The organism is Staphylococcus taiwanensis (assembly GCA_020544305.1).
Taxonomy (GTDB): domain Bacteria; phylum Bacillota; class Bacilli; order Staphylococcales; family Staphylococcaceae; genus Staphylococcus; species Staphylococcus taiwanensis.
This window is the reverse complement of sequence record CP058667.1, coordinates 634383-865068: the sequence shown is the minus strand read 5'-3', so window position 1 is coordinate 865068 and position 230686 is coordinate 634383. Positions and strand designations below refer to the sequence as shown.

Sequence of the window (230686 nt, the reverse complement as noted above, 5' to 3'; positions counted from 1 at the left end):
TACATTACCACAAGCAGTTACTAGAACTAATGAAAATAATAACGCAAAAATTCCTGCAATCTTAAAGCCCTTCATGACTTCCACTCCTTATTATGTATAGGTTTACAATGTCTAGTTTATTGATAACGATTATCAATGTCAATATCATTTGGTATATTTTTTAATTTTTTTATATTAATCCAAGATGTTTTAAATCGAATATGAGATAAAATGTAATTAGAACTAAATAAAAAGCTATTAATCAGAAATCAATTCTAAATTAATAGCTTTAAAATGTATTTAAAAATTATATATGCGTAGTATCCACATTAGTACGTTTGGTGTGGTACTAAATTACATGTCCCTAGTTGTTGTGTCAAAGACTGGATGTGATCATCTTTGATATATTCCTTAATCATACGTTTTTGATACATTACATGCGATAACGCCTCATATTCCATACTAAATTGAATTTTATCTCCAACTTGATAAAAATCTTGGTTGCCTAAATCAATCATTAAGTGATCACTTGTCGCCCCTAAAATAGTAACATGATGATTTAACGGTGTAATTTTATCTATTACTGTATCAAGATAGCCAATATCTAAAATCGCTTGAAGATAGCATTGGTGATTTTCCTTAGCTAGTCGTGGTTTTATTTCAATAATTTCCGCTTCTAATGTAATCGCATCTTGAAATAGTCTGGGAATCGCTTGATAACTTGTTGTATCTACACCTCTAAATAACGCTTCACCAATTCTTAGTTCATTGATACGTCCTAAATCGTTATACATTAATTGAGGAAGCATACTTGAGTTTCCGCCTGAGATTATCTTTAATCGAAATCCTAATTCATGTTCAATTGCACTTACAAATTGATTCATAGCATAAATATCATCTTCTGTAGGTGCTAAAGATTTAAAGCACATAAAGTTAAATGAAATACCAACTAATTGAATGTGGGTCATCGTTATAATTTCTCTAATATATTTAAGAATGTCATAAGTTAATACGCCCTCACGACCGTCTTTCCAATCTATCATCAACATGATTTGATGTTTATGGTTAAGCGACTTGGCAACCTCGTTCAATATTCTTATGGTCTGAATTTCTGTCTGAATACTCATTTTTACTGTTTTAATAAGTTGTTCATATTGTGCTTTTGCAGTAGGTCTTAATAAAAGATAGCTACACTTATCATTAAATTCTACATTAATATTATCTAATCTTGATTCAGCAAAATGATTGAATCCTGCATCTATCAATGTTTGTATGATTTGCGTGTCTCCCGCGATACACTTAATGACAGGCGTGAAATGGATATCATGCTCGTCTAACAAATTTCCTAGTGCTTCTGCGTTATAAGCAATTTTTGATAAATTAATATTAACATGCGCCACTTATTTCACCTCTTTGTATATCGGATTATCAAGTTCTACATTTAAATATTTTTTCACTTTATTCTCCATTCGCATTCGCAATAATGCTTTAACCGTAATCTTAGGACCAAATAGTACGCGCTTTAGTGCATTAGCATGCGGTTTGGTATCATCAATTGCTCGTTCTATTTCTCCTTGTACAATTTCAAATAATTCCAGTTCACTTATATTTTCTTTTTTTGAAAAGTGATAAATTAATTCAGCAAATTGATTTTGTACAACAGCATGCTGAAATTTAGCAATCACTTCTTCAATAGAATCTGCTAATAAACTCTGGTTTGTGATTTCAATATGCTTTAATTGCTTAGATAATGTGTCTAGATGTATACGGGATCCACCCAAATCTCTAACCACAAAATTCATTTGAAATTCAGGTCCTAGGTTAACGATTGTATTTTGCATATGTGCTTCAAGTGCTATGCCATATTGTTGAATAAGCGCGATTAATGGTGTTACTAGTTGTTTACTATAAATATGCATAAATCGTTTAATACTCGCTCTATCTACCTGGCCATTAACCCATTCTATGTAACTATCTACAGTTATCTCGTCATCAATTGGATTAGGATTAACTAATGCCCCCGTTACAATTGTAGAACCATTATTAGCTATATAAGGTTTATCTCTAATAATGCAAGCGAGTTGGCGTGCATTGTCTTCACCTGTATTAGCATAAATACCGTACGGTTCTATCGCAACTTTTAATTGAGCGTATTGATTTAGAACAGTGTGTAAGGACATACTTAATTTTGGTCCATCTACAGTAGTTACGCTTGATACTGTCCTAATTGCGCTTGTTGCCTGTACTTCTACAGGTAATTTCACGTGATACGGTCGATCAATTAAAGCCATGGTTCTAAATGATAGCGTAGCTTTTGAATCAATTTCATAAGGCGTTGTGACTAATATTTTATTATCAATCCATTCTTTAAACTTTTGATATATCGTATGTTGATATTGCCAAGGATGAACAATTATAATCACATAATCATCAAATGCGATATCTAAAGACTGCGCATACATACGTAATCGTGAAGCATATTCTGGTATCAATTCATGCAAAATAAAATCATTATCATCATCGATGCTGGTTACTACAGCATAATCCTTATGTAAAAGCATTATGTTCAATGGTATCATTTTCTCAAACTCTGGAGCGTATGCTTTAACTTCCTCCATGGTAAGCGGTAATTTGGTTTTAGTAAGCGGATGTGTTGGATGACCTTCAATCACAAGACTCTCAGAATATAATAAATCATCAATATCAGTGCTATCATTTAAATGTTGTAACCACGCAAAAAAGTTCAATGTCGTTGGCATACCTGAAAATTGCATACTCGCTTGAATGTGATGCTTCCGATTATTAAATTGTTTATATACCTCTATAAAACTATCTCGACTATGAATCACTTCAGCTCTCAAATGCGGACTTATTGTAATATTAAAATGTTGTACTAGTATATCCAACAACTCTTCTAAAGATGTGATTTCAACATGTTCACTTCCGCAATCAAATGTGATAGGACCCTCAAATTCATAACGAGCCATTAAACTCATTCGTTTAAAGTGGATAGTAAGGATACATCCATGAAGTTGTACTTCAAGTTGATCATCAAATGACGTTATAATCGTGTTTTCAGTCCATATTGACTCTTTAATCAAAGCGTTCAATATACGATATTGAATATTTCTATCTGCTTTTTGCCATTCATTTTGTATCATAGTTACTCCTCCACTTTTTTGGTTGTTGTAATAAATATACGATTAATGCCACTGTCAATGTAAATAATCCCATGACAATAAAAGTATTCATTACACCAACTAATTCTGATAATGATGTCATTAGCAAGCTTCCTAATGGAATCATACCTCTATCCATCATGACAACACTGAGTATTTTCCCGCGATCTTCAGGGTTAATATTTTCTTGAAAATAAATTCGATTAGATGTACGTGCAAGTTGGCTAAATAAACCTACAAGTGCCATGCTCATAAACATGGCTACTACATTATGTATGACAACGCCCAATAAAGTGATACCAAATAAGCATGAACTCAAATAATACATATGGACAGTGGTTATTTTTTTCAAAATAATTGGAAGTAATAGTGTCGCTATCATTCCGCCAATGGCACAAAATGTCATCGCAATACCGAATATTTGTGATTTACCTGGAAATACATCATGTACTAATACTGGAACTAATGTCGTATATGAAAAACCAGTAGCCATGATGATTAATGATGTGATAAATATTTTAGAAGCTTGCATATTATTCTTAAAGTATTCCCAAACAAACTTTACCGAAAACGCATTATGCTCTGATTTTTCATCATCATACTTCTTGAAATGCAATGGTAAGCAAAACAACGTTGCGATTAAGTAGCATAAAGCTTGAGTAAGAAATGTAACAGGTGCATGGTAAGCAGCTAGTAACACACCCGCAATCGCAGGGCCTATTGAACGACAAATATTGATTATAAATGAGTGATACGAAACTGCTTGACTTGTATTTAAACGCTCAGATAAGTCAGGCAGTAACGCTTGTCTCACCGGTGTTTCAACAGCATTTAATATACCTCTAAGCGTTGCATAAATTAATATAATAACTATCGAAATATCTTTAATTGATATTGTACACATCCATAGTAATGTCGTGACAATAAAAGAACTCGAGATGGTTATCCTAAGTAGTATACCCCTATCATACTTATCCGCAATCGAACCCGCCCATACACTTAGTACTAAAATCGGGACGAGTCGGCAAAAATTAACTAAGCCTAAGTACACTGCGTTATGATAGTTAGTAAGTACGTACCAGTTTAAACCAATTTGTCCTATCCAATTACCTAGAAATAATAAAAAGGAACTGGAGAAGAAAAATTTCGCCAAAGCGTTTCACCTACAAATTTATAATTGATAATGAATATCATTATCGATATTATGGATTATACAAATCTTTTATATTTTTGTAAAATAATTTTGAGGTGTCGTATGGATAAATTAATTAATATACATAATTCAAATATTAACCTAACCGAAGAGGAAGTATACGCATATCATTATCTAACTCAAAATATGCCACATTTAATTAGCTATTTTGAAGATAATTTAATGTGTGCTAGAGATAAAATTTCTCAACGATTAATTACTTCTTTACATAGAGAAAACTTGGTGAATGCTAAAAATCATAGTGATATCCTATTTCAAAACGAAATAAATCACTCGCCTTTTAAAAATAATAAAAACATTTTACGCATTCATTTTCCTGAATCTAAAACTTATTTATATGCCCAAATTGAAGGTACACATACATTTGGACGTATTGATGTGATCGGCCCATTTTATATTTCTGAAGACTGTATTACATTTAAGCGCCTAATACATCCAAACGAAGTATTAAATTATATTCTCTCAGAGAAACCAGAATTAGATAATTCAGCGAGTAAACAATTTAAAGATGATATGGATAACAGTGTCGCTAATATGGCATTAGCCTTAACATATCAAGCTTTTGACATGCGTGATGCAACTCAACCCTTGTGGGAATTAATTCGTACTGCGAAAGATAGTTATTTACGTTCTGAGCAAGCAGTGATTGAAGGGCATCCGCTTCATCCCGGGGCTAAGCTACGTAAAGGACTTAATCCAAAGGAAACCATTCAATATAGTTCTGAATATGGTAATGACATTCATTTAAAATGTGTACTGATACATCACAGTATCGCAAATACACAATCTTTAATGGCTAACTACAATAGCGAAATCCAAAAACATTTCCCTGAATTATACTCTGAAATTTCTCAAGAAATATCAGACATAGATAATTTGGAGGATTATCATGTTATGGTGATTCATCCTTGGCAATTTGACCATATTTTATTACAAGACTATGCGGATGAATTAGAATCACACTTAATCATTCCATTACCAATTGTAATTCCATATTATGCAGGCTTATCATTTAGAACGCTGATGCCTAAGTTTCCAAACACTTTGCCACATATTAAATTATCTACCAACGTACACATTACTGGTGAAATAAGAACGTTATCTGAACAAACAACACATAATGGTCCACTCGTTACAAAGATATTAAATGATATTTTATCTAACGATAGCGATTTTGAACCTTATCGAATAGATACGCTTGATGAATTATGTGGTATTCATTTTTACAACTCTAACGATAATACCCATATTCAAACCGACCGCAGTGAACAACTGGGTACACTTTTCAGAGAAAACATTTATAATCTTATCGATCAAAATACAATTCCTATCATTCCATCAAGTTTGGTCGCAACTTATAAATACAATGACGAACCACCTATCATTAGTTTAATTAAACTTTATAAACAGACACATCTTCACGAAAGTTACGAAGCAGCTGCGAAATCATGGCTAATAGATTATGCGACTCAATTATTAGGTATTGTTATTCCACTATATGCGAAATATGGTATTGCTTTAGAAGCACATTTGCAAAATTCAATTGCGACTTTTGCTGCAAATGGTACTTTGCAAAAAATCTATATACGTGATTTTGAAGGCCTACGTATTGACGAAGCGTTGCTTAATGCGCGTGGTTATGCGACAGAGGATTTTCATGAAAAATCAAGAATTCTTACAGATTCTAAGACAACTGTATTTAATAAAGTGTTTTATTCTACTGTTCAAAACCATATTGGAGAATTAATACTAACTATAGCTAAAACAGTGAATGAGAAGCAATTTGAAAATGATATTTGGCGAGATATTAGTCAAGTACTTCAAAAAATATTAAATGGTATAACAAATATAAGTACAACTCGTATTAATGAAATTGCTGATATTATGTTTGATGATCAAATAGATTATAAGTGCGTAACTACGATGCGATTAGAAGATGAAGCACATCACTATACCTATATTAAAGTTGATAATCCATTACATTAATATTTTAAATAATGAGCCACATGAACAAGTCTTTTAAGACATGAATTCATGTGGCTTATTTGATTTTATGATCATTTTTGAAATAAAAAAACCTTAAGATGATGACACACCTTAAGGTTAAAGTATTACCTTTAATACTATTGTAAACCTGATCTTTCAGAGTTGTTGTTATTATTGTTATTGTTGTTGTTTTTTTCGTTTTTTTGTTGCCATTCTTTTTTAGTCATAACATCGTCAACTTGCATGTTAACTTCAACAACTTGTAAACCAGTAATATATTTAACTTGTTCTTTAACTAATTCAGTCACTTTACGGAAGATTTTTGGAGCTGATTCACCGTATTCTAAAATAACTTTTAAGTCTACTGCTGCTTGTTTTTCTCCTACTTCAACAGAAACACCTTGTGTTACGTTGTTGCCACTAGAGAAAGCGTTAGTGAAGTTATCAGCGAATCCGCCTTTCATATCTAAGATACCTTTAACTTCGCGCGCTGCAATACCAGCGATTTTTTCAACAACTTCATCTGAGAAAGTTAATTTGTTTTCAAAGTGTTGTTGTTCATTTTGTTGTCTGTTTTGTTCAGCTTGTTTTTGTTGTTCTTCTCTTTCTTTTTCATTAACTCCAGTTTGGTTATTATATGCGTTTTTAGCTTGATTATCTGCCATAGTACATTCTCCTTTATAATTCTATTTTTATTTTTTATTACTTAATTTTTTAGTTATATGAATTTTTAAATAGTAGGTCTAACTCCATCTATTTAAAAAATTCATGAAATCCTGTGTACGGTCTTTAATATACCCAACACCAATTCCGATTAAACATAATACAATGATTAAAACTGTTTTCCAGAATCCTAAAGTTAGGAATAAGATTGCTATAATTAAAAATGCAAAGAAACCAATGATACGCCATTTATAAGACTTAATGAAATCAATAATTTGTTGACCTGCATCTTGTCCATTTTGATTGTTATTATCAGCCATGTTATCCCTCCCTTATAGAACACGTTGTCCTGCAGTTTTTTGATCTCTGACATTTACTTCAAGTTTTCTTACTGGAATCTCAGTAAAATGTTCAACATTTTGTTTAATGTCAGCTCTAATGCTTTCTGTTAATGATTTAACTTGCACATCATTTGGTACTAAGAAATCAGCTTTAATATCAATAAATGATTTATTTTTCTTATTATAAAGCTTAGATACTACGTTTGGTTGTCTAACTTGATCATACTTAGTTAATGTATCGTAAGCTGATTTTTCAACTGCTTTTCGAGATACATAGATATGACCATCATCGTAATCTTTGTATAATCCTGGTTTTCTATATGTTGGTTTAAAGATGCTGAATACCAATATTAGACCTATTAATATAAGTAGAGCAGCTAAACCAATTAATAGCGGTTGGAACCAATTGAAATGTAAGAAGTAGTCTTGATATTTTGTTATGCGACTATCTTTTATGTACATAAACAATAGGAATCCAACAATTGCAACTATTAATAGGCCGAGGATAAAGTTTTTTAATCTTTTCACCTCGTATGCACCTCCTCAGTAATTGTTGAATTTTTATTATTATAGAAAATAGTTACCCTTTAAATATTTTTTAAAACATAAATCCATATTTATTAATTCATTTATTTAAAAATTTATTAAAGTTTACTTTCTGGTTAAATATTCCCAAATTTTGCTCAATGAAAACATGAAAGTTATAAATATTTTTGAACATTTTTATGTTTTAAACATTTATATTGTGAAACGCTATTATGCAATAAATGATTACTAATCGTCTATATTGCTAAAAAAGATGTCTATTCTAACTCTTAATTTGAGAGAAAGAATAAACATCTTTTTGTACTACTGTATAGGATTGATTTATAATCCGACGTTTTTATTCAGTTACATTAATGACCAATTTACCTATCATCGTATTAGATTCTAATATTTGATGTGCTTTATATAAATGTTCGGCTGTTAATCCATCAATCGTTCTTGTAGCTGTCGTTTGATACACACCTTGTTCTACCTTTTCGGCAATATCTTGTAAATAATTGTGATGTTTAATCATGTCTTGAGTATAATTTAAAGGTCTCGCAAACATAAATTCATGTGTAAATTTAAGACTCTTAGGTTTTAAGGCATTTAAATCTTGTTTCTCCTGAAAAGCAACAATTGTAGCTATATGCCCTAGTGGTTTAACAATGTCAATCATCGTATCATAGTACATATCAGTATTAAATGTACAGAATACATAATCAACTGCTTCAATATCATACTTATCAAGCTGTTCTTTTAAATCTTCTTTATGATTTAATACGACATCGGCACCCATATTTTTCGTCCATTCTACTGTTTCATCACGTGAAGCAGTAGTGATAACTTGCAGTCCATATGCCTTAGCAATTTGAGTAGCTATACTTCCAACGCCGCCTGCACCGTTAATGATAAGTAATGTTTGACCATTATTATCTTCAGGATTTTGAGAAATTCCAAATACGTCAAATAATGTTTCTGAAGCTGTGATGCCAGTTAATGGCAGACTGGCTGCATCTTCAGCAGTTACATTTTGTGGTGCCTTCGCAACTAGACGTTCATCAATAATTTGATATTCAGCATTTGAGCCATGTTGATCAGGTGACCCAGCATAAAATACGATGTCTCCTTGTTTGAACATACTCACATCTGAACCAATCGATTCAACACGACCAACGGCATCAAAACCAAGTACTCTAGGTACAGACGCAACCTCAGTCATACGTTGTTTGGTATCAACAGGATTGACACTAATCGTTTGCACTTTCACTAACAGTTCATGCTGTTTCAGTTTAGGTATTTCTAAATCATATTCTTTAAATAAATTACCCTCTTCTAATTTAAACGGCTTTTCGAAACCAATTGTTTTCATAGTGCATTCGCCACCTTGTATGTATTATTATTCAGTATAATATCCTAAACACTTTCATCGCAATAAACGTGCTTTACATTTATAATATCAATGATTCTAAATTTAAGGCATTGATGGAAGGAGTACATATAATGAAATTAAGTATATTAGATTATGTACCCATATTTGAAGGACGTAGCGCTCATGATGCGTTTAATCATAGTATTACTTTAGCACAAACAGCTGAACGTCTTGGCTATACGCGTTATTGGGTCGCAGAACATCATCACGTACCATCAGTAGCGTCAAGTGCACCTGAAATGGTTATGATGATGTTATTAGAACAAACATCAACTATTAGAATTGGTAGTGGCGGCGTGATGTTACCACATTATAGTGCATATAAGGTTGCTGAGCAGTTTAAAATTATGGAAGCACGTCACCCTCATCGACTTGATATAGGTTTAGGTCGCTCACCTAGTTTCAAAAATGTAAACGAAGCACTGAATGAATTTAAAACTAAAAAACCGGAATTAGATCAACAAATCGACGACTTAAATAAATACTTTCACGATGATACTGAAACGCCTCATCGTTTTATGTCATTGACTGCTTCACCATTTATTAATAGCTACCCACAAATGTTTATATTAGGTATGAGCGAGCGAAGTGCAGATTTAGCCGCTAAAAAAGGATTACCATTGGTTGTTGCACGTATGGGGCAACCTCAAAGCAAACTTGAATCTATCATAAACTATTATCGTCAACAATTTACGCATTATCATAATAAATCCAGTTCTAATAAACCGTATGTTATTTTAGCAACGTTTGTAGTAACTGCAGATAGTATTTCTAAAATCAATGATTTATTGGATGCATTACATTTATGGTTATTACGTATTAATTACTTAAACCAACCTGCAACTTATCCCTCAATTACAACTGCACAAGAACGTCAATACAGTGCAAGAGAGCTTGAGAAAATAGCACAAGATAAAAGACGTATTGTTAGTGGTTTACCAAGTGAAGTTGCACAACAATTAGTAACACTACAACAAAACTATGATGTTGATGAAATGATGATTTTACCTCATGTTTATGGAGAATCTAGTCGTATTAATTTGATTGAACAATTAGCCCAAAATTATTTTTAAGATGCTTAAAGAAAAGCTTGGGATACATTAAAAATAAGGTACTTTCGTATAATTTAATAATCATTACTAAACTAAATTAACGAGGTGCCTTATATACATATCTTGCCTCAACTAATGGAAATTTCATTACCTATCCCCACTAATTATATTTCGCGATATATTCTTTAATTAAATTATTTATTCCATAAAAATTGGATGATTTCATTTGCAACTGCTTTATTTTCATGTAGTGCACTGTGTTGTGCGGATTTCCCAGTATATTTAGATTCTTTATAAGTTTTTGGACTATCGCCTAAAAGATATTTTAAAGATTTTGAAGAACTGTTTGAAACTCTACCATCCGAATGTGTGCCATCTTGTAAATCACCATAAATATTTAAAACTTCTATTTTTTTGCCTTTATAAATATCTTTTAATCCCAATAATTCTTTATAATTTTCATTCATTTTACTAGGTTTACCATTTTTATCTACACTAATCTCATTTACTTTTTCATTTAAATTTAAAATACCGTTATATGTTCCAGCAATATTAACTTCTTTTTGTAATTTAGGTAGTCTTTTATCATCACCATAGTTTTTCATAAAATAGGCAAATGACATGTTTCCCATAGAATGTGCAACAAAATTATATTTATTAATACCATATTTTGATTTCATTTCCGACAATACATTTTTAATATTATTGGCATTTTGCGTAGTGTCTCCATTTTTATTATCTTCAAATATGATTTTAATAATAGGATGTTTGGCTTTTTCAGAGATATTACCTTTAAAATTCACTGTACCATCTGATGCTACATTGGCGACGACAACATCATTCGTAACGCCTTTCTTTACTGCTTGATTGACCATATATTTTTCAGAATTATTTGTACCGCCGTAACCATGCATAAATAAGGTAGCGACACGATCAGTTTTACCTACGTGTGAAGCTGGCTTTTCATTTGATGATTGTTGACAACCAGCTAAGCAAATAAGTGTCAGACATAATATAACCCATAAATTTCTACTCTTTTTTATATTCATAATGATATACTCCAATTTTTTAATCTATACCTAAGTATATACGACTGTCTAAAAATTACCATTATTTAAAAATACATAAAAGCGGTTTAGCCCATTTTTAAAGTCTAAACCGCTTCACTAAACATCATGAATTATTTAATTTCTTTAGATTTTGCTAATTCTTTATACCAATACGCGCTTTTCTTAGGATAGCGTTCTTGTGTCTCAAAGTCGACATAGAATAGACCATAACGTTTTTCATAGCCGTTTGACCAAGAGAATACATCCATTAATGACCATATGAAGTAGCCTTTCACATTTGCACCATCACGAATTGCATCCGCAATCACTTCAAGGTGTTTCTTCACATAATCAATACGTGCATCATCATCTACAGTTTTACGTTCTTTATCAAATACATCTTTGTAACCTAAACCATTTTCAGTAACATAGATTTTATGATAATTAGGATACTCTTTTACCACTCGCATAATTTGATCATATAAACCTTGAGGATAAATCATCCAATCCCAATCTGTACGCGGTACATCAACATCAAATTCACGTTGCCCTACACCTTTAAGTTGGTATTTAGAGCCACCTTTATCGCCAGTAGCGTTATGCGTAATTTCAGACTCACCTTCATAACCTCTCATCCAATCACTCATATAGTAATTGATACCTAAGAAATCATTTAAATCTTTAGCTGCATCTAAAATTTTATAATCTTCATCTGGTATTTCTAATTTTCCACCGTTAACAGATAAGATGTGTTGAACACCTTCCATTGTCTCGCGAGAATATTTACCAAGATAAGTTGCATCTAAGATAAACTTATTGTGAATAATATCTTCTAACTCTGCTGCTCTTACATCTTCAGGATTAGTTGGATCATACGGATATTTTGTTGGCAATGCATGTACTACACCGACCTCACCACTATAGCCATTTTCTTTAAACAACTTAACCGCTCTAGCATGAGCTACCATCATATTATGATGTGATTGGAAAACTTTAGCAAAGTCATATTTAATTCCTGGTGGGAATTTACCTACTAAATATTGACCATCACCAATTGGCCCGATTTCATTAAATGTCGTCCAATAATTAACTTCTGAAAATTCCTCAAAACAGAATTTAGCATAATCAACAAAGTAATCAATTGTTTTACGATTTAAGAAATCACCATCACTATGCAATGTTTCTGGTGTATCAAAATGATGTAATGTTACAAATGGTTCGACATGGCGTTTATGGCACTCTTTAAATAAATTATGATAATATTCTACGCCTTTAGGATTTACCTCACCATACCCATTTGGAAAAATTCGTGACCAAGCAATAGAGATACGAATACCATTCACACCAAATTGTTCACTAAGTTTTAAATCAACTGGATATTTGTTATAAAAATCACTCGCTGGTTCAGCTGTATACCAATAATTTTCTTCAAGATAGGTGTCCCATGCTACACGACCTTTTCCATCTGTATTCGTCGCACCTTCTGCTTGATAAGCTGCTGTTGCACCACCAAAAATAAAATCCTCTGGTAATTTTTTCATTATACATTCATCTCCTAATTATTTTTCAAATTGTTGTTGAACGAAGTCTAATGCTGCTTTGCCATCTCGTGTTAAATTAATGTATTCTACTCCTTGTGTTTTAGCTAATTTGATTCCTAATCGATCAGTATCCTGTTTAATATCTTCATAATTTGAAGCTACTTGTGGTGCTAAAATGATTAAATGATAGTCTTTCATAATATCCATATGCGCACCATAACCACCGGCTGCTGCTTTTACAGGCACATCATATTCTTCTGCTGCTTTATTTAAAGCATTGGCTAATAAACCACTTGTTCCGCCACCGGCACATAATACAAGGACATTGGTTTGTTCAGTAATTCCACTGTTATCACTTTGTGATTTAGTTTGATTATCTTCTTCTGTATGCGCTTCTTGAGATGTTTTATTAGGTTCAGTTGCTTCATTTGCACCTGCTGTGGCTAAAATCGCGTCTGCTTTTTTCGTATCGAAGTTTGCAGAAACTTTATCTTGTAATTCAGTATTTGCTTCTTTATTTCCTAATTCTTCTTCAAGAATTTGTTCATCGTATACTTTGACAAACGGATAATAAATAATCACATCTACTACAATCAAGACGATAGCTAATACGAATGACCAAAATGCAAAACCAGTACCCATCACGATACCTAATGGACCAGGTGTAGTCCAAGGTAAGAAGATACTAAAACTGTTCATTCCAAGTACGTCTACAAAGAACTTAAAGATCCATACGTTTGCGATTGGCGCAAAAATAAATGGAATAAAGAATACAGGGTTTAATACTAAAGGTGCACCAAATAAAATGGGTTCGTTTACACCAAAGAATGTTGGAACCACGGATGCTCTACCAATCGCTTTATTACGTTTCGATTTCGTTAGCCACATGAACATAAATGGAACGACTAAAGTTGCACCCGTACCACCCATAGTTACAACAAACATTTGCGTACCTGGTGTAATAACATTGTTTGCATGTTCACCAGCTTGAATTAAATGTAAGTTTGCTTCTAAGTTAGCGTATGTGATAGCTGCAATCGCTGGTTCTACAATTGATGGACCATGAATACCAACAAACCAGAAGAATGCAAAGGCACCAAAGATAATTGTTACACCAACCCAACCATCAGCAGCTGTAAATAATGGTTCAAATAATTTTAAAATACCATTTGCAACGTTAGTATGTGCTGTAGCTCTCACAATTAAATCTAACGCGTACAAAATAATGATAACTGCTGACAATGGGAAGATATCTTTAAATACCTGTGAAATATTTGGTGGTACCTCTTTGGGCATTTTGATTGTAATATCACGTTTAATAAAGAAGTTATAAACAATGACTGTAACAAATGCTGATAAAAAGGCTGTTAATAAACCTTTTGTACCCATGAATGCACTTAAGAATCCACCATCTTTTACAGGATCAGCTGCAAGGAATAAAAATCCACACATTGCTGCCATCATCGTAGAAATAAAGTTAATTTGATTTGTTTTGTCTAATTTACGGTTAAATGAATCAGTTAACGATTTGGCAGTGGTCCCGGCGACAATGAAACCAACAATTCCCATTGTATAGTTATAAGGTTTCATTAAAATACCTTCCATTGTCTTACTCCAAGTGAATCCAAACACGTTAGGTACGTATGTGATTAAAATGAATATACTTGAAAATAAGATAATTGGAATTGCTGCAATAAATCCATCACGAATTGCTCTTAGATAAATATTACGAGATATTTTTTCGAAGAACGGTTTTCCTTTTTCTATCCATGCTATTAACTTATTCATAAGGGTCAGCTCCCTCTTCTATATAGTTCTATCAGATGTTTCATTAAATCTTTCAACAATAATGTTGTCATTAAATGGTCTTGACCATGCATCATTGTGACACTATAAGCAATATCATCACCTTGTGCTTCTTTAGCTAATAAACTTGTTTGAGCTTTATGTGCATTAGCGATACATTCATTGGCTTCTTCGGTTAATTGTTCAGCTTTATCCAATTCACCATTTTTTGCAGCTGTCAATGCTTCTAATAATTTTGAGCGCGCATCTCCTGCATATGCTACGATTTCAAAGCCAAGTAATTGTACTTCTTCTCTGTTCATCCTATTAACCTCCCCAATTATCTAGATTTCCATGAAGTTGCTGTAGTTTCTAATACTTTATTTAAATCATCAATATTTTTAAATCCAGTTGTACGTAACCATTCACGTGCTGCTTCTTCGCCTTGTTCGATATAAACTTTTACTGCTCCTGACCAAGTTGCACGTCCACAAAGTACACCGTTGAATTTAGCACCAGCTTCGTGAGCAAATTTTAAAGTTTCTTGGAATAACTCTGCTGACACACCTGCACTTAAGTAGATATATGGTAAGTTTGTTGATGCATCTTGATCACGGAAATATTGTGCTGCTTCTTCATTGGTATATACGACTTCTCCTTCAGCGAATCCTTCAACATAATTCATATTGACTGGCACTTCAACTTTCAGTACATCTACGTTGAATCTTTCTTCTGAGAATAATTTCATCGCTTCATTAACTTTACGAGGTTTTACTTTTGCAAATTCTGCACTTTTATTATCCGGAATATTATCATCATATGTGAGTACTTCTAAGAAGAAAGGAATATCTTCAGCTACACATTCTGAACCAATTCTCTCGATATATGCTTGTTTCTGTACGTTTATTTCTTCAGCATCATCAACGTCGTAATATAATAAGAATTTAACAGCATTGGCTCCTTGCGCTTTCAAACGTTTTGCTGACCATTCAACTAAGCAGTCTGGTAAACGCCCCTTCGCATTGACGTCGTATCCAGTTTTTTCATAAGCAAGTAAGAGTCCACATGCTTTATTACGTGCATCAGAAGCTGGTAGTCCATACTCAGGATCCAATAGAATAGAAGAGGCATATTGCGTTAATTCTTCAGAAACTAATACTTTTAAATGTTCAATTTGTTCAACAGTTGGTTCTTCAGTTTGATGTTCAGCCATCATTCTTTTCAAGGCACCGCGTTGGTCAAAGGCTAATGCTGAAATGACACCTTTATTGTTACTTAATGCGCTAATTGATGCTTCTTTTTGTTGTGATTTTGTCATGAATTACACCTCTATAACTTCAATTTGTTTGAAAATTTCGTCAAATTTATTTAAATTTATATGTCCAGTTTTACTTTCCATTGCATTTAATACGCCAAAGGCATTGGCTTTTTTAAGTAAGTCTATATCAGTATCGTGATGAACTAATCCAGATGTAATGCCTGCAACCGTTGAATCACCAGAACCTACAGGGTTTACTACTTTCACATTAGGAATATTGACTTTATAATATGTTTGATGATGCTTAGCGAATGCACCATCACTACCTAAAGAAACAACAATCCATTCAATACCATCAAAGATGGGTTGATTGACCGCTTCCTTTAAGCTATCAATATCGCTGGTTATGTTCGCATTTAACAATTGCGTCAATTCGTCAATATTGGGTTTGATTACTGTCGGTTTACTGTGACTAAGTAATGCATCTAATAATGATTGACCTGAACTATCCAATACTGTAGGAATACCTTTGTCATTTGCTAATTTAATTAATTCAGCATAATATTCAGAACTTAATCCTTTAGGCAAACTACCTGATATCGCTAAAGCCTTAGTGTCTTTAAACAAATGATTAAGATGTTGTTCGAAACCTCTAGCTTCACTTTGAGTAATCGTTGGACCCTGTTCTAATATTTCAGTTTGTTGTCCCTCATGTAGAACTGCAATACAGTTACGTGTGTCACCTTCAATTTTAAAAAATGAATGTTTTATGCCCGACTCATCGAGTTGGTGTTCAATAAATTCACCTAGTTTACCACCTAAAAAGCCACTTGCTAATACATCTTCACCAAATTCAGATAATACGCGAGTAACATTGAGGCCTTTACCACCAGCAGTTTTACTGGTCTCCGCTACTCGATTAACCGTATCTAGATTCAAAGATTTTAAGGGATATGATATATCTACAGAAGGATTTAAAGTTAATGTTAATATCATCATGCGTCACCCTTAGTCGTGGTATTCACCGTTGTTCCATTTTTCTAAGAATTCATCAAAGAAATGTGAATCAGCTTGTTTATCGTTATGTGCTTCTAAATGTTCAATTTTAGCGATTAATTTTTTATTTTCTTCGGTTGGTTTATATTCTGCTTTAATAAATGCATCTACAATATCAAAGATAAATAGTTCACCAACAATTTTGCCTCCAAAGCTAACAACATTTGCATTCAACTCTTCTTTTGAATAAAGTGCAGTTGTCATATCACGAACTAATGCAGTTCTAACGCCAGGTACTTTATTAGCTGCATTACTAATTCCAACACCTGTGCCACAAATACATACGCCTAATTCTGCTTCGCCACTCGTTACAGCTTCTCCAACTTTTTTACCAAATATTGGATAGTGTGTTCTCGTAAAATCATATGTTCCTACGTCGATGACTTCATGTCCTTGTTCTTTTAAATGTTTAGAAACTGCCATTTTTGTATCTGTTACGATATGATCGCAACCAATTGCTATTTTCATTTTTACATCCTCCTAATTAGCACATTTTATTTAACATATCTACGCGGATTTGGTGACGTCCACCATCGTAATGTCCATTAACAAATTCTTTAGCTACATGTTTCGCTAACGTATCACCAACAATTTCTGATCCCATTGTTATCATTCGAGCATTATTATGACCACGTGTCATATAAGCAGAACGTTCATCAGATACTTCTGCTGCAATCATGCCTTTGACTTTCGTCGCAACCATGAAGCTACCCGCACCATACGCGTCTATCGCAATTCCTAAATTGTTATCATTTTTTTGTACTTCTTGTGCAACTGCTAAAGTTGCATCAACAAAGTCTAAGTCTTTACCATCTGTTACATCCAACACATCATGATTATTTTCTTTTAAAAATGTTTTAACGACATCTTTAAGACGTTTACCGTCAACGTCTGAACCAATAATAACTGTCATACCGATTCTCCTTTTTAATAAAAATTAGTAGATTCACATATATGTGTATTTATTACTTTTGAAAAAGCGCTTTCAAATCTTTATGTTTAAATTATAAACATAAACAAACAAATAATCAACACTTATTGTTTGAATATTGTTTGATAATTAGTTGTTTTAAACAAATTAAACTATATTTATGTTTAATCAAACTTTTATATACTAAAAAAATCTCAAGATTGTTTAAAATAAACAATCTTGAGATTTATGGCATCTATTATTAAATTATTTCTGTATGCAATTTTAATTTTTCAACATTATCTTCATCATCATTATCAATAACTATGGCAGTTAAATCTTCTAATTTACATAATTGTGTAAAGTCTTCTTTACCTATTTTTGAAGAATCTATAAGTAAATAGGTTTCAACAGAACGTTCTAAAGCAAGTTGCTGCGTGTACGCTTCATCTACCGTCGAAGTTAGTACATCTGCCTCTTTTATACCATTACAACTAAAGAACATCTTACTAAATCGTTTCGTCTTTAGTAATGCGTTGGCCATTTCTCCAACAAACGATTCTGTTAATTCTCGCATTTCCCCACCCAGTAAATAAACTTTAAAATCAATAGATCTCTTCTCAAATAATATTTTAAATACTGGAAAGCAATTTGTAATTACGGTGAGTGATTTCAAATCCATAATTTCTGCTAAGCACTCTATTATAGTACCTGGTCCGAGGAAAATAGTATCATCTTCTTCGATAAGTTGAGCTGCTTTACGAGCAACTTTACGTTTTTCTTCTATATTTTGCGTGTGTTTTTCTTGATGTGATTTCTCTTTAAATTGAAAGATAGAATTACTTCTAGCCCCGCCGTGTATCTTAGTAAGTAAGCCTTTCTCTTCTAGTTCAGCTAAATCACGTCGCACCGTCATATCTGAGACATTAAGTTCTTCAACTATCTCATTAGTTCTGACGGTTCCTTTTTGGTTTACGAGTTTAGTAATCTCATCTAAACGATCGTATTTATTCATTCAATTCCTCACTTCCCACATCATTTTGTAAAGTATCGACAAATCAGACACTTAAACGTTATAAAGATTTTCAGCGCATTTTAATTTTATACTATTCCCTGTGTGAACTCTAACATTTTTTAATTAACTTACTTTCAATCTAAATTGTTTAAAGAATATTTTTCTAGAAAATAACTTTGAAAATATGTTGTAATAGGTATGTAAGTATTATTAAACTTAATTCTATCAAAATTTAGAAACTAAATGTGTATTCGGAGTGTTATATATGAGTAATAAAATAGAAAAGTTGAAAGATATTGTAGATAAATCAAACAAGATCGTCTTCTTTACTGGTGCAGGCGTTTCTGTTGCAAGTGGCATACCTGACTTTCGATCAATGGGTGGTTTATTTGATGAAATTTCAAAAGATGGCTATTCCCCAGAATATTTATTGAGTGTCGATCATTTAAATGATAATAAAGAAAGCTTTATTGATTTTTATCACAAACGTTTACTAGTAGCAGATAAAAAGCCAAATATTGTGCATGAATGGATTGCAGAACTTGAAAAAGAAGGCAAATCTCTAGGTGTTATCACACAAAATATCGATGGCTTGCATGAAGATGCAGGAAGCCAACATATCGATGAGATTCATGGTACATTAAATCGATTTTACTGCATTAGTTGTGGGAAACCATATACGAAGTCGTATGTCATGGAACATGAATTAAGATATTGTGAAGAATGTGGTGAAGTCATTCGACCTGATATCGTCCTGTATGGTGAAATGTTAGATCAACCAACAGTCTTTCGTGCTTTAGATAAAATACAAAAAGCAGATACAGTTATTGTGTTAGGTTCATCATTAGTCGTACAACCGGCTGCTGGTTTTATTTCAAACTTTACTGGCGAGAATTTAGTCATCATTAATCGAGATAAAACCCCCTATGATAGAAAGGCAGATTTAGTCATTCATAATGATATGACAGAAGTAGTTGAAGAAGTATTTAAAAAGTAAATATATTATTCGAAAAGCGCGAGACTTAATTGATATTCTTGCTCTTTAAATACAAAAAAGCACTTCTCGTAATTGAGAAGTGCTTTAATCGTTCTAATGGAACACAAATTGCTGACGCAATTTGCGTACTGGACTTGTAAGCAAACAAGTTTGCAACAATTCCAGCATTAACGTTTTGAGAATTGTGGAGAACGACGTGCTTTTTTTAGACCTGGTTTTTTACGTTCTTTCATACGTGGGTCACGAGTTAATAGACCTGCGCGTTTTAATGAACCTCTGTATTCAGGATCTGCTTCTAATAATGCACGAGCGATTCCGTGACGGATAGCTTGAGCTTGTCCAGTGAATCCACCACCGTGTACGTTAACTAATACATCGTAGTTACCTTTAGTTTCTGTAACATCAAATGGTTGATTTAAGTCTAAGATTAATGATTCGAATGGTAAGTACTCACGTACGTCACGTTCGTTCACTGTGATATTACCTTCACCTGGTACTAAACGTACACGTGCTACTGAGTTTTTACGACGGCCTGTGCCTCTATATTCAACTTGTGCCAATGTAATTTCCTCCTTCTAATTAACCACGTAACTCGTAGTTTTCTGGTTGTTGTGCAGCGTGTGGATGTTCAGCGCCACCATATACAAATAATTTTTTACCTTGTTTTTCACCTAAACGTGAACTTGGTAACATACCTTTGATAGAAGTTTCAAGTAAACGTTCTGGGTTATTAAGTTTTAATTCACCAGCAGTTACTGATTTTAAACCGCCTGGGTGATTTGAGTGACGATAGTAAATTTTATCTGATTCTTTTTTACCAGTTAATTCGATTTTTGAAGCGTTGATGATGATTACATAATCACCGCTGTCAACGTGTGGTGTATAAGTTACTTTATTTTTACCGCGTAAGATAGCTGCTACTTCTGATGATAAACGACCTAATGTTTGGCCTTCTGCATCGATAACATACCATTTGCGCTCAATGTTTGATTCATTTGCCATAAATGTTTGACGCATAATAATTGTCCTCCTAAAAATAAATGCTTCGTCTTAGATTGCAGGTACTCATCGCAGTCGAACCTACTGCGAACGAGGCCCACAATCTAGTAATTCTGTTACGAGTTCAAAGCGTAAATGTTCATTTATTTTATTCCTGTATAATCTGCTTATATATCTTGTAACACAATAAGTTTCCGGGGCTTATCGTGGGGTGGATATAAAACAATACCGTTAACTATGTTATATTTTATAGTACGTTTTGTCAATGCAAATTAATCATTTTCTAATGATTTTTTACGATGAATTTTAATATTGTCGCCAAAGTCCGCTGTTAAGGCTTCTGGCGCTAAATATATCTTCTCTAAATAAAGACCTTCCGCTGGAGCTGTAAACGGTACATTATCACGATCCTTTGCTTCAAGTAAGTGTGGTACATCGTCTGGTTGACGTTTACCTTTTCCTACTTCAATTAAGAATGCTACTAAAACACGTACCATGTTATATAAAAAGCCTGAGCCAGTTACGATGTAGTCAAAACCTTCTGTAGTTCGTATAATCTCACTTTGATATAACGTTCGCTCTTTACTTTCAACTTCAGTTTTTTGCGAACAAAAACCAGTAAAGTCATGCGTTCCGATAAAGTATCGCGCAGCTTCATTCATCTTATCAATATCTAAATCGTCTTTAATAAATGTTTTTAATCCACTTTCAAAAGGATTACGATGGTCAGCTTGATAGACTTTATAGCGGTAACGTTTACCTACACAGTCATAGCGACAATGAAAGTTCTCATCTACTAGCTGAACATCTTTAACATAAATATCATCAGGTAACGCACTATTCATCGCATATTTCCATTGATGTGGGTCAATATTCAAGTCTGTATCAAAATGAAAATATTGCTCATATGCGTGCACACCACGATCTGTCCGACTTGATGGATGTATACGAACGTGTCGTCGATGCATACGCTTTAGTATTTTTTCAAATTGTTGTTGTACTGTTCGTCCTTGCTGTTGTATTTGAAAGCCCAAGAACTGACTTCCTTGATATGAAATATTAACGAGTAGTCGCATTTAGTTACACTCCAATATATTTTAAAGCAAATAATACAATAGCAATTGGGATAATACTTAATAAACTCATAGTATCACTAACATGCCATTGTAACTTCCTAAAACTCGTCCGTTTGATATTAGCGTCATAGCCACGTACTTCCATCGCTATTGCTAACTCTTCAGCTCTCTGAAAAGCTGAAATGAATAAAGGTATCATAAGTGGCACAAATGCTTTAATACGTGTCATAAGACCACCTGAACTAATTTCAGAACCTCGTGATTTTTGAGCTAAAATAATTTTATCTAATTCATCCATTAAAGTTGGAATAAATCGTAATGCTATTGACATAATCATACTTAGTTGATGTACGGGTATTTTATTTGGTAGGTATCTACCTATAATGAGTTTATTCTTCATGAGACTGCCACTCCTGATACATCTCTACAAATTCTTCTTCTGATAATGCTATATCATTCAATTTGGTATGATGTTTTGCTTCAAAATCATGTTGTAATTGTACTATGTCTGGTAATACAATATGCCAGTCTTTTAATTTATCAATTTGTTTAAATAATTGTCGAGGTGCAATTTGCTCTACTATCGTTCCCTCTTTCATAACAATGATGTCTTCAGCATATTTGGCTATGTCATTCATATCATGAGATACAAGTATAATGGTTTTATGTTGCTCTTCCTGAATCTTTTTAAATAAAGTCATAATTTGCTGTCGGCTTTTAGGGTCTAAGCCAGCTGTTGGCTCATCTAAAATGATAATATCTGGATCCATTGCTAATATAGATACAATTGCTATTTTGCGCATTTGACCGCCAGACATTTGAAATGGTGATAAAGACATAATATCTCTTGGAAACCCAAGTTCAATCAGTAAATCAAATGCTTTTTCTTTAACTTCTTCGATATCCATGCCAAAGTTTTTAGGGCCGAATTCAATTTCTCGCTCAACATTATCTTCAAACAATTGCGATTCTGGAAATTGAAATACAAGACCGACTTTTTTTCGAATATTCCTAATATATTTATCTTTCGTTTTGGCTGTGATCATTAAGTTATCAAATGCTATATGACCTTTTGTTGGTTTTAATAATCCATTAAGGTGTTGAATTAGCGTAGACTTTCCACTACCAGTTTGCCCAACTATGGCATAATACTTCCCTTGTTCTAAAGTAAGATTAATATGTTTTAAAGCTTGATATTCATAAGGTGTACCTCGTTGATACGTATAAGAAACATCTTTAAACGTAATTGTCATAGCTTACTTACCAACCTTTCATAGGTTGTATATGTTTCACCAAATCCTAAAAGTTGATTCATTTTCATTGAGAAAGGTATGTCCAAGCCAATTTCTTTCAAGCTTGTTATATCATTAAATATAGATTGTGGTGATCCTTCTTTATATACTTGCCCTTGATTCATTACGATAATGTGATCAGACTCCATAGCCTCTGATAAGTCATGTGTGATTGAAATAATAGTTACATTTTTGTCCTGTTTAACATTTCTAATTAATTGAATTAATGATTGTTTTGCTTGAGGATCGAGCATCGAAGTAGCTTCATCTAGAATAATAACTGATGGACTTAGCGCTAATACGCCAGCAATAGCTACACGCTGTTTCTGTCCACCAGATAATGATTGCGGTTCATAATCTGCATAGTCTGACATACCCACATCTTGCAGCGATTGTGATACAATATCATGCATTTCTTCAGTAGGCACCGAGTGATTCTCAAGTCCAAATGCCACATCATACTTTACTATAGATCCAACGAATTGGTTTTCAGGATTTTGAAATACGATACCAATATGATTTCTCACATCTTTCAAATTTTCTGAGTTAATACGTTGATTTTTGAAATAAATATCACCACTAGTTGCGTTTTCAATACCAACAATGAGTTTGGCAATGGTAGACTTTCCTGAACCATTATGGCCAACTATCGATGTCCATTGATTTTGAGGGATAATGAATGAAACATCTTTCAGTGTGAAGGCAGCGTCACCTTGATATTGAAAGTCGATATGTTTTAATTCTAAAATATTTGAGTTATTTGCCTTCACATGATTACCCCCTAAATGAATTTACTAATATATTTTACATGATAATTAACATTCTGTATATCTATGTATAGATATTAACGTGTATATAAAAAGAGACATCGACTTGTAAGTCATGTCTCTTCCAATGCAGATGATATCCAAACGGATCTTATCTAGATTATTATAAAATAAAAAAGCGCGCACCCCATCATATTTTAGTTGAGTTCACGCTTTGTATAATATTTAATTGATGGGGCACTCTGAGCTAGACAATATTTGTATGTGGCAAACATTATCGTTGCACTCATTTGCTTTAGATATAAGTAGTTAGTGTATTTATATTATGAATTAATCTACTAATTCGATGATAACTGATTCAGCACCGTCACCACGACGAGGACCTACTTTAAGAATACGAGTGTAACCACCTTGACGTTCTGTATAACGTTCAGCAATTTCACCGAATAATTTTTGAAGTGCAGTTTGTGTAGTTTCATCTTCGTTTAAGATTTCAACATTACGTAATGTTTTTGCAGCATTACGACGAGAAGCTAAATCTCCTTTTTTACCTAAAGTGATTAATTTCTCAACAACACTGCGAACTTCTTTCGCACGAGCTTCTGTAGTTTCAATACGTTCACTAACGATTAGTGATGTAGCTAAGTCACGTAACATAGCTTTACGTTGATCAGAAGTACGACCTAATTTTCTGTAACCCATGAGTTGACCTCCTTTAACTTATTAATCTTCTTTTCTTAAACCTAATCCTAAATCTTCTAATTTATATTTAACTTCTTCAAGAGATTTACGACCTAAATTACGTACTTTCATCATATCAGCTTCAGATTTATCAGCTAATTCTTGAACAGAATTGATGCCTGCACGTTTTAAACAGTTATATGAACGTACTGATAAGTCTAATTCTTCAATAGACATTTCAAGCACTTTTTCTTTTTGGTCTTCTTCTTTTTCAATCATGATTTCAGCATTTTGAGCCTCATCAGTAAGACCAACGAAAATGTTTAAATGTTCAGTCATAATTTTAGCAGCTAATGATACTGACTCTTGTGGCGTAATTGAACCATTAGTCCAAACATCTAAAGTTAATTTATCAAAATCACTACTTTGACCTACACGTGTATTTTCAACTGTATAGTTAACACGTTCAACAGGTGAGTATAGTGAATCAACAGGAATTACACCAATTGGTAAATCACTAGTATTATTTTGTTCTGCTAATGCGTAACCTCTACCCTTGTTAGCAACAAGACGAACTTTTAAATGTCCACCATTAGACACTGTTGCGATTTTAAGTTCTGGATTTAGAACTTCAACATCACTATCATGAGTAATGTCACTTGCAGTTACTTCGCCTTCATCTCGAACATCGATTTCTAATGTTTTATCTTCTTCAGAATAGATTTTTAACGCTAATTTTTTAATGTTCATAATGATTGTAGAAACATCTTCAACAACGTTATCTATAGCTGAAAATTCGTGTAAAACGCCTTCAATCTCAATGTACTTAACGGCTGCACCTGGTAATGAAGATAGTAGGATACGACGTAAGGAGTTTCCTAGTGTAGTACCGTAGCCACGTTCTAGTGGTTCAACAACGAACTTACCGAATTTAGCATCTTCACTAATTTCAATTGTCTCAATTCTAGGTTTTTCAATTTCTATCATTTACAAAAATCCTCCTTATTTACGTCGACTTAATTTTTAAGTGTTTCGCTCAGTGACCTGTAACAATAACAACTATTTAAAAATTAGACACGACGACGTTTTGGTGGACGACAACCGTTATGTGGAACTGGAGTAACGTCTCTAATTGCAGTTACTTCTAAACCAGCAGATTGTAATGCACGAATAGCAGATTCACGACCAGGTCCAGGTCCTTTTACTGTTACTTCAACAGTTTTTAAACCATGTTCCATAGCTGATTTTGAAGCTGTTTCAGAAGCCATTTGTGCTGCGAATGGTGTTGATTTTTTTGATCCTTTGAAACCTAATGCACCAGCTGATGACCAAGATAAAGCATTACCAAATTCATCAGTGATAGTTACGATTGTATTATTGAATGTTGAACGGATGTGAGCTACACCATTTTCAATATTCTTTTTAACTCTACGTTTACGAGATACTTGTTTACGAGCCATTTATATTTTGCCTCCTTTACCTATTATTTTTTCTTGTTAGCTACAGTTTTAACTGGGCCTTTACGAGTACGAGCGTTGTTTTTAGTTTTTTGACCACGAACTGGTAAGCCACGACGGTGACGGATACCACGGTATGAAGAAATTTCCATTAAACGTTTAATGTTTAAGTTTTGTTCACGACGTAAGTCACCTTCAACTTTATAACTGTCAACAACTTCACGAATACGACCTAATTCGTCATCTGTTAAATCTTTTACACGTGTGTCAGCTGATACGTTAGCTTCTTCAACGATTTTTTGAGCTGTTGAAGTACCAATACCGTATACGTATGTTAATGAAATAACAATGCGTTTTTCACGTGGGATATCTACTCCTGCAATACGTGCCATATATATTTACACCTCTCTTTTATTAACCTTGTCTTTGTTTGTGCTTAGGATTGTCACAAATTACCATTACTTTACCTTTACGTTTAATGACTTTACATTTTTCGCAAATTGGTTTAACTGATGGTCTTACTTTCATTTTTATACCTCCCTATATTATGGAGTGACGATTATTTATAACGATAAGTAATTCTACCGCGTGATAAATCATACGGAGACATTTCTACAGTTACTTTGTCGCCAGGTAGAATTCGAATATAATTCATTCTAATTTTACCACTTACGTGTGCTAAAATTTCATGACCATTTTCTAATTCTACTTTAAACATAGCATTTGGTAAAGTATCTAATACTGTACCTTCTAATTCAATTACATCTTGTTTCGCCATTGATTAACTTCCCCCTTTTTACAATAGTAAGGTAATCGTCAATAGACAACTTCAACGATACGAATCTAATATAGTGACTAGTTATAATAAGTTTAACAAAATGCGGGAATTATTATCGTCATTCGACACTCAGAAAATTAATTCTTGCCAGAGAAACCTAATCAAATTCACATAAATCTAGACCGTACTAAGTTGATCTATTTCAATTGATCTAAGATATCAATGACATCTTTGGTTACATCGTCAATATCTTTCGCACCATCAATGTTTTTCAATACACCTTTTTCATTATAATACTCTAAAATTGGTTTAGATTGTTTAACATTAACGCTTAAACGATTAGATACTGTTTCAGGATTATCATCTTCACGTTGATAAAGCTTTCCACCATCGATATCACAAATACCATCAACCTTTGGAGGATTAAATACAAGATGATAAGTCGTACCACATTTCTCACAGATACGACGACCTGTAAGACGATTCATTAATTCTTCCTCAGGAACTTCGATGTTGATTACAGCATCAATATTTCTTCCAAGCTCAGACAAAATTTGATTTAATGCCTCAGCTTGTTCGATTGTTCTTGGGAAGCCATCTAATAAGAATCCTTTTTTTGCATCGTCTTCAGATATTCTTTCTTTAACGATACCTACAGTAACTTCATCAGGGACTAATTCTCCACGATCCATGTAAGATTTAGCTTCTTTACCTAAATCTGTTTCATCTTTAATCGCTTTTCTGAACATGTCACCAGTAGATATATGTGGTATTGGGAATTTCTTAACAATTTCACTCGCTTGAGTTCCTTTACCTGCGCCAGGTAAACCCATTAAAATGATATTCATAAATTGCCCTCCTACAAATTATCTACCACCAAAGCCTTTATATTCTTTTTGACTCACTTGAGCTTCAAGTGATTTCATAGTTTCAATTGCTACACCAATAACGATTAATAAACTAGTACCACCAATTTGTATTGATTGAGGTAAATTCATAAATTTAGTCGCTAATATTGGCAATATAGCAATAACTGCTAAGAAAATAGAGCCTACAAAAGTTAAGCGATAAAGTACTTTAGTAATATATTTTTTTGTTTGATCACCAGGTCGAATACCTGGTACATAACTACCTTGTTTCTTCAAGTTATCAGCCATTTTTTCAGGATTAACTTGAACAAAGGCATAGAAATATGCGAATGCAATAATTAATATCACATAAACAATCATGCCGTAAGTGTTTGAAGGGTTAGCATATTCAGAAATTGATTGCGCCCAATCCGCTTTAGGGAAGAACAATGTTAATGTTCTTGGCAATAAGAAGAACGCCATCGCAAAGATTACTGGAATGACCCCTGCTGAGTTTACTTTTAAAGGTAGATAAGTTGCTTGTGATCCTAATCTTTGGCCAGTTTGTTTTTTAGCATATTGAATAGGAATCTTACGTTTCGCTTCAAGTACATAAATAGCACCTATAGTTAATAAGATTAAACCTACAATTAAGCCAATAACTTTTAACCATGCCAATGTTGTATCATCATTACCAACAAATGCTTGTTGCACAAATTGAATAATAGATGATGGTAAAGTTGACAAGATACCTGCAAAGATAATGATAGAAATACCATTACCAACACCAAATTGAGTGATTTGATCACCAAGCCAAATTAGAAATGCTGTTCCTGCTGTTAATACAACGGCAATCAATAAATAACTCATGACAGATTGATTAATAATCAATTTCCCGCCTAAATAGTTATTAAATTGGAATGCCATACCAATTGACTGTATGAAAGCCAAAATAATAGCGAAATAACGTGTTACATTACTAAGTTTTCTTTTACCTACTTCACCTTGTTTAACCCATTCCGAGAACTTAGGAACAATATCCATCTGTAATAATTGCATTACGATAGATGCAGTGATGTAAGGCATAATACCCATAGCAAATATTGAAAAGTTCTTTAAGGCTCCGCCACCAAACGTATTAAGAAGAGCAGCGACACCTTGATCAGAACCTTGTTGTTCAAATGGCGCAGGATTTACGCCAGGAGCCGGAATATAAGTTCCTATTTTGAATATAATTAACATTGCTAAGGTAAAGAAAATCTTGTTTCGAACTTCTTTCGTTTTGAAGAAGCTCACAAACGTCTGGAACATTAGATCACCTCGTGTGCTCCACCTTTTGCATCAATTGCTTCTACTGCTGAAGCTGAGAATTTATGAGCTTTCACTGTCAATTTTTTATCAAGTGAGCCGTTACCTAGTACTTTGATACCAGATTTTTCATTCTTAACTACACCAGTTTCAACTAATAAAGCTGGAGTTACTTCAGTACCATCTTCAAATTTATTAAGTTGGTCTAAGTTAACAATAGCATATTCTTTACGATTAATGTTAGTGAAACCACGTTTTGGTAAACGACGGAATAAAGGTAATTGTCCACCTTCAAATCCAGGTCTTACGCCACCACCTGAACGTGCTTTTTGACCTTTTTGACCGCGACCACTAGTTTTACCATTACCAGAACCAGCACCACGACCAACACGGTTACGTACACGACGTGAACTTTCAGCTGCTTTTAACTCATGTAATTTCATTTTATAGGCACCTCCTTAATTATTTTTCTTCAACTGTTAATAAGTGTTTAACTTTGTTGATTTGCCCACGAATTGCAGGGTTATCTTCAACAACTACTGAACTATTAGTCTTTTTAAGACCTAAAGCTTCAACAGTTTTACGTTGTGTTTCAGGACGACCAATAACACTACGAGTGAGGGTAATTTGTAATTTAGCCATTATCTATTTTCCCTCCTTAATTATATAATTCTTCTACTGATTTGCCACGTAATTTCGCAACATCTTCAGCGTTTTTAAGGTTTTGTAAACCATTGATTGTAGCACGAACCATATTGATTGGTGTGTTTGATCCTAATGATTTACTTAAGATATCAGTGATACCTGCTAATTCTAATACGGCACGTACTGGACCACCAGCGATAACTCCTGTACCAGGTGCAGCTGGTTTCATGAATACGCTACCTGAACCGTAACGACCAGTAATAATGTGTGGAGTAGTTCCATCTACACGTGGAACGACTACTAAATCTTTTTTAGCTGCTTCGACAGCTTTTTTGATAGCTTCAGGTACTTCTTGAGCTTTACCTGTACCGAAACCTACACGACCATTTTTGTCTCCAACTACTACTAATGCAGTGAAACGGAAACGACGACCACCTTTAACAACTTTAGCAACACGATTAATTGTAACAACGCGTTCTTCAAATTCTTTCGTTTCTTCTTCTCTACGAGCCATGTATTTGTCCCTCCTTTAAATTAAAATTCTAATCCGCTTTCTCTAGCTGCATCTGCTAATGCTTTTACGCGACCATGGTATAAGTAACCACCACGATCAAATACGATAGCTTTGATACCTTTATCAGAAGCTTTTTTAGCGATTGCTTCGCCAACTTTTGTTGATAAATCAACTTTAGAAGCTGAATCACTTGCGATATCTTTATCTTTTGATGAAGCTTGAACTAAAGTTTCGCCTTTAACATCATCGATAATTTGTGCATAAATGTGTTTGTTTGAACGATATACATTTAAACGTGGTTTTTCAGCTGTACCTGATAATTTAGTACGCACACGAGCATGTCTTTTCAAACGCACTTTGTTTTTATCAATTTTACTGATCATTGTATTACTCCTTTCTTGATAGAGTTATCTATTATTTACCAGTTTTACCTTCTTTACGGCGAACATATTCACCTTGGTAACGGATACCTTTTCCTTTGTAAGGTTCTGGAGGTCTTACTGAACGGATATTTGAAGCGATTGCTCCAACTTGTTCTTTAGATACACCAGATACTCTAACTGTTGTGTTTTTCTCTACTGCGAAAGTAATGCCATTTTCAGCTTTAATTTCTACAGGGTGAGAATAACCAACGTTTAATACTAAGTCACTACCTTGCATTTGTGCACGGTAACCTACACCAACAAGCTCAAGTGTTTTTTCAAATCCTTGAGAAACACCTTGTACCATATTATTTAATAAAGCACGAGTTGTACCATGAACTGTTCTGTCATCTTTAGAATCAGTAGGTCTTACAACTTCAAGTGTGTTTTCTTCTTGTTTGAAAGTCATTCTTTCGTTAAATGTTCTAGTTAATTCACCTTTAGGACCTTTTACAGTAGCTGTATGACCATCAAAAGTTACTGTAACGTCGCTAGGGATGTCAATAATTTTCTTACCAACACGACTCATGTTATGGCACCTCCTTATTTATTATTACCAAACGTATGCGATAATTTCTCCACCAACGTTACGTTTTCTTGCTTCTTTATCAGTGATTACACCTTCAGAAGTTGATACTAATGCAATACCTAAACCATTTAATACTTTAGGTACTTCGTTTGCTTTAGCATATACACGTAAACCAGGTTTAGAGATACGTTTTAATCCTGTGATAACACGTTCATTGTTTTGACCATATTTTAAGAATAAACGAATAACACCTTGTTTATCATCTTCAACGTATTCTACGTTTTTAATGAAACCTTCATTTTTTAAGATTTCAGCAATTTGTTTTTTTATGTTAGACGCAGGTAATTCTAACTTCTCGTGACGCACCATGTTTGCGTTTCTTACACGAGTAAGCATATCTGCGATTGGATCTGTCATTGTCATTGATTGTTGCCTCCTTTCAGACTCTTATATATTACCAGCTAGCTTTACGTACGCCAGGAATTTGGCCTTTGTAAGCTAATTCACGGAAACAAATACGGCATAATTTGAATTTACGATATACAGAATGTGGACGACCACAACGTTCACAACGAGTATATTCACGTACTGCATATTTTTGTTTTTTCTGTTGCTTAGCAACCATAGAAGTTTTAGCCACTTAATTAGCCTCCTTTTTAGAGATTATTTACGAAATGGCATACCGAAGTTTGTTAACAATTCACGAGCTTCCTCGTCAGTGTTAGCAGTTGTTACGATAACAATATCCATTCCTCTTACTTTACTTACTTTATCATAATCGATTTCTGGGAAAATTAATTGTTCTTTAATTCCTAAAGTGTAGTTACCGCGACCATCGAATGCTTTTTTAGAAACACCTTGGAAGTCACGTACACGAGGTAATGAAACTGCGATTAATTTATCTAAGAATTCATACATTCTTTCTCCGCGAAGCGTAACTTTCGCACCGATAGGCATACCTTCACGTAAACGGAATGTTGCAACTGATTTTTTAGCTTTTGTTACTAATGGTTTTTGACCAGTGATTAATTCTAATTCTTCAACAGCATTATCTAATACTTTAGAATTTTGAACTGCATCACCTACACCCATATTTACAACAATTTTTTCGATTTTTGGTACTTCCATTACAGAACTATAGTTGAATTTTTTCACTAAGTTTTCAGTAACTTCAGTATTGTATCTTTCTTTTAAACGGTTCAAAGTGGATCCTCCTTTCAACTAGTTATTAATTATTAGATTTGATTTCTTCGCCTGATTTTTTAGCGATACGAACTTTTTTGCCGTCTACAACTTTGTATCCAACACGTGTAGGTTCGTTTGTTTTAGGGTCTAATAATTGTACGTTAGAAACATGGATTGCTGCCTCTGTTTCTAAGATTCCACCTTCAGGATTTAATTGAGTTGGTTTTTGGTGTTTTTTGATAACGTTAACACCTTCCACAACGACACGGTCTTTTTTAGGTTCAGTAGCAACTACTTTACCTTCTTTACCTTTGTCTTTACCTGCGATAACTTTTACGTTGTCACCTTTTTTGATATGCATGTGGGCACCTCCTTAAATGATATGGTTTTTATAAATTAAAGTACTTCTGGTGCTAATGATACGATTTTCATGAAGTTGCCTTCACGTAATTCACGAGCAACAGGACCAAAGATACGAGTACCACGTGGGCCTTTGTCATCACGAATAATGACACATGCATTTTCATCAAACTTGATATAAGAACCGTCATTACGGCGAACGCCTGATTTAGTTCTAACGACAACAGCTTTGACTACGTCACCTTTTTTAACAACGCCACCTGGTGTTGCATTTTTAACAGTACATACGATAACATCGCCGATGTTAGCTGTTTTGCGACCAGATCCACCTAATACTTTAATTGTAAGAACTTCACGAGCACCAGAGTTGTCTGCTACTTTTAAACGAGTTTCTTGTTGGATCATTAGTTAAACCTCCCTTATCTCTAATCTTGTATTAAATAATTACTGACTCTTCAACAATTTCTACTAAACGAAAACGTTTTGATGCTGATAAAGGACGAGTTTCTTGAATTTTAACAATGTCTCCTAATTTAGCTGAATTGTTTTCATCATGAGTTTTGTATTTTTTAGAGTATTTTACACGTTTACCGTATAATTTGTGTGTTTTGTAAGTTTCAACTAATACAGTGATAGTTTTGTCCATTTTATCTGAAACAACTTTACCTACATAAACTTTACGATCGTTTCTTTCACTCACTTTTGTAACCTCCTCTTTCATATAGATTATTGATTAGCTTTACTTTGTTCGATTTCTCTTTCACGAGCAACAGTTTTTAGACGTGCAATCGTTTTTCTAACTGTACGAATACGTGCAGTTTCCTCTAATTGACCTGTAGCTAACTGAAAGCGTAGGTTAAAAAGCTCTTCTTTTGAAGATTTGATTTGTTCTTCGATTTCTGAAGTGGTTAAGTCTCTAATTTCCTTAGCTTTCATTTGTTTCACCACCCAATTCTTCACGTTTTACAAACTTAGTTTTTACTGGAAGTTTGTGACTTGCTAAACGTAATGCTTCACGAGCAACTTCTTCAGATACACCAGCAACCTCGAATAAGATTCTACCTGGTTTTACAACAGCGATCCAGCCTTCTACGGCACCTTTACCAGAACCCATACGTACTTCTAAAGGTTTTTTAGTATATGGTGTATGAGGGAAGATTTTAATCCAAACTTTCCCGCCACGTTTCATGTAACGTGTCATAGCAATACGAGCAGATTCGATTTGACGAGATGTGATCCAAGATGTTGTAGTAGCTTGCAATCCATACTCACCAAATGTTACATAGTTACCGCCTTTAGAACGACCAGTTGTTTTTGGACGATGTTGACGACGATATTTAACACGTTTTGGTAGTAACATTATTATTTTCCTCCTTCACTAGTATTCTTAGTAGGAAGAACTTCACCACGATAGATCCATACTTTAACACCTAATTTACCATAAGTAGTGTCTGCTTCAGCATGTGCGTAATCGATGTCAGCACGTAAAGTATGAAGTGGAACAGTTCCTTCTGAATATTGTTCAGCACGAGCGATGTCTGCTCCGCCTAAACGACCTGATACTTGAGTTTTGATACCTTTAGCACCAAGTTTCATAGCTCTTGTAATAGCTTGTTTTTGTACACGACGGAATGAAGCACGGTTTTCTAATTGACGAGCAATATTTTCAGCAACTAAACGTGCATCGATATCAACTTTTTTAACTTCAATAACGTTGATGTGTACTTTTTTATCAGTTAAGTTATTTAATTTATTACGAAGTTTTTCAATTTCAGAACCGCCTTTACCAATTACCATACCTGGTTTACCAGTGTGGATAGCAATGTTAATACGGTTTGCAGCACGTTCAATTTCAACGTGAGAAACTGATGCTTCTTTTAATTCGTTATCAATGAATTTACGGATTCTTAAATCTTCGTGTAAAAGTGAAGCGAAGTCTTTTTCAGCATACCATTTAGCTTCCCAATCACGGATGATTCCGACACGAAGTCCGATAGGATTAATTTTTTGACCCACAGTATTCCCTCCTTAAATAGTTATTAAGCTTCTTTAGCTTCTTCTTTTCCGTCACTTACGACGATTGTAATGTGGCTTGTACGTTTGTTAATAGCACTTGCACGACCTTGTGCACGTGGACGGAAACGTTTTAAAGTTGGTCCTTCATTTGCATATGCTTCTTTGATAACTAATTCATCAGTGTTCATATCATAGTTATGTTCTGCATTTGCTAAAGCGGACATTAATACTTTTTCAATTACTGGTGATGAAGCTTTATTAGTTAATTTTAAAATAGCAATAGCTTCTCCAGCATTTTTACCTCTAATTAAGTCAAGAACTAATCTTACTTTACGAGGTGCGATTCTGATTGTTCTAGCAACCGCTTTTGCTTCCATTAGGATTTCCTCCTCTACTTCTATTTATTATCTTCTTGTTTTTTTATCGTCTGCAGCATGACCTTTAAATGTACGAGTTGGAGCAAATTCACCTAATTTGTGACCTACCATATCCTCAGTTACATAAACAGGTACATGTTTACGTCCATCGTATACTGCGAAAGTATGACCGATGAAATTGGGGAAAATTGTAGAACGACGTGACCATGTTTTGATTACTGTTTTCTTTTCACTTCCGTCTTGAGCTTCTACTTTTTTCATTAAGTGATCATCGACGAAAGGTCCTTTTTTAATACTACGAGCCATTTGGGCGCCTCCCTTCTTATTATGTGCGTGCAGCAATTACGCCGCACACCCAAATAAGTTGTTATTATTTTTTCTTACGTCCACGAACGATAAGTTTGTCTGATGATTTTTTACCACGACGTGTTTTCTTACCAAGCGTTGGTTTACCCCATGGTGACATTGGAGATGGTCTACCGATAGGAGCACGACCTTCACCACCACCGTGTGGGTGATCGTTAGGGTTCATTACAGAACCACGAACTGTTGGACGGATACCTTTCCATCTAGAACGACCCGCTTTACCAACGTTAACTAATTCATGTTGTAAGTTACCAACTTGACCGATTGTTGCACGACATGTTGATAAAATCATACGAACTTCACCAGAACGTAATCTGATTAATACGTATTTACCTTCTTTACCAAGTACTTGTGAACTTGCACCTGCTGAACGAGCAAGTTGTCCACCTTTACCAGGTTTTAATTCGATGTTGTGGATTACAGTACCAACTGGAATGTTTTGTAATGGTAATGCATTACCAACTTTGATATCTGCATCTGCACCACTTTCAACTACTTGGCCTACTTGTAATCCTTTTGGTGCGATAATGTAGCGTTTTTCACCGTCTGCATATACTAATAATGCGATGTTAGCTGAACGGTTTGGATCATATTGAATTGAATCAACTTTTGCAGTGATTCCATCTTTATTACGTTTGAAATCGATAACACGGTATTGACGTTTATGTCCTCCACCATGGTGACGAACTGTCAATTTACCTTGGTTGTTACGACCCGCTTTTTTCGGTAGCGGTTGTAATAATGACTTTTCTGGAGTTGATTTCGTGATTTCTGCGAAATCTAAACTAGTCATATTACGACGACCATTTGTTATTGGCTTATATTTTTTAAGAGCCATTGTCGCTTACCTCCTTAATGGTAACTTTTATTTTATTTTGTTTTAGTTGAATAAGTCGATTGAACCTTCTTTAAGTTTAACAATCGCTTTTCTTCTTTTATTTGTATAGCCTTGGTAACGGCCCATACGTTTTTTCTTAGGTTTATAGTTGATGATATTTACATTTTCAACTTTTACATCGAAGATTTCTTCAACTGCAATTTTAACTTGTGTTTTATTAGCACGAGTATCTACGTCGAAAGTATATTTATCTTCAGCCATAGCTTCAGAAGATTTTTCAGTGATTACGGGGCGCTTAAGAACATCTCTTGCTTCCATTATCCGAGCACCTCCTCAACTTTTTTAGCTGCTGTTTCAGTAATGATAACACTATCTGCGCTAGAGATATCTAATACGTTTAAGCCTTGTGCAGTACTCACTTGAACACCAGGAATGTTACGTGCTGATAATTCAACATTTACATCTTCGTTTTCAGTAACTACTAACACTTTTTTAGGTTGTTCAAGTGTAGTTAATACGTTTTTGAATTCTTTTGTTTTTGGAGCATCAAAACCAAAATTATCAATAACTGTAAAGTTGTTTTCTTGAACTTTGAAAGATAATGCAGAACGTAATGCTAAACGACGCATTTTCTTAGGCATTTTATATGCATAACTTCTTGGTGTTGGTCCGAATACGATACCACCACCACGCCATTGTGGAGCACGGATTGTACCTTGACGTGCACGTCCTGTACCTTTTTGTCTCCATGGTTTACGTCCGCCACCACGTACAGCTGAACGATTTTTAACTGCATGAGTTCCTTGGCGTAATGAAGCACGTTGTAAGTTGATTGCTTCAAAAAGAACACTGTTGTTTGGTTCAATAGCGAATACTGAATCGCTTAATTCAACAGAACCTGATTTAGATCCGTCTACTTTTAATACATCATAATTAGCCATTATGCTTTTTCCTCCTTTCGCTACTTATTATTTATTACCTTTTTTAATTGAAGTTTGGATTTCTACGAAACCTTTTTTAGGTCCAGGTACATTACCTTTTACTAAAATAACATTGTTTTCTGCGTCAACTTGAACTACTTCTAAGTTTTGAACAGTAACTGTGTTACCACCCATACGTCCAGGCATTTTTTGACCTTTAAATACTCTTGAAGCATCTGAAGCCATACCTACTGAACCTGGTGCTCTATGGAAATGAGAACCGTGAGCCATTGGTCCGCGTGCTTGGCCATGACGTTTAATTGCACCTTGGAAACCTTTACCTTTCGAAGTACCTGTTACATCAATAATATCTCCAGCTTCAAAAGTATCAACTGAGACTTCTTGACCTACTTCGTATTCATCAACATTAACGTTTCTGAATTCACGAATGAAGCGCTTAGGTGTTACGCCAGCTTTTTTAGCGTGACCTTCAGTTGGTTTATTAGCATATTTGTTTGATTTTGCATCTTTTTTATATGCTTTTTTATCATCAAAACCTACTTGGATAGCATTGTAACCATCTACTTCTTCAGTTTTCTTTTGTAATACTACGTTTTGACTTGCTTCTACTACTGTAACTGGGATTAATTCACCGTTTTCTCCGAATACTTGAGTCATCCCAATTTTTCTTCCTAAGATTCCTTTGGTCATCGAAAGTCCACCTCCTAAAATTTATCTTATAATTTAATTTCGATGTCTACACCAGATGGTAAGTTTAAGCCCATTAAAGCATCAACTGTTTTTGGTGTTGGGTTAACAATATCGATTAAACGTTTATGTGTACGTTGTTCGAATTGTTCACGAGAATCTTTATACTTATGCACCGCACGGATAATTGTGTAAACTGATTTCTCAGTTGGCAATGGAATTGGTCCAGAAACATCTGCACCAGAACGTTTTGCAGTTTCAACAATTTTCTCTGCTGATTGATCAATCACACGGTGATCGTAAGCTTTTAATCTGATTCTGATTTTTTGTTTTGCCATAATTTTCCCTCCTTATTCGTCTACATTTGAGTGATAGACTTCTCCACGAAAACTATCTTACACAGCGCCATGGCAAAGCGGCCGGGTGTGTCAGTAACCTTTCGCTTCATCGCTTTCATCAAGTCCAACATTAGATATGTTACATGAAAAACATTGATAAATCAAGGCTTTTCTATAACTTTTGTACTCTTGTCTAACACATACTTTAGTATTGTACTTGAAATAATCATGTACTTCAACCTTTTTAAGTAAATTTTTTCCCTTTTTTAAAATTTCAATTATAATATTAATGTAGAACGTATTAGTTATGTAAAATCTACTATAGTATATATCGTTTATTTTAAATACAATCAAACTATTTCACGGAGGTGAATAAACTTGAAAAGAAATATTAAGGCTACACTATCTATTATTAGCATCATATTACTTGCATTTGAATTCTTCTATGGGATTCCTTTTTTAGGTGGGAGTGTAATAGTTAGTTTTGGTTGGCAGCCTCTTTTATTTAATGCACTGTTATATCTAATATTGTTTATCATTCTAATAGTTGATCGACAAAATGCAATTAAACCGATGGCAATTATTCCACTTATTGGAGTGATTGGATCATTTATCGCCTTTATCCCTATTATTGGGATGTTTACTCATTGGGTACTTTTCTTTTTAATGGTATTCTTTGTGTTTATCGTTTTAAGTGCGCCAACTTATTTTCCTAATAAAGATGCAAGAGTAATATATACTCAATATAAAGATGAACATTATAAAAATAAATAGATGACATAGATAAAGGGCAGTTTTCTCTATTTTAGAGAAAACCGCCCTTTTAATTTTATTTTTTATTAGCCGTGTACAAAGATAAAGTACAATATGAACAATACCATTAAGAAATACATAATTGGGTGCACTTCTTTATGTTTTTTAGTAATTAACATTGTAATAGGATAAAATACAAATCCGCATGCAATACCTGTCGCAATTGAATATGATAAAGGCATCATAATAATTGTAATAAATGCAGGAACTGCAACTTCAAATTTCTTCCAATTAATTTCAGCAAAGTTTGAAGCCATTAAGATACCTACAACTACTAATGCAGGTGTAGTTACTGCACTTGTAACCACTTCAATTAATGGACTAAAGAAAAGTGCTAATAAGAAACAGAAACCTGTTACGATACTTGCAAACCCAGTTCTAGCTCCAACAGCTACACCAGATGTTGATTCAATATAAGATGTAGTCGTTGTAGTACCAAAAACTGCACCAACAATCGTTGCTAATGAATCAGCAAATAATGCTCGTCCTGCTCTAGGTAATTTATTATCTTTCATAATCCCCGCTTGTGATGCCACTGCTACTAATGTACCTGCAGTATCAAAGAAATCAATGAAGAAGAAAGTTAAGATTACAATTAAAAATTGAATTGTGAATAATTGACTTGGATCTTTAAATGCTTCAAAAGCTGCACCAAATGTTGGTTTAATACTAGGAATTTCTCCAATAACACCAGATGGCGTATGTATCAATCCAGTTATCATCCCTACAATTGCAGTGATAATCATTCCGATGAAGATTGAACCTGGAACTTTTCTTGCATATAAAATAATTGTGATGATAATACCAAAGATGGCTAATAATACCGGTCCTTTAGTTAAATGACCTAGCGTAACTAAAGTGGAATCATTTTTAACAATTATACCAGCGCTTTGAAGTCCTACAAACGTGATAAACAAACCAATCCCTGCGGACACTGCCATTTTCATCTGATATGGAATGGCATTGATGATTGTCTCCCTTAGCCCTGTCATCGTTAATATGGCAAAGAATAAACCAGAGAATAATACGCCTGTTAAGCCAATCTGCCAAGGTATACCCATAGTTAAAACAACTGTAAATGCAAAGAACGCGTTTAATCCCATACCAGGTGCTAGAGCAATTGGATACCTAGCGATAAGTCCCATAAATAGTGAACCAACAAATGCTGCTAAAGCTGTAGCAACAAATATAGCACCTTGATCCATTTTCATGTCGGCTGAAACGCCTTTAACGCCTGCTAAACTTAAAACTTGCGGATTAACTGCTAAAATATATGCCATTGATAAGAAAGTTGTGATACCACCAATTATCTCTTTCTTATAGTTAGTACCGTATTTGTCGAACTGAAAGTATTTTTTCACGGCTTTAAACTCCTTTTATTGAAATACTTTAATATTTTAATATTACTTTTTGAAAAACACAATACTAAAAACGAACTTTTATCAAAAAGATATCATTTAAGTTCGATTTTGAACTATAATCTCAAGTTTTTTAATGCATCTTTAAACGGATTATTTTCAAGTGAATCCTCTTTATTCATATATTTTTTCATTTCTTTTTTCGAAACTTTGCTATTGGACTTATTCTTAAAGCGTTTATCCATTTGTTCTTGTGTTTCTGTGTGGCCACATACACATCGATAAACTGCATCCTTACCTCTACCGAATAAAGTCATTTTCTTTTTACAATTTGGGCAACGTGCATTTGTTTTTCGTTGTACATTTTTTTTAGTTTTACATGAAGGATCTTGACATACTAACATCTGTCCATTTTTAGTTTTAACCTTTATCATAAATTTCCCACAAGTTGGACATTCAGTAGTTGTTAAATTATCATGCTTATATTTTTGTTCACTTGTTTTAATCGTATTAACAATTGATTGAGTGAATGCTTTCATTTCATCGATAAAACGTCGCGAATTATATTTTCCTTTTTCTATTAATAATAATTTTTCTTCCCATTCAGCCGTTAATAATGGTGAAGTTAGCTCTTGAGGCGCAAGGTCTAGTATTTGTTTTCCTTTTGTAGTTACCTTAATTTTCCCGTCTCTAGATTCAATCGCATTGATATTAAATAGTTTTTCTATGATATCAGCTCTAGTTGCGACTGTCCCAATACCACCTGTTTGCTTGAGTGTGTTCGCATGTTTCTTATCATTAAGCTGAATATAATTTTGCGGATTCTCCATCGCCTTCAATAATGAACCTTCATTAAAGTATTCTGGAGGCGTTGTTTCATGTTCGTTCACTTTAATATTTTGCAAACGATGTTTTTCACCTTTTTTAAAATGACTTTCCTTTACAACATCATTACTATCTTTCGTAAGTGCCTTGAAGCCTAATTGGCGAGTAATCTTTTCATTTAATACTAAAACATGATTCCCAACATTAGCATCAACTTTGACTGCTTCAAATTCATGAGGCGCCATTAAAGACGCTATAAATCTTTCAGCTACCATCATATAAACTTTGCTTTCTCTATTACTTAAACTTTGCATATCAGGTCGCACTTCTGTTGGAATTATTGCATGGTGATCAGAGACTTTACTGTTATTAAATATACGCATTTTACTAGAATAGGATTGCCCTATTAATGGTCTTATTTGCGCTTTATAATCAGTAGCCAATAAAGCTTGTAATCTTTCTTTAATCGTATCTACCATATCATCTGTTAAATAATTTGAATCTGTACGAGGATATGTGAGCACTTTATGACGTTCATATAAATTTTGAATCGTATTGAGTGTTTCTTTAGGCCCCATCTTGAATCGTTGGTAAGCCTCTTGTTGTAAATCCGTCAAATTGTAAAGTGACTTAGGATAACTTTTTTTCTTTTTCGAATCAACATTATTTATGATGACTTCACTACCTCTAATTTCATCAGCAATTTGACTTATGACTTCTTTAGACATATATTGATTATTCGTTTTTAATTGAAACGTAAGTCCATCGATATCAGCTGTTAATGTATAATACTTTTTCGGTTTAAAGTGATTTATTGCTTGCTGTCTGGCGTTGACTAGTTGTATCGTTGGTGTCTGAACACGTCCTAATGATAATTGTGCATCATATTTCGTAGTTAGTGCACGCGTAGCATTAATTCCTACAATCCAATCCGCTTCACTTCTTGCTAAAGCCGCTTCATATAAATTTTGATACGCTTTACCATCTTTAAGATGTTTGAACCCTTGTTGAATAGCTTTTTTAGTTACTGAACTAATCCATAATCGTTTAATAGTCTTACTGGTACGAACTTTATCTAAAATAAGTCGTGCAACTAGTTCCCCTTCTCTTCCCGCATCCGTAGCGATAATAATTTCTTTAACTTCTTTATTTAAGATCAGAGACTTTACCGTTTTAAATTGTTTACTTGTTTTACCAATAACAATTGTTTGCATCTGTTTAGGGATAATTGGTAAATCTTCAAGTTTCCACTCTTTATATGCTTTATCATAATGTTCAGGTTGCGCATTCGTAACTAAGTGACCTAGTGCCCAGGTAACTATATAACGTTCATTTTCTATATAGCCATTACGTTTACCTTTAATATTTAACGCTTCAGCAATATCTCTTGCTACTGAAGGTTTTTCTGCTAAGATTAATGATTTCATAAAACTTTCCTTTCAAAATACCTTTATTTCCCTTTGATTTTCAATACGATTATAATTGTAACACGATAGACAATAGTCCAACCTTTCATTTACTTCCAAATAACAATATAATTAATTTATCAAAGTGATAATGAAATGGAGGTACGCTATGCAAATTGTTAAAGTAAGTGACCTGAACCAAATCATATCTTTTATTAATTCGTCATCTGATGAATATGCGTCTTATATATATAAAATAGCTAAAGTACAAGATGATGTTAAACAGTTACTTCAAGAATCCATAAATACTTGTGGTGTATACTGTATGATAGAAGATGAAACTATTGTCGCATTAATCACGGGGATTAATTATGAAACTGATAAATTTAAAGTACTTGGACCTTATGTAAATGATACGTTTCATTTTGACACTGAACACTTTATTGAATTATTTTCATCTTTTAAAATTGCCCAATCTCCAAACGCTATATTTAACTTTTCGTATGATGAGTGCACACATAATTCTAAAACAATTATGAAATCGATAGGCGCGAATTATAATTTTACAGACTACTATCTTAATGTTTATAAACCTATTGATAAAACCGAACCTGACGTAAATATTATTGACTATCAACCTGGGTTCCAAAGAGCCTTTAGTAAATTACATGAACAAACATTTAAACATAACGCACTAACACCTAAAGAAATCATAGAATCTTTAGATGAAAATAATCGATTATTTCTATTTGTTAGTGAGGGATTGCTAAAAGGTTACCTTTATTTACAGATTGATTCACAACAATCTATTGCTGAGATACGTTATTTTAGTTCCCATTCTGACTATCGTCTCAAAGGAATTGCATTTGATTTACTATCTTATTCCATTAATTATGCTTTCAATCATTTTAATTTAAGTAAGGTTTATTTTAAAATTCGTAGTAAAAATGCAACGCTTGTCGAACGGTTTAATGAATTGGGTTTTGAAATAGACACTGAATACAAAAAATACAAATTATAAATACAACAAAATTTCTAATAATCATAATAGACCTATGAGTTCAAAACCATTTGAATTTATAGGTCTTTGTTATTATTACACTTTTTTATTATGAGCAATTATTTGTTAACTTATCAAATTTTCATATAAAATGTTCCACGAGTGTTAATAAGAAAGGAAAACACTTTAGATAGATATAGGAGAGTGATTCGGAATGCAATTTGTTGATATTTTAATCGCATTATTACCCGCTCTATTTTGGGGAAGCGTAGTCTTAATTAATGTGTTTGTAGGGGGCGGACCTTATAACCAAATCAGAGGTACAACGTTAGGTGCTCTTATTGTTGGTATTGTTCTATTATTAATGGGACGTGCTCAATTCGATAATTTAACGGTAATAATCGTCGGTTTAATTTCAGGTGCATTATGGGCATTTGGTCAAGGAAATCAATTACGTTCTGTTAATTTAATTGGTGTATCTAAAACGATGCCTATTTCTACAGGGATGCAATTAGTTGGTACAACATTATTTAGTGCTATATTCCTAGGTGAATGGAGTACTGGCGTTCAAGTAACGATGGGTATCATTGCAATGATTTTATTAGTAACAGGTATTGCACTTACATCTTTACGTGGCAAAAATGCTGGTAAGTCAGATGACCCTGAGTTTAAAAAAGCACTACTCATTTTAATTATCTCAACTATCGGCTATGTTGGTTATGTTGTAATTGGAGATATTTTTGGTGTTAGTGGTACTGATGCTTTATTCTTCCAATCAATAGGTATGGCTATTGGTGGTTTTTTACTATCAATGAGACACGAAACAAATATCAAATCTACGACATTAAACCTTATTCCTGGTATAGTTTGGGCTATTGGTAATTTATTTATGTTCTATTCTCAACCTAAAGTTGGTGTAGCAACGAGTTTCTCATTATCACAATTACTAGTTATCGTATCAACACTTGGCGGTATTTTCCTTTTAGGTGAGAAAAAAGATAAACGCCAAATGATTGGTATATGGTCTGGTATTATACTCATTATTATTGCTGCGTTTATTTTAGGAAATCTGAAATAGTTCGTTTTAACTAAGGAGGAGTCAAAATGTTTCAAGATTTAGAAAATAAAGTTGTAGTTATCACGGGGTCAGGAAGTGGCATAGGGAAATCACTTGCTGAAAACTTTGGTAAAGCCAAAGCAAAAGTTGTATTAAATTATCGTTCTGATCGCCATTTAGATGAAATTGAAACTTTAAAACAAACAATTACAAATGCTGGTGGACAAGCAATTGCTGTTCAAGGTGATGTTGCAGTTGAAAAAGATGTTAAAAACTTAGTCCAATCAGCGGTAAATGAATATGGTACATTAGATATCATGATTAATAATGCTGGTTTCGAGAAGCCTATCCCCTCTCATGAAATGTCAGTAGAAGAATGGCAAAAAGCGATTGATATTAACCTTACAGGTGCTTTTATTGGATCACGTGAAGCTATAAACCATTTCTTAAAAGAAGATAAAAAAGGTATCATTATTAATACATCAAGTGTTCACGATACTATCCCTTGGCCAAATTACGTTAATTATGCTGCAAGTAAAGGTGGCTTAAAACTAATGATGGAAACAATGTCTATGGAATACGCACAATATGGCATTCGTATTAATAATATTTCTCCAGGGGCAATTGTTACTGAGCATACTCGAGAGAAATTTTCTGATCCTAAAACGCGTGCTGAAACGCTTGAGATGATTCCAGCCAAAGAAATTGGCGAAGCACAAGATATTGCAAATGTTGCTTTATTCCTAGCTTCAGATTTAGCAAATTATATTCATGGCACTACAATTTATGTTGACGGTGGAATGACAAACTATCCTGCCTTTATGGGTGGCAAAGGCTAGTTTCAATATAACTACATGAACATGAAAAGAGCCTGGGACATAATTCCTAGCAAAATAGCCAGTAAATGAATTTATAAAAACTCATTTACTGGCTTCTTTATTTACAATACTTCGTATTGTTGGCTCGCTTTCTTAGGGGACAGCTTCAGCCTATAGTCTTCAGCTTGTCCTGTTCCCTCAAGAGTCTCACCAAAATACTTTGTATTTATATGTAACTTTACATTGAAATACTTTAAAAAATAAGGCACTTTCATATAATTTAATAAACTTCACTAAACTAAATTAACGAGATGCCTTATATATAAAGATTATAACATGACTCAACTTACTCTACCAATGGAAACTTCAGTTCTTATCACGACAAATGATATTTCACGATATGTTTATTCATATATTTATTGTTTTAAACAAACAATGCCTGATATATATACAAAATGATAATACTAATAACGATTGAGATGTTAGTTACCATACCAACCAACGGCAATGTTTTATACTTAAATTGAATAGAATAAGGAATGATAGCGACGCCTACTGGTAATAACCATGCAATTAATAACGTTGTTTTAATCATACTATCTGACACTGGTAAAAAGTAATGGACTAATATACCAGCTATTAACCCTAAGCCATAATGTACGCATAAATATTTAATTGCAACCGGTAAAAAATGTCTCTCAATCTTAAAGCTTAACATAACGCCAAGAAGTATCATTGATAATGGCATATTAGCTTTTGAGATAATAGTGAAGAAGTCAATGGATACTTTAGGCAAGTGAATGTTAGACATATTAAGTATAAACATCACAATATAAGTTACTAATGGTACTGAGGTAAGTAATTTTTTTCCTAAGTATTTAAAGTTAAATTGGTCCCCACCTTGGCTAAAATAACTACCGACAAAGTATGTAACACCAAACATTATAATGGCGCCACCTATATCTGCCATACCAAAATAGACCATGCCATTTTTCGGCCATATCGTGTCTACAAGCGGATAAGCAAATAAACCAATATTAAGAGAGGCAGTCATCATACCTACTGAACCCTTTATATGGTTATCATATCTTCTAAACAACCATACAACTATCATCTTAGCAAGCACACCATAGACAATCATCATGATAGGTAAAATAGAAAAAGAAAAATCTAGTTCAGCACTATTCAAATTGACGATGACTAAAGAGGGTAATGTGACATTTAAAACTAGTGTTGAAAGTACTTGACTATCTGCTGCTTTTAAAAAGTTAATTCGCTTTAAAAGATATCCCAATGCGATTAAAAGAATAATCATTACAAACTGCTCTGTCACAAAAATTCCTTCTTTCTGATTTAGCCTTATTATACAGTTAACTACTGTAACACAATTTATATGAATTTTAGAAGTTTATTGTTTCATGCTATAATTTTAAGTGTTTAACATAATTAATAGATAAAGGAGTTTAAAGTACGATGGATTTAGAATCTCAATTAGCAGAACTTAAATATGATTATGTTCGTTTACAAAATGATCTTGATAAACGTGAGTCTTTAAACCAAAATATAGATCCCTTAGTTAAGCAACTAGAAGCAATTGAACAAGAAATTTCAGAAATTCGTTCAAAAATGCGTCAGAAATAGTCTTTATATTCGTCTAGTCAGCATGAACACATACATGCTATGATATGAGTTGTATTAGAAAGGATGACATCAGGTGAAGCTTTACCTAATATTATTACCGATTTTATATCTTATTGTAAGTTACATAAGTATTTTTAAAATGCATTCCATTTTCACGCGTATTTTACGCATTATCATGGGTGTATTATTGTTATTTGTAGTAGCTATTACAACGTTACAATTTCCTGCTGAGAATTGGTGGGTCTTTGTCGTATTATTACTACTTGTCGGAAATGTAGAAGTTACAGCTTTTAAATCATTAAAAAATGATCATAAAGCTGTTTCAATTCTAAACATTTTATCAGTTATTTTATTTGTGATTTATATCATTTTAACTTTTGTAATGTACTAAAACATTGTATATAGCATAGATCATGGCGCTATCTCTTAACTGAGACAACGCCATGTTTTTTATTTGCGTGTTATTTTATTTTTTAAAGTGAACAGAATTTCATAAATTACAGGAACGACTATCAGTGTAAGCAATGTTGAAGATATTAAACCACCAATCACTGTTGCAGCCATACCTTTAGAAATCAGGATTGAACTATCTTGTCCAAACAATAATGGCATAAGCGCCCCAATAGTTGCGATAGCTGTCATTAAAATTGGTCTAATACGCGTACCACCCGCTTCTATTAATGCTTCTTTCATCGCTAAGCCATCTTTTTCATTCGTTATAACCCTATCTATCAAGACAATAGCATTGGTTACGACAATACCAATTAACATGAGCAGACCTATTAAACTTGGTACCGAAATGGTTTCTCCAGTAATTAATAATGCTAGCACCACACCAATAACTGTAAATGGTAATGAGAATAAAATTGTAAATGGTGCTAAGCCACCTTTAAATGTGATGACTAATACGAGATAAACGATAACAATCGCAACTAACATTGCGAATGCTAATTGGCTCATTGATTGATTAATATCATCAGTCGCACCGCCTACATTAATCTTCACGTTATTTGGTTTATCAATTTTATTTACTTTACTCATCACTTTATTAGAAGTACCACCTACATCTGAAGCAGTGACTTTACCAGAAACGGTAGTTGCATAATCCCCGTCTTCTTGAACTAGTTTACTTGGTGTAGAAGTGTGTTCTAATTTAGCAATATCTTTTAACTTAACCTTTTCTCCAGTTGGCGATTTTAATTCAATGTTATTTAATTTATCTTGTGACCAATCCGTTTTTTTATTTTGTTTAACTTTAACATCAACCTTATGACCATTTTCTTTTACAGTAGTAATGGTCTTCTCAGGTAAGTTCTCATTAAGGTTTAGCGCCAATTGACCGGCAGAAATGCCTTTGTCTGTTGCTTTATTTTGATTTACTTTAATTTCGTATTGATCGTATGTTTGAGATAAATCTGATTTAATATTAGCAATTCCATTAACAGATTTCATTTCACGTTCAACTTTAGCTACCGTATTTTTAATCGCATCGGTTGAAGGTCCTTTAACTGTCACCTCAATGGAATCATTTCCAGCACCAGTGCCCATATCTTGGTTTTTCCATTCACCAGGGTCTTTCATTTTAGATAAATGCGAAATAACCTTATCTGGCTCTTCTTCAAAGTTAGGCGTATTTTTATCATATTCGATCATGATTGCCATACTATTTGTACTACCAGTTGGGTCGGCTGGTGAAGGCCCACCCACTGAATATTGAACTGTTTTAACTTTATCCTTACTTTGTAAGTATTTTTGAGCCTTTTCAGCATGATCTAATACTGCTTTTTCAGTTTCCCCTGGTTTAGGTGTGTAGGTTACTGCCATAAATTTATCCTCACCAGTAGACAAGTAACTTGTTCCTAATTTCGTTCCACCTAGTGCTACACTTCCAACTAGAATAACAACGCCAATTATTAATACAATCCATTTATGATTTAAAGACCAAGCAAGTATCTTACGATAGCCTTTGCTAATTACGCCTAATCCTCCATTGTCTTTGTTAGTATCACGTGGTTTGATTTTAATTCCTTTTTTGAAAAATGTAGAAGCTAATGCAGGCACAACCGTGATTGAAACTAATAATGATGCCAATAAACTAAATGCAATTGCTAAAGCGAATGGTCTAAACATTTCACCGACAGACCCTGATACAAAGGCAAGTGGTAAAAAGACGATGATTGTTACTATAGTAGAAGATAAAATCGGTTTAAATACTTCTCTAGTAGCACTTATGACTAAACTATCACCTTTTAATCTTTCTTCAGTATCTGATAATCTTCGATAAATATTTTCTACAACTACAATCGAGTCATCTATCACACGTCCTATTGCAATCGTTAACGCACCTAGCGTCAAAATATTAAGCGATACATTACTTAATTTTAGTGCGATAAGTGCAATTAAAATAGAAAGTGGAATCGATACGATTGAAATGGCTGTCGTTCTAATATTTCTTAAGAATAAAAGAATAACAATGATGGCTACAATCGTTCCTAATGCTGCTTTTTCAACCATTGTATAAAGTGAGTCTTCAATAGGTTTAGCAGTATCCATTGTTTTTGTAGCTTTGATATCACTATTATTTTTTACAAATTCATCAATTTTCTTTTGAGCTTCTTTTGCGACTTGTACAGTATTAGCATCTTGTGCTTTCATAATTTGTACGTTAACTGCATCTTTGCCATTTGTTTTAGAAATTGATTCACGTTCATCGCCAACAGTAACCTTAGCTAACTTACTTAATGGAACGCTAGGCACGTTACCATTTGTGGACTGAACCTTAGTAGCATTACTTGATTGACCACTTCCAGCTGATGAGGCACTGTCACCAGTACTACTCATGCTACTTTTAGAGTCGTCATCACTATTTGATTGACCTTGGCCACTTTGAGATAGTGGTATTTTCAATCCTTTAAGTGCATCGACCGACTTAAATTGACCATCAATGACAAGTGATTTTTCATTATTTCCAAATTGGAATAACCCTAATGGGGTTTCACGTGTCGCTGTCTTTATGTAATTTTCAACATCATCAGCTGATAAACCTGTTTCATCTAATTTATCTTGCTTAAATTTCAAGGTTACTTGACGTGTTGTTTGCCCATTAAGTTGAGCATTTTGAACACCATCGACTGTTTGTAATTTAGGAATTAATTGGTCATTAATTTCTTTCGTTGTAGTTTTTAAGTCATTTTTAGAATTTGTAAAAGAATATGCAACGATTGGAAAGTCATCCATTGAGTTACGTGTTAACTCTGGCTCGCTAACACCATCTTTAAAATCTAACTTATCAATTTCCTTTTTTAATACTTCTTCAGCTTTATCCATATCGGTACCATTATCGTATTTAACGGTTACGATGGATGCATTTTGTATCGATTGTGTTTCTACGCTCTTAACATACGCCAAAGATCTTACCTGTTTATCTATTTTAGAACTAATTTCATCTTGCGTAGTCTGAGGTGTGGCACCTGGCATTGTAGTTTGTACAGATATTACCGGATTCTCAACGTCAGGTAATAATTCTAGTTTTAATTTAGCACTAGAATAAACGCCACCTAGTATTACTAATACTACCATTAAGAAAATGGCGAACTTATTACCAAGTGAAAATTTCAGCATATTTATAATCATTAAGTCACTTCCCCCAACAGTCTTTTTATCTTCACAATGAGTAAGACTATATTAATCACTCCTATTATCCTAAAAAAATCTGAACGTCACAATAGTTGTTTGTGGAATCGTTCAGATTTAAATACATAGATAGTTATAACGCTATTTACCTTTTAGTTTACGTGAAATTTTAATTTTAGCTTTTGTTAAACGTGGTTTAACTTGTTCGATTAATTGATAAAGCGGTTGATTTAACACATAATCGAATTCTCCTACTTTTTCACTTAGATATGTGCCCCAAATACGTTTAAAAGCCCATAAGCCGTAGTGTTCTGAATCTTTATCTGGATTATTATCTGTACCACCAAAATCATATGTTGTCGCACCCTGTTCACGTGCATAACGCATCATTTCAAATTGCATATGATAATTTGGTAGGAAATCACGATAATCATTTGAAGAAGCACCATATAGATAATATGATTTTCTTCCCGCAAACATTAGTAATGCACCTGATAAATAAACACCTTTTGGATGTTTATTTAATAAATCAGTCATGCTTTCTTTACGCTCTAATGTTTTTTTTATTTTACTTTCAACATCATTTAATTTGTTGGCAGTTTTTTTATCTTCTTTTCTTTCATACTTAGCTTGAAGTTGTGCTTTTTCTGCTTCTTGTTCTTGAAGTTCTTTATTAATGTCTTCAAGCACAGGTTTAGGTTCTAATTTAACTAAGAATAATTCCGCATCTCCATCTTCATGAAGTGCATCGTAAATGTTCTCAAAATAGCTAATATCACGCGTTAAGAAACCATCACGTTCGCCAGTAATCTTCATTAATTCAGCAAATGTTTTTAGTCCTTCACGATTTGACCGCTCAACCTTAGTACCTCGTTTAAGTGATAATCTTACTTTAGAACGGTTACGTCGTTCGTAACTTTGGAAGATTTCTTCATCTGTTTTATCTATTGGTGTAATCATCGTCATACGAGGTTGAATATAATCTTTAGATAAACCTTCTTTGAAGCCTTTATGCTTGAAACCAAGTGCACTTAGATTTTTTAGTGCATCAATACCTTTATCTACTTCGACATCTGGATCAATTTTAATAGCATATGCTTTTTCTGCTTTAGCTATTCGTTTTGTTTCTTCTAATAACTTTTCTAATGCAGCTTTATCACTATAATCAGTTACGAATCCACGTGAGACATAACATAGTGTAAATGGTAATCTAGGTACTTTTTTAAATAATAATTGTCCTACACCTTTAATTTCACCATTTTCTCCAACTGCGACGCGTTTTGAATACCATCCTGTTAAGCGTTTTGTTTCTGCCCATTTCGTTAATTGAAGCAAATCACCATTTGGATGAGTTTTTACAAATTCGTCATGTTCTTGATTAGTGATATTCATCTTTTCCATGCTATAAAAAACTCCTTTTCTCTACATTAACTTTAATTATACAGTGTCGAATTATGAGTGTCGACAAACTCGCTATGGAAGTTAGTGATTATTTCTTTATTCATATTTTTGTTATACTAGAGAGACTTAATTTTAACAATAAGTACAATATTATTAATATATAAATGAGGTCATATTTTGAGAAATATCATATTAATACTTTTTATGATTATTAACTTAATCGTTATTATAGTTACGCTTAATCAGCCACTTACAATTTCTTACTTTAGTTTGAGAGTGATGCTTGTCGCTTTAACATTCGTTCTAACTGTCTTTTTCTTACTATTAAAAACGACACGTTCTTCCACTATTTTAAGTGTTTGTAACTTAATTATTGTGGTATTTCATATCGCTCTTATTGCACATAGCACTTATGTTTATTTATTCTAACTTTCCGGTTCAAAGCGATATTTAGCACCTTTAATAATAATGGAATATGGTGCTGTCGCTTCTTTATCATTAAAAACGATTGTATTATAACCAGACGTTTTACCATCTTGTATACGGTAAATGATGTTATCGTTTGTTAACTGTAAATCTGTATAATTTTCTCCTTCCTCAATAATATTCATTTTGAACCATTTCTGCCATTTTGATAATGTTTTCTCACGTTTCTCACTATCTATAATGATTCTATTTATCCTAAATTGTTTTTGATATAAGTTGTCTAATTTTTGATTACGTTGTTCTTCATTATCTTCCCATTGGATAAAGAAAGGTGGTTTTACCATATAATCAGGATCTGCTATATATAATAATTTCCATCTTAATTTATCGCCTTTTTTATTTTCTCTATGCATTTCAACAGGACCAATCGTGTCTACTTTATGATCTTCTAAAGTTCGTTTTAATGCATCAATATCTGAAGTTCTTAACGCCATCGTTTTAAAACCTTGCTTAAAATTATCTTGTATAATTTTAGTAGCAAACGCGACACGTCCCTCTTCAGTTTTGGCCTCTTTTCTTAATTTTTCAGGGTCTTCAACATCTAGTAATTCAATATAATTCTCATTAATGTATGATAATCGATTAAATGTACCAAATTTATGATGCTTTCCACCTGGACTTATTTTCAAAATATCTCCTGGATATTTAAAATTTTTGAGATTATCTACATAATGAATCATATGATCAAATCGTAATTCCATATCCCCCATTCCCTTCCATTTATAATTATCTATATCTATCTTAACAAACTTCATTCTATTTTATTGTTATTTAAAAGCTAACAATATTTATATTCTTCAAAGTTTTTAAATTTAAAACTGAATTCGACAAATGATGATTAACCATGTCATAAATTTAATTTTAAAAGCACTATTGCATATTTCACAAATTAGTCATATAATAAATTTTGTTATTCGAAATTAGTTAGCTAAGCTAACTTAATTGATAAGGAGATTTTTCATGCTTACGAATGAATTTTTTAATAGTTTTATAGGTATTTATCGTCCCTATATGAAGCGCACTCAACCTATACTAGATACGTTTGATTTACATCCCGGACAATGGTTGGTATTGCGTGATATCGCTAATACAGAGCCTACCACTTTAGTACATATTTCAAAACGTCGGTTTATTGAAAAACCAACTGCCCGTAAGATAATTAAAGTTCTATCTGAAAAAGAGTTATTAACTATCAAACCGGGTGTTGATAAACGTGAAAAGCTTTTAAGTTTGTCACACAAAGGGAGAGCGCTATTTAAAGATGTAAATCACCAAATTACGCCACTTCAAAATGACCTTATTGGAAAATCAGGTCTAAGTAATGAAGATTTAGAAAATGTCATTTTTACAATGAGCAAGCTACATCAAACTTTATCTGAGGAGGAAAATGAATGAATCAGACTCAAAACTTAAAGCAACCTATTTTTACAAAGAGTTTCACCGTGAACTTTACAATTAATTTCTTTGTTTACCTATGTATGTATTTATTACTTGTTATTATTGCTGATTACAGTAAAACATCATTCCATGCTTCTGATAGTATGGCTGGTTTAGTGGTTGGATTATTTATACTTGGGTCATTAATTGGTCGTTTTGGTACTGGTAAATATGTTAATAAATTTGGACCTAAAAAGATTCTTATTACTGGTTTAATCTTGTTAATCATCACTCAAGTACTTTACTTTATTCCAGGATCTATTACTTTTTTAATGTTTGTCCGTTTAATTAATGGGATTGCTACTGCTATAGCTACTACGGCAACAGGTACAATTGCCGCACATGTAACACCTGTTGAACGTAAAAGTGAAGGTATTAGCTTATTCTCATTGAGTTTAGTTTTAGGTACTGCTATCGGACCTTTCTTTGGAATACTATTGATGAAATCATTTTCAATTAATTTATTATTTATTATCTGTGTTATTTTAGGTGTAATCAGTTTAATTATTTCATTATTTATAAACATAGACTTTGATTCAGTACATAATAAAACTGATCAAAAAATTGCTAAAGCTTCTGGAATTAGTATCCATAACTTTATTGCAAAAGAAGCCGTTCCAGTAGCTGTAGTAATGATGATAATTGGCTTGAATTATGCCTCTATCTTAACTTTCTTAAAGTTTTTTGCAGAACAACGACATTTAATTGAAGCATCAAGTTACTTCTTTATTTGTTATGCTGTCGCTTCTCTAATTACGCGTCCAATCGCTGGTCGTTTAATTGATGCTCGTAGTGAAAATGTAGTTGTTTATCCTGCATTTATAGCGTTAATTATCACTTTCATTTTATTAGTATTCAGTTATAGTAGCTGGATGTTACTACTTGCCGGTGTATTCTTAGGTATAGGATATGGTAATTTATCTTCTTCAATGCAAGCAATTGCGATTAAAGTATCACCTTCTAGTAAATATGGTATTGCTACCTCTACCTATTTTATTGGTCTTGATGTTGGTATAGGTTTTGGCCCATCATTACTTGGATTATTTACAGATTCTATTACTTACACACAAGTGTATATCATTATGGCTATTGTTGCTGCTTTATGTAGTATACTTTATTTAATTGTTCATGGCCGTAAAGTCAAACCTAATACGTATTAATTTAAAGCGTCTGGAATATTAAGTTCTTGGACAAGTGAAAGAGACAATTTCTATTGAAATAATATAGAAATTGTCTTTTTTTATAGTTATGTTGAATACATTCAACAAATAAAATTTATGAGGATAATTAATGAAATTTTGATTGATAGCGTAATTTGAGTCGAGTTAACGTATTTATAAATAAGGTACATCGTTAATTTAGTTTAGTGAAGTTTATTAATTTATACGAAAGTGCCTTATTTTTTAAAATATTTCAATGTAAAATTACATATAAATACAAGGTATTTTGGCGAGACTCTTGAGGGAACCAGTACTATTAATGAACTTAAGTGCTAAAGCACTTAAGTAAGAAATTCTAGAGATGAATGACGAATATTTTTGCGCGACTCCTATGTTGATTATTAATGAACATAAGTGCTAACGCACTTATGTAAGAAATTCTAAAGATGAACTACGAATGGCGTTGTGTGACGCCTGAGGGAATAGGATGAGTGTCGAGACCGCGGCTCGACCCAGCCCCCTAGGCAAGCATCACAACAGAATGAGTAAATGTTCATCTAAGAATTTCTTTAGAGGACTACAGGCACGAGCCTTTCCCGCAAGAAAGCGTCGCAACAAATTGAGTAAATATTCATCTAAGAATTTCTTTACAACCCAGCCCCCCTAGGCAAGCGTCTCAACTTAAGTGAAATGAAAATTCATTTAAGAACTACTTTAGAGACGGCACCCCAGGAACGCGAAGCAACTTATGTGAGTGTTTATCTATCTAAGAACTATTTTACAAGACCGCGGCTCGACCCAGCCCCCTAGGCAAGCATCTCAACTTAAGTGAAATGAGAAGTGATTTAAGAACTACTTTAGAAGTTGTCCCCTAAGAAGGGCCTCAACACAGAGAAACTGAGTTAATCAGTTTCTACAAACAAGGCAAGTTGGGCAAGCGAGCCAACAATACGAAGTATTGTAAATAAAGAAGCCAGTAAATGAAGTTATAAAAACTCATTTACTGGCTATTTTACTGTGAATTATACCACAGCTCTATGATTAATTAGCAATACTAATAGCTTCAATTTCTTTTTTCATTTTATCTAATAGCTTTTGTTGTGAAGCATTAAAGAAATAAAATACTTGTCGTTCATCTGTTTCAGAGCGTAATTTAGAAATCAGTTCTTTTTTATAGATTTTACGAATGATCACATCAATCTTACTTGTATCCCAAAGCATTTCAAAATGTAATGTATCTCGTAATTCTTTACCACTAATTTTTTTACCTTCATAAACTTTAAATAGAACTACAAATTCTTCAATTGAAATTTTATACGATGATTTTAACCAATGTTTTAATTGGCTCAGTTCTCTTTCAGCTGCAATAAAACGTTGTACTTTTTCTGTTGTCATAATAAAAGCCTCCAATGTTGATTCTAAGTTGTAGCAATTGCTTTATAAATCAAATTTCCTTAATAAAATTATATAACAAACACACTATTTAATCTATTACAAATTTTATATAATATCTGATTATTGTTTAATACAATTTCTGTTAATCATGTAGTCATTGCTATTATTAGATTCATATTCTTTAATCATAGGTATTACTTGAAATAACTATTTAACTAAAACTCTGACTATAAAGTGAATATATTTTTCAAATAAAAATATAGGAACTATCACCTGAAAAATTATTATAATTTTAATACTAACCGCCGATATAATTCATATTAATTTTCTTACGTTGACGATTTTTAACGGTTTGTTCTGTACGTTCATCTGAATAACGATCATCACGAATATTCCAAAGACTGATAAGTTGTTCTCTTAATTGATCATCTGTCACACCTGAACGAATAAAGGATTTAATATTAAACCCTTCAACTGTACTAAACAAGCATCCATAAAACTTACCATCAGATGACAAGCGTGCTCTTGTACACGTAGAACAAAATGAAGCTGAAACACTTGTAATCAAACCAAATTGTGCCCCATTATCTTTATGCTTATAGTACTTAGCAACTTCTCCAAAATATTTTGGTGGAACAGGTTCAATATCAAATTGTGACTCAATCATATCCAACATTTCATTTTTAGTGACAACTTTGCTAAAGTCCCAACCATTATCGTTACCGACATCCATAAATTCGATAAATCTAATTTCAATATTTTTATTCTTAAAATATTCCACCATCGGAATGATTTGATTATCATTCACACCTTTTTGTATAACAACATTAACTTTTACATGAAATCCAATCGATACCGCATAATCAATTTGTTCTAGAATAGTAGAGGCTTTAATATTACGATTATTAATTGCTTGAAATACGTCGTCATCAATCGCATCTAAGCTAACATTAATACGTCTCAATCCAGCATCATATAGTTTTTGACCATGCTTTTTCAACAGCAAACCATTCGTAGTCATTCCAATGTCTTCAATACCTTCAATCTTGTTCAATTCGGCAATTAATTGGTATAAATTACGACGTAATAATGGCTCGCCACCAGTGATACGTAATTTTTTCACACCAAGGTCAGCGTATACTTTGGCAATTCTAACCATCTCATCAAATGTTAACAGTTCATCTTTAGGTAGAAACACAAAGTCATCGCCGAATATTTCTTTAGGCATGCAATAATCACAACGGAAATTGCAACGATCAGTTACAGAAATACGTAAATCACGAATCGGTCGACCTAATTTGTCTTTAATTTGTGCTACCATTTATAAGGACCTCCTTAATTATTCATTTCTTGTTTTAAAGTGTCTAAGTCCTCTTGATAGTTAATATTTTTATACCAATATTTGGTTGATTGAGTATCTTTCACATCCAAGCATTCCGTCGTAAGTTGTTTATATACATGTCGTAAACTATAATCCTCTGAATCTAGTGCTTTCTTCATAGTTTCTATGCAGTTTGGACTATAAAAAGCAATTGTTGGAATGATTCTATCATTTTCTGAAAAAGCAGCAATATCGATTTGATCTTCAATTAATCTTGAAACCATAAACTGATATAATGCACTAATAGCTTTACCAGTAATCATGGGAGTATCTACAGATACAACGAAAAAGAGTTCCTCATCACTATAATGTTTCATAACAGTATATATACCTGCGAGTGGACCCTTATCTTTGTGATTTGAATCATCTATTATAATATGACTGTGTTCAAATTGGTTAGCAAGTTGATCATTTGTACTAATGATAATATCATTAAACATATTTGTTTCTTCTAATGTATGAATAATGCGTTTATAAAACATTTGACCATCTACTTCGGCAAACGCTTTAGCTTTACCAAAGCGTTCTGAATGACCACCTGCTAAAATAATTGCTTTCATTTCCCGTTAACCTCCACTTACTGGTGGAATCAATGCAACAACATCTGTTGGCTGTATGATATCCTCATTTTGTACAAACTCTTCATTGACTGCGACTTGAAACTTTTTATCACGAATAGAAGGATGTTGGTTAAATAATAATTGTTTGAATGACTCAACACTAATATCCTCTTTAGTATCCAATTGTTCCATGTCAGTCTGTAATATTTCTTTTATTTCCGCGAAGTATAACACCTTCACTTTAGACATCTCCTTTAGTTGCTTGTTGATGGTTACCTCTTTGATGCCCTTGCCACTCAGAACCATCTTCCCAGATTTCTTTTTTCCAAATTGGGACAATTTCTTTGATGCGTTCAATAGCGTATTCATTAGCTCGATATGCATCTTTACGATGAGGTGAAGATACAGCGATTAAAACAGCAATATCAGAAATTTGTAATGGTCCAATGCGATGAACAATCGTTGTAATCGTCCCAGGCCAACGTTCTGTAATCTCATCACCAATTTGAGCCAATTTCTTCTCAGCCATAGGAATATATGCTTCATACTCCAAATATTCCGTTTTGACCCCTTTTGTCCATTCACGCACATGTCCCGTAAATACGACAACTGCACCTTGATATTCGTTTATAGTAAAGTCTCGATACTGTTCAGTTTGTATAGGTTCAGTAACGATTTCGAATTGCTTCATCATTTGTCAGTCCTTTTGTTCAATCCAATCTAGTAACCATTGCTCATATTGTGCTAATGCATTCTCTTCTTGAAAATGATAACAATAACGCACATGAGACAATTGTCGTAATTGCTCGCGTTCTTCATTAGTCCGATAGACTATCACTTTGTCAAAGTCTTCATCTTTAAAGCCTTCTACTAAAATGATATTACAGTTTATTGTAACAGATTCGTCAATAATTTGAGTAAGGTTTTGTTTATGTGTTCGCGTTACCGTTTGTTGTAATGACTCACCTTGAACAATACTTTGGTCAGCACCCGCTTCAAAGTGTTTCATATGATCAACGTCATTATCTTGTAAGGTGATATCTTCACCCAAGTGTCCATGATGTTTAATTGTTGCCACCGTATAATTATGTGCTTTTAGCATCTTAACAGTTTGGGTCATTAATGTGGTTTTGCCAGCATTCTTAAACCCAACGATTTGCAAAATCATATTGTCATTTCCTCTTCAAAGACATTTGATTCTGTTAAAATAACGTCTACTGTGTGACCAGCCTTAAATCCTCGTGTCCCACCTGGCAGCATAATCATGGCATTACTATGAGCAATAGCTACCACAGCACCAGATTTGTTAAATCCAGAAGGTACCACGGTTGCACCAGTATGTGAAAATGTTGCGTCTGCTCTTATAAAACGTGAAAATGGGTTAGCTTTCGTAAAATCTTCCATTAAAGTTGCTTTAACAACTTGAGGATAAAATGCATTGGCTCGCATCATATGTTGAACTGCTGGTTTCACAAATAACTCAAATCCTGTAAAACATGCAGATGGATTGCCTGATAAGCCAAATAGGTATTGTCCATTTGCAACTGCAACTGTTGTCACACTACCCGGACGCATCGCAACTTTATTGAATAAGACTTCTGCGTCTACAGCTTTATATATTTCTGGTAAATAATCAAAGTCTCCTACTGACACGCCACCTGTAGTAATAACAATCTTATGTTTAGCCATTGCATCTTTAACAACCTCAATGCTACTTTGCAAATCATCTTGTTGAATTTTATACGCTTCAACTTCTAAGCCAAATTTTTCAGCTAACGCTTTAATCATTGGCCCATTTGAATTGCGAATCTTACCAGGTTCTAATTCATCATGTACATCTAATAATTCACTACCAGTAGCGATAATAGCGACACTCGGTTTTTGAATAACAGGTACTTCTGTATAACCATAAGTTGCTAATACAGCAATTGCACCAGGGTTAATCTGTTGTCCTTTTTTCAAGACAATATCACCGGTTGTTGTTTCTTCGCCTTTAAGTGACACATTCTCATGTTCCTCAAAAGGTTTACGAATCGTAAATGTATCTCCATCTTCAACAGTTTGTTCGAACATAACAACTGCATCTGCTCCCTCAGGAATTTGAGCACCAGTCATAATACGTACTGCTTCATTTTTTCCTAATGTTTTCTTAGAAACAGAACCTGCACCGATATGATCAATCACTTTGAATTGTTTACGATTCTCAGAATAGGCACCTGCAGAGTCTGAACTGCGAATCGCAAAACCATCATACGGTGATTTATTAAATCGTGGAATATCATACGTTGCTACAATATCTTCTGCCAAAATATGGCCTAAACTATCGTCTAAATTCACTTTTGTTGTTTCCATGTATATTTCTTGTTTAACAACTCGATGAATCGCTTCTTTTACTGGGATTGGATTTCGTTTTTCCACTGCCATTATTATCAACTCCATTTATTTTTTTAAATCGTGATATACTATCCCTATTAGGAGGGTTATGATGTCAGAATTCACGCATATTAATGAACAAGGTAATGCTAAAATGGTTGACGTTTCTAATAAAGATATTACAAAGCGTGTTGCACAAGCACACTCAAGCATTATTGTTAATAGTACAATTTATCGTCAAATAATAGATAATACAAATAAAAAAGGTAATGTCTTAAATACTGCACAAATTGCTGGTATTATGGCTGCTAAAAACACTTCAACCATTATACCTATGTGTCATCCATTACCTTTAACAGGTATTGATGTTCAGTTTAATTGGCATGCAAATGAAGATAATACGCACACATTAAATATCACTGCTATCGTTTCAACTACCGGTAAAACAGGTGTTGAAATGGAAGCGTTAACTGCTGCTTCCGCCACTGCATTAACTGTTTATGATATGACTAAAGCAGTTGATAAAGGGATGATTATAGGAGAAACCTATTTAGAATCTAAATCTGGGGGCAAATCTGGAGATTATCAACGCTAAAGTCAATCAAATACGTAAATTATTACCAACTACTTTAAATAGTATAGTCATGGATTAAAAACTTCAATTAGGGAAACCTATCATTTAAGTTAAAATCCATGACTATTTTTTATTTATTCAATTCATATACCATATGATTTAATTCTGGTTTAATTAACTTTTCAATCGCTAATTGTACAGCTCCTGTTGAACCAGGTAATGTAAATATTAATTTGTTCATTACTGTACCAGCTACTGCTCTAGATAATAGTGATTTAGTCCCAACATCTTCTGTGTAGCTTAGGTATCTAAACAACTCACCAAATCCTTCAATTTCTTTATCTAATAATGGTCTAATAGCTTCAATCGTAATATCCTTAGGCGAAATACCTGTTCCACCAGTCGTAATAATCGCATCAATATCAGAAGCTAACCAACTGTCAATTTGTGATTGTATTTGTTCTTTATTATCTTTAACGATTGTATAATGTGCTTCATTTACTTCAACATTCATTTTTTGTAATAAAGTTTTTACAAGTTGTCCACCTTTATCAGTTTCTTTATTACGTGTATCTGAAATCGTTAATACTGCACAACGAATATTTCTCTCTAATTTTTCATGTTCATGTTGGTGCATTGAATCCACTCCCTTTATCCAAATAATTGGTTTAATACATTAATCGCGTCTGTTGTATTTGTAGTACCGTGAACAAGTATTCTCCCACCATCAAAACTTACGATACGATAACCTTTATATTCGAACATAATCATATACTTATTCTCTCTATAATTGAGACTATGTTGATTAAGAAAGCGACGTATCATTTCCTGGGTTATATTATCATTGTCATACTGTACTGTATCTCTACCACATAATGTTGCATATGATGTATGTTTTTGTTGTAAGTAAGGAAAAGTTGGATGCTTACCACACGTCGGACAGTCATTTCTTTGCATTCTATTAAATCCAAATGTGTAATGATTTCCTTCCCAAACATCTCCATATGTCAATTTAGTTGGCACTGCTTGTTCCGTTAGAATTTTAAGTGCATCTCGGAGTTGAAAACTGGTTGTCATTGTAACAGCTGGTTGTATTACACCTACCGTATCACAAGTTAGATTAATTGCTGGAAGCTGGGGTATTAAACAATTAAAGCAAGGCGTTTGACCAGGGATGAACGCTGTTTCAATATAAGTACTTTGAACAACACCACCGTATATCCATGGGATACTTGTCTTATAAGCAAAGTCATTAATTAATTGACGCGTTTCGAAATTATCTGTTGCATCAATAATTAAATCTACATGCTTCGTATGTTGGTCTAAAAAGTAATAGTCAACATGCTCTACAAACTCATTTATAAGTATGTCATTTCTAATTTCAATTAAGTGACGTTTGGCTGCAATAACTTTAGGCAACATTTTATTAGCATCATCTTCAGTGTATAGTGTTTGGCGTTGTAAATTACTAAATTCAATATAATCTCTATCAACAATAGTCAGTGTCTTGATACCTGCTCGTACTAAGCCTTCTGCAACATGTGAACCTAACGCACCCATACCAACTATCAATACATGTTTATTTGAAATTTTTTGTTGTCCATCAGTACCAATGGCTTTAAATAAAGTTTGTCTTGAATAACGTCCGTCCATCATTTTCATTGCCCTCTCCAGTAAAAATTCAATTTCTTTTTATTATAACTAATTGGGAGTGGAACAGAATTCAATTTGAATTCTGTTCCACTCCCAGCTTGCTTTGCTTGTAGAATTTCTTGATGAAATTCTCTTTGCTGGGGCCCCGACTCCCAACTTGCTTTGCTTGTAAAATTTCTTAGTGAAATTCTCTTTGTTGGGGCCCCCGCCCGCAAGGATGACTAGAGTTGAGAAAAGATTAATATAAGCGCCTTCTCAATTCAGTCAGCTACTGCAAATTTGCGATGTAACATTATCATATTATTTTTAATCACACACTAAATTTTAGCCTATTTTGATAATTTTATCAGCTAGTATTTCTGCTTCAAAATTCGAATGGGTTACAAAAATGATAGGTATCTTCCATTCTTTAAATATACGTTTGATGAGTTTGATACCTTCGTCTCTAGTCGCATCATCCAGACTTGAGAAGGGTTCATCTAGTAAAATTAAATCTGGTTTTGTACTCAAAGTGCGAGCTAATGCGACACGTTGAGATTCACCACCGGAGAGCGTAATTGGATATTGATTCATTAGATGACCAATATTCAATTGATCAGTTAAATCATCAATATGAATAGATGGCTTAGCCATAAAAGTGATATTCTTCTTCACAGTCATATTTGGAAATAATTGATAATCTTGAAATAAATAGCCTATTCTCCGATTTTGAATCTTCACATTCACTTTATTATCAGTATCGATTAATAAATGGTCATTAATCTTGATATATGCTTTATCAGGTTGTCGTAACCCCGCAATCATATTAAGTACAGTTGTTTTTCCAATTCCTGAAGGTCCACGAATAGCATAAATTTTAGGAGCAGTATCATTCACATCGATGTCGATAAACGTTTTATTTAACTGATATTGTAATTTAAGTTGTAGCATCTACTCTGCCTCCCTTGATTTATCATTATTCGCGAAACTCAACACGCCTATAACAGTTATTGAAAAGGCTACTAACACGAGTACCCAAAGCCAGGCTTGATTTTCTCTACCTTGTTCAACTAAGAAATAAATTTCAAGTGGTAATGTGTTTGTTTTATTAGGTATGTATCCTGCTAACATTAATGTAGCACCAAACTCGCCAATTGCTCTCGCAAAGCTCATCATAATACCTGCTATAATAGAACGTTTAGATAGTGGTAATATAAGGCGATAAAATATTTTATTTTCACTTGCGCCCATTGTTCGCGCAGTGTTTAACATTTTAGGGTTAATACTTCTAAATCCTTGAATCGTGTGTTGATACATTAATGGAAAACTAACAATGACAGATGCAATAATTGCACCTGTCATTGTAAATACTACTGGAAGATGTAGTATGTTTTCAAAGAATTGTCCTACCACACTTCTAGGAGAAAATATTATTAATAAAATAAACCCTAGTACCGTTGGCGGTAAAACAATGGGTAAAAGTATAAAACTTTCAAGGAGTTTAGTAAGATGCCCTTTGCCTTTATAAAGTAACCGAGAGATAAAAATACCTAGTATTGAAACAATAATGGTACTCACTACGGCGACTTGAATAGATATCCAGAAAGGTGTTAAATCAGGCATGTCTTATATCCTCCTATACTTCGAAATGATATTCTTTTAAGATATCTTTAGCTTTATCTGATTTTAAGAAGTCCATCCACTCTTTAGCAACTTTCTTGTCAGAAGTAGCTCCTGCTTCATATGTGATTGGTTTTTTAAGTTTTACTTCTTTAATTTCATTTACTTTGTCTGTTTTTTTGTTGTTAGTGTATAAATCTGTTTTGTAAACAAAGCCCATTGCAGCATTGCCTTTTTCAACATAATTTAATACTTGTTTAACGTCTTTTGCATAAACTAATTTATCTTTCACACCGTTATATAAACCTTGATCTTCAAGATATTGTTTAGCGTATTTACCAGCTGGTACAGTTTTCACTTCACCAATTGCTAATTTTTGATTATCTTTTAAATCTTTAACTGAAGAACTGTCGCTATTTTTATCTCCAACTAAGACAAGTTTGTTGTGCGCATATTTGTATGTATCATGTGCTTTGTCTTTCTTTTTCATCATATCTACGTCTTTAGTATTTGCAGACATAAATACGTCATTTGGTGCACCTTTTTCGATTTGTTGTCTTAAGGCTCCAGAACCACCATAATTAAATGTAACTTTAACGTTTTTATGGTCTTTTTTAAATTCTTTTTCTAATGCTTTACTTACGTCACCTAAACTTGCTGCTGCTGAAATTTGTAGTTCTTGTTTTTTGTCCCCATCTTTACTACTTGAATCAGATGATTTTTTTCCGCTGTCACTATTACCTGAATTAGAACATCCAGCAAGAATAATAACTAATGCAGCAATAACTGCCAAGAAATGTTTAATATTCATTTATCTAACTCCTCCTTTTATAGTTTACATTATACTCTTTTCATTTTTTTGAAAAGTACATTTTTACTATTAATACCCTTTTGTATTTTCAAAATATTAAAGTAATCATAGTGTTATAAAAACCTAATATTTTCAAAATTAGTAAGAAAGTTTTATTATAGTAATACATGTGCCTAAAGGAGAAAATAATTATGGATAAAGATGTGTTACAAGGACAAACTATCCTTCGATATGAAGACGGAGAATTATTTGAAACAAAAGATAGTTATGTGACTGAATTTCCTTTAACAATCATGGTTAATGGTACTGAGTTCGCAACTGTCATTTGTAGTCCTACTCATATGGAAGAATTAGTTATTGGCTTTTTAGCATCCGAAGGGGCTATTTATAAAAAAGAAGAGATACAGTCTTTACAAATAGATGATAGTAAAGGGTTTGCTCATGTAGAATTAACAAAAGATTTAGGTGATCGTTTCACATACTCATCTAAACGTATGATTGCGTCTTGTTGTGGTAAGAGTCGAGAGTTTTACTTTCATAATGATGCGGCAATTGCTAAAACATCTATGTCTAAAATCACATTATCACCCAAACAAGTACTTAATATGATGACAGGACTTCAGAGTGCTAGCACTTTATTTAAAAAGACAGGTGGATTACATAATGCTGCTATTAGCGATGGTGATGCTTTTTTTGAACATCGTCAAGATATCGGTCGCCATAATGCCCTTGATAAACTCTATGGATTTTGCCTTGAGCGACGTATTCCTGTAAGAAACAAAGTGTTAATTTTCAGCGGTCGCATTTCTTCAGAAATTTTACTTAAAGCAGCTAAAATTGGCGTAGGCGTCATACTATCAAAATCAGCACCGACTACATTAGCCATCACATTAGCGAATGATTTAAATATTACAGCTATAGGTTTCATCAGAGATGGTAACTTCAATGTATATAGTCATCCAGAACGTATTAAAGCCACTGATTCATAAGATAATTCATCATATGAATCGGTGGCTTGTTCATTATCTAATATTCTCTTTTACAATATGATAAATAAAGCTTTGATACGTATATCCTTGCTTTACATACATTTCTCTAGCAGTATCTTCTCCATCTGCGACAAGTATAACTGGACGTTCTCCCGCTAATTGACCTATATAGGCCTGTAATGTTGAGCCAATACCTTGTCGTTGGTGACTTTCCAAAACGCCAAAACTATCAATTTCAACTGTTTCTTCAGTCTCAATAATGTTAACAGATCCCACTGGCTGTTCATTTAAATATGCGATTAATCTCAATGTGCTATCTTCATTATTTTGTATTTGTCTTCTCAAATGATTAACACTATCTAAAGCAAATGGTTTGCCATAAGGTAAAGCGAATGAATAAAAAATATTCAAATAATCTTCCTTGTTACTATTATCAACGATTTGAATGACTATATCATCTCTACTAGCCAACTGAGCAAGTTGCTTTCCTTCTATTATATAGAATTCTAAGATGCCAAGCTCAAATCCCTCTTTTTTTATACATTCTAACCATGTCGCATCTAGTTGTTCATTTTCAGGGAAAGAAAATGCTAAATGATTAGATTGCTGTTGTTGATGTAGTTCAAATTGTGAATCCATATCTTTATACCACTCTTTAATGGTTGGAACTTCTTTATAGACCCATTTGTTAGTATCGTATTTTAATGGTTCTGAGGGTGTCAGATAAATAATCTTTTGACGATCTTCTAAATATTTGTCTCCATCTTGTGCAATATGATCAATTGAGATACGCACCAATATCATCCCCACCTATTCTATAAACTAGATAGGTTTATTGTATCAGATTTTTAAAGCGAGAATGGTTCAATATTGTAGCACCAATGAGACTAGCTACAATTGCTTTAATAATATCTCCTGGCATAAATGTGAATGATAACAGAATCGCTTTGGTTACATGTATATGTATAATGAAGCCCATAATAATCGTTCCAACAATATCTAAGAGTAAAACGCCAAATACTAATGTCGCTACAAATAATATAGCGAAATTAATTTTACCAAAGTAACGATCCCTAATCATTCCAATTAAAAATGCAACAACTGGATATAAGAATAAGAACCCTGCTGATGGACCTGCAAATACACCGATTCCTCCACGTCCTCCAGATAAAACTGGTAAGCCTGTTGCTGCTAATAATAAGAAAACAATGACACTTAATGCGCCATATTTTTTACCAAGAATGATTCCTGCTAAAAAGATACCAATATTTTGTAATACGATAGGTACTGGCATAATTGGTAATGGAATTCCTGGCACTAAACCTAAAACACAAATAATTGCTGTCATTAACGCTGTGTATACTAAATTTCTTGTATTCATGTTGTATCCTCCTTCTACGAGAAAGATTATACCATTAATGTAAACTTTATAAAACAAAAAGTTTACATTAAGTAGATTTAATTTACTTTTTTTGCCAAATCAGTAATGTATTTGAAAAATGCATCATGCTTTACGTTATTAACTACTTTGATTGGTCTACCATTTTCTTTAATAAACGTACGACCTTGACTTGGTCCCTTGCTTTCGACATCAACATTTAATTGAATTGATTGCACTAAATCGTTTCTTCCTACGTACGCTGTTGTTAATACATCCCATAAAAAATACGTTGAGTTCGTTACAAAATGTGTTAATGGTGGAACTGCCGCGTAACTTACACCTAAGAAATCCACACCGATATACTGGCGTTCATCTGCCCACATTTGACGTATGTCTGTAGTCAGTGGAACTTGATTTGTACTTTCTAAAGCTACCATTTCAATGTCAATGTCGCTATCAAATACTGTTTTTACTGCTTCTGGATCCCAGAACGCGTTCCACTCAGCGGTACCATCATGCTCTGGTTCTTCTACATTACCTTTTTCTAAAAAAGTACCACCCATCCACACTAGTTTATCTATTTTATTAGTAATTGTTGATTCTTCTTTTAGTGCTTTAGCTAAATCTGTAAGTGGTCCTGTAAATAATAATGTCACTTTGTCATCTGATTTTTTTAGCACATTCATAATATCTTGAAATGCTTCTACATCACTTGCTGATGATGATTGATTCATTGTACTTTCATTTAAAATTGGTAGTGCATCCATGAAAAAAGCATGCATTCTCCATTCTTTTGGAAATGGATTTGCGCCACGTTCATATGAAGGTGCGACTTGAATCGCTTCGTTAGAAAATCGATTAATTATTTTACACGATGCGCTAAGTGAGGGTTCAAGATAACAATCTGCGCCAATTGTACTTACTCCTACTAATTCAATATCTTCCATTTGTAATAACAAAAATAATGAAATTAAATCGTCCACGCCACCATCATGATTAAAATATACTTTAGTCATTCCTTTTTCCTCCTTATATGTAAATAGAGCTATGACTACATTATACGTAATCATAGCTCTGAATTTCATTTAAAAAATTGATAGTCGTGTGTATGTTTATAGTTTATTTGCTAGCTTTAATTAATTTATCTTTTAAATCTTTTCTCATGAAGTCAAGTGTATATGGATCATTGTACCAATATGTTTCAGCTTTAACTTCAATTACGTGATGATTTTTAACTGCTGGTAAGTTTTTCCAAATGTTAGTTGTTTCATAACTTGGTTTCGATTTGCCCTCACCAGTTGAAACAATATAATCTCCAGCTACATCTTCAACTTTTTCTTGGCTAACTTCAGACCAACCTGCTTTTTTAACTAATTTTTCTTGCCCTTTAGACATTTTCAGACCAAATGCTTGATATAATACTTCGCCACCACGGCCCCAGTTATCGCCATAAGTGTAAACTTTTTTATCAAATTCATCTAAAATTGAAACAGTTGAATCTTTACCGATAGCTTTTTTGATTTCTTTACCATCTTTTTCAGTTTGCTTTTTCCATTTGTTTTCCCATTTTTTAACTTCGTCTTCTTTACCCATAATTTTACCTAACATTTCTTGTTGTTCTAGGTATTTATGTTTACCATAGTCAACTACAATTGTTGGTGCAATCTTTTGGTATTTTTTGATATTTTTATCAGTTGAGTAAACGATAATTAAATCTGGTTTTTTCTTAGCAACTTTTTCTACATCAGCTTCACCAATTTTAGTCGTATCTTTAAATTTATCTTTTAAAATCGGACTTTGGTCAACTTGGTTATTAACAGCAACGATATTAGCGCCTAATTTATGTAATCCACCTGCAAACGTAGGTGCAACAACTGCAATACGTTTAGGGTCTTTCGGTATTTTAATAGTTTTACCACTATCTAATTTATATGATTTTGTTTCTTCTTTAGAATCTGATTTACCTGAACCACCATTATTACCACATGCAGCTAAAACGATGATTAAAGCAAGTAAAGGTAAGATTAACTTTTTCATAATTTCCTCCCAATGATAACGATTATCAATTTCATTAAAATTATAACTTGCTTAGTGGATAATTACAATAGATTTTTTAATTATTTATTAAATTAAAAATTAGCCTTCTCAATACTAATTGAGTAAGGCTAATAAAGTAATTTCGCTATATTTAATTATTAAATTTACAATTACATATAATAAAATGAGTGGTTAATTAATGACTATTATAAAAATGTTATATTGCTATATTCCACTTAAAAATCTAATACAACTTTAAAATAAACCTAAAACTGATTTCGCAATATTTGTATAGGCTGCATCTTCCATTGGTGGATTATGCAATCCAGCACGCATATCGCGGTAGTATCGCTGCAATGGACGTTCCATTTCCAAACTTTTAGCACCAACGATTCTCATTGCGAGATCAATTACTTCCAAGCCTTGATTCATCACTAATACTTTACTTGCTGACGTTTCATTCCATACATTCGGATTTTTATCTAATGTTTGATATCCTTTCGCAGTACTCCATAAGAAATGACGTGCTGATAATAACAATGATTCCATTTTCCCTACATTTTGCTGAACAGTAGGTAAATTAGCTATCGTACCATCAATACTGTTTGGTGCGTGATTTTTCGCAAATTCAATTGCGTAATCTCTTGCAGCTTGTGCTATTCCTAAATAAGTACTTGGAATGTGTAATATCCATCCATTAGGTTGGGGTTTTCTTCTTCCTTCTACAAAATATTCAAATGGTACAACGACATCATTTAAGACTAGGTCATGACTTTCTGTTGCTCGCATACCTACCATATTCCAATTGTCAGCAATTTCCACACCTTTATACTCTCTAGGTACAAGGAAGAATCCAACTGATTCAATTTCATCAACATAAGCAGCAACGATATAATGCGTTAGTGCTTTACTCATAGATGTAAACGTTTTGACACCATTTAGAACATAACCATTGTCTATTTTGGTAGCATGTGTCGCTGGTCTTCCTCCGCGTGTTGGGCTTCCGGTATCCGCTTCACTTACAGCTCTATTCACTAATGCCCCGTTTTTTATTTCTTTCGCAAAATCGTCAAGTAAAGCTTGATCCCACATATTTTGCTCGTACAACTGTCCAACTACACTTAAGTGCCAGCCTATAGACAAAGCAGTAGCTCCGTCAATGGCACCTAAATAACTTTGTAGCACAACCATATCTTCTATCGTGCCACCTTCTCCACCATATTCAACTGGTAGCGTTAATAAACTGTACCCTTCTTCAACGAGCCATTCTATATTTTTAAAAGGAAAACTTGAATGCAAGTCATTATATTCCGCTCTACTTTTAAATGTTTCTTCAATTGTTTTAAATTTAGCAATCCATTTTCTTTGAATATCAGTATTTATTAAAAATGATTCCATTCCTTATATCACCTATTCATCGTCTTAGTTATTCATTCTTAGTTTACCACTCGACATTATCAAGTTAAAGTTTGCACTTTAACATACCTATAAGAAAAGACCCAAGATATTGAGACATTCATCTCACATCTTGAGTCTTTTCCTTCAATTAATAAAGATTGATTATTAAATATATTGTTCTAATTCGTCAATCAACATATTAATTTTTTCACGTTGTTCATCTGTTACATAAACAATAACTATTCTTTCATCTTGTATGCTACGCTTTTTAGATAATAATTGTAAATCTTTTAACTTCTGTAATGCTTTAGTTAAGTAATAAGGTTTGAACTCTGAATACGTTGCAATTTCTTTTGAAGTTATTTCATTTGTTTTACTTCTAGCAATATAATTCAAAATATAAATTTCTTCATAATTTAAATTATATTTCTTTTTAGTGTCTTTAAAGAACTTCTTAACTTGAAATGTTGCGTTAACTAAATCATTAATGTCTTTAATTTGTCCCATATTCTAAACCACTCCTCTGATGTACGTCTTGTTGCTACAAGGTTCATGTCGACTTTTTATTACTTACTAAACATTTCTTATGCTATGAAATTTATTTTATAACATTTAAGTATAATATTTCAATATTTTTATGAAATTAAAATGATATTATATCTCAAATACACATCACTACAATTAAATTATATATAATCAATTAAAAGTATAGCCGAATTGAAATGATATATATTACCCATTCACTTCATAAAGGTATCGCATATTTGGAAAGTAATGATACGATTTCCTTCTATATTAATAACACATGGTTACTAAACATTATAAGAGGTTGGAACATGTATTGATATTCCAACCTCTTAACATTTTATTATTGTCATTTTTAAAATATCTACGATGACATCTATCTTAATCATCTAGATTTATTTTTGATGCCACAAAATCTACAAATGGCTGTACTTCTTTTGTTTGAATTTGTTTCATTGGTACTTTTCCGATATTAAAGGTAAATATAATATCGCTACCATCATATTCAATGTTCTCTACTTCATTATAAGGAATATTTCTATAATAAAATTGTCCATTCATGTCTACATTCATAATTAATCGTTCTGAAGTAGCTATAAAAGCACCTTCAAACTCGCTTTGGCCTTGTACATTATATTCAATCATTCCCAAGACTGATGGTCCCTTTTTCTCTGTTGGGAATAAATCATCTGGATTTACATTATCAAGAAACATACATTCATTCTCCTTGTCCTTTAATGTTATTGATTACGTTTCATTTCCGCTTCAAGCTTATTGTAACATTGAACGAATATACTTTTAGTTTCAAGTGCTCGAGATTCAATTAATTTTATATTTACTAACCGTTCATCATTGGGATTACGATATTTGTGAATATATCCTTTTTGATGTAAATCGTTGATAACCGAATTAATACATATTAAATAATGCTGTGATATTGCGTGCATTGACTTCAATGAAACTACTTTTGTTTGAGTGAAAATCTTTCCTAAAATAATCAACTCATCAAGATTTAAATCAAATTGTTTTGCCACACGTTTCACATGGTTTAGTGCATTATATAGCACGATTACATAAGATAATTCCATCAAGTGATTAAAATTCATGTCATATCTTAAATACTCTAATTTTAGTACTTCTTCAATTTCTTGAAATAAGATATCTAATTTTTCATGATATAACTTTGATGGTGAATGCAACACTTTACGTTGATCTTTATCATCTCTTAATTTCTCAATCCATCCCATGTGATATAAATGTTCAAGATGGTGACGCATTCGTCTTTTAGAAATCGGACATAATGAAATTAAATCTTCTATATAAATACCACAATTTTGCTTTTGTACATATTTAATAATTTCATTTAATACTTTTAATTGTTCAAGATTGATATTATAAGTACATTTTAGTGTTTCGCTAACTGCTTTCATAAATATTAAATAGAACAATAACGATTCAAATTTTTTCTTATCCATGATATCTGTCACCTCATGTCTTCATCTTCATACCTATATTTATAGGAGATTTAAAAGATAGACATTTACATTAAATACTGACAAGTCACTATGATTTTCACATATCATTTCATAAGTAAAGAGTAACTAATTTGAAGCTTTATATGTAATAAATTATTAACGTATGCACTAGCAAAATATAAAATTAATGTTTTGAATGATAGATCAACTAATAATATTTACTTTTAGCTTCAGCAATCAATAATTGTGCCGCTTCATCAAATGGCAATTCAAACGTATTATATTGCATCGGTTGTTTCTTATTTCTTATTTGACCAGGGGTGGTGCCATATTTCCTACTAAATAATGCAATAAAATGCGGTAAATGATTAAAACCGTGCTTAAAAGCAATATCTTGAATTAAGTCATTACTCATTACTATATCTATTAAAGCCAACTTTAATCTGACATCATTTATGTATTGGGTTATATTATGATATGGTGTATGGTATTTAATGATTTCACTCAACTCTTTAGCAGACATATTTAAAGCGTTAGCTAAATGTTGTCGGCTTATTTTCTGATGATGATGTTCAATAATATACTCATGCACATTATCAACTAAAGCATTTTCTAATTTATAGTGTGTTCGATGCTTTCTTTGAACATATCCCAATTCTACACATAGATGTTTTGCTAATTTATCTTTAATTTGTGGTATAAATGGTTTTCGACTTTCAAATTCAAGTAATTTGATAATAAACGGTTCTAATTGTTTCCGCTCAATTGATGCAAATTTATAACCATTAGATTTTATATAATCATCTGCATATTTTAAGTAGTCTTTAAATGCTATTTCAATACTCACGACAACCGCTTCTTCTTCGCTTTCAATTGAATATATGTCATTTAGCATAACGAATAATAAATCTCTATCTTTCATTTTAAATCTTTCTAAATTCAAATTAACTTGACCTGAACCTTTTAACCAATAGATTAATTTTATATTCGATTCCTTTTGCCTACTTATCTTTATATTTTTTAAAAGTTTTACCGAAAAGTTATCAATCATACGTACGTCCTCTCACTTTATAATATATAAAGACATGACATAATCAGAAATAAAATTAACTTCCCCAATAATTTTATTTACTATTGTCTTTTAGTTAACGCATGAGCATTTACTAAATCACTTTAATCGAATGTCTATCTTCATATATAATTGTATGTTTTATTTCGGTATTACCAGTAGCAAACTTTTAACTAATTATATCATTTTATTATCTTATCTAAATATTTTAAAATGCATTATCCCTTTGCTTCCCTTGTTCTTAGCCATGATTGATTGTAAAATTTCAATTTATGTATGATTCATAGTCACTTTTTTTAAAAAGTAATGTAAAAATTTATTACTGCAATTACATATTCTATTCATTTTATATCAAATTAAACTTTTCCATAATTTTACAGTAATGTTACAAAGAAATGAGTGATATTTTCATAAAATCTTTTAAAGACTGTCATATCAATATCATTCAATATTACAAAAAATTACTTATTATATTTATATCAACACTATATATTAGCAAAAAATTACAAAATGATAACAACGCACACAAATTGATTTTTTTCTGATAAAGTATGTCTTGTCGTTAAGAAACATATTAATCACAGGACCCAAAGGTCATCAAATGACTATTAAATATAAAATATTAATTTAATTCTCAGGAGGAAATTTTACAATGAAAAAAATCGCTACAGCTACAATCGCTACTGCAGGAGTTGCAACAATCGCTATCGCTGGACATGGTCATGAGGCACATGCAGCAGAACAAGGATATAATCCAAATGACCCAACTTCATACAGCTACTCTTACACTATCGACCAACAAGGTAACTATCACTACACTTGGAAAGGTAACTGGAGCCCAAATCAAGTAAATCACTCTAGTCAATCAAATTATTCAAATAACAACTACAATAACTATAGCTATAATAATTACAACAATAATTCCAACTACAGCTATAATAACTATAATAATTACAACAATAACTATAATACTCAATCATATAATTCATACAACCAAAATGGTGGCGGTTTAGGCGCTAGCTACTCTACTTCAGAACGTAATATTAAAGTAACAACTACAACTGCTCCATCATCAAGTTCAAACGGTGTATCTATCTCTAACTCAACAAGTTCTGGTGGTAACTTATACACTAGCGGTCAATGTACATATTATGTATATGATAAAGTGGGCGGTAGAATCGGCTCAACTTGGGGTAATGCTAATAACTGGGCAAGCGCTGCTGCTGCTTCTGGTTACACAGTAAACAATACACCATCTGCTGGTGCAATTTTACAAACTTCTCAAGGTGCTTACGGTCACGTAGCATATGTTGAAAGTGTTGGAAGTAATGGTTCAGTAACAGTATCAGAAATGAACTACGGTCACGGTGCTGGTGTTGTAACTTCACGTACTATCTCAGCTAGCCAAGCTGCTTCTTATAACTACATTCACTAATTTGAATAAATTATCAATTTAAAAGGGATGTCCAACCAGGGCATCCCTTTTTTATAAACCTATGAGTGCATCAAAAAGGATGAACGGTACTAAAACGTACTGTTCATCCTTATTTATATAGAACAAATTCATTGTTTCTTGATTTGTTAAATCTAACTTTTGTGTGATGCTAATAAATTCGTATAATCATCGCGCATGGATTCAATTCTCGCTACAAAAATATCTATGTAATGTTTTAACATATAATACTATAACCATCTCACAAAATATTAAACATTTATTTTACGAATTATTTACATTAACCTGGTTGCCCTTTTTACGAATACCTATTCCAGTAAATCCATATATTATAGCTAATATTGCACATAAATAACATGGCACTGTCCAAATAAAGAATTGATCCACCGATACGCCTAGTTGTTGCGTATAGTAAATTCCTGAAGTTCCCCAAGGTATTAAAGGTAAAACCATTGTGCTTGAATCTTCTAAAGTTCGAGATAAATTACTTCTATCTATATTCATATCATCAAACATTTCTTTCATTAATACGCCAACCATAATAATTACTATCGATGCAACACCTGCCGCAAAGACTAATATTAAACAACAAAATACAGTAATTAATATAAGTGTTCCCACTGACTTTACACCTTTTGACACAGTTTCTAACATAACATTTAAACAACCAGATTTCTCTACAATGCCAGCAAATGCATAACCACAAAAGATTGTAACTAAAATTTCGGTCATGCTCATCATTCCACCTTGTTCAATCAATGCTTTAACATTATCAGAAAGATGCTGATTCCCCGTCATCGCAGGAGTAAACCCATTAAATGTCGATTTAAAACCATCAATTATATCAAAGTGATTATTTAATGAACCAATTATAATCGCACTTAAACTCGAAAGTAACATCGATGGTACAGTAGATATATTGCATAATAAGCAAATAATAATAACTATTAGTGGTACCCAGACCCAGAAATTCAAATGATATATGTTAGATAACTCATTAAGTAGTTTATTAATTTGTTTTGTATTAACACTATCCTTAGAATTGAATCCCGCAAAAAACCATACAATTAATCCAACCATGGAAGCTGGTATTGTTGTCCACATCATAGATCTTATATGAGAAAATATATTTACCTTAGTAACTAAAGCAGCTAAATTCGTAGTATCAGATAGTGGAGACATTTTATCACCAAATACAGCACCTGCGATAATAGCACCTGCTGCCATTCCTAAATCAACGTTTAATTGATGTGCAATAGATATGAGTGCAATACCCGCTGTTGAGGCTGAACCCCAAGCTGTACCTGTTGCTAAACTACAAATTGCTGAAATAATAAATGCTGAAACTAGAAAATAATGTGGGTTTAAAAATTTCAAACCATAGTAAATTAAAGCTGGTACCGTTCCAGCATACATCCAACTTCCTACAATAATACCTACAGCTAAAATAATGAATATGGCAGGCATAGCAGTGGTTAATCGATGTGTTATACCTTTCTCTAAATCTTTCCATTTCAACCCTACACGAATTGCAATCCATGCTGCATATGCTGAAGATACAATTAATAAAACTTGGATTGGAATTTTAAATATAATAAACCCAATTGTTACGACAATAACCATTACAAGAATTGTTGATATAGCTTCCAAAAAGGTTGGATTTCTTTTCATACGCATTCCCCTTTGCTTTAGTTAATTAAAGGACCTCTTTTCTTCATTAAATATTTATCTTGTTACTAACCTTACCTTCACATTGATTAAACTTCGATTGAGAACAACTCAAAATTCATTTTAATAGTTAAAACAAACTACTTGTCTAAACCTAACTTTTCTAAACCTAATTCTTCAACATTTAATCCTTCTTCAAAGAAGTCGCGTTCAAGTATCGTTGACGCAATCATAATAACTGCATCAATATTTGGCGTTTCTACATCAATGGCACGACCTAAACTGGACCATAATACAAGGCCATAGGCGATATCTTCAGTCAAATAGCGGTTTTGGACACTATTAGGTCCAGGAATCTGTGAAAATACCGGACTCGTATTGAATAATCGATTTAACGGTTCATCTTCATCTTTACGTTCTAAATAGCCACGTTGAATTCTAGCTTCTTTAGCTGTTAGTAATTCAAACCCTAGTTTACGTCCTAGTGTTAATCGTTCTAGTTCTATAGCGTGCAATAAGCGTACTGTGTGCTTGGTGATACCTTCTTTATATAATGCAAATGATTCTGCATAATCAATACGTCCTACATTTAATAATGTTGGTCCAGGATGTACTTCTGGGTTACCATTTTCTAAATTGGTCTTCCATAAATTTTCCTCTTTAACTAAGTAAGGATAAATTTCGCTTACTTTTTCAAAGCTATCGCTAAGTTCTTTTTTATTAAAAGTAGAAAAGAATACTTTGCGTACATTTAATGATAAATCAACACGTGCTTCTTCAAAGTCTACACGCGTACCATACGTTAGCGTATTAGCTTCAGCAAATTTTGGTTGTACATTAATATGACGATCTTCAAGAACATTCATAAACCGTATAGATGCCATTGCCGCTGCAATGTTAAAGAATATAAGTTGGTCATCCGTAATATGTTCTGCCATAATTTCCGCATAATATTCTATGTATGATGATGGAATAATGACTTGTATAATTTCAGCATCCTTTAATACATACTCAATATCATCACTTACCTGAGTAAATGGAATGAATTTTTCAGTGCCCTCATTATTAAAGTCGAATCCTCCTTTTTCTAGTGCTTTATCAAACTTTTTAATAGAAGAGTTTCGACAATATAATTTGACATCATGTCCTTGATCTACCATATCTATCGCTGCTGTTACTGCCCCATTACCTGATCCTACAACTGCAATTTTCATCATTACATCTCCTTTACTCATTTTTCTTTAAAATATTTATGTACTTCATAATCATCGTATGACTTCTTTTCAATCCATGGCATATATGCTAAAAAAGTAAATTAGAGCCTTTGACATAGTTGGTCTCAGGCTCTATAACATAGCTTTCTACTATATATCCTTTTTCTATAAAAATTAAACAAGCTTTAGTGTATATAAAAACTCAAATAAGGCTAACGAATTGACGTATAGTTTGTTATATTAATAGTGAATGCATATATACAAAGAGAGGTGTTACGTTATGTCTGAGAATTATCAAGATACACAGTATAATCAAGTAAGAAGAGATAATGAAGAAGATGCGCGCTTAATGTCAATGTTAATTTTTTTATTAGGTTTTTTCACATCGATTATTGGCCCAATCATTATTTGGGCAATTAAACGCAACGATGCTCGCCTTATTGATAAAGCAGGAAAAAATTATTTTAACATGATCATTTCTTACTTCATTTGGAATTTTGTTTTAGGATTATGTTTTATCCCTATATGTTTAGGATTTGCTTTTAATAATGATCTTATTTACTTTGTTTGTGGCATACTTATTTTCATAGTTGGACTCGCTTTAACTATACTTTCAATACTATATATCGTTTTCCACATCGTTGCTTGTGTTAAATACTTTGGCGGAAAAGAATATGTGGTACCACTATCAATTCGTTTCTTTAAATAACAAGTAGTCCATCTTTTGTTACAAACAACTGTAACATTAACGTGGGTTAAAAAAGAAAAAATCTTAAATTAATATAGAATACATGCATTATTCACGTTTTATTACAACGTGTAACCTTGAACATCGATTATTACGGTGATGTTCAAGGTTTTTGTATTTCATTTACGAAACCGTAACATCTCACACAATCCCAAATTATTCTGTTAGAGTATATCTTGTCGTTGGGAGCGACAGTTTACAAAACAAATTAAAAATTAAAGTCTATTCAACATATCGCTAATTAAAACCTATTGTTGAATACAAATTTTGGGAGGACTTTTTACTATGAAAAAAATTATTACTATATCAACTTTAACAGCAGGCATCGGTGTATCGGCATTAGGATTAAATGCTAACCATGCAGACGCTGCCGAATATAATCATAATCCAGCACCACAACAACAATTTCAACACCAAGGTCAATTTGGACAACAAGGTCAACCACATGGTCAATTTATGCCTCAAGGTTACCACAATTATAATCAAAATAATGGTCAATGGCATCCACAAAATGGCGGTTATCAACAACCTCAATTTAAACAACAATCATTTAATCATACACAAAATACGTCTAACGCAACATCAAGTAGCAGTAACGGATCATCAAGCAGTTCAAGTGATTCTTCAAGTACAACGTCAACTTCTACTCAAACGACTTCATCAACTTCAGGTAATTTATATACTGCTGGTCAATGTACTTGGTATGTTTATGATAGAGTTGGTGGTAAAATCGGATCAACTTGGGGCAATGCTAATAACTGGGCAAGTGCAGCACAAGCAGCTGGCTATACTGTAGACCATAATCCTGAAAAAGGCTCAATTTTACAAACTTCTGAAGGTTCATACGGTCACGTAGCTTATGTTGAAAGTGTTGGTAGTGATGGTTCAGTTACTGTTTCAGAAATGAACTATTCTGGTGGACCATATGTTAAAGATACACGTACAATTTCAGCTAGCCAAGCAAGTTCTTACAACTACATTCACTTATCATAAATGATGAAATAATTAACTATAAACTTATTATTAGATCAACTTCAATTTACTACTAGAAAATGTGTAAAACAAAATTAATACTTTGAAGCTACCTAGCAAATTCGCAGTAGCTGACTGAACTGAGAAGGCACTTATATTAGCTATTCTCAACTCTAGTCACCCGTGCGGGGGTGGAACAATGAATTCAAATTGAATCCTGTTCCACTCCCGTTTTAGCATTGATTTCAAATTTATCCTTTGAGAGAATGAGCATATTACACTTTCTATATTGGAGGATACATAATGCAATGGCTTAAGGTTATCTTCGCTGGACTAATTGAAGTTGTTTGGGTTGTTGGATTAAATAACGCACATGATATAAAAACTTGGCTATTTACATTGATTTTTATCGCTTTAAGTTTTTATTTGGTGATTTCCGCGTCCAAATATTTACCAGTTGGAACAGTTTATGCCGTATTTGTAGGGATTGGTGCTGCTGGTACGATAATCATTGATATGCTTTTATTTGGCCAGCCTTTTTCACTTATTAAAATCATCTTATTACTATTATTAATTATAGGAATAATTGGACTGAAACGCTCTACAACTGAAAGTGATAAAGGAGGTCATTAAAAATGGCGTGGTTCTTTTTAATACTAGCTGGATTATTAGAAGTGCTTGGTGTTATCTGGCTGAATGAGCTTTCGCGCACTAAAAAGAAGTATTATATAGTATTGATGGCAATCACATTTATTTTTAGCTTTAGTACACTCAAACTTGCAATGCTTCATCTTCCGATGGGTACATCATATGCAATATGGACTGGTATCGGTACTGCTGGTGGTGCGATTATTGGTATGCTATTTTATCATGAATCTAAACATTTAAGTCGTATCTTTTTCATTTTCCTTATTCTTGCCTCTGTTATAGGTTTAAGACTTATACAATAAACGACCGAGCAATGATTTAATTTGTATACGTTTTCTCCTTTTATTATACTTAAAGAGAAATAGTCATTAAGGAGTGAGTTTAATGGAAAAAGTTTATATCGCTGGTGCAATTCCAGAAGTAGGATTAAATTTACTTAAAGAACATTTTGAAGTTGAAATGTATGAAGGTGAAGGTATTATAGATAAAGAAACGCTCAAAGAAGGCGTAAAAGATGCTTCTGCTTTAATTAGTATTTTATCTACGAACGTTGATCAAGATGTGATTGATAGCGGTAAAAATCTCAAAATTATTGCTAACTATGGTGCAGGATTTAATAATGTTGATGTCAAATATGCCCGTGAAAAAGATATCGATGTTACCAATACACCGAAAGCTTCTACCGCTTCAACTGCTGAACTTACATTTGGCTTAGTACTTGCTGTTGCACGTCGCATTGTTGAAGGTGATAAATTATCACGCACAAAAGGCTTTGATGGTTGGGCTCCATTATTCTTTAGAGGTCGTGAAGTTTCAGGTAAAACAATCGGTATTATTGGCTTAGGTGAAATTGGTAGTGCCGTTGCGAAGCGTGCCAAAGCCTTTGATATGGATGTATTATACACTGGTCCACATCAAAAGAAAGAAAAAGAACGTGAAATTGGTGCTAAATATGTAGATTTAGACACGCTTCTTGAAAACTCTGATTTCATTACGATTAACGCAGCCTATAATCCAGATTTACATCATATGATTGATACAGAGCAATTCAAGCAAATGAAATCAACAGCTTATTTAGTCAATGCTGGACGTGGTCCAATCGTCAATGAAGAAGCTTTAGTTCAAGCATTAACTGATAAGGAAATCGAAGGTGCTGCGCTAGATGTTTACGAATTCGAACCTGAAATTACAGAAGGTTTAAAATCATTAGATAATGTCGTTATTACACCACACATTGGTAACGCAACATTCGAAGCGAGAGACATGATGTCTAAAATCGTAGCTAATGATACAATTAAAAAACTAAACGGCGAGGAACCACAATTTATCGTAAATAAATAATGATTGATATAATTAATGGTTAGTGATCCCAAATCACTAACCATTTTTTATGAACTATTTACTTTTTGATTTATATAAAAATTTAGTTTGCCCACTTACAAATCGCTTAGGTGTCCGTTTCATTACAGTATTACGTAACGATACAATTAACTTATTATCTTTTTGTGCAATGTTTCCTATTTTCCTAGAACGTTTGATAACTTTAGCAGTATGTTTAACTCTAATTTTATCATAGCGTTTCAATGCTTTTTCTAAATCATATTCCGCTAAACAATTCACTAACACGATAGCATCCTCCATCGCTTGACCAGCACCTTGACCCATATTAGGAGTTGTTGCATGAGCCGCGTCTCCTAATAGTAAAACACGCCCATAAACAAAGGTTTTCAATGGTTTCATATCATACAAATCGTTTTTAATAATGCCTGTTTCACTTTGTTTATCTAAAATATTACGTACAGCATTAGGATAATTATTAAAGTATGCTTGTAGGTGAGGTTTTTCAAATGTTAAATACTTAGGATCCTTTTCAGAAGCATTAATTGTAATAAACCAATAAGCTTGATGATTAATTAATGGCACTATGCCAACACGTCCGCGAGATCCCCAATATTCGTCAGCACTTTCAATATGATTTAAATCTGCATCTTCAACTAAACCACGGAAACATGTGTATCCTTGGTATAATACTTTGGCACTCGGATTCACAGATTGTCTCACGGCAGAGTGAATGCCGTCTGCCCCTATACATAAATCAAAGCTTTGACTTGCATGTTTAGCAAAATGAATCATCACTTGTTGTTCTGTTGAATCAACTTTAGTTACCTCATAATCCAAAACAATACGATTAGGTTGCACATAAGATTGAAGTAATTCAATTAAAGTTTGTCGAGGTAAAGTGACATTTAATGTGCCTTCTTTAAGTTTCGCAGACGTTAACATCTTCCCTTTATCATCATAGACATTCATAGCTGATAAATTTTGTCCGGCATTCTTAATACCTTTTGCTAAGTCATGCTTACCTAATTTTTTTAGAACATTATCCCCAATACCAATACCGGCACCTACTTCTGTGACGTGTGCTTTTTTCTCAAATATTGTGACATCATGTCCTTGCTCTTGTAATAGTGCACCAGCAGTTAAACCACCTATGCCAGCACCAATTATTGCAATTTTCATTTATATACACCTCGGCATTTATATTCTTATATATTTTATCATAATCCTAACCTTGTATTATAGGGGGTTGGCTTTCTGACATTGATTGTAAAGGTATAGTAAGTACTTAGTTGAAACTTGTTAAATAGTGTATGTTTAATAAATAAATCTATTCTTTTCCGCACTACTCTGACTTTCTATTTGCTTGATCGTTATAAAAGATTAAAAGGTACTGGACAGAATTCTTTTAGAATTCGTCGGCTTTCTCCCAACTTGCTTTGCTTGTAGAATTTCTTAGTGAAATTCTCTTTGTTGGGGCCCCGCCCGCAAGAATGACTAGACCTGAGAAATGCTTGTTTTAAACGACTTCTTGGCTCAGTCAATGACTGTAAATTCCATAGTAATCTTATAATAACTTTGCCTTAACCTCTAGTCAGATTTTAATTATAGACATAAATAATGACTTGTAAAATTTATTAGCTATAATACTATTCAATATAATAATCTTTTCTTATTTTATCTTTTTTAATTCCGAAATCTTTGTAATATTTCTTCATAAATTTCGCAATATTATCCGCCCACAAGACATCACTTGCATATTGATGTTGCCCTGGATTTTGTGGATTCCAACGCATTTGATAAAGCGTGATTTGATTATGATCAAAGTAGTGCGTACGCACAAATTTTGCGCCTCCTATAATTGCTTTTCGAGGCGATGTCCATGACGCTTCTTTAGCATAACTTTTCCCAGTATGAATCGTATTTTCATCAAATGCACCTATACCAAAGAAATTGTAATACCGCTTGTTACCGTCTTTGATGCCTTTTGCAAGCTCAGAATGACCATTACCTGTTTCAACACGTGCATGACTAATTAAATAAATGATATTCACATTATATTTATCTTGTGCGTCAATAAAGGCTTCAGCTTGATTTTCTAGAATGCCATATCCTTTTAGCATCTGTTTAACTTCATGCTTAGACATAGGCACTGTTTGTGACACGTCCATATATTTTAGTTTGTTGTCATCTCTCGATATCGTCATGGCCTTCTTAACTTCAGTATTGCTTGCATTTACAAATGCCCCATTTCTCTCAATTGTATTTAATACACCTTCTTGAGTTTGTTTTTGGACGGCTTCTTGAAAATGATATTGTCGATCATTTCGCATCATATTAGTCTGATTAATCATTAATAAGACAACAAGTATGATGATAAATATAATCAACAATAAAATAGGTAAACGTAAGTTACGTATGTACTTCATGAATGTGACAATCCCTTATTTAACTTATTAAGATAAAACGAAGTATGCAATTATAATGACAATCACGACAATTCCAAAGGATAGGTTTATGATGATTTTCATTCCTGTACGATCACGGAATAAAACATTAAAAATCACTAAACTGATTGCCAAGGAAACAGCAAACATTGAAATAGCTAACACGAGTTGCATCATTACTAAAAAGATGATCCCTAGCACGATAAATACATTTGAAATAATTGTCATTATTTTAATTATATTTGGATGAATTGTTCTCACCCCTTATCTAAATTTTATATATTACACCTTACCATAATTTAATAAAAAAGTACTGAGTAATTTGATCCAAATCAAAAATCCTTATCAAGAAGTACATGATTACCATGTGACTTCTTAATAAGGATTAATAATGCCTTAGTCTTCGCCTCTAGACATACCTTTCATCAAGTTAAGCATATATGTCAAACTACGGTTCATATCATCATCTTTAAGCACACCCATTAAGCTACGAATGTTTGTTTTCGCATTTGGACTCGCTTGATTAGCGACATGTAAACCTTTGTTTAATTTATTTAAGAATTGGCTTAATTCTTGCACATTAAGTTCGCCTAACATAAAGACCATTGGTGCTAAGTTAGTAATTAAGCTTGCATATAAATCTTTATTAAGCTCTGTCATAAATTTGTTAACAATTACTTGACGTCCTCTAATACCGCCATTCATTAAATCAAGAATTTTAGCATCATCTAACGCTCTAACTATACGAATTGCTTTCAAAATACTGTCTTTATTTTCAGCGATTGCATCTGTAACTTCGTTAAGGCTTTCAAGTTTAATTTGTTCTTCCGACTTTTCTAAACGTTTAATCTTAGTAATTCTTTCAGCCATTATTTATCCACCACATTTCCTGGGAAAACATAATCTGGACGTTCCCATTTTTTCTGTACTTGGACACTATATTGCGGATGACGATGTTTATCAACACGGAAGTTCGTAGGGTTCAATGGTGATTTACCTTTTCTAGTTAGTACTTCCATACGACAGCTTGTGCGTTTATAAGAAGGTGTATCCGTATATTTATCTACATCACTGTTTGTTAATTTATTGATGGCACCTAAATCGCCATTAGACATTGCATCATTATTTAAAGGAATATAGATTTCTTTACCTTTAACACGATCAGTAACAGTTGCGATTAATGTTGCTTCCCCAGTTTCTGAAATCAGTCTTATTTCAGCACCTTCATGAATATCACGTTCTTTTGCAAGTTCTGGTGAAACCTCAACGAATGCATTTGGCATTTTGTATTTAATCATTTCAGTTTGATATGTCATGTTACCTTCGTGGAAATGTTCAAGTAAACGACCGTTGTTAACATGTAAATCATAAACTTCATCTTCTTTGAAGAAGTTATCAAATGTTAATGGGAATAATTTAGCACGACCATTTTCAAAGTTAAAACCATTCATATATAACGTTGGTTCATCTGTACCATCTGGTGCAACAGGCCATTGTAAACTATTAAAGCCTCGTAATCGTTCATAACTTACACCAGCGTATAGCGGTGTGAGTCGTGCAATTTCATCCATGATTTCTGATGGATGTTTATAACCCCAATCATAGCCCATTCTTTGAGCGATTAATTGGAAGATTTGCCAATCTGGTTTAGAATCTCCTAATGGTTTTAATGCTTGGTTGATTCGTTGAATACGACGTTCTGTATTCGTGAATGTACCATCTTTTTCAAGTGATGGACTTGCTGGTAAAACAACATCTGCATATGTTGCTGTAAATGTTAAGAACTCATCTTGAACAACTAAGAATTCTACTTTTTCTAATGCAGATTGTACGAAATTGATGTTAGAGTCAACGATTCCTGTATCTTCACCATATAAGTATAATGATTGGATTTCTCCATTATGGATGCCTTCCATCATTTGGTGATTATCGCGACCAGGTTTTGGATTTAATTTGACACCATATTCTTTCTCAAACTTCGCTCTCACTTCGTCATTGTCAACTTTTTGATATCCAGTAAATTGATCCGGCATACTACCCATATCACTCGCACCTTGTACGTTATTATGACCACGTAGTGGATAAGCACCTGAACCTGGTTTTCTGTAGTTACCAGTTACAAGTAGTAAGTTAGAAATTGCTGTACTTGTATCACTACCGATATCTTGTTGTGTAACACCCATAGCCCAACAAATTGACATTGATTCTGCTTTAGCCGCTTCTTCTGCAAAGCTAATAATTTGTTCTTTAGGAATACCAGTTGCTTCTTCTGCAAAATCCATTGTAAATAATTCTAATGATTTATAATAATCTTCGTAATTATCTACCCATTCATTTAAGAAGTCTTTATCATGCAAATCATTGTCAATGATATATTTTGTAGCTGCGCCTAACCAAACTAAATCAGTACCAGGTTTAGGTTGATAAAAAGCATCAGCACGTTCAGCCATTTCATGTTTTCTGATATCAAATACATGCATTTTTGAACCAAATAGTTTTTGTCCACGTTTCATTCTAGAAGCAATGACTGGGTGTGCTTCAGCTGTATTTGTACCAATTAATACAGTCATTGCAGCTCTCTCAAGGTCTTCAATTGAACCTGAGTCACCGCCGTGACCTACTGTTCTAAATAAACCTTTAGTCGCTGGCGCTTGGCAATATCTTGAACAGTTATCAACGTTGTTAGACCCAAAGACTTGTCTAGATAGTTTTTGCATTAAATAAGATTCTTCATTTGTACCTTTAGATGATGCGATAAATGCAAGATGATCGCCACCATATTCTTCCTTAATGCGTTTGAAATTTGTTTCAATCACATCAAGTGCTTCATCCCATTCTACTTCATGGAATTCTCCATCTTTTCTAACTAACGGTTTCGTTAAACGTTGGTCTGAATTAATATGACCCCAAGAGAATTTACCTTTAACACATGTAGCAATTTTATTTGCTGGAGAATCATGTGATGGTTGCACTTTAAGTACTTCTCTATCTTTTGTCCATACATCGAATGAGCAACCTACGCCACAATATGTACAAACCGTTTTTGTTTTCTTAATACGTTCTTTACGCATTTCAGCTTCTGAATCTGATACTGCGAATAATAAACCGTCACCTGGTTCAGCTTTTTTAGTAAGGTCAATCATTGCTGCTAATGAACCTGGTTCAGTATCTGTCATGTAACCAGCATTGCCTTCCATATTCACTTCCATCATGGCGTTACATGGACAAACTGTTGCACATTGACCACAAGATACACATGATGATTCATTAATAGGTACATCATTATCCCAGATAACACGAGGATGTTCACGATCCCAGTCGATTGAAATTGTTTCATTTACTTCAATATCTTGACATGCTTCGACACAACGTCCACAAAGAATACATTGGTCAGGATCATAACGATAAAATGGACCATAATCTTTTTCATATGGTTTCGTTTTATATTCATATGATTGTTCTTGTAAGCCCCATGCATCCATTGCATTATGAATTTCACAGTCACCGTTGTTATAATCACAAACTGTACAATACAACATATGTTTTTCTAAAATTCTATCTAAAGCTTCTTTTTGACTCGCTTTTACATCACCATTTTGAGTATTAACTGTCATAGGTCTATCTACAACAGTGCTACACGCACGTTCAATTTTGCCGTCAATCTCAACCATACATGTATCACATGTTTGAATTGGTCCCATTGATTCGTTATAACAAATTGAAGGTACGAAAGTATCACGCGATTTGATAAACTCTAACAAACTCGTTCCAGGTTCTACAAGATAATCTGTTCCGTCAAGCGTCACAATTAAATGTTCTTGCATACTTCCACCCCATCTATATAAAATTTCCGTAAAATTAGTAAGACTACGTTAACATTCCACATCAATATCCCACATATATTAGACATAGAATTACATCTATTGTATTACTAATTGCTATAATTGTTAAGACTTTCATGTATTATTTCAATTTTCTAAGTATTGAATTAATGTAGATTTTTAAGTAAAAAATTAATTATTCAATTTATGATTTAAATTAATTTAGCAATAATCTTCTTAATATACACTATAAAAAAGTAGAGAGAATGGGACGACAAATTCGTAATGAATTCTGTCTCACTCTCTCTACATTATAATAACTAAACTTAATTATCTAAATTATTGTTTAATACATTTGTTGCCTGTTCTTTAGAAGAATCACTTGGGATAAAGTACCATAAGCCGTCACTTTGAATTCCGCCTTGCCCTTCTAATTGATGACGATTTACAGTTTTATTTGCATCTTTATAATTACTTCGAATCGCATTCATATCACTTAAGGTTAAATCTGTTGTTACATTCTTTTGAATTTGACCGATTAACGCAGGGAAGTGTGTTAAGGCTGATGCACTTGTCATTTTATTAGCCATTGCCTGTAAAACAAGTTGTTGGCGTTCTTGTCTACCAAAGTCGCCACCAGCGCCTTCTTCTTTACGGCTTCTGATAAACGCCATTGCAGTGTCACCATCAACATGTGTTGATTGCCCTTTAACAAAATTTGTTCCTTTTACTGTAAACGTATCATTGCTAACTACATTGACGCCGCCTAGCGCATCAATCATATCATGTAATCCATCCATATCAACTGTCGCATAGTGGTCAATTGGTACATTCATTAATTTTTCTAATGATTTAACAGCCATAGTTGGACCACCATAGGCATATGCATGATTAATCTTCTCGGTTGTCCCTCTGCCAACAATTTGTGCTTGTGTATCTCGGGGTACACTTACAATTTCCGTTGTCTGTTTTTTAGGATTAACAGATAGAATCATGATTGTATCGCTTCGTTCTCCATCATTTTGGCTTTTACGTTGTGTATCAGAATCTACGCCAAATAAAGCAATTGTAAACGGGTCTCCATTTTTGAGATTAACATTTTTGGAACGTAATGCTGAATGTTGGCGATTTAACGGGTTATGAATTTTACCACCAGTAATATAAACGCTTGCTACAACAAAGATTGTTGCCACTAAAGCTAAAATGATTAATATTCCTAAAAACCACATTAATATTTTTACGGGCAGGCTCATTCTTTTATGAGATTTACGCATCCCACCACTCCTATTCTATTTTATGAATTATCGATTTAATTATATAGTAAATTAATTCTTTTACTATACGTCTTAAGAAGTAACTTTCATAAAATATGAATCATTATTTATTGTTTATGATAGCCACCATGACTTTTTATAATATTTAGTATTTCTTGATAACATCCTTTATTACTGATTATGAATGGTCCACTAGTTGCGTAATCTAAAGGTTGTCCATCTAATTGAGTCATTTCCAAATCTAATTCTTGTGCAGCAATGTCCCATGGCTTAGGGTTTGTATTAATATGTGCACCAAATTGACCTTTAATTACTCTTATAGAATCCAGTCCACACGAACCAATATGTCGTACACTAAACGATGAATCGTACAGCGCTTTACTTGTATCTTCGTTAATATACTGACTGCCAAATGAAATAATCGCATCATTTAATTGTAGTGATGGTGGCGCAGTTAATGGGTGATGGTTTATGTATGTCCCTTCTCCAGCTATTGCTTTATATAATTTGTCATGTGGATAATCATATATATATGAAAGTTTAGGTTCTCCATTTTCAAAATAAGCAAGTATAACACAGTAATCTTCCTGTTGCTTAACTAAGTTGGCTGTACCATCGATTGGATCCATAATCCATAAGTGACCTTCGTAAGGATGGATATCATCATTATCTTTTTCTTCCCCTAATAATTGATGACTTGGAAAATGCTCAGAGAGAAACGCTTCGAATTTATTTTGTAACTGTTTATCCACGTTAGTAACTAAATCAAAGCGATTCATTTTAGTTTCAGTTGTCATGTCCTGTATTAATTGGGGGATAACATCATCTAAATGTTCAAGCCAATTCATGATATGTATGTCTATATTGTGAAGTTGGTTTTGTTCCATGTTCTCACCTCAATTTAATATTTCACTTCATTTTATCTTAATGCTTTTATTTATCATAGTTATTTTTAATTTTAAGCATAAAAAAATCGGCTAGTCATCTGCTAGCCGACAAATAGAAAGGAAAGTAAGTAATAAATATTGAAGATGTTTCGATGTAACCCGAACGATTCACAATAAGCTATCTGTTATATAGCTTCTACCCCTTTGTTTGAATTCGTTCTCCCCTGTTACAAATAATATATTAGCATAAAACATAAAATTTTGTAAGCGTTTTCTAAATAAAATATGTTTATTTTTACACCTTAAATCTACTAATATTCCCAAAATGTCTTACTTGTCAGTGTTATGTTATAATTTATGTAATATGTAATGGTCATAGGTGGTGTGTATATTGAAGAAATCAGAAAGACAAAATAAAATTATTTCAGCTATCCAACAAGGTCATAAAGTTAATTCAGTAGAATTGGCTAAACAATTCAATGTATCTGTTCGTACGATAAGTCGTGATATTGCTGATTTAGAATCGCAAGGCGTTCAAATTTATGCGCATAAAGGTAAACTCGGTGGATATCAAATTCAACAAACCGACGATAAAATTCAACTTAACCTGGATGAACAACAACTCACTGCCTTATTCTTAACATTAAAAGAGAGTCAGTCGTATTCAACGTTACCTTATGCCAAAGAAATTCAATCCATTATTAACCAAAGTGCCAATATACCTAACACGCGACTTCGCAAGCAATTAAATCATATGTCTGATTTAATTAAATTTGAAGATACTGAACAAATTACATTGCCTCATCTATTTACAGATATATTAATTTATAGTTCTGAAAGAAACGTCATGCTTATTGATTTTAAAAATGATAAAGAAATGATTGCTGAGAACGTTATTTTTATTGGATTACTTTGTCGTAATGGCATTTGGCTAGCAATCATATACGAGATTGGCCTGGGACGAACACGTGAATTACCTGTCTTAGACATATATGATATTTCTTACTCTTTTGAAAAAACCATTAAAACCTATGATATTTCTATACAAAATTACACTCAATTCTTAAATCCGATCGAGGATATGGAATAACCTAACTCGATTGGACCCTTCTTTCAATATATCTCACTTTCTCCTTATCCCTCTCATTTTAAAAAAAGGAGCTTTTCACAAATGACGCACTATCTTATTAATTATCAACAAAATCTTATCATTCTTATGACAGCAATTGAAAAAATCAAATATTATTACTTTATGGATTTTGATCGTATTACTAGCGCATTAGATGAATATAATCAACTTATTCAAGATTATGAAGCTACTATTCAATTAGATGACGAAGTAACTATCATCAATGCTTATCCTCTTTCTCCTGCCTCACCGAATGATTTATATTATCAATTACTTACTGCCTTATCCTCGCATCCGCTTCACATCTTTCAACAAGGTGCATTAATTGCTGATTTAAATCAACTCCAACATCAAATCTATCGTACCTTGTTAAAAATAAAAGACCTCCAAAATGATTTATAAACTCATTTTTATAAATTCAATTATATATACATGCAATTGTCATAAAATAACGTAATGGGTATAATGTAAGTGATTACAGTAACTTAGGAGGTATCTTATGTTAGGGTTCTCAGTATATTTAGGCCAACCACTTAATAAACCATACATTTTAAATATGGTTGAGCTTGGTTATGACTACATTTTTACTTCATTACAAATACCTGAGGAAAATGATGATAATAAATTGATATATTTGGGAGAATTATGTCAATTATTGCAAGATGCATCTGTAACTTACATCATCGATATCAACCCTTCATTACTGAATCAACGTTTTTACAGTTTTTTCAAGCAATTTCCAAATGAAAATTTTATCATTCGCATTGACAATCATTTAAACATGTCATTACTTAATGACCTTTATCAACAACAATTAAAATGTTGCTTAAATGCGAGCACAATTACTTCAGAAACCCTCGATTTACTATACAAACAAGACAACTTGCCAGAGATTTATTATTGTCATAATTATTATCCAAGGCCAGACACTGGTTTGTCACTTAGCTTTGTCGAGCAAAAGAATCAATTGATTCTAAGCTATGATGATAAAGCAATCATTATGGGATTTGTTCCTGGCACTACATTAAGAGGACCTATGTATAAAGGACTACCTACTATTGAGAAACATAGACATATGTCATTACTTGAAGCAGTACATTCACTATTAAATGCGTCATTCCATCACATAATCATCAGTGATGTAGCTATTTCTGAATCTGAGGCAATCGCTTTAAATCAGATGGTCTACCATCGCCATTTTACGCTTAAACTTTCTTATTACGATAAACAGTATGAATCAGAAATTTTCACAACTTATGTATCTCGCTTAGATGCACCTGAACATATCATTCGTTCAAGAGACTCCAGGACTTCAAATCATTATGTTCATTATCAACAGAATCAACGTCCAATTCGTTATAGAGGAGATGTCACGATTGATAATGAAATGAATCTCCGTTATGAAGGCGAACTTCAAATCATTAAGACCCATTTATCTCATCATCCTGCCATCAATCATGTTGCAACGATCAGTGAACAGGATCATTACCTTATTGATTTAATTCAACCAGGCGACTCATTTGAATTTATTTCTGAAAAGGAGGACAACAACGACTATGAATCATTTAACAACTGAAAGTAGAAACCAACTCACCATGCATATAGATGAAATGTCTACCTTAGAGGCTTTAAAAACCATGAATCATGAAGATCAAACGGTAGCTAAAGCTATCGAAAAAATCATCCCCGATTTAAATACGGTCATTGAACAAATAGTTGAACGTTTCCGTCAAGGCGGTCGTTTAATTTATATAGGTGCTGGTACAAGTGGACGTTTAGGCGTATTAGATGCTGCTGAATGCGTACCTACATTTAATACACACCCTGATGAAGTCATTGGTATTATTGCAGGTGGTCAAAAAGCAATGACAGAAGCGGTTGAAGGCGCTGAAGATGACTTAGAAATGGGTGCTAAAGATTTGGAACAGCTTAACTTATCTCATAAAGATGTTGTCATTGGCATTTCAGCAAGTGGTCGCACACCTTATGTTAAAGGTGCATTATCATATGCAAATGATATCAAAGCACTCACTATCGCATTATCTTGTAATGAACATACTGATATTAGTGCTTTAGCTACATATGGTTTAGAAGTGAATGTAGGTCCTGAAATATTGACAGGTTCAACTCGCCTTAAAGCAGGAACTGCACAGAAACTTATTTTAAATATGATTTCAACATTAACTATGATTGGTGTAGGTAAAGTCTACGACAACTTGATGGTTGACTTAAAAGCAACTAACTATAAATTAGAGCAACGTTCTATTCATATTATTGAAGAAGTTTGTGGGCTACCTTTTCAAGAAGCTCAAACTTTATATGAACAAGCTGACAATAACGTTAAAATCGCAATCGTTATGAACTTATGTAATACCTCTAAAGACGATGCTAAATTAAGATTATTAAACAATAATGGTGTGATTAAGCAAGCTATCAAATCTTAAGGGGGCGTAAATATGAATAAAGAACAACAACTCGCTCATGACATATTAGATGCTGTGGGTGGCATTAATAATGTTGATAATATTATTCATTGTATGACTCGCGTTCGATTAAAAATAAATAATGATGATTTAGTTGACTATAATCAACTCAAAAACATTAAAGGTGTACTTGGTGTTGTCAAAGATGAAAGATTGCAAGTAGTTGTTGGTCCTGGTACGGTAAATAAAGTCGCCGATGAAATGGTTAGTCTCAGTGGCGTTCCATTAGGCGAAGCTATTTCTCACCACAATGATCATCAACATAACATTAAGACGACAGCACAACAAAATAAATCTGCTTATCAAAATAAACAAAAGCACAATAAAATGAATAAACTTTTGAAAAAAATAGCTAATATTTTTATTCCTCTTATTCCAGCATTCATAGGCGCCGGTTTAATCGGAGGTATAGCGGCACTACTTAATAATTTTATTTCAGCCGGGGCAATTTCAGCTGACTGGGTGAAGCAACTTGTAGCAGTTTTAAACGTGATTAAAGATGGTATGTTAGCCTATTTGGCAATTTTCACTGGCTTTAATGCTGCTAAAACGTTTGGTGCAACGCCAGGTTTAGGTGGTGTTATAGGGGGTACGACATTATTAACAGGTATTTCAGAAGATAATCCTATTAAAAATATTTTTACAGGTGAACCGTTACTTGCAGGTCAAGGTGGTATTATTGGTGTCATTTTTGCAGTTTGGCTTCTAAGTTTAATTGAGAAGCGATTACATAAAGTGGTACCTAATTCAATCGACATTATTGTAACACCAACAATTTCTTTATTAATTATTGGTTTACTTACTATTTTCTTAATTATGCCTATCGCTGGCTTTATATCAGATGGGTTAGTCGGTGTTGTTAATTGGGTGATTGGCGTTGGCGGCGTATTTAGTGGTTTTATTATTGGTGCCTTCTTCCTACCACTGGTGATGCTAGGTTTACACCATATTTTCACACCCATTCATATTGAGTTAATTAACCAATCAGGTGCAACCTATCTATTACCAATTGCTGCAATGGCAGGTGCTGGCCAAGTAGGTGCTGCATTAGCATTGTGGGTAAGATGTAAAAAGAACACCACGTTACGTAATGCCATCAAAGGTGCATTGCCAGTAGGATTTTTAGGAATTGGTGAACCACTTATTTATGGTGTGACATTACCATTAGGTCGACCATTTATCACTGCATGTATTGGCGGCGGTATTGGTGGTGCTGTCATCGGTGGTATTGGACATATCGGTGCAACAGCTATTGGTCCAAGTGGCATCTCACTGTTACCTTTAATTGCTCATCAAAAATATTTAGGTTACATTATTGGTTTACTTTCTGCATATATTGGCGGATTTATTTTCACATACTTTTTTGGAACGACAAAAGAAATGAGAAACTTAGATAAACTAGGTGATTAAATGACAAACATTTTATATATTATTGATGAAAATTATTCTTCATTTTCAAAAAATGAACAGAAGCTATCACGCTTTATATTAAATTCACCACAAAAAGTAATACGTATGTCAAATCACGAGATTGCTCAAGAACTCGATATTAGTATTTCAACGATGAATCGGTTTAGTCGTAAGTTAATCAATACTAGCTTTCAAGAAATTAAAACCGAATTAGAAACAATCGTGCCAAAACAAGTATCACCCTATAATATAGAATTAATTAGTAATGAATCGGTGGATACATTAAAAAAGAAGTTGTATACACGTGCTGAAGAGGCATTGCAAAAGAGTTCCACATTTACAGACAATACAACGATAGATCGTATTTGCAAAACGTTTAAGCGTGCAAATACTATATTTATCTTTGGATATGGTGCTTCTTATGTATGTGCAACTGATTTATATCAAAAACTGTCTCGTATTGGATTGAATATCCAATTAGTTCAAGAAACACATCTATTTACAACGATGTTATCGACACATGACAAAGATGATTGTGTTGTCTTTATAACAAATAATGGCGAACAAAGCGAATTGCGTGCCATGGTCAAAGTCGTATCAGATTATCATATTCCTATTATTACGATTACAAGTTCTGAGAATAATCATATTGCTAAACATTCTGATATCGTACTTACTTATGGTCATTCCGATGAGAATGAATTACGAATGGGTGCTACAACATCTTTATTTGCTCAAATGTTTACAATTGATATATTGTTTTATCGATACATCGCCTTAAATTATGAAGCATCATTAGACTTCATAACTCAATCAAAAATGGCATTAGATAATTATCGTAAATATTTATCTAACATTGATTTTAAACATTAAAAAGGTTGCGACTTCGTTGTCGCAACCTTTTAATAAATTATACGAGTGTCTTGTTTTTCAAATTATTCCACTAGAAAGTGACATATTAATACAACATATTATAGTGAAACTCTTGAGGAATAGTAATGTTAATGAAAATAAGTACATTTGCACTTAAGTAAGTAGTTCTAAAATAGATAATAAATGGCGTTGCACAGGGGCCCCAGCAAAGAGATTTTCAACATGAAAATCTACAAGCCAAGCAAGAGCTGAGGAAAAGAAAGTGAGCCAAAAATACGAGATATTGTAAATAAAGAAGCCAGTAAATGAATTCTTAAAACTCATTTACTGGCTATTTTCTGGAATTGATGTTCCAGTTCCTTTAAATAATGTGTTATTTACTTTTAAGACAATTTAGCATCTTATTTTACTTTACGGTAACCATCATTTTTATGATGACCACGTACAAAATAGTATACTGTTACGCCAGCTAAGAAAATAATACCAATAACTACTGATACTACAGTTTCTTTATTGAATAACATACCAACTAATACTACTAATAAGAATACAATAGTTATTGCACTAGCAATTGTACCGCCAGGCATTTTGAAAGGATGACCTTCCACTTTTTCAGGATGTAACTTTCTGAAACGGATATGACTAATTAAAATCATAAACCAAGGAATCATACCTGGTAAGATTGATGCACTGTATACATATACGAAAATGCTGTCAGCACCTTTAATGAATAAAGGTAAAATAACATTTAATAAAGCACCTACTAAAATACCAATCGCAATAGTTAATACCGGGTAGAATGGTACACCATTTTTCATTACTCGCGTAAAGATTTTAGGCATTTGACCTTTTTGTGCTAATGTAAAAATCATACGGCTAGCACTGAAAATACCAGAGTTACAACCTGATAATGCAGCTGTTAATACTACAAAGTTAATTAATCCTGCTGCGAAAGTAATACCAATCTTAGCAAATGTTGCTACGAAAGGACTACCAATGTTTCCTAATTGGTTCCAAGGATAGATAGAAACAATTACGAAAATCGCTCCAATGTAGAAAATTAAAATACGCCAGATAACACCGTTAACTGCACTTTTAATGTTCTTTTGTGGGTCTTTAGTTTCCCCTGCTGTAATACCAATTAATTCAACTCCTTGGTATGAACCAATAACAATTGATAATGCAAAGAAGAAACCTACTAAGCCATTTGGCATGAATCCACCGTGAGACCATAAATTAGAAATACCAATCGGATGGCCTCCGTTACCAATACCAAAGAAGATAAGCCCTAAACCTGCAACAATCATCAATAAGATTGTTACGACTTTAATCATTGCAAACCAAAACTCAAATTCACCAAATGCTTTAACTGATGCTAAGTTCGCTGCTAATAATAGTAACACCGCAACCACACCTGGAATCCACTGTGGTAAATGCGGGAACCAATAGTTCATATACTCCCCAACTGCTATAACTTCACTCATACCTACAACAATCCATTGGAATATGTTACTCCATGCTGTCATATAACCTGCTGCTGGATGTATGTAATCACTTGCAAATGTTGCGAATGAACCAGTTGTCGGATTTAAATAAATCATTTCCCCCATTGCTCTCATGATTAAGAATAAAAAGATACCTGCGATTAAATACGCAAATATAACTGAAGGGCCAGTCCATTTAATTGTACTTGTTGCTCCCATAAATAGACCAACACCGATAGTCCCACCAAGCGCTATCATTCTAATTTGACGAGCACTTAGCCCCCTAAGTAATTCATTGTTATCCATTAAAATAACCCCATCTCTATTAAATCTAAGGATCGAATACTTTTATTTCTTACAGAAAAACCCTCTTTTTGCTTTCCTTCTTTTCCCTCTAAAAGTGCCCTCACCTTATTGAGGATATTATACTATAATTTGACAAAATTAAAACATAAATTTTACAAATTTTTGAAATCGCTTTCAATACTATTGCAATAGGTCTTTGTAAATTTTTAAAAACCTTGATTTTATAGTCTTTTAGCGAATTAAAGCGAGTAACTTTTTACAATATTTTTTATTGCAAAATTTCACTTTTTTCAAAAAGCAATGTTTGGATATTTAATTTATTTCAATTGATTGTATTATTTTTAGTAATTTGAGTTAATCAATTTAGTATTTAGATTATGATATACTTTTGATAGATTATAAAAGGAGAATTTATGAATGCAAGCGTTGATTAAAAAAAGTGCTAAAATTTCAGTCATATTTGGTGTTGTATTTTTTCTGTTAAATTTTTTTAGTGCTAAACATGATTCAGTTAATCCATTAATTATTAGAACATTAATTGCAACGGTAGTATTTTTCATTTTGTACATCGCTGTTTTTTCTATATTTGATTCTGATGAACGTAAACTTAAATTTGGTATAACATTACCTATTGCTTTAATCATTTTTGTTATTATAGGCGCTATATTCTTCACCTTAGAGATAGGCGTGATTGTAGGTCTCGTAGTAGGTCTTATTGCAGGATTTACTTGGGAACTCATTGAAAAGCAGAATGGAGGATCTAAATAATGTCTGTCACTATTGGTATTATATTAATTATTGTTTTATTGATACTAAGTTTAGTTCCAAACTACAATGCAATGAAACAAGCTAAAGGCCAAGGTCAAAAGGCTACACGGTTTACAGTAATGGTAGGTATCGATTTAATTCTTATCGTATTATTGATTGTTACCATCATTTTGAAGTTAATCATGTAATGAAAGTATTAAACTAAAAATTGAGAAATTCATTTTTAGTTTTGAATATAAAATAGGTTGAGACGTTAACCTTTCGTCTCAACCTATTTTTTTAATTATTTAAATCTAAATCTTACCTTGTAATAATAAAAAATAACCAATTGTAGCTAAAATGAGATAAATCACCGTACCTATTATAAAAGAACGTAATTGAACTTTAAACGGAATATGTTTACTAAATATAGGCCCCAATACTAAATTACCAATACCTATAATCACCGGACCCGCGATAAAAAATACAATAATTTGCCAAGACATAAATTACTCCTTATCCTGTTCAAAAAAGCGTTCAACAATTTCATCAAAAGTTAAGTCTCTTCCAACATAAGGGATTGATGAAAAATCTTGTGCTTCAGTCATCTCATTAGTATTAATTATTACATCTAAACCTGCATTAATAGCTCCGGTAGCTCCATTAGCCGAATCTTCAATTGCTAAGCAATGTGCCGGTGAATAGTTGAGTCTTTGAACTGCCGTTAAATATAATTCAGGATCAGGTTTAACAGCCTCAACATCTTCCCTACCTACAATTTCATCAATATAATCATCTAACCCTAATGCTTCTACTGTAGGTAATATTTCTTTTCTGTAACTACTTGTAGCAATGGCCATTGGAATATGACGTTGTTTTAAATATTTCATCAATGAATAAACCGTATCGATGATATCGAGTTCATGGCTTGTTTCATTGTGTTCATCATATATGTTTTGTTTCTTTTCAAGACCGATTTGTTCTTCAATATAATCGTGTAACCCTTGAGCATGTCCACCAATATGACTACGATAAAAAGCTAAAGTTATCGGTTTAACCCCATGATATTCCAAATGTTTATTTATAATTTCAAATAGATGTTTTTCAGTATCAATAATTGTGCCATCGAAATCAAATACAACTGCTTTATACATATGTTTACTCCTTTGTCCTGTGCAATTCTTGTTCATTTTAACATATGCTCTGATTACTTTTCATGCGCCTCTATTTAACTATAACTATCACAACATATAACGTTATAAAAATAATTGTCTAATCAACAATAAATTTGATTAATACAATTCCCTTATTCATTTTTTAATGCAGTTAAGATTATATTACAAAATAATTAAATCGAAGTTAGTTCCAAAGTCTTAGTGATAATATTATAAAAGAGTGATACAATCAGTTTGTATAAACGAACGAAATATTTTTTTGGGATTAATATAGCTCAATGCTATTTACATACGTTAAATATATATAGGAGGTCATTGCATGTTGTTAGATAAATTTGAAACTTACATCATCAATATTGTAGGTTTAAAATCAAGATCCACTCGTAAACAATTAATCAAAGTCTGCAAAGACGTTAAATTTTGCGATTCATTTCAATATTCAATCATAAATCAAAATAATATTCCAGCTTTAGAAATTAGCTTACCAAAACAACAGCTACCATATTTCATTAGCTTTTTAAGTTTTTATCAATTCTCTATTTATCAAATTCTTTCTCCTAAGCGATTAAACACATTATTAGATACTGAACAAACATATCAATCATCTAAGCGTTTTGACTTAGCAATCGATGGCCTCCAAGATGCATTCATTAAAGACAAAGTAATTGATATTATGACATACTTCTCTAATCATTATGATATTAAATACACATTGAACAATAATTGTGCTAGCGTTTGTTGCGCACCTGAAATTTTCACTAAATTACTACAAACCATTGCATGTAGAAATATAGATATTCTTTCAGCATCATATAAAGCACGTGTTATGCATAAAGCAAATATTTCATAACAACTAAAAAGAGGGCGTGGGACAAAAATAATATAATAATGTTATTTTGCAAATTCGCAGTAGCTGACTGAACTGAAAATGCGCTTAAATCAAGCTTTTTTCAGTTCTAGTTATCCTTGCGGGCGGGGCCCCAACAAAGAGAATTTCACTAAGAAATTCTACAAGCAAAGCAAGTTGGGAGAGGGACGACGAATTTAAAAAGAATTCTGTACCACTCCCCTTCCTACGATTAGTCAAGTATTTAATTAATTATAAACAAGAATTCAATGGGAGTAGAACGACATTCATTTCGAATGACACGTCCTACTCCCTATATTAATTATTTTTTATCATTGTCATCATATACTAAATGTTCAAACGCCTCGCGAACTTGTGGTACGGTCATACCCACTACGACTTGAACATTTTTTCCACTTTTAACTAAGCCATGAGCCATTTGATTATGTGTAAAGTAACCACTATCTTCTACTTTAGACTCATCATTTACAGTTAAACGTAGACGCGTTGTACAATTGGTTACATCTTTAATATTTTCTTTACCGCCTAAACCTTCTAAATAATAATGTGCTTTTGCATCGTATTCATTACTAGGTTTAAACCCTGATTCATCCTTACTGCCTTCGCCTTTTTTCTCTTTGTAGTCTTTTTTAGAGAATAATTTAACTTCTTCTTCAGCACGACGTCCTGGCAATGGAATATCAAATTTTAAGATTAAGAATCTAAATACGAAGAAGTAAATAGCAGAGAATATTAAACCTATAATAACTTGTGCAACATATGTCATCCAGTGATTTTGACCTAATGGAATCCAGTTTGTAGCAATAAAGTCTAGCAAACCACCACCCATATTACCAACTACGCCGAATCCATACATGATTGTATCCATAGTAGCTGCTAATAAAGCATGAATGACAAATAAATATGGTGCGATAAATAAGAATGTGAACTCTAATGGTTCTGTAATACCTACAACAACTGCAGTCAGCGTAGCAGGAACTAATAAAGCTGCAACTTTTTTACGATTTTCTTTAGGTGTTGTAGAGTACATTGCTAAAGCAATACCGATAGCACCGAATACTTTACCATTACCTTGTAACATGAATCCATAATGGAATTGATCTTTTAATGGTTTACTACTTTCAGCAAATTGGTTTAAATGTCTGAACCATTCAGCTTTCAAGCCATCTTTGGCTACAACTGGACCTACTTCAATTGGTGCATAGATAAAGTGATGTAATCCTGTTGGAATTAACACTCTTTCTAAGAAATGATACAACCAAACACCAACATAACCAGAGCCAATAATGAAGTGTTGCATAGATTCAATACCATGTTGAATCGTAGGCCATACTACACAAGTAATTGCAGCAATCGGTAACATTACAAAGAATGAGATTGTTACAACGAATGTTAAGCCTTGGAATACACCTAACATCTCAGGTAATTTTTTACTATAGTATCTATTATGTATCCACGTTACAATTGCTGAAATAACGATACCACCCAAAATATTAGTATCTAATGTTTCAATACCAGCAATTGCTTTTAATCCTGTTACATTTTCAACACCTTTTTCTAAATTAGCCCCAAATGTATGTGGCCATTGTGTTAAAATCGCGTTAATAAAAGTGTTAAACATTAAATATCCCATTAATGCCGCAAGTGCAGCATGTCCAGGTGCTTTTTTAGCAAGCGATAATGGTAATCCGACTACAAACACGATTTCCATATGATTAAAGATGACCCAACCGCCTGATTCAATGACTGACCAGAATTTGAACCAGAATGTGTGTGAATTTGCTAATCCGCCCATGATTGTTGGGTTTTTAAATAATGTTGCAAATCCTAATACAATCCCAAAAAATGCAAACATTAATACGGGAACAATCATTGCACTCCCAAAACGTTTTATTGCGTTCATATTTATACCCCCATATCTTTCTATGATGTACGTTAATCTCTCTTATTGTTAAAGCGTTTCCTTAATATCTTTAATATCATTATAGTAAACGCTTACATATATACAACGCCGTTGACTGATTTTGAAATAATTTTGTATAATCAGTTTATCTTTTCTATGTATGAAAATATTTTCAAGAAAGAATAAGAGGTGCTTTTGTGCTACTAGATGAAAGAGTAAATGCAAACTTTGACAAATTAAATGACAACGATCTCCAAATTGCACATTTCGTAAATAATAACATCAATAAATGTAAAACTTTGAAAATACATGAGTTATCGCATTATACACATGCGTCTAATGCAACAATCCATCGTTTCACTCGTAAACTCGGTTTCGACGGATATAGTGACTTTAAGTCTTATCTTAAATTTGAAAGTGAACATTTAAATCAGTTACCTACCGATTCTATGGATGCCTTTCGACAAGAAATTGAAACGACATTTACATATTTGGACCGCATTGATTATAATCTCATCACTGATAAAATCAACAATACATCAACTGTGTATTTATATGGAACGGGCCGAGCTCAAAAAAATGTTGCCGAAGAAGCACAACGTATTTTATTAACAATGCACAAAAATATCATAGTATTGCACGATGTACACGAATTAAAAATGGTACTTAATCGCTCCGTAGACGAAGATTTATTCTTTATCATTTCCCTATCAGGAGAAAATGTCCAATTACCGGAAGTAACGAATTTACTTCAATTGCGTCAAAAATATTTTATTTCTGTCACTACTATGAAAGACAATACACTTGCCCAAAAAGCCAATTACAATGTTTATGTTTCGAGTAATACGTTTTATTTATATGATGGTACCGATTACTCCAGTTTTATTAGTTATCATATTTTCTTTGAGACGTTGCTTAGAAAGTACAATGAACGTAAAGAAATCGGTGAACTTAAATAATTTTATATTTAAACCAATAAAAAAGAACGGGATAACAATCTCTTTTACACAATTGATTGTTGTCTCGTTCTCATTTATCTATACATGTTTACTTGAACAAATCATTTTCTTCAACATATTGTTCTAAAACTTGATGCATCTTATCAAACATCAACTCTAAACCATGTACGGTTGAATCATGATATTCTTTTTTCTTTTGCTTATATTCTAACGTCGTTAAACGTCGTTCACGCTCTACCAATGATTGATAGAAGAAGAACATTTGCGTACCACCAGATTCTCGTTCTTCAAATTCTACCTCAATTACATCTTCATGATCACTTAATTCAGGCATTCCAATCGTCATTTTAATATATTCATTCTCTACTAACTCTTGATAAGTACCTTGAATGACGTTTTGCTTACCGTTACGCGCATCAACAATTCGATATGAACCACCTTCAGTCATATCTATATCAATAGATTTATTCGTACGTTGAGATGTCATAAACCACTGTTTTAATAAATCTGCGTCTGTCCATGCTTTATAAACTAATTCTGGTGCGTATTTTAATAAACGTTCAATATGAATTTCAACATATTCATTCTCAACATTATATTTAGCCACTTATTTCACCTACTTTCAACGCTTAATTTTATTTTAACGCATTTATACACAGTTCCAAACTTTGAACTATCAAATATATTAAATTAATTTATATTTTAAAATTAAAATCGTCTGTTATTTAACATTTTCTGTTTTGGGCTTTACACGTGGAAAGCGTAATACAATTGATAAAATACCACATACACCTAATAAAATTGAATAAATACAGTATGGCATAACCTCAAAAGGCGAAATACTTGCTACACCCGCTGCAGCTATCACTTGAGGACTATATGGTAAAAATCCTTGGAAACAGCCAGCAAAGATATCCAACAAGCTAGCAGACTTACGTGGATCAACATCATACTCATCAGCAATATTTTTAGCTAATGGACCAGCCATAATAATTGAAATTGTATTATTAGCAGTAGAAATATCTGCTGCACTGACTAGACTCGCAATACCAAATTCTGCACCACGTTTTGATTTAACTCTTGATCTAACAAAATTTAGCAACCAATCTATACCACCATTATGCTGAATAATACCGACTAAACCACCAATTAAAACAGCAATAATCGCAATATCTTCCATACCAATGATACCTTTTGAAACAGCATTTAATAAACCTTTCCAATCAAAAGAACCATCTAATAATCCAATAATACCTGATAGGAAAGTACCACCAATTAATACAATGATGACATTTACACCAACAAGTGCTAATACTAATACCAAAACATATGGAATAACTTTAACTAAATTATAATCATAACTTTTAGAATGGTCGATAGTAACACCATTCGTTAAGAAAAACAGTACAACTATTGTTAAAATGGCACCTGGCAATACTATCCAAAAGTTCACTTTAAACTTGTCACTCATCTTAGTTTTTTGAGTACGCACAGCAGCAATCGTAGTATCTGAAATCATAGACAGATTATCACCAAACATCGCGCCGCCTACAACAGTACCCATTGATAGTGCTGCTGGAATATCTGTTGCTTGCGCGAAACCAAATCCTACGGGTGCAAGTGCTGCTACAGTACCAACTGATGTACCCATTGATATTGAAACGAACATACAAATCACAAATAATCCTACTATGATTAAATTTTGAGGAATCAGTGATAAACCTAAATTTACTGTTGATTCAACGCCACCCATTTTTTCAGTTGTTGTTGAAAATGCGCCAGCTAAAATAAAAATAAAGACCATTAAAATGATATTGCTATGGCCTGCACCTTTAGTAAATATTTCCACTTTTTCAGAGAATTTTTCTTTTCTATTCATTAATAAGGCAACAATAACTGTAACCGTAATGGCAACGTTAAGTGGCATATTTGTAAAATCACCAGTTATAGCACCTACGCCTAAAAATAACCCAATAAATAATACTAAGGGAAGTAACGCCCAAGCATTGCCTTTCCTTTTTTCCTCCATACTTTACCTACTTTCCTCTAGAAACACTAATTTATTACTATAAGTTACAAGATTGCCGATAACACGTCAACTAACATATATGGAATATATATGTAGTGTGATCAATACGTAATAAATGTTTATTACGATTCAGGTCTTTGAATTATAAATCGTCTCCTAATTTAGCGTAGTCATTTCCAGCTAAACGTGCAACAGCTTCAATGCATCTGGATTAATCTTACTATCCTCAAAATACGTATCTTCTTCAATATGATACATCACGACTTCACCAATAATTAAGTCTGCACATCCGCGTCATACCTAATTTTACAATTTGATCAAGTTTACATTCAAAACGAATTTTAGCTTCCTTAATAGCCGGTATATTTACCGCTTCAGAGTCAATTAATGTAAGTGAGGTTCGTTCTAGTTCATTTTCATTCGCATTTAATGGCGCCGCGGTCTTATTTATCTCTGCAACATTATCTTCATCTGTGATGTGCACCACAAATTCTTTCATTTGTTCAACATAACCGCTGTATCTTTACGTTTGCCATTGGCACGTTGTGCAGCAATAGCAATCATTGGTGGAGTATTGTTGACTACATTAAAAAACTAAACGGTGCGGCATTTAAACATCCGTCATTATCTTTGGTTGTTACAAAGCAATAGGTCTAGGAATAACAGCGCCACTTAACAATTTATAATTTTGAATATCCGACAATTCACTAGGATAAGACGCTTCATAATTAACATCCTTTCTAAAATTAAAGGGAGTGGGACAGAATTCTTTTTAAATTCGTCGTCCACTCCCAACTTGCTTTGCTTGTTGAATTTCTTATGAAATTCTCTTTGTTGAGGCCCCGACTCCCAACTTGCTTTGCTTGTTGAATTTCTTAGTGAAATTCTTCAATCTTACATTAAATACTAATCGATTTGGATTCCACCAGTAACACCAAACACTTGCCCTGTGGTATAGCTAGATTCTTCAGAAGCCAATAAGACATATGTGCCTGCTAATTCAACAGGTTGGCCCGCTCTACCTAAAGGTGTTTCTTGCCCAAATTTTGGAATAGCAGATTGTGGTTGTCCACCTGTAATTTGTAATGGTGACCAGAATGGTCCTGGTGCGACACAATTCACTCGTATTCCTTGTTCTCCTAATTGTTCAGAAAAGCTTTTAGTTAAAGAAATAATGGCAGCTTTAGATGCCGCATAATCGTGAATGATTGGGCTTGGATTATATCCTTGGACAGATGATGTTGTCGTAATAGAGGCACCTGGTTGTAAATAATCCAATGCTTTTTGTACTGTCCAGAATACCGGATAGACATTGGTTTCAAATGTTTCTTTTATTGAGTCAGTATCAAATTCTTTTAAGGTATCATGATATTGTTGATGGCCAGCAACCAATGTAACATTGTCTAAGCCACCTAATTCTGTGTACGCTTGTTCTACTAATTTATAGTTAAATTGTTCATCACGTACATCGCCAGGAATCAATACTACTTTTCGTCCGGCTTTTTCAATTACTGCTTTCACTTCTTCGGCATCTTGTGCTTCACTTGGCAGATAATTAATTGCAACATCTGCGCCTTCTTTCGCATATGCAATGGCTGCCGCACGTCCGATCGCAGAATCTCCACCTGTAACGAACATTTTATAATCTTTTAAGCGATCATGACCAACGTAAGATTCTTCACCACAATCCGGTTCAGGTGTTAATTCAGATTGTAAACCTGGTAATGCTTGTTCTTGTTGTTCATAATCTGTCGTTTTAAATTTTGTTCTTGGATCTTTTGCACCCATTATCAATCATCTCCTATTTCTAGATGATTTATGTTTACCCATTTACTTGACCCCTTTAATCATTTTTTGAAAATGATGATTCAAATCGCTCGCATGAAGATATTTCAAATCATTTATATCATTTTCTCATGATGATCTTCGGCAAGTAATTTTTTGATTAATGTCATAAAGTACTCCGGAACTTTTTCCAAGATACGTTCGTCAGGATCATATTTCGGATGATGTAAATCATAAACACTGTTAGAACCAATAAATGCAAATACACCAGGGTGATTACTTAATAATCCTGAGAAATCTTCACCAATCGTTAATGGATTATCTAGCTCAATGACATTATAGCCGACTTCTTCCGCTGACGTTCTTGCGAGTTGCGTTAAATGTTCATCATTTACCACTGCGCCCGGTAGACGAGTATAGATGACTTCGATGTTCACATTAAACAACTGTTCTAGACCTTTAGCAATTTCATGTAAGCGTTGTTCAATATAATCTTGAATTTCTGGTTTAAAAGACCTAACTGTCCCTTGAACATAGGCACTATCTGCAATCACGTTCCACGTATTTCCTGAAGACACTTCACCAATCGTTACCACTGCACTGTCAAATGCTGACAGATTGCGACTCACAATCGTTTGTAAGCTTGTAATTAATTGCCCTAGGACCATTACTGGATCATTACCTTGTTCTGGTTTCGCTGCATGCGCACCTTTACCATGAATTTTAAACTCGAAGCGATCCACTGCTGAGGTAATTGGTCCGGATTTAATTGCAAAGTCATTGATATCAAGTGTGGGATAATTATGGAATCCAACAATTGCTTTCACATCATCTAAGATATGGGTCTCAGCCATTGCTTTAGCACCATAGCCTGTTTCTTCAGCTGGTTGAAATAAAAATTTTACACGTCCAGTAAGCATATCTTCACGTGCTTTAAGCTGTGTAGCTATAGCAAGAATGCTTGCCATATGAATATCATGGCCACATGCATGCATCACTCCTTCATTTGTAGAAGTAAATTCATGTTCAACTTGCTCCGTTATCGGTAAAGCGTCAATATCTGTTCTTACAGCAATACATGTTTCTCCTTTTCCTATTTCAGCTACAAGTCCAGTTTCTAACGGTATATCAAGCGTTTTGATATCATATGCTTCCAATATACGTTTTAAGCGCTTAGTCGTTTCAAATTCCTTCTTTGAGACTTCTGGATATTGATGAAAGGTTCTTCTCCAATTGACATAATCTGAATAATTTGTCATACCGTTCCTCGTCCTTTCTTTTCAAAAATAAATTGAATTAAATAATAAATAAGTGTGCCTACCACAACACCAATCGCTAAATTATGCGTCGTCAGAATTAAGATAATCGTAATAAGCATTATCATTGCTCGTTTAATTGGTTTCTCTTTTAGATGTCTAAATGTACGTCGGTCAAATGTATTAAGCGAAATTGTTATTAAAACAGAAGCAAGTACAGCCATCGGAATATAGCCTATAACTGGACCTAGAATAATAACGCATGACAATAAAAATAAACCTGTTATAAGTGTAGCCAAACGTGTCGTTGCGCCCATTCTGAAATTAAATTTAGATTGTCCAACTAGCGCACTCGCGCCATAACCTCCTAAAAAACCAACTAAGAGATTACTCATTCCTTGTCTAACCACTTCTTTATCTTTATTCGATTCACTTTGGGTTACTGCGTCCATCATATTATTTGTTAAATTGGTTTGAACTACTGAAATAATCGACATCGTCAAAGCATAAATAAAGACAATGCCTAAAGCACGTACATTAAATAATTCAGGATAGATTGATATTTTAGGTAAGGTGAGATGTATATCAGCTAAATCATGTACTAACTGCACGTTAGGTTTTATAAAATAACTTAGAATCGTTACTATAATAATTGCGATAAGTGGTGCTGGTATGAATCGGATTAATTTGGAAGAGGTAAAGATAATCACAAACGTTGTGATTGCTATGATATAGGTTGCAGGTGTAATACCAAAGATATATTTAATTTGCGTTGTTAATAATAAAATCCCTAACGCGTTCATAAAGCCTATAACAACTGTGTCGGGTATGAGCTGTAATACTTTATCAATATGACATAGACCAAAGATAATGAGGATTATGCCCATCATCATTGTCGCCATAATCAAATAGTGCACATTGTATTGTTCTACAAGTGACGCACCGACAATTGAAATACCACTACTTGGGCCAGATACCATACTTATTCGTTCTCCCAAGAAACTCATAAAGAACATCATTAATCCACAACTCATTAATCCAATAGTTGGACTAATATGGACAATAAAAGAAAATGCTATGGCGACTGGTAAGAGTGCTAACCCCATTAATATACCTGCTAAAATATTTTGAGCAAACTCACCTTTCCATTGTTGTGCATAATTTAAGCGTTTCATACCCTTATTGACCTCCCCCTATGTCTCTCTATCGTATCATAATTGTCAAACTTTTCTTGCAATTAAAACGATTATATTCACTCATTCTGTTTTATTATTTTAAAATATTAAACTACTAAAAAGTAAAAAATAATAGTCCATAAAAGAAGCGGTTAACTTCATTTATGAACTATTATGACGAATTAATATGTTGTACTGTTCATTGCACTTAAACTAGAAAATGATGAATTAAATTGGCAGCTAGTCTAGATGTACGATTATCCACGTCGTACTCTGGATTTGTTTCTGCAATACTAATTGAAGACACTTTATTACTTAAAATAACTCTTTTACTAATTTCAAAAACTGAATGTGGATTTAGCCCTAACACGCTTGGGGAACTAACGCCAGGTGCAAAAGCGCTATCGATGACATCCATGCAAATTGTAAACATAATCGTATCATGTTCATGAATAAATAATTCTATTTTGTCTTTAATCGTTGGTGACACCTGATTTAACAATTCATCTGCATACACATAGATGATGCCTTTGTCATGTGCATAATCGTATAATGCACGTGTATTGCCTCCTTGTGCTAATCCTAGAACTAAGTAATCTGTATTGTCATCATTATCCAAAATTTGTCTAAACATAGTACCTGAAGTTGGTGGCTGATCTGGACGTGTATCAAAGTGTGCATCAATATTAATAATGCCTATTGAAGCATCTGGATATACATCACGCGTAGCTAAATATTGTGCATAAGCTACATCATGTCCCCCACCAATTAAAAAAGTTTGGTTATGTTGTTTGATGACATTTGCAGTTAATCGTGCCATTTCTTGGTGGGTATCATTAAGATGTTCGCTTGAATGTTCAACATTACCATAATCAACTAAAGCTTCACATTCACTTAAGTCCGGTAACTTTGCGAACTCTTGTTTAACTATGTCTGGTCCTTTTTTAGCACCTACTCTACCTTTATTCAATTCAACACCTTTATCTACTGCATAACCTAAGAAGCCAACGCCAGATTTTTCATTATTAACTTCCATATTTTCTAGATTGGCAAATTCTACAGTTTGAAAATGTCTAAATTGTTTTTTATCCGTTTTACTGTCTAGTCGACCTGTCCATAACTTTGGATTGCCTTGTGTATACATTTTGCTGCCCCCTATTCATATGTCTACACTTTAATCATACAACATATTGAAATATATAGTTAAAATAGATGTAATACTTATCGTTACCCTTTTCAAAAAATTTTAAGACATTAAAAATTGTTTTCAATAAGATAAAAATAATGCAAGACTATTACATTTTAATGATATTTGAAATGGACAATTTATTTATATCCAAGTAATATGTATAATATTAAGGAAAGAGTTTTTACGGTTACCCTAATGGAGGTTACATAAATGAAGACGAATCGTATTTCAGGATTTCAATGGGCATTAACAATATTTGTATTTTTCGTAGTCACAATGGCTTGCTCATTAATCCTAAGAGATTTCCAAGCATCAGTAGGTATAAAACGTTTTGTATTTGATCTTACTGACTTATCTCCGTTTATCGCTGCAGTGGTTTGCATTTTAGCTTTTAAAGATAAACGTACTCAAGTTGCTGGTTTAAAATTCTCAGTAGATATTAGAGTTATTAAACGTATTTTACTTGCATTAATTTTACCATTACTTATTTTTATAATTGGTATGTTTAGTTTTAATGCATTTGCCGACAGTTTCATTTTGTTACAAGCAAGTGACTTATCGGTTTCGGTTCCAACAATTATTATTGGCCATATTTTAATGGCATTCTTTTCTGAATTTGGTTTCCGTTCTTATTTACAAAATATTGTTGAAAGTAAGGTTAATACTTTCTTCGCGTCAATTATCGTTGGTTTGTTGTATTCTGTTTGGACTTCAAACACAACATTTGGTATGGAATATGCAGGCTATCATTTCCTTTATACTTTCATGTTCTCAATGATAGTTGGTGAACTTATCCGTGCTACAAAAGGTCGTACGATTTATATTGCAGTGATTTTCCATGCTGCAATGTCATTTGCACAAGTCTTCTTATTTAGCGAAGAACTTGGTGATTTATTCTCAATGAAAGTGATTGCGCTAAGTACTACGATTGTTGGCATCGTATTTATTCTTTTAAGTTTAATTATTCGTTTCATCATTTACAGAACAACGAATCGTTCACTTGATGAAGTTGAACCTAACAATTATCTAGACCATGTTAATGATGATAATTCAAACGATGAGAAAGTAGATCGTTCTAAAACGGATGATAATGATTTAAAACATCAATCAAAAGACAATAAAGACGTAGTTCAAGAGGACAATCATTCACATAAAACAAATGATGAATCAACATCTTCATCTACCACTCCGTCTAACGAAGATCTTAAAGATAGTGCTTCATATACGGAAGATAGACATTCATCAGTTGTCGATAATGCAAAACAAGAAATTAATGACCTCAATGATAAATAGTGATTCATATTTCAACGTATGATATGTAAACAATTTTTAAAACTTCGTACTAATAACAAAGCACCTACAAAGAAAGCGATTAACGCTTTCTTTGTAGGTGCTTTTTTTGGTCATTATCATTTGCTTATTTATTTTTATCCATAATTTTAATGCCCTCTTGTGTACCAACGATAACTTGATCAGTAACATCTAAAAAATAACCAGTTTCTAAAACACCAGTAAGGTGTATTAAAAACTCATGGAAAGCATATGGGTCTATCGGTTTATTCATTTGACAGTCTAAAATGTAATTACCATTATCTGTAATAAATGGTACGTCATCACTCATACGTCTTTCAATGTTAATAGCACTGTATGCTTCTATTTTTTTGGCAATATGTAGCCAATTAAATTTATCAACTTCAACTGGTAGTTTAAATTGTTCTCCTAAATAATTCACAATCTTACTTTCATCAGCCAATACTATAAAACGATTAGCCATTTCATCTATTACTTTTTCTCTAAATAGTGCACCGCCGCCACCTTTAATTAAATTAAGATTGTTATCAACCTCATCAGCACCATCAATTGCGAGATCTACACGACTGACATCATTAATATCAACAATATTGATATTTAACTGTTTCGCAATATATGCACTTTTATTAGATGTACAAACGCCTATAATACTTAGATTCTCATTATGAATTCGTTCAGCAATTTTAGGAATGAGAAGTTCAATCGTACTCCCAGTTCCTATACCTAGCACCATATTATCTTCAATTTGTGCAACAGCATCTCCAACTGTCATAAGCTTAAGTTCTGTCGAATTTTTCATTTTAGTGCGACCCCTTTACAAATATACTCATCCATTATTTTACATGACGTTTGAAAAAATACCTAGTTTCTTTACAAAAATAATACGACGATATCTCTTATCTTTATTTAATAATTATAGTACAATTTTGCTTAACATTAATTTGGGGAGGATAACAATGATTACTGTGTGTGCTATTTCTACGGGTAAAATTGAAGATTTAGATTATGGTCAGAAACGACAAATGCTATCTGCTCTAAATAAGACACCATTTTCAGGAAAAATGTGGTTGTCAAAGCTAGGGTTTATAGGCGATGAACAAGCTTATAAAGATCATGGCGGGCCACATAAAGCGATTTGCAGTTTCAGTAAGGCGAACTATCAAATGTATAAAGACGACTTAGTTAAATTACCTGATTATGCTATGTTTGGTGAAAATTTAACAATTGAAGATTTAGATGAAGCACAAGTATACTTCGGCGACAAATATCGTTTAGGAGAGGCAATTATTGAAGTTTCAGAAATAAGAGAACCTTGCTGGAAAATTCAAACTAAATATGGGATTCCTGACTTGGTTAAAAGAATGACACAATCGGGTAAGACTGGTTTTTACTTCAGAGTTTTACAAGAGGGATATGTTGAAGATTCTGCTAATTTAGAACTCATTCAATCTTCAGAAAACGAAACGCGATTATCTGTACAAGAGCTTAATGATATTTATTATAACGATCGTAAAAATGTTGAACGCTTAGAATATGCATTAAAAAATCCTTATTTATCTGATAAACGCAAAGATAAATTAAATAAAATGAGAAATAACGCATTAAAGTGATAAGTAATGCATTTTATAAGTAAAGGAGTAAAACGCTAAAATGATTAGCTTCATTTCAGTGTTCTACTCCTTTTTGTCATTACTAATTACATTTCATTTTTTTCAGCTATATGATATGACGTTTTAGAATAAAACGCCTCATTAGCTTTTAAAATAGAATCTGCTTTTTGATTAAAAATGTTAATATCATTTGGCAAAAATTGCGTTTCTAATGTCACACCTGAATGTGCTTTATAAATATTAAAGTCGCTTTGCCATTCCGTCGTATCATTAAAAGTATAAATTACAATATTTGGCATCATTGTATTAACATCTAATATAAATTCATCATTTTCTATAGATAATTGATGATTCCCTATTTCAAATGGATGATCTAATCCATTAAAAGGCTTAATTTGTTGTTTAAGCTGCGCATGATTTGTAGTAAAGATGTCTTGAAATGACACATCTTCCTTATCTATTGCTGACAGGACATCTATTGGTTGATTATCACCAATTAAGTGCGATTCATCAATGGGATACATTTTAAGTTGTTCACTTTTAATAATGTGATTATCAATCACATTATTATCACGATTCAAATTAAAATATACATGATTAGTTGGATTAAATAATGTATCGGCAGAAGAGTGCGCTTCATATTCAATTGTCCATCGATGCTCCACATCATATGTGTGAATGACCTTTATAGTCATATCTCCTGGATAACCATCTTCATTTGTTTTCATTTGAGTTGTAAATGTAATTTTGATGCTTGTAATATTATCTTGAATTTCATAATCAAATAATTTCTTATCTAAACCATTGCGACCACCATGGAGTTGGTGCGGACCATCATTCGCTTCAAGTAGATACGATTGTTCATTTAGCTTAAAACGAGCTTCCCCAATTCGTCCCGCATATCGTCCTATCGTAGCTCCAAAATGAAAAGGATTAGTAGGATAAAATTCATCCGCTTCTACTTTATTACCTAATACAATATTATTATCGTGATATTTCCACGATACAATTCGAGCACCATAATTTGTGAATACAATATTTGTTTCGTCGTTGTCGATTTTAATTAAGTCAATACCATGTCTTTGATTCTCTACTTCAACTATCATTACTTACGTCTCCCTCTTAAACACGCTTAATCAGGTTCTGCTCGGTAAAATCATAACTAATACGCCAATAATACATATTATTGCACCAAGTACATCATATTTATCAGGCGCTTGTTTATCAAAGATATAAGCCCATACAATACTCATAACTATAAAAACGCCACCATAAGCAGCATAGACTCGACCGAAAGTTGGAAATGACTGAAATGTTGCTATAACGCCATACATAATCAATATAACGCCACCAACTAATCCTAACCAACTTGATTGCCCTTCCCTTAACCACAACCAAATCAGATAGCCACCACCAATCTCACAGAGACCTGCTAATAAAAAGATAAAGATTGAATAAACCATCAAGATTTCCTCCACCTTTGATTTAAGTTAGCATTATTGTATCAATCAATAAGGATCTTTATCTATTTAAATTTTAAGCACTGACTTTTTCACATACATATTGTTACACTTTTTTTATTAATATTCCATAGATTTTAAATAAAATAAAAAATGAAAACGCTATCTATTTAAAAATTGATAGATAGCGTGTCATGTCACTTAATTACAATGATTTTTTCTTATTTTTATATAACGTAACTGATAGACGACTAAAGTTAAAACGATTAATAATAATGTAATAATGGCTGTGATAGGATACTGATGCATGAAAAATTCAACAATTAAATCAATGATTGTAACACCACTTAAACCATATATAATCCATGTAAAGTTTGATGCATGCGTCTTTAAAATAACTAATTTTTGTTGTTCATCAGCATATCTATAATTGGGGATTAAATTTAATATACCTTTAGGTAATGCACCACGGTTCCCTAAGCTTGGCGTGTTCATATCTGTATATTTAATACGTTTATCGTCAAACATGCATAAGGCGACCACTACACCGACATCAATAATTAGCCAACTCGGTTTAAACACGCACTCATAATGACTCGTATGATTAAGGTTCGGAGTTACAATATTAGCGATGACAATTAAATAAATCATCCATAAGACGAGATAGATAATTCTTTTTAATTTGGAATAATGATTCAGTTTTGATTTGTCACTAAAATCATGTACATAAATATGAATGTCATCTACGGTTTCTGAATGAATCGTTAACTTACAGGCGATAACAATTAAAAGAAATACACTACCAATAAAAAATGGTGAAAGATACTCACGTTGCAAATCATTAAACATTGAGAAGGCGATAATGGCACATAAGAAATTTAAACTTAAGATGCCAAGTTTTGCTTTCAATGCTATGTTTTGTTCTTGTAAGGCTTCATTATCTTTAATCATTCTCATCCTCCCAGAATAAGTCATTTAAAGTTACACCTAATGTTTTCGCTATATTAATACATAATTTTAATGAGGGATTATATTTTCCGTTTTCAATCATATTAATTGTTTGGCGTGATACCCCCACAGCACGTGCCAAATCAAGTTGAGATATCTTTTTAGCCCCTCGATAAATTTTAACCTTGTTCAATTCCCTCACTTCTTCCAAAAAGTACTTTTATATACAATAACGTTTTACATATCTTCACGTCAAATATATATGACATAAATTGCAGTTATTTTCTTTCTAATGTAGCTTCAATTATACTTGTCATAATACCTATTTTAACGCCTTAGATTAAAAATTTTCTAAGGAAAAAAGATTTAATGTCATGTTGGAGGAAAGAAAATCAATGGATTTCGTATCAAAACCTACTATTGAAACGGCTAGAGCATTACTAGGCGTCAAAATAATTTATCAAGATGAATTTCAAACCTATAGTGGCTATATTGTAGAGACAGAAGCTTATTTAGGTTTCGATGATCGTGCTGCTCATGGCTTTGGTGGTAAAGAAACCCCTAAAGTGACTTCTTTATATAAACGTGGCGGAACTATCTATGGTCATGTGATGCATACACATCTATTAATTAATTTAGTAACACGTACCGAGGGCGTACCAGAAGGCGTATTAATTAGAGCGATTGAACCAGAAGAAGGCATTGAAGCGATGCAACGTAATCGTAATAAGACAGGATTTGAAATCACTAATGGTCCTGGAAAATGGACGAAAGCATTTAACATACCGAGAGCAATTGATGGTTCAACAATTAATATGTGTCGTCTTTCAATTGATACTAAAAGACGTAAATATCCTAGAGAAATTGTTGAAAGTGCAAGAATAGGTATACCGAATAAAGGAGAATGGACGAATAAACCTTTACGCTATACAGTTAAAGGCAATCCATATGTGTCACGCATACGTAAATCAGATTGTGTTACACCACAAGATACGTGGAAATAAACTAAATCCCATTTTAAATCGAGAAATAGGATTGATAGTAAATAAATGATGGCGCACGGTTCTTACTTTAATACTCGCCTTTTTATTCAAAATAAAATGAGTTGTTAGCTAAATTTATGAATTAAATACAAATCCTATATATATGCATTCTCCAAATAATTCTTATATCATTTATGCACAATAATATATTTAGCTTTATAGAAATATATATTTTTTATATGTATAATGATAACTATGGAGTTTTATAGCGCTTTCACGAGTTTATCGTTTAGGCCTTTGATATCCATATAAATAAAGGGGGATTTACTTTGGAGTTAGATGCAGTTACTACGCTATGTCTCGCCTGTCTTCTTTATTTGTTAGGCGAATTTATCGTTAATCATGTTTCATTTTTACAAAGAATTTGTATCCCACCTCCAGTCATTGGTGGTTTACTATTTGCTATATTAGTTGCAGTCTTAGATACGTTAAATATTATTCAAATTAAATTAGATGCAGGTTTCATTCAAGATTTCTTTATGATGGTATTCTTCACAACAATTGGCTTAGGTGCTTCCTTTAAATTATTCAAAATTGGAGGCAAAATCCTAATATTATACTTTGTATGTTGTGCCGTATTAGCAATTTGCCAAAACTTTATTGGCATTTCTTTAGCTAAATTGCTACATATTAAACCTTTGTTAGGATTAACAGCTGGTTCTATGTCAATGGAAGGTGGGCACGGAAACGCTGCGGCCTATGGTAAGACACTAGAAGAAAGCTTTAATATTGATTCGGCAATCACTGCTGCCCTTGCTGCTGCAACACTTGGACTAGTATTTGGTGGTTTAGTTGGTGGCCCATTAGTTAAAGCACTTATAAAACGCTATAATTTAAAACCTGAAAATAGCGATGACTCATTTAGAGACTATAGTGAAGTTGAGCCCAACCAAGCTTTACACGAAAAATATAAGCCAACACAAGTATTCTTTATACAACTAACAATCATCGCATTATGTATGTCGGTTGGTACATTTATTGGCGATCAATTTTCTAATTTAACTGGCCAAAGTTTACCAATGTATGTAGGTTCTATGTTTGTTGCCGTAGCAATTCGCAATATTTCAGAATATGGTAATTTACAACTTATTGATTTAAAACTGAATGATCAAATCGGCGACATTGCGTTAGGCCTATTCTTATCACTTGCGTTAATGAGTATTCAACTTACACAAGTGTACTCACTCGCACTGCCACTGATTATCATTGTTTTAGTCCAAGTTGTATTTATCTCTTTATTTGCATTCTTTATACTGTTCAGAGTGCTTGGTAAAGATTACGATGCCGCTGTAATGGCCGGTGGATTTATTGGTCATGGTTTAGGTGCTACACCAAATGCTATGGCGAATTTAGATGTTATAACAAAAAAATATGGTAGCTCACCCAAGTCATACTTAGTTGTCCCTATCGTTGGTGCTTTCTTAATCGATTTAGCTGGCGTACCAATTGTTATGGGCTTTATGAATATATTTGGTAGTTAATACATGATATTAAAAAGCGTAGTACACAGAGGTTAAAACTCCCTCTTGTACTACGCTAAATTTTTTATCCTCTATGAATATCTAGATTACGTTGTTCAATCCAAGACATTAATTTTTGGTCAAAAACGAGCTTTGTACGTTTTAATTCATTAATATCTTTGGCATCTAACATCGTCATAATCGCTTTCATATGTTCAATAAATGTTTCAACATATTCAATTGTTTGAGTGATGCCACCCTTTTCAACTTGATTTAAAAATGGACGTGACATACCAACTGCTTTAGCACCAAGTGCCATACTCTTAACGACATCTAAAGGTGTACGTACGCCACCACTAGCAAACACATTAAGTGAATCCTGGTATGCAGCACTTTCAAGTAATGATTCAACTGTTGATTGACCCCAATTGGCTAAATAATCCATATCTTTATCTGAACGACGTTCATTCTCAATAGTAACGAAATTCGTACCGCCTCTACCACTAACATCAACATAGTTAACACCAACGTCAATTAAGTCTTTATAGAGTTCTTTGCTCATACCAAAGCCAACTTCTTTAATGATGACTGGAACATCAACACGTTGGACGATAGCGGCTACATTATCTAACCAAGTTGAGAATTCACGGTTACCCTCAGGCATAACAAGCTCTTGAGGCGCGTTTACATGAATTTGTAACGCTTGTGCTTCCAATAAATCAACCGCTTCAACCGCTTTATCTACAGGAACATCAGCGCCTACATTACTAAAGATAATACCTTCTGGATTCGTTTGACGCGCGATGCTAAATGACTCTGCCATTTTAGGATTTCTCAATGCAGCATGTGTTGAGCCTACTGCCATTGCTAGACCAGTCTCACGTGCGACAACAGCGAGTTTCTCATTGATTTGCTTCGTCCACTCGCTCCCCCCTGTCATAGCATTGATATATAAAGGAAACTTCATATTAAAGTGTGATGTATGACTCGTCAAATCTACTTGTTCAACATCAATATTAGGAATTGAATGATGGACAAATCTTACACGGTCAAAGTCTGATTGAGGCGCATCATGTTGGGCCATCGCAATTTCAACATGTTCATTTTTCCTCTGTTCTCTTTGAAAATCACTCATGATCGTACCTACCTTTGCTTAAATTAAATTTTCATTTATAAATATTAGAACCATTTTTTTCTTTTGAAAAAGATAATTAACCAAATTGTTATTATTAACATAATAAGCATACATACCGGGTAACTATAATGCCATTTCAACTCAGGCATATATTCAAAGTTCATACCATAGACACCAGCGATGAATGTTAAAGGAGAAAAGATAACGGATACAAGTGTAAGTACTTGCATTATACTGTTCATTCTAAAAGAAGAATAAGATTCAAAGTTCTCCCTAATTTCATTAGCCATTTCTTGACATGTTCGAATAATGTTATTCTGTTTAATCAAATGGTCATCAATATGTTGGATATACATAGAGTGTTTACTGTCTACAATTAAATTACCTTCTGTTTTGATTGTATTCACCAGTTCTTGCATAGGGAATAATACCCGTTTAATTTTGATTAAATCAGATTTAATTTGGAAGACATTGTCCATAATTTTCTTGCTCTGTGTATCATCCACATGTGCATCTTCAAAATTGTATGTTTTATCTTCTATTGTATAGACAAAATCAAAGTATTTATCAACCATCATATCTAAAATATGTATCACAATATCTGCGCAATCAAGTTCCGGATCGAGCTGTTTTGAATTCATTTTGACGACTTCATTTAAAGATTCAAAATGTCTATGATGATAAGTAACAAGCACTTTATCATTAAGAAAAACATTAAATGCCATGGGTGAAAAGTCATCTTTGAACAAACTATGAAATACTAAATATTGATAAGATTTATATGACTTATATTTTACTCGAGGAACGCCAGTAATAGCATCTTCTAATTCTAAATAGTTGAAATCAAAATTACTGATTAAATAATCATTTTCTTCTTGTGACGCATTCTCAAAATCAAACCATACAACTGTTGCATCTTCTGGAATATGCTTAACGTTGTCTACTTGAGTCAATGATTGATTGGCAGTTTGATATCGAATTGTCATTGTCATCGTTAAGTTTACCTCCTACATAACCGTACGTCTTTCATTCTACCATGAATTAAATACTGTGTATGCGTTATTTTAATTTAGTAAAATGATTTTATAAACAAAAAGAGGGGGATATCATATGACATATCCATTTAAAGTAAATAAAGTTGTTTCGTCTTCTCAAATTGATCACAACTATCACATGCATGATGCAGATTATAATTCGGTATTTAGCGAAGCCGTGAATGAATTTAACTATTGCCACGGTCTTTCCTTAGAAGAACGTAAAACGCTTAATTACACAATGTTTACACTAGAAGAACATACCACTTATTTATCTGAATTAACATTAAATACAAAGTATCACATAGACGTACACATATATGATTATGATTACAAAAGAGTGCACTTCTTTTTATTGCTTTACAATGAGGAAATGACGTTAGTTGCTACAAATGAAGTCATGATGATGGGCATTGATGCTCGTAATCGTCGTTCAGCACCTTTTCCTGATCAATATATGACAAATATCGTTAATTATTACAAACAACAAGGTCACGTGGATTGGCCGAAACAATTAGGACATCAAATTGGTATTCCTAAAAAGAAGGAGAAATAAGTCATGACATTGATACTGAGAGATAAGTTATTAGAACGATTATATGATTTAAATGATGCGTTAAAAGTTCATTTAATCGATATAAACGCATCAAAACAATTATTTATGAATGGCCCTAGCCAAGAACTTTTGAAAAGAGCTTTTAATATTAGTTATTATCAAGGTCAAAAACAAGCCATTGAAGCTTGTCAAAAATTAATAACAGATTATCAAGATGATGAAAAATTAATTCATGAATTACAAAATTACCAAAGACAATTAACGGAGAATCAAACTAACCTAACTACGTCTTTGCATCATAACGATGAATCACAATATAAACTTGCGGAAGAGTTGGACAATCATTATCATAATCTAGGCGAATCTTATATTGTGTCACAAGTTATTTCTATTATTAAAGAAGCGGAATCAGATTAATTCTGACTCCGCTTCTTTGATATTTCTCATAACCTAATACATTAGTTTTATTCATCAATTGTATTTGTAATTTGTTTCACTACTTTATGTGACTCACGAATGGGGAATAAAGGAAAATCATGGAACATTTTAGGATATTCATGGAATTGAATGGGTTGATTTTCTTTTTCCAAATTAAATGCAAAACGTTGCATATCTGGATAATAAATTTCTCTACCTCCACCAAACATGATAACTGGTGGTAATCCTTGAACTTCTCCATAAAGCGGTGAAATGCTTGGGTTTGCTAATGCATCGCCATTACTCCATTGACTATAAATGCGTTGTAATCCATCAATATTGACAAAGCGGTCTTTATTGATTAAATCTTCCGTTATCTCAGGATTAGTCATTGTGGCATCTAGCATAGGCGAAATTAAATAGAGTTTACTTGGTAATGTTTGGTCTTGTGCTTTCAACTGTTGCACATAACTTAATGCTAATGCACCGCCAGTTCCATCTCCCATAATTACGATATGTTGAGCATCTACTTCCTCTAATAAAGAATGATAAACAGCATCTATCGCTTTAAAGGTGTCTTCAATATGGTATTCAGGAGTCTTAGGATAAATGGGTAATACAACCTCATAAAGGGTGCTAAGCGCTAATTTATCCATAAATCTCCAATGGAATGGTGATGGTTGTAATGTATTATATCCCCCATGGATGTATAAGATTTTCTTTTTCGTTTCGTGGCGGAAATTAAATCGAAACACTTGCATATCATCCAATGATAACTTATCCAGATTTGATTTAACATTTAAACTTGAAGGTTGTTTATGTTTTGCTCGGTTGATATCTTTACGTTTTTCCATAAATTTATCAAAGTCAGCGTCTGTATCAAATAAAATTGAGCGATTATGTAGTAAGTATCGATTAATAATTCGATTTACCATATGTGATCTCATAAAATGCTAACCCACCTTATATATTATTAATAAATTTCTTAAACATTATTACATAACTTATAAAAAGCGATATAATGGAGACAATGTTTTTTAATTCAATGTTTCACAACTATTTAATATTAATAGCTTTATATTAAATTCAGTATAAATTAGACAAACATAGAAAACAAATGAATAACAGCAAAGGAGTTAGAAAAATGACAGAAATTGAGAAAACTCAATATACGCATAACCGTCCTAATAATGACAATCAATTTGTTCGTTCACAACGTAAAGGTAAAAAACGTAGATCTTGGATAAGTTTAGTCATTCAATTTATTATACTTATATTAGTAGGTATCACTGGATATAGTATGTATAAACAACCTATTTTCAATTTGGTTTTTGCAAATCAACCTATTAATTATGAACAAATTAAAAATTTTCAAAACATGGTTACACAAATTGGTGCTCTAAATATAAATTTAAGCCAACTAGCGAATTTAGAAGATATTTCAAATCGATTAGTGTTCGTGTTTAATACTTTCTTTACGCTTATAATCATTAGTTTAATCATCACAGTCATTACAATTATATTTAATCGTACATTGTTAAAAATTCTAAATTTTATTGTACTAACAATTATGCTGATTATGTCTTTATATTTTGGATATGCAATTCAAACGATAGGTCAACGTATATCTAACAAATTACAAAGTTATTCTCTTCATATTTCACCAAACCAAATTATTAGTGAAGCCGATGCCATTCATAATGCCTTAATTTTATTAGTATGTAGTCTTGCATTATTAATTATCAGTTTCTTTTTCCGCAATCGTCGTGCAAATCGTCTTCAAAAATAACTACTAAAAAGATGGGACAGAATACTTCTGAATTCGTCGCATCCCCAGCTTGTTTTGCTTGTAGAATTTCATAGTGAAATTCTCTTTGCTGGGGCACCGAACCCCAACCTGCTTAGCTTGTAAAATTTCTTTATGAAATTCTCTTTGTTGGGGCCCCGCCCGCAAGGATGACTAGAACTGAGAAAAGCTTAATTTAAAGCGCCTTCTCAGCTCAGTCAGCTATTGCGAAATTGCAATGTAGCCTTTTACATAAATAGTAATATTCACCGTTTATTATTCTTTAATATCAAATTATTAAACTACTTTTACCTTTTAAATATCCAACAAATGAGGATACGCCTAATTTAGGCGGAATACTAACTAACATATGAATATGATCTTTACATGTTTCTGCTTCTATTATTTCTACGCCTTTTCTTTCACATAGTTGACGTACAATAACTTCGATATCTCTTTTTATCTTTCCGTATATCACTTGTCTTCTATATTTTGGTGCAAAGACTATGGGATACTTACAATTCCATTTTGTATGTGCTAAACTGTTTGTGTCGGATGACATTAAATAGCATCTCCTCGTGTTGAATATTTGGTTGGCTGACCAATATATATTCTAGCACGTAGAGATGCATTTTTTTAGATAACGGTAAAACCTTTTCTGAACCACACGCATAGCGTATGGTTTTTCTTTTTACAACAATAAAAAAAGTATCGATAACACGCTTAATGCGTGTACCGATACTTTAAAAATTACGTCCCCACAACATAATTTTATTTAAATTTATTACCTTCAGCATGCATCATTCTATCATGCTCAGCATCAGCGCCTTTTTTACCTTTTAAGAATAGACTTAAAATAAACGCTAATACAGCTAAACCTGTTGCAATCCAGAATGCATCATTAATACCTTCAATATACGCAAGTTTATTAACGTATTTTAAGATAGCTTGTAATGCTTCAGATTGACCACCATATTGTGCAGCCATTTGGCGAACATGGTCTTGAATCACAGGGTTTGTTTTATCTAATTCATTAGCAAACGCACCAACATGATTAGTAGTTTGTGTCGTCATAACAGTAACAAGAATTGCAGTACCAATTGAACCAGCCAATTGTCTCATTGTATTTAAGAACGCGTTACCATGAGAAATTAAGCGTGGTGGTAAAGCATTGATTGCTGCTGTCATAAGAGGCATCATTACGAATGCCATACCGAATGAACGTATTACATAGATACCCATAATATGAAGATATGGTGTATCCATATTTAATTTTGTAAGTTCCCAAGTTCCGTAAGCCATTACTGCGATACCGAATAATGCTAATGGTTTTAAACCAATAGTATCTAATAATTTACCCGTAATAGGACCAAGAATACCCATTACTAGAGAACCAGGTAATAGTAATAGACCTGAATCTAATGCTGAGAAACCACGTAAGTTTTGTAAGTAAATTGGAAGTAAAATCATACCACCGAATAAACTCATCATAACAACCATGTTAATGATTGTTGTTAATGTAAATGTTGAAGATTTTAATACTTCAAGATTTAACATAGGTGCTCTCATAGTTAATTCGCGAATAACGAATAATAAAATGAATACTACACCGATAATAAACATTGTAACGATTTCTGCTGAGCCCCAACCTTTGTTACCAGCTTCACTGAAACCATATAATAATGCACCGAAACCGATGGTACTGTATACGATACCTTGATAATCGGCTTTAGGATTTGTTGTTTTTTGATAAAGTCTGAACCAGAAATTACCAAATATAATTGCAACTAGACCTAAGAAGAACATGCCATAGAACATTACGTTCCAATGGTAGTTTTGTACAATATAACCTGATAATGTAGGACCAATAGCTGGAGCAAGGATCATGGCAATACCCATGGTACCCATTGCTACCCCACGTTTTTCAGGTGGGAAAATTGTAACAATTACGTTAGATCCTAATGGCATTAACACACCAGCACCAATCGCTTGTAGTACACGTCCACCCATCATCATTGGGAAATTATTAGACAGTGCACAGATTAATGAACCAAATGTGAATAGAACAAGTGCAATAATAAATAATCTACGATAGGAATATTTATTAAACAAGAATGCACTGATTGGAATTAAGATACCATTTACTAACATAAATCCTGTCATCAACCATTGACCAGTTGATGCTGAGATATTAAATTCTGTATTAATTTTAGGTAAAGCAACGTTAAGTAATGTTTGGTTTAAGATGGCTATAAACATACCAAACAGCATTGCTGCTAAAATTTTGTTTCTTGTAATCCCTTTTCCGAACACGAAATCTTGTTTTTGTTTCTTGATTTGTTCATTTACGCGTCCTTCTTGAGAGTCAGGATTAATCGGCTCGTAAATTGAGTCTTTAGGAAGATGTTGGTTGTTAACATCTTCATTATTATTTTCTTTATTAGCATCATCTGCATAGTGTAAGGAATGTGATGCTTGATGTTGTTCAGGATGAATTTTTTCAGAAGTTGAATCTTGTCTGTCTTGTTCACTTTCAAAGTGATTTTTACGTTTGTCATTTTCAAAGTGATGACGATTATCTTCGTTCTCATAGTGACGACGTAATTCTTCATCGTTACGTGAAGAAGTTGATTCGTTTGAATCTTTATCATTTTCTAAGTCACTTATTTTAAATTTAGATGGATTACTTTGACTTTTAGATTCTTCATTTACGTGTTGTCCCTTAGATTGATTTGAAGATGTTTTTTTCTTGCTTGATTTTCTAAGAAGAACATTAATCAAACCAATTAAAATGATCGCTACAACTATATATCCAATAATGAAGGTCGCTGTCATTCTATGACCTCCTTAGTCTTTATGAATTTTTACTTCAGCGTTCATTCCAGGAACAACATCTTTTGATGGTACAGAATCTAAAGAAATTTTAACTGGTACTACTTGTGAAACTTTAGTGTAGTTACCGTCAGTGTTAGATGATGGCATTAATGAGAAACTAGCTGCTGTAGCTTCGCCCACTTGTTGTACTTTACCATCGATGTCAGAATCTTGACCGTCAATTGAAACATCAACTTTGTCGCCTTTTTCGATTTTGCTAACATCTTTTTCGTCAATATTTGCTGTAATGTATAAATCATCTAAATTGTAAGCATAAGCAATTGGTGATCCTGCTTGAGCAACTGAACCTTCCATGCCACTTGTTTTAACGATTGTACCGTTTTGAGGCATTTTAATGTCCATAGATTTAGTTTCACCACTTTGGCTTTGTGCCATTACTTCAGCGACTTTGTCGCCTTTACTCATTTTTTCCCCTTGTTTTGCATCAAAAGATTTAATTTGGCCAGAAGCTGGACTAGAGATTTGAATTTGATCTCCATCAACTTTAGCATTATCAGTTGTTACATAACTTGTTGCATTGTGGAATAACATATACGCTACGATACCAACAATAACAATAACAACGATAGTGATGATATTAATTAACACCATTTTTTTCATTGAACTTTTCCTCCTATTTGCTTTTCAAATTCACTTTTAATATTATAAAGACATGTACATTAAAAAAACACCAACAATTATCAAGAAATTGTCGGCTAGTTGAAGTTTCGAATAAAATAGGTGACGTTATGAAACAAAAAGCAAAATATAAAATTATAAAAGGCTTGATTGACTTATTAGAGGAATATCCATTTGAAAGTATCTCTATTAAAATGATTTGTGCAACTAGCAATGTAAATCGTTCGACATTCTATGATAACTTCCAAGACAAATATGATTTATTAACTAAAATTCAAAATTATCATTTAAGCAAATACGAGAACCTACTTGTTGCCTTTTCTTATAATTTTGATAGTATCAAAAAAAATCCTGAAAAAGTCCATAAATTTTTTAACATCATATTAAAATATATCTACCGTAAAAAAGCGTTCTACCATGCTATCTTTATTTCTCATCCAAATAAAGATCTAGTTAAAGAATATATCGATATCACTAAAAATTATTATGCAAAAATATTAGGTGAAAACGATACTACTATTCAAAATAAATCCTTTTTCATTACATACACCATGAGTGGTCAGATAGGTGTTATCATTAATTGGTTAAGATTAGGATGTATAGAAAGTCCCGAAGAAGTAGCGAGTGCCTTATTAGCCAATACACTTAAGTTGCAACGATAAATTTAATTAAAGTCGATATCAAAAGGAAATTAATATTTTAAGTTAAACATGTAAATTAGTAATAAATGACTAGAACTAAGAAACGCTCGATATGAGTGTTTTCTTAATTCTAGTCATTTTTCGTTGGAATCATTTTAACCCATTAATTTCTATCCATTCTATAAATCAATGGATTTCGTATGTCATTATGTTCTAATTAATCAGGCACTTTAACATGTCAATTCAATACCATTCCTTTATTAAACCGAATATTTAATAGGCATGTTAATTTGTTTTTTTATGCTTGAACACTTTCATATTAAGTAATTGCAATATAACTAATATGATAGCTGTAATACTAATAATCATGATATATGGCGTACTATTATATTCCCCTTTTAAATTAACAAGCGGCGTCACAATGCCACCTAATAACGATTGTAATAAACCTAATAAACTTGATGCACTACCGCTTCCAGTAGTACGTTCATCCATAGCAATAGAAAAACCTAAAGTTGCTACCCCAGTTACTGGTGCAACTAATACTATGAAGCCAATCACTAAGAGAGCAAAGTGCCAATGATTAATCAATGTTAAAGCTACTATAATAACACCAACAATTTGGACGATCGTCATGACGCGTAATAATACTTGTGGATGATAATAATCTACTAACTTCCCAGCAATTTGGCTAGATACTATTAAAGTTATACCGATTCCGGCAAACATCCAGCTAAAATGTAAAGCTGACACGCCATAAATTTTTTGAACTAGAAATGGTGATGCAGAGATATAGCTAAATAACATAATAAATGTTACACCTTGTATCAACATTGGTAATACAAAGCGCGGTGTTGATAATAAACTTTTAAAATTGCTAAATATAATGCCAATACCACTTTTATCTCTGTATTCACTGGATAATGATTCAGGAACTTTAAATAATGACCCTATAACCATCAATACACCAAATATTGTTAATATTACAAATACCATACGCCAGACTGCAAAACTAAGAATAACGCCTCCTAATGCAGGGGCAATAACCGGTGCTACACCATTAACTAACATTAATAAGGCTAAGAATTTTGTTAATTCGTTACCATTATACATATCACTAGCTATCGCTCTAGAGATGACCGCGCCAGCACCACCGGTAAATCCTTGAACAAATCTTAATAAGACCATTATCCAAATATTATCAACAAAGACAATGCCCAAACTTGCTAAAGCAAAAATAATCATTGCAATGATTAAAGGTTTTTTCCGTCCTATACTATCTGAAATTGGTCCTACGAATAAATTACCTAATCCTAGTCCAATCATAAAAAGTGATAATGTTAATTGCGCATTAGCTGTTGTTGTATCAAAGTCATTTTTCAATTCTGGTAAGCCAGGTAAGAACATATCTATTGATAATGCACCTATAGCTGTTAAAGCACCCAGAATTATAATAAATAATGGTGAATTTTTCTTTTGCGTTTGTTTCATCTCCATTCAAGTCCCGTCCTTTTAATATATTTTTTCATGATTATATAGGTAAGGAGTAGGTGAAGATTCACAAATGAATCTCTCATCCCACTCCTTATTTCGAATTAATTAATTGATAACTATCATTATCACTATCTTCAGTTAATTCATAATTCGTCGTTTCATACTGTCCTAAATGATTCAAATTCAATACTTTAGCTTTAATTGTATCTCCATCTTGAGAAGCACTAACAATTTGAGGACTTGTCATTTCCATTGAATCATTCAAGTTATTTTTTAAAGTCTTATATATACTTGAATTATTTTTTAGAAATGTGCTAACTAAATTAAAATTCTCTTGAGAAATAGCAGTATTTAAAGATAAAGAGTAATTACTAAAGAAATTACTTAATTTTGTTTTCAAACTATTTTCTTCTTTTTCTTTTTGTTCAATATAATCACTAATATCTTCTTTATCGAAATCCAAAGTTGCACTATTTATATTACCTAAATCACGTGCTTTAATCGTTTTAGTTTCTGATTTAAAGGTTTTACCTTTAGCCTTACCAGAAGCCGAAACGATAATGTCTTTGGTTTGTGGATATGGTCCATATTCTCTTGATGTATCGTACTTCATTTCTTTGTCATTAATTTTAACTTTAAGTGAATCTTTATCTAGGTCACTTTTGCCTTTTAATTTAACAGTTAAAAGGGCTTCATTGAAGTTTTCATTGACTTCGACAGTATTGCTCTTGCCATATCTGAAATCAAACTTCAATTGACCACTAAAGTTGCCATATTCCGTTTCCTTTTTAGCATCAATAGAATAAATACCTGGTATAAATTTACCAAGAGACGTTTGTTTATTTGCATCAGCTACGACTGTTTTATTTTTGCCACCGTCTCTAAATTCATATGTTGTTTTCAATTTTGGCTTAACAACAGCTTCTTTTGTAGGAGCTGAAAAACTCATATTATCAAAAATTAAAAAGCGCGTACCATTCTTACTAACGCGTAAATAATTATTACCAGCTCGCGTTTTTAAATATGTAGCTTCTTTCGAATCATTTTTATTGAGTTTTGTAACCGTAGATCGAATATCTCTCGAGAATTTCTTTATTCCTACTTCACTTTTAATATAGCTTATATAGACACTTGCATCATCGGAATCGATGTGTGTATCTTTCGTGCTTAATAACGTTGCAACCTTTTGTGAATCATTATTGTCTATCGCATTAACTAGAATTTTGGTCTGTGCTTCTGGAGAATTATAGTTTCTTACCAACATAAAAACAATAATTAATAGCACAATAATAAAAGCAACAATAATCCATGGAATGAATCTTCTAAGTTTGATATTAGATGCATTAGATTGAGGGGATTTATTTTGTTTGTCTTTTAATTTTTTCCCACAATTTGGACATTTACTTAAGTATTCATCATCAATTTTCTGTCCACAGTTCGGACATGCTTTCATTTAGTCACCAACTTTCCCCTCGCATATCTTCAATATTTATAATTAAATTAATTTCATCATATTTAGGGTATATCTTCTATTATATAATATTCAATACTCACGTTCACACTAATTACTACTATGAAATAACAATTTTATTATGTATTCGCTTCTTGAAAATGGATTTTCCATTAACTTTATTTTATATTTTTCAAACTTTAGCATTAAAGTTTTTGACTCTTTCGTCAATGACATAGAGAACACTAAGCGCTTTTTCAATATCTTTACTTGATAAATCTTCAACCATATCGCTTACAATGCGACTTACGATTTCATTATTCTCTTCAGTATATTGGCGTCCTTTAGCCGTTAAAATCACATATTTCAGTCTTTGATCGATTTTGTCATTGGACTTTTGTAATTCTACAAAACCACTATCCATCAATTTTTTTATGCGTCGGCTTACTGCAGCTTTATTGACCCCCTGTTTCTCAGTAATTTCGGAAATAGACAAAGCATGATAATGACTTAGCAGTCTCAGCACATTAGATTGTTCCATTGAAATACCGTATTTACTTTGTTGATCTTTCAATAATTTAGCAGTTAACGTGTTTGTATCATCTATAAAGCGCTTCATAAATTCGATGTGATTTTTAGAAATTCTGCTCATTCAATTGCTCCTTATTTATTTGCATTTATTTTCTACATACACTTTTAAATAATATCAATAAACATTACCCTTGAAAACCACTATATGAAGATAATAGTTGCTAAAATATGACGTTTTCAATTACATTTAAATATATAAAGAAACTCGAGGTTACTATCATGCTAACAACAATACTGTCACTAATTGTTCTCATAATACTGTTAGGTGTCCTTTTTAACTTTAATAAATTCCTTAACTTAACAGTGTTTATTACAACGGTTACATTATGCTTTCTCATCACAATTATAAATATACTAACAATGACTATTCCTACATTATTAACACTTATCATTATTATCGCCATATTAGGATTAATTATTAAACATTCGCATCTATTTTCATTTGAAAAAGGAAGAAGATTTTTATTTAAAATGAGTAACCATTTGATACATGGTGTTTTATTTATTGCAATACTCATATATATTAGCACCATACCTATACCTATCATAAATGGTATATTTTTATGGATTACTATGATTACGTTTAGTGCGTTCTTCTCATTTGTTATATATCTAGCCTGGTCTTCATCATTAGGTCGTATCACTACCAACAATCAATACGATATCATTATGGTTTTAGGTGCAGGTATTTTTACAGAACGTGTTACACCAATGCTGGCAGATAGATTAAATCGTGCTTTAGAAGTATATCAGCATCAAAAAAGTCATTGCCTCGTTTTAGTGAGTGGTGGTCAAGGTCCAGATGAACCAATACCTGAGTCTCTTGCAATGAAGCGTTATTTAGTTGCTCATGGTATTCCTGTATCTTCTATTATTATGGAAGATCAATCGACAAGTACTTATGAAAATTTCTATTTCTCACGAGATATGATTCATTCCCGTTTTAATCACAAACCTAAAATGTTATGCGTTACAAGTCAATTTCATATTCTTAGAGGGCTTCGCTTTGCGCAAAAATTGAATTTAAAAATGGATGGAATAGGAAGTCATACACCTTATCATTTCTTTAACATTGCACTTATACGTGATTTCCTAGCGCTTATGTATCAATATAAATTGCTATTAACGATTTACTTTGCTATTTTATTCTTTTCATCAATCTATGTGCTATTTTAAAATTTAATATTTAAATTAAAAAGGAACAAACGGGAGTGAAACAGAATTCAATTCGAATTCATTATTTCACCCCCGCATGGCATGACTAGAACTGAGAAAAGATTGATTTAAGCGCCTTCTCAGTTCAGTCAGCTACTGCTAATTTGCAAAATAGCATGATTATATTGTTTATGTTCCAGACTCACTGTTCCTTTCTTGTTTATTTTATCAATCCGTCTTCCAATCGAATAACACGATCTGCATAGTCAAAAAGTCTTTTATCATGTGTGATCATGATCCCTACCATATGTTGGTCCTGTACTTGATTTTTTATCATTTCGACTACTTTAACTGCACGTTCTGCATCTAAACTTGCTGTAGGTTCATCAGCTAGAATAATTTTAGGTTGATTCATAAAAGCTCTCATGATTGCAACACGTTGTTTCTCACCACCTGATAGCATATGTGGATATGCCGTTAGTCGATGTTGTAAACCAATACTTTCAAGTAAACGTTTAGCTTTATCTTTGGCTACTTTAGTTTTGATTCCCGCTTCTTTTGCAACGATGACAAGTTGTTCTTCAACTGTTAAATATGGCACTAAATGCGCTGATTGAAAAATAAACCCAATATCTTTTAAGCGTAAAGCCGTTTTGTCTTTATTTTTAGAAAATAAAGATTCACTTTGATATAAGACTTCTCCATTGGTAGGTGTTAATAATCCTCCAATGATATTGAGAAGCGTAGACTTACCTGAGCCAGAAGCGCCATTTAGAATAACAAATTCTCCAGGTTGAACTTTAAAATTGATATCTTTTAAAACTTTTGTTTCGGCTGAGCCACTGCCAAATTCCATTGAAATATGTTCTATTTGTAAAGTCATTATTCTGTTCCTCCTATCGCTTCTATTGGATCCACTTTAATCACTTTTATAAAAGATAATAATGCGCCAACGAGACTAACGATTAGAAAAACAATAATCATTAATAAGACGTTATTATAATTTAAATAAAATGGCATAGTAACTGGCATAAATGCGTTTAATATGAAAATAACTAGTGTCGCTATAATTACACCAATCATTGTGGTTAATATAATTTGAAGCAGCAGTGCTAAAAGTAGATGCTTAGTTTTAATACCAATGGCTTTAAGTATTCCAATTTGTGGAATCTTTTGTATCGTCATCACATAAAAGAAAGCACTTAACACAATTGCCGTAATAGCAAATAAACTTATAATCATTAAATTAAGCGGTGTTTGTTCTGCTTTATAACTTGCTATATTATCTGTTAAAACTTGTTGATTCACTACTTTAACTCCATCAATCGCATTTATATGATGTGTATTCGTTTTATTTAAATGCGTCACTGGGTAAAATGATGCTGATTGCTTATTTAACGTATTAAATCCTGTTTTATTCATTAATACCATTGAACTATGTGCATACATTGCTTCATCAAGAATTCCACTTACTCGAAACGGTTTATCATGACCTTTAAATGTGATGATATCGCCCACTTTAATATTTTCACCTGTAAGTTTTTCATTAATTGCAATTTCATTTTTATGGTTTGGATACTGACCACTTTTAAGCGTTGGATATAAGTGATGTGGTGTTGTAAATACCATTACGTCTTGGTCTTGTTTATTAAGTTTTAATGTTTGGGTACTCAGCTGAGTTGGTTCTTGCTTTATAAATTTTTGAATGTCATTTTTTTGATTTTGAGTTAATTGTGAACTTTCGATTTTAGGTTCTTTATTATCCTGTACAATATATTGTTGTGCTGGCATATTACTCAAAAACGAAATATTCTCTCTTGCTAATCCTTGTGCTAAACCGCTTATAAATAGCACCATACTACCTAATAAGAAGATTATTAGCATAATTAATGTATAACGGAATTTATAAAACTTCATTTCCTTCCATGCTAAATTCATTTTTATTCCTCCCACTTCTATTTTCAAAATTAAGCTTAATCTTGAAATATGAACTGAGTATGAACTTTGGCTACATTTGTGTAATAAGCGTGATATTCTTATAGTAATAAAAAAATAAAGGAGAATAATAGATATGGTGAAGTGTTTAATCGTAGATGATGATGCTAAAATATTGCATTATGTGTCACAACATCTCGAATTGGATAATATTCAAACAATTACACATTCAAGTGGTGAAGCTGCTCTAAATTATTTATCACATCATCAAGTTGACATTGCAGTTGTTGATATTATGATGAATGGACTAGATGGTTTTGAATTATGTCAAATTTTGAAAAATGATTATGATATTCCAGTAATCATGTTGACTGCTAGAGATGCTTTGAGCGATAAAGAACGTGCTTTTATAAGTGGCACTGATGATTATGTAACTAAACCTTTTGAAGTAAAAGAACTTCTATTTCGTATACGTGCTGTATTACGTCGCTATAAAATTAATGCACAAAGTATCATTCAAATTGGCAATGTCACACTAAATGAAGAATTTATGGAACTTTCTGTAGATACTAAAAAACTCAATTTACCTACCAAAGAGTTTCAATTATTATTTTTATTATGTAGACAACCTAAACATATTTTCACACGTGACACCTTAATTGAGAAAATTTGGGGATTTGATTATGAAGGTGATGAGCGGACAATTGACGTACACATAAAGCGACTACGTCAACGTTTATCTAAATTATGCGCTACAATTGAAATTCAAACAATCAGAGGTCAAGGATATAGGGTGGCTAGCTATGTTTAAATCACTATACACACGAATTGCTATCTATACAATTACAGTTATATTGTTAAGTGCATTAATTAGCTTTTTATTAGCTAATGTATACTACCACTACAATTTAAAATCACATAATGACACTAAGATTATGCGAACATTAAAAGATGCACGACATTATTATGAAACTTCAGATAATACGAATTTAAATGCTTATTTTAAACATTTAGGTAAGATGAACTATCAGATTATGACTGTTGATCACCAAAACCATAAATCTTTTTATGGGCATCCTTATCGTAAAGATACACTTAGTAGTTCTCAAATTAAACAAGTACTAAACGGCAAAGATTATCATGGTATTAAAGAAAAGCCGTTCGAGCTTTTTGTTACTGGCTTTTTTGATAATGAAACAGATAATACTGTTGGTATAAGTTTTGAACATCATAGCCAAACACTTGCAGTATTTATGCGTCCCGACATTGGCGAAACGTTTAGTGAATTTCGTACTTTCTTAACCGTATTACTATTATTCTTACTTACTATCTCAATTACACTTGTGATTGCATCTACTTATGCAATTATTAAACCGATAAAAATTCTTAAACAAGCGACTGAACGTTTAATGCATGGTGATTTTGATACCCCTATTCATCAAAGCCGTCAAGATGAAATCGGAACATTACAATATCGATTTGATACGATGCGTCAATCACTAAAACAAGTTGATGATATGCGCCAACATTTCGTTCAAAATGTTTCACATGAAATTAAAACACCTTTAACACATATTCAACGTTTACTTACAGAATTACAATTTACAGCAACACAAGAAAAAAGACAGACGTATATTGATGAAATTCATGACGAAGTAACTCGATTAAGTAATCTCACTAAGGAATTACTTCTCCTATCAGAACTAGATAATGCAAATCATTTACACTTTGATAATCATATACACTTAACTACGATGATTAGAGAAATAATACGTCATGAGCAATTCGAACTGGATAATAAAGATTTAATGTTGTTGTCTGATTTAAGTGATATTTATTTCCAAGGAAATAGTCGTTTATTACATCAAGCTTTCGCTAATCTCATTCAAAATGCAATTAAGTATTCTTCAATTGGTGGTACAGTTGAAGTTCGTCTTTCTCATGACAATAATGATTCCATTTTGCTTAGTGTCAATAATGAAGGAAATACGATTCCTTCAGAAACACAATCACATCTATTTGAGCGATTTTATAAACTTAATGAGCAAGATAATAGTAATGGCTTAGGACTAGCAATTACGCAATCAATTATTACATTACACCAAGGCGAAATTAATGTTTCTAGTGATGTACAACAAGGTACCACCTTTACGATTAGACTGACATCTAACTTATAAATATATTGCATGTATGCAATTGATGTAATAATTTGAACCACTTACACAGTGAGAACTACCGCATACTTATTTTTACTAAAAAAAGCACCCTATCATGATTAAATTAAATTATGGGGGAGGTTAAAATATGAAACTTAGACTGCATATATCACCTGATGAAAAAGAAAAATTTGTTGCCATTCATGCACCATCGTTAGATGAAGATGTTCAACAAATTATGTCTTGTATTGAAGATTTAGATCGTGTGACTCAGTTATATGGTAAATATGAGGATGCGATTTATGTACTAGACATTAAATCGATTGTCAGTTTTCGAACTTATAATAATCAGGTAGTGGCAATTAAAGGTATGAATCAATTCAAAATAAAAGAACGATTGTATGAATTAGAAGCTAAATTACCTACTTCTTTTATTAGAATTTCTAAATCTGAAATAGTTAATATTGATAAAATTGAAAAACTTCATATGGAACCAAATGGGCTCATTAGAATGTATTTGAAAGATTCCGATTTCACATACTCCTCCAGAAGATATTTAAAATCGATAAAGGAGCGATTATCGTTATGACAAAATTATACAAATTTCTAAGTATCCCTTTGTTAATTGGACTAACGCTATCTATCATTTTTAGTTATATTCATGCCGAAGGAGAATATTACCCTTTATCTCCTATATCTACATTAGGAAAATTTTATTATGCTCATTTTACTGAACCAACTGTCATGCTTATATCTATTATATTATGGTTATTAATTGGCGTGCTTTTTTATCTGACAAATTTCATTTTTACACATACTGACTGGAGTATCACACGCACAACGATTTTGCATTTCATATTTAGTTATATTGGGTTGCTACCAATTGGCATTTTAGCTGGATGGTTTTCATTTAAAATTGAAAACATTTTGATATTCACATTTTATTTCATCATTATCTATTTAATGATTTGGATAAAATCTTACTTTAAAAACAAAAAATACGTTACAGAAATCAATCGACAACTAAATAAAAGGGTTAAATAAAATTTGGCTAGTTACTCTTATAATTCATTTAGAGTAGCTAGCCAATAATTTGTTATATATACAGACTTATGTCATTATTTAACGTTTAAATATTTTTGAATTTCTTTATTTACAGCACGATACACATCTTCATGATCAGTTAATTTTAGACCAAATGATGGTACCATTTCTTTAATTTTAGGAACCCATTGTTCAAAATTATTACTATAACAACGTTGTAATAAATCAAGCATTATATCTACTGCTGTAGAAGCACCTGGAGACGCTCCTAATAAAGCTGCTAATGAACCATCATCTGAAGTAATCACTTCGGTACCAAATTGTAAATTACCTTTACTGTCTTCAGTATCTTTAATCACTTGAACACGTTGTCCAGCAACAATAACTTCCCAATCTTCATCTTTCGCGTTAGGAACGAAGACACGTAAATCATTCATACGATCTTTATGTGTAAGCATTAATTGTGAAACTAAATATTTAGTTAAATCAAATTCTTTTACACCTGCTGATAGCATTGTAATGACGTTATTTGGTTTTACAGAACGAATTAAGTCTAAATTAGAACCTGTTTTTAAGAATTTAGGTGAGAACCCTGCAAATGGTCCGAATAATAACGCGCGTTCTCCATTGACAAAGCGAGTGTCTAAATGTGGTACAGACATTGGTGGTGCACCCACATCCGCTTTTCCGTATACTTTCGCATGATGTTTTTCAATAACTTCTTTATTAGTACAACGTAAGAATAAACCACTTACTGGGAAACCACCAACATGTTTCGATTGTTCAATACCTGTCTTTTGTAATAGTGGTAAACTCGCTCCACCTGCACCAATAAAGACAAATTCTGATTCATATGTTTGTACATTTCCAGAATTCAAATCCTTAACGGTAACTTTCCAGTTGCCATTATTTAACTTCTCAATATTCTGAACTTCTTGTTTATACGTAACTTCAACATTTCTTTCTTTTAAATTAGAAATTAATTTTTTAGTTAAAGCACCAAAGTTAACATCTGTACCACTTTCATCACGTGATAATGCAATTGGCACGTGAGATGTTCTACCCTCGACCATTAATGGAACCCATTCTTTAATTTTTTCACGATCTTCTGTAATATCCATTTTTTCGAAAAGGATATTTTCTTTTAATGCTGCGACTCTGTTTTTAAGAAATCTTACATTAAAAATACCTTTTACAAAACTCATATGTGGCACGGATTGAATAAAATTGCCTGGGTTTTCTAATTGTCCTGTTCTTACTAAATGCGCCCAAAATTGTTTTGATACTTGGAATTGTTCATTAATTTTAATTGCTTTAGTAATATCAACAGAACCTTCTTTGCCCTCTTTTGTGTAATTCAATTCGCATAATGCAGAGTGCCCTGTACCAGCATTATTCCAAACGTTAGAACTTTCTTCACCAGATTGTTCTAATTTTTCAAAAATTTTAATTTCTTTGTCTGGAGATAATTCCTTTAATAGTGTTCCTAATGTTGCGCTCATTATCCCGCCACCTATTAAGATGACATCTGTTTTGCTATGTTGTGAACTCATAACAATACAGTCCCCCTTTTTAATCACATCTTCAGTCGATAGGTATAAGACCCTGGCTTAATAAATTAAAACGCTTTCTTTATTTATTAAAAATTTTTAATATTAATTTTACGCAATAACGTAAATCGACTTTTTTATAACTACTCTAATTATATACATAATCTTACTATGAAAAAAGTGTTTACACTAATTATTCAATGATTTACATCAATGTGGTGTCATTCTCACTCATTAAGAACTTCAAAGTGGTTAAAAACTTTGAAGCGATATGGATATTTCTATTAGGAACTTTAGATACATGCTATAATTTTTTATTATGAACAAATCGAGGTGTATTTATGAAGTCATTTACTTTTTTAATGCATAATATTTATGCACTAGGTGGAACAGTTAAGGCTGTTACCGAGTTAGCAAACACACTTTCAAATAAAGGACATCATGTTGAAATCATTTCTGTGTTTAGAGCTCAAGACAAACCGTATTTCAAAATTAATGAAGACATAAAAATTAAAAACCTAGTAGATTATCGTATGAAACCTCAAAATGTTGTTTCAATTATAATGAACCGTTTAAACAAATTTAGCCCCTTTTTACAACCCACACATCTCTCAAAATTTGAACCTGGGTTAAATCAATTTTCGAAATATGTAGAACACAAAATGATCAAAGCAATTAAGCAAGTAGACACTGACATATTAGTTGGAACTAGAGCGAGTTTTAATATTTTAATATCAAAATATCGTCCTAAAAATGTGTTGACGGTTGGGATGGAACACATGAATTTAGAAGCCCATCCGCAAGACTATCAACATGAGATATTAAATGCTTATCAAGGTTTAGATCTTGTCACTACATTAACGCATCATGATCAGAAAAATTATGAAAAACATCTTGATACACCTGTTTTCACAGTACCGAATATTGTAAATAATCATAAATTGAATGTTTTAAAAGAGAATATTATTATAAGTGCTGGAAGACTGGAATATGAGAAGGGTTTTGACCTTTTAATTGAGAGCATTCGACGTATCCAAGATGATTTACGAAAGCTAAATTTCACTGTTGAAATATACGGAGATGGGCAAGAACGTCATCATTTACAACAGTTAATCAATACAAATAAGCTTGATGATTTAATTACAATTCATCCTGCTACACAGCAGCTAAACAACAAACTTGCTCACAGTAAAATAACTGTAGTTCCTTCAAGAAATGAAGGGTTTGGAATGGTCCTTTTAGAAGCCATGGCTCAAGATAATGTTGTTATTAGTTTTAATGGTACGCTTGGACCAGAAAGCTTGATTGAACATAATAGTAATGGTTACTTAGCCAATTACAACGATGCAGGATCACTAGCCAAATATATTGATATTGCTATGAATCATATTGATCATTCTCAAGACATGCTTACGCATGGAAATAACACAGTTGAACAATATTCTTCTAATTCAATATATAAAACGTTTATGCAAGCAATCAATCATCAATAAAAACTTTAAAAAAGACTAGTTTTATTTTTCAAGTGGCACATGATCTTTTTGATTTGTATCTTCTCTCTCTTGGATCCTAAACATTAAAAAAGGGTTGGAACGAGATTTCGTTCCAACCCTTTTCTTATTCTCAATGATGCGTTGATATCTATAATATTAGTGATAAGATAAATGTCCAAATACAGATAAAGATTAATAATCCAATGCTGTAACGTAATGTCATTTTAAGTAATTCAGATTCTTTACCTACTTCTTTAACTGCAGCAGTAGCAATCGCAATAGATTGAGGTGAGATTAATTTAGCAGCTACACCACCAACTGTATTTGAAGCTACAAGTAAAGAACCACTTGTTCCAATTTGTTGCGCAACTGATGCTTGAATTGGTGCAAATAATGAGTTGTTATTAACCACTGATCCTGTCATAAATACGCCAATCCAACCTAAGATTGGTGATAAGACTGGGAAGACATTTCCAGCTTTTGCAATACCTTGTCCCATTGCAGCACTCAAACCACCATAAGTTGTGATTTTAGAGATTGCTAAGATGAAACAAATTGTTAAAACTGGTAACCATAATTCTTTGAAAGTAACCCCGAATAAACGACCAGCATCGCCAAAGCTTACTTTTTTAGCCATTAATACCGTAATAATAATAGTTATTAAAATAGCTGTACCTGTTTGTCCAATAAAGTTAAAGCTTAATGTGATTGGTTTATGAGCAATATCACTAAATGTGCCTGGCAAATTAAAGTTCAATACTAATGACGCTAATTTACCGTTTGGTAAAAATAAGTTTTTGAAGAATGGTGCACTCCAAATCATAACAATCACAGTTAAAATAACGAATGGACTCCATGCATAAAAAATATCTTTTGCTTTATGATGTTTAACTGGTTCTGGTTCAACATCTTTCTGCACTCGATAAATATTTTTTGGTTGGAATTTTCTAGAGAATAAAGCTAAAGCGCCCATAGTTACTAGTGGTGGAATAATATCAGCTAATTCAGGTCCATTGTATACTGTTAAAAGTCCTTGTAACAAAGTATAAGTAATAGATACGACTAGTATCGCTGGTAATGTTTCTTTAATACCTTTTAGACCATCAATAATGAAAATGAGTAAAAACGGAATAAAGAAATTAATAATTGCTAGAGTTAATGTTGATGTTTGAGACACGCCCATAGCGTGTACGCCACCAGGTAAATGAAGTGTATCTACAACACCCACTGGAATACCAATCGCACCAAAAGCACCTGATGCAGCGTTTGCTACTAAACATAACATAGCGGCTTGTAATGGTCTAAAACCTAATTGTGATAATAGTAATGCACAAATAGCGATTGGTACACCAAACCCTGCGGCACCTTCTAAAAATGCATTGAATGCAAAACCAATTAATAATAATTGAATACGTTGGTCTTGAGAAATACTTGTAATACTATCTTGAATTGTATTAAATTGACCAGATTCTTGTGTAATTTTGTAAAGCAATACGGCCATCATAACGATATAACCGATTGGAATAATACCTTGATAGAAACCTTCAACTACACCACCAGTTGCGATACCTACTGGTAATTTAAAGAATGGGATGGCAATTAGAAGTGTAACAACTAATGTTGTAATTGCAGCATATATACCTTTCATTTTAAATAAAGTTAAACATAATAAGAATAGAATAATGGGTACTGCTGCTATTAAACTAGATAACACTAAGTTACCAAAAGGGTTAAATGTTTGAACTAACATAATTTTGACTCTCTTTCCTTTATTTTTTATTAATAAGTTTCTAGCTATGTGAACTATTTCATCTTTTTCAAGATATATAGTTATTTACTTAAATTAATATTGTCGACAACTTAACAATGCTAGATTTCACAATTTTTATATCTTGTGAACTTTTTCACAATAAAAATATAACACCTTTTTATATGAATGACAATACTATATAGTAATTTAAATCAAGTTTTTGTGAAATTTTTAACAAAAATGATTTTCAAGATTTTTCTATTATTTTTTTCGGAATTTTCACGCAAAATTATGATGTATAGTGATGGGAATTGTGATTTTTTTTAATGCCCGTGGTAAAATGAATATATGAAATTTACGAGTAAAAGGATAATGTATGATGATTAAACAAATAAATATCTCAAATATGTTACATCTTGAATTACAACTTAAAAAGGCTAAATCAGCAGGCTTTTCACATTTTATTCCTTATTCCAATGACATAAAAATCAATCAAGAAATGTTAGAAGCAGTAGAATTAACTCACAACTCAATTGCAGTAGATTACACAATTAATGCACTATATTTAAATGACTGTCGTTATTTCGGAGAAGATAAATTAAACTTTTTATCATGGATGAAAAATATTAATCATTATCCAAACCTTATTTATGATATTGACGCCACACTATTACATTTATCTAAACATGATATTCACTCCATTATGGACTTAGCCGTTATCACTGTTTTAAAAGATGAAATAGATATTGATAATCATGTTGTATTTGATTTTGCTAATCGAATACCGACGAGTAAAGTCTTTTGGAAATCATTAAATATTCATGACATAAAACAAATCAATCATTTCGATTTAAATAAACTAGCATACATAGATGGTCATCCAATTCCATATTCTAAATTTAAATTTCCAGGTAAAGAAGAAGAGATGCGCTTTGCTGATAGTTGGTTAGTTACAACTAAATTCAAACTACCTAAATGGCTATATCATAAAATGCATAATCATGCTTTAAAGAACCATCGAAATTTAAGTTATGTTTATGAAAAAGATCAATCACAAGTTAAAAACCACGTTGTCTTTCTAGGCTTTGATTATGGTTATCGTGGCAATTCCAAGTATTTATTTAATTATTTTGTAAAAAGAAATCCTACAACCGAAGCCTATTTCATCACGAATGATAGACGTGGACCATACTTTTTACCGACTGATGCTGAAGGTAACAAAGCGTTGATTGAGTCAGCACGTATTGTTGTTACCGAAAGTTATATTCCTGATGAATTTAAACCAAACGGTAAAGTTATTCAATTATGGCATGGTACACCTATTAAGAAACTATTCTTAGACAGTAAAGAACCTGATCAAAACAAAAATATTTATAATTATAAAGCACGCAAATATAATAAATGGTTACATCAAGATTATCTATTAACAGATTCAGTAGCTGCCGAAGGTTTGTTTGAAACTGCCTTTCCTAATCAGCATACGCAAATGATTCCGTACGGTTACCCAAGAGTGAGCTATTTATTACATTATCAAAATGACAAAAACCATCAAAAGAAAGTTAAAGATGCATTAGATGTCGATCGTACCAAACCAATATTGCTATATGTTCCAACTTGGCATGCAAAAAATAGCGATATTGAATTATTAACCATTACACCAGAATTATTGAATGAATATCACATTGTATTTAAAGGTCATGTCGAAGATACCAATCATGATATTCCAGATGGCGTTATCGTAGCGCCTGCAAATATTGAAACCCAAGACTTAATATTAGTTGCAGATGTCGTCATTACTGACTATTCATCAATCATTTTTGATGCATTAACTATAGATAAGAAAGTTTGTCTTTTCACTCCTAATCATGATGCTTATAAACAAGAACGTGGTGTATACGACGATGTTATGGACAGTTTGTCTAAAGTTTGGTATACAGATGAGACATTATTACATGATAATTTAATTCATCACACGCTTACTGAATTACCAAACCATCCACTTGTAAATACGCATAATACTTCTTTGAAGAAGTTAACACAGTTAATGAGAGATATCTTAAACGATAAATAAATCAATAAAATGGCCGACATGACTTCACATGAAGATACATGTCGGCTCTATTAATATTAAACTGAATTTACTTAAACGCTTCTTTCCATGATTAAATCTATATCAATAACATTTCCAGTATGAAACTCGTGTTGTCCAGTAACTTCAAAGCCATGCTTTTTATAAAAATTCAATGCCTGATGATTATGTTCCCACACACCAAGCCAAATTTTTGTTTTGTTTAATTTTTGTGCTTTTTCAATTGCAAGATTAATTAAATGTTTACCTCTGCCTCCACCTTGATATGTTTTATAGAAATAAATACGTTGAATTTCTAAATAATCATCGCCTTTAGGTTCCGTTTGTGCTTTACCAGTATTTAACTTTAAGTAACCAGCGATTTGATGATCGATTTTATAGAAGTAATGGTATGAGTCTGGATTAGCCATTTCTTTTAGTAACAATGGTTCATTGTAATTGTCCTCAAAAAATTTCTTAAAATCTTCTTCCGTATATTCACCTTCAAAAGTATCATAAAATGTCGTTTCAGAAATTTGTCGTAACGCACTAACTTCATTCTCTTTAATTCTTTCAATTGTCTCTGACATCGCTATTCCCCCTTTTTGAATATAAACGATTTTTACTCAATGCTTATCATATTGTGTTCCCTATCAAATACTTTATAGACATTTAAATTTAATTAATTTGTGAATATATCAATTTACTATTGATAATACTTATCAATGAGTATAAAGTAAAGATGATATTAGTATATAACAAGAGTGAGGTTTTAAATATGTTCCAAGATATGTTTGTTTTAGGCATTACAGGCCCAACAAGTTTAGTAGTAATCAGTATTATCGCTTTAATCATTTTCGGTCCAAAAAAATTACCACAGTTTGGAAGAGCCATTGGTAGTACGTTAAAAGAATTCAAGTCAGCTGCTGAACATATGAATACAGATGATGTGCATGACACTCCCAGTAAAGAGTCAAAACAACAACGAGAACACTCTAAATAATTCAACGCTGTTAGAACACTTTGATGAGCTACGCTCACGAATCGTCAAAGTGTTTATTGCTTTTGTGATTTCTACAATTATCGTATATATATCGTCACATTGGTGGATTAAACCATTTATTCATTATATAAAACGTGCACATGTAACCTTACATGCTTTTTCATTTACTGAAATGATTCAAATTTATATTATGATTATTTTCTTCGTTGCATTGTGCCTAATAATTCCGATTATTTTTTATCAATTGTGGGCATTTATAGCACCAGGTCTTCATCCCCATGAAAGAGGCTTTATTTATAAATTTAGTATATGGTGTGCTCTATTATTTATATTTGGTGTTGCCTTTGCGTTTTTTATAGGTTTTCCATTAATTATCAAATTTTCATTAACCTTATCTACAATCTTAAGTATAGAACCTGTTATTGGATTTAAAGCATATTTACACGAACTAATAAGATGGTTATTAATATTTGGAATACTATTTCAACTTCCAACTCTGTTTTTAGGATTAGCAAAATTCGACCTTATTGAAGTTAATGAATTACATAAGTATCGTAAATATATTTACTTTGGTTGTTTCGTTATAGCAAGTATTATCGCACCACCAGATATTACTTTAAATTTATTACTCACTTTGCCACTTATTATTTTATTTGAGTTTAGTATGCTCATCGCTAAAATAGCACAGCGTAAGTCCTAGACTTCATATTTCAATTAATGCAAATCATAGACCCTCGAATGTGTTCTTATTCATGAACGCACTCGAGGGTCTATTTATGATGGATAATTTTATTTTACACGTTTCTCTTGTTTGTCTTTGCGACTTTTCAAAACAAAGAAAACAATTAATATAATATAAATCAATTGAGCGACAATCGTTTCAACACTTGGGTAGAAACCAATTAGACCTATGGTTGGTAAGCCTTCTACACCATGTTGTGGCACTGTGCCCAACAATTGCAATTTCTGAATACTAACACCGAGCATCTTGAATGCCATAATAAAGATTAAAATCGATAACACTCTGAAGATATAATAAATCGGTATGAGTTTCACTATAAATCTAAATAATAATGCGAAGATCACTAAAATAACAATGGCTAAAGCAATACCTACAACAAAGTCCATTGTTGTAATACTGCCTATCATACCCATGTAGAAGATAATAACCTCTACACCTTCACGTAGGACAGAAATTAAACCTATTGTACCTAACAATACGAGGTTACCGTTACTTATGGCATTTTGATACATATTTTGAATCATATCATTCCAACGTTTCGCACTTGAACGTCGATGCATCCAAATACCTACCACGTACATTAAAATCACTGCGATAATACCTAGCGTAGCTTCCATTCCTTCACGTAACAATCCATTATTGCCAAGTGTCTGAATGAATACAACTGCTAATGTGATACTTAATATTAAACCTAATACCGCACCACCAATTACACTGGCTGTACCTTTATTGTCCTTAACATTACGTGTCATTGTCGTTAAAGTCATGATGATTAATAATACTTCTAATCCTTCACGTAAGAAGATAATCATAACATCAATGAAAGAATAACCTTCTTGACCAACTGTGTCTTTAATATCAGAATTAATCTCTTGTAATCCCTTTTTCACACGATCTTTATTACTATTATCTAATATACTTTGATAATAAGGTATTTTGTCTTCAATTGTAGTGTATAGAGAGCCATTTTTAGTTTGAATTTTACCTTCAACATATGGCCAAATTTGAACGAACTTAGATAGTGCTGCGTCAGTTTGATCCAAATGATTGTCATCAATACCTTTAATCGCTTTATCTAGCTCATCATTTAGCTGCGTCACTTTATATTTACCAGTTTCTTGACTGGATTGTTTTTGGTCAACTGTATCAATACTTGATTTGTAAGTAGTCCATGCATTATCCACTTTTTTCGTATCTAAAGGTTCTTTTTGAATAGCAACTCGAAGTTGCATTAGATTAACTTCAATTTGTCCGTATTTACCTTCATCATAATTACGAATAGATGTTTCATGACTTGTCCAAATCTGATTCAAACTATTATTAATAGATTGTAACTCTGCTTCATCTTTACTTTTAATGGCCTTTTTTATTTGGTCATCTTTAGCATCCACTTGCTGTTTTAACGCTTTAATTTCACCTGAAATATCTTTTGTTGATACAGTATTTTCATAAGTAATTAAAGATTTTGTAAGTTCCGAAAGTTTGTCAGCCTTTTTGTCAGATGATGTCGCTTTATCAACCGCTTCTAGCTTAGACTTAACATCTTTACCTTCTTTATTATCTTTAATGTGTAATGATTTTATCTTTGATTTTATGTCATTGACAGCAGATTGTTTTTCTTTGTCACTCTTATCTTTATCTTCCAAAGTTGATTTAGCATCAGTAATAGCAACATAGATGTCACTTATTTTGCTATCTTCAGCAGCATGTACAGGAACAGATGGCATCACTCTTACAATTGTGACTGTTAATACCACTGCGATAAGTATTTTAACCAAATAATGTTTCACCGAGATAGCCTCCTTTTTGAACACCTGGCAATACAAGGAAGGATGCGGAACCTCGATGTGTAATATATTCATTTAATTTATCACTATGACCTAGATGATTTTGAATATCGATAAATTGTTGTGTTGATTTTTGGAAACAAATAAATAATAATCCCGTTTCCAAATTACCTGTCTTCGCATTTGTTCCATCGCTATAATTATATGCACGGCGTTTAATACTTGTCTTAGCTTCATGTGCTAATCGTGCATGTGCATCTTTATCTATAACATATTCACCTGTACTATCTTTTGCATCTAAATCTAAACTATCAAATTCTTTTTTACCAGTTAACGGCGCACCAGATGCTCGTTTACGACCAAAAGTGGCTTCTTGTTCTTCTAATGATGTACGGTCCCATGTTTCGATATGAATTTGGATGCGTCTAATAATACAATACGTACCATTTTTAGCCCATCCATCATCTATAAAGACATACTTTTTAAGTTCATCATTTTTTCTTGGATTAACTGTGCCATCTTTAAAAGCCATTAAATTTCTAGGTGTTTCTTCTAATTTACCTGAAACAAATCCATTTTGTGACCATCTCATTTTGACAACGTCTCTAAATGGGCGAATCAAATTATGTATTGCGTGAAATGTCACTTGCGGATCATTTGAACACGCTTGAATCATGATATCTCCATCACTATATTCATCGTCTAATTGATCATTTGGAAAATGTGGTAAATCTTTAAATCCTGAGGGTATTTTAGATGACAAACCTACTTTTTTTAAAAATGATTTACTTACACCATACGTTATTGTTAATTTACTTGCTCCTAAGCCGATAGACTCTCCCGTATCTACTGGTGGCATTAATACATTTTGACTATCTTTTTCTGCTGGAGAACCGTCTGTCATATTTACAGACATTTGCGTCCATTTTTTAAACATATCTTTGATTGTAGCTTTATCTTTCGTTTTTAAATCTAATGCTACGAAATTACAATTTTTTTGGGTAGGTGTTGTTATACCTGCTTGCACTTTGCCATAAAATTCGAAGGCACCTTTTTCTTCATTTTCAGGTGTATCAAACATTGATTTAAATGAGAAGATACTACCTGCACCACTAGCACCTATTACAACACCTGCACCACCTATTCCTAGCATTTTTAAAAATGAACGGCGTGAGACTTGAGAGGTTTGTTGATCATCTAGTTTACTCATTCTGTAACCACAGCCATTTTACTTAAAGGTTCTCCAAGTGCGTTAACAGCATCCGATAGTGCTTTTCTATCTTTCTTCGTAACCGCACTATAATCTTTATAGCCATCACCATCTTTATATTTATCCAATAAGCTATTTACTTTATCAAAGTTCTTTTGAATATCTGAACTTAATTTTTTATCTTTTTTCTCTAATTCAGGTTTAAATAAATCATAGATTTTTTGTGCACCTTGAATGTTTGCTTTGAAGTCATATAAATCTGTATGAGAATAAATTTCTTCTTCACCCGTAATTTTTGAAGTTGAAACTTCATTTAATAAATCTACTGAGCCTTGTAACATGAGTTTAGGTGTAATATCTAAAGTATCCGCTTTAGCATGCAATTCTTTAGCGTCTTTTAATAATTGATCAGCATCTTTTTTTGTAGTGTCGTCAATTTTATTATCTTGATATAGTGATTTTTCAATTTTATGATAACCAGTCCATTGGTCTTCTTTTTTCTCTTCTTTCATGTCAGCTAAACGCGCATCAATTTTTGGATCTAAATCACCAAATGCTTCAGCTACTGGCTCGGAGCGTTCATAGTACATACGTACTTTAGGATATAATTCTTTTGCTTTATCCATATCATCTGCTTTAACTGCTGCAACAAATTTTTCTGTACCTTCCAAGAATTTATTAAGTTGATTATCTGTATACTTTTCATATTCTTTAGTCGCTTTTTTAAGTTCTGCTTTGTTTCCACCACTACTACTTTGAGATTGCTTATCTTTATTACTACTGTCATCACTATGGCTACCGTTTCCACATGCTGCTAAAAGTAGTGATGAAGCTAATAAAATAGTTGGTAATTTTTTCATAATCTAGTCACCTCATAAGAATTTCGTTAATTATCTATCGATGCTGAAGTATTTAATAGTAATCCATGAACTTTATAGCTTTGATGTTTTGCTACAAAGACCTTATCCACTAGAAAAGCACGCCAATTTCAATTGATAATCATTATCAAAATTAATTATATGTTTGTCCTTATTATGTGTCAATAACAATTCAAATGTATTTTTAATTAACAATTTTTTTATTTTTTGCTTTCATGTTAAAGACTAATTTTTTCTTATAAATAGATTCGCATTAGCATACTCATTTTTACTAACGGGTATATTAAGTATTATGATAAATACATTCTTTAAAAAGGAGCGCGACATTTATGAGTAAAGAATTTAAAGCATTTTTAGTCGACAAAGAACAAGATGGAAAAGTAAAGAGTGACTTTACACAAATGACCACAGATGACTTACCTGAAGGAGAAGTGTTAATTAAAGTTCATTATTCTGGTATCAACTATAAAGACGCTTTAGCAACGACGGATAATAATAATATTGTTAAAAACTATCCTATGGTTCCCGGCATTGATTTAGCGGGTACAGTCGTAGAATCTGATGACCCTACTGTTGAAGAAGGCGAAGAAGTAATTGTGACAAGCTATGACTTAGGTGTTGATCATTATGGTGGCTTCAGTGAATATGCACGTGTGAAATCAGATTGGATTGTTAAACTACCTGATAATCTTACATTGGAAGAATCTATGATTTATGGTACTGCCGGTTATACAGCAGGCTTAGCGATTGAAAAATTAGAAAAAGCAGGATTTATGACACTTGAAGGTGGAAAAGTACTCGTAAGAGGTGCTTCCGGTGGTGTAGGATCATTAGCGGTATTAATGCTTTCAAATTTAGGTTATAAAGTAGTAGCAAGTACTGGTAATAAAGAGGCGGTTGAAAAGTTAGAACATTTAGGCGCTAAAGAAATCATTGATCGTATATCTGAAAATGACGACAAACCTTTAGGTTCTCGTACTTGGCAAGCTGCCATTGATCCAATTGGTGGTGCAGGCACACCATACGTTACAAATCGCATAGAAAATAATGGTGGCGTTGCATTAATTGGATTGACAGGCGGTGTCAAATTCGATGCTACCGTATATCCATATATTTTAAGAGGTGTGAGTCTCGTCGGCATTGATTCTGTATTCACACCAATGAAATTACGCGAACGTGTATGGAGACGTTTAGCCACTGATTTAAAATCTGATATGTTGCATGAAATTAAACGAAAAATTTCATTTTCTGATTTGCCGAATGGTATTGAATCCGTATTAAACCATAAAAATACAGGTCGTATCGTTATAGATTTTAATGCATAACGTAATAACAAAAGTCGCTGAGCATTTGTTCTACTCAGCGACTTTTTCTTATTATTTATATACAATATACATGCCACCAGACTTTGGTTCAGTTGATTGAAAGCCAAACTTTTCATATAACTTATCAGCTGGATAATCTGCAATTAAGCTAACGTATGTGCCTTGCTCAGCTACCTCTTCAACATATGCCATTATCTTTTCAAGAATCATTCTGCCATACCCTTGGCCTTGGTAATCAGGATCCACCGCTACATCTACGACTTGAAACGCAGTTCCTCCATCACCTATGACTCTTCCCATAGCTATCAATTTATCATCATCGTAAATCGTAATATTGTAGCACGCGTTAGGTAAACCATTACGTGCAGCCGCTTCTGATTTAGGACTCATACCAGTTTTAACTCTTAAATCACAATACGCCTGAACTTGTGGTGCTTCATTTGAATATTTAATCATAGTGACATCCCCTTTTGTATTCTATAAATATTTATTAATTATTTCTTTATTCGACGCTTTAAAGATATCATTATGGCTCGAAACATATCCTTCTTTATATGCGTCAGGCTCGATATATAGTTTAGCTAAGTTTGCTGCGTTTCCTGCATCACTAAATGCGCTCGCAATTAAATGTACTTTGGCGTCATGATGTACAATGTCTCCACAAGCAAAGATACCTGGAATATTAGTTGTAGTATTACCAAATCCTTTGACGCGATATTCATCATATAAATCTAGTTTTGAAGTGCAATCTTTTAATAAAGGATTTTCATGATCAAATCCGTGACTAATGATGACGTCATCAAATTCTTTCGTAGTGGTTTCTCCAGATTCTATATTTTCGAGCTTAACTTCTCGAATATGTTCACAGTCTCTATCACCAATAAGCTCACTAATTTGAGTTTTAGGCAATAAGGTAACATTTAAATCTTCAAGCACCTTAATCATCGCCTCGTAACCACGGATTTCTGGCTTTCTATAAATCAATGTAATAGATTTTGCGATACCTGATAAATCTCTTGCCCAATCAAGTGCCGTATTCCCGCCACCAGAAATTAAAATATCTTTCCCTTTAAATTTTGAAAATGATTGCACTACATAATGTAGATTGGTTAAATGATAACGTTCAGCATCCTTAATATTAAGTGGCTTAGGATTTATAATACCTCCACCAACAGCAAATATAACAGCCTTAGACTCATAAATATTACCTTCTTCTGTTTCAACTTCAAAGTGTTGTTCGGCAACTTTTCGAATATCCGTAACGCGTTCATTTAAATTAACTTCGGGATTAAAATGTAAACCTTGTTCAATCATATCCTTTATAATTTCATAACATGGCTTCGGTGCAACACCGCCAATGTCCCAAATAATTTTCTCTGGATAGATTTGCATTTTACCACCTAGTTTATCTTGAACGTCAATGATTCTCACTGACATGCCACGTAGTCCAGAATAAAAACTAGCAAATAAACCTGCAGGACCGCCCCCAATAATTGTTACATCTTGCATAATTCATCCTCCCAAGATTGTGTCCCTTAATAAATGATAATAATTATCATTGTTTCTTATCTATTATACTATATGTGGCCTATTTAATGAAGAAATCACATTCAAATAGTATGTAATTCATTATAAATTGAAAAAGACTTTCTATTAAAACACATGTACTGTGTCATAATAAAAAGTCTTCATCTTCATTGTTCGTCTCTAGGTTCTTTTAATGCTGCTTGACGTATTAAAAAGAATAACAGTAATAATCCAGCAAGCATACCCGTATGTCCAATACCAGCAAAGCCAGCAAATGCCTCTGCTGAGTAACTTTTACCTAATACTTGATAAGTCCCTTTAGTAACCATCATTCCAATCGTTACAATGACACTGATATTGTAGATAATAAAGAACCAATTGAATAAGTAATAGCTACTTAATTTAAATACCTTTTCAAGTGGAATTAATATTAAAAACATAAACATACCTAAAATCAACGTATGCGTATGTACGATAGATAATTGCGTATCGCCCGTAAAATGATGCGCTTTTGTTAATTCTCTATAGTAAAAACCACTAAATAGTCCAAGTATCATATAGACTAAAAAAGCATATAATAATCTACGCATAAAAAATGCCTCCCTCACATCATTATTATAATTCATTAAGTATAACTTTAAAGTGACAAAATATGTAATATTAACATAATAAACATACTAAGATTAGCTGTGAAGAGCCTGGGACATAAATAATATGATGATGCTATTTTGCAAATTCGCAGTAGCTGACTGAATTGAAAAGGCGCTTAAATCAAGCTTTTTCCAGTTCTAGTCATCCTTGCGGGCGGGGCCCCAACAAAGAGAATTTCACTAAGAAATTCTACAAGCAAAGCAAGTTGGGAGTCGGGGCCCCAGCAAAGAGAATTTCATCAAGAAATTCTACAAGCAAAGCAAGCGGGGAGTGGACGACGAATTTAAAAAGAATTCTGTCCCACTCCCTTTATAAACCTAATTCTATTTATTTCTAGAATGTTTAAACAATGCTACTAATGACAAGATAATTGCAATAATTGATACAATCCATAATGCAATTGAACCACCTGATGATTGTTGTGCATTAGAAGTATCTTTCGTTTTTTCATCTTTAGTTTCTACTGCATTCGCATCTTTTTTAACTTCTAAAGTTGGCGCTGGATGTTCACTGTTTTCTTTGCCAGTCCACTTAACTTTATCTCCATTATCATACGTTTGAATCGCTTTAAACGCGTATTTACCTTCTTCTTTAGGGCTTGCGACGATGACAGGTAAATCGATAAATTCATCTGGACCAATCCCTTTACCTTTAGCCGTCCAAGTAATTTTAGTAATGTTACCTTTTTTATCTTTATCTAATTTATATTTATACTCATCTACAGGTTGAATATTCACAACTTGAACATCTTTAGGAACGTCTAATTCAACTTTCTTAGTATGATCTTTTTGTTCTACGGGTACTCGTACGTCTACACGTTCGTAAGATTCTGGATCTACAGCTTTAGGATTTAAAGTGACATGTGCATCGGCAACCTTAAAGAAGCCAACTGTAAAGAAGAGTAATAAACTTGTTGCTAATAATTTTTTAAACATTTCTTGTTCTCCTTTTTATGGAATACTGATTTGACTCATAATAACACCGGCAAGAATAAGTACAATACCAATCGTTACTTCAACAATTAAAGATATTTTGTTAACTCTATATTTTTTATTAAGTGCACGCGTTGTTTGCATAAAACCTAATCCCATCATAATCAATGTACCTATTATTTTGATGAGCAAGAATACTGTCCAAGTTTGCATATTCGACCAAATTGATAATATCTTAGTCTCATCAATTGACATTAGTATTCCTGAAATAATAATGATTCCAACTGCCGCAGCATTTACTTTAAATAAAATTTCTTTTAATAAATCTACAGCGTCTCTTTTACGTGTAAATACTGAAATAAGTAAATATACGAGTGCACCTAACCATAAACTGATACCTGTTAAGTGTAATGTTCTTAAAATAATTGACCATAGAGGCACACTTTGAGACCAAGCATGTCCTGACATACTTAAAGTTAGTATCATCAAAATGGAGACAATCCAATACCATGATTTTTCCATATTTCTTAATACGAAAAGTCCACTTAAAGTAATTAATGCTATTGAACTTAAAATATAAGGAAATTGAATTAAGGCACTTGGATTTAACGTTAACACTGCATCTAATACATCAGACGATAATGTCATTAAATATAATACAAGTGACATTAAATAAGCCATCATCATAATTAAAGATACAGCCACATGTCGTGGGAAAATATCAAACGTTGATAAATTATTACGTCGTGCAATACCATTAAGCCAATATAAACCAACTAAAATTATTGTGGCACCTTCTGCTATATATCTAAATAAACCAAACCAAAAATCTGGTTGCTCATAAAAAGCGGGTGTGGTATCTACACCATTGGCTGTTTTCTTGCCTACTGAGAATTCGAAACGGTCGCTGATTTCATGTCCATCAGCTGATACAGTATGCCATTCAATTTGTTGCGTACCATGTTTAACTTTGTCTGCTGGAAATGACAATGTTTGTGAATGACCAGTTGTTGAAGGTTTAACATCGGCTACCTTTTTACCTTTATCATTGTAGATTGTTATTCCTGAATAATCTGCATTAACTGGTTCGTTGTATGTCAATTCAAAACTATCGGGATGTTTGGAAACCACACCATTTTGGGAGGGTGTTGTTTTTTCTAATGTAGCGTGCGCTGAGGCTATGTTCTGTAAATTTGGTATCAATACTAATAAGAACATCAATAACGTCGCCAAAACTACTTTTGTACCTCGCTTTAATTTCACAATTGACTTCCCCCTATAAAATTTTGCTCATTTATCAATAATAAGATATTGTCTGCTATTTAACAATAATTATTATAATTTGTCACCTTTTAGCCAAAAAAGAGTGAATCAAAATTTGTATTAAATACTTTGATTCACCCTCTAAATAAAAACTTATATATATTTTGCAATCCAGTTAGTTTATAGGAATATAGCTGTGTTTGTGCAATAAGAAATGCAGTTCAAGATAACTGATACATTTCTTTAGTAGTAAACCTACTGCTACTAGTTTTCAATCAAAGCTGCTTTATCAACTGTTAATTGATTTCTTAGTAAATATACAATTAACATAGCTAAAAGTGCACATATTGTTTCGGCAATCAGTAATGACCAAATGACACCAGTTAAACCAAATAATGCATTTAGGGTAAATAGTACTGGAATAATTACAGTACCTTGAGCAATAGCCATAATAGTTGCACCGCGACCTTGACCAGTCGCTTGTAACATACCAGTGAATAAGAAACCAATACCATTTAACAATAAGGAAGTCATTGTTACTTTTAAGATAAATGTAGCTAATGTGACAATTTGTGGATCAGTACTAAATAATTGAACGATTGAATGACCAAATAACATTACAATCACCATACATACTGCAAAGATTGCTGCGATTGACATAATTACAACTTTAATTGTGTCTTTCATACGTGTTTTGTTAGATACAAAATTATACGCTATTAATGGTACAACCCCTTCTGAAAGTCCCATAATAATTAATTCTGGAAATTGTACGAGTCTAAATGAAATACCATAACTTGCAATAGCATAGTTACCATAATGAGCTAAGAATAAATTAACGACTAACCCCGTAACCCCCATCAATACAACCATTAAGAATGCTGGAATACCAATTTTGAAAATTTCTTGCATCATTGCTTTCGTTGGTTTAGCGTGTTTAATTTTTAAAGACAATGTTTCATCTTTCATTGCAAAATAAATAATAAAGAATAGTGCAGCAACTAGATTCGAAATGGCAGTACCTAATGCAGCACCTACCACATCTAAATGAAAACCGAATATTAATATTGGATCTAAAATCATATTCAATACTACACTTGAAATCATGCCAATCATTGAAATAATTGGTTTACCGATAGCACGTGCAAATTGTTCTAACACAAAGAATAAAATAACAAACGGTGTACTTAAGAACTCTATTTTTAAATAATCGCTAGTATATTTTAATGTTTCTCCGCTTGCTCCTAAAACACTTGCGATTTGATCAGTAAAAGGAAAAGCGATAATCGCAATGATTAAACCAAATACAAAACTGCAATAAATTGAGAAACTACTTACATAATGACTTTTTGTATAGTCTTTAGCACCAAGTAATCGAGAAATATACGTTCCTCCACCTACACCAAACAAGTTTCCGAATGCCATCAATATTGCAAATATTGGTAATGTTAATGAAATTGCTGAAATCATATGGCTATTATCTAAGAAACCTATAAAATAAACATTTAATATACCATAAATCACGCTTAATAATGATCCAATCATCATTGGTAAAGAGAAATGCATCATCGCTTTGATAATTGGTGATTCCTCAAAATAATATAATTGTTCGTCTTTCATTTCCATAATCTCCTTTAATATTAGATACCTAATAATTAGATACCTAACTATATAATTAAAAATTAAAGGAGTAAGACTGAAACTCATAGAATTTCATTATCTCACTCCGGTATACAATGCTTCTATTGAAATACTTTAAACACGTTTTATTTCAATTTAGTCATTAGATACCCTATATTAAAATGATTTATGACCATGCATTTTATAAGTCATAAAATATTTATTAATAAATTAATTGGCTTCCTTAATATTTTCATACATTCTGTTGAAGAAAGATTTTAATTCATCTTTTTCCTCTTTGTTAAAGTCTTTGACCAGTATTTCTTCTATATCATCAAAAATCGTTACAAAAGATTCAACAAGTTGATTACCTTCTTCAGTAAGTTTCAAATTTTTACGTCTAGAATCATTAGGATCAACCATACGATAGATGAGGCCTTTATTTTCTAAACTTTTTAAAGTTGAACTCACAGTAGATCCCTTTCGTTGAAAAGTATTGAGCAATTCATTCTGAGTAATGCCTCTATCCTTATGTCTATACATATAACCTAATGTATGACTTTGTTCTTGAGTGACATTATATTCATTTAGTTTACGGTCAGCGTAATGTTTCATTTCATGCGCTAACATTCTTACTAAATATTGATATGTTACTTCCATACCCTCACCTCATTTAGTTAGATGTCTAACGAATATAATACGCTCTTTTTCGATATAGTCAACCGATATATTAAAGTTTAAATTTTCAGATTTTTATATTTTAAAAAAAGACTTCAAATTGGTGTTTGCTCACCAGATTGAAGTCGTATCTTACTCATATCTTATGATGGAACTTCTGTACGTTTTGTGCTGTGTTTTCTTACAACAGCAGATGTGATGCTAGATATAACACCGAATGCCATAAAGCCAAGCATCATCCATACTGTAGTATTCAATTCGATATGTTGACCCATATAGATAATTCTTCTTAGTGTATTAGCATAATGTGTAAATGGATCGATGCTATATACCCAAGTTTGATAATTTTTTGGAAGCATTTGTTTTGGTAAAGTTACCAATTGCATACTAAAGAACATAAGAAGTATGAAGATTGGCAATGCTTTCATACCTAACCATACCATGATGCCTAAGATTAAACCGATAAATCCTAACATTGAAATTGTTATGAAGATGGCAACTCTACTCATGTTTCCAATGCCAAAATCAAATCCTAATATACCGTGCATGAATGCTACAAAAGCAAAACTTGCTAATAAAGCAGTTACAACCGCAAACACGATTTGACCTATTGAAGCGATTATTCTTTGTCTGACAGATGTATTATTAGTTGTTCTAAATGCAAAGAATAATAATACAGACGTTACTAATGATCCCATCCAAACAGGCATGAACATTAAGAATGGTGCGTTACCGCCAGCTTGATGATCCTCAATTTTGTGAAGCGTTTGATTATCTGTTTTTACAGGATTCGTAATACCTTTAATATCTGATGGATTAACTTTCACATCTTGTTTTGACAATGTTTGAATACTTTGTTTTGTGATTTGATTATTTAGGTTATCTCCCATGCCACTTAACACATTACCTACTATTTGAGAAGCTTGCATGCTTACACCTTTATTAGTAATAGTTTTAAATGTAGCTGCTTTTACATCAACTTTTTGATTACCCATTTTCTTTTGCATTTGTTGGGCAGCTTGAGCAGGAACCTCACCAGACTCAACTTTATCTTTCATCTCTTGTTTTTTACTGTCCATAACTACTTTTTGAGTTTTACTCATTGCATTTTTTGAGAAATCCTCGTTAAAAATGGCAGCACCATAATATTTTTCTTTATTGAATCCATTTTGCAAATCTGATACATGATCAACTTTAACCCATTTAATTGTTTCAGATTTGCTAGTCATTAATTTATCTTCAATTTTTTTACCAATATTTACTTTATTCCCCTGAATATTGACACCTTTATCGTTATTAACTACAGCAATTGGTAGTTCTTTTGGTTTTGGATTGTATGCTGGGTAGAACGCTAAAGAGAAGATGACTAATAAAGCAATCGCTGCTAAAGGTGTAACCCAGAGTAAAATACTTTTAAATATATTCATGAATAACTTACCTCCTAATATTTATTGAACAATGTGTTGAATATTTAATACTTTGTAAATTATAATGAGATAGTCATAAATAAACAATAATCAATTATTCAAATACCGTATGTTTTTGAACAGATTAGTTATTTTTGTCTATTAAAATATAGGAGGTCGAGAAATATGAAAGAAGATAGGCGCATCAGAAAGACAAAAACAGCAATAAAGCGTGCTTTTACAGAATTATTAAAACAAAAAGACCTCGACAAAATTACTGTTCAAGATATTTCAAATAGTGCTGATATCAATCGTGGTACATTCTACTTACATTATGAAGATAAATATATGCTATTAACTGATATGGAAGATGAATGTATTTCTGAAGTTTGGTCATTATCACAATTTAATAAATTCGAGGGCAGTGATCCTGAGGCTATCGCAAATAACTTTATTAATAATAATTTAAAGAGTGTGTTGCAACACATCTCTGATAATATGGATTTCTACCATACTATATTGCAACTAGACCGTAAAAGTCGACTCGAAGAAAAAATATATTCCTTAATTAAGAATAATATGCAAAAATATATTAGTATTGACAATGAAATTGATGGCATTCCTGAGATGTACTTTCACAGTTATGTTGCAGGTGCTACGATTTCTACTATTAAGTATTGGGTGCAAGATGAAGATCGTATATCCGTTGAAGACCTAACAGAACACATTTACAAAATAATCTTTAATGGGCCTTTACGTATTATGATTGAAAATCACTATAAACGTACTCACACGAAGTAAAACAAAACGAATATGAAAGGAATCATTAACCATGCTAACTGCATATAAACATTCAACAAATAATGATATTGTTGAAACAACTTTAGACCAATCTGCATCATGGATTAATGTTGTAGAACCGGATAGAGAAGAAATTGAACAATTAATTGAAACTTATAATCTTCCAGAAGACTTTATACGAGATCCTTTAGATGCCGATGAAAGTGCACGTATAGAATACGATGAAGATACAGGTTATTCACTTATCATCATCGACTTACCAATTGTTAGCTCTACAAATCGTCGTGTATTATCATTCGTTACAATTCCGCTAGGTATTGTCATTGGTAAAGGCCTTATATTAACAATTTGTGACGCTGAAAATGAATTTTTAGAAAATTACGCACGTCAAGAGAACGTTAATTTAAAATTTCATAGTCGTTTTGCATTAGATATATTATTGACAATTTCAAATCACTACAACAGAAATTTAAGATTATTAAATAAATCACGAATCCGTATTGAACGTGAATTGAAAAATAATATTACAAACAGACAGCTTTATAAATTAATGGAAGTCGAAAAAAGTTTAGTATACTTCTTAGCTGCACTAAAAGGTAACGATACAATTATTAAAAAATTATTCCGTTTACCTGCTATTAAGCGTTTTGAAGAAGACGAAGATTTATTAGAAGATTTAGTCATTGAAAATAACCAAGCAATTGAAACGACCGAACTATATACAGGTATTCTAGAAAGTATTACTACTTCTTATTCATCGCTATTATCAAACGAAATGAATAATATTATGAAGACTTTAACGTTATTCACTGTATTACTTACTTTACCTACATTAGTATTTAGTTTCTTTGGTATGAACGTTCCACTTCCCCTCGATGAAAAGAGCTATATGTCTTGGCTCGTAATCGTTGGTATATCACTTATTCTTGTTACAATCGTAAGTATCTTCTTATGGCGTAAACAGAAAATGTAATCAAAAAGGTAATTTCTATCTTAAACTCGGTAGAAATTACCTTTTTTGTTATAAATCTATTCTATTATTCTGCAGCTGCTTTATAAGCTTTTCTTCGTGATAATACGATTGTTACTGAAACTGAGACGACAAAGGCAATAAACATTCCTATAAAGTAATGTAGCCAACCTGCATGAGCAGGGTTAATTGAAATGAAACCAGGTAATCCTGCAGTACCTAATGCAATCGCTTTGACTTTAAAGAATGAAATATATGCTGAACCAACAGCTGAACCTAAAATAGCACCAATAAATGGATATCTAAGTTTCAAGTTAACACCGAACATTGCTGGTTCTGTTATACCAAGTAATGCTGAAATACCTGCAGCTGAAGCAACACCTTTCAGTTTCTTATTATTTTTAATAATTAAGAATGCTGCTAATGCTGCACCACCTTGCGCTACATTTGACATAGTGGCTATTGGGAAAATAAATGATCCCCCTGTTTTTGCTTGATCTGCAATTAACGTTGTTTCAACCGCAATAAAGCTATGATGCATACCTGTTATAACGATTGGCGCATAGAATAAGCCAAAGATAAATCCTCCAATTGCACCACCAAATTCGTATAACCATGTTAATCCATCTGATAACCAATATCCTAATTGTCTCGTGATTGGTCCTACAAATAAAAATGTTAAAAATGCTGTAACTAAGATAGATAGTAATGGCGTTAATAAATTATCCAAGACTGTTGGTATCACCTTGCGTAATGCTTTTTCAATCGTAGCTAGGATGTATGCAGCCACTAGCATTGGTAGAACTTGTCCTTGATAACCCACTTGGTTAATATGTAATCCAAATATGTCCCAATGTGGAATAGCTTTTCCTGCTTCTACTGCCTTAGGAAAATCATATGCACTCATTAAAGATGGATGCACTAAAATCATACCTAATGCCGCACCTAAGAATGGATTACCACCAAACCGCTTCGCTGCACTAAATCCAATAAGAATTGGTAGCAAGGTAAATGGCGCATTGGCAAATATATTAATCATATCTGCTAATCCAGCAAATTGGCTATGGACTTGAATCAATGATTTATTGTCATAAAATAAATCAGGTGCTGTTAAAATATTGTTAATCCCCATTAATAAACCACCAGCAACGATGGCTGGAATAATAGGAACAAAAATATCAGACAACATTTTTACAAAACGCTGTAATGGGTTCATATTTTGGGTCGATTTATCTTTAACATCTGCTGTAGTGGATGCTTCTTTTCCAGTAATGTGTTCTAATTCATTAAACACTTTATTTACTGTACCTGAACCAATGATAATTTGATATTGTCCTCCAGTAGAAAAAGTCCCTTTGACCACATCCATCTTAGATAATTTGTCTTCATCTACTTTACTTTCATCATTTAATACCAGTCGTAATCTCGTCGCACAATGTGCCATGGCGTCTAAATTGTCCTCACCACCTATGGCTTCAAGAATCTCTTCTGCCGACTTTTTATAATTCATCCAAATAACCTCCCTTATTAATGGAACCGGTTCTATTACTTACTTTTATTGTAATCGGTTCCATAAAATTTAGCAATATCCTTTTATGAATTTTCACTTCTACTATTTTTGATGTGAAAATAGATTGTAAATGATGCACTTCGGGAAATGTTAATATAAATATGATTCGATATTTGAGGTGGTAGCTAATGAAAGAACGAGGATATATTGAAAAATTATGGCGTGAAGAAAAATATAATGTCTTATTTCATAGTCAACAACATTATAATGATATCAGAGTATTACTCAAGCAATCTCCTTCTCTATCGGAAGTGCAGCATGCAATATGTGAAGCCTTAAATACACAACCTACTAAAGGAACGATGATCAACGCTTATGATCATATGTGGGGATATTTTAAAAAAGTTGCAACTAATAATGAAAAATCTCAATCAGAAACATTAAAAGAAGCTTTTATAAACGATAGTTGTCAAAGTGATGAATTATTATATTTTTTAAAAACGCTGGCTGACAAATATAAGATTACCTATTTGCAAAATTCTACCATATTAAATAAAAGCTAAACGTTTTAGTAGATATTTAAATAAAAATGGGACAGAAATCAATTTTTCTGTCCCATTGCTTATATTAATTCTGTTTTCTGTTAAAGAATTGTATTCTTGATGCTTACCACGTCATTAAAAAAGTATATTTAGAGATAATAGATAATAATACTGTTTACACTTTGGATTTAAAAAATTTAGGAATTGGGGGAGTGCTCTATATATACATAGTTTAGCTACTGTTAATACCTTTCATTAGTGACAAATGCATATTCTTTATCTATGATGTATGGCGCTTCTAGGAAGTGATGTCTGACTATATTTCATTACTTATCTAATTAAGAATTCTATTAGATTGACTGATCATGATGTTATTAAGATTTAATAATTTAACCGACATGGGATATGATTTTATGGTGTTGGGAATCTTGATGTTGAATCTAAATGTTTCCATAGTCAGTTGATAAGTAAGAATAATTGAAGTTTACATTTGTTAAGTCACTCTTTTGCTCTGACAGATGTCTTGAAACTTAGTTTTTAATTAACGTTTTCTTGATGTTTAAATTCTTTGCGATGTTATTCGTAGTTGTTTATACAGAATTAAATTTAGATTTCTAGCTTTGTTAATCATCATAAAGACAACTTTAATGTGTACACTTTGGCTCTTTATGATTTAAATGAGTTGCACTTGAAATCTATATTTATTATGCACTGAATTTAATTGCCCTACGCTATTAAAACTTTTCAAATTAGTAACGCTATATTTTCAATTTTTTTATTATGTTGTATAACTGAGAAAATTTTTATCGCTTTCATTAAAAATACGCAAAATTTTTTTATTTTCGACTATTAATTTTTTCGCTCATTTAATTTATAATAGCTCTTATTATTCATTCATCACTCAAAATATTATATTTATGAAATAAAAATTTACAGGAGATAAACACGTATGAGTAGCAACCTACAATTATATAATCGTTTTACCACTACACCGACTCGAAACATTAACTATGTTATCTTATATTTTTCACTAACTAATGAATTAACTATCACTATCAACGGTGTCACAAAAGAATTATACAATCATATTGCTATTATTAATCAGGGTGACTTATTTAATATTGATGATTCTCATCATCTCATTGAACTAAAAATACCTATAGCCTACTTTTATTTAGAAGATAGTGATTTCTTTAATTGTTTTTTCGACCGTCATTTATTGCAATCCAATCATTTTATTAAATCTCTAATTCTGCAAAGAATTTCCAGTTTCATAAATAATGAAACACCAGACAATGAAGCAGTTTCAAAGATTATTCGCACACTTTATAAAGAAGCCGTCGTTAGAACTTCTTCATCTTATATACCTAAGATGACAATTAATTATCAATTGTTATCTAACATTGTCCTTTTTATTAATGAAAATATAACTGCCAATATTTCCCTGCAAGATATCGCTCAACATGCATTAATTTCCGAATCATATTGTTCAAATTTATTTGGTCGCTTTTTAAATGTCAATTTCAAAGATTTCTATACGAGCTTAAAAATTAATCACGCACTAAAGTTATTATTAACAACAAATGACTCGATAACTTCAATTTCTGAGCTATCTGGATTTAGTAGCCATACTAATTTTACAAATCAATTTAAAAAATACCTTTATGTTAGCCCAAAACAATTTCGTTCAAAATTAAATCAGATGGAACCATTGCCAGTTATTCGACTTACAGAATCTATCAGTCCACAATTTTTGAATTTAATTTCTCATTTTGAATTTACGGATCAACTCACTGCTGAAACAACGAATGTCAAATTAGACAACGTTGAGTTGCAAGATAAAGCACAATTTTCAACTGCTTTTGTTGATTTTCAAGATATAAATGAATTGTTTCAATTTGTATTCAACGATTATTATGATATTGATTTATCTTACTTGCCTAGACCTGCAATATTAATTAATGATGCGAGTAACATTAGTAACCAACAGATTAATTTCAATTTATTAAATCGTTGTTTTGAAAAGTTATTTGAAAAAGATATTAGACTAGCAGTTACAATTAAATATAAATCAGAATTTGAAGCTATTTATAAACTGATTATGCTCTTTTTACAGAACAATAGAGATTATAAATGGCATAAAAAGAGATTAAAATTCATGTTAGTGTTTGACACAGAAACAATGTCAATTCAAGATATACATCTGTCACATCTTAAATTGAAAAATAAAAATAAATTCATCAAGTACGGATTAATCATAGACGGTTTGATACGTCAAAAGGATTCACTGCAAGATACGTATGACATGATGAATCGCATGAATTTCGACTTCTATTTTGTAGATATTGAAAACATTAATACGAAAAGTGTATTAATTGATAAGCAACGTGGATTTACCCAAGCTTCAACACATTTTGAAAATTATTTACGTTTCATTAATGATTCCAACATCCCATCTACGCAATTCGTATATCGAAGCTTATCATTAAAATGCTTCAAATATACAAATAATGGTGCTAACGCTCTACAATTATCAGATATAGTATGTCATTTAACTCAATTAATTAAATACGGTGGCGGTGTGTGCTATCAACTTATTGAGACAAATCCTATGTATATCTCTTTATTTAACCATCATGGTAGTTTATTACCAATAATGCATTTATACCGATTTATATCTCCTTTTATGGAAGAATCGATTTACATTTCTAATAATTATGTGATGTGTATTAAGGATGGTAACTATCATTTCATCTTGTTTAATAAGATTAATGATCGCTATTTATCTGATAGTAAGCAACACTATCTTTTTGAAAATGAATTTAAAGAGAATACTTTATTTATCGTGGATACATTAAATAACGAGCATGGTTCAATACAAAATTTACTACCACAAGACAAGTTACCTGTATACATTGAAAAAGAGATCATTGAAAAGATAGACAAATGTAATCATCCTAAAACTGAGTTATTCATCCAAGAAAAAGATGCTTTACCGTTTCAAATTACTTTGAAACATGATGAAGTGAAATATATTTGTATCAAGCCTACTTAATTCTCATTTTATATTTAGTTTAGTTATTTCGTGATTGGGCTATATAATTATTAAGGAGATGATAAGTTTGGATAAACAGCAAGCCACTCAAGCAATTGAAAAAGTTTTAGACACTTCTAAAGTTGGTGTATTATCAACTGCTTATAATAATAAACCAAATAGTAGATACATGGTCTTTTATAATGACGATTTAACACTATATACTAAAACAAGTAATAAAACTACTAAAGTAGATGAAATTAAAAATAATCCTAATGCGTATATCTTATTAGGCTACAATGAAACAACGAATAATAGCTTTGTAGAAATTGAATCGACAATTGAAATTGTAGAAGACCAAAAAGTGATTGATTGGTTATGGGAAACGCAAGATAAAACATTCTTCGACTCTAAAGAAGATCCAAATCTTTGTGTACTTAAAGTAGTTCCTAAAACTATTACATTAATGAATGATGATGATATTGATACACCGGTAACTATCGAAGTTTAAATCACTCATGTTCGTTATAACAGATAACAACTCATCATTTTACACTGTCAACTTAAGCCTTAGCCCACGTTGACAGTGTTTTTATTTGTATATATTTTAGTATGAAGTCGTCGCACAAAATTTGGACACAATTCAATTTATTATATTTTAGTATTTTATTGCAATTTAATACTAATTTTTGTATAAAAGAGATAGTACTTTTAAAGGAGTTTCTTTATGAAAAACAAAAAAGGTTTAGGCATCGGTATTGCTTTAATTGCGATTATGTTAATCGCATGTATCGTTTTAGTCATCATGATGATGACAGGTGGTCAAAAAGAAACATATTATGGTTATATGAAAAATAGTCATACCATTGATAAAATGGTGAACGAACAAACTGAAAAAGTTGAAAAAAATGTTGAATTACCTTCAGATACAAATGCTAAAGTTAAGAAAGGCGATTTTGTATTCTTAGTGAAAGAAAAAGGCTCTGACAAATTTTCAAGAGTATCTAAAGTAAAACACGATGATGTACCACATGGTCTTATGATGAAAATTCATAAAATGCATGATATGAAAGGTATGTAAGTGTAAATATAAGCAGGATAGAAATCATTTCAATGTAAATCGATTTCTACCCTGCTTTTAATTATGTTCATTCTCAATAAAAAAGTACCGAACTTTATAAGCTCGGTACAAAAAATGTCAGATTTCTATTTTAAATTGATTCTAAATATTTTTTACCTTTGTCTTTATCGTAAACTCTCTCCCATTTAGAGATGACTACAGCTGATAACGCATTACCAACAACGTTGACACATGTACGAACCATGTCTAATAAACGGTCAACACCGATGATTAATGCAAGACCTTGAGCCGGTAAGCCCATTGCTCCTAAAGTCGTAAGCAATACTACGATTGAAACGCCTGGAACACCTGCCATACCTTTAGACGCAACCATTAATGTTACCATTAGAACAATTTGTTCTGAAATAGATAAATGGATACCATACATTTGTGCAACGAATAACGCTGCAATTGATTGGTATAGGGCTGAACCGTCTAAGTTAAATGAATAACCGATAGGTATAACAAATGACGTAACATCTCTTGGTGCACCAAATTTTTCCATTTTACTCATCATAATAGGCAATACTGCTTCTGAGCTTGACGTTGAGAATGCCAGCAATAATTCATCTTTTAATATTTTGATAATTGAGAAAATACTGATTCCGCAAATTCTAGCAACGATACCTAAAACAACGATGATGAAGAATACCATAGCAAATACTACTACAAGGACTAATTTGGCTAATGGGATAAGTGCAGAAGCACCAAATGTCATTACAGTTGTACAGATAAATGCAAATACACCAATTGGTGCTAATTTTAAGATTTTATTAATCATCCAGAATACTGCTTCTAATGTACCATTAAGAAAACCTTTAACTGGGTCAGCTTTTTCCCCTATTGCAGCTAATCCTAATCCAAAGAATACCGCAAAGAAGATGATTGGTAATAATTCACCTTTCGTTAAAGCTTCAAATATATTTGTTGGTACTATGTTTACAATGGTATCAATAAAGTGATTTCCATATGTAGATTGTTCTGCTGCTGAAGCAGAAGATTGATATTTAGAAATATCGCCCTTAGGTAATTTTGATGGATCTAAACCAGCACCTGGTTTGAACAAGTTACCAATAATAAGACCTAAACCTATAGCGATTGTTGTTATAATTTCAAAGTAAAGTATTGCTTTCCATCCGTAACTACCAATTTTCTTTGAGTCCCCTAAATTCGAAATTGATAGCGCTAAAGCACAGAATACAATTGGAATGATGATCATTTTAATTAAGTTTAAGAAAATGTCACCGAAAGGTTTAATATAATTTGCTACATTATCTTGCCCAAATAATAATAAACCTACAACTACACCTAGCACCAAAGCAATCAAAACTTGCATTGGCAAGCTAATTTTTCTCTTGAACAGAGTCATGTTGGAACCCCCTTCATCTGACATCGCTTAATTATATCAGATAATTCAAAATAGGGATATAAAATTTTTAATACTATTAATTTTGATACTATTAGATTAAGCTGCAATGGTTAAAATTAGAATAAAAAAACTGTACAAAGATATGCTGCGCACATCTAAATACAGCTTATTGCTTAATATTAAGGTTTAAAACTTTGGTTAAAGTAGTTATGTTTCGCACCTTTGATACTTTTTTTAGTTTCAGTATCGAAGCCTTCTGAAAAAATACCCTGACGTGTACCAATTGGTTGAATCACATAAGTCATGTTTGGTTCATCTTTGAAGACAACTTCTTTATAATAAACACCTTTTTTAGCACTATATAATGTTTTTTCAGATTTTATATGATTACGCAAATGCTTTTGTTCTATATAGCTATCCACCATTTTAATATTTCTATGTCCTTGATATGTCTTCATACCAAAGAAGAAAATGATAGCCACAACTAATGAAATAGCCAAAATAATACATATTCTAATAATTTTCTGCTTGTTGCTCATTTAAAAGCTCCTTTGTTACTAACCTAGTCTCATTGTCATATGTCGTAAATTTATTATCTAAATTATTATGAATGATATCCTAATTTTTTTAAAGTGTTAATTATTTTTTGTAACAAAATGTCCTTAAAAATTTATCTCTAATTCAAAATAAATCAACACATTTGCACCATGTGTCGACGTACTCTCAAACTAATTCTAAAACTCTTTAAAAGTCCACAAAATACTGTGATATCAGGCTTGACAATAGTTTTAGTTCATACTATCTTTAAATAAGTTAAGGGTGGATAAATATGTATGTAAAGGACAGTTATTTAAGTAATCAATTATGCTTTTTATTATATGTATCTTCAAAAGAAGTTATTAAAAAATATACTTCATACTTAAAAGAGCATGATTTAACATTTACAAGCTTAATGGTTATTATGGCCATCGAAAACGATGAAAAAATAAATATAAAATCACTTGGGCGACGTGTCTTTTTAGATTCAGGTACCCTTACACCTCTCTTAAAGAAATTAGAGAAAAAAGGCTATGTGCAACGTATGCGTGAAAAAGAAGATGAAAGAAATTTACAAATCTCTTTAACTGAAAATGGCATCAACATTAAGCCAACACTTGAATCTATTTCTGACCAAGTATTTGATGACTTCGATATTCCAAAAGACGAAGTTAATAACCTCATCCAAAGCTTAAAACATGTTATTTCAAATAACTTTGACTATACTACTGAGTAATAAATAAACATGACAAAAGCACTACACATCATTCAATATTTTCATATAAACAGCATTATACATAATTAATCTTTTGTCATGTTCTTTTTTATATCCACATTTTTTAAATGCTTTATAATTGCTTTTACTTTACGCAATGGTACTCTATTAATATAATATAATTGAAAATTTTCACTTAACAGCTATGACATTCACTTTATTTAAAGGAGAGATTATAGTATGAATAATAGAGAGTTTTTTGATCAATCATTTTTCAAGAATAATCCAAAAGACGTATTTCGCGATTTAGGAGAGCAAGTATTTAATCAATTCTCATCAAAAAGTTTCCCAACTAATATCTACAATCAATCTAGCCAATATGTGCTTGAAGCAGAATTACCTGGTGTTAAAAAATCAGAAATTGAATTAAGTTTTGAGCATCATACTTTAACAGTTAGAGTTCAAAAGCAAGTTTCTGAACAAACTGGTAAAGTTCAATTAAGTGAACGTTCAAGTGGTGAATTAGTTAGACACTTCGAATTTGATGATATTGATAAATCACAAATTAAAGCAACATATGAAGATGGAATCTTAGTGGTTGTTTTACCTAAGGAAGTAAGTGCACAAGACCATACTACAACAATTACAGTAGAATAATTTATTTATTTTTAAATATAATAAAGCAAGCTAGCTTGAAAGTTCAATGTCTAGCTTGCTCTTTTTTAATTATTTTGCATATTCTTTTTTATACAAATGTGCCATAGTAATAAATGCTAAAATACCAAAGATGGCTAATAAGATAAATGCTAGATGGCTAGAACCAGTTAATCCTGTGATGTAGGTAATTACTAATGGTGGGAAAAAGCCACCTAATCCGCCCATCATAGAAACAATACCATTCGCAGCACCTGATTCTTCTGCAAAGTATGATGGAACTAATTTGAAGACTAATCCATTACCGATACCTGCACAGACACTAATTGTTAAACAACCAATTGTAAATAAAGCAATATGGCTAGAAATACCTAATAGCACTGCGCCGATAATCATAACGCTAAAATCGATCATTAATACTTTCACTGCATTAAATTTATCCCCTAGTATGCCACCTATTGGTCTTAAGAATGTTGCTAATGCAATAAATATACCAGATCGAATACCTGCATCCACTTTATCAATACCAAAGTTATTTACTAAATAGTTAGGTAAAAATAATCCAAATGCTACAAAAGCCCCAAAGGTAATGAAGTACCATAAACTTAAATAATATAATTTATAATTTGATGATAATTTTTTAAATTGTGATACTAATGGTACTTTCACTTTTGGTTCATTTTTATCACCAAGTATAAACATTAAGACTGCAAAAATTGCGATGATAATTAAATAGCTTCTAACTGTTGTTTGCCAACCTATAATACCGGCAATTGGTGGTGCTAAGAAAGATGACACTGCTGTACCAATATTACCCATGCCATAAATCCCATTAGCAAGTCCTACTTTATCTTTTGAGAAATATTTAGGTACAGACGTCACACCTACTGAGAATATTGCGCCTCCAACACCCAAGAAGAATCCTGATAACATTAACATTCCAGGTGTTTGTGCTTGTCCTAAAAAGAAAATAGGAAATAATAATACAATAAAGCTACAAAAGAATACCCATTTTGCTCCTACAATATTTGTTAAATATCCAAATGGTACTCGTAAGATTGAGCCTAGTATTACAGGGATAGCTAAAATAATTGATAATTGCCCTGGATTAACTTTGATATCCTGTGATATGTATGGCATTAATGGAGATATAATACTCCATGCCATAAAACCAACTACAAGACTCAACGTTTGTAATGTAAGCTGAAACCCACCTTTTGTCTTATTCATTTTTTCACCTTCATCATTATATTTTCTTTATCAGTAACTGTTATATAAAGAGGTCAAAAATTATATATTTCAATCACATTACTGATTACATTTAAATTCTAGTTAATTTGTGAAAAAATGAACATAAGGAATTTCCCTTATACTTACTAGGAATCCCCCTATATTTTTATCATTTTAAATTTAAAAAAACACCATAAAGAAAGCACTTATTTTAAGCTTCTTTATGGTTCTAAAGTCTGCATATTATTTATTAATTTAATAGTTAAAAATCTAATAATTTCTTTTTTAGCGCGTATTCTACTAACTCTGGTTTCGTCTTTAAATCTAGTTTAGTCATGATATGCGTTTTATGTGCTTCGACTGTTTTAACCGATACAAACAACTTTTCAGCTATATCTTTATTACCATAACCTTTTGCTATTAACGGTAATATTTCTAACTCACGTTTAGACAATATTTTAAATGGATCATTAGTTGATGCTTCATCAACGTTAGAGTTGTTCACAAATTCGTTTACAAGTGACGTTGTTAATTTCATATCGACATAAGTTTCGCCTTTATAGACTGTGCGTATCGCAAGTAATAGTTGTTCATCTGGTGAATTTTTCAAAATATAGCCTTTAGCACCATTACGAAGTACATGGAATAAATATTCTTCATCATCATACATCGTTAATATTAAAATTTTTGTTTCTGGAAAACTTTCTACAATTTTACTTGTGGCAATTAAACCAGATTCACCTGGTGGCATACTCAAATCCATGATCAAAACATCGGGTTTATATTCCATTACTTTTTGATAGGCTTCTACCCCATCGGCAGCAGTTGCAACGACTTCCATGTCTTCCTGGAAATTTAAAATCATTGAAAATCCAGTTCTTACAACTGCATGATCGTCTGCAATTACAATTCTCAATTTAAATTCCCCTAACATACTTTAAAGTGGTATTTCTAATGTAACAATTGTTCCTTTTCCTATGTGTGTCTCGATATCCACTTTTCCTTTAACTAATTCTGCCCTTTCATTCATCCCATATAATCCTAAACCAGTACCTTGAGGCTTTAATTTAGGGTCAAATCCTTCTCCTCTATCAATAATTTCTGCAATTAAATTATCCCCAGTCTGATGAACAGATACTTCGATTGAACTTACGCCAGCATACTTTAGCGCATTAAAAATTGCTTCTTGTACGACACGATAGACTACAGTTTCAATTTCATTATCAAATCGCTTATCCCTAATATTCGATTGATATGTTATTGCCAAGCCATAATTTTCTTCAAACTGTTTGAAATAAGACTTAAATGCAGCTTCTAACCCTAAATCGTCTAAAGATGAGGGTCTTAATTCTACTGATAAATTACGAATATCATTGATTAAGTTCGACATTAATCGTTCGATGTGCTCTGATTTTTCTACGAGTTGTGACATTTCTTGTTGATATTTTAACAATCTCAACTCAACATCAATATTCAACATTTCCTGGACCACACTATCATGTAATTCTCTAGAGATACGTTTTCTTTCATTTTCCTGTGCAGATATTGTTTTTCGTAACATCTGTCGTTGGTACATCTTTTCTTGACGTTCAATTTGAGGCGAAATATCTTGTAGTGTAAACGCATAAATTTTTTCCGTTTCGTCGATACATTGATATGAAGCCGTAAAAGGCTGCACACCATTCTTAATTGTTTTCATAAAAACTTGAAAATTAGTGTCATTCGGTGTTGATGTATCTAAATAACAATTGATACAACTTTGTAAAGCAAATTCATTGGAATATCCTTCACAACGTCTACAGATAGCATCTGTCATAGCTGCATAATTATTATCAATTGAAATAATTTCTTGTGCTGCTTTGTTCATTGCAATAATTTTGCTATCTTTATTTACAAAAACAATTTTCTCATTTGTTTTGTCATAATATTTTTTGAGTAAATACTCTAACGTTTCATCTTGAATATTTAGCACATGTATCACCTACATTTCTTCTGTGAATGTCCACAGTTTACCATGAATCGATAACGTTTCGTGATTAGGCAATGGCTTATTATCACGTTGTCCTAATAATAAAACACCTGATACTTGTTGATTGAGACATAACGGTATGGCAATGACAGCTGTTAAATTTTCACTGATTAAGATAGGATACTTAATCTTTTCTTCTGGTGATAAGTTTTTTGATACGTTATCAATAATCATGCGCTTAGCTGTTTTCATTACCATACCAGCTAGCCCACGGCCTTTTCTCAGAACTATCATTTTGTATCGATTATTTAAATTTCCAGATACATAGCGCCATTTAATAGGAGACAAAGTAGTATTATGTTCGTATAGTGCTACACCAGCAAAGTCATATCCTTCACTGATTCGCAAACGATCTAATTCATCTTGAAAATCTTGCACTTTAAATAAAGATTCACTAGGCACGCGTATTTCCCCTTCCATCATCATGAACGTGTTTTATGTTTACGATAAACAATATATCTTCTGTTCGTATAAGATAAAGGAACACTCCACACATGTACCAAACGGGTAAATGGCCAACATGCTAAAATTGTAAATCCAAGTAGAATATGAATTTTAAATGATAGCGGTACGTCAGTCATTAAACTCGCATTGGGTGAGAAAGTGAAGAGATGTCTAAACCATATCGAAATTGTTTGTCGATAATCAAAATCACTTACTAAAGCATTCGTTACTAAAGTTGAATAACAGCCCATGAAAATAATTAAAATTAATAAAAAATTGACAAAAATATCTGATGCTGAACTTAACCTTCTTACATTTTTTATAGTAATACGTCTCGCTGTTAAAAGAAACATGCCAATAAAAGTCATTATACCAAAGATACTACCGATATAAACAGCTCCGAAATGGTACATTTCTTCACTCACACCTAGTCCATCTATCCATTTTGCTGGAATTGCTAAACCAACTACGTGACCAAAGAATACAGGAATAATACCTAAATGAAACAATAAACTTCCCCATTTAAGCTGTTTCTTTTCTATTAATTCACTTGATTTCGCTGTCCATGAAAATTGATCATACTTGTAGCGTGCTAGATGACCCACGATAAAAATAGCAACACATAGATAAGGAAAGATAATCCATAAAAATTGATTAAGCATGAGATGTCACCTCATTTGGCATTTCTAAGCACGCTTTTAATGTATTTCTAAGTGCTCGAATCACATAAGCATAAGGGTTATTGTCCTGAGCTAGTTGATTGGCCATCTCATAAGTGCCATCTTCAATAATCATAATAACCAATTCAATATTTCCTTCTGCACGTGGATCGTTTTCCCATGTTGCTACATGCAAAAACTGTAACATCAATGGTAGATAATCTGATAACTCATTATCTACCATTTTTAAGCCAAACATTTCATACAATACTTTCAATTTCGCTAGCATTTGACCTCGTTCTTTTTGCGTATCAAATTTATTATAAGTCATATATAGTGGTGATTTTTTATTGAAATCAAATGTATCAGTATAAATCGCTTTAATTTCTGATAACGTGAATTGATGCATGATATCTCTATATTGTACTAAATCCTCATAACCAGGATGTGATGGCTCAATCGTTTCTTCAAATGTTTTTGGATGGAACGTCAATTTTTCAGGAAAATTAAGTTGCTGCGCAATGTAACCAAAACTTTCTTGATAATATTGAAATTGTTGTAAATTAATCACGGAAAATACCTCCATAGAAATTATCATTATAAATTTCTTGTCCTGTTTTTCCTGAACCTACGGGTACGCCACAACCTTCACAATTGTCTCCAAAGTACTCGCCACCATAGCCTTGACTACCTTGTGCATGATACGTATCTAAATATGTTTCTTTATGAGAAGTTGGTACCACGAAGCGATCTTCATATTTAGCCAAACCTAATAATCGATACATATCTTTAGTTTGAATTTCAGATAATCCAAGTCTCTCGAGTTTAGATGTATCAAAATCTTTACCTGTGACTTGTGAACGCATGTAACTTCTCATCATTGCCATTTTTTGTAGTGATTCTTTAACAGGTTGAACATCACCAGCTGTAAATAGATTAGCTAAGTATTCGATTGGTAAACGCATTTCTTCAATTGCTGGGAAGATCATATCTGGATTTTGACCAGCATTTTTTCCTTCGAAATAGCTCATGATCGGGCTCAATGGTGGACAATACCAAACCATTGGCATTGTTCTGAACTCTGGGTGTAAAGGAAACGCTAATTTATATTCAATAGCTAATTTATACACTGGTGAATTTTGCGCTGCTTCAATCCATTCATAACTAATGCCATCTTTTTCAGCTTGCTCAATCACTGCTTCATCAAACGGATTTAAGAAAATGTCTAATTGTTTTTCATATAAATCTTGTTCGTTTTCAGCTGAAGCAGCTTCATGTACTCTGTCAGCATCATATAATAGTACACCTAAATATCTCATTCTACCTGTACATGTTTCAGAACAAACTGTTGGTAATCCCGCTTCAATTCTTGGGAAACAGAATGTACATTTCTCTGCTTTATTTGTTTTCCAGTTGAAGTAAACTTTTTTATATGGACATCCTGTCATACAATAACGCCAACCACGACATGCATCTTGGTCAACTAAAACGATACCGTCTTCGTCACGTTTATACATTGCACCAGATGGACATGAAGCGACACAACTAGGATTTAAACAATGTTCACATAAACGAGGTAAATACATCATGAACGTTTCATCGAATTGGAACTTAATATCTTCTTCGATTTTTTGAATATTAGGATCTTCAGGACCAGTAATGTGTGCACCTGCTAAATCATCTTCCCAGTTAGGTCCCCACTCAAGGTTAAGTTTTTCACCTGAGATAAGTGAATGTGCTTTTGCAACTGGTGAATGTTTGCCTTCTTTAGCAGTAGTTAAATGTTCATAATTATAAGTCCATGGTTCATAATAATCTTTAATAAGTGGCATATCTGGATTGTAAAAGATTTTACCTAACGCAATTTTAGTCCAACGACTACCAGATTTAAGTTCTAATTTTCCTTTTTTATTTAAGACCCATCCACCTTTATAGTGTTCTTGGTCTTCCCATCGTTTCGGATATCCAACACCTGGTTTAGTTTCTACGTTGTTGAACCACATGTATTCCGCACCTGGACGGTTCGTCCAAGTGTTTTTACATGTTACACTGCAAGTGTGGCAACCAATGCATTTATCTAAATTTAACACCATTGCAATTTGCGCTTTAATCTTCAAGCCAATTGACCTCCTTCATCTTTCTTACTGCTACATATACGTCACGTTGATTTCCAATTGGTCCATAATAGTTAAAGTGATAACTAATTTGAGCATATCCACCTACAAGCTGTGTAGGTTTTAAATGAATTCTTGTTGGTGCGTTGTGTGAACCGCCACGTGTATCTGTTATTTCTGATCCTGGTGTTTCAATATGTTTATCTTGTGCATGGTACATAAACATAGTTCCTCTAGGCATACGGTGTGATGTAACAGCTCTTGCAGTAACAACACCGTTTCTGTTGTACACTTCTAACCAATCATTATCATTAATGCCATGTTCTTCTGCATCTTCATTTGATAACCAAACAACTGGGCCACCTCTAAATAATGTCAACATACGTTCATTATCTTGATATGTTGAGTGAATATTCCATTTTCCATGTGGTGTTAAATAACGTAATACTAACGCATCTTGTCCACCTTTAACTTGCTTATCTCTCGTACCAAATACCATTGGTGGTAACGTTGGTTTATATACTGGTAAGCTTTCCCCAAATTGTTGGAACACTTCGTGATCGATATAATAACTTTGTCTACCTGTTAACGTTCTAAATGGTACAAGTCGCTCTATATTTGTTGTGAATGGTGAATATCTACGTCCATTTTTATTTGAACCAGGGAACACAGCTGTTGGTATCACTTCACGTGGTTGTGACGTAATGTTTAAGAATGAAATCTTCTCTGATGCGCGTTCTTTTGAAATATCTTTCAATTCCATGCCTGTTTGATTTTCTAAATCTTCATATGATTTTTGTGATAATTTGCCATTTGTCGCTGAAGATATATTCAAGATGGCATCTGCAACTTTTCTGGCTGTATCGATACGTGGACGATTATTTCTGACTGATTCAGTATTTTCATCATTCCAAGTACCTACCATACTTTTAAGTTCTTCATATTCGTCTTTAACACTAAAGCTTACGCCATGTGCACCCACTTTTGCTTTTTCAAGAAGTGGACCTAAAGTCACATATTTATCGTAAATTTTAGTATAATCTCTTTCTACAACTACGAAATTTGGCATTGTTTTACCTGGAACAGCCTCAACTTCACCTTTAGACCAATCTTTAACGATACCGTATTCAGAACCCAACTCTTGTTTAGAATCATGGCCAAGTGGTGTCGTTACAACATCTTTAAATGTTCCAGGTAAGTAATCTTTTGTCATCTCAGAAACAGCTTTACTTAATGTTTTATAAATATCCCAGTCTGAACGTGATTCCCATAATGGATCAATAGCTGGATTAAATGGATGAATGAATGGATGCATGTCTGTTGATGATAAGTCATGTTTTTCATACCATGTAGCTGCTGGTAAGACGATATCTGAGTACAATGGTGTCGCAGTCATTCTGAAATCCAACGATACTAGTAAATCTAATTTACCTTCTGTATCTTCACGCCATTGAATTTCTTCTGGTTTATCTTCTTCATTAGGTTCAGCCATTAATCCTGAACGTGTACCTAATAAATGTTTCATAAAGTATTCTTGTCCTTTAGCAGAACTTGAAATTAAATTTGAACGCCAAACAAATAATGTTTTTGGATGGTTCTTTCTTAAATCTGGGTCTTCAATCGCAAATTGTGTTTCTTTATTTTTCACAGATTCGATTGCTCTATTTAAAATGGCTTCATTAGAATCATCACCCGCATCTTTGGCTTCTTCTCCAAATAACAAACTATTTTTATTAAATTGAGGGTATGATGGTAACCAACCTAATCTAGCAGCTGTAACATTATAATCAGCTGGATGTTGGTGCTTAATATTATTAGCGAGCGGTGATTTTAATTTATCAACATTCGATTCTTCGTATTTCCATTGGTCGGTTGCAAAATAGAACCAACTTGTACCATTTTGTAAACGTGGTGGTCCTTGCCAGTCTTTTGCAAAGGCTACTGTATTCCAACCTTCAATTGGGCGACATTTTTCTTGTCCAACGTAGTGTGCCCATCCACCTCCGTTAACACCTTGACAGCCACATAGCAGAACTAGATTTAAAATAGCGCGATAAATCGTATCAGAGTTGAACCAGTGGTTAATACCAGCGCCCATGATAATCATTGAGCGTCCTTTTGTATCGATGGCATTTTGCGCAAACTCTCTTGCTACTTGTGTAACTAATTCTGGTTTAATGCCTGTTACACGTTGTTGCCATGCTGGTGTATATTTTGATTCTGCATCATCATAAGATGTTGCTTCTAATTCATGGTTAAATCGTTTAATACCGTATTGACTTGTCATCAAGTCATATACTGTCGCAACATATACTTCCTTGCCATTCGCTAATGTGACTTTTCTAGCTGCAATCGGTCTTTCAAAGATGCCGTCTCCTTGACTATCAAAGTAAGGAAATTGTATTGTTTTAAGTTCATAATCTTCATCTGCCATAGACATTGCCGGATCAATTTTAGAACCATCTTCATTTTCTAATTTCAAGTTCCATTTTTTGCCTTCTTCCCAACGTTGGCCCATTGTGCCATTTGGTACTACAAATTGATGGCTATTCATATCGTGAATGACCGGTTTCCATTCACTATTTTCACTATCCATACCTAAATCACTTGCACGTAAAAAACGTCCTGCTTTATAACCATTGTCATCTTCGTCTAACATAATGACGAAAGGCATATCTGAATATTGTTTTGAATAGTTGATGAACATATCACTAGGATTATCTTGATAGTATTCTTGTAAAATAACATGTGTCATCGCTTGTGCTACTGCTGCATCTGTACCAGGATTAGGTGCTAACCAGTTATCCGCAAATTTAACATTTTCTGCATAGTCTGGCGCTACAGACACAACTTTTGTACCTTTGTATCTCACTTCTGTCATAAAATGGGCATCAGGTGTACGTGTAAGTGGTACATTTGACCCCCACATAATAATGTACGAAGCATTGTACCAGTCACTTGATTCAGGTACATCCGTTTGTTCACCCCAAATTTGAGGTGATGCAGGTGGTAAATCGGCATACCAATCATAGAAACTTAACATTTCTCCACCAAGTAAGTTAATAAATCTTGCACCTGCAGCATAACTTATCATTGACATTGCTGGAATTGGAGTGAATCCAGCTATTCTATCTGGGCCATCCTTTTTAATGGTATAAAGAATTTGTGCTGCAATGATATCAGTTACATCTTTCCAGTTAGCACGAACATGACCACCTTTACCACGCGCTTGTTTATATGCCTTAGCTTTGTCTTCATCTTCAATAATAGATGCCCATGCAGCAATACGATTTCCATTATTTTCTTCTAACGCAGTATTCCATAAATCTAATAATTTTCCTCTAATGTATGGATATTTCACACGAAGTGGACTATATTCGTACCAAGAAAATGAAGCACCACGAGGACAACCACGAGGTTCAAATTCTGGCATATCTGGTCCACAACTTGGGTAATCAATTTGTTGGTTCTCCCAAGTGATAACACCATTTTTAACAAATACTCTCCATGAACATGATCCTGTACAGTTAACACCGTGCGTTGTTCGAACTACTTTATCGTGACTCCATCTTTCACGATACATTTTTTCCCATTCTCTACTTTTGCTCTCAAGCACTGACCAGTTTCCATTAAATTTTTCAGTTGGTTTGAAAAAGTTTAATCCAAATTTTCCCATCTATATGAATCCTCCTACCGTAAAAGGTAATAAGCTTAGTTCGTTCTGCCGTTAACTATTTAACTTAATTTGATTGTACATTTTTTCACATGCATTAGGTATTAGGGAATGTCCTAATTTGTGTAGCGGAATCCCTGAAAAAGAAAAAAGCCGGACATAATTCATGACGAATTCATTGTCCAGCTTCATAGAGATGACTTATAAATGGATATATTTAATTTTATTGTTATGAATCATTTGTTTATAGAGTTGCTGTTGTGATGGATGGTAACTTTCATCAATATGCAATAAGCAACGATGGCCTATTTCAGCTAATTCTTCAGCTTTTAACAAAGCGTCCTCTTTTGAGCCATGGATAACGTATATTGTGTCATCTTCATTACTCTCATGTTCTTGTACCATTACTTCATTTTTATCAATGTGATTGACAATGTCACCTAATATACAGATACCTGGCTCACCTTCTAAGTTAAGATGCTGTAATTGCTGTTCAATCGTGCTTAATTTACCAATAACAACCCGTTGGTTATAGCACGTTGCATTAAAGACAATTGCAATCGAATAATCTTCCATAGTATATGCTTTGATTTGTTCTATGATACGGCCCAATCGTTTAATTCCCATATAAATAGCTAACGTACCACCATTAATGAGATTACGAATATCCGTTTCTTGATTGATTGAATCTTTGAAATGACCTGTCGAAAATGTAACACTTGATGCTACTGCTCTCATTGTCAAACCTAAGTCCATTGTTGCAACAGCAGCACTCGCTGACGTGACACCAGGAATAATTTCATAGTTAATGCCATAGTCTTTTAAAGTATTTACTTCTTCAGTAACACGACCAAATATCGCTGGATCGCCACCTTTAAGACGTATTACCGTTTGATACTTTTTTGCGGCCTCAACGATTTTCAAATTAATCTCGTCTTGCTGAATATGTTTCGCATAAGGTTTTTTCCCTACATCAATGATTTCAGCATCAGCTGGTGCATATTGAAGTATAAGCGGGTTTACTAAACGATCATACAGAATAACGTCTGCTTTCTTAATGCATCGCTCTGCTTTTTTAGTTAAAAGGTTCGGATTACCAGGACCCGCACCAATCAAATATACCTTTGCTTTCTCATTTATAGACATACATAAACGTCTCCATCGATGACTTCAACTTGATATGTTTCCACACACCCCGTATCTGGTTCTTGTACTTCGCCACTTCTCAAATCGATTTTTTGATCATGTAGTGGGCAATAAACATAGTCACCACTCACTGTTCCTTCTGATAAAGGCCCTTGTTTATGAGGACAAATATTATTAATTGCATGAATGTCTCCACTTTCAGTTAAGAAAATGCCAATTTCTTTACCATCAACAATTACTTTTTTACCAATTAATGGTGTTAATTCTTCTAATGTCGTAACTTTAACTTTTTCCATAGATTTCATCGTTTACACCCTCTCAACTTCAAAGATTTTTTGAGCTTCTTTATCTTCAACGATTGCTTCCCAAGGTTCGCCATGTCCATCAATCGCTTTTTTAGCATCCATAATTCTATCAAATAATTCTTTTTGACGTTCAGGATCTAATAACACTTCTTTGACGTTTTCAAAGCCTAAACGATTTAACCAAGGTGCAGTTCTTTCTGCGTAAATACCTGTTTCACGATAATATTGCATTAATGCACCACATAATTGGATAACATCATCTTCTGTTTCAACAGTCGTTAACAATTTACCTACAGTAACGTCTGTACCTCCGTTACCGCCAATATAAATTTGATATCCATTTTCTACTGAGATAACACCAAAATCTTTAACACCAGATTCAACACAACTACGTGGGCAACCAGATACACCCATTTTAAATTTATGTGGTGTGTCGATGTATTCAAATGTTTTTTCTAAACGAATACCTAAGCGTGTAGTATATTGTGTACCAAATCGACAGAATTCTTTACCGACACAACTTTTAACAGAACGTGTTTTCTTACCATAGGCTGATGCTGAACGCATACCTAAATCTTTCCAAACTTGAGGTAATTCTTCTTTTTTCAATCCGTATAAACCAACACGTTGTGAACCTGTTACTTTAACTAAAGGTACGTTGTATTTTTTAGCAACTTCGCCTAATCTAATCAATTGATCAGCATCTGTTACGCCACCACGCATTTGTGGAATAACAGAGAATGTACCATCATTTTGAATATTAGCATGGTAACGTTCATTTGCGAATCGTGATTCTTTTTCATCTTGGTGATCATGCGGATATACCATATTTAAATAGTAGTTAATTGCTGGTCGACATTTAGGGCAACCATTTTTATCTTTGAAATCGAGTACATGACGCACTTCTTTAGATGTTTTAAGGCCTTTAGCTCTGATTTGCGTAACAATTTGATCACGTGTTAAGTCTGTACATGCACAAATACCAGTTGGTTTTGCTGCTACAAAGTCATCACCTAATGTGCATTGTAATAACTCACCGATTTGACCTTTACATTTACCACATGAGTTACCTGCTTTTGTTGCTTTTGTTACTTCATCAACAGACGTTAGACCTTTCGTAGTAATTGCATTCACGATCGTACCTTTGTCAACACCATTACAACCACAAATCGTTTCATCATCTGGCATATCAGCGATTGATGTTACCGCTTCTTCTCCGCCTTTGTATAATAATGAAACTAATGTATAGTCTTCTAAAGATTCATGTTTTTTCATCATGTTATAAAATCTTGAACCATCGTCAGTATCACCGTACAACACAGCTCCAACAACTTGACCATCACTTAAATACACTTTTTTGTAAATGTTATCTACACTATTGAAAATTTCAATGCCATGTACATTATCATTTTCAACAATTTGTCCTGCACTGTATAAATCACACCCAGATACTTTTAATGAAGTGAACGTTGTAGAACCTTTGTAGCCTTCTGTTTCTTTACCAGTTAAGTAGTCAGCTAACACTTTACCTTGTTCATAAAGCGGTGCAACTAAACCATATACTTTGCCATTATGTTCTGAACATTCACCGACAGCGTAAATATTTGGATCTGATGTTTGTAAATAATCATTAACGACGATACCTCTATTCACTTCTAGGCCTGCATCAAGTGCAACTTGTGTGAATGGACGAATACCTACTGCCATAACGACTAAATCTGTTTCAATCACTCTTCCATCTGCCAATTTAATCGCTTCAACATCATCTTTACCGATAATTTCTTTAGAGTTTGCTTGTAATTCGATATTCATACCCTGGCGTTCTAAATCTGCTTTAAGCATACCACCCGCTTTACGGTCTAACTGCATTTCCATTAGCCATTCTGCTAAGTGTAATACAGTAACTTCCATACCTTGGTCCATAAGACCTCTTGCACATTCAAGTCCTAACAATCCACCACCAATTACGACTGCTCTTTTTTTCGTTTTAGCGATGTCAATCATACGTTCAGTATCTTCGATTGTTCTCCAACCAATCACACTTGGTAAATCAGAACCAGGTATTGGTAATACAAATGCACTTGAACCAGTTGCAAAAATACAGATATCGTATTTAACTTCAATACCTTTTGAAGTTGTTACCGTTTGAGCGGAACGATCAACTGTTTCAACTGGATCGTTAACAATTAACTGAATGTTATTTTCTTCATACCATTCATATGGATTCATGATTGTTTCTTCAACAGTCATTTTCTTTTGTAAAATATTGGACAACATAATTCTGTTATAATTTGGATAAGGTTCTTTACCAATAATTGTAATATCAAATTGAGTGTCTGAACGTTCAAGTATTTCTTCGATTGTTCTTAAACCTGCCATGCCGTTTCCAATCATTACTAGCTTTTGTTTAGTCATAAAATATGCCCCTTTTATCACTTAAAATTTACTTATTTTCTATTTGCAATATCCGTTATTATTAAATGTTTGAAATTCAACATTGATTTCTTCACTGCTATTCTATAACAAATTTCCTTCATAATGTGATGAATTTCACAAATTGATGTAAAATCGGGGAATTCCCTTATGTCCGATATAGCCTAGGCAAATAGTATACTGAAGCTTAATTCAACGTTTATTTATGCGCATTATCATTGATTGCAAGGAACTCTATATGCGTTTTTTCAATATAGCGACCATACATTTTCAAATGGTTAACCTAATAATCTACTATCATAATAAAAAAGAGCTGAAACACCATTGTGCCTCAGCTTTTTAGATGCTATTCGAATGTTAATTGATTTAAACGTTCACTGATAATTTCCTTCAAAATATTGTCGAAATTAATAGACGGTGTAATATGAAGTGTCCCCTTAATCTCCATTTCTGAAATAAGTCGTTTTACCTTATTCACAAGTCGTCCATCGTATAAGAACATCGGCACCACAATCAGTTCATCATAGTCTTGCGAAAGTTGATCTAAATCATTTCTAAAAGTAATATCACCATACAACGTACGACAATAAATAGGTACTGGCTGATTCATTTTTTCACTAAATTCCTTCAACTCATCATGCGCTTTCGTATATGAGAAACTGCCATGGGCAATTAATACAATCGCATAATTAGAGGGTGAAGTAATTTCAACATCTTGAATACGTTTTTCAACTAAATCAACCATATAGTCATGTGTTCCAAGTGGCTCACTAATCTCATAACTTATTTCTGAATGTTCTTTTTTGATACGTTCTAGAATTTCAGGAACATCAACGATATAATGCATTGCTGAAAAGATTAATAGGGGTACAACTTTAAACTTTGTTTCACCTTGCTTAATTAAACGACCTATTGTATTTTCGATACTCTTTTCTTCACTTTCAATAAACGCGAGTTCATATTCATACGTTTCATCACTAAGTAAACGGTCTAAGAATTCCCCTAACGCTTTATTTTGATCACCTTTTCTCATGCCATGCGCCACTAATATATTCGCTACCAAATGTTTCATCCCCTTTATAATGGACTATTTTATTTTTGAAAATGAGTTCATTGAAATTTATAATGTTGATTAAAATGATATGTTTTAACTAATGTTTAGTCAACTCTTATACTAATGTTATTTTACTTTTCATAAAGAAAAAAGGTTGTGCTATCAACTCACATTTCGTGACGATAACGCAACCTTCTTATCTTATTATTTAGATTTCAAACTATCACGTGTGCCATTAAGATATGCATATACCATCCCTACAAAGATGCCACCACCAATGTAGTTACCTATTAAAGCGAAAACGATATTTTTTGCAACATCTAACCATGACAATGCATCTATATTGTAAAACATCATTCCTGCATACAATCCAGCATTAAAAACAACGTGTTCATAACCCATAAATACGAACACTATTACACCTGCTGCAATAAAGAATGCTTTTGCTAAGCCTTCTTTAAATAGCATAGAAACAAAAATGCCAATATTAATAAAGAAATTACAGAAAATACCTTTAACTAGTATATTTAACCATGTAGATTCTACTGTTTTCATATGTACCGTTTTACTTAGACTAGCAATCATTTCAGGTGTCATAATGTGAGTACCTTTCATTAAAAAGAATAAAATGAAGCCCCCAATTATATTACCGATAAAGCAAAATAAGAAAATAAATAACATTTTATTAATCGATATTGCTTTATAATACCAGCCTACGGTTAAATACATAAAATTACTTGTTAATAATTCAGAATTAGTCAATACAATTAATGCTAAAGCCAAACTAAATGCAATCGCACCTAATAAATTAACTAAGCCTTCATTTGTTCCTGCAAACTGTGTTTTAATAGCTAACATAAATACAGTCACAATAGCTAATAAAAATCCTGACATTATGGCTTTTAAAGCATAACGTCCAGGTGTTTGAGTAGCCATAATCTCTTTGGTTTGTACTTGATCTACAGCCGCTTCAACAATATGTCGCGTAGCATGCGTGTCATCAATCGTTTTGTTGTTCTTCAACATTTACGCTCCCCCTATAACTAGTAAAAATTACTTCCCAATTATATATTGATAAGTTCTACAATCATAGCGTTTATTTTAAAATTGCTCATAAAAAGAGACAGAAATCTAAAATTGCTCAAAGATTTCTGTCTCATTCACAGTATATTTACTGCATTCGTTTAAATTTAGATAAATAACGTAAGCCACAGGCAAAGATACCGTATCCTAAGACTGTTCTTAAAATGTATTTAATCGTAGAACTACCGATACATTTTGAATTTAATAATAATGAAGGTATTAAAGTACTAAATGAAAATAATACTAATACTTTTAAATATCTTGATTTCATTTTATCAACCTCTTTTCACCTTCATTATATCTTAAATTATTTCCCAAAAATTGACATCCTTATGACTATTTTCGTTTTAATAATTTTTCAAGTTGGTCTAACGTAGAATTCATACCCGCTTCAACGCCCATATCAAGTGCTTGTTGAGCGGCATCTTTCGAAGGAAAGACGGAAGTTGATGTTACACTCGTGCGTTGTTCTGATTCTGAAGTGAAATCCATGAAAATTTGCATACCAGGTAACGTCGTATCTTTTTCACCTTGAGACGTGGCAAAGAAATCAAAGTATTCAACATGATTAGGTTTATCCACCCGTTTATACTCTGTCAATGTATAACTTGTTTGTTCTGGCATTTCTATCGCAAAGAAAGCGTCACCACCGGCAACTGGATTAAAACGATAAACCTTTGTTTGTCCACCTTGAGGATGGAACCATTGTTCAAATAGTGATTTCGTAGTATAAGCGTCAAAAACATCTTTTATTGGTGCGTCAAACGTTCTAGTAAATATGATTTTATTATCTTTTATCTGAATTGACATATATATCCCCCTAGTTACTTTTTTAAAATACTCTCTATGAATTTAACAGTTATTTATTTTAAATACAAAAATATAATTAAATGTCTTCAAGTTAGCCAAATAGATTTAACATTTTCATTAAAAAATACTAAGAAAAACTCCCCTCAAATTCAACATTTCATCAATGCTTGAATTGAAGGGAGTGTGTGATATATCGAATGGCGACTATTATTTATGATTAGTCTTCAATTGGGAATTCTAAATCGAATTCAACATTTAAATCTTTACCTAATAAGAAACCACCAGTTTCTAGTTGTTGATTGAATGTAATTCCATATTTTTCACGGTTAAGTTCACCAGTAATAACTAAACCAGCAGTATTTTTACCATTTAATGGATTTAAACTAATGCCTTTGTAATCTAAATCAAATGTTTCTTCATGTGTTTGATCTTTCATAGTTAAATTACCAGTTACTGATTTTTCATCAACTTTTGTAATTTCAAATTTAATTTCTGGATATTTTTCAACATCTAAGAAATCAGCGCTTTTAAGATGATTATCACGATCACCTACTTTAGTGTCGATTGAATTTGCTTGTACTGTAAATGTACCTTGTAATGAACTTAAATCATTGAAATCACCTGTGATGTTAGCGTCAAATTCATTAAAACGTCCTTTAACGTTTGATACTACTAAGTGTTGAATAGAAAAGTTTACTCCTGAATGTACTGGATCTAAATTAAAATTAGCCATGTTTACATACCTCCATTTTTTAAATTATGAAACTACATCACTAAGAAGAAGTTTTATAGTTTGTATAATTATTATACTTAGTATAATAAAACAACTAACTCATAATTACAAGTAAAAAACCTCGAATTTGAAATATTTTTATTTTTTGAAGATCTTTTTGGCTATGCAATGTTAAAAGTATCTTTAAACTTATTTATTCTATCTAGTTCTTCTCTTCCCATTTTTTGTAAATATAATGTTATATAAATATGAAAAAATGGGACAGATTTCACTGTCCCCGCTGATTTTACAATGTTATTTAAATGCTGTTGTAAATAGTTTATTCATAATTGAAGCTATTTCTTTAGGTGTTTCGATACAACCTCGCTTCACCCAATCTTGTAAAATACCAAATATCGCATTACTCATAAATATAAGTAAAAAATATTTTTCCTTAGTCGTTAAAGTCTTTGTATTCAATATAGGCACCAATTTTAATTCAACATTATATTGTAATATCTTCTTCATTTGTAGATGTGCTGTCTGAGCACTGTCATCGCCTAGTAATAGTAATATTAATTTACCTTCATCTAACCAATATTGAATAATTGTTTCAATAAATACATGTTGATTAGGAAATTCTTTTTTTAAAATTTCTTTTTTTCCTTTTTTTAAAAGTGAATTTTGATAACTAAAAATAAAGTCATTTTTATCTTTATAGTGGGCGTAAAATGTTGTTCTACTAATGCCACTTTCTATACAAATATCCTTAATTGTAATTTTATCGAATTGCTTTTTTTGTAATAATCTAATCATGCCATTTTTGATATTATTCATTGTATTTACAATACGTTTGTCAGTTATTTCTATATCAGACAATTTAAATCCATCCTTTTTCCAAACATTTAAACTAAAAATGTTCAGTTTTGATAAAAAATAATCCCAATTCACTTAAAACTATTTATATTAAATATATAGAAATTATAAAACATGTCAATTTAGGAGGTACATCTATGACTACTGAAAGCGTTGCTAATTTACATGAAGCTATTAAAACATATGGTAATCACAAAGTATTGAATGAAATTAGTTTAGATATTTATAAGGGTGAACTTTTAGGTTTAATAGGTCCTAGTGGCTGTGGTAAGACTACAACCATTAAATGCTTATTGGGCATGGAAAAGCTCACATCAGGTTCTACTGAAATTTTTAATAAAACCATGCCTAATCGTAAAATACTTAATAAAATCGGCTATATGGGACAAACTGATGCTTTATATGAAAGTCTCACGGCCTATGAAAACCTTGAATTTTTCGGTCATTTAGCTGGATTAAAAGGACAATTATTAGATAAAAATATTCACGAAAGTATGAAATTAGTTGATTTAGAAGATGCGTTAAGTCGCAAAGTTGCAAATTTTTCTGGTGGAATGAAACGTCGTTTGTCTCTTGCAATTACACTACTTTCACAACCAAACTTAATTATTTTAGATGAGCCCACTGTTGGTATAGATCCTAAATTACGTAATCAAATTTGGAGTCAGTTAAAAAATATGACTAGTGAAGGTAAAAGCGTGATTGTAACGACCCACGTCATGGATGAAGCAGAACGGTGTGACAAAGTTGGATTAATTGTAAATGGGGAACTATTTGCTTTAGACACCCCTGATCAATTAAAGAAACAATTTAATGTTAAAACAATTGAAGAAGTATTTATTAAAGCAGAGGAGGCAAATCAATCATGAGATTATTCGCCGTTATCAAAAGGGTCATTAAAGAATTACTAAGAGATAAACGCACACTCGCTTTGATGTTTCTAGCTCCTATTTTAATCCTCACGCTCATGTATTTTATATTTAATGGAGATGATGAGGATATCAAACTTGGCGTCGATCAATCTGTTTCTTCACACATTACGAATAATCTACCTAGTAAAAATTTAGATGTTAAAAATTATCATTCGACACGTGATATTAGAGCAAAGATTGAAAACAATAATTTAGATGGGTTTATCTATCAAAATGGCAAAACAATGCATATTATTTATACGAATGAAGATCCAAATAAAACGTCAGCACTAAAACAAATGATTAGCCAATCAATTCAAAAGGATAAAATGAATAATATCAAAAAAATTTTAGAGAAAGCGCCGATGATTAAAAACAAAGAAAAAGATTCAACTATTTCAATTGATAACACGTATTTATATGGTGATGCTAATAGTAGTTACTTTGATAAAATGTTTCCAATTTTAATGGGATTTTTTGTTTTCCTATTCGTATTCTTAATTTCAGGTATTGCTTTACTAAGAGAACGTACAACTGGAACGCTTGAACGCGTTTTAGCAACATCCATACGTCGTAGTGAAATTGTAACTGGCTATTTAATAGGTTATGGCATTTTTGCCATTATTCAAACTTTAGTGATTGTCTTATTCTCAATCTACTTACTAAATATAGACCTTGCTGGAAGTCTATGGTACGTTATTTTAATTAATATTTGTTTAGCTATCACTGCTTTGTCGATGGGTATTTTCATCTCAACTTTTGCAAATTCTGAATTTCAAATGATTCAATTTATACCTCTAGTTGCGGTTCCACAAGTATTCTTTTCAGGTATTTTTCCGCTTGAAAATATGCCTAGTTGGCTAAGTAATATAGGGTATTTATTCCCATTACGTTATGCGGGTGATGCATTAACAAATGTTATGATAAAAGGGCAAGGTTGGTCTCACATATGGTTTGACTTATTAATTATTATTATATTTATTGTCATTTTCATTATCTTAAATATTATAGGTCTTAAAAGATATAGAAAAGTATAACAAAAAGAGACTTCAGGATAGATAGACAAATGAACGAACAGTCATTGTCCGAATATCTATACTGAGTCTCTTTATTTATCTCGTTAAGACTATAAATATTTTTTCCATCCACCCACTGTATATGGATCTTTTACTTTTTTGCCATTAATAAATACAGTTGGTACAGATTTAATATGATTATCTTCTGTTAATTTCTTTTGTTCTTCTGCTTTTTTCCAAGCATAGCTATTTTTAGATTTATACTGTTCCTTAATTTCAGATTTTTGATTATTAGTTATGTCTAACTTATCAATTTCCTTATCAAGAAATTGCTCTGTTAACCATTTTTTATCTTCATCTTGTTGGTTTTTAAAGATATTATGTTGAAAAGTTAAATATGCTTTTGGTGCAATTTTTTGTACAGCATTACCCGCTCTTGAACCAACAATAGAGTCTTTATCTAGAAATCCAGCATTTACAAATTGATACTCGACTTTATTAGTATCAATATAATCTTTTTTTATTGTTGGTATGACTTTTTCTTCAACTTTCTTACAATATGGACATTTGAAATCACCATATTCTACAATTAAAATCTTACCATCTTTCATTTTAGGTGATGTCTTCTCTTTTTTGTTAGTGGAACAAGCACCAATAACAACTAAAAGAACCACTAATACACTTACTATTAATAATAGTTTCTTCATAGATGCTCCTCTTTTGCATATGGATTAATTCATATTTTCCTCTTTATAGTCTGAATCATGTGATGCGATATATTTTTTTGTATCAAAGTTTTCAAGATATTTGGCTTTCTTTTTACCTTCAAATTCATAAGTAAAATAATGAACTTCTTCATTATTACTCAATGGTTTATAGCTAAGTACGACATATTTGCCTTTTTCAAAAACATAAATATTCGCATCTTTTCGATCAAAATGTTTTACTACATCGCCGTTATCATTTTTAGCCATTTTTTCTTGCTTTTGTTCTTGCAATTTAACAGCTTTATCTATTTTACTTGTATATTTATCGTTACCACAAGCTGCAACTAATAATACACAAACACCTAATATCACTAGTAACCTTTTCATAAATTCACTCCTAAAGCTTAATCAATATTGTTATCTTTAATTATACTTCATTTGCAAATACTATCATACAATGGTTTTAGTGTATGCGCTAGTTTATAAAAAAACTAATTTTGCAATGATTCCAACTATTATTTTTTAAAATTTAAATTCTAACTACTACTAAAGTATTACTCAATTTAATAACTAATTATGTGTAATATCTAATGTAATTTGCTAAAATGAAATGTAATTCTTAAAAATACAGAGGAGTAGATTATCATGAAATTCGTAACTTTAGAACCTGGAGAATTTGAAAAGTTTACTAAAGAAAACTTTTCTCATTATACTCAATCCAGAATACATTATGAAAATAGAAATGAATTAAAAAATGATGTACACGTTGTGGGTGTCAAAGACGACAACGGAAACGTGATTGCTGGAACATTAATGACAGAAGCACGCGCATTAAAAATTTATAAATACTTTTATACACATCGTGGTCCAGTAATGGATTATAGCAACATTGAATTGGTCCACTTTTTCTTCAAATCACTTACAGAATATTTAAAAAAACACAACTGTTTATTTGTATTGGTAGATCCATACATCTTAGAAAACTTACGCAATGCAGATGGTGAAATCTTAGAAAGCTATGATAATCGTGCTGTTATAAAAACATTAGAAGACTTAGGCTATAAACATCAAGGTTGGTCTGTTGGATATAGTACAATGAGCCAAATTCGTTGGTTATCTGTATTAGATTTAAAAGACAAAACAGAAGATCAATTATTAAAAGAAATGGACTATCAAACACGTCGTAACATAAAAAAAACATATGAAATGGGCGTGAAAGTAAGAACATTACCAATGGAAGAAACAGATACTTTCTTCGAATTGTTCCAAATGGCTGAGGAAAAGCATGGTTTCAAGTTTAGAGACAAACCTTATTTCTATGAAATGCAAAAAACATACGAAGACCATGCTATGTTAAAACTAGCTTATATTGACTTAAAAGATTATTTATCTACCCTCCAACAAAAACATGATGATTTAGCAAAACAACTAGCTGATGTTGATAATATGTTAAAAGAAAGTCCAAACTCTAAGAAAAATAAAAACAAACGTACACAAGTACAACAACAACTCGATAGTAATGAACGCAAACTTAACGAGACAAAAGCCAAAATTTCAGCTGAAGGCGAAATCTTAAATCTAGCAGCTGCGCTTTACTTATATAACGACCATGAAGTTTATTACCTATCCAGCGGTTCTAACCCTAAATATAATGCGTATATGGGTGCGTATCGATTACAATGGGAAATGATTAAATTCGCGAAAGAACATAACGTTGATCGTTATAATTTCTATGGTATTACTGGAGACTTTAGTGAAGATGCTGAAGACTTCGGTGTACAACAATTCAAAAAAGGATTCAACGCAAATGTGTATGAATATATTGGTGATTTCATCAAACCTATCAAACCTTTCGCATACCGAGTGATGCAACTTTTAGATCGTAAATAAACATGATAAAAAAATATTTCAACTAAAAAAAACTTCCTAAAGTACATGTAAGTACTTTAGGAAGTTTTTTTTTATTAGTCTTCATTGATTACATTTAGGAAACGACGTAATTCTTCAGTCTTTGGATGATTGAACATCTCGTCTGGAGAACCTTGTTCACCAATACGACCTTCATGTATAAAGACAATTTTATTTGAAACTTGACGTGCGAAACGCATTTCATGCGTAACAATGACCATTGTCATTCCTTCATCAGCTAATTCTTTGATTACACGAAGTACATCATTAACTAATTCAGGGTCTAAAGCAGATGTCGGTTCATCAAACAACATCACTTGTGGGTTCATTGCTAATGCTCTTGCAATAGCCACACGTTGTTGTTGACCACCTGATAAAGCATGTGGACGTTGGTCTTTAACACTCGTTAAACCAACTTTTTCAAGCAAGTCCATTGCTTTTTCTTTTGCTTCTGCTTTATTCATTTTTTTAACAGTTACTAACCCTTCCATCACATTCTCTAAAGCTGATTTATGTGGAAATAAGTTATAACTTTGAAATACCATACCCGATTGCTTGCGTACGCTTATTTGAGACTTTTTATTATTAGCAGTGTAACTTGTTCCGTTCACACTTACATTACCTTCAGTCGGAATTTCTAAAGCATTAATCATACGTAACAACGTCGTTTTACCAGAACCTGATCGTCCAATAAGTGTCACGACTTCCCCTTTGCCTACGTTTAAATCAATACCCTTAATGACTTCTTTATCATTGAATGATTTATGGATACCACTTAATTCAATCATGAGTTATACCCTCTTTCAATATATGATTCATAGAAGCTTTGAATTACTGAAATGATGAAACAGATAACCCAATACATGACTGCTACAAGAATATAAATAGTGAAATATTCATAAGTTGTAGACGCAACTTCTTGAGCTTTACGGAACATTTCTGCTACCAAGATAAATCCTAATAATGATGTATCTTTAATTAAACTTAAGAATGTATTACCTAAAGCTGGAATAGATACTCTGATTGCTTGCGGTAATATAATACGTTGTATGGTTTGACGATAGTTCATACCAATTGAGTAAGCTGCTTCAGTTTGTCCCTTAGGAATTGAAATAATACCACCACGGATAATTTCTGAAGCATAAGCACCTACATTAAGAGATAAACCGATAATGGCAGATAGTACAGATGATAATGTCCATTGTTCATCAGCATCACCTGTCATCAAACGTCCTAATTCTGGAATACCATAAAAGATGATGAACAATTGTACAATCATTGGTGTCCCACGAATAATTGAAACATAAACACGTGCTATACCTTTTAAAATCTTGCTATTAGAAATACGCATTAACGCTGTAAATAAAGCAATAATTAAACCGATGATAAACGTAACGATGGTAATTGGAATAGAATATTTTACTAATCCTTCCAACATTGGTCCAAATGCTTGCCCTGCCGCATCTAATGCATGTTGTTGTTGACTATTTAGGCTCAGAAACATTTTCACCAAACCATTTCTTACCAATTTTTGCTAGTTTACCATTGTCTTTTAATTTTTTAAGTCCATCGTTGAAATCAGAAACGACTTTACTATCTACATCTTTAGAGAAAGCAAATCCTGATTTACTTTGTTCAGCATTACCTTTAATTGCTTTAATTTTAGCGTTAGATTTTTGTTTTTTGTAATCCAAGTAAGATAAGCTATCGTTAAATGTACCATCAACACGATTAGATAATAATAAGTCCATTGCTTGGTTGAAGCCATCAACTTTAGTAATATCTGCACCTTTATCTTTCGCTAATTGACCATAATTTGACGTAAATGTTTGTGCCATTTTTTTACCTTTAACGTCATTAAATGATTTAATATTTTTTTCGTTGTCACGAACTACTAATACTGCACTTGAATAAGTGTAAGGATCAGAGAATTTATATTTTTTCTCTCTGTCTTTATTGATACCTACTTGGTTTGCAATAACATCAAAACGTTTAGCATCTAAACCAGCAAACATTGAGTCCCATGATGTTTCGTTAAATTTAAGTTTGTATCCTTCTTCTTTTGCAACTGCTTTAATTACATCAATATCATAACCAGTTAACTGGTCTTTTTTATTATGGAATGAGAATGGTGCATATGTACCTTCTGTCCCCACTTTAAGTGTCTTGCTATCACTGTTACTGCTTGATTTAGAGTCACTGTTTTTATCAGATGATCCTCCGTTACCACATGCAGCTAACACAAAAATAAGTGCCAAAGCAACAAATAAAAGTCTTTTCATCAATCATTTCCTCCATATTCCTATTAGATTAGTCAGAATAAATTAATTCTAATCTCATAGGTAGGAATAGTCAATATTTATTTACAGCATTCTAAGTGTTCAGAATGTTTGGATATTATCGATCATAAAAAACACCACATTTATTCACGTAATTGAATGAATAAATATGGTGCTGCACTATTTTTAAATTTTAGATACTTTACTTTCTGCTTCTGATTCTAATTTTATTTTCCGTTTACTTTTGATTAAAAATGTAAGCAATAAACTAATAATAGTTATAATCACTGCAAACATAAACCCAGCATGATAACCATGTAGCATCGCATCAATTTTTATTTGTCCCATCATTTCTTTTTTATCCATACCGTGATAGTCACTCATCGTCGGTTTGAAATTTTGACTTGCTGTACTCAAAATTGTAATTAGACCTGCTGTACCAATTGAACCAGCAATTTGTTGCACAGTATTCGTCATAGAAGACCCATGTGCATTTAACTCAGGCGTCAATTGATTCATTGTGTGCGTCATGATCGGCATTAAGCCTAAAGCAATACCAATCATACGAATTGCATAGACTGTCGCTAAAACAATTGTAGATGTATGTTCATCCATGATCACAAAATATGACGTTGTAGCAATGACAATTATCATACCAATGATTGCTAACACTTTAGCACCAAATGTTTCATATAACCAACCTGAAATAAATGACATAATCGCCATTACAATGGCACCTGGTAGTAAAATCAAACCAGAATCGACCGGCGTTCGTCCTAATAAGTTTTGTACAAACATCGGTAGCACTGTTTCTGAACCAATCATTGAAATCATAGTTACTGCCATGATTGATATACCAACTGCGAACTCTTTATTTTTAAAGACTTTGAAACTTAACAACGGTGTATCTAAGCGTTCTTGACGCCAAATAAATATGCCGACTAGGATGATGCCACCAATTATAGTTGTTAAAACAATTGGGTCATCCCAACCATCACTTGAGATTGAACTTACACCATACAACAAACCACCAAAACCTAGAATGGATAGCGTAATAGATATCATATCTATTGGTGCTTTTACATTTGTACCAACATTTTTAATTACTTTTAATGCAATAAGAAAAGTGATTGCTGATATTGGTGCAACGATATGGAATAGTGATCTCCAATTGAAGTACTCTACCAAATAACCTGATAACGTTGGACCAATTGCAGGCGCTAATCCAATAACTAAACCGAACATACCCATATATTTACCACGTTCATGCGGCTTAAAAATATCCAATATCGTAGTCATCATTAGAGGCATCATGATGCCAGAGCCTAATGCTTGAATAATACGTGCAAACAATAGCACTGTAAAATTAGGACTAAAACCACCTAATATCGTACCTATAAAAAAGATAACGATTCCTGTAAGAAATACCTGTCTTGTTGTATACCTTTGAATAATAAATGCTGATAATGGTATAACAACTCCATTTGTTAATAAGAATGCTGTTGTTAGCCACTGAACTTGCGAATATTCAATATTGAAATCTTTCATAATTCTTGGCAAAGCTGTCGTTAACAATGTTTCATTTAATAAGCCGAAGAATCCACCTAATAACATGGTAAAGATCATGATCAATTTCTGTTTATGTGTCACATTAAAACCTCCCATCTCGTTTTATTTTTCAAGAGATATATTTGCTCATTATACAGATTTTTATTTTTATTTCACATAGATTGTTTATAAATTTTTATAAATCGTAATAATTCCTATTTACTTTTCTTAAAATTTACTATATTCTATTTAAAAAGGAGGTCTCAAACATGAAACAAGATTTACAAACAGCACGTCGTAACTTACATAGTCCTAACATCAAAACAAGAAAGCGTGCACTTAAAATTATTAAGCAACATAAGCGTAATCGTAAATCAGCTTGATGATATCCTTTTTTCTTCCATAATAACTCCTAAAAAAAGAGTAGGACTTTGTATCCTGAGACATTGATTTACCTCCCAGGCTCTGGTCCTACTCCTTTTTATTTTTACCGTTTATAAATAATAATGATCAGTTACATTTAAATCATCATCTAATTCATAAATAAGTGGTGCACCTGTTTTAATTTCGTATCCGATAATATCTTCATCAGAAACATTATCTAAATATTTGATTAAGGCACGGATAGAATTACCATGTGCTGCAACCAATACAGTCTCCCCGTCTAATAAATGTTGAGAAATTTTATCTGTCCAAATTGGTACCACACGTTCTAACGTTGTTTTTAAACTTTCAGAATATGGCATCATACGATGGTCTAAATGACGATAACGACGATCTTTTAAGTAAGACTCGCGTTGTTCTTCAGTTTGTGCTGGTGGTTTAACATCATAAGAACGTCTCCATTGATGTACTTGTTCTTCACCAAACTCTTTACGTGCTTCATCTTTATTAAGTCCTTGTAATTTACCATAATGGCGTTCATTTAAACGCCAACTTTTATGCACTGGAATCCACTCTTGATCTGATTCAGCTAATAAATATTGTGTTGTTTCCAATGCTCTTGTTAATAATGAAGTATAAGCGACATCAATCTCAATACCACTTTCTTTCAATTTACGACCAGAAGTAATCGCCTCATTACGACCTTGTTCTGATAATTGAACATCTTCCCAACCAGTAAATAAATTTTTTGCATTCCATTCACTTTGACCGTGACGGCATAATATTAATTTTGGCATAAAAAACACCTTCCTGTACTGGAGTCTAAATCATAGATTTCAATAAAACTTCCATGTTAATAATCTATAATTCTAACTTCAATCTAAATTTACTTCCCTATGCTTAGAAACTAAATGTGCTCTTTCTATCTAATATCTACATTATAAAACTATTTCAAAATTTTTCATAATATATGGGTTTCATAATCTCATTGGAATAAATGACGTTTGTTTGTCATGTTTGTTATCTGTACTACATCTCTGAAAATAACTTTTGATATGGCAGTAACCTACGTCATGAAATGAAGTGTTATAGTTTATTTACCGTAATCAACAGCAAGACAAATTGGGATACTAAATTTGGGAAGTTTTCTTTTAGAACATTACTTTCATCAATTAAAAGATAAATGATATTCCCAAATTATTTAAAAGCAAACCAATTATTAAAGGAGAATTTTTATTATGAAGAAATCAATTTTTGCATTAATGACAATGGTATCTTTAGGTGCCGCAGGACTAGAATCAGGTCAAGCACATGCGAGTGAACTTCCATCGCATCAACATAATCAACCATATCAATATAATATGCAGCAGAATCAATATAAACAACAGCCACAACAACAAAATGGCATGACTTCAAATACGACAACAACAACTTCAAGCGATTCATCATCAAGCAGTAGTGCTTCAAATAGCGATAGTGATTCAAGTGAAAGTACATCATCTGTATACAAGCGTTTTATAGCAGCTGGTGGTACTGAAGAACTTTGGGAAAAAGTTGTGTTACCAGAATCAGGTGGTGACCCTAACGCTTCAAATGGCCAGTACCACGGTTTAGGTCAAACAAACCAATCTTGGGGATATGGCTCAGTTGAAACACAAACTAAAGGTATGATTTCATACGCTAAAGAGCGTTATGGTTCAATTGAAGCAGCTATTAGTTTCCGTGAATCTAATGGTTGGTGGTAGAGAACAAAAGCGCAGGATGGAAATCTATTTTAACAATAAGATTTCTATCCTGCGCTTTCTTTTATATTTAATTGTTATCATGTATAAGCGTATCTGGTTCAGGATGAACATAGACTGAAGATATACCTTTACTATGTAAATGTGATTCTACTTTGTCGCAAATATCATGTGCTTCTTGCAATGATAAATTCGCATCAACAACAATCGTTACATCTAAAAATATACTACTTCCATGATAACGCCCTTTTAGATTTGTGACATCTTTTACATCTTTTACTTCCAATACCTCATTACGATATTCTTCTAAATCTTTTTCATTAAATCCATCACTAAGTGCAAAAATAGATTCCTTAAATATCCCAAAGCCCGTATAGATAATTAATAAGCCCAGTAAAGTTGCCAAGATCACATCGACAATAGGTAAACCAAACTGTGTAAATACCAATCCTATGGCTGTACCTATACTCACTAGCCCATCAGATAAATTATCTTTAGCTGCAGAATCTAAAGAGCTGCTCTTTGTTTTTTTAGCGAGTCTTCTATTAATAGCATAGACCCCAATCATAATAAATCCACTGATTAAACTAATAACAATGGTAATTGCATTGGGCGTATGATGTTCATGTGTGAATATGCGAGGTGCATTTTCGATTACAACCTGTATCCCTACAAACATAATAATGAATGAAACTAAAAGTGTGGATATATTCTCAGATTTCAAATGGCCGTAAGGATGATTCTTATCTGCAGGTTTTATTGAAATTTTGAGTCCGACAATGACTGCTATAGATACTACAATATCTGTCATATTATTTAATGCATCTGCTCTTACTGCCGCAGAATCGTATACAAATCCGGTTACATACTTTGAAATGGATAAGATAATGTAAACGACTAAACTTAAATAAGCACCTCTTTGTGCCAGTTTAAGATTTTCACTTTGAGACATTGGTTTAACCACCTTAAAAGCTTTAATATCAATAGTATGGACCATAAAAAAATACATGACAACGTTTTTTTATTTCTATATTTTTTATAAAAATGAGCTAACTATTTTATTAGCAAGTCCTAACTTTCTGAATAATTTGTATACATAAATTAAGCCCTATCAAAGCAATGGTTTATACTTTGATAAGGCCTCTAAATTCACTATGCATCTCTTAAAATCCATTTAGATAAAATGAATGTAATTGGTATTGTAATAATCAAACCTACAAATGGTGCAATTTCAGATGGGAAATCAAACCATCTTACAAAAATAAATAATAATACAGTTTGCATGCCCATATTAACTACTTGAGTTAAAGGAAACTTAAAAATTTCTTTAACGTTGGTTTCACTTTATACACAAAATAACAATTTAAGTAGTAAGAAATAATAAAACTAACGATAAAACCAATGATGTGACTAATCATGTAGTTCACCTTAAAAAGTTCTAAAAATAACAAATACACTATGTAATAATCAAGCGTATTTATACCACCTACAATAATAAATTTAATGATTTCATAGTGTGTTTGCGTTAACCTCATTTTGAATCTCCTTTGTCGTTTTTATATCTTATTCTTCAAACGGCAATACTTTTATCGTTCTCGCATCAGAAATTTTATGAAATTCTCTAAAGTTGGATTGGTCATTTTCGTCGGTAGGTGTTATTTCATAAAAATAATTTTCATATGGCAGATGCGAAATTTTGACTAATTCCTCATTGTTACTTAATTGTGCTTTAATATCTTCATTTCTCTGATCATTCAGTATGTGTAAATCTGTAAAAATAAATATATAAATTAAAGCAACTATAAGTATACAACTTTTTAATATCTTGTAGTGAATTGTCGATAGAAAATCCGCTTCAATACATAAAATCACAGTAATCATTAACATTAAAACATATGCTAGATAAAATTGTTTTACTGTGACTTCTGCAATAAGAAAAGTGGGTAATACACTCACAAGTATAGAGATGATTGCCATGCTAACAATTAAACGCATATCTCTTTTGCTAATAACAATACTACAAGCAATACTCAAACTAACAATAAACAATGCGCAGATGATTAAGTGAATAATATTGAATGGCATTGTAGTAGCTACTTGTTTAAGATTAAACGGAACATAAATAAATACTCTATATAATGGTAAGATGCTTAATCCACATATAAGTATCATTTGTTTCAACTTAGAATAATGTTGAAAGACTTTATTGTTCAATAAAAGAAACAACAATAATATCGTTAAAATGGAAATGATAATGATATTGTTAAAAAACAGATATTGTGGAATATCTTTAAATAATGTCGTCTCCAATTTATGTTGAAGCCCAAAAATGTCTAAATGTTCCCTTAAAGATTTAAAACTCGAAAACATATTTATATATTTGTTATTTAATAACATACATAATGCGCCACATAATGAAATCATGAAGCCTAAGACTAAATTAAAATTAAGTTTGTGATTGCTATATAGATAATATACTAAGCCAATACAAATCATCACACTATTATAAAATGTTAGAGGTTCCGCAAACCATTGTCCCACCAAACAAATCAGCCAAAACAGTGCTATCTCGATTCGTCTTATATTACTTTTATTGCTAATAACTTTAATTATAAAATTAAGTAGATTTAACGACAAACATGTTCCGAAAACATAAGTATAAAATAATTCGAAGTTACCATAACTTTGAGCAAATAACGTATTGGGTATAATAAGTAATAAAGTGCTTATAAGTATGACATATTTGATTGAAGTGAAATTACCCAATACATTCAATATACTAAAAATCAGTAAAATAGAAATGAGTGCGTAAACCATTACTCTAAAGATAACGAATTGAACACTTGCAAATTCTAATAAATTACTTAGGTATCGACCATTGAAATTATCAAAAGCACTATCGATGATTTGCATGCCTTGCGTCGATCCCCAGAACCAGTCTGTACCATGCAATGGAATAATATATCCTAAATAACCATAAAACAGTGTTAGCGCAATTATCCAGATGTAAAATTCATGTTGTTTTATTCTTAACATATTGTTCTCCTTTATTCTGTAAGTCATTATCAGTAAGTCATCAATATAGATATTTTATATTATTATATTCATTTTTTATTAATTACGCATTTAAATATACAATTTTGATTAATATTAAGGAGTGCTTTTCAAAATGAAATTTAAAAAAATCGTCATTGCTACAGATTCCTTTAAAGAGAGTATGTCAGCTAAACAAGCTGGAAACGCTATTCGCCAAGGCTTCATGAACGTCTACGGAGATAAAATGAGCTACGATGTTATACCTATGGCTGATGGTGGCGAAGGTACGACAGACGCTTTAAGAGAAGCGTTAAATGCGACGTCATATACCGTAAAAGTACATGATCCCCTACATCGTCAAATTATTGCAACCTATGCACGTTCACATGATGATTCAGTAGCTATCATAGAAATGGCAGCAGCTGCAGGATTAGATTTATTAACAAACGAAGAACGTAATCCACTCATCACTTCAACATATGGCGTTGGCGAGCTTATTTTTGATGCCTTAAAACACGGTGTCACTAAAATAATATTAGGCATTGGAGGAAGTGCGACTAACGATGGTGGCAGCGGTATGCTTAGTGCATTAGGCGTTAACTTTTTAGATGCACAACATAAGAAATTAAAGCTTGGTGGCGGTTACTTATCTGATTTACAGCATATAGATATTTCAAATTTAGACCCTCGATTAGCGAATGTCACTTTTGAAGTTGCCTGCGATGTAACGAATCCTTTATTAGGTGACAATGGTGCAACTAAAATATACGGTCCTCAAAAAGGCGCAACGTCTAAGATGATACCAAAGTTGGATTCCGCACTAACAACCTATCATGATATGATAGAAGCAGAACTTCACAAGAATGTTAAAGATATTCCAGGTGCAGGCGCTGCTGGAGGACTTGGTGCAGGTATACTCGCTTTCTTCAATGCCTCATTATCTAAAGGCATTGACATTGTCCTAAAGGAAACTCACTTTTCAGAGAGCGTACAAGATGCAGATTTAGTTATTACAGGTGAAGGTAAATTAGATGCACAAACGATTTATGGAAAGACGCCAATTGGTGTAGCCAAAGCAGCGAAAGTTTACGATAAACCAGTGATAGCGATATGTGGTAGCTTAGGCGAAGATTATCAAACTGTCTATCAACATGGCATTGATAGTGTCTTTAGTATGATTGAAGCACCGGATGATATCTCTATTCTATTGAAAAATGGAGAACAAAATATGACACGCACAGCTGAAAATATTGCAAGATTACTTAACCAAATCATTTAATCTATGAGGTGACTAACATGAAGCGAACTGATAAATATAAAGATTCATACAAATATGATGAACAATATCGCAAAAATAACAAGCAAAGTAATGACACGTATTATCGTCAAAAACGTCGTTCTAGTGAAAAAGATGAACGTTATAATGATTCAAATTATCGCGATAATCGACGCTATGATGATGATTATGATGACAATGAAAGATATCATCCACGCAATGAACGTTATGATGAGGATGGAAATAGATATTATAATGATCGTGACTTTAGACGTGAGCAACAACTAGAAGAGGAAAATGAAAAGAATAAAAAATCAAAAAAATGGCTAATAGCCATTGTAGCTATCTTACTTATTATCTTGGCTGTCTTCGCAACAAGAGCACTCATTCACAACAATAGTAATAATGATGCACAAACAAGTAACAATTCTAATGATAATAATGTTTCTAAAGATTATCAGAAAGAAGTTAAAGACCAAAATGATAGTATTAAAAAACAAGTTGATAGTGCGAAAAATGATATTAAAGACAAAGTAGATACAGATTCACGTATTCAACAAATTCAAAATGAAGTGAATAATTTAAAAAATAGCGAAAAGAATGGTGAAGATTCTAAATTGACTAAATTCTATCAAGATCAAGTCAATAAATTAAAAGAAGCCAATAACGCACAACAAAATAATGAAAGTGAAAGCAAAGTAAACGATTTACTCAACGATGTGAACTCTAAATTCGATGATATTAAAGAGAAATTGAACAGTATTCTTAACAATTCAAATGATAGTAATTCACAACAATAATTTATTTTGATTGTAATCGAGGTATAAGTATTTAGGTATTTAGCAAATCTAAATGCTTTATATCTCGATTTTTTTGTTTTGTATATTACAAATACTATAAAAACCTATATAATGTAATTTGCAAACTTTTTCAAGGAGAGCCATTATGCAAAATACCACTCACACGAAATTACCCCTATTATTATTAATCGTATTAGGTGTAATGACTGCATTCGGACCGATGATTGTAGATATGTATTTGCCTGCTATACCACAAGTACAACATCAATTTAGGTCTTCTGCATCTGAAATACAACTTACATTGTCCTTTGCTATGATTGGATTAGCATTAGGTCAATTTCTATTCGGACCTTTGTCTGATGCATTTGGTCGTAAAAAAATAGGTCTTATGATATTAAGTATCTTCTTCTTAAGTTCATTAAGTGCCATTTTCATCACCAATCTAGCACTATTTTTATGCGCTCGTCTAATTCAAGGTTTAACTGCGGGTGGCATTATTGTCATTGCCAAAGCGTTTGCTGGAGATCGATATAAAGGTGATGTTCTAGCAAAATTTCTAGCTTCACTAATGGTTGTCAATGGCATAGTGACCATTGTCATGCCCTTACTTGGAGGACTTTCATTAACATTAGGATCATGGAGAATTATATTTATCATTCTAACTGTGATTAGTATATTAGTTCTAATTGGTGTTGCATTTAATATGCCAACCACATCTAAAGTAGAACATACATCTTTAAATTATAAAGCCATTATTATAGACTTTGGTAGTTTATTAAAGAAACCAAGATTTATTATTCCTATGCTATTACAAGGTTTAACCTATGTAATGTTGTTTAGCTTTTCGTCTGCGTCACCTTTTATTACTCAAAAGGTTTACAATATGACGCCACAGCAATTTAGTGTCATGGTCGCTATTAACGGTATTGGCTTAATCATCGTTAGTCAAATCGTTGCTCTATTAGTAGAATATATTAACCGTTTTAAGCTCATGATTTATTTATCATTAATTCAAATTTTAGGCGTCATACTTATCGTCATTACTTTGTCTGTACATGGACCATTATGGATATTGTTAGTCGCTTTCTTCCTAAACGTATGCCCGGTTACATCGATCGGACCTTTAGGTTTTTCTATGGCAATGGAAGAGCGTACAGGTGGAAGTGGCAATGCTTCAAGTTTACTCGGATTGTTCCAATTTATGTTAGGTGGTATTATCTCACCTATTGTTGGTCTTAAAGGTTCTTATGACGCCACGCCATATATCATCATTATTATCATAACTGCAATCATGTTAATCACACTTCAAATTATATACTTCAGAAATCATCGTCACCCAAATTGATTTTTTGAAAAGAGTAGAATCTGGGGCATAATTCCTAGAGAAATAGCCAGTAAATGAGTTTTATAAATTCATTTACTGGCTTCTTTATTTACAATACTGCGTATTTTCAGCTCGTTGTCTTTAGGGTCAGCTTGTAAAGCTGTTCTTAAATGGATTTTCATTTCACTTAAGTTGAGACGCTTGCCTAGGGGGCTGGGTCGAGCCTTGGTCTCGACACTCATCCTGCTCCCTCAGGCGTCGCTCAACTACGTTCCATTACCCATTTTAGAACTACTTACCTAAGAGCCATTGCTCTTAGGTTCATTAAAATTACTGCTCCTCACAACTCCACTTCGTAATCTATCTTAGAACGCCTTACACAAGTGCTATTGCACTTGTGTTCAATATATATAACATCATGAGGCTCGCCAATATACTTTTCATAAGTGTGCTTAATAAAAAGACAACATCTCAATGAGCTGCATAAAAACAAAACAAATTTAAAAATCGTATTTTTTATTTTAAACAAAGAATTAATATCGTGAGTCCTGCTTTCTTATTCAAAATGTTGTAATATCTTTCCAACAAATACGTGACAATCTTCACAAACATAAATGATAATGATTATTAATGACTATAATATAGATGATTAAAGGAGGAATTAAAATGATAACTAAAGACACAATCGTCGCAGATATCGTAACTGATAGTCCACTCAGTTCTGACATATTCAGACGCTATGGTATAGATTTCTGTTGTGGTGGCAACATATCAATTGAATAAGCTGTTAAAAACAAAAAGGTTGATGCCAATACACTTATTGAAGAAATTAATCAACTTCCACAACAACAAACTGGCAATATCAATGTTAAATATTTAGACGTTACTTCACTTATTCAATATATTCAATCCCGTTACCATGAAACAATGCGTGAAGAATTTAAAAATCTATCCCCTTACGTCACTAAAGTAGCGAAAGTTCATGGTCCAAATCATCCACATTTAGTTCAATTACAAGATTTATATCGTGAATATCGCGATGGTATGCTTGAACATATGGATAAAGAAGATGAACATGATTTTCCATTATTAATCAAAATTTCAAATGGAGAAGATGTTGAAAATGCTGACGCTATCATTCAAAGTTTAGTAGATGATCACACACATACTGGAGAGCTACTTGCTGAGATGCGTGATTTAACGAACCAATATCAACCTCCGACTGAAGCATGCCAAACTTGGCGTCTTGTCTACCATAGACTTGAAAATTTAGAACGTGAAACACACGAACATGTTCATCTTGAAAATCATGTGCTATTTAACAAATTTTAGTTTACCTTGGAGGTGTTAACACATGGTTAAAAAATTAGCTGGTCATACGTTTTTAGCTCAATTAGGTAAAAAACGCTTGCGTCCTGGAGGTATTGTTGCGATAAATTGGCTAATCGATAAGGGGCACTTTTCAAAAGAAAAGCGTGTTCTAGAAGTCGCATGTAATATGTGTACAACATCCATCGAATTAGCACAGCAATACCATTGCCAAATTGAAGGTGTAGATTTAAATGAATCTGCCTTAGAACAAGGACAATCAAATATTAATAAACATCACTTAAATCAATATATACATTTAACTCAGGCGAATGCGATAAAACTTCCATTTGAAGATAATAGTTTCGACATTATCCTAAACGAAGCTATATTGACGATGCTTCCACTTCAAATAAAAGAAAAGGTGTTACGAGAATATTATCGTGTCCTTAAACCAAATGGTGTATTGCTCACGCACGATATCGCTATTATCAATCGTTCACAAGAAACTAAGGTCATAGAAGAATTAAGTAAAGCCATTAATATGAAAGTAACACCATTGAAACCAGAAAGTTGGTATCACCTCTATCAAGAGGCTGGTTTTAGAAATATCGAATCAAATATCGGACCATTATCATTAATGACACCAGTTGGTATGATTCGAGACGAAGGCTTAATTGGCACGATAAACATCATCAAAAACGCACTCAAACCAAGAAATCGTAATATGTTTATAACTATGTTTAAGACTATGCATAAACATAAAAACAACATGAACTATATCGTTCATGCTGTTATAAAATAACTTTATTGCTAGCTACATAAATATTTTCACTTTAAATATTTATGTAGTTAGTTTTTATTTAAAATCACTATTTTATCGGTATATATATTTCTGTAATGTACTCTACGTCTTGAGTATTTCCCGGTAAATAATGTTCAAAAAGCGGTGCATTAATCGTTTCAAAGTCTACATTCGGCAAGATGTCTTGATAGATATGTGGCATAGCCTCCTTAATAGATTCAGGCACGCGACCTACCACATTAAAAACAACGTATTGATGTGGATTCAAATGAAATTCGCTATACATCACATGATCATCCATCTTTTCATCACTTGGTACCCCAATAAAGTAATCCATTTCACCTGTTGAATACGAGATAACCACGCCTAGTACCCCTGTCAAAGTACCATTACTCATTTCAACTAGTTTTTCAGTGATTCCCTTATCATTCACCTCTTGCCAAAATTCAGGTATCCCTTGTTGCATATCTTTACCATTATTAAACGTTCTTTTGACGCCAATGAATCTCATAGCATTTAAATTTTCAAAGCGATAGTCCATATTCATTCCTCATTTTCAAAATGATTAAATCTATTACAACCATATTATATTATTGTATATAAAATACAAATTAATATACGTCGAAATCTTCAAGGTATATAATAAATTTACTTTAACAAGACCGTGTATAATGTGTGTCGTGTATATGAAGGAGAATGTGCGATGAAAAAAATCTTACCCGTTAAACCTATAAGCCAACTATTCCCTATTCCTATGGTAATGGGTTGTGAAGGTGTATCTGCTGCGATGTTATTACAATATAATCACCATGATATTAAGGCTACGAGCATTATGAAGCATTGGCCAACGCATCCTAATAATCCATATAAAGGCTATGTAGGACATCACTTTCTCGTCAAATTCGGTCACCATCAAACGATATTTCCAGATGCCTATGTGCCATATTTACAAACCATAGATTCACGTATTGTGGATGGTACTGGTACTGATTTAACTTCATTAGAGTCAGTCATTGATAAGGGACAACCTATTATCTTGTACCATACTAGCTTAGGACAAAAGCCTCACCGTCGACATTTTAAATTAGATAACCAACCTACAGAACTCGTTTCTAATATTCATATTACGTTGTTAATAGGATACGATGAGAATCACTACTATTTTATTGATCCTTTGTGGAGTCATTTATTTAGAAAAATAATCGTTCCATCTATCGTACCGAATCATTTTCAATTTATTAAAATTAAAAAAGACAAGTTGGAGCAAAGTTATAATGCTCCTGGTAAAAAGTGTATCTATTTAAGCCCGGATGGTGAGTGAGACTAAACGGCTTTCATTAGTCCCAACTTGCTTTGCTTGTTGTATTTCTTTCAGAAATCCTCTGTGTTGGGGCCCAACCCCAACTTGCTTTGCTTGTTGCATTTCTTTCAGAAATCCTCTGTGTTGGGGCCCAACCCCAACTCGCTTTGCTTGTTGCATATCTTTCAGAAATCCTCTGTGTTGGGGCCCAACCCAACTTGCTTTGCTTGTTGCATTTCTTTCAGAAATCCTCTGTGTTGGGACCCAACCCCAACTTGCTTTGCTTGTTGCATTTCTTTCAGAAATCCTCTGTGTTGGGGCCCCACTCACTTTTTAATTTAACTATCATCAATTTCAAAATCCATGAGTGCATGATTGATTTCTTGTTTAATATCTGTTGTTCGCCACTGTCGTTGATAACCTAAGCATGGGCATAAATAAGTTATGCTTTTATCAACAATTGATTTACGAAAATGAACATGCCCCATGATGCTATATTGAATAGGATACTTTTGATAAAATTTGTCAAAATCACGTGTGCCTATATACGCATTAAAAAAATCAAAAATCCGATGTGGTGTAGGCACCACAAATTGAGGATGCGTCACGATATGAGTCATTAATATTATATTTAGATGTTGAAATTGTTTTAAATCTTTCTCAACTTGTTTGGCTGCTAATGCAGAGAATGTTCGATCATCCATATGCCAATCTATTTTCACTTTATCTTGCCAAGTGGCACCATAATATTTCCCACGTTCAACACGAGTGATATCAAATTTGTCATCAGCATAACTATAGTCGTACCAAGCTGTATGCCCTACAATAACCCATTTGTTATTAATTACATATGGTTGTCCAATTAAACACTCAGGTTTACTTACGTAAAAATCATAAATTTCTTTTGAACTTATAGATGATTCCGATGTCCAATAGTCGTGATTTCCTGGAACAAATAGCACTGGTATTTGACATGCCTCTTTCACATCACAAATAAATTGGTAGCTTTGTCGAAAGTGATTCGAAATATCGCCAGCAATTAATAATAACTCTATGTTCCTTTCCCCAATAACATCTATTAATGCATTGAGGTACGCTTCAGGTTCAAGTTTAGGATGTCTATCAATATGCAAATCTGAAATCGTTCCAATTCTCATATGCTAACCTTCTCACTCATGTAATTTTTTGGTTTGATAATTATGTCATAGTTACTTTAATTTATAAAAGAATATGTTTTTTAAATTGTCAGATATTAGTTTGTATTTTATAAAATAAAGAGTATAATAAAATTAACTTTTAGCAAAGTTACATATTTTGTAAGCAATTAATAACATCAACAGTTAAAAATCTGAATATTTAAAGAATTGCAATTTCTAATAAGTTTCTTAATTTGAACTTCATTCATTATTTGTTAAAAGTTTCTATTTTTTTCACTTAAAAAAAGAAAGCGTTTACACTTAAAAATCAAATTGCATCATTGCTTTCTAAGGAGGAAGTATATGGCTAGGAAGTTAGAAAGAGAGTTAAACAACAGGCATATTCAATTAATTGCGATTGGGGGCGCAATTGGTACAGGTTTATTCTTAGGTTCAGGTCAAACCATTGCTTTAACTGGGCCTTCGTTATTAATTACATACATGATTATCGGTATAATCATGTTCGCGTTTATGAGAGCACTTGGTGAATTATTACTAAGTAATACACGTTTTAATTCGTTTGTAGATATTGCGAATGAATACATAGGCCCTTTCGCTGGTTTCGTAATTGGTTGGACATATTGGCTTGCTTGGATTGCTTCAAGTATGTCCGATTTAACAGCAATGGGACAATATTTTAGTTTCTGGTTCCCACAAGTACCACACTGGATTACTGTATTGTTTATCGTATTAATGTTAATTTCATTTAACATGTTAGGTGCAAGATTATTCGGCGAATTGGAATTTTGGTTCTCAATAATTAAGATTATCACTATAATCGCGATGATTATTATTGGTCTAGTAATGATTTTCTTCTCATTTAAAACATCATATGGACATGCCTCATTCGGTAACTTGATCAATCATGGCGGGATTTTCCCTAATGGGCCATTTGGTTTCTTAATGGCATTCCAAATCGCTGTTTATTCATTTATTGGTATTGAATTAATCGGTGTAACTGCAGGAGAAACCAAGGACCCTAGAAACGTTATTCCGAAAGCAATCAATAATGTACCGGTACGTATTTTATTATTCTACGTAGGTGGTTTATTAGTTATCATGTCTGTAATTCCTTGGAATAAAATAGACTCAAATAGTAGTCCGTTTGTAACAATGTTTAGTCTAATTGGTTTACCATTCGCTGCAGGACTTGTTAACTTCGTTGTATTAACGGCAGCGTCATCAGCAACAAATAGTGGTATTTATTCAAACAGTCGTATTTTATTTGGTCTTGCCAAACAAGGTCTAGGACCGAAAGTCTTAAGTAAAACAAATGGTAATAGTGTGCCATATTTATCTATGTTTGTATCATCTGGAACATTGCTCGCAGCAGCATTATTAAACTTTATTTTCCCAGATGCAATTAAACTATTTATCTATGTTACGACACTTTCAACTGTACTATTTTTAGTAGTATGGGCGATGATTATTATTTCTTATATTATCTTTGTTAAGAAAAACCCTGAAGAACACACTAAGAATAAGTTCAAATTATTTGGTGGCTTGAAATCAGCTTATTTAGTACTCGTATTCTTCGCATTTGTATTTGTACTTTTATTCTTTAGTGAAGATACAAGAGCTGCTATTTTCATCTCACCAATATGGTTCATTTTCTTATTTATTTTCTATAGAAAATATAAAACGAATGCCGAACATTTGGCTGAAAAAACGAGAAGTCAAGGACGCCATTCAATTAATCATTAATCAATTTCTAACTAATAGTCAGCGTTAAATGACATTATTATTTAGGACGAGTGTAAGACAAAAAATAATAGTATAAGACTACTTAGCAATTTCGCATTAGTTTTCTGAATTAAGAGGATGTTTATATTACACTTTTCTCAATTCTAGTCATTCTTGCGGGGGTGGGATTTTGAATTCAAATTGAATTCTATCCCACTCTCGCCTTTTTCTTTTAATATTGTTTAAGCCCTTTATGAATAAGGTATGTATCAAATAATATAATTTCAAACATTAATTTTTTTATAAAATAGCTTTCACTTTTTTGATAGCCTATGAAATATCATGGTAAAATACTATTATTCAATTTTACAAAGGAGTTACGCATGGAACTATTAGAAGCATTTTTATTATTTATATTCGCAGTAATTATTAGTTCTATTATTTACAATAGGTTCCCTAAAATTCCTACTGCTTTTATTCAAATCGCGTTGGGTGTTTGTTTATTTACCTTACCGATTCCAATACATTTCGAGTTCGAATCTGAAGTATTTATGATGGCAGTTATCGCCCCACTGTTATTTGTGGAAGGTACACATGTTTCAAGAACAAAGTTGCTTGAATACCGTAAACCAGTTGTCCTCATGGCAATGGGATTAGTATTTACGACAGTTATTGGTGTTGGTTTCTTTATTCATTGGATTTGGTCCGATTTACCTATGCCAGCTGCTTTTGCGATTGCCGCAATCCTTTGTCCAACAGATGCTGTGGCAGTATCTGCAATCACTAAAGGTAAAGTCTTACCTAAAGGTTCAATGTCTATTCTTGAAGGTGAGTCTTTACTTAATGACGCTGCTGGTATCATATCATTCAAAATTGCAGTGACTGCACTTGTTACAGGTAGCTTTTCTGCTTTCGAAGCGATTGGCCAATTTATTATTTCAACTATTCTAGGTATTCTGATTGGTGCCGTTATCGGTGCGCTTGTTGTTAGCTTAAGAGTCTATTTAACAGCTAATAAAGGTTTGAAAGATAGCAATACTTTAACGTTTATTCAGTTGTTGACACCATTTGCCGTATATTTTATTGGCGAAGAATTACACGCATCAGGAATTATTGCAGTAGTCGTTGCTGGTCTCATTCACGGCTTAGAACGCGATCGTTTGATTCGAGCTCAAACTGAATTACAGATGAACTACAATCAAATTTGGAATACATTAAGTTATGCTTTAAATGGCTTCGTTTTCGTCGTTCTAGGTTATATTGTTCCAGAAGTAGTAATGGAAATCGTACATCAAGAGCCTCAAAATATTACTTTCCTTATCTCTACAGCGCTATTAATTGCCCTCGCAATTTACGCCTTCAGATTTATTTGGGTTTATTTTTGGTTTAAAGATTTCTATTATCCTAAGAATGTCCATTCATACCTCGATGATGAAGAAGATTCTGGACCACCGAAACGTAAACATTATGCCTTTATAATGACAATGTGTGGTATTCATGGAACAATTTCATTATCAATGGCATTAACTTTACCTTATATGATGAATGGTAATCAGGAATTCATTTATCGTAATGATTTACTATTCATTGCTTCATTAATGGTATTAATTAGTTTGATTATGGCTCAAGTCGTTTTACCTTTCATCACACCTTCTGAAGAAGTTTCATCATTTAAAGGCATGACATATCAATCAGCAAAAATATTTATGGTTCAACATGTATTAAATACTTTTAAAAAGAAAAGTAAAACAAATAAAGACATAGATTATCGACCTATATTAAACCAATATTATAATGAGCTATCGTTCTTAATTAATATGGAACCAGATAATAAAAACACTAAAGAGTTACGTAGACTTCAAGAAGTGGCAGAAGATGAAGAAACTGAAACACTAGAACGTCTCATCGATAAAGGTAGTGTGACGAAAAAAGACATTACCGACTATCGTAATGTTATGGAATTCAATCAATCCTATCGTGAGATGTCAATTCTTAAAAAAGTTAGCCGTTTCTTTAGATTAGTTGCTTTGCGTTTTAAAGCACGTAAAGATTCACGAAAAGAAGCACATCGTATTCATAAAGAAGAACGTGCCTTGACAAAAGAGGTGCATAACGCCACTTCTAAAGAAAACAAAACGCTAGCAAAAGAAAAGCGTGCGGAATACAAAGAGGAACGTCAAAAAGTTAAAGAAGCGCGCAAAGCTCAAAGAGAAGAATTTAAAAATAGTTTCAATAAAGTTCAACAAATCATGCGTGTCGTCAATCATAATATCATTATGAAAATGCGTGAAGAGCAAAATAGTACAAACGTGTTAGAAGTGAGTTTAATTATTAATCAGTACCACAGCTTATCACGTACGATTCGTCAAAATCAAAATAGAAGAGAACAACGTGATAAAAATAAACAAGTCTATGAGATTACGACATATCAGCAACACGATGTTAAACTGGAAGCGTTATATTTACAACGTCAATTATTAGATGAGTTTATCACCCGTAACAAAGTTACAAATGAAGTAGCTACACAGTTACGTGAGAATATTAACTATAATGAGATTGTCTTAGCACATGAAGCTAATGGTCATTAACATCAAAAATATCGAACTATAAAACAAGCCCGTAGATGCATTCACTGACATCTACGGGCTATTTAAAATAGTCATTCTACTTTTTCAATTTAAATGGCACAGTCGCTAAAATAACATTTTTTTGGTAGAATAAATGCATTTTTAAACGTATGCTTGTTTGGTTGTGTAAGAAATTATGCCATGATTTTTTAGTTATAAATTGTGGCACAACCACTGTTATAACATAATTTTTGTCATTGGCTTTTTTATTAATTTTATCTATAAATCGAGAAATCGGACGAATAACACTACGATATTCTGAATGTAATACGACTAATCGAACATCTGGGAAATGTTTTTGCCATTTATCTACAAAACATTTATCGGATTCATCACCAAATGATACGTGTACAGCAATAACATCATCTGCAATCATTTGTGCGTAATAAACAGATTTATCAATAGCTGAAGTAATCGTACTCACTGGCACAAGTGCTAAGTTTTTATCAACTATTGGCATATCTTGAACCATTGCAGTTGATCTAAGTTGTTCTGCAATATTTTTATAGTGCATATTAATGCGTAAAAAGACAATTACGATCAGTGGTAAAAAGATTAAGATTGGCCATACGTGGCTGAATTTTGTAATCAAGAAAATCATGAAAACGATAAAAGTAATTGTTCCACCAATTGCATTGGCAATAAGTTTTCTTGACCAGCCTTTTTCACGGCCTCTAATCCATTTAAGAACCATTCCATATTGTGCTAATGTGAATGGGATAAATACCCCAACTGCATATAATGGGATTAAGTTTTCAGTTTTACCATTGAATAATATAATTAATAGAATTGCGCCAACGCCTAATGTGATTATAGAGTTAGAGTATCCTAATCTATCACCACGTACATTAAACATACGAGGCATGTATTTATCTTTCGCCATACTTGCAGCTAACATTGGAAATGCTGTAAATCCTGTATTAGCAGCTAACACTAAAATCATTACCGTAGTAGCTTGGACGAAATAATAACCAGCGTTATGACCTAATATATTCATTGCTAATTGTGACAGTACAGTTGTTTCAGTTTGAGGTAAAACGCCATACCAATATGCTAATCCAACGATACCGACTAATAAGAATGCTAAGATACTACCCATAGTTACTAAAGTTTTAACTGCATTTTTAGGGCCTGGATCTTTAAAGTTAGTTACAGCATTCGAAATTGCCTCTACTCCTGTTAGAGAAGAAGCCCCTGATGAGAAGGCCTTTAATAATAAGAACATGGAAACACCAGGCACTGCTGTACCGACTGCCGCATGCATATGTGGTTCAACTTGACCAGTTGCGACTTTCCAAACTCCTACGATAATCATAATAATTAACCCGATAATAAATAAATATACTGGATAAGAAAGAACAGTAGCTGATTCTGTCAAACCACGCAGGTTCATGATTAAAATAAATAATACAAGTAAGCATGCGATTAATACTTTATGATGATATAACGATGGAAACGCAGCTACAAACGCATCTGCTCCAGAAGAGATACTTACTGCTACCGTTAAAATATAATCAACGAGTAATGAGCCACCTGCTAATAATCCCCATTTTTCACCTAAGTTCATCTTAGATACGATATATGCACCGCCACCCTTAGGATAGGCATATATAACTTGGCGATAAGATAAGATTAAAGCAGCTAATAGAACTAACACCGCACAAGCAATAGGTAGTGTATACCAAGAGGCCATTGCGCCTACTGCTACTAATGTAATCAATATCTGCTCAGGTCCATAAGCAACTGAAGATAATGCATCTGATGATAAAATAGCTAAAGCTTTGAAATTGCTGATTTTTTCATTCTTTAAATCACGATTCCGCTTAGGTTTACCAATTAAAAGTCTTTTAAATTGAGTGAACATAATCCTCTTTCCCTCTTTATATATTCAAATTCAATGGATAAAGGATACTCCCATTCTATAAAAATGTATAGGGACTCCTACTATTTTTATTACACTTTTTATTCTTTAAGTTACATTTTACCATTATATTTAATGTTTCATTTTTCAAATTTAAAGTAAAAAATGTTGTTTACTACTTATAAATGACTTTAAAGAGCTATTTAGGTAAAAACTTGCTATACTATTGTCATTAAAATTTTAAATTGTTCACTATGTAAAAATGAATATAAAGGACTAGACAAATGAAAAAGAAATTACTTATTGGTGGCGTCATATTATTAATTATTGTGGCATCACTTTCAATAGCAATCAAATTAAAGCCAAACCATTCTATGTTGAGCCCCTCTTCACAGAGCTACATTGACAAAATGGTTTCTAATGAAATGAAAGATGGCCATATTCCGGGGGTATCTGTTTTAATCGTTAAACATAATAAGATATTTATGAATAAGGGTTACGGTTACGCAAATATTAATAAAAAGACCAAAGTATCTCCTAAAACACGTTTTGAAATTGCTTCAAATTCTAAAGCTTTTACTGGTTATGCCATCATGCAACTTGTAAAAGATAACAAGATTAAATTAGATGACAAAATCAACAAGTATATCCCTGGTTTTTATATGTCATATAAAGGTAAAAAAACAGATATAACTGTTGATCAACTCATTGCTCAAACAAGTGGTATTCCAGGTGACATTACAGATAATGATAAGATTACTAAAAAGACGGACAGTCTATCAGGTATTGTGAATAGTATTAAGGGACGCAAGTTAGACGCAAAACCTGGCAAACAATTCGAATATTCCAATATGAATTACGATATCTTAGGGCTCATTGTTCAAAATGTGTCTCATGAATCGTATTCAAACTATATGGATAAACATATCTTCAAGCCATTAAAAATGAAAGATATCACAACAAAAGATAGTAATGTGAAACAAGCAGATGACGCACAAGGTTATCTTTATAAAAATGGTAAGTATCATGCTGATAACCCTACTTTCAACATTGGGGATAATCCTTCGGCATATATGATGACTGGTACCAAAGGTTTAAAACCATGGATTAAATTCCAACTCAATCCGACACCAACCTATAAATCTTTAATTTCTGAAACGCATCAACCTAAAGTTAAAACACATGATGATATCAATTCGAGCTATGCTACGGGTTGGTTCGTTGATGATCGTAATAAAGACACGATTGTTTATCACCCTGGCACACTTGAAAATTATTCATCTTATATTCTTTTAAATCCGAAACAAGATTATGGCATCGTCATCTTAGCAAATTCATATTCGAAAAGTGTTCCTGACTTAGCTCAGAATTTAAATACACAGATGAGTAATGGCAAGCACATTGACACACTTCAACAATTTATCAATCAATATCAAATTGGTATCGTCATCATTACAGTATTAATGTGTTTATTGGTTGTCATAACACTTATAATCATTTGGCGCTACATCAATCAACGTAAGCCGATACACTTTAATTGGCGTAATCATAACATGCAAATGAAAGTGTTATTACTAACTGTTTCATTTGCACTTATCTTAGGATTAATACACTTGTTACCATCAATGATACTTACGGACTCAGATTGGCATTTTATGATGTCTTGGTTACCAACATCAGCTAAATATGGCTTATTAAGTTTCGTCATGCTACTTACAAGTTTGTATGCTTTCTTATTTTTAAAAATTGTATCAACTACAACAAAATCTAATTAAAAAACTTTGATTAAATGCAATAATTTACAATTGATTATGTTAAGCTAAACTTATTAAAGACTAAGATTATTAAAGATCTCAAGCACATAGGAGTATGTAAATGAAAAAGAAATGGTTTTTATTCTTAATGGGCGTCATGATTTTACTAGCAGGTTGTGATTATTCCCATAAAGAAGATCAACACGGGTTCTTTTATACAGTATTTGTAAGACCAATGGATATGTTACTTCACTTTCTTGGACGCACATTCCATGATATTTATGGCTTAGCCATCATTGTTATCGTTCTTATTATTCGAATGGTTCTTATGCCACTCATGTTTATTCAAGTTAAAAATATCCATATCATGCGTGGTAAAACAAAAGTGGTTAAACCAGAGATTGATAAATTGCAAGAAAAAATGAAACATTCAAAAACACAAGAAGAGCGTACTGCAGCGAATAAATTATTGATGAAGAAATATAATGACTACGGCATCAATCCATTCAAGAGTTTAATTGGTACTTTGCCTATTTTAATTCAAATTCCTATTCTATTAGGCTTATATGCTTGTATTAAATATCCAACGAGTGGCGGTATAATTCAGCATCCACATTTCTTGTGGTTTAACTTGATGCATACGGACATTATCATGACATTCATCGCAGCGTTACTTTATTTTATTCAACCATTAGTCAATTCGATTCACTATCCTAAGAACGAACGACGTTCATATCATGTCATGATGGTCATATCACCATTGTTTATTATATACGCATCGTTGCAATCCGCTTCAGCATTAAGTTTATATTGGGCTATTAGTGCAACATTTTTAATTATTCAAATGCACTTTGCTCACAGCCATTACGCTAAGGTCGGTCAAGCAGCGGGTGATCAATTACGACAACAAATTGAGCAACAACGTAACAATAAGACCAAAGACTATGACGCCGAAATCACTAATGAAGCGCAAAACACAACAACAGACAATCATTCTAAAGACGCTCAATAAACACAAAAGAGCACTGTTATCAGCTAAGTTAGCTTAGCCAATAACAGTGCTTTACTTTATTTCTAAACATTTATTTTAATGGATGCATACCATCTTTCCATGTTTTATAAATTAATGTGCCACCTTGTGCTTTAAATTTATCATTTGTAATACCACGTTCAAATGGTTGTGCAGGTTGAATCGTTACATCAGCATTTACACCAACTTCATTCGCATACCATGCTGCAAAATCTGATCCTTTAACAGGTTCATCATCAGCAACATTGTAAATACCATTATCAAAATTAATTGCTTGAATAGATACTTCAACTGCATCGTCTAAATGAATAAATGAAGTTACACCATCTGATAAAGTAACGTCGCCATCTTTAAATTGATTATAAATCATACCATCTTTGCCATACCAAGTACCTGGGCCATATAACCAACCAAAACGGAGTACTACATATTGATCCATACGTGCCGTTTCTTTTTCTAGACCAACGACGCCATCGACAGTTATCTTTCTGTCGCCCTCTGAATGATAATCTAAAGGTGTTTCTTCAGTGGCTAATCCTTCACCAGGTTCATACATAAAGCCAATACTTTGCGCTACTACTTTTTTCACATCATATTTTAACGCTGCGTCTGTTAAGTTTTTACCACCTTCAACACGCACTTTCGTATTTGCTGCCATATCAACATTTTTTAAATCCGTAATTTGGTTAATAATCACTTCTGGTCGGAAGTCACCGATAGCCGCATCGATAGTGTCTGCTTTTAAGATATCTCCAATGTAAGCTTTAGCATTAAGTCCTTCTAATTTATCTTTACCACGTTGTGATGTCGTAAAGCCTGCTACCTCGTGTCCATCTTCAACCAATCGTTTCGTTAAACGCTCTCCAATTAATCCTGTTGCACCAGTTATAAATATTTTAGTCATATATGATACTCACCCTTCTATTTTCTCTCTTTTTGAAAATGAATATTTAAATTCAACTTACTTACTAGAATTTCGTACTAAATCGATGGTGTTCATCCAAACGATATGGCCGAATAATTCAGAAAGTCGTTCTTCATTTGGTAAATCTTTAACCTGTGGTGTTAAATTAAGTTTCGGTAATAGGTATTCATGAAATGCGATATGAATCGCAATGCCAAATAATGTGCCTTTGAAAGCAGTCATTTTAGGGCATTTTTCAGCAATTAAACCATAAGCGAGTGCATTTGCTACTGAAAAACCGTAATGAATACCCATAACAGTAACAGGGATATCATGGCCATTATAGTGATAAGTCGCATTCTTGATGTTATCTGGCAAAGATAATTTATTTAGTAATGTCATTGGCGGTGGTTCTTCATCGCGTTCAGGTGTTCTCGGTGGGACTAGTGCTTCCCAGCCCATCTTGACCGCTCCACTTAACAGACCACCCACAACGGCTGTCATTAAGATTCGTTTTGTAGACCCATTCATAGTCTCAACATCTCCTTTGAGTTCGCTTAACTTTCTTCTACCCATTTTTATTACTTTTTAAAAACACCATCATTTATCAAAGTTTGAATATTTAGGTTAACACTTCTAGACCTTAAAATATATTAATCTGACTGACTAAAAAGGACTAGGATATCATTCTAATTGAATTCATCATCCTAGCCTCTTGTATAAATATGATCAGTTATTTAGCATGGCGTTGTTCTTCTTTCGCATGTATCATATTAGCCACAAATTGATTTACAGGTGCGTCAATATGTTGTTCTTCACCTAATCGCGCTACCGCACCATTGATATAATCAATTTCTGTTAAACGATTATTATTGATTAAATCTTGGTACATTGAAGGGAAATGTGGTCCTACTTTATCATTCAAGTCAATTAAATAGGTATAGACTTCATCTGCATTTAAATGTACCCCATCGATTGTTGCTACTTGAACGATTTCCTGCGTAATTTTATATACTAATTTCTTAGCATAGTCACTCTCATTAAGATTCGATAAACGACATTCTAAGATTGTACATAACGCATTAGCCGTTCCGTTAACACAAATTTTCTTCCAAATAGATTGTTGCAGATTCTCACTTTTATGCGGATTTAGTCCAGACTTATCTAATAAGTCATATACCACATCAACATTAGGTTGTCCTTCTCGAACGAGTGCGCCAATTTCTACAGGACCATAACCCATTAAATGTGTATGTCCTGGCGATTCTAAACCAGCTGTCCATGTTGTAACACCACGAACAATACGTGATTCGTCAACATATTGACCAATTAAGCGTTCGTGTTTTAAACCATTCATTGTACATACCATAACTGTCTTGTCATGAATATGATGTTTAATGTGTTCAAGCATGTCATGTAGTTGCATTGCTTTCGTAAATAAGAACACGACATCAAAATAATGCTCTTGTGGTATGTCAGTATGTTGATACATAGGTATATTGAGATGATGTTGTTCTCCATTAATATCAATATGTAATCCATCTCGTTTGATGGCAGTCGCCTGAGGTTCCCAACCATCAATTAATGTCACATCGTAACCTTGTCGATATAACATCGCCAATTAATGTCACATCGTAACCTTGTCGATATAACATCGCTCCAAATCCACTACCTAATGCACCAGAACCAGCAATCGCTATTTTCATAAATCATGACTCCTTTTTATAATGATGTTTTAAAAGTACTACTTTACTACGCCTCAGTCAATATTATAAACGAAATATTCATAATTTTTAGATAATTAATATTTTATTTTGCTCAAAAATTTAAAAACCCTCAGTGCGTCAAAAAAACTCACCGAGGGTTTGTTAATATACTAATTATTTTTTAATTTTTTTGGAACTAAAAAGAATATAACAATAAAGGCTGTTAAAGCTATTCCAGCATTAAATAACACACCAGCCGCACCACCTAATTGTAAATTCATAAGTGAAGCGCCAAAGCCATAAATCGTACTAGACATAGCTACACCAAACGCATTACCTAGTGATGATGCCATTTTATATAATCCTGAAGCAACCCCTACTTTATCATCCGGTGCTTCTGCAACGGCTGTATCTGTTGAAGGTGTTGCATACGTACCTAAACCAATACCAAATAACAAGTAACCGATGATACTTGAAATAATATAAGCAATATTTGGTAAGAAAGTTAAAGACAATAGGATTAAACCTAGGAATGCGAAACCACTACCCGTTAATAACGGCTTTTTAGCACCTTGCTTTTGCAACAATTTCTCTCCTACACGAATCATGATCAGTACAGCAACAAGATACGTGATTGAAATCAGTCCTGCTTGTAATGAGCTGAATCCCAGTTGACTTTGATAATACGTGTTAACAACGATAAGCGTACCACCAGCAACACCATTTAACATGAAGTTTGAAAGTGTTGCACCACTGTAGCCCTTATTTTTGAAAATACGAAAATCAACAAGTGGATTCTTAGCTTTAATTTCACGAACAATAAATAGAATACCAGCAACTAAAAAGACGACGCCTAGTGATAAAATCATTGGAGACATTAAGCCACGATCAGCCGCTTGTGTCACCATAACATTGACACTTAATAGCGTAATAACTAATAAGATAAGGCCTGTTACATCAAATTTAGATTTATTATCTTTCTCATTTGGGCCAGGTTCAACTTTAGTCTCGGGTGTATGTTTAATTAAGAAAAAGGCTAAAATTGATAAGGCAATTGAAACGATAAAAATCCATTGCCATCCTATCGTTGAAGCGACAAAGCCACCAAATAATGAACAAATACCGCTACCGCCCCAAGATCCGATAGACCAATAACTGACGGCACGTTGTCTTTCTTTACCTATGTAATATTCATTAATAATGGCAAGTGTTGATGGCATAATGAACGCACCAGATAACCCTTGCAATGCACGACCAACAATTAATAGCCAAGCATATGGTGCAATAATCAAACATAAAGAACCAATAATACTTAAAGCTAACCCTATGTAAGTCATCTTCACGCGACCAAACTTATCTGCCACATCTCCAGCACCCACAATAAAGAGTCCAGAAATCAGTGCCGATAAACTGACTGCGATATTAATCGTACCCATATTGGTATTAAATGACGATTGCAATGTCGGTACGATATTTACTACCGATTGTGCGAATAACCAAAATGTCAATACGCCAATAATGATACCTGTTAGTAATCTATTATCTCCCCTAAATTCTGTTGAAGATTCCATCTCAAAAATTCCTCCTATATCACCCTAAAAACTAATATATACATATTAAAGTCTGAAAATTCTCAACAATATACTTCTCATAACCCATGACCTCTTCCTAACATGCTTAGAAAGTCCCTGTACGGTATAGGTTGAATGTAAATCAGTGTAGTTGAGATAAATCAAACTTAGAGAATAAAGTGAAATCTACTTTTTATGATTTCATCGCAATTTATTCTCAACTTAATAAATTAGTTTACATTGAAAACCTTATCACAATTATGGATAAATGACGTAATAAAAAACTCTTATTTTTCGAAAGTTGATTTTTTACAATCTATTTAACGATGCAATTGACTAATATTTAGCTAGTTGTAAAATATAAGTTTTAATTTTAAACTATCAAGTTAAAATTTTCCATACTATAATGATAACTAAGAACAATTTTTAGAATTAAAAATAATAAATAACAGGTGTAAATATATGTTCAATTTATTCATTTTATTGCTGGAGCGCGTAGGTTTAATTATTATTATTGCGTACATATTAATGAATATTAATCACTTTAAAACTATGATGGGAGAGCGTGAAATATTACGTTCTCAATGGCAATTGACTATTTTATTTTCATTATTTGCGATTATTTCAAATTTTACTGGTATAGAAATTGAAAATGGCAAAATTGTTTCCAGTAACATTTACTATCATTTGAATAATGATGCTTCAATGGCAAATACACGTGTATTAACCATCGGCATGGCTGGATTAATTGGTGGCCCTTTCGTTGCTATCATTGTCGGCATAATATCTGGATTGTCGCGTCTATATATTGGTGGCGCTGATGCTTATACATATCTTATTTCTTCAATTTTTATTGCTTTGATTTCAGGATTTTATGGTTATCGTACGATGCATCGTTATACATATCCTACAATTTTAACTGGTGCAATTATTGGAGCAGTAAATGAATGTATTCAAATGGCATGTATTCTGATTTTCGCAAATGATACCTCTGCTGCTTGGACTTTGGTTGAGTTTATTGGCATACCTATGATTTTAATTAATAGTATCGGAACAGCCATCTTCCTATCCATTATTCTTTCAACATTGCAACAAGAAGAACAAGCACGTGCCATTCAAACCCACGATGTTTTAGAATTAGCGAATAAAACGTTACCTTACTTCCGTTCTGGTTTAAATGAGACGTCGGCGCGTCCTGTTGCTGAAATCATTTTAAATTTAATGAAAGTTTCAGCAGTCGCGATTACGAATAAGACAGATATTTTAACACATGTAGGTGCTGGAAGCGATCATCATGTTGCTAAGAAAGAAATTATTACGCATTTATCTAAAGAAGTCATTCGGACAGGTCATTTGAAAGAAGCACATTCTAAAGAAGATATTGGCTGTAAAAACCCTAATTGTCCACTTGTTGCTGCATTGGTGATACCCTTAATGATTAATGATAAAGTAGCTGGTACATTGAAATTTTATTTCACTAATGAAAATGATATAACGACTTCAACGAAACAACTGGCACGTGGTTTAGCAGATATATTCTCAAGTCAATTAGAATTAGGACAGGCTGAAACACAAAGTAAACTTTTACGTGATGCGGAAATTAAGTCGTTACAAGCTCAAGTTAACCCACATTTCTTCTTTAATGCGATTAATACGATATCTGCACTTGTACGGATTGATAGTGAAAAAGCACGTAAATTATTATTGCAATTAAGTCAATTCTTTAGATCAAATCTACAAGGCGCACGTAACAACACCATTACCTTAGAGAAAGAGTTGCAACAAGTAGAAGCTTATTTATCACTTGAACAAGCGCGTTTTCCTGACCGATTCACAATTAAATATAATATCGACAATTCCTGCCATAATGCATTAATTCCACCATTCATTATTCAAATATTAGTGGAAAATGCTATTAAACACGCTTTTAAACATCGTCGTAAAGATAATATCGTTCATGTCGATGTCCGACCTAATCCTGATGCACATACGTTACAAATCGTTGTTCGAGATAATGGTAGTGGCATAGCTCAAGACATATTACCGCTAATTGGACAAATGAGTGTTACCTCCGAAACAGGAACGGGAAGTGCCTTAGAGAACTTAAATCGACGTTTGATTGGATTATATGGAACTGCAGCATCATTACATTTTGAGTCAACGAATGAAGGAACAACTGTACAATGTGACATACCTTATAAATACTCAAAGGAGGAATCTTAATTGAAGACATTAATCGTGGATGATGAGCCACTAGCCCGTAATGAATTACATTTTTTATTAAATGAGATTTCTGATTTTGAAGTGATTGATGAAGCAGAAAATGTAGAAGAAACACTAGAAAAATTATTATACGAAACATATGATTTGGTATTTCTAGACATTAACCTAATGGATGAAAACGGCATAGATTTAGCACATAAAATTCAAAAAATGAAGCAACCCCCTTATATTGTATTTGCCACAGCTCATGATACTTTCGCAGTAAAAGCATTTGAACTTAATGCCTTGGACTATATACTTAAACCATTTGAATTAGAACGGGTTGCACAAACTGTAACTAAAGTTAAAAGATTGATGCGTATGGATCAAGAAGAAATGAATCATAGCGACGATAATCATTCAAATGCCTCTGCATTTGAAACTCCTACGACTAATCATGATAAATCTGTGATTCCTATTGAAGTCAATGAACGTATATATGTAATCAATTTAGATGATATAACGGCTATATCCGTTAATCATGGCATTACTACGATTTATACATTAAAGCGCACATATGAAACAACAGAACCACTTAATTATTATGAAAAGAAACTACCTGATAACAAATTTATTAAAATTCATCGTGCAACCATTATTAATAAACAACATATCGATAGTGTAGAACATTGGTTTAACTATACTTATCAAGTCACAATGACATCTGGAAATAAATTTCAAGTAAGCCGATCATTTATGAAATTTTTCAAACAAGAAATTGGATTACTCTAAGCTTTAATATAATCTATTAAAATATGACTAACATTAGACAAAGGTTGAGACAATGGATACTTGCTCAACCTTTTTTATTTTATACGCATCTATTCCAAACTTAATTAAACGTTTTGTTACTGATTTTCAACTTCAATTTAATGCAACTCACCACTTCATATTTGTAATTCGGAGTTAAAACACCCAAAAGTAAACGTTTTCATATTATCCTAATCTCAAGATAAAAAGAGAGAGGGAGAGTATTATTATGGCAAATGACAATACACATAATGGTAATGCTCAAGGAACTGCTAAGTTGGCTAAAACTTACAATTTCTTTCAACAAGCATTAACAATTGCTGTAGTATTATTTATTTCAAAAATTATTGAAAGTTTCATTCCATTCCCAATGCCTGCATCAGTCATCGGTCTCGTATTGCTATTCATTCTATTATGTACAGGCGTTGTGAAATTAGGTCAAGTGGAAGGCGTAGGTACTGCATTGACTAATAACATTAGTTTCTTATTCGTACCAGCCGGTGTTTCAGTTATCAACTCGTTACCTATTCTAAGTCAACATCCTATTTTAATTATTCTATTAATTATCATTTCTACATTATTACTATTAATTAGTGTAGGTTTTGTATCTCAATTATTTGTAACAAAAACATTGTTCCCATCTAAAGAACAAAATGAAAAAACTAGACTTAAGGAGGGTAACTAATGATTGATCATTTAGGCATTACAACACCTTATTTTGGAATACTGGTTTCACTCATTCCTTTCGTTATTGCACAATATTTTTATAAAAAAACAAATGGCTTTTTCTTACTTGCCCCACTTTTCGTAGCAATGGTTGCAGGTATCGCATTCTTAAAAATCACAGGAATTAGTTATGCAAACTATAAAATAGGCGGAGATATTATTAATTTCTTCTTAGAACCCGCAACAATCAGTTTCGCTATTCCTTTATATAAAAAACGTGAAGTCTTAAAAAAATACTGGCTACAAATCTTTGGCGGTATCGCAATTGGTACACTTATCGCGTTAATCTTAATTTACTTAGTAACGATTGTCTTCCAATTAGGAGATAAAATTGGTGCATCTATGTTACCTCAAGCTGCAACAACTGCTATCGCACTTCCAGTGTCTCAAGGTATTGGCGGTATGAAAGAGTTAACATCATTAGCCGTTATTCTTAATGCCGTTGTTATTTCAGCTTTGGGTACTAAAATTGTTAAATGGTTTAAAATTTCAAATCCTATTGCACGTGGTTTAGCTTTAGGTACAAGTGGTCACACACTTGGTGTTGCAGCAGCTAAAGAACTTGGTGAAACAGAAGAATCTATGGGTAGTATCGCGGTTGTTATCGTAGGTGTTATCATCGTTGCAATCGTTCCACCACTTGCTTCAGTTTTATTCTAATAAATGAATATATTAAAAAGAGTCGAGACATGACATTGTCTCGACTCTTTTAGTATTTATCCATTGTTAATTAATAGATATTTCTAAATTTAGTTAGGCTTTATAATCCCGTGCTATACGCGATTTTCAAATCTCTTAATTAATACTTTGAATTTGTTTTTCTTTCTTTTTATTCTTATTTGTCGGATCTAGTTTACGTTCTAAGAATCGTAAGCCTAAATCAATCACTATCGCGATTAAAGCGATTGGAATGGCACCAGCTAAAATGTACACCGTACCGTCCGTAGAGTTTGTACCACGAATGATAATATCACCTAACGTTGGCGCACCAATAAATGAACCAATTGCGACAATACCAATTGCGACAACTAAAGCGATACGAATACCACCAATAATAACCGACAATGATAATGGCAGTTCAATCATACGCATGACTTGATTGCTCGTCATACCCATTCCTTTACCAGCATCTTTAATATTATTATCTACACCAGTAATGCCGGTATATGTGTTCTTTATAATAGGAAGTAACGCATACAAGAATACTGCAACTACAACAGTATTAGGTCCTAAACCTAGTGATAACATTAAAATAGCTAACATCGCGATTGCAGGTACTGTTTGGATAATATTGGCAATCGTAATAATTGGCCAAGATAACTTTGTATAACGTGAAATTAAGATCCCTATCGGAATGCCGATAATACAAGCAAATAACACACCATAAATAGACATTAATAAATGTTTGAAAAACAGTTCCATAAGATAGCCAAAGTTCAAGGTATAGTATTCATAAAGTGAACTCAATAAATTACCTTTCATTATTTTTGACCACCTTTCTTATTATCATCTTCGAAATAGTTATGCTTTTTCACAAAATCTTCAGCAATGACAGCTGGTTCTTTACCTTTACCATCCGCTTCATAATTTAGTTTTTGCATATCTTTCGTAGTAATTTGACCTTCTAATTTCTTCAATGCCTTATCAATTTCTGGATTATCCTTTATTAACTTTTCAGTAGCTAATGGACTACCATCATAAGGTGGGAAGAATTTACGATCATCCTTCAAGACTTTTAAACCATAAGCAGCAATACGTCCATCAGTTGAATATCCAACTGCAACATCTAATTTCTTATTTTTAAGTGCATCGTAAACCAACCCAATTTGCATTGGTCGTGCATTGGCAAATTTAAATCCATAGTCTTTTTGGAAAGCAGGATAACCATCACCCGCACGATTCATCCATTGCGTATCCATACCTAGACGT

At 32.7% G+C, this 230686-nt stretch carries 236 protein-coding genes and 7 pseudogenes (2 of these 243 only partly in view); 75 read left to right on the top strand and 168 right to left on the bottom strand.

The annotated features are described in order from the left end of the window. From HYI43_04055 to HYI43_04040, 4 genes and pseudogenes are all read right to left on the bottom strand, one after another. A pseudogene (locus HYI43_04055) lies at positions 1 to 75 on the bottom strand (ABC transporter substrate-binding protein); it reaches 925 nt to the left of the window's first position. 233 nt (positions 76 to 308) lie between these two features. Then, entirely contained in the window at positions 309 to 1379 is a 1071-nt protein-coding gene (locus HYI43_04050; GenBank protein UDI77767.1) for an alanine/ornithine racemase family PLP-dependent enzyme, read from the bottom strand. Next, on the bottom strand, positions 1380 to 3140 hold the full coding sequence (locus tag HYI43_04045; protein ID UDI77766.1) for a siderophore synthetase: 1761 nt from the start codon (positions 3138 to 3140) through the stop codon (positions 1380 to 1382). Beyond that, positions 3127 to 4311, bottom strand: coding sequence for an MFS transporter (locus HYI43_04040; protein UDI77765.1), 1185 nt, complete (start codon positions 4309 to 4311; stop codon positions 3127 to 3129). Before HYI43_04040 ends, HYI43_04045 begins: the two co-directional genes overlap by 14 nt. Positions 4312 to 4413: 102 nt before the next feature. On the opposite strand from HYI43_04040, the gene HYI43_04035 reads away from it, so the two are divergent. Then, the gene (locus HYI43_04035) at positions 4414 to 6357 is read left to right on the top strand and encodes a sialic acid synthase (GenBank protein ID UDI77764.1); all 1944 of its coding nucleotides are present in this window, start codon (positions 4414 to 4416) and stop codon (positions 6355 to 6357) included. A 137-nt stretch (positions 6358 to 6494) separates the two neighbouring features. Here the strand turns inward: HYI43_04035 and HYI43_04030 are convergent, their stop codons facing one another. From HYI43_04030 to HYI43_04015, 4 genes are all read right to left on the bottom strand, one after another. Further along, positions 6495 to 7022 (bottom strand): Asp23/Gls24 family envelope stress response protein, encoded by a 528-nt coding sequence (locus tag HYI43_04030; GenBank protein ID UDI77763.1) that lies wholly within the window; start codon positions 7020 to 7022, stop codon positions 6495 to 6497. A 78-nt stretch (positions 7023 to 7100) separates the two neighbouring features. Beyond that, positions 7101 to 7340, bottom strand: a complete 240-nt coding sequence (locus HYI43_04025) for a DUF2273 domain-containing protein (protein UDI77762.1) — start codon at positions 7338 to 7340, stop codon at positions 7101 to 7103. 12 nt (positions 7341 to 7352) lie between these two features. Next, positions 7353 to 7889, bottom strand: a complete 537-nt coding sequence (gene amaP / locus HYI43_04020) for an alkaline shock response membrane anchor protein AmaP (protein UDI77761.1) — start codon at positions 7887 to 7889, stop codon at positions 7353 to 7355. Between the two features lie 355 nt (positions 7890 to 8244). Then, on the bottom strand, positions 8245 to 9258 hold the full coding sequence (locus HYI43_04015; GenBank protein UDI77760.1) for a zinc-binding alcohol dehydrogenase family protein: 1014 nt from the start codon (positions 9256 to 9258) through the stop codon (positions 8245 to 8247). 131 nt (positions 9259 to 9389) lie between these two features. Between HYI43_04015 and HYI43_04010 the strand changes: the two genes are divergently transcribed. After that, positions 9390 to 10391, top strand: a complete 1002-nt coding sequence (locus HYI43_04010) for an LLM class flavin-dependent oxidoreductase (GenBank protein UDI77759.1) — start codon at positions 9390 to 9392, stop codon at positions 10389 to 10391. 173 nt (positions 10392 to 10564) lie between these two features. Here HYI43_04010 and HYI43_04005 read toward each other — a convergent pair whose 3' ends face one another. From HYI43_04005 to HYI43_03965, 9 genes are all read right to left on the bottom strand, one after another. Then, positions 10565 to 11419 carry an alpha/beta hydrolase gene (locus tag HYI43_04005; protein ID UDI77758.1) on the bottom strand — a complete coding sequence of 285 codons (855 nt, stop codon included), beginning with the start codon at positions 11417 to 11419 and terminating at the stop codon, positions 10565 to 10567. A gap of 131 nt (positions 11420 to 11550) precedes the next feature. Then, a complete protein-coding gene (gene lacG / locus HYI43_04000) occupies positions 11551 to 12963 on the bottom strand; it encodes a 6-phospho-beta-galactosidase (GenBank protein UDI79264.1) in 1413 nt (470 codons plus the stop codon). Positions 12964 to 12978: 15 nt separating this feature from the next. Next, positions 12979 to 14748, bottom strand: coding sequence for a PTS transporter subunit EIIC (locus tag HYI43_03995; protein UDI77757.1), 1770 nt, complete (start codon positions 14746 to 14748; stop codon positions 12979 to 12981). Positions 14749 to 14753: 5 nt separating this feature from the next. Then, on the bottom strand, positions 14754 to 15068 hold the full coding sequence (locus tag HYI43_03990; protein ID UDI77756.1) for a PTS lactose/cellobiose transporter subunit IIA: 315 nt from the start codon (positions 15066 to 15068) through the stop codon (positions 14754 to 14756). 17 nt (positions 15069 to 15085) lie between these two features. After that, positions 15086 to 16063, bottom strand: coding sequence for a tagatose-bisphosphate aldolase (gene lacD, locus HYI43_03985; GenBank protein UDI77755.1), 978 nt, complete (start codon positions 16061 to 16063; stop codon positions 15086 to 15088). 3 nt (positions 16064 to 16066) lie between these two features. After that, entirely contained in the window at positions 16067 to 16999 is a 933-nt protein-coding gene (locus tag HYI43_03980) for a tagatose-6-phosphate kinase (protein ID UDI77754.1), read from the bottom strand. Between the two features lie 12 nt (positions 17000 to 17011). Then, positions 17012 to 17527, bottom strand: coding sequence for a galactose-6-phosphate isomerase subunit LacB (gene lacB, locus HYI43_03975; GenBank protein UDI77753.1), 516 nt, complete (start codon positions 17525 to 17527; stop codon positions 17012 to 17014). 16 nt (positions 17528 to 17543) lie between these two features. Beyond that, positions 17544 to 17972, bottom strand: a complete 429-nt coding sequence (lacA, locus tag HYI43_03970) for a galactose-6-phosphate isomerase subunit LacA (GenBank protein UDI77752.1) — start codon at positions 17970 to 17972, stop codon at positions 17544 to 17546. A 259-nt stretch (positions 17973 to 18231) separates the two neighbouring features. After that, entirely contained in the window at positions 18232 to 18984 is a 753-nt protein-coding gene (locus HYI43_03965) for a DeoR/GlpR transcriptional regulator (GenBank protein UDI77751.1), read from the bottom strand. A 265-nt stretch (positions 18985 to 19249) separates the two neighbouring features. On the opposite strand from HYI43_03965, the gene HYI43_03960 reads away from it, so the two are divergent. After that, positions 19250 to 19981, top strand: coding sequence for an NAD-dependent protein deacylase (locus tag HYI43_03960; protein ID UDI77750.1), 732 nt, complete (start codon positions 19250 to 19252; stop codon positions 19979 to 19981). 167 nt (positions 19982 to 20148) lie between these two features. Here HYI43_03960 and rpsI read toward each other — a convergent pair whose 3' ends face one another. The 35 genes and pseudogenes from rpsI to rpsJ all read right to left on the bottom strand — a co-directional run bounded on the left by rpsI (position 20149) and on the right by rpsJ (position 38405). Further along, positions 20149 to 20547 (bottom strand): 30S ribosomal protein S9, encoded by a 399-nt coding sequence (gene rpsI, locus HYI43_03955; protein UDI79263.1) that lies wholly within the window; start codon positions 20545 to 20547, stop codon positions 20149 to 20151. 13 nt (positions 20548 to 20560) lie between these two features. Then, entirely contained in the window at positions 20561 to 20998 is a 438-nt protein-coding gene (gene rplM / locus HYI43_03950) for a 50S ribosomal protein L13 (protein UDI77749.1), read from the bottom strand. 254 nt (positions 20999 to 21252) lie between these two features. Continuing rightward, positions 21253 to 22056: a tRNA pseudouridine(38-40) synthase TruA gene (gene truA, locus HYI43_03945; GenBank protein ID UDI77748.1), complete on the bottom strand. Its 804-nt coding sequence runs from the start codon at positions 22054 to 22056 to the stop codon at positions 21253 to 21255. 4 nt (positions 22057 to 22060) lie between these two features. Further along, positions 22061 to 22417: pseudogene (locus tag HYI43_03940) on the bottom strand (energy-coupling factor transporter transmembrane protein EcfT). Positions 22418 to 22445: 28 nt separating this feature from the next. Further along, positions 22446 to 23309, bottom strand: a complete 864-nt coding sequence (locus HYI43_03935; GenBank protein UDI77747.1) for an energy-coupling factor transporter ATPase — start codon at positions 23307 to 23309, stop codon at positions 22446 to 22448. Then, positions 23306 to 24118 carry an energy-coupling factor transporter ATPase gene (locus tag HYI43_03930; GenBank protein ID UDI77746.1) on the bottom strand — a complete coding sequence of 271 codons (813 nt, stop codon included), beginning with the start codon at positions 24116 to 24118 and terminating at the stop codon, positions 23306 to 23308. Before HYI43_03930 ends, HYI43_03935 begins: the two co-directional genes overlap by 4 nt. 327 nt (positions 24119 to 24445) lie before the next feature. Continuing rightward, positions 24446 to 24817 (bottom strand): 50S ribosomal protein L17, encoded by a 372-nt coding sequence (gene rplQ / locus HYI43_03925; GenBank protein UDI77745.1) that lies wholly within the window; start codon positions 24815 to 24817, stop codon positions 24446 to 24448. Positions 24818 to 24838: 21 nt separating this feature from the next. Further along, positions 24839 to 25783, bottom strand: a complete 945-nt coding sequence (locus HYI43_03920; protein ID UDI77744.1) for a DNA-directed RNA polymerase subunit alpha — start codon at positions 25781 to 25783, stop codon at positions 24839 to 24841. Positions 25784 to 25866: 83 nt separating this feature from the next. Further along, positions 25867 to 26256 (bottom strand): 30S ribosomal protein S11, encoded by a 390-nt coding sequence (gene rpsK / locus HYI43_03915; GenBank protein ID UDI77743.1) that lies wholly within the window; start codon positions 26254 to 26256, stop codon positions 25867 to 25869. A 23-nt stretch (positions 26257 to 26279) separates the two neighbouring features. Then, positions 26280 to 26645, bottom strand: a complete 366-nt coding sequence (gene rpsM, locus HYI43_03910; GenBank protein UDI77742.1) for a 30S ribosomal protein S13 — start codon at positions 26643 to 26645, stop codon at positions 26280 to 26282. 22 nt (positions 26646 to 26667) lie between these two features. Continuing rightward, positions 26668 to 26781, bottom strand: coding sequence for a 50S ribosomal protein L36 (rpmJ, locus tag HYI43_03905; protein ID UDI77741.1), 114 nt, complete (start codon positions 26779 to 26781; stop codon positions 26668 to 26670). Between the two features lie 31 nt (positions 26782 to 26812). Beyond that, the gene (infA, locus tag HYI43_03900; protein ID UDI77740.1) at positions 26813 to 27031 is read right to left on the bottom strand and encodes a translation initiation factor IF-1; all 219 of its coding nucleotides are present in this window, start codon (positions 27029 to 27031) and stop codon (positions 26813 to 26815) included. A gap of 197 nt (positions 27032 to 27228) precedes the next feature. After that, the gene (locus HYI43_03895; protein ID UDI77739.1) at positions 27229 to 27879 is read right to left on the bottom strand and encodes an adenylate kinase; all 651 of its coding nucleotides are present in this window, start codon (positions 27877 to 27879) and stop codon (positions 27229 to 27231) included. 18 nt (positions 27880 to 27897) lie between these two features. Continuing rightward, on the bottom strand, positions 27898 to 29190 hold the full coding sequence (gene secY, locus HYI43_03890; GenBank protein ID UDI77738.1) for a preprotein translocase subunit SecY: 1293 nt from the start codon (positions 29188 to 29190) through the stop codon (positions 27898 to 27900). Continuing rightward, positions 29190 to 29630 carry a 50S ribosomal protein L15 gene (rplO, locus tag HYI43_03885; protein ID UDI77737.1) on the bottom strand — a complete coding sequence of 147 codons (441 nt, stop codon included), beginning with the start codon at positions 29628 to 29630 and terminating at the stop codon, positions 29190 to 29192. Before rplO ends, secY begins: the two co-directional genes overlap by 1 nt. Before the next feature lie 19 nt (positions 29631 to 29649). Continuing rightward, entirely contained in the window at positions 29650 to 29829 is a 180-nt protein-coding gene (gene rpmD, locus HYI43_03880) for a 50S ribosomal protein L30 (GenBank protein ID UDI77736.1), read from the bottom strand. Positions 29830 to 29845: 16 nt separating this feature from the next. Beyond that, positions 29846 to 30346, bottom strand: a complete 501-nt coding sequence (gene rpsE, locus HYI43_03875; GenBank protein UDI77735.1) for a 30S ribosomal protein S5 — start codon at positions 30344 to 30346, stop codon at positions 29846 to 29848. A 20-nt stretch (positions 30347 to 30366) separates the two neighbouring features. Next, on the bottom strand, positions 30367 to 30729 hold the full coding sequence (gene rplR, locus HYI43_03870) for a 50S ribosomal protein L18 (protein UDI77734.1): 363 nt from the start codon (positions 30727 to 30729) through the stop codon (positions 30367 to 30369). Between the two features lie 31 nt (positions 30730 to 30760). After that, positions 30761 to 31297, bottom strand: a complete 537-nt coding sequence (rplF, locus tag HYI43_03865) for a 50S ribosomal protein L6 (GenBank protein UDI77733.1) — start codon at positions 31295 to 31297, stop codon at positions 30761 to 30763. Positions 31298 to 31321: 24 nt separating this feature from the next. Then, the gene (gene rpsH / locus HYI43_03860; protein ID UDI77732.1) at positions 31322 to 31720 is read right to left on the bottom strand and encodes a 30S ribosomal protein S8; all 399 of its coding nucleotides are present in this window, start codon (positions 31718 to 31720) and stop codon (positions 31322 to 31324) included. Positions 31721 to 31751: 31 nt separating this feature from the next. Continuing rightward, a complete protein-coding gene (locus HYI43_03855; protein UDI77731.1) occupies positions 31752 to 31937 on the bottom strand; it encodes a type Z 30S ribosomal protein S14 in 186 nt (61 codons plus the stop codon). Between the two features lie 23 nt (positions 31938 to 31960). Further along, complete coding sequence (rplE, locus tag HYI43_03850; protein UDI77730.1) at positions 31961 to 32500, bottom strand: 50S ribosomal protein L5; 540 nt, start codon at positions 32498 to 32500, stop codon at positions 31961 to 31963. Positions 32501 to 32525: 25 nt separating this feature from the next. Beyond that, on the bottom strand, positions 32526 to 32843 hold the full coding sequence (gene rplX / locus HYI43_03845; GenBank protein UDI77729.1) for a 50S ribosomal protein L24: 318 nt from the start codon (positions 32841 to 32843) through the stop codon (positions 32526 to 32528). 35 nt (positions 32844 to 32878) lie between these two features. Then, positions 32879 to 33247, bottom strand: a complete 369-nt coding sequence (gene rplN, locus HYI43_03840; protein ID UDI77728.1) for a 50S ribosomal protein L14 — start codon at positions 33245 to 33247, stop codon at positions 32879 to 32881. A 31-nt stretch (positions 33248 to 33278) separates the two neighbouring features. Next, complete coding sequence (gene rpsQ / locus HYI43_03835; protein UDI77727.1) at positions 33279 to 33542, bottom strand: 30S ribosomal protein S17; 264 nt, start codon at positions 33540 to 33542, stop codon at positions 33279 to 33281. A gap of 26 nt (positions 33543 to 33568) precedes the next feature. Next, positions 33569 to 33778 carry a 50S ribosomal protein L29 gene (gene rpmC, locus HYI43_03830; GenBank protein ID UDI77726.1) on the bottom strand — a complete coding sequence of 70 codons (210 nt, stop codon included), beginning with the start codon at positions 33776 to 33778 and terminating at the stop codon, positions 33569 to 33571. Further along, positions 33768 to 34202: a 50S ribosomal protein L16 gene (gene rplP / locus HYI43_03825; GenBank protein UDI77725.1), complete on the bottom strand. Its 435-nt coding sequence runs from the start codon at positions 34200 to 34202 to the stop codon at positions 33768 to 33770. The genes rpmC and rplP overlap by 11 nt, the downstream gene beginning before the upstream one ends. A 2-nt stretch (positions 34203 to 34204) precedes the next feature. Next, on the bottom strand, positions 34205 to 34858 hold the full coding sequence (gene rpsC, locus HYI43_03820; GenBank protein ID UDI77724.1) for a 30S ribosomal protein S3: 654 nt from the start codon (positions 34856 to 34858) through the stop codon (positions 34205 to 34207). Between the two features lie 23 nt (positions 34859 to 34881). Continuing rightward, entirely contained in the window at positions 34882 to 35235 is a 354-nt protein-coding gene (gene rplV / locus HYI43_03815) for a 50S ribosomal protein L22 (protein UDI77723.1), read from the bottom strand. A 27-nt stretch (positions 35236 to 35262) separates the two neighbouring features. Then, entirely contained in the window at positions 35263 to 35541 is a 279-nt protein-coding gene (gene rpsS / locus HYI43_03810) for a 30S ribosomal protein S19 (protein ID UDI77722.1), read from the bottom strand. 64 nt (positions 35542 to 35605) lie between these two features. Beyond that, positions 35606 to 36439: a 50S ribosomal protein L2 gene (gene rplB, locus HYI43_03805; protein UDI77721.1), complete on the bottom strand. Its 834-nt coding sequence runs from the start codon at positions 36437 to 36439 to the stop codon at positions 35606 to 35608. A gap of 42 nt (positions 36440 to 36481) precedes the next feature. Next, entirely contained in the window at positions 36482 to 36757 is a 276-nt protein-coding gene (gene rplW / locus HYI43_03800) for a 50S ribosomal protein L23 (protein UDI77720.1), read from the bottom strand. Beyond that, positions 36757 to 37380 carry a 50S ribosomal protein L4 gene (gene rplD / locus HYI43_03795; GenBank protein ID UDI77719.1) on the bottom strand — a complete coding sequence of 208 codons (624 nt, stop codon included), beginning with the start codon at positions 37378 to 37380 and terminating at the stop codon, positions 36757 to 36759. The genes rplW and rplD overlap by 1 nt, the downstream gene beginning before the upstream one ends. Positions 37381 to 37407: 27 nt before the next feature. Continuing rightward, entirely contained in the window at positions 37408 to 38070 is a 663-nt protein-coding gene (gene rplC, locus HYI43_03790; protein UDI77718.1) for a 50S ribosomal protein L3, read from the bottom strand. Positions 38071 to 38096: 26 nt separating this feature from the next. Continuing rightward, positions 38097 to 38405 carry a 30S ribosomal protein S10 gene (rpsJ, locus tag HYI43_03785; protein ID UDI77717.1) on the bottom strand — a complete coding sequence of 103 codons (309 nt, stop codon included), beginning with the start codon at positions 38403 to 38405 and terminating at the stop codon, positions 38097 to 38099. 378 nt (positions 38406 to 38783) lie between these two features. Here rpsJ and HYI43_03780 point away from each other — a divergent pair, with 378 nt between their 5' ends. After that, a complete protein-coding gene (locus HYI43_03780) occupies positions 38784 to 39179 on the top strand; it encodes a hypothetical protein (protein ID UDI77716.1) in 396 nt (131 codons plus the stop codon). A gap of 65 nt (positions 39180 to 39244) precedes the next feature. Here the strand turns inward: HYI43_03780 and HYI43_03775 are convergent, their stop codons facing one another. Then, positions 39245 to 40579: an NCS2 family permease gene (locus HYI43_03775; GenBank protein ID UDI77715.1), complete on the bottom strand. Its 1335-nt coding sequence runs from the start codon at positions 40577 to 40579 to the stop codon at positions 39245 to 39247. A gap of 113 nt (positions 40580 to 40692) precedes the next feature. Beyond that, entirely contained in the window at positions 40693 to 42828 is a 2136-nt protein-coding gene (locus tag HYI43_03770; protein UDI77714.1) for a DNA topoisomerase III, read from the bottom strand. 148 nt (positions 42829 to 42976) lie between these two features. On the opposite strand from HYI43_03770, the gene HYI43_03765 reads away from it, so the two are divergent. From HYI43_03765 to HYI43_03755, 3 genes are all read left to right on the top strand, one after another. After that, positions 42977 to 43828, top strand: coding sequence for a GNAT family N-acetyltransferase (locus HYI43_03765; protein UDI77713.1), 852 nt, complete (start codon positions 42977 to 42979; stop codon positions 43826 to 43828). Positions 43829 to 44021: 193 nt separating this feature from the next. Further along, entirely contained in the window at positions 44022 to 44885 is an 864-nt protein-coding gene (locus HYI43_03760; protein UDI77712.1) for a glucose transporter, read from the top strand. 26 nt (positions 44886 to 44911) lie between these two features. Beyond that, a complete protein-coding gene (locus HYI43_03755; GenBank protein UDI77711.1) occupies positions 44912 to 45703 on the top strand; it encodes a glucose 1-dehydrogenase in 792 nt (263 codons plus the stop codon). 403 nt (positions 45704 to 46106) lie between these two features. On the opposite strand, the gene HYI43_03750 is transcribed toward HYI43_03755, so the two are convergent. After that, positions 46107 to 47015 (bottom strand): AEC family transporter, encoded by a 909-nt coding sequence (locus tag HYI43_03750; GenBank protein ID UDI77710.1) that lies wholly within the window; start codon positions 47013 to 47015, stop codon positions 46107 to 46109. A 140-nt stretch (positions 47016 to 47155) separates the two neighbouring features. Between HYI43_03750 and HYI43_03745 the strand changes: the two genes are divergently transcribed. Further along, on the top strand, positions 47156 to 47323 hold the full coding sequence (locus HYI43_03745) for a hypothetical protein (GenBank protein UDI77709.1): 168 nt from the start codon (positions 47156 to 47158) through the stop codon (positions 47321 to 47323). Between the two features lie 73 nt (positions 47324 to 47396). Beyond that, positions 47397 to 47714 carry a hypothetical protein gene (locus HYI43_03740; GenBank protein ID UDI77708.1) on the top strand — a complete coding sequence of 106 codons (318 nt, stop codon included), beginning with the start codon at positions 47397 to 47399 and terminating at the stop codon, positions 47712 to 47714. Between the two features lie 59 nt (positions 47715 to 47773). Here HYI43_03740 and HYI43_03735 read toward each other — a convergent pair whose 3' ends face one another. After that, complete coding sequence (locus tag HYI43_03735; protein UDI77707.1) at positions 47774 to 50956, bottom strand: efflux RND transporter permease subunit; 3183 nt, start codon at positions 50954 to 50956, stop codon at positions 47774 to 47776. A 141-nt stretch (positions 50957 to 51097) separates the two neighbouring features. Then, a complete protein-coding gene (locus HYI43_03730; GenBank protein ID UDI77706.1) occupies positions 51098 to 52357 on the bottom strand; it encodes a lipid II:glycine glycyltransferase FemX in 1260 nt (419 codons plus the stop codon). 177 nt (positions 52358 to 52534) lie between these two features. On the opposite strand from HYI43_03730, the gene HYI43_03725 reads away from it, so the two are divergent. After that, positions 52535 to 52786, top strand: a complete 252-nt coding sequence (locus tag HYI43_03725; GenBank protein UDI77705.1) for a hypothetical protein — start codon at positions 52535 to 52537, stop codon at positions 52784 to 52786. Here the strand turns inward: HYI43_03725 and HYI43_03720 are convergent. Further along, the gene (locus tag HYI43_03720) at positions 52783 to 53544 is read right to left on the bottom strand and encodes a VOC family protein (protein ID UDI77704.1); all 762 of its coding nucleotides are present in this window, start codon (positions 53542 to 53544) and stop codon (positions 52783 to 52785) included. The genes HYI43_03725 and HYI43_03720 overlap by 4 nt on opposite strands. A 259-nt stretch (positions 53545 to 53803) precedes the next feature. Here HYI43_03720 and HYI43_03715 point away from each other — a divergent pair, with 259 nt between their 5' ends. Together HYI43_03715 and HYI43_03710 are read left to right on the top strand one after the other, a co-directional pair. Continuing rightward, positions 53804 to 54238, top strand: a complete 435-nt coding sequence (locus HYI43_03715) for a winged helix DNA-binding protein (protein UDI77703.1) — start codon at positions 53804 to 53806, stop codon at positions 54236 to 54238. After that, positions 54235 to 55440 (top strand): MFS transporter, encoded by a 1206-nt coding sequence (locus tag HYI43_03710; GenBank protein UDI77702.1) that lies wholly within the window; start codon positions 54235 to 54237, stop codon positions 55438 to 55440. The genes HYI43_03715 and HYI43_03710 overlap by 4 nt, the downstream gene beginning before the upstream one ends. 1041 nt (positions 55441 to 56481) lie before the next feature. Here HYI43_03710 and HYI43_03705 read toward each other — a convergent pair. The 7 genes from HYI43_03705 to HYI43_03675 all read right to left on the bottom strand — a co-directional run bounded on the left by HYI43_03705 (position 56482) and on the right by HYI43_03675 (position 61200). After that, a complete protein-coding gene (locus HYI43_03705; GenBank protein UDI77701.1) occupies positions 56482 to 56835 on the bottom strand; it encodes a MarR family transcriptional regulator in 354 nt (117 codons plus the stop codon). Positions 56836 to 57133: 298 nt separating this feature from the next. After that, complete coding sequence (gene moaA, locus HYI43_03700) at positions 57134 to 58156, bottom strand: GTP 3',8-cyclase MoaA (GenBank protein ID UDI77700.1); 1023 nt, start codon at positions 58154 to 58156, stop codon at positions 57134 to 57136. A 14-nt stretch (positions 58157 to 58170) separates the two neighbouring features. Then, positions 58171 to 58776: a molybdenum cofactor guanylyltransferase MobA gene (gene mobA, locus HYI43_03695; protein ID UDI77699.1), complete on the bottom strand. Its 606-nt coding sequence runs from the start codon at positions 58774 to 58776 to the stop codon at positions 58171 to 58173. A 6-nt stretch (positions 58777 to 58782) separates the two neighbouring features. Then, the gene (gene moaD, locus HYI43_03690) at positions 58783 to 59016 is read right to left on the bottom strand and encodes a molybdopterin converting factor subunit 1 (protein UDI77698.1); all 234 of its coding nucleotides are present in this window, start codon (positions 59014 to 59016) and stop codon (positions 58783 to 58785) included. Between the two features lies 1 nt (position 59017). Further along, on the bottom strand, positions 59018 to 59467 hold the full coding sequence (locus tag HYI43_03685) for a molybdenum cofactor biosynthesis protein MoaE (protein UDI77697.1): 450 nt from the start codon (positions 59465 to 59467) through the stop codon (positions 59018 to 59020). 6 nt (positions 59468 to 59473) lie between these two features. After that, the gene (gene mobB, locus HYI43_03680; protein UDI77696.1) at positions 59474 to 59944 is read right to left on the bottom strand and encodes a molybdopterin-guanine dinucleotide biosynthesis protein B; all 471 of its coding nucleotides are present in this window, start codon (positions 59942 to 59944) and stop codon (positions 59474 to 59476) included. Further along, positions 59941 to 61200, bottom strand: coding sequence for a molybdopterin molybdotransferase MoeA (locus HYI43_03675; protein UDI77695.1), 1260 nt, complete (start codon positions 61198 to 61200; stop codon positions 59941 to 59943). Before HYI43_03675 ends, mobB begins: the two co-directional genes overlap by 4 nt. Before the next feature lie 61 nt (positions 61201 to 61261). Between HYI43_03675 and moaC the strand changes: the two genes are divergently transcribed. Then, positions 61262 to 61744, top strand: a complete 483-nt coding sequence (gene moaC, locus HYI43_03670) for a cyclic pyranopterin monophosphate synthase MoaC (protein UDI77694.1) — start codon at positions 61262 to 61264, stop codon at positions 61742 to 61744. Positions 61745 to 61853: 109 nt separating this feature from the next. On the opposite strand, the gene HYI43_03665 is transcribed toward moaC, so the two are convergent. From HYI43_03665 to modA, 5 genes are all read right to left on the bottom strand, one after another. Then, positions 61854 to 62360: a molybdenum cofactor biosynthesis protein MoaB gene (locus HYI43_03665; protein UDI77693.1), complete on the bottom strand. Its 507-nt coding sequence runs from the start codon at positions 62358 to 62360 to the stop codon at positions 61854 to 61856. Positions 62361 to 62374: 14 nt separating this feature from the next. Beyond that, positions 62375 to 63379: a ThiF family adenylyltransferase gene (locus HYI43_03660; GenBank protein ID UDI79262.1), complete on the bottom strand. Its 1005-nt coding sequence runs from the start codon at positions 63377 to 63379 to the stop codon at positions 62375 to 62377. 321 nt (positions 63380 to 63700) lie between these two features. Beyond that, complete coding sequence (locus tag HYI43_03655; protein UDI77692.1) at positions 63701 to 64306, bottom strand: ATP-binding cassette domain-containing protein; 606 nt, start codon at positions 64304 to 64306, stop codon at positions 63701 to 63703. Further along, positions 64307 to 64978, bottom strand: coding sequence for a molybdate ABC transporter permease subunit (modB, locus tag HYI43_03650; protein ID UDI77691.1), 672 nt, complete (start codon positions 64976 to 64978; stop codon positions 64307 to 64309). A 13-nt stretch (positions 64979 to 64991) separates the two neighbouring features. After that, positions 64992 to 65786, bottom strand: coding sequence for a molybdate ABC transporter substrate-binding protein (gene modA, locus HYI43_03645; GenBank protein ID UDI77690.1), 795 nt, complete (start codon positions 65784 to 65786; stop codon positions 64992 to 64994). A gap of 191 nt (positions 65787 to 65977) precedes the next feature. Between modA and fdhD the strand changes: the two genes are divergently transcribed. After that, complete coding sequence (gene fdhD / locus HYI43_03640) at positions 65978 to 66775, top strand: formate dehydrogenase accessory sulfurtransferase FdhD (protein UDI77689.1); 798 nt, start codon at positions 65978 to 65980, stop codon at positions 66773 to 66775. A gap of 33 nt (positions 66776 to 66808) precedes the next feature. Here fdhD and HYI43_03635 read toward each other — a convergent pair whose 3' ends face one another. The 9 genes from HYI43_03635 to HYI43_03595 all read right to left on the bottom strand — a co-directional run bounded on the left by HYI43_03635 (position 66809) and on the right by HYI43_03595 (position 74642). Continuing rightward, a complete protein-coding gene (locus tag HYI43_03635; protein UDI77688.1) occupies positions 66809 to 67579 on the bottom strand; it encodes a GNAT family N-acetyltransferase in 771 nt (256 codons plus the stop codon). A 28-nt stretch (positions 67580 to 67607) separates the two neighbouring features. Then, positions 67608 to 68156 carry a biotin transporter BioY gene (locus HYI43_03630; GenBank protein ID UDI77687.1) on the bottom strand — a complete coding sequence of 183 codons (549 nt, stop codon included), beginning with the start codon at positions 68154 to 68156 and terminating at the stop codon, positions 67608 to 67610. A 77-nt stretch (positions 68157 to 68233) separates the two neighbouring features. Then, positions 68234 to 69172, bottom strand: coding sequence for a nucleoside hydrolase (locus tag HYI43_03625; protein ID UDI77686.1), 939 nt, complete (start codon positions 69170 to 69172; stop codon positions 68234 to 68236). Between the two features lie 103 nt (positions 69173 to 69275). Next, positions 69276 to 70193, bottom strand: a complete 918-nt coding sequence (locus tag HYI43_03620; GenBank protein UDI77685.1) for an ABC transporter substrate-binding protein — start codon at positions 70191 to 70193, stop codon at positions 69276 to 69278. Positions 70194 to 70448: 255 nt separating this feature from the next. Next, positions 70449 to 71591 (bottom strand): acyl-CoA/acyl-ACP dehydrogenase, encoded by a 1143-nt coding sequence (locus HYI43_03615; GenBank protein ID UDI77684.1) that lies wholly within the window; start codon positions 71589 to 71591, stop codon positions 70449 to 70451. Positions 71592 to 71756: 165 nt separating this feature from the next. Further along, positions 71757 to 72098, bottom strand: coding sequence for an Rrf2 family transcriptional regulator (locus HYI43_03610; protein UDI77683.1), 342 nt, complete (start codon positions 72096 to 72098; stop codon positions 71757 to 71759). A gap of 399 nt (positions 72099 to 72497) precedes the next feature. After that, complete coding sequence (locus HYI43_03605; GenBank protein ID UDI77682.1) at positions 72498 to 72830, bottom strand: PH domain-containing protein; 333 nt, start codon at positions 72828 to 72830, stop codon at positions 72498 to 72500. 26 nt (positions 72831 to 72856) lie between these two features. Beyond that, positions 72857 to 73591, bottom strand: coding sequence for a hypothetical protein (locus HYI43_03600; GenBank protein ID UDI77681.1), 735 nt, complete (start codon positions 73589 to 73591; stop codon positions 72857 to 72859). Positions 73592 to 73799: 208 nt separating this feature from the next. Then, positions 73800 to 74642: a helix-turn-helix transcriptional regulator gene (locus HYI43_03595; protein ID UDI77680.1), complete on the bottom strand. Its 843-nt coding sequence runs from the start codon at positions 74640 to 74642 to the stop codon at positions 73800 to 73802. A 670-nt stretch (positions 74643 to 75312) separates the two neighbouring features. Here HYI43_03595 and HYI43_03590 point away from each other — a divergent pair. Further along, positions 75313 to 76095, top strand: a complete 783-nt coding sequence (locus tag HYI43_03590) for a CHAP domain-containing protein (GenBank protein UDI77679.1) — start codon at positions 75313 to 75315, stop codon at positions 76093 to 76095. Positions 76096 to 76377: 282 nt separating this feature from the next. Here the strand turns inward: HYI43_03590 and nhaC are convergent, their stop codons facing one another. Further along, positions 76378 to 77784 carry a Na+/H+ antiporter NhaC gene (nhaC, locus tag HYI43_03585; GenBank protein UDI77678.1) on the bottom strand — a complete coding sequence of 469 codons (1407 nt, stop codon included), beginning with the start codon at positions 77782 to 77784 and terminating at the stop codon, positions 76378 to 76380. A gap of 137 nt (positions 77785 to 77921) precedes the next feature. Beyond that, entirely contained in the window at positions 77922 to 78995 is a 1074-nt protein-coding gene (locus HYI43_03580; protein UDI77677.1) for an NAD/NADP octopine/nopaline dehydrogenase family protein, read from the bottom strand. Positions 78996 to 79275: 280 nt separating this feature from the next. Here HYI43_03580 and HYI43_03575 point away from each other — a divergent pair, with 280 nt between their 5' ends. The 5 genes from HYI43_03575 (at position 79276) to HYI43_03555 (ending at position 82704) form a co-directional block, all read left to right on the top strand. Continuing rightward, positions 79276 to 79704, top strand: a complete 429-nt coding sequence (locus HYI43_03575; GenBank protein ID UDI77676.1) for a DUF4870 domain-containing protein — start codon at positions 79276 to 79278, stop codon at positions 79702 to 79704. 324 nt (positions 79705 to 80028) lie between these two features. Next, on the top strand, positions 80029 to 80736 hold the full coding sequence (locus tag HYI43_03570; protein ID UDI77675.1) for a CHAP domain-containing protein: 708 nt from the start codon (positions 80029 to 80031) through the stop codon (positions 80734 to 80736). Between the two features lie 282 nt (positions 80737 to 81018). Further along, a complete protein-coding gene (locus tag HYI43_03565) occupies positions 81019 to 81348 on the top strand; it encodes a QacE family quaternary ammonium compound efflux SMR transporter (GenBank protein UDI77674.1) in 330 nt (109 codons plus the stop codon). 2 nt (positions 81349 to 81350) lie between these two features. Then, positions 81351 to 81665 (top strand): multidrug efflux SMR transporter, encoded by a 315-nt coding sequence (locus tag HYI43_03560; GenBank protein ID UDI77673.1) that lies wholly within the window; start codon positions 81351 to 81353, stop codon positions 81663 to 81665. An 82-nt stretch (positions 81666 to 81747) separates the two neighbouring features. Continuing rightward, positions 81748 to 82704: a hydroxyacid dehydrogenase gene (locus tag HYI43_03555; GenBank protein UDI77672.1), complete on the top strand. Its 957-nt coding sequence runs from the start codon at positions 81748 to 81750 to the stop codon at positions 82702 to 82704. Between the two features lie 54 nt (positions 82705 to 82758). On the opposite strand, the gene HYI43_03550 is transcribed toward HYI43_03555, so the two are convergent. The 7 genes from HYI43_03550 to HYI43_03520 form a co-directional block, all read right to left on the bottom strand. Next, entirely contained in the window at positions 82759 to 83883 is a 1125-nt protein-coding gene (locus HYI43_03550) for an FAD-dependent monooxygenase (protein UDI77671.1), read from the bottom strand. Between the two features lie 467 nt (positions 83884 to 84350). After that, positions 84351 to 85130, bottom strand: coding sequence for an N-acetylglucosaminidase (locus HYI43_03545; GenBank protein ID UDI77670.1), 780 nt, complete (start codon positions 85128 to 85130; stop codon positions 84351 to 84353). A 27-nt stretch (positions 85131 to 85157) separates the two neighbouring features. Beyond that, a complete protein-coding gene (locus tag HYI43_03540; protein UDI77669.1) occupies positions 85158 to 85376 on the bottom strand; it encodes a hypothetical protein in 219 nt (72 codons plus the stop codon). Positions 85377 to 85544: 168 nt separating this feature from the next. Further along, the gene (locus HYI43_03535) at positions 85545 to 86018 is read right to left on the bottom strand and encodes a DUF1641 domain-containing protein (GenBank protein ID UDI77668.1); all 474 of its coding nucleotides are present in this window, start codon (positions 86016 to 86018) and stop codon (positions 85545 to 85547) included. Next, complete coding sequence (fdhF, locus tag HYI43_03530; GenBank protein ID UDI77667.1) at positions 86018 to 88972, bottom strand: formate dehydrogenase subunit alpha; 2955 nt, start codon at positions 88970 to 88972, stop codon at positions 86018 to 86020. The genes HYI43_03535 and fdhF overlap by 1 nt, the downstream gene beginning before the upstream one ends. 323 nt (positions 88973 to 89295) lie before the next feature. Continuing rightward, the gene (locus HYI43_03525; GenBank protein ID UDI77666.1) at positions 89296 to 90243 is read right to left on the bottom strand and encodes an LCP family protein; all 948 of its coding nucleotides are present in this window, start codon (positions 90241 to 90243) and stop codon (positions 89296 to 89298) included. A 107-nt stretch (positions 90244 to 90350) separates the two neighbouring features. After that, complete coding sequence (locus tag HYI43_03520) at positions 90351 to 91130, bottom strand: inositol monophosphatase family protein (GenBank protein UDI77665.1); 780 nt, start codon at positions 91128 to 91130, stop codon at positions 90351 to 90353. Between the two features lie 391 nt (positions 91131 to 91521). On the opposite strand from HYI43_03520, the gene HYI43_03515 reads away from it, so the two are divergent. From HYI43_03515 to HYI43_03490, 6 genes are all read left to right on the top strand, one after another. Next, positions 91522 to 92220, top strand: coding sequence for an HTH domain-containing protein (locus tag HYI43_03515; protein ID UDI77664.1), 699 nt, complete (start codon positions 91522 to 91524; stop codon positions 92218 to 92220). Positions 92221 to 92301: 81 nt separating this feature from the next. Further along, positions 92302 to 92661: a hypothetical protein gene (locus tag HYI43_03510; protein ID UDI77663.1), complete on the top strand. Its 360-nt coding sequence runs from the start codon at positions 92302 to 92304 to the stop codon at positions 92659 to 92661. 97 nt (positions 92662 to 92758) lie between these two features. Then, positions 92759 to 93835: a DUF871 family protein gene (locus tag HYI43_03505; protein ID UDI77662.1), complete on the top strand. Its 1077-nt coding sequence runs from the start codon at positions 92759 to 92761 to the stop codon at positions 93833 to 93835. Next, complete coding sequence (gene murQ, locus HYI43_03500) at positions 93816 to 94703, top strand: N-acetylmuramic acid 6-phosphate etherase (GenBank protein ID UDI77661.1); 888 nt, start codon at positions 93816 to 93818, stop codon at positions 94701 to 94703. The genes HYI43_03505 and murQ overlap by 20 nt, the downstream gene beginning before the upstream one ends. Before the next feature lie 12 nt (positions 94704 to 94715). Further along, on the top strand, positions 94716 to 96152 hold the full coding sequence (locus tag HYI43_03495; GenBank protein ID UDI77660.1) for a PTS transporter subunit EIIC: 1437 nt from the start codon (positions 94716 to 94718) through the stop codon (positions 96150 to 96152). Next, positions 96153 to 97025, top strand: a complete 873-nt coding sequence (locus tag HYI43_03490; GenBank protein ID UDI77659.1) for a MurR/RpiR family transcriptional regulator — start codon at positions 96153 to 96155, stop codon at positions 97023 to 97025. A 401-nt stretch (positions 97026 to 97426) separates the two neighbouring features. Here the strand turns inward: HYI43_03490 and HYI43_03485 are convergent, their stop codons facing one another. Continuing rightward, complete coding sequence (locus HYI43_03485; GenBank protein ID UDI77658.1) at positions 97427 to 98815, bottom strand: amino acid permease; 1389 nt, start codon at positions 98813 to 98815, stop codon at positions 97427 to 97429. Positions 98816 to 99232: 417 nt separating this feature from the next. Between HYI43_03485 and HYI43_03480 the strand changes: the two genes are divergently transcribed. Then, positions 99233 to 99583: a hypothetical protein gene (locus HYI43_03480; GenBank protein ID UDI77657.1), complete on the top strand. Its 351-nt coding sequence runs from the start codon at positions 99233 to 99235 to the stop codon at positions 99581 to 99583. Next, on the top strand, positions 99583 to 99771 hold the full coding sequence (locus HYI43_03475) for a hypothetical protein (protein UDI77656.1): 189 nt from the start codon (positions 99583 to 99585) through the stop codon (positions 99769 to 99771). Before HYI43_03480 ends, HYI43_03475 begins: the two co-directional genes overlap by 1 nt. Positions 99772 to 99876: 105 nt before the next feature. On the opposite strand, the gene HYI43_03470 is transcribed toward HYI43_03475, so the two are convergent. Then, positions 99877 to 100068: a hypothetical protein gene (locus tag HYI43_03470; GenBank protein UDI77655.1), complete on the bottom strand. Its 192-nt coding sequence runs from the start codon at positions 100066 to 100068 to the stop codon at positions 99877 to 99879. A 3-nt stretch (positions 100069 to 100071) separates the two neighbouring features. Next, entirely contained in the window at positions 100072 to 100716 is a 645-nt protein-coding gene (locus HYI43_03465) for an HAD family hydrolase (protein UDI77654.1), read from the bottom strand. 340 nt (positions 100717 to 101056) lie between these two features. Here HYI43_03465 and HYI43_03460 point away from each other — a divergent pair, with 340 nt between their 5' ends. Then, complete coding sequence (locus HYI43_03460; protein ID UDI77653.1) at positions 101057 to 101587, top strand: hypothetical protein; 531 nt, start codon at positions 101057 to 101059, stop codon at positions 101585 to 101587. Between the two features lie 319 nt (positions 101588 to 101906). Here HYI43_03460 and HYI43_03455 read toward each other — a convergent pair whose 3' ends face one another. Continuing rightward, positions 101907 to 103508: a PTS transporter subunit EIIC gene (locus HYI43_03455; GenBank protein UDI77652.1), complete on the bottom strand. Its 1602-nt coding sequence runs from the start codon at positions 103506 to 103508 to the stop codon at positions 101907 to 101909. Positions 103509 to 103705: 197 nt separating this feature from the next. Here HYI43_03455 and HYI43_03450 point away from each other — a divergent pair, with 197 nt between their 5' ends. Continuing rightward, entirely contained in the window at positions 103706 to 104467 is a 762-nt protein-coding gene (locus tag HYI43_03450; protein ID UDI77651.1) for a MurR/RpiR family transcriptional regulator, read from the top strand. Positions 104468 to 104555: 88 nt separating this feature from the next. Here the strand turns inward: HYI43_03450 and HYI43_03445 are convergent, their stop codons facing one another. The 7 genes and pseudogenes from HYI43_03445 to HYI43_03415 form a co-directional block, all read right to left on the bottom strand. Continuing rightward, on the bottom strand, positions 104556 to 105074 hold the full coding sequence (locus tag HYI43_03445; protein ID UDI77650.1) for an SRPBCC domain-containing protein: 519 nt from the start codon (positions 105072 to 105074) through the stop codon (positions 104556 to 104558). A gap of 114 nt (positions 105075 to 105188) precedes the next feature. Further along, positions 105189 to 106496 (bottom strand): Na+/H+ antiporter NhaC family protein, encoded by a 1308-nt coding sequence (locus HYI43_03440; GenBank protein UDI77649.1) that lies wholly within the window; start codon positions 106494 to 106496, stop codon positions 105189 to 105191. A gap of 142 nt (positions 106497 to 106638) precedes the next feature. Then, a pseudogene (locus tag HYI43_03435) lies at positions 106639 to 107199 on the bottom strand (flavin reductase family protein). Positions 107200 to 107402: 203 nt separating this feature from the next. After that, the gene (locus HYI43_03430) at positions 107403 to 108284 is read right to left on the bottom strand and encodes an SDR family oxidoreductase (protein ID UDI77648.1); all 882 of its coding nucleotides are present in this window, start codon (positions 108282 to 108284) and stop codon (positions 107403 to 107405) included. A 113-nt stretch (positions 108285 to 108397) separates the two neighbouring features. Next, positions 108398 to 109540 carry an amidohydrolase gene (locus HYI43_03425; protein ID UDI77647.1) on the bottom strand — a complete coding sequence of 381 codons (1143 nt, stop codon included), beginning with the start codon at positions 109538 to 109540 and terminating at the stop codon, positions 108398 to 108400. Then, positions 109537 to 110712: a SulP family inorganic anion transporter gene (locus HYI43_03420; protein UDI77646.1), complete on the bottom strand. Its 1176-nt coding sequence runs from the start codon at positions 110710 to 110712 to the stop codon at positions 109537 to 109539. The genes HYI43_03425 and HYI43_03420 overlap by 4 nt, the downstream gene beginning before the upstream one ends. 208 nt (positions 110713 to 110920) lie before the next feature. Continuing rightward, positions 110921 to 111856: a formimidoylglutamase gene (locus HYI43_03415; GenBank protein UDI77645.1), complete on the bottom strand. Its 936-nt coding sequence runs from the start codon at positions 111854 to 111856 to the stop codon at positions 110921 to 110923. Between the two features lie 255 nt (positions 111857 to 112111). Here HYI43_03415 and HYI43_03410 point away from each other — a divergent pair, with 255 nt between their 5' ends. Further along, complete coding sequence (locus tag HYI43_03410; GenBank protein ID UDI77644.1) at positions 112112 to 113194, top strand: CPBP family intramembrane metalloprotease; 1083 nt, start codon at positions 112112 to 112114, stop codon at positions 113192 to 113194. Positions 113195 to 113318: 124 nt separating this feature from the next. Here HYI43_03410 and HYI43_03405 read toward each other — a convergent pair whose 3' ends face one another. Beyond that, entirely contained in the window at positions 113319 to 114011 is a 693-nt protein-coding gene (locus HYI43_03405; protein ID UDI77643.1) for a ribose 5-phosphate isomerase A, read from the bottom strand. 157 nt (positions 114012 to 114168) lie between these two features. Between HYI43_03405 and HYI43_03400 the strand changes: the two genes are divergently transcribed. Further along, the gene (locus tag HYI43_03400; protein ID UDI77642.1) at positions 114169 to 114822 is read left to right on the top strand and encodes an MOSC domain-containing protein; all 654 of its coding nucleotides are present in this window, start codon (positions 114169 to 114171) and stop codon (positions 114820 to 114822) included. Positions 114823 to 114908: 86 nt separating this feature from the next. Here HYI43_03400 and HYI43_03395 read toward each other — a convergent pair whose 3' ends face one another. From HYI43_03395 to HYI43_03380, 4 genes are all read right to left on the bottom strand, one after another. Further along, positions 114909 to 115928, bottom strand: coding sequence for a galactose mutarotase (locus HYI43_03395; protein UDI77641.1), 1020 nt, complete (start codon positions 115926 to 115928; stop codon positions 114909 to 114911). 30 nt (positions 115929 to 115958) lie between these two features. Further along, positions 115959 to 116285, bottom strand: coding sequence for a YnfA family protein (locus tag HYI43_03390; protein ID UDI77640.1), 327 nt, complete (start codon positions 116283 to 116285; stop codon positions 115959 to 115961). Between the two features lie 198 nt (positions 116286 to 116483). Further along, complete coding sequence (locus HYI43_03385; protein UDI77639.1) at positions 116484 to 117233, bottom strand: hypothetical protein; 750 nt, start codon at positions 117231 to 117233, stop codon at positions 116484 to 116486. Then, positions 117226 to 117423 carry a helix-turn-helix transcriptional regulator gene (locus HYI43_03380; GenBank protein ID UDI77638.1) on the bottom strand — a complete coding sequence of 66 codons (198 nt, stop codon included), beginning with the start codon at positions 117421 to 117423 and terminating at the stop codon, positions 117226 to 117228. Before HYI43_03380 ends, HYI43_03385 begins: the two co-directional genes overlap by 8 nt. 202 nt (positions 117424 to 117625) lie before the next feature. On the opposite strand from HYI43_03380, the gene HYI43_03375 reads away from it, so the two are divergent. Together HYI43_03375 and gltS are read left to right on the top strand one after the other, a co-directional pair. Next, the gene (locus HYI43_03375; protein UDI77637.1) at positions 117626 to 118234 is read left to right on the top strand and encodes a DNA-3-methyladenine glycosylase; all 609 of its coding nucleotides are present in this window, start codon (positions 117626 to 117628) and stop codon (positions 118232 to 118234) included. A gap of 308 nt (positions 118235 to 118542) precedes the next feature. After that, a complete protein-coding gene (gene gltS / locus HYI43_03370; protein ID UDI77636.1) occupies positions 118543 to 119754 on the top strand; it encodes a sodium/glutamate symporter in 1212 nt (403 codons plus the stop codon). Positions 119755 to 119818: 64 nt separating this feature from the next. Here the strand turns inward: gltS and HYI43_03365 are convergent, their stop codons facing one another. After that, complete coding sequence (locus tag HYI43_03365) at positions 119819 to 120868, bottom strand: type 2 isopentenyl-diphosphate Delta-isomerase (protein ID UDI77635.1); 1050 nt, start codon at positions 120866 to 120868, stop codon at positions 119819 to 119821. A gap of 44 nt (positions 120869 to 120912) precedes the next feature. Then, a complete protein-coding gene (corA, locus tag HYI43_03360) occupies positions 120913 to 121860 on the bottom strand; it encodes a magnesium/cobalt transporter CorA (protein UDI77634.1) in 948 nt (315 codons plus the stop codon). Between the two features lie 118 nt (positions 121861 to 121978). On the opposite strand from corA, the gene HYI43_03355 reads away from it, so the two are divergent. Then, complete coding sequence (locus HYI43_03355) at positions 121979 to 122458, top strand: thioesterase family protein (GenBank protein UDI77633.1); 480 nt, start codon at positions 121979 to 121981, stop codon at positions 122456 to 122458. A 3-nt stretch (positions 122459 to 122461) separates the two neighbouring features. Then, positions 122462 to 122875: a hypothetical protein gene (locus HYI43_03350; protein UDI77632.1), complete on the top strand. Its 414-nt coding sequence runs from the start codon at positions 122462 to 122464 to the stop codon at positions 122873 to 122875. 47 nt (positions 122876 to 122922) lie between these two features. Here HYI43_03350 and HYI43_03345 read toward each other — a convergent pair whose 3' ends face one another. Then, entirely contained in the window at positions 122923 to 123822 is a 900-nt protein-coding gene (locus HYI43_03345; GenBank protein ID UDI77631.1) for an alpha/beta hydrolase, read from the bottom strand. Between the two features lie 197 nt (positions 123823 to 124019). Between HYI43_03345 and HYI43_03340 the strand changes: the two genes are divergently transcribed. Further along, positions 124020 to 124664 carry a hypothetical protein gene (locus HYI43_03340; protein UDI77630.1) on the top strand — a complete coding sequence of 215 codons (645 nt, stop codon included), beginning with the start codon at positions 124020 to 124022 and terminating at the stop codon, positions 124662 to 124664. Between the two features lie 289 nt (positions 124665 to 124953). On the opposite strand, the pseudogene tnpA reads toward HYI43_03340, so the two are convergent. From tnpA to HYI43_03325, 3 genes and pseudogenes are all read right to left on the bottom strand, one after another. Beyond that, positions 124954 to 125223 (bottom strand): annotated as a pseudogene (gene tnpA / locus HYI43_03335) (IS200/IS605 family transposase). Between the two features lie 209 nt (positions 125224 to 125432). Continuing rightward, a complete protein-coding gene (locus HYI43_03330) occupies positions 125433 to 127496 on the bottom strand; it encodes a DHA2 family efflux MFS transporter permease subunit (protein ID UDI77629.1) in 2064 nt (687 codons plus the stop codon). Between the two features lie 12 nt (positions 127497 to 127508). After that, a complete protein-coding gene (locus HYI43_03325; GenBank protein ID UDI77628.1) occupies positions 127509 to 128156 on the bottom strand; it encodes an HlyD family secretion protein in 648 nt (215 codons plus the stop codon). A 128-nt stretch (positions 128157 to 128284) separates the two neighbouring features. Here HYI43_03325 and HYI43_03320 point away from each other — a divergent pair, with 128 nt between their 5' ends. Further along, positions 128285 to 128836 carry a TetR/AcrR family transcriptional regulator C-terminal domain-containing protein gene (locus HYI43_03320; GenBank protein ID UDI77627.1) on the top strand — a complete coding sequence of 184 codons (552 nt, stop codon included), beginning with the start codon at positions 128285 to 128287 and terminating at the stop codon, positions 128834 to 128836. 264 nt (positions 128837 to 129100) lie between these two features. Here HYI43_03320 and HYI43_03315 read toward each other — a convergent pair whose 3' ends face one another. The 3 genes from HYI43_03315 to HYI43_03305 form a co-directional block, all read right to left on the bottom strand. After that, positions 129101 to 130312: a multidrug effflux MFS transporter gene (locus HYI43_03315; GenBank protein UDI77626.1), complete on the bottom strand. Its 1212-nt coding sequence runs from the start codon at positions 130310 to 130312 to the stop codon at positions 129101 to 129103. 88 nt (positions 130313 to 130400) lie between these two features. After that, positions 130401 to 131762, bottom strand: coding sequence for a hypothetical protein (locus HYI43_03310; GenBank protein UDI77625.1), 1362 nt, complete (start codon positions 131760 to 131762; stop codon positions 130401 to 130403). 190 nt (positions 131763 to 131952) lie between these two features. After that, the gene (locus HYI43_03305; protein ID UDI77624.1) at positions 131953 to 132411 is read right to left on the bottom strand and encodes a MarR family transcriptional regulator; all 459 of its coding nucleotides are present in this window, start codon (positions 132409 to 132411) and stop codon (positions 131953 to 131955) included. 158 nt (positions 132412 to 132569) lie between these two features. Here HYI43_03305 and HYI43_03300 point away from each other — a divergent pair, with 158 nt between their 5' ends. Further along, positions 132570 to 133526: a YdcF family protein gene (locus tag HYI43_03300; GenBank protein ID UDI77623.1), complete on the top strand. Its 957-nt coding sequence runs from the start codon at positions 132570 to 132572 to the stop codon at positions 133524 to 133526. A gap of 199 nt (positions 133527 to 133725) precedes the next feature. On the opposite strand, the gene HYI43_03295 is transcribed toward HYI43_03300, so the two are convergent. Next, on the bottom strand, positions 133726 to 134388 hold the full coding sequence (locus HYI43_03295) for an ABC transporter ATP-binding protein (GenBank protein ID UDI77622.1): 663 nt from the start codon (positions 134386 to 134388) through the stop codon (positions 133726 to 133728). Then, on the bottom strand, positions 134388 to 135443 hold the full coding sequence (locus tag HYI43_03290; GenBank protein UDI77621.1) for an ABC transporter permease: 1056 nt from the start codon (positions 135441 to 135443) through the stop codon (positions 134388 to 134390). The genes HYI43_03295 and HYI43_03290 overlap by 1 nt, the downstream gene beginning before the upstream one ends. A 133-nt stretch (positions 135444 to 135576) precedes the next feature. Between HYI43_03290 and HYI43_03285 the strand changes: the two genes are divergently transcribed. From HYI43_03285 to HYI43_03270, 4 genes are all read left to right on the top strand, one after another. Further along, positions 135577 to 136251, top strand: coding sequence for a response regulator transcription factor (locus HYI43_03285; GenBank protein UDI77620.1), 675 nt, complete (start codon positions 135577 to 135579; stop codon positions 136249 to 136251). Then, entirely contained in the window at positions 136244 to 137617 is a 1374-nt protein-coding gene (locus HYI43_03280; protein ID UDI77619.1) for a HAMP domain-containing protein, read from the top strand. Before HYI43_03285 ends, HYI43_03280 begins: the two co-directional genes overlap by 8 nt. Before the next feature lie 127 nt (positions 137618 to 137744). Next, entirely contained in the window at positions 137745 to 138185 is a 441-nt protein-coding gene (locus HYI43_03275; GenBank protein ID UDI77618.1) for a LytTR family transcriptional regulator, read from the top strand. Continuing rightward, entirely contained in the window at positions 138182 to 138640 is a 459-nt protein-coding gene (locus HYI43_03270) for a DUF3021 domain-containing protein (GenBank protein ID UDI77617.1), read from the top strand. Before HYI43_03275 ends, HYI43_03270 begins: the two co-directional genes overlap by 4 nt. Before the next feature lie 74 nt (positions 138641 to 138714). Here the strand turns inward: HYI43_03270 and mqo are convergent, their stop codons facing one another. Beyond that, positions 138715 to 140193, bottom strand: a complete 1479-nt coding sequence (gene mqo / locus HYI43_03265) for a malate dehydrogenase (quinone) (protein ID UDI77616.1) — start codon at positions 140191 to 140193, stop codon at positions 138715 to 138717. Positions 140194 to 140531: 338 nt separating this feature from the next. On the opposite strand from mqo, the gene HYI43_03260 reads away from it, so the two are divergent. Continuing rightward, on the top strand, positions 140532 to 141683 hold the full coding sequence (locus HYI43_03260; GenBank protein ID UDI77615.1) for a glycosyltransferase family 4 protein: 1152 nt from the start codon (positions 140532 to 140534) through the stop codon (positions 141681 to 141683). A 148-nt stretch (positions 141684 to 141831) separates the two neighbouring features. On the opposite strand, the gene HYI43_03255 is transcribed toward HYI43_03260, so the two are convergent. Then, positions 141832 to 143433, bottom strand: coding sequence for an L-lactate permease (locus HYI43_03255; GenBank protein UDI77614.1), 1602 nt, complete (start codon positions 143431 to 143433; stop codon positions 141832 to 141834). A 379-nt stretch (positions 143434 to 143812) separates the two neighbouring features. Between HYI43_03255 and HYI43_03250 the strand changes: the two genes are divergently transcribed. Next, positions 143813 to 145504 carry a CDP-glycerol glycerophosphotransferase family protein gene (locus HYI43_03250; GenBank protein UDI77613.1) on the top strand — a complete coding sequence of 564 codons (1692 nt, stop codon included), beginning with the start codon at positions 143813 to 143815 and terminating at the stop codon, positions 145502 to 145504. A 71-nt stretch (positions 145505 to 145575) separates the two neighbouring features. Here the strand turns inward: HYI43_03250 and HYI43_03245 are convergent, their stop codons facing one another. After that, positions 145576 to 146091: a GNAT family N-acetyltransferase gene (locus HYI43_03245; protein UDI77612.1), complete on the bottom strand. Its 516-nt coding sequence runs from the start codon at positions 146089 to 146091 to the stop codon at positions 145576 to 145578. A 188-nt stretch (positions 146092 to 146279) separates the two neighbouring features. Between HYI43_03245 and HYI43_03240 the strand changes: the two genes are divergently transcribed. Both HYI43_03240 and tatC read left to right on the top strand, forming a co-directional pair. After that, a complete protein-coding gene (locus HYI43_03240) occupies positions 146280 to 146504 on the top strand; it encodes a twin-arginine translocase TatA/TatE family subunit (protein ID UDI77611.1) in 225 nt (74 codons plus the stop codon). Further along, positions 146455 to 147204 carry a twin-arginine translocase subunit TatC gene (gene tatC, locus HYI43_03235; protein ID UDI77610.1) on the top strand — a complete coding sequence of 250 codons (750 nt, stop codon included), beginning with the start codon at positions 146455 to 146457 and terminating at the stop codon, positions 147202 to 147204. Before HYI43_03240 ends, tatC begins: the two co-directional genes overlap by 50 nt. A gap of 89 nt (positions 147205 to 147293) precedes the next feature. Here the strand turns inward: tatC and HYI43_03230 are convergent, their stop codons facing one another. From HYI43_03230 to HYI43_03220, 3 genes are read right to left on the bottom strand one after another with little or no spacing between them, the layout of a single operon-like run. After that, on the bottom strand, positions 147294 to 149036 hold the full coding sequence (locus HYI43_03230; protein UDI77609.1) for an FTR1 family protein: 1743 nt from the start codon (positions 149034 to 149036) through the stop codon (positions 147294 to 147296). Beyond that, positions 149017 to 150243 (bottom strand): deferrochelatase/peroxidase EfeB, encoded by a 1227-nt coding sequence (gene efeB, locus HYI43_03225; GenBank protein ID UDI77608.1) that lies wholly within the window; start codon positions 150241 to 150243, stop codon positions 149017 to 149019. Before efeB ends, HYI43_03230 begins: the two co-directional genes overlap by 20 nt. After that, complete coding sequence (locus tag HYI43_03220; protein ID UDI77607.1) at positions 150240 to 151103, bottom strand: hypothetical protein; 864 nt, start codon at positions 151101 to 151103, stop codon at positions 150240 to 150242. Before HYI43_03220 ends, efeB begins: the two co-directional genes overlap by 4 nt. 347 nt (positions 151104 to 151450) lie before the next feature. Between HYI43_03220 and HYI43_03215 the strand changes: the two genes are divergently transcribed. After that, positions 151451 to 152446 (top strand): acryloyl-CoA reductase, encoded by a 996-nt coding sequence (locus tag HYI43_03215; GenBank protein ID UDI77606.1) that lies wholly within the window; start codon positions 151451 to 151453, stop codon positions 152444 to 152446. 51 nt (positions 152447 to 152497) lie between these two features. Here the strand turns inward: HYI43_03215 and HYI43_03210 are convergent, their stop codons facing one another. The 8 genes from HYI43_03210 to HYI43_03175 form a co-directional block, all read right to left on the bottom strand. Further along, positions 152498 to 152902, bottom strand: coding sequence for a GNAT family N-acetyltransferase (locus HYI43_03210; GenBank protein UDI77605.1), 405 nt, complete (start codon positions 152900 to 152902; stop codon positions 152498 to 152500). A 21-nt stretch (positions 152903 to 152923) separates the two neighbouring features. Beyond that, positions 152924 to 153955, bottom strand: coding sequence for an NAD(P)/FAD-dependent oxidoreductase (locus tag HYI43_03205; GenBank protein ID UDI77604.1), 1032 nt, complete (start codon positions 153953 to 153955; stop codon positions 152924 to 152926). 185 nt (positions 153956 to 154140) lie between these two features. After that, the gene (locus HYI43_03200; protein ID UDI77603.1) at positions 154141 to 154563 is read right to left on the bottom strand and encodes a DUF2871 domain-containing protein; all 423 of its coding nucleotides are present in this window, start codon (positions 154561 to 154563) and stop codon (positions 154141 to 154143) included. A 384-nt stretch (positions 154564 to 154947) separates the two neighbouring features. Next, the gene (locus tag HYI43_03195; GenBank protein ID UDI77602.1) at positions 154948 to 155559 is read right to left on the bottom strand and encodes a YcnI family protein; all 612 of its coding nucleotides are present in this window, start codon (positions 155557 to 155559) and stop codon (positions 154948 to 154950) included. Positions 155560 to 155574: 15 nt separating this feature from the next. Then, entirely contained in the window at positions 155575 to 156822 is a 1248-nt protein-coding gene (locus HYI43_03190; protein UDI79261.1) for a copper resistance protein CopC/CopD, read from the bottom strand. 261 nt (positions 156823 to 157083) lie between these two features. Then, the gene (locus HYI43_03185) at positions 157084 to 158439 is read right to left on the bottom strand and encodes an MATE family efflux transporter (protein ID UDI77601.1); all 1356 of its coding nucleotides are present in this window, start codon (positions 158437 to 158439) and stop codon (positions 157084 to 157086) included. A 231-nt stretch (positions 158440 to 158670) separates the two neighbouring features. Beyond that, positions 158671 to 159099 (bottom strand): MarR family transcriptional regulator, encoded by a 429-nt coding sequence (locus HYI43_03180; GenBank protein UDI77600.1) that lies wholly within the window; start codon positions 159097 to 159099, stop codon positions 158671 to 158673. Positions 159100 to 159260: 161 nt separating this feature from the next. After that, on the bottom strand, positions 159261 to 160544 hold the full coding sequence (locus HYI43_03175) for an ABC transporter permease (protein UDI77599.1): 1284 nt from the start codon (positions 160542 to 160544) through the stop codon (positions 159261 to 159263). A 165-nt stretch (positions 160545 to 160709) separates the two neighbouring features. Between HYI43_03175 and HYI43_03170 the strand changes: the two genes are divergently transcribed. Together HYI43_03170 and HYI43_03165 are read left to right on the top strand one after the other, a co-directional pair. Beyond that, the gene (locus HYI43_03170; protein ID UDI77598.1) at positions 160710 to 161324 is read left to right on the top strand and encodes a TetR/AcrR family transcriptional regulator; all 615 of its coding nucleotides are present in this window, start codon (positions 160710 to 160712) and stop codon (positions 161322 to 161324) included. 31 nt (positions 161325 to 161355) lie between these two features. Continuing rightward, complete coding sequence (locus HYI43_03165) at positions 161356 to 162297, top strand: magnesium transporter CorA family protein (GenBank protein UDI77597.1); 942 nt, start codon at positions 161356 to 161358, stop codon at positions 162295 to 162297. A 64-nt stretch (positions 162298 to 162361) separates the two neighbouring features. Here HYI43_03165 and HYI43_03160 read toward each other — a convergent pair whose 3' ends face one another. Beyond that, positions 162362 to 163804 carry a PTS sucrose transporter subunit IIBC gene (locus tag HYI43_03160; GenBank protein ID UDI77596.1) on the bottom strand — a complete coding sequence of 481 codons (1443 nt, stop codon included), beginning with the start codon at positions 163802 to 163804 and terminating at the stop codon, positions 162362 to 162364. Positions 163805 to 163992: 188 nt separating this feature from the next. Between HYI43_03160 and HYI43_03155 the strand changes: the two genes are divergently transcribed. The 4 genes from HYI43_03155 to HYI43_03140 all read left to right on the top strand — a co-directional run bounded on the left by HYI43_03155 (position 163993) and on the right by HYI43_03140 (position 168461). Next, a complete protein-coding gene (locus tag HYI43_03155) occupies positions 163993 to 164367 on the top strand; it encodes a YbgA family protein (protein UDI77595.1) in 375 nt (124 codons plus the stop codon). Between the two features lie 928 nt (positions 164368 to 165295). Further along, positions 165296 to 167401: an AraC family transcriptional regulator Rsp gene (gene rsp, locus HYI43_03150; protein ID UDI77594.1), complete on the top strand. Its 2106-nt coding sequence runs from the start codon at positions 165296 to 165298 to the stop codon at positions 167399 to 167401. A 67-nt stretch (positions 167402 to 167468) separates the two neighbouring features. Continuing rightward, complete coding sequence (locus HYI43_03145; protein ID UDI77593.1) at positions 167469 to 167891, top strand: pyridoxamine 5'-phosphate oxidase family protein; 423 nt, start codon at positions 167469 to 167471, stop codon at positions 167889 to 167891. A 216-nt stretch (positions 167892 to 168107) separates the two neighbouring features. Next, the gene (locus tag HYI43_03140) at positions 168108 to 168461 is read left to right on the top strand and encodes a DUF4889 domain-containing protein (GenBank protein ID UDI77592.1); all 354 of its coding nucleotides are present in this window, start codon (positions 168108 to 168110) and stop codon (positions 168459 to 168461) included. A gap of 130 nt (positions 168462 to 168591) precedes the next feature. Here the strand turns inward: HYI43_03140 and HYI43_03135 are convergent, their stop codons facing one another. Both HYI43_03135 and HYI43_03130 read right to left on the bottom strand, forming a co-directional pair. Further along, positions 168592 to 169869: a cation:dicarboxylase symporter family transporter gene (locus tag HYI43_03135; protein ID UDI77591.1), complete on the bottom strand. Its 1278-nt coding sequence runs from the start codon at positions 169867 to 169869 to the stop codon at positions 168592 to 168594. 179 nt (positions 169870 to 170048) lie between these two features. Continuing rightward, entirely contained in the window at positions 170049 to 170408 is a 360-nt protein-coding gene (locus tag HYI43_03130) for a DUF3139 domain-containing protein (protein ID UDI77590.1), read from the bottom strand. A 290-nt stretch (positions 170409 to 170698) separates the two neighbouring features. On the opposite strand from HYI43_03130, the gene HYI43_03125 reads away from it, so the two are divergent. Together HYI43_03125 and HYI43_03120 are read left to right on the top strand one after the other, a co-directional pair. After that, positions 170699 to 171142: a MarR family transcriptional regulator gene (locus HYI43_03125; GenBank protein ID UDI77589.1), complete on the top strand. Its 444-nt coding sequence runs from the start codon at positions 170699 to 170701 to the stop codon at positions 171140 to 171142. A 219-nt stretch (positions 171143 to 171361) separates the two neighbouring features. Beyond that, positions 171362 to 171778, top strand: a complete 417-nt coding sequence (locus tag HYI43_03120) for an Hsp20 family protein (protein UDI77588.1) — start codon at positions 171362 to 171364, stop codon at positions 171776 to 171778. A 69-nt stretch (positions 171779 to 171847) separates the two neighbouring features. Here the strand turns inward: HYI43_03120 and HYI43_03115 are convergent, their stop codons facing one another. From HYI43_03115 to HYI43_03035, 17 genes are all read right to left on the bottom strand, one after another. Next, the gene (locus HYI43_03115; GenBank protein UDI77587.1) at positions 171848 to 173005 is read right to left on the bottom strand and encodes a NarK/NasA family nitrate transporter; all 1158 of its coding nucleotides are present in this window, start codon (positions 173003 to 173005) and stop codon (positions 171848 to 171850) included. Between the two features lie 262 nt (positions 173006 to 173267). Further along, positions 173268 to 173921: a response regulator transcription factor gene (locus HYI43_03110; protein ID UDI77586.1), complete on the bottom strand. Its 654-nt coding sequence runs from the start codon at positions 173919 to 173921 to the stop codon at positions 173268 to 173270. 21 nt (positions 173922 to 173942) lie between these two features. Next, a complete protein-coding gene (locus HYI43_03105; GenBank protein UDI77585.1) occupies positions 173943 to 174977 on the bottom strand; it encodes a sensor histidine kinase in 1035 nt (344 codons plus the stop codon). A 9-nt stretch (positions 174978 to 174986) separates the two neighbouring features. Continuing rightward, the gene (locus HYI43_03100; protein UDI79260.1) at positions 174987 to 175454 is read right to left on the bottom strand and encodes a GAF domain-containing protein; all 468 of its coding nucleotides are present in this window, start codon (positions 175452 to 175454) and stop codon (positions 174987 to 174989) included. 2 nt (positions 175455 to 175456) lie between these two features. Next, positions 175457 to 176140: a respiratory nitrate reductase subunit gamma gene (gene narI, locus HYI43_03095; protein ID UDI77584.1), complete on the bottom strand. Its 684-nt coding sequence runs from the start codon at positions 176138 to 176140 to the stop codon at positions 175457 to 175459. After that, positions 176133 to 176708, bottom strand: a complete 576-nt coding sequence (narJ, locus tag HYI43_03090) for a nitrate reductase molybdenum cofactor assembly chaperone (protein UDI77583.1) — start codon at positions 176706 to 176708, stop codon at positions 176133 to 176135. Before narJ ends, narI begins: the two co-directional genes overlap by 8 nt. Further along, positions 176701 to 178254 (bottom strand): nitrate reductase subunit beta, encoded by a 1554-nt coding sequence (gene narH, locus HYI43_03085; GenBank protein ID UDI77582.1) that lies wholly within the window; start codon positions 178252 to 178254, stop codon positions 176701 to 176703. Before narH ends, narJ begins: the two co-directional genes overlap by 8 nt. Beyond that, a complete protein-coding gene (locus HYI43_03080) occupies positions 178244 to 181927 on the bottom strand; it encodes a nitrate reductase subunit alpha (protein UDI77581.1) in 3684 nt (1227 codons plus the stop codon). Before HYI43_03080 ends, narH begins: the two co-directional genes overlap by 11 nt. Positions 181928 to 182125: 198 nt before the next feature. Continuing rightward, on the bottom strand, positions 182126 to 183070 hold the full coding sequence (gene cobA / locus HYI43_03075) for a uroporphyrinogen-III C-methyltransferase (protein ID UDI77580.1): 945 nt from the start codon (positions 183068 to 183070) through the stop codon (positions 182126 to 182128). Then, positions 183061 to 183375 (bottom strand): nitrite reductase small subunit NirD, encoded by a 315-nt coding sequence (nirD, locus tag HYI43_03070; GenBank protein ID UDI77579.1) that lies wholly within the window; start codon positions 183373 to 183375, stop codon positions 183061 to 183063. The genes cobA and nirD overlap by 10 nt, the downstream gene beginning before the upstream one ends. A gap of 3 nt (positions 183376 to 183378) precedes the next feature. Continuing rightward, the gene (locus HYI43_03065) at positions 183379 to 185790 is read right to left on the bottom strand and encodes an NAD(P)/FAD-dependent oxidoreductase (protein UDI77578.1); all 2412 of its coding nucleotides are present in this window, start codon (positions 185788 to 185790) and stop codon (positions 183379 to 183381) included. A gap of 364 nt (positions 185791 to 186154) precedes the next feature. Then, entirely contained in the window at positions 186155 to 186871 is a 717-nt protein-coding gene (locus HYI43_03060; protein ID UDI77577.1) for a sirohydrochlorin chelatase, read from the bottom strand. Between the two features lie 195 nt (positions 186872 to 187066). Continuing rightward, positions 187067 to 187888, bottom strand: a complete 822-nt coding sequence (locus tag HYI43_03055) for a formate/nitrite transporter family protein (protein ID UDI77576.1) — start codon at positions 187886 to 187888, stop codon at positions 187067 to 187069. Positions 187889 to 188033: 145 nt separating this feature from the next. Beyond that, on the bottom strand, positions 188034 to 188216 hold the full coding sequence (locus HYI43_03050; GenBank protein ID UDI77575.1) for a hypothetical protein: 183 nt from the start codon (positions 188214 to 188216) through the stop codon (positions 188034 to 188036). Between the two features lie 65 nt (positions 188217 to 188281). Further along, positions 188282 to 188755 carry an SRPBCC domain-containing protein gene (locus tag HYI43_03045; protein UDI77574.1) on the bottom strand — a complete coding sequence of 158 codons (474 nt, stop codon included), beginning with the start codon at positions 188753 to 188755 and terminating at the stop codon, positions 188282 to 188284. A 217-nt stretch (positions 188756 to 188972) separates the two neighbouring features. Beyond that, entirely contained in the window at positions 188973 to 189488 is a 516-nt protein-coding gene (locus tag HYI43_03040; protein ID UDI77573.1) for a YceI family protein, read from the bottom strand. 294 nt (positions 189489 to 189782) lie between these two features. Further along, complete coding sequence (locus tag HYI43_03035; protein UDI79259.1) at positions 189783 to 190304, bottom strand: TetR/AcrR family transcriptional regulator C-terminal domain-containing protein; 522 nt, start codon at positions 190302 to 190304, stop codon at positions 189783 to 189785. 176 nt (positions 190305 to 190480) lie between these two features. Between HYI43_03035 and HYI43_03030 the strand changes: the two genes are divergently transcribed. Both HYI43_03030 and HYI43_03025 read left to right on the top strand, forming a co-directional pair. Further along, positions 190481 to 191212, top strand: coding sequence for an ABC transporter ATP-binding protein (locus HYI43_03030; protein UDI77572.1), 732 nt, complete (start codon positions 190481 to 190483; stop codon positions 191210 to 191212). Then, on the top strand, positions 191209 to 192291 hold the full coding sequence (locus HYI43_03025) for an ABC transporter permease (GenBank protein ID UDI77571.1): 1083 nt from the start codon (positions 191209 to 191211) through the stop codon (positions 192289 to 192291). The genes HYI43_03030 and HYI43_03025 overlap by 4 nt, the downstream gene beginning before the upstream one ends. Before the next feature lie 89 nt (positions 192292 to 192380). Here HYI43_03025 and HYI43_03020 read toward each other — a convergent pair whose 3' ends face one another. Beyond that, complete coding sequence (locus tag HYI43_03020; protein ID UDI77570.1) at positions 192381 to 192977, bottom strand: thioredoxin domain-containing protein; 597 nt, start codon at positions 192975 to 192977, stop codon at positions 192381 to 192383. A 24-nt stretch (positions 192978 to 193001) separates the two neighbouring features. Next, entirely contained in the window at positions 193002 to 193364 is a 363-nt protein-coding gene (locus HYI43_03015) for a DUF4467 domain-containing protein (protein UDI77569.1), read from the bottom strand. 258 nt (positions 193365 to 193622) lie between these two features. On the opposite strand from HYI43_03015, the gene HYI43_03010 reads away from it, so the two are divergent. Further along, positions 193623 to 194867, top strand: coding sequence for an aminoacyltransferase (locus HYI43_03010; protein UDI77568.1), 1245 nt, complete (start codon positions 193623 to 193625; stop codon positions 194865 to 194867). Positions 194868 to 194941: 74 nt separating this feature from the next. Here the strand turns inward: HYI43_03010 and HYI43_03005 are convergent, their stop codons facing one another. The 4 genes from HYI43_03005 to HYI43_02990 form a co-directional block, all read right to left on the bottom strand. Continuing rightward, positions 194942 to 195673 (bottom strand): amino acid ABC transporter ATP-binding protein, encoded by a 732-nt coding sequence (locus tag HYI43_03005; protein UDI77567.1) that lies wholly within the window; start codon positions 195671 to 195673, stop codon positions 194942 to 194944. Beyond that, on the bottom strand, positions 195670 to 196389 hold the full coding sequence (locus HYI43_03000; protein ID UDI77566.1) for an amino acid ABC transporter permease: 720 nt from the start codon (positions 196387 to 196389) through the stop codon (positions 195670 to 195672). Before HYI43_03000 ends, HYI43_03005 begins: the two co-directional genes overlap by 4 nt. Then, the gene (locus HYI43_02995) at positions 196370 to 197167 is read right to left on the bottom strand and encodes a transporter substrate-binding domain-containing protein (GenBank protein UDI77565.1); all 798 of its coding nucleotides are present in this window, start codon (positions 197165 to 197167) and stop codon (positions 196370 to 196372) included. Before HYI43_02995 ends, HYI43_03000 begins: the two co-directional genes overlap by 20 nt. 183 nt (positions 197168 to 197350) lie before the next feature. Then, positions 197351 to 198814 carry a multidrug efflux MFS transporter gene (locus HYI43_02990; protein ID UDI77564.1) on the bottom strand — a complete coding sequence of 488 codons (1464 nt, stop codon included), beginning with the start codon at positions 198812 to 198814 and terminating at the stop codon, positions 197351 to 197353. Between the two features lie 167 nt (positions 198815 to 198981). On the opposite strand from HYI43_02990, the gene HYI43_02985 reads away from it, so the two are divergent. Beyond that, positions 198982 to 199095, top strand: a complete 114-nt coding sequence (locus tag HYI43_02985) for a putative metal homeostasis protein (protein UDI77563.1) — start codon at positions 198982 to 198984, stop codon at positions 199093 to 199095. Positions 199096 to 199206: 111 nt separating this feature from the next. Here the strand turns inward: HYI43_02985 and HYI43_02980 are convergent, their stop codons facing one another. Then, positions 199207 to 199893: a 2,3-diphosphoglycerate-dependent phosphoglycerate mutase gene (locus tag HYI43_02980; GenBank protein ID UDI77562.1), complete on the bottom strand. Its 687-nt coding sequence runs from the start codon at positions 199891 to 199893 to the stop codon at positions 199207 to 199209. A 441-nt stretch (positions 199894 to 200334) separates the two neighbouring features. Here HYI43_02980 and HYI43_02975 point away from each other — a divergent pair, with 441 nt between their 5' ends. Further along, positions 200335 to 200841 carry a hypothetical protein gene (locus HYI43_02975; GenBank protein ID UDI77561.1) on the top strand — a complete coding sequence of 169 codons (507 nt, stop codon included), beginning with the start codon at positions 200335 to 200337 and terminating at the stop codon, positions 200839 to 200841. 67 nt (positions 200842 to 200908) lie between these two features. Here the strand turns inward: HYI43_02975 and HYI43_02970 are convergent, their stop codons facing one another. The 3 genes and pseudogenes from HYI43_02970 to HYI43_02960 form a co-directional block, all read right to left on the bottom strand. Then, a complete protein-coding gene (locus HYI43_02970; protein UDI77560.1) occupies positions 200909 to 201790 on the bottom strand; it encodes a cation transporter in 882 nt (293 codons plus the stop codon). Positions 201791 to 201990: 200 nt separating this feature from the next. Further along, positions 201991 to 202373: pseudogene (locus HYI43_02965) on the bottom strand (GtrA family protein). Between the two features lie 28 nt (positions 202374 to 202401). Beyond that, positions 202402 to 203874 carry a hypothetical protein gene (locus HYI43_02960; GenBank protein UDI77559.1) on the bottom strand — a complete coding sequence of 491 codons (1473 nt, stop codon included), beginning with the start codon at positions 203872 to 203874 and terminating at the stop codon, positions 202402 to 202404. A 133-nt stretch (positions 203875 to 204007) separates the two neighbouring features. Here HYI43_02960 and HYI43_02955 point away from each other — a divergent pair, with 133 nt between their 5' ends. The 5 genes and pseudogenes from HYI43_02955 (at position 204008) to HYI43_02935 (ending at position 209387) form a co-directional block, all read left to right on the top strand. Continuing rightward, complete coding sequence (locus HYI43_02955) at positions 204008 to 205153, top strand: glycerate kinase (GenBank protein UDI77558.1); 1146 nt, start codon at positions 204008 to 204010, stop codon at positions 205151 to 205153. A 17-nt stretch (positions 205154 to 205170) separates the two neighbouring features. Continuing rightward, positions 205171 to 205950 carry a hypothetical protein gene (locus HYI43_02950; protein ID UDI77557.1) on the top strand — a complete coding sequence of 260 codons (780 nt, stop codon included), beginning with the start codon at positions 205171 to 205173 and terminating at the stop codon, positions 205948 to 205950. 145 nt (positions 205951 to 206095) lie between these two features. Further along, positions 206096 to 207295, top strand: coding sequence for a multidrug effflux MFS transporter (locus tag HYI43_02945; protein ID UDI77556.1), 1200 nt, complete (start codon positions 206096 to 206098; stop codon positions 207293 to 207295). A 645-nt stretch (positions 207296 to 207940) separates the two neighbouring features. After that, a pseudogene (scdA, locus tag HYI43_02940) lies at positions 207941 to 208606 on the top strand (iron-sulfur cluster repair di-iron protein ScdA). A gap of 22 nt (positions 208607 to 208628) precedes the next feature. After that, complete coding sequence (locus HYI43_02935; protein UDI77555.1) at positions 208629 to 209387, top strand: methyltransferase domain-containing protein; 759 nt, start codon at positions 208629 to 208631, stop codon at positions 209385 to 209387. Positions 209388 to 209454: 67 nt separating this feature from the next. Here the strand turns inward: HYI43_02935 and HYI43_02930 are convergent, their stop codons facing one another. Then, complete coding sequence (locus tag HYI43_02930; protein ID UDI77554.1) at positions 209455 to 209928, bottom strand: AraC family transcriptional regulator; 474 nt, start codon at positions 209926 to 209928, stop codon at positions 209455 to 209457. A 162-nt stretch (positions 209929 to 210090) separates the two neighbouring features. Here HYI43_02930 and HYI43_02925 point away from each other — a divergent pair, with 162 nt between their 5' ends. Further along, positions 210091 to 210708, top strand: a complete 618-nt coding sequence (locus HYI43_02925; protein ID UDI77553.1) for a C39 family peptidase — start codon at positions 210091 to 210093, stop codon at positions 210706 to 210708. A 317-nt stretch (positions 210709 to 211025) separates the two neighbouring features. On the opposite strand, the gene HYI43_02920 is transcribed toward HYI43_02925, so the two are convergent. Beyond that, complete coding sequence (locus tag HYI43_02920; protein UDI77552.1) at positions 211026 to 211844, bottom strand: metallophosphoesterase; 819 nt, start codon at positions 211842 to 211844, stop codon at positions 211026 to 211028. Positions 211845 to 212186: 342 nt separating this feature from the next. On the opposite strand from HYI43_02920, the gene HYI43_02915 reads away from it, so the two are divergent. Beyond that, positions 212187 to 213587, top strand: coding sequence for an amino acid permease (locus tag HYI43_02915; protein ID UDI77551.1), 1401 nt, complete (start codon positions 212187 to 212189; stop codon positions 213585 to 213587). 362 nt (positions 213588 to 213949) lie between these two features. Then, positions 213950 to 216154 (top strand): cation:proton antiporter, encoded by a 2205-nt coding sequence (locus HYI43_02910; GenBank protein UDI77550.1) that lies wholly within the window; start codon positions 213950 to 213952, stop codon positions 216152 to 216154. Positions 216155 to 216230: 76 nt separating this feature from the next. Here the strand turns inward: HYI43_02910 and HYI43_02905 are convergent, their stop codons facing one another. Then, positions 216231 to 218057, bottom strand: coding sequence for an APC family permease (locus HYI43_02905; GenBank protein ID UDI77549.1), 1827 nt, complete (start codon positions 218055 to 218057; stop codon positions 216231 to 216233). A 281-nt stretch (positions 218058 to 218338) separates the two neighbouring features. Between HYI43_02905 and HYI43_02900 the strand changes: the two genes are divergently transcribed. Together HYI43_02900 and yidC are read left to right on the top strand one after the other, a co-directional pair. After that, positions 218339 to 219829, top strand: coding sequence for a serine hydrolase (locus HYI43_02900; GenBank protein ID UDI77548.1), 1491 nt, complete (start codon positions 218339 to 218341; stop codon positions 219827 to 219829). A 100-nt stretch (positions 219830 to 219929) separates the two neighbouring features. Beyond that, on the top strand, positions 219930 to 220820 hold the full coding sequence (gene yidC, locus HYI43_02895) for a membrane protein insertase YidC (protein UDI77547.1): 891 nt from the start codon (positions 219930 to 219932) through the stop codon (positions 220818 to 220820). A 70-nt stretch (positions 220821 to 220890) separates the two neighbouring features. Here the strand turns inward: yidC and HYI43_02890 are convergent, their stop codons facing one another. The 4 genes and pseudogenes from HYI43_02890 to HYI43_02875 form a co-directional block, all read right to left on the bottom strand. Then, positions 220891 to 221742 (bottom strand): NAD(P)-dependent oxidoreductase, encoded by an 852-nt coding sequence (locus HYI43_02890; GenBank protein UDI77546.1) that lies wholly within the window; start codon positions 221740 to 221742, stop codon positions 220891 to 220893. A 57-nt stretch (positions 221743 to 221799) separates the two neighbouring features. After that, on the bottom strand, positions 221800 to 222273 hold the full coding sequence (locus HYI43_02885) for a DUF1440 domain-containing protein (protein UDI77545.1): 474 nt from the start codon (positions 222271 to 222273) through the stop codon (positions 221800 to 221802). 202 nt (positions 222274 to 222475) lie between these two features. Beyond that, a pseudogene (locus HYI43_02880) lies at positions 222476 to 223448 on the bottom strand (2-dehydropantoate 2-reductase). Between the two features lie 170 nt (positions 223449 to 223618). Beyond that, positions 223619 to 225019, bottom strand: a complete 1401-nt coding sequence (locus HYI43_02875; GenBank protein UDI77544.1) for an MFS transporter — start codon at positions 225017 to 225019, stop codon at positions 223619 to 223621. Between the two features lie 462 nt (positions 225020 to 225481). On the opposite strand from HYI43_02875, the gene HYI43_02870 reads away from it, so the two are divergent. From HYI43_02870 to lrgB, 4 genes are all read left to right on the top strand, one after another. Then, on the top strand, positions 225482 to 227242 hold the full coding sequence (locus tag HYI43_02870; GenBank protein UDI77543.1) for a sensor histidine kinase: 1761 nt from the start codon (positions 225482 to 225484) through the stop codon (positions 227240 to 227242). Next, complete coding sequence (locus tag HYI43_02865) at positions 227243 to 228013, top strand: DNA-binding response regulator (protein UDI77542.1); 771 nt, start codon at positions 227243 to 227245, stop codon at positions 228011 to 228013. It begins immediately after the preceding gene. Positions 228014 to 228260: 247 nt separating this feature from the next. Further along, entirely contained in the window at positions 228261 to 228716 is a 456-nt protein-coding gene (lrgA, locus tag HYI43_02860) for an antiholin-like murein hydrolase modulator LrgA (protein ID UDI77541.1), read from the top strand. Next, positions 228716 to 229417 (top strand): antiholin-like protein LrgB, encoded by a 702-nt coding sequence (gene lrgB, locus HYI43_02855; protein ID UDI77540.1) that lies wholly within the window; start codon positions 228716 to 228718, stop codon positions 229415 to 229417. Before lrgA ends, lrgB begins: the two co-directional genes overlap by 1 nt. Positions 229418 to 229552: 135 nt before the next feature. On the opposite strand, the gene HYI43_02850 is transcribed toward lrgB, so the two are convergent. Further along, a complete protein-coding gene (locus HYI43_02850; protein UDI77539.1) occupies positions 229553 to 230239 on the bottom strand; it encodes an ABC transporter permease in 687 nt (228 codons plus the stop codon). Continuing rightward, on the bottom strand, positions 230239 to 230686 hold the end of the coding sequence (locus tag HYI43_02845) for an osmoprotectant ABC transporter substrate-binding protein (protein ID UDI77538.1). The gene runs 500 nt beyond the window's last position; the window shows 448 of its 948 coding nt (coding positions 501–948); its start codon lies beyond the right edge, outside the window; the stop codon is at positions 230239 to 230241. The genes HYI43_02850 and HYI43_02845 overlap by 1 nt, the downstream gene beginning before the upstream one ends.

What these genes read in the sequence shown, in the direction of transcription:
- HYI43_04045 (UDI77766.1), bottom strand. Translation starts at nt 3,140, where the DNA reads ATGATACAAAATGAATGGCAAAAAGCAGATAGAAATATTCAATATCGT.
- HYI43_04035 (UDI77764.1), top strand. Translation starts at nt 4,414, where the DNA reads ATGGATAAATTAATTAATATACATAATTCAAATATTAACCTAACCGAA.
- HYI43_04030 (UDI77763.1), bottom strand. Translation starts at nt 7,022, where the DNA reads ATGGCAGATAATCAAGCTAAAAACGCATATAATAACCAAACTGGAGTT.
- HYI43_04025 (UDI77762.1), bottom strand. Translation starts at nt 7,340, where the DNA reads ATGGCTGATAATAACAATCAAAATGGACAAGATGCAGGTCAACAAATT.
- HYI43_04015 (UDI77760.1), bottom strand. Translation starts at nt 9,258, where the DNA reads ATGAAAACAATTGGTTTCGAAAAGCCGTTTAAATTAGAAGAGGGTAAT.
- HYI43_04010 (UDI77759.1), top strand. Translation starts at nt 9,390, where the DNA reads ATGAAATTAAGTATATTAGATTATGTACCCATATTTGAAGGACGTAGC.
- HYI43_04005 (UDI77758.1), bottom strand. Translation starts at nt 11,419, where the DNA reads ATGAATATAAAAAAGAGTAGAAATTTATGGGTTATATTATGTCTGACA.
- HYI43_03995 (UDI77757.1), bottom strand. Translation starts at nt 14,748, where the DNA reads ATGAATAAGTTAATAGCATGGATAGAAAAAGGAAAACCGTTCTTCGAA.
- HYI43_03990 (UDI77756.1), bottom strand. Translation starts at nt 15,068, where the DNA reads ATGAACAGAGAAGAAGTACAATTACTTGGCTTTGAAATCGTAGCATAT.
- lacD (UDI77755.1), bottom strand. Translation starts at nt 16,063, where the DNA reads ATGACAAAATCACAACAAAAAGAAGCATCAATTAGCGCATTAAGTAAC.
- HYI43_03980 (UDI77754.1), bottom strand. Translation starts at nt 16,999, where the DNA reads ATGATATTAACATTAACTTTAAATCCTTCTGTAGATATATCATATCCC.
- lacB (UDI77753.1), bottom strand. Translation starts at nt 17,527, where the DNA reads ATGAAAATAGCAATTGGTTGCGATCATATCGTAACAGATACAAAAATG.
- lacA (UDI77752.1), bottom strand. Translation starts at nt 17,972, where the DNA reads ATGACAGTTATTATTGGTTCAGACGTTGACGGTAAACGTCTTAAAGAT.
- HYI43_03965 (UDI77751.1), bottom strand. Translation starts at nt 18,984, where the DNA reads ATGAATAAATACGATCGTTTAGATGAGATTACTAAACTCGTAAACCAA.
- HYI43_03960 (UDI77750.1), top strand. Translation starts at nt 19,250, where the DNA reads ATGAGTAATAAAATAGAAAAGTTGAAAGATATTGTAGATAAATCAAAC.
- rplM (UDI77749.1), bottom strand. Translation starts at nt 20,998, where the DNA reads ATGCGTCAAACATTTATGGCAAATGAATCAAACATTGAGCGCAAATGG.
- truA (UDI77748.1), bottom strand. Translation starts at nt 22,056, where the DNA reads ATGCGACTACTCGTTAATATTTCATATCAAGGAAGTCAGTTCTTGGGC.
- HYI43_03935 (UDI77747.1), bottom strand. Translation starts at nt 23,309, where the DNA reads ATGACAATTACGTTTAAAGATGTTTCTTATACGTATCAACGAGGTACA.
- rplQ (UDI77745.1), bottom strand. Translation starts at nt 24,817, where the DNA reads ATGGGTTACAGAAAATTAGGTCGTACTTCTGATCAACGTAAAGCTATG.
- HYI43_03920 (UDI77744.1), bottom strand. Translation starts at nt 25,783, where the DNA reads ATGATAGAAATTGAAAAACCTAGAATTGAGACAATTGAAATTAGTGAA.
- rpsK (UDI77743.1), bottom strand. Translation starts at nt 26,256, where the DNA reads ATGGCTCGTAAACAAGTATCTCGTAAACGTAGAGTTAAAAAGAATATT.
- rpsM (UDI77742.1), bottom strand. Translation starts at nt 26,645, where the DNA reads ATGGCACGTATTGCAGGAGTAGATATCCCACGTGAAAAACGCATTGTT.
- rpmJ (UDI77741.1), bottom strand. Translation starts at nt 26,781, where the DNA reads ATGAAAGTAAGACCATCAGTTAAACCAATTTGCGAAAAATGTAAAGTC.
- infA (UDI77740.1), bottom strand. Translation starts at nt 27,031, where the DNA reads ATGGCGAAACAAGATGTAATTGAATTAGAAGGTACAGTATTAGATACT.
- HYI43_03895 (UDI77739.1), bottom strand. Translation starts at nt 27,879, where the DNA reads ATGAATATCATTTTAATGGGTTTACCTGGCGCAGGTAAAGGAACTCAA.
- secY (UDI77738.1), bottom strand. Translation starts at nt 29,190, where the DNA reads ATGTTCCAGACGTTTGTGAGCTTCTTCAAAACGAAAGAAGTTCGAAAC.
- rplO (UDI77737.1), bottom strand. Translation starts at nt 29,630, where the DNA reads ATGAAATTACATGAGTTAAAAGCAGCTGAAAGTTCACGTCGTGTACGT.
- rpmD (UDI77736.1), bottom strand. Translation starts at nt 29,829, where the DNA reads ATGGCTAAATTACAAATTACCCTCACTCGTAGTGTTATTGGTCGTCCT.
- rpsE (UDI77735.1), bottom strand. Translation starts at nt 30,346, where the DNA reads ATGGCTCGTAGAGAAGAAGAAACGAAAGAATTTGAAGAACGCGTTGTT.
- rplR (UDI77734.1), bottom strand. Translation starts at nt 30,729, where the DNA reads ATGATCAGTAAAATTGATAAAAACAAAGTGCGTTTGAAAAGACATGCT.
- rplF (UDI77733.1), bottom strand. Translation starts at nt 31,297, where the DNA reads ATGAGTCGTGTTGGTAAGAAAATTATTGACATCCCTAGCGACGTTACA.
- rpsH (UDI77732.1), bottom strand. Translation starts at nt 31,720, where the DNA reads ATGACAATGACAGATCCAATCGCAGATATGCTTACTCGTGTAAGAAAC.
- rplX (UDI77729.1), bottom strand. Translation starts at nt 32,843, where the DNA reads ATGCATATCAAAAAAGGTGACAACGTAAAAGTTATCGCAGGTAAAGAC.
- rplN (UDI77728.1), bottom strand. Translation starts at nt 33,247, where the DNA reads ATGATCCAACAAGAAACTCGTTTAAAAGTAGCAGACAACTCTGGTGCT.
- rpmC (UDI77726.1), bottom strand. Translation starts at nt 33,778, where the DNA reads ATGAAAGCTAAGGAAATTAGAGACTTAACCACTTCAGAAATCGAAGAA.
- rplP (UDI77725.1), bottom strand. Translation starts at nt 34,202, where the DNA reads ATGTTACTACCAAAACGTGTTAAATATCGTCGTCAACATCGTCCAAAA.
- rplV (UDI77723.1), bottom strand. Translation starts at nt 35,235, where the DNA reads ATGGAAGCAAAAGCGGTTGCTAGAACAATCAGAATCGCACCTCGTAAA.
- rpsS (UDI77722.1), bottom strand. Translation starts at nt 35,541, where the DNA reads ATGGCTCGTAGTATTAAAAAAGGACCTTTCGTCGATGATCACTTAATG.
- rplB (UDI77721.1), bottom strand. Translation starts at nt 36,439, where the DNA reads ATGGCTCTTAAAAAATATAAGCCAATAACAAATGGTCGTCGTAATATG.
- rplW (UDI77720.1), bottom strand. Translation starts at nt 36,757, where the DNA reads ATGGAAGCAAGAGATGTTCTTAAGCGCCCCGTAATCACTGAAAAATCT.
- rplD (UDI77719.1), bottom strand. Translation starts at nt 37,380, where the DNA reads ATGGCTAATTATGATGTATTAAAAGTAGACGGATCTAAATCAGGTTCT.
- rplC (UDI77718.1), bottom strand. Translation starts at nt 38,070, where the DNA reads ATGACCAAAGGAATCTTAGGAAGAAAAATTGGGATGACTCAAGTATTC.
- rpsJ (UDI77717.1), bottom strand. Translation starts at nt 38,405, where the DNA reads ATGGCAAAACAAAAAATCAGAATCAGATTAAAAGCTTACGATCACCGT.
- HYI43_03770 (UDI77714.1), bottom strand. Translation starts at nt 42,828, where the DNA reads ATGAAATCATTAATCTTAGCAGAAAAACCTTCAGTAGCAAGAGATATT.
- HYI43_03765 (UDI77713.1), top strand. Translation starts at nt 42,977, where the DNA reads ATGCAAATTGTTAAAGTAAGTGACCTGAACCAAATCATATCTTTTATT.
- HYI43_03760 (UDI77712.1), top strand. Translation starts at nt 44,022, where the DNA reads ATGCAATTTGTTGATATTTTAATCGCATTATTACCCGCTCTATTTTGG.
- HYI43_03755 (UDI77711.1), top strand. Translation starts at nt 44,912, where the DNA reads ATGTTTCAAGATTTAGAAAATAAAGTTGTAGTTATCACGGGGTCAGGA.
- HYI43_03745 (UDI77709.1), top strand. Translation starts at nt 47,156, where the DNA reads ATGGATTTAGAATCTCAATTAGCAGAACTTAAATATGATTATGTTCGT.
- HYI43_03735 (UDI77707.1), bottom strand. Translation starts at nt 50,956, where the DNA reads ATGATTATAAATATGCTGAAATTTTCACTTGGTAATAAGTTCGCCATT.
- HYI43_03730 (UDI77706.1), bottom strand. Translation starts at nt 52,357, where the DNA reads ATGGAAAAGATGAATATCACTAATCAAGAACATGACGAATTTGTAAAA.
- HYI43_03720 (UDI77704.1), bottom strand. Translation starts at nt 53,544, where the DNA reads ATGGAATTACGATTTGATCATATGATTCATTATGTAGATAATCTCAAA.
- HYI43_03715 (UDI77703.1), top strand. Translation starts at nt 53,804, where the DNA reads ATGCTTACGAATGAATTTTTTAATAGTTTTATAGGTATTTATCGTCCC.
- HYI43_03710 (UDI77702.1), top strand. Translation starts at nt 54,235, where the DNA reads ATGAATCAGACTCAAAACTTAAAGCAACCTATTTTTACAAAGAGTTTC.
- HYI43_03705 (UDI77701.1), bottom strand. Translation starts at nt 56,835, where the DNA reads ATGACAACAGAAAAAGTACAACGTTTTATTGCAGCTGAAAGAGAACTG.
- moaA (UDI77700.1), bottom strand. Translation starts at nt 58,156, where the DNA reads ATGGTAGCACAAATTAAAGACAAATTAGGTCGACCGATTCGTGATTTA.
- mobA (UDI77699.1), bottom strand. Translation starts at nt 58,776, where the DNA reads ATGAAAGCAATTATTTTAGCAGGTGGTCATTCAGAACGCTTTGGTAAA.
- HYI43_03685 (UDI77697.1), bottom strand. Translation starts at nt 59,467, where the DNA reads ATGAAGCAATTCGAAATCGTTACTGAACCTATACAAACTGAACAGTAT.
- mobB (UDI77696.1), bottom strand. Translation starts at nt 59,944, where the DNA reads ATGATTTTGCAAATCGTTGGGTTTAAGAATGCTGGCAAAACCACATTA.
- HYI43_03675 (UDI77695.1), bottom strand. Translation starts at nt 61,200, where the DNA reads ATGGCAGTGGAAAAACGAAATCCAATCCCAGTAAAAGAAGCGATTCAT.
- moaC (UDI77694.1), top strand. Translation starts at nt 61,262, where the DNA reads ATGTCAGAATTCACGCATATTAATGAACAAGGTAATGCTAAAATGGTT.
- HYI43_03665 (UDI77693.1), bottom strand. Translation starts at nt 62,360, where the DNA reads ATGCACCAACATGAACATGAAAAATTAGAGAGAAATATTCGTTGTGCA.
- HYI43_03660 (UDI79262.1), bottom strand. Translation starts at nt 63,379, where the DNA reads ATGATGGACGGACGTTATTCAAGACAAACTTTATTTAAAGCCATTGGT.
- HYI43_03655 (UDI77692.1), bottom strand. Translation starts at nt 64,306, where the DNA reads ATGCTACAACTTAAATTACAATATCAGTTAAATAAAACGTTTATCGAC.
- modB (UDI77691.1), bottom strand. Translation starts at nt 64,978, where the DNA reads ATGCCTGATTTAACACCTTTCTGGATATCTATTCAAGTCGCCGTAGTG.
- modA (UDI77690.1), bottom strand. Translation starts at nt 65,786, where the DNA reads ATGAATATTAAACATTTCTTGGCAGTTATTGCTGCATTAGTTATTATT.
- fdhD (UDI77689.1), top strand. Translation starts at nt 65,978, where the DNA reads ATGGATAAAGATGTGTTACAAGGACAAACTATCCTTCGATATGAAGAC.
- HYI43_03635 (UDI77688.1), bottom strand. Translation starts at nt 67,579, where the DNA reads ATGATATTGGTGCGTATCTCAATTGATCATATTGCACAAGATGGAGAC.
- HYI43_03630 (UDI77687.1), bottom strand. Translation starts at nt 68,156, where the DNA reads ATGAATACAAGAAATTTAGTATACACAGCGTTAATGACAGCAATTATT.
- HYI43_03625 (UDI77686.1), bottom strand. Translation starts at nt 69,172, where the DNA reads ATGACTAAAGTATATTTTAATCATGATGGTGGCGTGGACGATTTAATT.
- HYI43_03620 (UDI77685.1), bottom strand. Translation starts at nt 70,193, where the DNA reads ATGAAAAAGTTAATCTTACCTTTACTTGCTTTAATCATCGTTTTAGCT.
- HYI43_03615 (UDI77684.1), bottom strand. Translation starts at nt 71,591, where the DNA reads ATGGAATCATTTTTAATAAATACTGATATTCAAAGAAAATGGATTGCT.
- HYI43_03610 (UDI77683.1), bottom strand. Translation starts at nt 72,098, where the DNA reads ATGGGACAAATTAAAGACATTAATGATTTAGTTAACGCAACATTTCAA.
- HYI43_03605 (UDI77682.1), bottom strand. Translation starts at nt 72,830, where the DNA reads ATGTTTCTTGATAATGTAAATCCAGATGATTTATTCCCAACAGAGAAA.
- HYI43_03600 (UDI77681.1), bottom strand. Translation starts at nt 73,591, where the DNA reads ATGGATAAGAAAAAATTTGAATCGTTATTGTTCTATTTAATATTTATG.
- HYI43_03595 (UDI77680.1), bottom strand. Translation starts at nt 74,642, where the DNA reads ATGATTGATAACTTTTCGGTAAAACTTTTAAAAAATATAAAGATAAGT.
- HYI43_03590 (UDI77679.1), top strand. Translation starts at nt 75,313, where the DNA reads ATGAAAAAAATCGCTACAGCTACAATCGCTACTGCAGGAGTTGCAACA.
- nhaC (UDI77678.1), bottom strand. Translation starts at nt 77,784, where the DNA reads ATGAAAAGAAATCCAACCTTTTTGGAAGCTATATCAACAATTCTTGTA.
- HYI43_03580 (UDI77677.1), bottom strand. Translation starts at nt 78,995, where the DNA reads ATGAAAATTGCAGTTGTAGGATCAGGTAATGGGGCAGTAACAGCAGCG.
- HYI43_03575 (UDI77676.1), top strand. Translation starts at nt 79,276, where the DNA reads ATGTCTGAGAATTATCAAGATACACAGTATAATCAAGTAAGAAGAGAT.
- HYI43_03570 (UDI77675.1), top strand. Translation starts at nt 80,029, where the DNA reads ATGAAAAAAATTATTACTATATCAACTTTAACAGCAGGCATCGGTGTA.
- HYI43_03565 (UDI77674.1), top strand. Translation starts at nt 81,019, where the DNA reads ATGCAATGGCTTAAGGTTATCTTCGCTGGACTAATTGAAGTTGTTTGG.
- HYI43_03560 (UDI77673.1), top strand. Translation starts at nt 81,351, where the DNA reads ATGGCGTGGTTCTTTTTAATACTAGCTGGATTATTAGAAGTGCTTGGT.
- HYI43_03555 (UDI77672.1), top strand. Translation starts at nt 81,748, where the DNA reads ATGGAAAAAGTTTATATCGCTGGTGCAATTCCAGAAGTAGGATTAAAT.
- HYI43_03550 (UDI77671.1), bottom strand. Translation starts at nt 83,883, where the DNA reads ATGAAAATTGCAATAATTGGTGCTGGCATAGGTGGTTTAACTGCTGGT.
- HYI43_03545 (UDI77670.1), bottom strand. Translation starts at nt 85,130, where the DNA reads ATGAAGTACATACGTAACTTACGTTTACCTATTTTATTGTTGATTATA.
- HYI43_03540 (UDI77669.1), bottom strand. Translation starts at nt 85,376, where the DNA reads ATGACAATTATTTCAAATGTATTTATCGTGCTAGGGATCATCTTTTTA.
- HYI43_03535 (UDI77668.1), bottom strand. Translation starts at nt 86,018, where the DNA reads ATGGCTGAAAGAATTACTAAGATTAAACGTTTAGAAAAGTCGGAAGAA.
- fdhF (UDI77667.1), bottom strand. Translation starts at nt 88,972, where the DNA reads ATGCAAGAACATTTAATTGTGACGCTTGACGGAACAGATTATCTTGTA.
- HYI43_03525 (UDI77666.1), bottom strand. Translation starts at nt 90,243, where the DNA reads ATGCGTAAATCTCATAAAAGAATGAGCCTGCCCGTAAAAATATTAATG.
- HYI43_03520 (UDI77665.1), bottom strand. Translation starts at nt 91,130, where the DNA reads ATGGAACAAAACCAACTTCACAATATAGACATACATATCATGAATTGG.
- HYI43_03510 (UDI77663.1), top strand. Translation starts at nt 92,302, where the DNA reads ATGACGCACTATCTTATTAATTATCAACAAAATCTTATCATTCTTATG.
- HYI43_03505 (UDI77662.1), top strand. Translation starts at nt 92,759, where the DNA reads ATGTTAGGGTTCTCAGTATATTTAGGCCAACCACTTAATAAACCATAC.
- murQ (UDI77661.1), top strand. Translation starts at nt 93,816, where the DNA reads ATGAATCATTTAACAACTGAAAGTAGAAACCAACTCACCATGCATATA.
- HYI43_03495 (UDI77660.1), top strand. Translation starts at nt 94,716, where the DNA reads ATGAATAAAGAACAACAACTCGCTCATGACATATTAGATGCTGTGGGT.
- HYI43_03490 (UDI77659.1), top strand. Translation starts at nt 96,153, where the DNA reads ATGACAAACATTTTATATATTATTGATGAAAATTATTCTTCATTTTCA.
- HYI43_03485 (UDI77658.1), bottom strand. Translation starts at nt 98,815, where the DNA reads ATGGATAACAATGAATTACTTAGGGGGCTAAGTGCTCGTCAAATTAGA.
- HYI43_03480 (UDI77657.1), top strand. Translation starts at nt 99,233, where the DNA reads ATGCAAGCGTTGATTAAAAAAAGTGCTAAAATTTCAGTCATATTTGGT.
- HYI43_03475 (UDI77656.1), top strand. Translation starts at nt 99,583, where the DNA reads ATGTCTGTCACTATTGGTATTATATTAATTATTGTTTTATTGATACTA.
- HYI43_03470 (UDI77655.1), bottom strand. Translation starts at nt 100,068, where the DNA reads ATGTCTTGGCAAATTATTGTATTTTTTATCGCGGGTCCGGTGATTATA.
- HYI43_03465 (UDI77654.1), bottom strand. Translation starts at nt 100,716, where the DNA reads ATGTATAAAGCAGTTGTATTTGATTTCGATGGCACAATTATTGATACT.
- HYI43_03460 (UDI77653.1), top strand. Translation starts at nt 101,057, where the DNA reads ATGTTGTTAGATAAATTTGAAACTTACATCATCAATATTGTAGGTTTA.
- HYI43_03455 (UDI77652.1), bottom strand. Translation starts at nt 103,508, where the DNA reads ATGAACGCAATAAAACGTTTTGGGAGTGCAATGATTGTTCCCGTATTA.
- HYI43_03440 (UDI77649.1), bottom strand. Translation starts at nt 106,496, where the DNA reads ATGGAGGAAAAAAGGAAAGGCAATGCTTGGGCGTTACTTCCCTTAGTA.
- HYI43_03430 (UDI77648.1), bottom strand. Translation starts at nt 108,284, where the DNA reads ATGGGTGCAAAAGATCCAAGAACAAAATTTAAAACGACAGATTATGAA.
- HYI43_03425 (UDI77647.1), bottom strand. Translation starts at nt 109,540, where the DNA reads ATGACAAATTATTCAGATTATGTCAATTGGAGAAGAACCTTTCATCAA.
- HYI43_03420 (UDI77646.1), bottom strand. Translation starts at nt 110,712, where the DNA reads ATGAAACGCTTAAATTATGCACAACAATGGAAAGGTGAGTTTGCTCAA.
- HYI43_03415 (UDI77645.1), bottom strand. Translation starts at nt 111,856, where the DNA reads ATGTATACACAAGGCAATCCAAAGTTATGGACAGGTCGACTAGACAGT.
- HYI43_03410 (UDI77644.1), top strand. Translation starts at nt 112,112, where the DNA reads ATGAAGACGAATCGTATTTCAGGATTTCAATGGGCATTAACAATATTT.
- HYI43_03405 (UDI77643.1), bottom strand. Translation starts at nt 114,011, where the DNA reads ATGAAAAATTCGACAGAACTTAAGCTTATGACAGTTGGAGATGCTGTT.
- HYI43_03400 (UDI77642.1), top strand. Translation starts at nt 114,169, where the DNA reads ATGATTACTGTGTGTGCTATTTCTACGGGTAAAATTGAAGATTTAGAT.
- HYI43_03395 (UDI77641.1), bottom strand. Translation starts at nt 115,928, where the DNA reads ATGATAGTTGAAGTAGAGAATCAAAGACATGGTATTGACTTAATTAAA.
- HYI43_03390 (UDI77640.1), bottom strand. Translation starts at nt 116,285, where the DNA reads ATGGTTTATTCAATCTTTATCTTTTTATTAGCAGGTCTCTGTGAGATT.
- HYI43_03385 (UDI77639.1), bottom strand. Translation starts at nt 117,233, where the DNA reads ATGATTAAAGATAATGAAGCCTTACAAGAACAAAACATAGCATTGAAA.
- HYI43_03375 (UDI77637.1), top strand. Translation starts at nt 117,626, where the DNA reads ATGGATTTCGTATCAAAACCTACTATTGAAACGGCTAGAGCATTACTA.
- HYI43_03365 (UDI77635.1), bottom strand. Translation starts at nt 120,868, where the DNA reads ATGAGTGATTTTCAAAGAGAACAGAGGAAAAATGAACATGTTGAAATT.
- corA (UDI77634.1), bottom strand. Translation starts at nt 121,860, where the DNA reads ATGACAATGACAATTCGATATCAAACTGCCAATCAATCATTGACTCAA.
- HYI43_03355 (UDI77633.1), top strand. Translation starts at nt 121,979, where the DNA reads ATGACATATCCATTTAAAGTAAATAAAGTTGTTTCGTCTTCTCAAATT.
- HYI43_03350 (UDI77632.1), top strand. Translation starts at nt 122,462, where the DNA reads ATGACATTGATACTGAGAGATAAGTTATTAGAACGATTATATGATTTA.
- HYI43_03345 (UDI77631.1), bottom strand. Translation starts at nt 123,822, where the DNA reads ATGAGATCACATATGGTAAATCGAATTATTAATCGATACTTACTACAT.
- HYI43_03340 (UDI77630.1), top strand. Translation starts at nt 124,020, where the DNA reads ATGACAGAAATTGAGAAAACTCAATATACGCATAACCGTCCTAATAAT.
- HYI43_03330 (UDI77629.1), bottom strand. Translation starts at nt 127,496, where the DNA reads ATGACAGCGACCTTCATTATTGGATATATAGTTGTAGCGATCATTTTA.
- HYI43_03325 (UDI77628.1), bottom strand. Translation starts at nt 128,156, where the DNA reads ATGAAAAAAATGGTGTTAATTAATATCATCACTATCGTTGTTATTGTT.
- HYI43_03320 (UDI77627.1), top strand. Translation starts at nt 128,285, where the DNA reads ATGAAACAAAAAGCAAAATATAAAATTATAAAAGGCTTGATTGACTTA.
- HYI43_03315 (UDI77626.1), bottom strand. Translation starts at nt 130,312, where the DNA reads ATGGAGATGAAACAAACGCAAAAGAAAAATTCACCATTATTTATTATA.
- HYI43_03310 (UDI77625.1), bottom strand. Translation starts at nt 131,762, where the DNA reads ATGAAAGCATGTCCGAACTGTGGACAGAAAATTGATGATGAATACTTA.
- HYI43_03305 (UDI77624.1), bottom strand. Translation starts at nt 132,411, where the DNA reads ATGAGCAGAATTTCTAAAAATCACATCGAATTTATGAAGCGCTTTATA.
- HYI43_03300 (UDI77623.1), top strand. Translation starts at nt 132,570, where the DNA reads ATGCTAACAACAATACTGTCACTAATTGTTCTCATAATACTGTTAGGT.
- HYI43_03295 (UDI77622.1), bottom strand. Translation starts at nt 134,388, where the DNA reads ATGACTTTACAAATAGAACATATTTCAATGGAATTTGGCAGTGGCTCA.
- HYI43_03290 (UDI77621.1), bottom strand. Translation starts at nt 135,443, where the DNA reads ATGAATTTAGCATGGAAGGAAATGAAGTTTTATAAATTCCGTTATACA.
- HYI43_03285 (UDI77620.1), top strand. Translation starts at nt 135,577, where the DNA reads ATGGTGAAGTGTTTAATCGTAGATGATGATGCTAAAATATTGCATTAT.
- HYI43_03280 (UDI77619.1), top strand. Translation starts at nt 136,244, where the DNA reads ATGTTTAAATCACTATACACACGAATTGCTATCTATACAATTACAGTT.
- HYI43_03275 (UDI77618.1), top strand. Translation starts at nt 137,745, where the DNA reads ATGAAACTTAGACTGCATATATCACCTGATGAAAAAGAAAAATTTGTT.
- HYI43_03270 (UDI77617.1), top strand. Translation starts at nt 138,182, where the DNA reads ATGACAAAATTATACAAATTTCTAAGTATCCCTTTGTTAATTGGACTA.
- mqo (UDI77616.1), bottom strand. Translation starts at nt 140,193, where the DNA reads ATGAGTTCACAACATAGCAAAACAGATGTCATCTTAATAGGTGGCGGG.
- HYI43_03260 (UDI77615.1), top strand. Translation starts at nt 140,532, where the DNA reads ATGAAGTCATTTACTTTTTTAATGCATAATATTTATGCACTAGGTGGA.
- HYI43_03255 (UDI77614.1), bottom strand. Translation starts at nt 143,433, where the DNA reads ATGTTAGTTCAAACATTTAACCCTTTTGGTAACTTAGTGTTATCTAGT.
- HYI43_03250 (UDI77613.1), top strand. Translation starts at nt 143,813, where the DNA reads ATGATTAAACAAATAAATATCTCAAATATGTTACATCTTGAATTACAA.
- HYI43_03245 (UDI77612.1), bottom strand. Translation starts at nt 146,091, where the DNA reads ATGTCAGAGACAATTGAAAGAATTAAAGAGAATGAAGTTAGTGCGTTA.
- HYI43_03240 (UDI77611.1), top strand. Translation starts at nt 146,280, where the DNA reads ATGTTCCAAGATATGTTTGTTTTAGGCATTACAGGCCCAACAAGTTTA.
- tatC (UDI77610.1), top strand. Translation starts at nt 146,455, where the DNA reads ATGACACTCCCAGTAAAGAGTCAAAACAACAACGAGAACACTCTAAAT.
- efeB (UDI77608.1), bottom strand. Translation starts at nt 150,243, where the DNA reads ATGAGTAAACTAGATGATCAACAAACCTCTCAAGTCTCACGCCGTTCA.
- HYI43_03220 (UDI77607.1), bottom strand. Translation starts at nt 151,103, where the DNA reads ATGAAAAAATTACCAACTATTTTATTAGCTTCATCACTACTTTTAGCA.
- HYI43_03215 (UDI77606.1), top strand. Translation starts at nt 151,451, where the DNA reads ATGAGTAAAGAATTTAAAGCATTTTTAGTCGACAAAGAACAAGATGGA.
- HYI43_03210 (UDI77605.1), bottom strand. Translation starts at nt 152,902, where the DNA reads ATGATTAAATATTCAAATGAAGCACCACAAGTTCAGGCGTATTGTGAT.
- HYI43_03205 (UDI77604.1), bottom strand. Translation starts at nt 153,955, where the DNA reads ATGCAAGATGTAACAATTATTGGGGGCGGTCCTGCAGGTTTATTTGCT.
- HYI43_03200 (UDI77603.1), bottom strand. Translation starts at nt 154,563, where the DNA reads ATGCGTAGATTATTATATGCTTTTTTAGTCTATATGATACTTGGACTA.
- HYI43_03195 (UDI77602.1), bottom strand. Translation starts at nt 155,559, where the DNA reads ATGTTTAAAAAATTATTAGCAACAAGTTTATTACTCTTCTTTACAGTT.
- HYI43_03185 (UDI77601.1), bottom strand. Translation starts at nt 158,439, where the DNA reads ATGAAAGACGAACAATTATATTATTTTGAGGAATCACCAATTATCAAA.
- HYI43_03180 (UDI77600.1), bottom strand. Translation starts at nt 159,099, where the DNA reads ATGGAAGTAACATATCAATATTTAGTAAGAATGTTAGCGCATGAAATG.
- HYI43_03175 (UDI77599.1), bottom strand. Translation starts at nt 160,544, where the DNA reads ATGAATATATTTAAAAGTATTTTACTCTGGGTTACACCTTTAGCAGCG.
- HYI43_03170 (UDI77598.1), top strand. Translation starts at nt 160,710, where the DNA reads ATGAAAGAAGATAGGCGCATCAGAAAGACAAAAACAGCAATAAAGCGT.
- HYI43_03165 (UDI77597.1), top strand. Translation starts at nt 161,356, where the DNA reads ATGCTAACTGCATATAAACATTCAACAAATAATGATATTGTTGAAACA.
- HYI43_03160 (UDI77596.1), bottom strand. Translation starts at nt 163,804, where the DNA reads ATGAATTATAAAAAGTCGGCAGAAGAGATTCTTGAAGCCATAGGTGGT.
- HYI43_03155 (UDI77595.1), top strand. Translation starts at nt 163,993, where the DNA reads ATGAAAGAACGAGGATATATTGAAAAATTATGGCGTGAAGAAAAATAT.
- rsp (UDI77594.1), top strand. Translation starts at nt 165,296, where the DNA reads ATGAGTAGCAACCTACAATTATATAATCGTTTTACCACTACACCGACT.
- HYI43_03140 (UDI77592.1), top strand. Translation starts at nt 168,108, where the DNA reads ATGAAAAACAAAAAAGGTTTAGGCATCGGTATTGCTTTAATTGCGATT.
- HYI43_03135 (UDI77591.1), bottom strand. Translation starts at nt 169,869, where the DNA reads ATGACTCTGTTCAAGAGAAAAATTAGCTTGCCAATGCAAGTTTTGATT.
- HYI43_03130 (UDI77590.1), bottom strand. Translation starts at nt 170,408, where the DNA reads ATGAGCAACAAGCAGAAAATTATTAGAATATGTATTATTTTGGCTATT.
- HYI43_03125 (UDI77589.1), top strand. Translation starts at nt 170,699, where the DNA reads ATGTATGTAAAGGACAGTTATTTAAGTAATCAATTATGCTTTTTATTA.
- HYI43_03120 (UDI77588.1), top strand. Translation starts at nt 171,362, where the DNA reads ATGAATAATAGAGAGTTTTTTGATCAATCATTTTTCAAGAATAATCCA.
- HYI43_03115 (UDI77587.1), bottom strand. Translation starts at nt 173,005, where the DNA reads ATGAATAAGACAAAAGGTGGGTTTCAGCTTACATTACAAACGTTGAGT.
- HYI43_03100 (UDI79260.1), bottom strand. Translation starts at nt 175,454, where the DNA reads ATGGAAGGGGAAATACGCGTGCCTAGTGAATCTTTATTTAAAGTGCAA.
- narI (UDI77584.1), bottom strand. Translation starts at nt 176,140, where the DNA reads ATGCTTAATCAATTTTTATGGATTATCTTTCCTTATCTATGTGTTGCT.
- HYI43_03080 (UDI77581.1), bottom strand. Translation starts at nt 181,927, where the DNA reads ATGGGAAAATTTGGATTAAACTTTTTCAAACCAACTGAAAAATTTAAT.
- cobA (UDI77580.1), bottom strand. Translation starts at nt 183,070, where the DNA reads ATGTCTATAAATGAGAAAGCAAAGGTATATTTGATTGGTGCGGGTCCT.
- nirD (UDI77579.1), bottom strand. Translation starts at nt 183,375, where the DNA reads ATGAAATCTATGGAAAAAGTTAAAGTTACGACATTAGAAGAATTAACA.
- HYI43_03065 (UDI77578.1), bottom strand. Translation starts at nt 185,790, where the DNA reads ATGACTAAACAAAAGCTAGTAATGATTGGAAACGGCATGGCAGGTTTA.
- HYI43_03055 (UDI77576.1), bottom strand. Translation starts at nt 187,888, where the DNA reads ATGTTGAAGAACAACAAAACGATTGATGACACGCATGCTACGCGACAT.
- HYI43_03050 (UDI77575.1), bottom strand. Translation starts at nt 188,216, where the DNA reads ATGAAATCAAGATATTTAAAAGTATTAGTATTATTTTCATTTAGTACT.
- HYI43_03045 (UDI77574.1), bottom strand. Translation starts at nt 188,755, where the DNA reads ATGTCAATTCAGATAAAAGATAATAAAATCATATTTACTAGAACGTTT.
- HYI43_03040 (UDI77573.1), bottom strand. Translation starts at nt 189,488, where the DNA reads ATGGCTAATTTTAATTTAGATCCAGTACATTCAGGAGTAAACTTTTCT.
- HYI43_03035 (UDI79259.1), bottom strand. Translation starts at nt 190,304, where the DNA reads ATGAATAATATCAAAAATGGCATGATTAGATTATTACAAAAAAAGCAA.
- HYI43_03030 (UDI77572.1), top strand. Translation starts at nt 190,481, where the DNA reads ATGACTACTGAAAGCGTTGCTAATTTACATGAAGCTATTAAAACATAT.
- HYI43_03025 (UDI77571.1), top strand. Translation starts at nt 191,209, where the DNA reads ATGAGATTATTCGCCGTTATCAAAAGGGTCATTAAAGAATTACTAAGA.
- HYI43_03020 (UDI77570.1), bottom strand. Translation starts at nt 192,977, where the DNA reads ATGAAGAAACTATTATTAATAGTAAGTGTATTAGTGGTTCTTTTAGTT.
- HYI43_03015 (UDI77569.1), bottom strand. Translation starts at nt 193,364, where the DNA reads ATGAAAAGGTTACTAGTGATATTAGGTGTTTGTGTATTATTAGTTGCA.
- HYI43_03010 (UDI77568.1), top strand. Translation starts at nt 193,623, where the DNA reads ATGAAATTCGTAACTTTAGAACCTGGAGAATTTGAAAAGTTTACTAAA.
- HYI43_03005 (UDI77567.1), bottom strand. Translation starts at nt 195,673, where the DNA reads ATGATTGAATTAAGTGGTATCCATAAATCATTCAATGATAAAGAAGTC.
- HYI43_03000 (UDI77566.1), bottom strand. Translation starts at nt 196,389, where the DNA reads ATGTTTCTGAGCCTAAATAGTCAACAACAACATGCATTAGATGCGGCA.
- HYI43_02995 (UDI77565.1), bottom strand. Translation starts at nt 197,167, where the DNA reads ATGAAAAGACTTTTATTTGTTGCTTTGGCACTTATTTTTGTGTTAGCT.
- HYI43_02985 (UDI77563.1), top strand. Translation starts at nt 198,982, where the DNA reads ATGAAACAAGATTTACAAACAGCACGTCGTAACTTACATAGTCCTAAC.
- HYI43_02980 (UDI77562.1), bottom strand. Translation starts at nt 199,893, where the DNA reads ATGCCAAAATTAATATTATGCCGTCACGGTCAAAGTGAATGGAATGCA.
- HYI43_02975 (UDI77561.1), top strand. Translation starts at nt 200,335, where the DNA reads ATGAAGAAATCAATTTTTGCATTAATGACAATGGTATCTTTAGGTGCC.
- HYI43_02970 (UDI77560.1), bottom strand. Translation starts at nt 201,790, where the DNA reads ATGTCTCAAAGTGAAAATCTTAAACTGGCACAAAGAGGTGCTTATTTA.
- HYI43_02960 (UDI77559.1), bottom strand. Translation starts at nt 203,874, where the DNA reads ATGTTAAGAATAAAACAACATGAATTTTACATCTGGATAATTGCGCTA.
- HYI43_02955 (UDI77558.1), top strand. Translation starts at nt 204,008, where the DNA reads ATGAAATTTAAAAAAATCGTCATTGCTACAGATTCCTTTAAAGAGAGT.
- HYI43_02950 (UDI77557.1), top strand. Translation starts at nt 205,171, where the DNA reads ATGAAGCGAACTGATAAATATAAAGATTCATACAAATATGATGAACAA.
- HYI43_02945 (UDI77556.1), top strand. Translation starts at nt 206,096, where the DNA reads ATGCAAAATACCACTCACACGAAATTACCCCTATTATTATTAATCGTA.
- HYI43_02935 (UDI77555.1), top strand. Translation starts at nt 208,629, where the DNA reads ATGGTTAAAAAATTAGCTGGTCATACGTTTTTAGCTCAATTAGGTAAA.
- HYI43_02930 (UDI77554.1), bottom strand. Translation starts at nt 209,928, where the DNA reads ATGGACTATCGCTTTGAAAATTTAAATGCTATGAGATTCATTGGCGTC.
- HYI43_02925 (UDI77553.1), top strand. Translation starts at nt 210,091, where the DNA reads ATGAAAAAAATCTTACCCGTTAAACCTATAAGCCAACTATTCCCTATT.
- HYI43_02920 (UDI77552.1), bottom strand. Translation starts at nt 211,844, where the DNA reads ATGAGAATTGGAACGATTTCAGATTTGCATATTGATAGACATCCTAAA.
- HYI43_02915 (UDI77551.1), top strand. Translation starts at nt 212,187, where the DNA reads ATGGCTAGGAAGTTAGAAAGAGAGTTAAACAACAGGCATATTCAATTA.
- HYI43_02910 (UDI77550.1), top strand. Translation starts at nt 213,950, where the DNA reads ATGGAACTATTAGAAGCATTTTTATTATTTATATTCGCAGTAATTATT.
- HYI43_02905 (UDI77549.1), bottom strand. Translation starts at nt 218,057, where the DNA reads ATGTTCACTCAATTTAAAAGACTTTTAATTGGTAAACCTAAGCGGAAT.
- HYI43_02900 (UDI77548.1), top strand. Translation starts at nt 218,339, where the DNA reads ATGAAAAAGAAATTACTTATTGGTGGCGTCATATTATTAATTATTGTG.
- yidC (UDI77547.1), top strand. Translation starts at nt 219,930, where the DNA reads ATGAAAAAGAAATGGTTTTTATTCTTAATGGGCGTCATGATTTTACTA.
- HYI43_02890 (UDI77546.1), bottom strand. Translation starts at nt 221,742, where the DNA reads ATGACTAAAATATTTATAACTGGTGCAACAGGATTAATTGGAGAGCGT.
- HYI43_02885 (UDI77545.1), bottom strand. Translation starts at nt 222,273, where the DNA reads ATGAATGGGTCTACAAAACGAATCTTAATGACAGCCGTTGTGGGTGGT.
- HYI43_02875 (UDI77544.1), bottom strand. Translation starts at nt 225,019, where the DNA reads ATGGAATCTTCAACAGAATTTAGGGGAGATAATAGATTACTAACAGGT.
- HYI43_02870 (UDI77543.1), top strand. Translation starts at nt 225,482, where the DNA reads ATGTTCAATTTATTCATTTTATTGCTGGAGCGCGTAGGTTTAATTATT.
- lrgA (UDI77541.1), top strand. Translation starts at nt 228,261, where the DNA reads ATGGCAAATGACAATACACATAATGGTAATGCTCAAGGAACTGCTAAG.
- lrgB (UDI77540.1), top strand. Translation starts at nt 228,716, where the DNA reads ATGATTGATCATTTAGGCATTACAACACCTTATTTTGGAATACTGGTT.
- HYI43_02850 (UDI77539.1), bottom strand. Translation starts at nt 230,239, where the DNA reads ATGAAAGGTAATTTATTGAGTTCACTTTATGAATACTATACCTTGAAC.